Source organism: Leptothoe sp. EHU-05/26/07-4 (assembly GCF_043421015.1).
GTDB classification, from domain to species: Bacteria; Cyanobacteriota; Cyanobacteriia; order Phormidesmidales; family Phormidesmidaceae; genus Leptothoe; species Leptothoe turfae.
The window spans coordinates 1038090-1268775 of the sequence record NZ_JAXSQV010000007.1; the positions used below are offsets into that span (position 1 = coordinate 1038090).

211 protein-coding genes, 6 tRNA genes, 3 pseudogenes and 1 other annotated feature (2 of these 221 only partly in view) are annotated in these 230686 nt (G+C 47.9%); of the genes and pseudogenes, 102 read left to right on the forward strand and 118 right to left on the reverse strand.

Annotation, left to right across the window (positions count from 1 at the left end; all coding sequences use genetic code 11):
• Positions 1–25: the start of a DUF697 domain-containing protein gene (locus tag U2F10_RS29035; protein ID WP_499874031.1), read on the reverse strand. It extends 1481 nt beyond the left edge of the window; the window shows 25 of its 1506 coding nt (coding positions 1–25); its start codon is at positions 23–25; its stop codon lies beyond the left edge, outside the window.
• 104 nt (positions 26–129) lie between these two features.
• Positions 130–1509, reverse strand: a complete 1380-nt coding sequence (locus tag U2F10_RS29040; RefSeq protein WP_499874032.1) for a slr1306 family protein — start codon at positions 1507–1509, stop codon at positions 130–132.
• Between the two features lie 206 nt (positions 1510–1715).
• Here U2F10_RS29040 and U2F10_RS29045 point away from each other — a divergent pair, with 206 nt between their 5' ends.
• Complete coding sequence (locus U2F10_RS29045) at positions 1716–2555, forward strand: PRC-barrel domain-containing protein (RefSeq protein WP_163697694.1); 840 nt, start codon at positions 1716–1718, stop codon at positions 2553–2555.
• On the opposite strand, the gene U2F10_RS29050 is transcribed toward U2F10_RS29045, so the two are convergent.
• The 15 genes from U2F10_RS29050 to U2F10_RS29120 all read right to left on the reverse strand — a co-directional run bounded on the left by U2F10_RS29050 (position 2556) and on the right by U2F10_RS29120 (position 22980).
• Complete coding sequence (locus U2F10_RS29050) at positions 2556–3989, reverse strand: tetratricopeptide repeat protein (protein WP_163660684.1); 1434 nt, start codon at positions 3987–3989, stop codon at positions 2556–2558.
• 516 nt (positions 3990–4505) lie between these two features.
• Positions 4506–5570 carry a sulfotransferase domain-containing protein gene (locus U2F10_RS29055; protein ID WP_163660686.1) on the reverse strand — a complete coding sequence of 355 codons (1065 nt, stop codon included), beginning with the start codon at positions 5568–5570 and terminating at the stop codon, positions 4506–4508.
• A gap of 80 nt (positions 5571–5650) precedes the next feature.
• Complete coding sequence (locus tag U2F10_RS29060) at positions 5651–6400, reverse strand: sulfotransferase family 2 domain-containing protein (protein ID WP_163660688.1); 750 nt, start codon at positions 6398–6400, stop codon at positions 5651–5653.
• A gap of 142 nt (positions 6401–6542) precedes the next feature.
• Positions 6543–7529: an NAD-dependent epimerase gene (locus tag U2F10_RS29065; protein WP_163660690.1), complete on the reverse strand. Its 987-nt coding sequence runs from the start codon at positions 7527–7529 to the stop codon at positions 6543–6545.
• A 154-nt stretch (positions 7530–7683) separates the two neighbouring features.
• Positions 7684–8736, reverse strand: a complete 1053-nt coding sequence (locus U2F10_RS29070; protein ID WP_163660692.1) for a glycosyltransferase family 2 protein — start codon at positions 8734–8736, stop codon at positions 7684–7686.
• Between the two features lie 142 nt (positions 8737–8878).
• Positions 8879–9964, reverse strand: coding sequence for a glycosyltransferase family 4 protein (locus U2F10_RS29075; protein ID WP_499874034.1), 1086 nt, complete (start codon positions 9962–9964; stop codon positions 8879–8881).
• A 343-nt stretch (positions 9965–10307) separates the two neighbouring features.
• Positions 10308–11669 carry an O-antigen ligase family protein gene (locus U2F10_RS29080; protein ID WP_499874036.1) on the reverse strand — a complete coding sequence of 454 codons (1362 nt, stop codon included), beginning with the start codon at positions 11667–11669 and terminating at the stop codon, positions 10308–10310.
• Between the two features lie 86 nt (positions 11670–11755).
• The gene (locus U2F10_RS29085; protein ID WP_499874038.1) at positions 11756–12691 is read right to left on the reverse strand and encodes a glycosyltransferase family 2 protein; all 936 of its coding nucleotides are present in this window, start codon (positions 12689–12691) and stop codon (positions 11756–11758) included.
• Positions 12692–12737: 46 nt separating this feature from the next.
• Positions 12738–14003: a lipopolysaccharide biosynthesis protein gene (locus tag U2F10_RS29090; RefSeq protein WP_163660700.1), complete on the reverse strand. Its 1266-nt coding sequence runs from the start codon at positions 14001–14003 to the stop codon at positions 12738–12740.
• 156 nt (positions 14004–14159) lie between these two features.
• Entirely contained in the window at positions 14160–15188 is a 1029-nt protein-coding gene (locus U2F10_RS29095; RefSeq protein WP_250564715.1) for a polysaccharide biosynthesis/export family protein, read from the reverse strand.
• Between the two features lie 145 nt (positions 15189–15333).
• Positions 15334–17559, reverse strand: coding sequence for a GumC family protein (locus U2F10_RS29100; RefSeq protein ID WP_163660704.1), 2226 nt, complete (start codon positions 17557–17559; stop codon positions 15334–15336).
• Positions 17560–18411: 852 nt separating this feature from the next.
• On the reverse strand, positions 18412–19053 hold the full coding sequence (locus U2F10_RS29105; protein WP_499874040.1) for a DUF4340 domain-containing protein: 642 nt from the start codon (positions 19051–19053) through the stop codon (positions 18412–18414).
• A gap of 12 nt (positions 19054–19065) precedes the next feature.
• Entirely contained in the window at positions 19066–20937 is a 1872-nt protein-coding gene (locus U2F10_RS29110) for a GldG family protein (protein ID WP_499874042.1), read from the reverse strand.
• A gap of 140 nt (positions 20938–21077) precedes the next feature.
• Positions 21078–21878: an ABC transporter permease gene (locus tag U2F10_RS29115; RefSeq protein ID WP_036021651.1), complete on the reverse strand. Its 801-nt coding sequence runs from the start codon at positions 21876–21878 to the stop codon at positions 21078–21080.
• 1 nt (position 21879) lies between these two features.
• A complete protein-coding gene (locus U2F10_RS29120; protein WP_499874043.1) occupies positions 21880–22980 on the reverse strand; it encodes an ABC transporter ATP-binding protein in 1101 nt (366 codons plus the stop codon).
• A gap of 133 nt (positions 22981–23113) precedes the next feature.
• On the opposite strand from U2F10_RS29120, the gene U2F10_RS29125 reads away from it, so the two are divergent.
• From U2F10_RS29125 to U2F10_RS29155, 7 genes are all read left to right on the forward strand, one after another.
• On the forward strand, positions 23114–23542 hold the full coding sequence (locus U2F10_RS29125; protein ID WP_163697681.1) for a hypothetical protein: 429 nt from the start codon (positions 23114–23116) through the stop codon (positions 23540–23542).
• Between the two features lie 60 nt (positions 23543–23602).
• The gene (locus U2F10_RS29130; RefSeq protein ID WP_006518167.1) at positions 23603–23872 is read left to right on the forward strand and encodes a TIGR02450 family Trp-rich protein; all 270 of its coding nucleotides are present in this window, start codon (positions 23603–23605) and stop codon (positions 23870–23872) included.
• Positions 23873–24068: 196 nt separating this feature from the next.
• Positions 24069–24416, forward strand: coding sequence for a DUF2605 domain-containing protein (locus U2F10_RS29135; RefSeq protein ID WP_163664675.1), 348 nt, complete (start codon positions 24069–24071; stop codon positions 24414–24416).
• Between the two features lie 17 nt (positions 24417–24433).
• A complete protein-coding gene (locus U2F10_RS29140; protein WP_163697679.1) occupies positions 24434–24736 on the forward strand; it encodes a DUF2973 domain-containing protein in 303 nt (100 codons plus the stop codon).
• Positions 24737–25021: 285 nt separating this feature from the next.
• Positions 25022–27067, forward strand: a complete 2046-nt coding sequence (locus U2F10_RS29145) for a glycosyltransferase family 2 protein (RefSeq protein ID WP_499874045.1) — start codon at positions 25022–25024, stop codon at positions 27065–27067.
• Between the two features lie 78 nt (positions 27068–27145).
• Positions 27146–27991, forward strand: coding sequence for a DUF547 domain-containing protein (locus tag U2F10_RS29150; protein ID WP_163664681.1), 846 nt, complete (start codon positions 27146–27148; stop codon positions 27989–27991).
• 154 nt (positions 27992–28145) lie between these two features.
• Positions 28146–28742 (forward strand): TIGR04282 family arsenosugar biosynthesis glycosyltransferase, encoded by a 597-nt coding sequence (locus U2F10_RS29155; protein WP_250564947.1) that lies wholly within the window; start codon positions 28146–28148, stop codon positions 28740–28742.
• Positions 28743–28810: 68 nt separating this feature from the next.
• Here the strand turns inward: U2F10_RS29155 and U2F10_RS29160 are convergent, their stop codons facing one another.
• From U2F10_RS29160 to U2F10_RS29175, 4 genes are all read right to left on the reverse strand, one after another.
• A complete protein-coding gene (locus tag U2F10_RS29160) occupies positions 28811–29971 on the reverse strand; it encodes a glycosyltransferase family 4 protein (protein ID WP_163664685.1) in 1161 nt (386 codons plus the stop codon).
• A 327-nt stretch (positions 29972–30298) separates the two neighbouring features.
• The gene (locus tag U2F10_RS29165) at positions 30299–31795 is read right to left on the reverse strand and encodes an MFS transporter (RefSeq protein WP_499868757.1); all 1497 of its coding nucleotides are present in this window, start codon (positions 31793–31795) and stop codon (positions 30299–30301) included.
• Complete coding sequence (gene recO / locus U2F10_RS29170) at positions 31785–32654, reverse strand: DNA repair protein RecO (protein WP_163664687.1); 870 nt, start codon at positions 32652–32654, stop codon at positions 31785–31787. Before recO ends, U2F10_RS29165 begins: the two co-directional genes overlap by 11 nt.
• A 14-nt stretch (positions 32655–32668) precedes the next feature.
• The gene (locus U2F10_RS29175; protein WP_163664689.1) at positions 32669–33403 is read right to left on the reverse strand and encodes a glycosyltransferase; all 735 of its coding nucleotides are present in this window, start codon (positions 33401–33403) and stop codon (positions 32669–32671) included.
• Positions 33404–33621: 218 nt separating this feature from the next.
• Here U2F10_RS29175 and pgl point away from each other — a divergent pair, with 218 nt between their 5' ends.
• The 5 genes from pgl to U2F10_RS29200 all read left to right on the forward strand — a co-directional run bounded on the left by pgl (position 33622) and on the right by U2F10_RS29200 (position 38607).
• Entirely contained in the window at positions 33622–34383 is a 762-nt protein-coding gene (gene pgl, locus U2F10_RS29180) for a 6-phosphogluconolactonase (RefSeq protein WP_250564948.1), read from the forward strand.
• A 183-nt stretch (positions 34384–34566) separates the two neighbouring features.
• Positions 34567–35322, forward strand: coding sequence for a double zinc ribbon and FHA domain-containing protein (locus tag U2F10_RS29185; protein WP_163664691.1), 756 nt, complete (start codon positions 34567–34569; stop codon positions 35320–35322).
• A gap of 83 nt (positions 35323–35405) precedes the next feature.
• Positions 35406–35864, forward strand: coding sequence for an FHA domain-containing protein (locus U2F10_RS29190; protein ID WP_163664693.1), 459 nt, complete (start codon positions 35406–35408; stop codon positions 35862–35864).
• A gap of 47 nt (positions 35865–35911) precedes the next feature.
• Entirely contained in the window at positions 35912–36613 is a 702-nt protein-coding gene (locus tag U2F10_RS29195; RefSeq protein ID WP_163664695.1) for a lecithin retinol acyltransferase family protein, read from the forward strand.
• A gap of 185 nt (positions 36614–36798) precedes the next feature.
• Positions 36799–38607 carry an ABC transporter ATP-binding protein gene (locus U2F10_RS29200; RefSeq protein WP_499874046.1) on the forward strand — a complete coding sequence of 603 codons (1809 nt, stop codon included), beginning with the start codon at positions 36799–36801 and terminating at the stop codon, positions 38605–38607.
• 96 nt (positions 38608–38703) lie between these two features.
• Here the strand turns inward: U2F10_RS29200 and U2F10_RS29205 are convergent, their stop codons facing one another.
• From U2F10_RS29205 to U2F10_RS29220, 4 genes and pseudogenes are all read right to left on the reverse strand, one after another.
• The gene (locus U2F10_RS29205; protein WP_163697672.1) at positions 38704–39396 is read right to left on the reverse strand and encodes a response regulator transcription factor; all 693 of its coding nucleotides are present in this window, start codon (positions 39394–39396) and stop codon (positions 38704–38706) included.
• Positions 39393–40703: a sensor histidine kinase gene (locus U2F10_RS29210; protein ID WP_499874048.1), complete on the reverse strand. Its 1311-nt coding sequence runs from the start codon at positions 40701–40703 to the stop codon at positions 39393–39395. Before U2F10_RS29210 ends, U2F10_RS29205 begins: the two co-directional genes overlap by 4 nt.
• Positions 40704–41007: 304 nt before the next feature.
• Positions 41008–41231: pseudogene (locus tag U2F10_RS29215) on the reverse strand (Uma2 family endonuclease); the annotation flags it as partial.
• Positions 41232–41342: 111 nt separating this feature from the next.
• A complete protein-coding gene (locus U2F10_RS29220; RefSeq protein WP_490795826.1) occupies positions 41343–42161 on the reverse strand; it encodes a TlyA family RNA methyltransferase in 819 nt (272 codons plus the stop codon).
• Positions 42162–42558: 397 nt separating this feature from the next.
• On the opposite strand from U2F10_RS29220, the gene U2F10_RS29225 reads away from it, so the two are divergent.
• From U2F10_RS29225 to U2F10_RS29235, 3 genes and pseudogenes are all read left to right on the forward strand, one after another.
• Positions 42559–44061: a SulP family inorganic anion transporter gene (locus tag U2F10_RS29225; RefSeq protein WP_499874050.1), complete on the forward strand. Its 1503-nt coding sequence runs from the start codon at positions 42559–42561 to the stop codon at positions 44059–44061.
• Positions 44062–44203: 142 nt separating this feature from the next.
• A complete protein-coding gene (locus U2F10_RS29230; RefSeq protein ID WP_163664705.1) occupies positions 44204–45070 on the forward strand; it encodes a universal stress protein in 867 nt (288 codons plus the stop codon).
• Positions 45071–45084: 14 nt separating this feature from the next.
• A pseudogene (locus U2F10_RS29235) lies at positions 45085–45378 on the forward strand (hypothetical protein); the annotation flags it as partial.
• 732 nt (positions 45379–46110) lie between these two features.
• On the opposite strand, the gene U2F10_RS29240 reads toward U2F10_RS29235, so the two are convergent.
• The 3 genes from U2F10_RS29240 to U2F10_RS29250 all read right to left on the reverse strand — a co-directional run bounded on the left by U2F10_RS29240 (position 46111) and on the right by U2F10_RS29250 (position 49119).
• Positions 46111–47277, reverse strand: a complete 1167-nt coding sequence (locus tag U2F10_RS29240) for a pyridoxal phosphate-dependent aminotransferase (protein ID WP_499874522.1) — start codon at positions 47275–47277, stop codon at positions 46111–46113.
• A gap of 627 nt (positions 47278–47904) precedes the next feature.
• Positions 47905–48660 (reverse strand): hypothetical protein, encoded by a 756-nt coding sequence (locus U2F10_RS29245; protein ID WP_163664707.1) that lies wholly within the window; start codon positions 48658–48660, stop codon positions 47905–47907.
• Between the two features lie 18 nt (positions 48661–48678).
• The gene (locus tag U2F10_RS29250; RefSeq protein ID WP_163664709.1) at positions 48679–49119 is read right to left on the reverse strand and encodes a nuclear transport factor 2 family protein; all 441 of its coding nucleotides are present in this window, start codon (positions 49117–49119) and stop codon (positions 48679–48681) included.
• Between the two features lie 290 nt (positions 49120–49409).
• Here U2F10_RS29250 and U2F10_RS29255 point away from each other — a divergent pair, with 290 nt between their 5' ends.
• Positions 49410–49970, forward strand: a complete 561-nt coding sequence (locus U2F10_RS29255) for a tetratricopeptide repeat protein (protein ID WP_499056978.1) — start codon at positions 49410–49412, stop codon at positions 49968–49970.
• Between the two features lie 180 nt (positions 49971–50150).
• On the opposite strand, the gene argJ is transcribed toward U2F10_RS29255, so the two are convergent.
• From argJ to accC, 3 genes are all read right to left on the reverse strand, one after another.
• A complete protein-coding gene (gene argJ, locus U2F10_RS29260) occupies positions 50151–51506 on the reverse strand; it encodes a bifunctional ornithine acetyltransferase/N-acetylglutamate synthase (protein ID WP_163664712.1) in 1356 nt (451 codons plus the stop codon).
• Between the two features lie 92 nt (positions 51507–51598).
• Entirely contained in the window at positions 51599–52135 is a 537-nt protein-coding gene (locus U2F10_RS29265) for a hypothetical protein (protein ID WP_163664714.1), read from the reverse strand.
• 32 nt (positions 52136–52167) lie between these two features.
• Positions 52168–53511, reverse strand: a complete 1344-nt coding sequence (gene accC, locus U2F10_RS29270; RefSeq protein WP_163664716.1) for an acetyl-CoA carboxylase biotin carboxylase subunit — start codon at positions 53509–53511, stop codon at positions 52168–52170.
• A 201-nt stretch (positions 53512–53712) separates the two neighbouring features.
• On the opposite strand from accC, the gene U2F10_RS29275 reads away from it, so the two are divergent.
• Positions 53713–53794, forward strand: a tRNA-Leu gene (locus U2F10_RS29275).
• Between the two features lie 194 nt (positions 53795–53988).
• A complete protein-coding gene (locus U2F10_RS29280; protein ID WP_431732023.1) occupies positions 53989–54612 on the forward strand; it encodes a chorismate lyase in 624 nt (207 codons plus the stop codon).
• A 16-nt stretch (positions 54613–54628) separates the two neighbouring features.
• Here the strand turns inward: U2F10_RS29280 and U2F10_RS29285 are convergent, their stop codons facing one another.
• Positions 54629–54796, reverse strand: a complete 168-nt coding sequence (locus tag U2F10_RS29285; protein ID WP_163664717.1) for a DUF2256 domain-containing protein — start codon at positions 54794–54796, stop codon at positions 54629–54631.
• A 92-nt stretch (positions 54797–54888) separates the two neighbouring features.
• On the opposite strand from U2F10_RS29285, the gene U2F10_RS29290 reads away from it, so the two are divergent.
• From U2F10_RS29290 to U2F10_RS29305, 4 genes are all read left to right on the forward strand, one after another.
• The gene (locus tag U2F10_RS29290) at positions 54889–55659 is read left to right on the forward strand and encodes an RNA methyltransferase (protein ID WP_163664718.1); all 771 of its coding nucleotides are present in this window, start codon (positions 54889–54891) and stop codon (positions 55657–55659) included.
• A 52-nt stretch (positions 55660–55711) separates the two neighbouring features.
• On the forward strand, positions 55712–57028 hold the full coding sequence (locus U2F10_RS29295; protein ID WP_163697658.1) for a serine hydrolase: 1317 nt from the start codon (positions 55712–55714) through the stop codon (positions 57026–57028).
• A 161-nt stretch (positions 57029–57189) separates the two neighbouring features.
• Positions 57190–59898 (forward strand): CapA family protein, encoded by a 2709-nt coding sequence (locus tag U2F10_RS29300; RefSeq protein ID WP_499874052.1) that lies wholly within the window; start codon positions 57190–57192, stop codon positions 59896–59898.
• Between the two features lie 508 nt (positions 59899–60406).
• Positions 60407–60655, forward strand: coding sequence for a helix-turn-helix domain-containing protein (locus U2F10_RS29305; RefSeq protein ID WP_006518130.1), 249 nt, complete (start codon positions 60407–60409; stop codon positions 60653–60655).
• A gap of 24 nt (positions 60656–60679) precedes the next feature.
• On the opposite strand, the gene U2F10_RS29310 is transcribed toward U2F10_RS29305, so the two are convergent.
• The 5 genes from U2F10_RS29310 to dapF form a co-directional block, all read right to left on the reverse strand.
• Complete coding sequence (locus U2F10_RS29310) at positions 60680–62155, reverse strand: TolB-like translocation protein (RefSeq protein ID WP_163664724.1); 1476 nt, start codon at positions 62153–62155, stop codon at positions 60680–60682.
• 13 nt (positions 62156–62168) lie between these two features.
• The gene (locus tag U2F10_RS29315) at positions 62169–62960 is read right to left on the reverse strand and encodes a TIGR03943 family putative permease subunit (protein WP_163664726.1); all 792 of its coding nucleotides are present in this window, start codon (positions 62958–62960) and stop codon (positions 62169–62171) included.
• Complete coding sequence (locus tag U2F10_RS29320; RefSeq protein WP_163664728.1) at positions 62950–63948, reverse strand: permease; 999 nt, start codon at positions 63946–63948, stop codon at positions 62950–62952. Before U2F10_RS29320 ends, U2F10_RS29315 begins: the two co-directional genes overlap by 11 nt.
• 129 nt (positions 63949–64077) lie before the next feature.
• Complete coding sequence (gene surE / locus U2F10_RS29325) at positions 64078–64773, reverse strand: 5'/3'-nucleotidase SurE (RefSeq protein ID WP_163664730.1); 696 nt, start codon at positions 64771–64773, stop codon at positions 64078–64080.
• The gene (gene dapF, locus U2F10_RS29330) at positions 64773–65630 is read right to left on the reverse strand and encodes a diaminopimelate epimerase (protein WP_499868428.1); all 858 of its coding nucleotides are present in this window, start codon (positions 65628–65630) and stop codon (positions 64773–64775) included. The genes surE and dapF overlap by 1 nt, the downstream gene beginning before the upstream one ends.
• A gap of 128 nt (positions 65631–65758) precedes the next feature.
• Between dapF and U2F10_RS29335 the strand changes: the two genes are divergently transcribed.
• Both U2F10_RS29335 and U2F10_RS29340 read left to right on the forward strand, forming a co-directional pair.
• Positions 65759–65971 carry an Hfq-related RNA-binding protein gene (locus tag U2F10_RS29335; protein WP_163664734.1) on the forward strand — a complete coding sequence of 71 codons (213 nt, stop codon included), beginning with the start codon at positions 65759–65761 and terminating at the stop codon, positions 65969–65971.
• Between the two features lie 580 nt (positions 65972–66551).
• Positions 66552–67097 (forward strand): late competence development ComFB family protein, encoded by a 546-nt coding sequence (locus tag U2F10_RS29340; protein WP_006518123.1) that lies wholly within the window; start codon positions 66552–66554, stop codon positions 67095–67097.
• 194 nt (positions 67098–67291) lie between these two features.
• Here the strand turns inward: U2F10_RS29340 and U2F10_RS29345 are convergent, their stop codons facing one another.
• The 3 genes from U2F10_RS29345 to rlmD form a co-directional block, all read right to left on the reverse strand.
• Positions 67292–68881 (reverse strand): glycoside hydrolase family 57 protein, encoded by a 1590-nt coding sequence (locus U2F10_RS29345; RefSeq protein WP_163699442.1) that lies wholly within the window; start codon positions 68879–68881, stop codon positions 67292–67294.
• A 346-nt stretch (positions 68882–69227) separates the two neighbouring features.
• Positions 69228–70307 carry a UDP-3-O-(3-hydroxymyristoyl)glucosamine N-acyltransferase gene (gene lpxD, locus U2F10_RS29350; RefSeq protein WP_499868430.1) on the reverse strand — a complete coding sequence of 360 codons (1080 nt, stop codon included), beginning with the start codon at positions 70305–70307 and terminating at the stop codon, positions 69228–69230.
• A 40-nt stretch (positions 70308–70347) separates the two neighbouring features.
• A complete protein-coding gene (gene rlmD / locus U2F10_RS29355; protein WP_163699438.1) occupies positions 70348–71736 on the reverse strand; it encodes a 23S rRNA (uracil(1939)-C(5))-methyltransferase RlmD in 1389 nt (462 codons plus the stop codon).
• A 268-nt stretch (positions 71737–72004) separates the two neighbouring features.
• Between rlmD and U2F10_RS29360 the strand changes: the two genes are divergently transcribed.
• The 5 genes and pseudogenes from U2F10_RS29360 (at position 72005) to U2F10_RS29380 (ending at position 77959) form a co-directional block, all read left to right on the forward strand.
• Positions 72005–72493: an allophycocyanin subunit alpha-B gene (locus U2F10_RS29360; protein ID WP_163664743.1), complete on the forward strand. Its 489-nt coding sequence runs from the start codon at positions 72005–72007 to the stop codon at positions 72491–72493.
• Between the two features lie 125 nt (positions 72494–72618).
• Complete coding sequence (locus U2F10_RS29365; RefSeq protein ID WP_163664745.1) at positions 72619–73251, forward strand: DUF8166 family protein; 633 nt, start codon at positions 72619–72621, stop codon at positions 73249–73251.
• A gap of 311 nt (positions 73252–73562) precedes the next feature.
• Positions 73563–75898 (forward strand): annotated as a pseudogene (gene purL / locus U2F10_RS29370) (phosphoribosylformylglycinamidine synthase subunit PurL).
• A gap of 194 nt (positions 75899–76092) precedes the next feature.
• Positions 76093–77586 carry an amidophosphoribosyltransferase gene (purF, locus tag U2F10_RS29375; protein WP_163699313.1) on the forward strand — a complete coding sequence of 498 codons (1494 nt, stop codon included), beginning with the start codon at positions 76093–76095 and terminating at the stop codon, positions 77584–77586.
• A 181-nt stretch (positions 77587–77767) separates the two neighbouring features.
• Positions 77768–77959: a hypothetical protein gene (locus tag U2F10_RS29380; RefSeq protein WP_163664752.1), complete on the forward strand. Its 192-nt coding sequence runs from the start codon at positions 77768–77770 to the stop codon at positions 77957–77959.
• 104 nt (positions 77960–78063) lie between these two features.
• On the opposite strand, the gene U2F10_RS29385 is transcribed toward U2F10_RS29380, so the two are convergent.
• From U2F10_RS29385 to psbD (U2F10_RS29395), 3 genes are all read right to left on the reverse strand, one after another.
• Positions 78064–79452 (reverse strand): iron uptake porin, encoded by a 1389-nt coding sequence (locus U2F10_RS29385; protein ID WP_163664762.1) that lies wholly within the window; start codon positions 79450–79452, stop codon positions 78064–78066.
• A 315-nt stretch (positions 79453–79767) separates the two neighbouring features.
• Positions 79768–80049, reverse strand: a complete 282-nt coding sequence (locus U2F10_RS29390) for a 4a-hydroxytetrahydrobiopterin dehydratase (RefSeq protein WP_163664764.1) — start codon at positions 80047–80049, stop codon at positions 79768–79770.
• A gap of 438 nt (positions 80050–80487) precedes the next feature.
• Positions 80488–81546: a photosystem II D2 protein (photosystem q(a) protein) gene (gene psbD, locus U2F10_RS29395; RefSeq protein ID WP_006518024.1), complete on the reverse strand. Its 1059-nt coding sequence runs from the start codon at positions 81544–81546 to the stop codon at positions 80488–80490.
• A 335-nt stretch (positions 81547–81881) separates the two neighbouring features.
• Here psbD (U2F10_RS29395) and U2F10_RS29400 point away from each other — a divergent pair, with 335 nt between their 5' ends.
• From U2F10_RS29400 to rpaA, 5 genes are all read left to right on the forward strand, one after another.
• Positions 81882–82154 (forward strand): UPF0367 protein family, encoded by a 273-nt coding sequence (locus U2F10_RS29400; protein WP_163660561.1) that lies wholly within the window; start codon positions 81882–81884, stop codon positions 82152–82154.
• 105 nt (positions 82155–82259) lie between these two features.
• Entirely contained in the window at positions 82260–82937 is a 678-nt protein-coding gene (locus tag U2F10_RS29405; RefSeq protein ID WP_163660559.1) for an energy-coupling factor ABC transporter ATP-binding protein, read from the forward strand.
• 92 nt (positions 82938–83029) lie between these two features.
• Positions 83030–83581 carry an NYN domain-containing protein gene (locus U2F10_RS29410; protein ID WP_163660557.1) on the forward strand — a complete coding sequence of 184 codons (552 nt, stop codon included), beginning with the start codon at positions 83030–83032 and terminating at the stop codon, positions 83579–83581.
• Between the two features lie 124 nt (positions 83582–83705).
• Positions 83706–83777 (forward strand) — tRNA-Asn (locus tag U2F10_RS29415).
• Positions 83778–84096: 319 nt separating this feature from the next.
• Positions 84097–84831 carry a two component system response regulator RpaA gene (gene rpaA / locus U2F10_RS29420; RefSeq protein WP_006518109.1) on the forward strand — a complete coding sequence of 245 codons (735 nt, stop codon included), beginning with the start codon at positions 84097–84099 and terminating at the stop codon, positions 84829–84831.
• 392 nt (positions 84832–85223) lie between these two features.
• Here the strand turns inward: rpaA and chlP are convergent, their stop codons facing one another.
• Positions 85224–86492 carry a geranylgeranyl reductase gene (gene chlP / locus U2F10_RS29425; RefSeq protein WP_163660555.1) on the reverse strand — a complete coding sequence of 423 codons (1269 nt, stop codon included), beginning with the start codon at positions 86490–86492 and terminating at the stop codon, positions 85224–85226.
• Between the two features lie 669 nt (positions 86493–87161).
• Between chlP and U2F10_RS29430 the strand changes: the two genes are divergently transcribed.
• Positions 87162–88157, forward strand: coding sequence for a hypothetical protein (locus U2F10_RS29430; RefSeq protein ID WP_499874054.1), 996 nt, complete (start codon positions 87162–87164; stop codon positions 88155–88157).
• Positions 88158–88252: 95 nt separating this feature from the next.
• Here U2F10_RS29430 and U2F10_RS29435 read toward each other — a convergent pair whose 3' ends face one another.
• Positions 88253–89464 (reverse strand): MFS transporter, encoded by a 1212-nt coding sequence (locus U2F10_RS29435; protein ID WP_499874055.1) that lies wholly within the window; start codon positions 89462–89464, stop codon positions 88253–88255.
• A 112-nt stretch (positions 89465–89576) separates the two neighbouring features.
• Between U2F10_RS29435 and U2F10_RS29440 the strand changes: the two genes are divergently transcribed.
• The 5 genes from U2F10_RS29440 to U2F10_RS29460 all read left to right on the forward strand — a co-directional run bounded on the left by U2F10_RS29440 (position 89577) and on the right by U2F10_RS29460 (position 96918).
• Positions 89577–90569 (forward strand): alpha/beta hydrolase, encoded by a 993-nt coding sequence (locus U2F10_RS29440; RefSeq protein WP_499874057.1) that lies wholly within the window; start codon positions 89577–89579, stop codon positions 90567–90569.
• Positions 90570–90662: 93 nt separating this feature from the next.
• Positions 90663–92714, forward strand: coding sequence for an NAD-dependent DNA ligase LigA (gene ligA / locus U2F10_RS29445; protein ID WP_499874059.1), 2052 nt, complete (start codon positions 90663–90665; stop codon positions 92712–92714).
• A 44-nt stretch (positions 92715–92758) separates the two neighbouring features.
• Positions 92759–94603: an alpha/beta hydrolase gene (locus U2F10_RS29450; RefSeq protein WP_499874060.1), complete on the forward strand. Its 1845-nt coding sequence runs from the start codon at positions 92759–92761 to the stop codon at positions 94601–94603.
• A gap of 48 nt (positions 94604–94651) precedes the next feature.
• Positions 94652–95551 (forward strand): tRNA pseudouridine(55) synthase TruB, encoded by a 900-nt coding sequence (gene truB / locus U2F10_RS29455; RefSeq protein ID WP_163702508.1) that lies wholly within the window; start codon positions 94652–94654, stop codon positions 95549–95551.
• A 152-nt stretch (positions 95552–95703) separates the two neighbouring features.
• Positions 95704–96918, forward strand: a complete 1215-nt coding sequence (locus U2F10_RS29460) for an EAL domain-containing protein (protein WP_163660544.1) — start codon at positions 95704–95706, stop codon at positions 96916–96918.
• On the opposite strand, the gene U2F10_RS29465 is transcribed toward U2F10_RS29460, so the two are convergent.
• From U2F10_RS29465 to U2F10_RS29475, 3 genes are all read right to left on the reverse strand, one after another.
• The gene (locus U2F10_RS29465) at positions 96897–99107 is read right to left on the reverse strand and encodes a hypothetical protein (protein ID WP_499874062.1); all 2211 of its coding nucleotides are present in this window, start codon (positions 99105–99107) and stop codon (positions 96897–96899) included. The genes U2F10_RS29460 and U2F10_RS29465 overlap by 22 nt on opposite strands.
• Before the next feature lie 38 nt (positions 99108–99145).
• Positions 99146–100369, reverse strand: a complete 1224-nt coding sequence (locus U2F10_RS29470; protein ID WP_163660540.1) for a glycosyltransferase family 4 protein — start codon at positions 100367–100369, stop codon at positions 99146–99148.
• 153 nt (positions 100370–100522) lie between these two features.
• Positions 100523–101521 carry a glycosyltransferase family 2 protein gene (locus tag U2F10_RS29475; protein ID WP_250564707.1) on the reverse strand — a complete coding sequence of 333 codons (999 nt, stop codon included), beginning with the start codon at positions 101519–101521 and terminating at the stop codon, positions 100523–100525.
• 355 nt (positions 101522–101876) lie between these two features.
• Between U2F10_RS29475 and U2F10_RS29480 the strand changes: the two genes are divergently transcribed.
• Positions 101877–102869, forward strand: a complete 993-nt coding sequence (locus U2F10_RS29480; protein WP_499874063.1) for a glycosyltransferase family 2 protein — start codon at positions 101877–101879, stop codon at positions 102867–102869.
• Complete coding sequence (locus tag U2F10_RS29485) at positions 102856–103794, forward strand: phosphodiester glycosidase family protein (protein WP_499874065.1); 939 nt, start codon at positions 102856–102858, stop codon at positions 103792–103794. The genes U2F10_RS29480 and U2F10_RS29485 overlap by 14 nt, the downstream gene beginning before the upstream one ends.
• Positions 103795–103925: 131 nt before the next feature.
• Here U2F10_RS29485 and U2F10_RS29490 read toward each other — a convergent pair whose 3' ends face one another.
• Together U2F10_RS29490 and U2F10_RS29495 are read right to left on the reverse strand one after the other, a co-directional pair.
• Positions 103926–104405: a hypothetical protein gene (locus U2F10_RS29490; RefSeq protein ID WP_163660536.1), complete on the reverse strand. Its 480-nt coding sequence runs from the start codon at positions 104403–104405 to the stop codon at positions 103926–103928.
• A 203-nt stretch (positions 104406–104608) separates the two neighbouring features.
• A complete protein-coding gene (locus U2F10_RS29495) occupies positions 104609–105973 on the reverse strand; it encodes a site-2 protease family protein (RefSeq protein ID WP_348917888.1) in 1365 nt (454 codons plus the stop codon).
• Between the two features lie 164 nt (positions 105974–106137).
• On the opposite strand from U2F10_RS29495, the gene U2F10_RS29500 reads away from it, so the two are divergent.
• The gene (locus U2F10_RS29500; RefSeq protein ID WP_163702218.1) at positions 106138–106890 is read left to right on the forward strand and encodes an MBL fold metallo-hydrolase; all 753 of its coding nucleotides are present in this window, start codon (positions 106138–106140) and stop codon (positions 106888–106890) included.
• Between the two features lie 107 nt (positions 106891–106997).
• Here U2F10_RS29500 and U2F10_RS29505 read toward each other — a convergent pair whose 3' ends face one another.
• Both U2F10_RS29505 and ctpA read right to left on the reverse strand, forming a co-directional pair.
• A complete protein-coding gene (locus tag U2F10_RS29505) occupies positions 106998–108278 on the reverse strand; it encodes an HD domain-containing protein (RefSeq protein WP_163702220.1) in 1281 nt (426 codons plus the stop codon).
• Between the two features lie 4 nt (positions 108279–108282).
• Entirely contained in the window at positions 108283–109530 is a 1248-nt protein-coding gene (ctpA, locus tag U2F10_RS29510; protein WP_163702222.1) for a carboxyl-terminal processing protease CtpA, read from the reverse strand.
• Positions 109531–109921: 391 nt separating this feature from the next.
• Here ctpA and petB point away from each other — a divergent pair, with 391 nt between their 5' ends.
• The 5 genes from petB (at position 109922) to U2F10_RS29535 (ending at position 113652) form a co-directional block, all read left to right on the forward strand.
• On the forward strand, positions 109922–110590 hold the full coding sequence (gene petB / locus U2F10_RS29515; RefSeq protein ID WP_163660526.1) for a cytochrome b6: 669 nt from the start codon (positions 109922–109924) through the stop codon (positions 110588–110590).
• A gap of 161 nt (positions 110591–110751) precedes the next feature.
• A complete protein-coding gene (petD, locus tag U2F10_RS29520; RefSeq protein WP_163660524.1) occupies positions 110752–111234 on the forward strand; it encodes a cytochrome b6-f complex subunit IV in 483 nt (160 codons plus the stop codon).
• Positions 111235–111421: 187 nt separating this feature from the next.
• Positions 111422–111841 (forward strand): ATP-binding protein, encoded by a 420-nt coding sequence (locus tag U2F10_RS29525; RefSeq protein WP_006518086.1) that lies wholly within the window; start codon positions 111422–111424, stop codon positions 111839–111841.
• Positions 111842–111963: 122 nt separating this feature from the next.
• Positions 111964–113151 carry a glycosyltransferase family 4 protein gene (locus U2F10_RS29530; protein ID WP_499874067.1) on the forward strand — a complete coding sequence of 396 codons (1188 nt, stop codon included), beginning with the start codon at positions 111964–111966 and terminating at the stop codon, positions 113149–113151.
• 63 nt (positions 113152–113214) lie between these two features.
• Positions 113215–113652, forward strand: a complete 438-nt coding sequence (locus tag U2F10_RS29535; RefSeq protein WP_163660520.1) for a hypothetical protein — start codon at positions 113215–113217, stop codon at positions 113650–113652.
• 112 nt (positions 113653–113764) lie between these two features.
• Here U2F10_RS29535 and U2F10_RS29540 read toward each other — a convergent pair whose 3' ends face one another.
• Positions 113765–114163 (reverse strand): hypothetical protein, encoded by a 399-nt coding sequence (locus tag U2F10_RS29540; protein ID WP_006518083.1) that lies wholly within the window; start codon positions 114161–114163, stop codon positions 113765–113767.
• 274 nt (positions 114164–114437) lie between these two features.
• Between U2F10_RS29540 and U2F10_RS29545 the strand changes: the two genes are divergently transcribed.
• Together U2F10_RS29545 and U2F10_RS29550 are read left to right on the forward strand one after the other, a co-directional pair.
• Positions 114438–116750 carry a pentapeptide repeat-containing protein gene (locus U2F10_RS29545; RefSeq protein WP_163660518.1) on the forward strand — a complete coding sequence of 771 codons (2313 nt, stop codon included), beginning with the start codon at positions 114438–114440 and terminating at the stop codon, positions 116748–116750.
• Between the two features lie 3 nt (positions 116751–116753).
• Positions 116754–117086, forward strand: a complete 333-nt coding sequence (locus tag U2F10_RS29550) for a DUF565 domain-containing protein (protein WP_163702229.1) — start codon at positions 116754–116756, stop codon at positions 117084–117086.
• Here U2F10_RS29550 and U2F10_RS29555 read toward each other — a convergent pair.
• From U2F10_RS29555 to U2F10_RS29565, 3 genes are all read right to left on the reverse strand, one after another.
• Positions 117027–117770: a bifunctional 4-hydroxy-2-oxoglutarate aldolase/2-dehydro-3-deoxy-phosphogluconate aldolase gene (locus U2F10_RS29555; RefSeq protein WP_163660514.1), complete on the reverse strand. Its 744-nt coding sequence runs from the start codon at positions 117768–117770 to the stop codon at positions 117027–117029. The genes U2F10_RS29550 and U2F10_RS29555 overlap by 60 nt on opposite strands.
• 254 nt (positions 117771–118024) lie before the next feature.
• The gene (gene ftsH3 / locus U2F10_RS29560; RefSeq protein ID WP_006518079.1) at positions 118025–119869 is read right to left on the reverse strand and encodes an ATP-dependent zinc metalloprotease FtsH3; all 1845 of its coding nucleotides are present in this window, start codon (positions 119867–119869) and stop codon (positions 118025–118027) included.
• A gap of 118 nt (positions 119870–119987) precedes the next feature.
• Positions 119988–120803, reverse strand: coding sequence for an aminotransferase class IV (locus U2F10_RS29565; RefSeq protein WP_163702231.1), 816 nt, complete (start codon positions 120801–120803; stop codon positions 119988–119990).
• Positions 120804–120911: 108 nt separating this feature from the next.
• Here U2F10_RS29565 and U2F10_RS29570 point away from each other — a divergent pair, with 108 nt between their 5' ends.
• On the forward strand, positions 120912–121733 hold the full coding sequence (locus tag U2F10_RS29570) for an alpha/beta fold hydrolase (protein WP_499874069.1): 822 nt from the start codon (positions 120912–120914) through the stop codon (positions 121731–121733).
• Between the two features lie 65 nt (positions 121734–121798).
• Here U2F10_RS29570 and cax read toward each other — a convergent pair whose 3' ends face one another.
• Entirely contained in the window at positions 121799–122893 is a 1095-nt protein-coding gene (cax, locus tag U2F10_RS29575) for a calcium/proton exchanger (protein ID WP_499874071.1), read from the reverse strand.
• A gap of 276 nt (positions 122894–123169) precedes the next feature.
• Here cax and U2F10_RS29580 point away from each other — a divergent pair, with 276 nt between their 5' ends.
• The 3 genes from U2F10_RS29580 (at position 123170) to tsaB (ending at position 125687) form a co-directional block, all read left to right on the forward strand.
• Positions 123170–124156 (forward strand): endonuclease/exonuclease/phosphatase family protein, encoded by a 987-nt coding sequence (locus U2F10_RS29580; protein WP_499868457.1) that lies wholly within the window; start codon positions 123170–123172, stop codon positions 124154–124156.
• Positions 124157–124244: 88 nt separating this feature from the next.
• Positions 124245–124955, forward strand: coding sequence for a hypothetical protein (locus U2F10_RS29585; RefSeq protein ID WP_163702240.1), 711 nt, complete (start codon positions 124245–124247; stop codon positions 124953–124955).
• 75 nt (positions 124956–125030) lie between these two features.
• The gene (tsaB, locus tag U2F10_RS29590) at positions 125031–125687 is read left to right on the forward strand and encodes a tRNA (adenosine(37)-N6)-threonylcarbamoyltransferase complex dimerization subunit type 1 TsaB (RefSeq protein WP_490795647.1); all 657 of its coding nucleotides are present in this window, start codon (positions 125031–125033) and stop codon (positions 125685–125687) included.
• Between the two features lie 14 nt (positions 125688–125701).
• Here tsaB and U2F10_RS29595 read toward each other — a convergent pair whose 3' ends face one another.
• Together U2F10_RS29595 and U2F10_RS29600 are read right to left on the reverse strand one after the other, a co-directional pair.
• Positions 125702–126037, reverse strand: a complete 336-nt coding sequence (locus U2F10_RS29595; RefSeq protein WP_163660499.1) for a hypothetical protein — start codon at positions 126035–126037, stop codon at positions 125702–125704.
• 185 nt (positions 126038–126222) lie between these two features.
• Positions 126223–126813 carry a L,D-transpeptidase gene (locus U2F10_RS29600; protein ID WP_499874073.1) on the reverse strand — a complete coding sequence of 197 codons (591 nt, stop codon included), beginning with the start codon at positions 126811–126813 and terminating at the stop codon, positions 126223–126225.
• A 239-nt stretch (positions 126814–127052) separates the two neighbouring features.
• On the opposite strand from U2F10_RS29600, the gene lipA reads away from it, so the two are divergent.
• Positions 127053–127961, forward strand: coding sequence for a lipoyl synthase (gene lipA, locus U2F10_RS29605; RefSeq protein WP_163660495.1), 909 nt, complete (start codon positions 127053–127055; stop codon positions 127959–127961).
• On the opposite strand, the gene mdh is transcribed toward lipA, so the two are convergent.
• The 7 genes from mdh to U2F10_RS29640 all read right to left on the reverse strand — a co-directional run bounded on the left by mdh (position 127962) and on the right by U2F10_RS29640 (position 133741).
• Positions 127962–128954 carry a malate dehydrogenase gene (mdh, locus tag U2F10_RS29610; protein ID WP_163660493.1) on the reverse strand — a complete coding sequence of 331 codons (993 nt, stop codon included), beginning with the start codon at positions 128952–128954 and terminating at the stop codon, positions 127962–127964.
• Between the two features lie 163 nt (positions 128955–129117).
• Positions 129118–129333 carry an NAD(P)H-quinone oxidoreductase subunit O gene (locus U2F10_RS29615; protein ID WP_006518068.1) on the reverse strand — a complete coding sequence of 72 codons (216 nt, stop codon included), beginning with the start codon at positions 129331–129333 and terminating at the stop codon, positions 129118–129120.
• 89 nt (positions 129334–129422) lie between these two features.
• The gene (locus U2F10_RS29620; RefSeq protein WP_499874075.1) at positions 129423–130268 is read right to left on the reverse strand and encodes a DNA-formamidopyrimidine glycosylase; all 846 of its coding nucleotides are present in this window, start codon (positions 130266–130268) and stop codon (positions 129423–129425) included.
• 56 nt (positions 130269–130324) lie between these two features.
• Positions 130325–130513 (reverse strand): photosystem I reaction center subunit IV, encoded by a 189-nt coding sequence (locus U2F10_RS29625; RefSeq protein WP_006518066.1) that lies wholly within the window; start codon positions 130511–130513, stop codon positions 130325–130327.
• 278 nt (positions 130514–130791) lie between these two features.
• A complete protein-coding gene (locus tag U2F10_RS29630) occupies positions 130792–131625 on the reverse strand; it encodes a hypothetical protein (protein ID WP_163660490.1) in 834 nt (277 codons plus the stop codon).
• Between the two features lie 65 nt (positions 131626–131690).
• Complete coding sequence (locus tag U2F10_RS29635; protein WP_006518064.1) at positions 131691–132485, reverse strand: RNA polymerase sigma factor SigF; 795 nt, start codon at positions 132483–132485, stop codon at positions 131691–131693.
• Positions 132486–132913: 428 nt separating this feature from the next.
• Positions 132914–133741, reverse strand: a complete 828-nt coding sequence (locus U2F10_RS29640; protein WP_163660488.1) for a photosystem II manganese-stabilizing polypeptide — start codon at positions 133739–133741, stop codon at positions 132914–132916.
• Between the two features lie 331 nt (positions 133742–134072).
• Between U2F10_RS29640 and U2F10_RS29645 the strand changes: the two genes are divergently transcribed.
• Both U2F10_RS29645 and U2F10_RS29650 read left to right on the forward strand, forming a co-directional pair.
• A complete protein-coding gene (locus U2F10_RS29645; RefSeq protein ID WP_163702243.1) occupies positions 134073–134393 on the forward strand; it encodes a hypothetical protein in 321 nt (106 codons plus the stop codon).
• Positions 134394–134636: 243 nt separating this feature from the next.
• Positions 134637–136070 (forward strand): family 10 glycosylhydrolase, encoded by a 1434-nt coding sequence (locus U2F10_RS29650; RefSeq protein WP_499056910.1) that lies wholly within the window; start codon positions 134637–134639, stop codon positions 136068–136070.
• Between the two features lie 528 nt (positions 136071–136598).
• On the opposite strand, the gene U2F10_RS29655 is transcribed toward U2F10_RS29650, so the two are convergent.
• Entirely contained in the window at positions 136599–140594 is a 3996-nt protein-coding gene (locus U2F10_RS29655; protein WP_499874076.1) for a magnesium chelatase subunit H, read from the reverse strand.
• 519 nt (positions 140595–141113) lie between these two features.
• Between U2F10_RS29655 and U2F10_RS29660 the strand changes: the two genes are divergently transcribed.
• Together U2F10_RS29660 and dnaK are read left to right on the forward strand one after the other, a co-directional pair.
• Positions 141114–142031, forward strand: coding sequence for an NAD-dependent epimerase/dehydratase family protein (locus U2F10_RS29660; protein WP_499868464.1), 918 nt, complete (start codon positions 141114–141116; stop codon positions 142029–142031).
• Between the two features lie 250 nt (positions 142032–142281).
• Positions 142282–144192, forward strand: a complete 1911-nt coding sequence (dnaK, locus tag U2F10_RS29665) for a molecular chaperone DnaK (protein ID WP_163660478.1) — start codon at positions 142282–142284, stop codon at positions 144190–144192.
• 342 nt (positions 144193–144534) lie between these two features.
• On the opposite strand, the gene U2F10_RS29670 is transcribed toward dnaK, so the two are convergent.
• Positions 144535–144705 carry a CAB/ELIP/HLIP family chlorophyll-binding protein gene (locus U2F10_RS29670; RefSeq protein ID WP_250566268.1) on the reverse strand — a complete coding sequence of 57 codons (171 nt, stop codon included), beginning with the start codon at positions 144703–144705 and terminating at the stop codon, positions 144535–144537.
• A gap of 200 nt (positions 144706–144905) precedes the next feature.
• Between U2F10_RS29670 and ald the strand changes: the two genes are divergently transcribed.
• Positions 144906–145985, forward strand: coding sequence for an alanine dehydrogenase (ald, locus tag U2F10_RS29675; RefSeq protein WP_163660476.1), 1080 nt, complete (start codon positions 144906–144908; stop codon positions 145983–145985).
• On the opposite strand, the gene U2F10_RS29680 is transcribed toward ald, so the two are convergent.
• Entirely contained in the window at positions 145982–146674 is a 693-nt protein-coding gene (locus U2F10_RS29680; protein ID WP_163660474.1) for a lysophospholipid acyltransferase family protein, read from the reverse strand. The two genes, ald and U2F10_RS29680, sit on opposite strands and share 4 nt — an antisense overlap.
• A gap of 87 nt (positions 146675–146761) precedes the next feature.
• Between U2F10_RS29680 and U2F10_RS29685 the strand changes: the two genes are divergently transcribed.
• Positions 146762–147442 (forward strand): HEAT repeat domain-containing protein, encoded by a 681-nt coding sequence (locus tag U2F10_RS29685; RefSeq protein WP_499056906.1) that lies wholly within the window; start codon positions 146762–146764, stop codon positions 147440–147442.
• A gap of 47 nt (positions 147443–147489) precedes the next feature.
• The gene (locus U2F10_RS29690) at positions 147490–148347 is read left to right on the forward strand and encodes an inositol monophosphatase family protein (protein ID WP_163702249.1); all 858 of its coding nucleotides are present in this window, start codon (positions 147490–147492) and stop codon (positions 148345–148347) included.
• 10 nt (positions 148348–148357) lie between these two features.
• On the opposite strand, the gene U2F10_RS29695 is transcribed toward U2F10_RS29690, so the two are convergent.
• Both U2F10_RS29695 and U2F10_RS29700 read right to left on the reverse strand, forming a co-directional pair.
• Positions 148358–148552 carry a hypothetical protein gene (locus U2F10_RS29695; protein WP_499056905.1) on the reverse strand — a complete coding sequence of 65 codons (195 nt, stop codon included), beginning with the start codon at positions 148550–148552 and terminating at the stop codon, positions 148358–148360.
• A 756-nt stretch (positions 148553–149308) separates the two neighbouring features.
• On the reverse strand, positions 149309–150295 hold the full coding sequence (locus U2F10_RS29700; RefSeq protein ID WP_163702253.1) for an aldo/keto reductase: 987 nt from the start codon (positions 150293–150295) through the stop codon (positions 149309–149311).
• Positions 150296–150648: 353 nt separating this feature from the next.
• Between U2F10_RS29700 and U2F10_RS29705 the strand changes: the two genes are divergently transcribed.
• The gene (locus U2F10_RS29705; RefSeq protein WP_499874079.1) at positions 150649–151572 is read left to right on the forward strand and encodes a ChaN family lipoprotein; all 924 of its coding nucleotides are present in this window, start codon (positions 150649–150651) and stop codon (positions 151570–151572) included.
• Positions 151573–151604: 32 nt separating this feature from the next.
• Here the strand turns inward: U2F10_RS29705 and U2F10_RS29710 are convergent, their stop codons facing one another.
• The 9 genes from U2F10_RS29710 to rplS form a co-directional block, all read right to left on the reverse strand.
• Positions 151605–153035, reverse strand: coding sequence for an ABC transporter substrate-binding protein (locus U2F10_RS29710; protein ID WP_163702256.1), 1431 nt, complete (start codon positions 153033–153035; stop codon positions 151605–151607).
• 557 nt (positions 153036–153592) lie between these two features.
• The gene (gene rplL, locus U2F10_RS29715; protein WP_163660459.1) at positions 153593–153982 is read right to left on the reverse strand and encodes a 50S ribosomal protein L7/L12; all 390 of its coding nucleotides are present in this window, start codon (positions 153980–153982) and stop codon (positions 153593–153595) included.
• 54 nt (positions 153983–154036) lie between these two features.
• Positions 154037–154576, reverse strand: coding sequence for a 50S ribosomal protein L10 (rplJ, locus tag U2F10_RS29720; protein ID WP_163660457.1), 540 nt, complete (start codon positions 154574–154576; stop codon positions 154037–154039).
• A gap of 65 nt (positions 154577–154641) precedes the next feature.
• Positions 154642–154772: a sequence feature (ribosomal protein L10 leader region), on the reverse strand.
• Between the two features lie 65 nt (positions 154773–154837).
• Complete coding sequence (gene rplA, locus U2F10_RS29725) at positions 154838–155557, reverse strand: 50S ribosomal protein L1 (protein ID WP_163660455.1); 720 nt, start codon at positions 155555–155557, stop codon at positions 154838–154840.
• An 88-nt stretch (positions 155558–155645) separates the two neighbouring features.
• On the reverse strand, positions 155646–156071 hold the full coding sequence (gene rplK, locus U2F10_RS29730) for a 50S ribosomal protein L11 (protein WP_006518043.1): 426 nt from the start codon (positions 156069–156071) through the stop codon (positions 155646–155648).
• Positions 156072–156074: 3 nt separating this feature from the next.
• Entirely contained in the window at positions 156075–156713 is a 639-nt protein-coding gene (gene nusG, locus U2F10_RS29735) for a transcription termination/antitermination protein NusG (protein WP_163660453.1), read from the reverse strand.
• On the reverse strand, positions 156713–156949 hold the full coding sequence (gene secE, locus U2F10_RS29740) for a preprotein translocase subunit SecE (RefSeq protein WP_163660451.1): 237 nt from the start codon (positions 156947–156949) through the stop codon (positions 156713–156715). The genes nusG and secE overlap by 1 nt, the downstream gene beginning before the upstream one ends.
• A 171-nt stretch (positions 156950–157120) precedes the next feature.
• Positions 157121–157193: transfer RNA gene (locus U2F10_RS29745), tRNA-Trp, on the reverse strand.
• Positions 157194–157253: 60 nt separating this feature from the next.
• Complete coding sequence (gene rplS / locus U2F10_RS29750; RefSeq protein ID WP_006518040.1) at positions 157254–157634, reverse strand: 50S ribosomal protein L19; 381 nt, start codon at positions 157632–157634, stop codon at positions 157254–157256.
• A gap of 218 nt (positions 157635–157852) precedes the next feature.
• On the opposite strand from rplS, the gene map reads away from it, so the two are divergent.
• Entirely contained in the window at positions 157853–158686 is an 834-nt protein-coding gene (gene map / locus U2F10_RS29755) for a type I methionyl aminopeptidase (RefSeq protein ID WP_163660449.1), read from the forward strand.
• Positions 158687–158766: 80 nt separating this feature from the next.
• Here map and U2F10_RS29760 read toward each other — a convergent pair whose 3' ends face one another.
• The 6 genes from U2F10_RS29760 to U2F10_RS29785 all read right to left on the reverse strand — a co-directional run bounded on the left by U2F10_RS29760 (position 158767) and on the right by U2F10_RS29785 (position 164774).
• Positions 158767–159783, reverse strand: coding sequence for an energy transducer TonB (locus U2F10_RS29760; RefSeq protein ID WP_499874080.1), 1017 nt, complete (start codon positions 159781–159783; stop codon positions 158767–158769).
• A 139-nt stretch (positions 159784–159922) separates the two neighbouring features.
• Positions 159923–160825, reverse strand: coding sequence for a hypothetical protein (locus U2F10_RS29765; protein ID WP_499874082.1), 903 nt, complete (start codon positions 160823–160825; stop codon positions 159923–159925).
• Positions 160826–161035: 210 nt separating this feature from the next.
• Positions 161036–161989 (reverse strand): PstS family phosphate ABC transporter substrate-binding protein, encoded by a 954-nt coding sequence (locus U2F10_RS29770; protein WP_163702262.1) that lies wholly within the window; start codon positions 161987–161989, stop codon positions 161036–161038.
• A gap of 503 nt (positions 161990–162492) precedes the next feature.
• Entirely contained in the window at positions 162493–162753 is a 261-nt protein-coding gene (locus U2F10_RS29775) for a hypothetical protein (protein ID WP_163660441.1), read from the reverse strand.
• 21 nt (positions 162754–162774) lie between these two features.
• Positions 162775–163356 carry a pentapeptide repeat-containing protein gene (locus U2F10_RS29780; RefSeq protein WP_499874083.1) on the reverse strand — a complete coding sequence of 194 codons (582 nt, stop codon included), beginning with the start codon at positions 163354–163356 and terminating at the stop codon, positions 162775–162777.
• Positions 163353–164774 (reverse strand): HD domain-containing phosphohydrolase, encoded by a 1422-nt coding sequence (locus tag U2F10_RS29785; protein WP_163660437.1) that lies wholly within the window; start codon positions 164772–164774, stop codon positions 163353–163355. The genes U2F10_RS29780 and U2F10_RS29785 overlap by 4 nt, the downstream gene beginning before the upstream one ends.
• 464 nt (positions 164775–165238) lie before the next feature.
• Between U2F10_RS29785 and nblD the strand changes: the two genes are divergently transcribed.
• Positions 165239–165466, forward strand: a complete 228-nt coding sequence (gene nblD / locus U2F10_RS29790; protein ID WP_499874084.1) for an NblD family protein — start codon at positions 165239–165241, stop codon at positions 165464–165466.
• Here nblD and U2F10_RS29795 read toward each other — a convergent pair.
• The 4 genes from U2F10_RS29795 to U2F10_RS29810 all read right to left on the reverse strand — a co-directional run bounded on the left by U2F10_RS29795 (position 165463) and on the right by U2F10_RS29810 (position 169102).
• Positions 165463–165903, reverse strand: coding sequence for an SRPBCC family protein (locus U2F10_RS29795; protein ID WP_163660434.1), 441 nt, complete (start codon positions 165901–165903; stop codon positions 165463–165465). The genes nblD and U2F10_RS29795 overlap by 4 nt on opposite strands.
• A 90-nt stretch (positions 165904–165993) precedes the next feature.
• Positions 165994–167247, reverse strand: coding sequence for a ferrochelatase (locus U2F10_RS29800; protein WP_499874086.1), 1254 nt, complete (start codon positions 167245–167247; stop codon positions 165994–165996).
• Positions 167248–167464: 217 nt separating this feature from the next.
• A complete protein-coding gene (locus tag U2F10_RS29805; RefSeq protein WP_499874088.1) occupies positions 167465–168568 on the reverse strand; it encodes an aldo/keto reductase in 1104 nt (367 codons plus the stop codon).
• Between the two features lie 36 nt (positions 168569–168604).
• Positions 168605–169102 carry a bifunctional nuclease family protein gene (locus U2F10_RS29810; protein ID WP_163670608.1) on the reverse strand — a complete coding sequence of 166 codons (498 nt, stop codon included), beginning with the start codon at positions 169100–169102 and terminating at the stop codon, positions 168605–168607.
• A 367-nt stretch (positions 169103–169469) separates the two neighbouring features.
• On the opposite strand from U2F10_RS29810, the gene U2F10_RS29815 reads away from it, so the two are divergent.
• Positions 169470–170126: a riboflavin synthase gene (locus tag U2F10_RS29815; RefSeq protein WP_163702275.1), complete on the forward strand. Its 657-nt coding sequence runs from the start codon at positions 169470–169472 to the stop codon at positions 170124–170126.
• Positions 170127–170196: 70 nt separating this feature from the next.
• Here the strand turns inward: U2F10_RS29815 and U2F10_RS29820 are convergent, their stop codons facing one another.
• From U2F10_RS29820 to psbD (U2F10_RS29830), 3 genes are all read right to left on the reverse strand, one after another.
• A complete protein-coding gene (locus U2F10_RS29820) occupies positions 170197–170631 on the reverse strand; it encodes a pentapeptide repeat-containing protein (RefSeq protein ID WP_499868480.1) in 435 nt (144 codons plus the stop codon).
• A 214-nt stretch (positions 170632–170845) separates the two neighbouring features.
• Positions 170846–172225 (reverse strand): photosystem II reaction center protein CP43, encoded by a 1380-nt coding sequence (gene psbC / locus U2F10_RS29825; RefSeq protein ID WP_163670610.1) that lies wholly within the window; start codon positions 172223–172225, stop codon positions 170846–170848.
• A complete protein-coding gene (psbD, locus tag U2F10_RS29830) occupies positions 172209–173267 on the reverse strand; it encodes a photosystem II D2 protein (photosystem q(a) protein) (RefSeq protein ID WP_006518024.1) in 1059 nt (352 codons plus the stop codon). The genes psbC and psbD (U2F10_RS29830) overlap by 17 nt, the downstream gene beginning before the upstream one ends.
• A 559-nt stretch (positions 173268–173826) precedes the next feature.
• Between psbD (U2F10_RS29830) and cpcD/petH the strand changes: the two genes are divergently transcribed.
• The 8 genes from cpcD/petH to U2F10_RS29870 all read left to right on the forward strand — a co-directional run bounded on the left by cpcD/petH (position 173827) and on the right by U2F10_RS29870 (position 181000).
• Positions 173827–175023, forward strand: coding sequence for a bifunctional rod-capping linker CpcD/ferredoxin--NADP reductase PetH (gene cpcD/petH / locus U2F10_RS29835; protein ID WP_499874089.1), 1197 nt, complete (start codon positions 173827–173829; stop codon positions 175021–175023).
• A 116-nt stretch (positions 175024–175139) separates the two neighbouring features.
• The gene (locus U2F10_RS29840; protein ID WP_163664768.1) at positions 175140–176441 is read left to right on the forward strand and encodes a homoserine dehydrogenase; all 1302 of its coding nucleotides are present in this window, start codon (positions 175140–175142) and stop codon (positions 176439–176441) included.
• A gap of 16 nt (positions 176442–176457) precedes the next feature.
• Positions 176458–177402 carry a peptide chain release factor N(5)-glutamine methyltransferase gene (gene prmC / locus U2F10_RS29845; protein ID WP_499868483.1) on the forward strand — a complete coding sequence of 315 codons (945 nt, stop codon included), beginning with the start codon at positions 176458–176460 and terminating at the stop codon, positions 177400–177402.
• A gap of 19 nt (positions 177403–177421) precedes the next feature.
• Positions 177422–177928, forward strand: coding sequence for a GrpB family protein (locus tag U2F10_RS29850; protein ID WP_499056888.1), 507 nt, complete (start codon positions 177422–177424; stop codon positions 177926–177928).
• A gap of 244 nt (positions 177929–178172) precedes the next feature.
• Positions 178173–179414, forward strand: coding sequence for an FtsX-like permease family protein (locus U2F10_RS29855; protein WP_499056887.1), 1242 nt, complete (start codon positions 178173–178175; stop codon positions 179412–179414).
• 50 nt (positions 179415–179464) lie between these two features.
• Positions 179465–180163 carry an ABC transporter ATP-binding protein gene (locus U2F10_RS29860; RefSeq protein ID WP_163664776.1) on the forward strand — a complete coding sequence of 233 codons (699 nt, stop codon included), beginning with the start codon at positions 179465–179467 and terminating at the stop codon, positions 180161–180163.
• Between the two features lie 154 nt (positions 180164–180317).
• Positions 180318–180656, forward strand: a complete 339-nt coding sequence (locus U2F10_RS29865) for a DUF433 domain-containing protein (protein WP_163664778.1) — start codon at positions 180318–180320, stop codon at positions 180654–180656.
• Positions 180650–181000 (forward strand): DUF5615 family PIN-like protein, encoded by a 351-nt coding sequence (locus tag U2F10_RS29870; RefSeq protein WP_163664780.1) that lies wholly within the window; start codon positions 180650–180652, stop codon positions 180998–181000. Before U2F10_RS29865 ends, U2F10_RS29870 begins: the two co-directional genes overlap by 7 nt.
• 7 nt (positions 181001–181007) lie before the next feature.
• On the opposite strand, the gene U2F10_RS29875 is transcribed toward U2F10_RS29870, so the two are convergent.
• Positions 181008–181979 (reverse strand): NAD-dependent epimerase/dehydratase family protein, encoded by a 972-nt coding sequence (locus tag U2F10_RS29875; protein WP_499874091.1) that lies wholly within the window; start codon positions 181977–181979, stop codon positions 181008–181010.
• Positions 181980–182295: 316 nt separating this feature from the next.
• Between U2F10_RS29875 and U2F10_RS29880 the strand changes: the two genes are divergently transcribed.
• Positions 182296–183399, forward strand: a complete 1104-nt coding sequence (locus tag U2F10_RS29880) for a fatty acid desaturase (RefSeq protein WP_499874092.1) — start codon at positions 182296–182298, stop codon at positions 183397–183399.
• Here the strand turns inward: U2F10_RS29880 and U2F10_RS29885 are convergent.
• The 3 genes from U2F10_RS29885 to U2F10_RS29895 form a co-directional block, all read right to left on the reverse strand.
• Positions 183378–184520: a hypothetical protein gene (locus U2F10_RS29885; RefSeq protein WP_499874094.1), complete on the reverse strand. Its 1143-nt coding sequence runs from the start codon at positions 184518–184520 to the stop codon at positions 183378–183380. The genes U2F10_RS29880 and U2F10_RS29885 overlap by 22 nt on opposite strands.
• Positions 184521–184645: 125 nt before the next feature.
• Positions 184646–185929 (reverse strand): aminotransferase class I/II-fold pyridoxal phosphate-dependent enzyme, encoded by a 1284-nt coding sequence (locus U2F10_RS29890; protein ID WP_163664788.1) that lies wholly within the window; start codon positions 185927–185929, stop codon positions 184646–184648.
• A gap of 124 nt (positions 185930–186053) precedes the next feature.
• Complete coding sequence (locus tag U2F10_RS29895) at positions 186054–187178, reverse strand: aromatic ring-hydroxylating dioxygenase subunit alpha (protein WP_163695773.1); 1125 nt, start codon at positions 187176–187178, stop codon at positions 186054–186056.
• A 419-nt stretch (positions 187179–187597) separates the two neighbouring features.
• On the opposite strand from U2F10_RS29895, the gene U2F10_RS29900 reads away from it, so the two are divergent.
• Genes U2F10_RS29900 through U2F10_RS29910 form a run of 3 tightly spaced genes read left to right on the forward strand, consistent with a single transcriptional unit; the run spans position 187598 to position 190198 of the window.
• On the forward strand, positions 187598–188809 hold the full coding sequence (locus U2F10_RS29900) for an MFS transporter (protein WP_163664792.1): 1212 nt from the start codon (positions 187598–187600) through the stop codon (positions 188807–188809).
• A gap of 13 nt (positions 188810–188822) precedes the next feature.
• Positions 188823–189305, forward strand: coding sequence for a hypothetical protein (locus U2F10_RS29905; RefSeq protein ID WP_163664794.1), 483 nt, complete (start codon positions 188823–188825; stop codon positions 189303–189305).
• Positions 189302–190198, forward strand: a complete 897-nt coding sequence (locus U2F10_RS29910) for a hypothetical protein (protein ID WP_163664796.1) — start codon at positions 189302–189304, stop codon at positions 190196–190198. Before U2F10_RS29905 ends, U2F10_RS29910 begins: the two co-directional genes overlap by 4 nt.
• Positions 190199–190285: 87 nt before the next feature.
• On the opposite strand, the gene U2F10_RS29915 is transcribed toward U2F10_RS29910, so the two are convergent.
• Positions 190286–191143 carry a Tab2/Atab2 family RNA-binding protein gene (locus tag U2F10_RS29915; protein WP_499874096.1) on the reverse strand — a complete coding sequence of 286 codons (858 nt, stop codon included), beginning with the start codon at positions 191141–191143 and terminating at the stop codon, positions 190286–190288.
• Complete coding sequence (gene glgP, locus U2F10_RS29920) at positions 191140–193266, reverse strand: alpha-glucan family phosphorylase (RefSeq protein WP_163664800.1); 2127 nt, start codon at positions 193264–193266, stop codon at positions 191140–191142. The genes U2F10_RS29915 and glgP overlap by 4 nt, the downstream gene beginning before the upstream one ends.
• 176 nt (positions 193267–193442) lie before the next feature.
• On the opposite strand from glgP, the gene U2F10_RS29925 reads away from it, so the two are divergent.
• Both U2F10_RS29925 and rimM read left to right on the forward strand, forming a co-directional pair.
• Complete coding sequence (locus tag U2F10_RS29925; protein WP_163664802.1) at positions 193443–194717, forward strand: valine--pyruvate transaminase; 1275 nt, start codon at positions 193443–193445, stop codon at positions 194715–194717.
• On the forward strand, positions 194710–195294 hold the full coding sequence (gene rimM, locus U2F10_RS29930) for a ribosome maturation factor RimM (RefSeq protein WP_163664804.1): 585 nt from the start codon (positions 194710–194712) through the stop codon (positions 195292–195294). Before U2F10_RS29925 ends, rimM begins: the two co-directional genes overlap by 8 nt.
• Here the strand turns inward: rimM and U2F10_RS29935 are convergent.
• The 4 genes from U2F10_RS29935 to murA form a co-directional block, all read right to left on the reverse strand.
• A complete protein-coding gene (locus U2F10_RS29935; RefSeq protein ID WP_163664806.1) occupies positions 195266–195805 on the reverse strand; it encodes a hypothetical protein in 540 nt (179 codons plus the stop codon). The genes rimM and U2F10_RS29935 overlap by 29 nt on opposite strands.
• A gap of 154 nt (positions 195806–195959) precedes the next feature.
• Positions 195960–196042: transfer RNA gene (locus U2F10_RS29940), tRNA-Leu, on the reverse strand.
• 56 nt (positions 196043–196098) lie between these two features.
• On the reverse strand, positions 196099–196971 hold the full coding sequence (locus tag U2F10_RS29945) for a M48 family metallopeptidase (protein ID WP_163664808.1): 873 nt from the start codon (positions 196969–196971) through the stop codon (positions 196099–196101).
• Between the two features lie 47 nt (positions 196972–197018).
• Positions 197019–198392: a UDP-N-acetylglucosamine 1-carboxyvinyltransferase gene (gene murA / locus U2F10_RS29950; RefSeq protein WP_499874098.1), complete on the reverse strand. Its 1374-nt coding sequence runs from the start codon at positions 198390–198392 to the stop codon at positions 197019–197021.
• A 247-nt stretch (positions 198393–198639) separates the two neighbouring features.
• Here murA and U2F10_RS29955 point away from each other — a divergent pair.
• Both U2F10_RS29955 and U2F10_RS29960 read left to right on the forward strand, forming a co-directional pair.
• A tRNA-Leu gene (locus tag U2F10_RS29955) sits at positions 198640–198723 on the forward strand.
• 291 nt (positions 198724–199014) lie between these two features.
• Positions 199015–199803, forward strand: a complete 789-nt coding sequence (locus tag U2F10_RS29960) for a TrmH family RNA methyltransferase (protein WP_499056875.1) — start codon at positions 199015–199017, stop codon at positions 199801–199803.
• Here the strand turns inward: U2F10_RS29960 and U2F10_RS29965 are convergent.
• A complete protein-coding gene (locus tag U2F10_RS29965; protein WP_499874099.1) occupies positions 199794–200018 on the reverse strand; it encodes a hypothetical protein in 225 nt (74 codons plus the stop codon). The two genes, U2F10_RS29960 and U2F10_RS29965, sit on opposite strands and share 10 nt — an antisense overlap.
• 423 nt (positions 200019–200441) lie before the next feature.
• Between U2F10_RS29965 and lpdA the strand changes: the two genes are divergently transcribed.
• Genes lpdA through U2F10_RS29980 form a run of 3 tightly spaced genes read left to right on the forward strand, consistent with a single transcriptional unit; the run spans position 200442 to position 203048 of the window.
• A complete protein-coding gene (lpdA, locus tag U2F10_RS29970) occupies positions 200442–201875 on the forward strand; it encodes a dihydrolipoyl dehydrogenase (protein WP_499874100.1) in 1434 nt (477 codons plus the stop codon).
• Positions 201872–202753: an indole-3-glycerol phosphate synthase TrpC gene (trpC, locus tag U2F10_RS29975; RefSeq protein ID WP_163664816.1), complete on the forward strand. Its 882-nt coding sequence runs from the start codon at positions 201872–201874 to the stop codon at positions 202751–202753. The genes lpdA and trpC overlap by 4 nt, the downstream gene beginning before the upstream one ends.
• Before the next feature lie 58 nt (positions 202754–202811).
• A complete protein-coding gene (locus U2F10_RS29980) occupies positions 202812–203048 on the forward strand; it encodes a DUF5340 domain-containing protein (protein WP_163664818.1) in 237 nt (78 codons plus the stop codon).
• A gap of 106 nt (positions 203049–203154) precedes the next feature.
• Here the strand turns inward: U2F10_RS29980 and psaJ are convergent, their stop codons facing one another.
• Both psaJ and U2F10_RS29990 read right to left on the reverse strand, forming a co-directional pair.
• Positions 203155–203280, reverse strand: coding sequence for a photosystem I reaction center subunit IX (gene psaJ / locus U2F10_RS29985; protein ID WP_006517993.1), 126 nt, complete (start codon positions 203278–203280; stop codon positions 203155–203157).
• A gap of 102 nt (positions 203281–203382) precedes the next feature.
• Positions 203383–203883 carry a Photosystem I reaction center subunit III gene (locus U2F10_RS29990; RefSeq protein ID WP_163664819.1) on the reverse strand — a complete coding sequence of 167 codons (501 nt, stop codon included), beginning with the start codon at positions 203881–203883 and terminating at the stop codon, positions 203383–203385.
• A gap of 264 nt (positions 203884–204147) precedes the next feature.
• On the opposite strand from U2F10_RS29990, the gene tsaD reads away from it, so the two are divergent.
• Positions 204148–205194: a tRNA (adenosine(37)-N6)-threonylcarbamoyltransferase complex transferase subunit TsaD gene (gene tsaD, locus U2F10_RS29995; RefSeq protein WP_163664821.1), complete on the forward strand. Its 1047-nt coding sequence runs from the start codon at positions 204148–204150 to the stop codon at positions 205192–205194.
• On the opposite strand, the gene U2F10_RS30000 is transcribed toward tsaD, so the two are convergent.
• Complete coding sequence (locus tag U2F10_RS30000; RefSeq protein ID WP_163664823.1) at positions 205191–206069, reverse strand: alpha/beta fold hydrolase; 879 nt, start codon at positions 206067–206069, stop codon at positions 205191–205193. The genes tsaD and U2F10_RS30000 overlap by 4 nt on opposite strands.
• 119 nt (positions 206070–206188) lie before the next feature.
• Positions 206189–206914 carry a hypothetical protein gene (locus tag U2F10_RS30005; RefSeq protein WP_006517989.1) on the reverse strand — a complete coding sequence of 242 codons (726 nt, stop codon included), beginning with the start codon at positions 206912–206914 and terminating at the stop codon, positions 206189–206191.
• 344 nt (positions 206915–207258) lie between these two features.
• Here U2F10_RS30005 and U2F10_RS30010 point away from each other — a divergent pair, with 344 nt between their 5' ends.
• Entirely contained in the window at positions 207259–207780 is a 522-nt protein-coding gene (locus tag U2F10_RS30010) for a GNAT family N-acetyltransferase (RefSeq protein ID WP_006517988.1), read from the forward strand.
• Positions 207781–207889: 109 nt separating this feature from the next.
• Here U2F10_RS30010 and U2F10_RS30015 read toward each other — a convergent pair whose 3' ends face one another.
• Positions 207890–208330 carry a DUF4332 domain-containing protein gene (locus tag U2F10_RS30015; protein WP_163664825.1) on the reverse strand — a complete coding sequence of 147 codons (441 nt, stop codon included), beginning with the start codon at positions 208328–208330 and terminating at the stop codon, positions 207890–207892.
• A gap of 87 nt (positions 208331–208417) precedes the next feature.
• On the opposite strand from U2F10_RS30015, the gene U2F10_RS30020 reads away from it, so the two are divergent.
• A tRNA-Pro gene (locus U2F10_RS30020) sits at positions 208418–208491 on the forward strand.
• Between the two features lie 213 nt (positions 208492–208704).
• Positions 208705–209445: a Tic22 family protein gene (locus tag U2F10_RS30025; protein WP_163698591.1), complete on the forward strand. Its 741-nt coding sequence runs from the start codon at positions 208705–208707 to the stop codon at positions 209443–209445.
• Between the two features lie 91 nt (positions 209446–209536).
• Here U2F10_RS30025 and coaBC read toward each other — a convergent pair whose 3' ends face one another.
• The 3 genes from coaBC to U2F10_RS30040 all read right to left on the reverse strand — a co-directional run bounded on the left by coaBC (position 209537) and on the right by U2F10_RS30040 (position 211732).
• Complete coding sequence (coaBC, locus tag U2F10_RS30030; RefSeq protein ID WP_499874103.1) at positions 209537–210784, reverse strand: bifunctional phosphopantothenoylcysteine decarboxylase/phosphopantothenate--cysteine ligase CoaBC; 1248 nt, start codon at positions 210782–210784, stop codon at positions 209537–209539.
• Positions 210784–211002: a protein IsiD gene (isiD, locus tag U2F10_RS30035; protein ID WP_163664831.1), complete on the reverse strand. Its 219-nt coding sequence runs from the start codon at positions 211000–211002 to the stop codon at positions 210784–210786. The genes coaBC and isiD overlap by 1 nt, the downstream gene beginning before the upstream one ends.
• Positions 211003–211087: 85 nt before the next feature.
• Positions 211088–211732, reverse strand: a complete 645-nt coding sequence (locus U2F10_RS30040; protein WP_499874104.1) for an alpha/beta hydrolase — start codon at positions 211730–211732, stop codon at positions 211088–211090.
• A gap of 321 nt (positions 211733–212053) precedes the next feature.
• On the opposite strand from U2F10_RS30040, the gene U2F10_RS30045 reads away from it, so the two are divergent.
• The 3 genes from U2F10_RS30045 (at position 212054) to purH (ending at position 215923) form a co-directional block, all read left to right on the forward strand.
• Complete coding sequence (locus U2F10_RS30045) at positions 212054–213457, forward strand: hypothetical protein (protein WP_499874105.1); 1404 nt, start codon at positions 212054–212056, stop codon at positions 213455–213457.
• A gap of 205 nt (positions 213458–213662) precedes the next feature.
• Positions 213663–214220: a Uma2 family endonuclease gene (locus tag U2F10_RS30050; protein ID WP_163698587.1), complete on the forward strand. Its 558-nt coding sequence runs from the start codon at positions 213663–213665 to the stop codon at positions 214218–214220.
• Positions 214221–214378: 158 nt separating this feature from the next.
• Positions 214379–215923 (forward strand): bifunctional phosphoribosylaminoimidazolecarboxamide formyltransferase/IMP cyclohydrolase, encoded by a 1545-nt coding sequence (purH, locus tag U2F10_RS30055; RefSeq protein ID WP_499874107.1) that lies wholly within the window; start codon positions 214379–214381, stop codon positions 215921–215923.
• Between the two features lie 74 nt (positions 215924–215997).
• On the opposite strand, the gene U2F10_RS30060 is transcribed toward purH, so the two are convergent.
• The 3 genes from U2F10_RS30060 to U2F10_RS30070 all read right to left on the reverse strand — a co-directional run bounded on the left by U2F10_RS30060 (position 215998) and on the right by U2F10_RS30070 (position 218352).
• Positions 215998–216468, reverse strand: coding sequence for a DUF2996 domain-containing protein (locus tag U2F10_RS30060; RefSeq protein ID WP_163664839.1), 471 nt, complete (start codon positions 216466–216468; stop codon positions 215998–216000).
• Positions 216469–216593: 125 nt separating this feature from the next.
• The gene (gmd, locus tag U2F10_RS30065) at positions 216594–217658 is read right to left on the reverse strand and encodes a GDP-mannose 4,6-dehydratase (RefSeq protein WP_163664840.1); all 1065 of its coding nucleotides are present in this window, start codon (positions 217656–217658) and stop codon (positions 216594–216596) included.
• A gap of 409 nt (positions 217659–218067) precedes the next feature.
• Positions 218068–218352 (reverse strand): hypothetical protein, encoded by a 285-nt coding sequence (locus U2F10_RS30070; protein WP_499874108.1) that lies wholly within the window; start codon positions 218350–218352, stop codon positions 218068–218070.
• A 37-nt stretch (positions 218353–218389) separates the two neighbouring features.
• On the opposite strand from U2F10_RS30070, the gene U2F10_RS30075 reads away from it, so the two are divergent.
• Positions 218390–218968 (forward strand): DUF924 family protein, encoded by a 579-nt coding sequence (locus U2F10_RS30075; RefSeq protein WP_499874109.1) that lies wholly within the window; start codon positions 218390–218392, stop codon positions 218966–218968.
• Positions 218969–219043: 75 nt separating this feature from the next.
• On the opposite strand, the gene queF is transcribed toward U2F10_RS30075, so the two are convergent.
• Complete coding sequence (queF, locus tag U2F10_RS30080; RefSeq protein WP_490794121.1) at positions 219044–219463, reverse strand: preQ(1) synthase; 420 nt, start codon at positions 219461–219463, stop codon at positions 219044–219046.
• 397 nt (positions 219464–219860) lie between these two features.
• On the opposite strand from queF, the gene U2F10_RS30085 reads away from it, so the two are divergent.
• The 3 genes from U2F10_RS30085 to U2F10_RS30095 all read left to right on the forward strand — a co-directional run bounded on the left by U2F10_RS30085 (position 219861) and on the right by U2F10_RS30095 (position 222153).
• Positions 219861–220364 carry a hypothetical protein gene (locus U2F10_RS30085; RefSeq protein ID WP_163664847.1) on the forward strand — a complete coding sequence of 168 codons (504 nt, stop codon included), beginning with the start codon at positions 219861–219863 and terminating at the stop codon, positions 220362–220364.
• 167 nt (positions 220365–220531) lie between these two features.
• On the forward strand, positions 220532–220870 hold the full coding sequence (locus U2F10_RS30090) for a P-II family nitrogen regulator (RefSeq protein ID WP_006517973.1): 339 nt from the start codon (positions 220532–220534) through the stop codon (positions 220868–220870).
• Positions 220870–222153, forward strand: a complete 1284-nt coding sequence (locus tag U2F10_RS30095) for a bifunctional folylpolyglutamate synthase/dihydrofolate synthase (protein ID WP_499874110.1) — start codon at positions 220870–220872, stop codon at positions 222151–222153. Before U2F10_RS30090 ends, U2F10_RS30095 begins: the two co-directional genes overlap by 1 nt.
• A 36-nt stretch (positions 222154–222189) precedes the next feature.
• Here U2F10_RS30095 and U2F10_RS30100 read toward each other — a convergent pair whose 3' ends face one another.
• Both U2F10_RS30100 and purT read right to left on the reverse strand, forming a co-directional pair.
• Complete coding sequence (locus U2F10_RS30100) at positions 222190–223470, reverse strand: ABC transporter substrate-binding protein (protein ID WP_163698583.1); 1281 nt, start codon at positions 223468–223470, stop codon at positions 222190–222192.
• Positions 223471–223737: 267 nt separating this feature from the next.
• The gene (purT, locus tag U2F10_RS30105) at positions 223738–224979 is read right to left on the reverse strand and encodes a formate-dependent phosphoribosylglycinamide formyltransferase (protein ID WP_163698582.1); all 1242 of its coding nucleotides are present in this window, start codon (positions 224977–224979) and stop codon (positions 223738–223740) included.
• A gap of 521 nt (positions 224980–225500) precedes the next feature.
• Here purT and pilM point away from each other — a divergent pair.
• From pilM to U2F10_RS30130, 5 genes are all read left to right on the forward strand, one after another.
• Positions 225501–226604 carry a type IV pilus assembly protein PilM gene (gene pilM / locus U2F10_RS30110; RefSeq protein ID WP_163664855.1) on the forward strand — a complete coding sequence of 368 codons (1104 nt, stop codon included), beginning with the start codon at positions 225501–225503 and terminating at the stop codon, positions 226602–226604.
• Between the two features lie 3 nt (positions 226605–226607).
• Entirely contained in the window at positions 226608–227390 is a 783-nt protein-coding gene (locus tag U2F10_RS30115; protein WP_163664857.1) for a PilN domain-containing protein, read from the forward strand.
• Positions 227390–228202, forward strand: coding sequence for a hypothetical protein (locus tag U2F10_RS30120; protein WP_163664859.1), 813 nt, complete (start codon positions 227390–227392; stop codon positions 228200–228202). Before U2F10_RS30115 ends, U2F10_RS30120 begins: the two co-directional genes overlap by 1 nt.
• A 98-nt stretch (positions 228203–228300) precedes the next feature.
• On the forward strand, positions 228301–230361 hold the full coding sequence (locus U2F10_RS30125; protein WP_163698579.1) for a secretin GspD/PilQ domain-containing protein: 2061 nt from the start codon (positions 228301–228303) through the stop codon (positions 230359–230361).
• A 276-nt stretch (positions 230362–230637) separates the two neighbouring features.
• Positions 230638–230686 carry the 5' end (the start) of an HU family DNA-binding protein gene (locus U2F10_RS30130; protein WP_163671673.1) on the forward strand. The gene runs 269 nt beyond the window's last position, so only the first 49 of its 318 coding nucleotides appear in the window; it begins with the start codon at positions 230638–230640; the stop codon falls past the right edge of the window.

The window sequence follows — 230686 nt, forward strand, 5'->3', positions numbered from 1 at the left end:
CCTGAATCAAGGCGGGATCGGTCATGGTTTAGGTGTGCTTAGAGCTGATTGCTCAGGCGAAAAGTGATATTTGGGCAACAGGATTTTTAGCTTTATCCCATTGCCCACTACCCGTCTTGTTCAAACTTTCTAGCTAGCGACTGTGCTTGCTTTTGGTAGGTGAGGTAGGGCCTGGGTCACAAAATCCTTAAGGGCTAAACTCTGGCGAGCTTGCTGGAATAATGTTTGTAGACGGCTACCCAGTCCTTCAAAGTTAAGCTCGGTAGTGTCTAACAAGCTTTGTTCTTCGAAGTAGTCAATCAGAGTCAGGCCAGCTAGACGGGTGAGATACGCGGCACTGATACCCTGCACTGCTCCACCAGCCAGGTAGGTAGTTACATGACTTTTGAGGACTGTTCCAAGGGCTTGAGAGGCTAGTTCGACCAGCCCCAACTTGACGGTTAATTCAGCGATGGTACCTGCAGCGGCCTTAGCCTGATCCATGGAGAATTTTTGACCATAGATAGTGCCGATGTCTAACACGAGCTGGCCATTGATGGCAGCTGTCGCCAGCAGGTCCACGGTGACTATTGGGTTGGCAAAGGCCGTACCGGCTGCAATCCACTGCATTTTCTCAATGACGGGCATTGCTTTTTGGCGACGATACTCGTTTAGGGATGCGGTAATACGCTGTTGCAGTGCTTTTGTCTGACGCAGGGTGGTGGCCATCACTAAAGAGGATGGTTCAGCGGCAAAGCTATCGAGTTTTTGGGTAAGGGCCTCTAGATCGGCAGCAGACTGCTCAAAAAATTCAAGAATTTCACCTGACTCGGCATGGCGGCGAACTTTGATTGGATTGGGATTAGCTGCGATCGCAACCGCTTCCACATTGCGTTCTGCCACCCGCCCCTTAATCCGATCCAGCACCACTGCCTGATCCATAGGGGTGTACTGGTCTTGTTTATTCAGCACCACTAGCACTTGATACCCTCCAGAAACCAGCGTTTCTAGGCAATTTAGCTCTGAAGCAGTCATATCGCCTGCAATCACCAAAAGCACTAGATCTGCATCGCTGATGTCATCGGACGGTTCAGTAAAGGTTAATGCTGCTGTGTCAGCGGTCTGTAAACAGGTGAGTAGAGTGGTCTTGCCTGTGGCTTTATTGCCAGTAATCGCAACCTTTAACTCAATGCGCTCTAGACTATCCAGCAGCAGATCATAGTCGGTGCGATAGAGTTCTGCTTGGGCAGCGGCTTGGCTATTTTCAGTTAACAGTAGCTCAATGAGTTGATCGGTGCGGTCTAAGGCCTGGTCGATAGCATCCCGTTGAACGGTGACCTGTTTGGGAATAGCCGGAACCACACTACGTTGACGTTGCTGGCTGAACCACCATACTCCTGAACCAAGTGCGATCGCACCCAGTACTAATGACCCGTCCATGGGCATGTGATGCACGACATCCAATAACCATAAACTGGCGCTGAGACCTAAACCACCAATCAGAATAGGACGCTTGATTGCGATATCCATAAGTCCCTATACCCATCCGTTGCTTCTACTACATTTTATAAAGAGAGTGGGGGTTCACCAGGTGGAAAACCCCACAGAATTAACATAAGCCTTAAAGAACAGCCAATCAGCGGTGTGGGTTCTACCACCATGCTTGACCCTGCGTTGTTTTTCTATTCGGCTAGAGTGCTATAACTCAAGTACAGGCGTTTTATAGAGTTACTGCCATGGCTGATGGGGCTTGCCTAAGACAGGGGTCGTTGCTTGGCCGCTTAATATTGGATTATGACACTACGGACGAGCTAGGAATTGTGGATAGCTTACTCGTGGATTTGAACCAGGGCAAGGTGGTTGCTCTGGTGTGTCAAGGACCCGTGTGGCAGCGCCAGCGTCCAACCTATAGCTGGGAACAGATTGTCAATATCGGTGCCGATAGTATTGTGATTCATGGCCGTGGGGCTGACATGGCTCAATCGGCGGCTCAAGCCATGGTCGGTCTGGAGGTTTGGACGGATATGGGTAACTGTATTGGCCAGATTGTGGACTATCGGTTTGAGCGTAGTGGTGAGGTATTGCAGTATCTATTTGCCCAACCAGGGCAGTCGGGGCTATATGGGTTAGCACCTGAAGCGATTATCAGTGCTGGTCGTAAGCGAATAATGGTGTCGGCTCAGGCGGCAGAGCAGGCTGAGTACTTGGCTGATGAAACTGTGCCCATGGCTGAACAGGGGTGGCAAACAACGGCTCAAACGACGGCTCAATCCCTGGCAGACCAAGTGCAACAGCGAGCCCAGGGATGGTCAGACTATGCCCAGGAGCGTTGGTTATCTGACGATGTAAATGAACAATTACGCTCCACGGGTCAACAACTGCAAGATAGGACTCAGGGGTTGCGATCGCAGTTTAATCAGCAGGTCTCCAAAGCTAAAAAACGAATTGCCCCTTTGAACAGAGCGCTGGAAAACACGGTTGAGAACGCCCTCGATAAACTCAGTGATTCGAATACTCAAGCAGATCGTCCTGCTATCGATCTAGACACATTTGAAGTGTGGGAAGACGATGATTAATTAAGCAATGGCGCGGTCATCTGGTCTGGGCGTTCGCTGATGATGAAGACTCATAACTGAGTCAAGGTCACTAAATGCGCCGGAGCGATCCCCTCGATCAAATCGGATCAAGCTCCGGTTAATGTAGGCATCTGAAAACTGAGGCTGTAGCTCTAAGGCTCGGTTGACATCAGCTAGTGCACCTTCCGTATCATTAAGACGAAACCGCAGTACGCTTCGTTCATTCAGCGTATGGGCAGCGTCAGGCTGGAGAGCCAGAGCTTTATTAAAATCTGCCATGGCTTTCATGTAGTTTTTGAGGTCCACATGGATCCTGCCTCGATGGACATAGGCATTGGCTAAAGATGGGTTCAGGTCAAGCGCCTGATTGATATCCTGGAGTGCACCTTCCAAGTTTCCAAGGTGTTGTCGAATTCCGCCTCGATTACTAAACGCCTCTGCAAATTGGGGGTTAAGTTTAATGGCCTCACTAAAATCGGTAGCGGCCATCTCATAATTGTGGAGATAAAGCCTGACTAATCCCCGATTGTTATAAACATAGGCATGGTTAGGGTCAAGACGCAGTGCCTCGGCATAGTCATTTAATGCTCCACCACTGTCACCCAGGGTAGCGCGGGTGTTGCCACGATTGTTCAATAGCGATAACTTCCCTGGAGCCGGACTATCGTGGAGCGCATTGTGTAACTGCTTTAATGTTTGAGGATAGGCTTCAGGTAAGGCAGGGTTGAGGTGTAGAGCTTCACAATAGTCTGCCATTGCGCCTGCATAATCCCCCATTTCTGTACGCAGGGTTGCTCGATTGTTATAGGCATCAGCCAAGTCTTTATCGAGGTCAACGGCTTGATTAAAATCGGCTAGAGCCTGCCTATAATCAACCTGGTAAAAGTAGGCTAAACCACGTTGGTTGTAGGTTTTCGCACAGTGTGGATTTAGGGCTAGAGCTCGATTCAAATCATTAATAGCCCGTTTAAAGTCACCGCAGCGTAGCCAGGCCACTCCCCGCCATAGATACCCACGGGGGAAATGAGGCTGTAGCCTGAGGGCATAATCAAAATCCCGCACAGCGCCTGCATAATTGCCCACATCCAGCCTGAGCAAACCGCGATTGCAATATCCTCGTGTAGATAGAGGTGTTAGCTGAATCCCATGCTCAAAGTCTTCTAACGCGGCGTCTGTATGTCCCAGTTTGCGCTGGGCATTGCCCCGATTGAGATAAGCTGACGCGTAGTCAGGTGCCAGATGGATTGCCCAACTAAAGTCTTCGATGGCTACGGCATAGTCACCCATAGCATAATGGGCACATCCCCGGTTGAAATAGGCCTTAGCATAGTTGGGCAGAGACTCAATCACAGTATTAAAAATTGTGATCGCGCCCAAACAGTCTTGTCGCCTTGCCAAGTCAACTCCTTGATTCAATAAGTCTTTTGCAGTCATGCCGCCCCACACTCACCAAATATTTGGATATGTCAATCACAATTTGATACAGCAAACTTAGACACACCCAAACAACAAATAGCAAACTCACAGAGTAAGTTTTGTATCTTCCTCTATTTCTATATTAGGGTTTAACCGTAGTGCATCTGGAAAATATCTACATACTCAAGAGAATTTTCAGATTCACCGTATTCCATTGCTGTCTCTTGATCTTAAGATGACTAAGACTGGCTCCATTGTTTGGGGTTATAGAAGCATAAATGTATCCACTGCTGATTAGCATCGTTGCCATCAAGCCAACTCTGTAGCAATTGGTAATACAAGCCTCGATTATAAATATAAGAAAATCGACTTAATAGTTTATGAGCTTCTGCTATTAGCAGTCGTGATCAGGGCTAGCTCTGGTTTGAGATAGCAAAAAACCGCTTGCCATCATTAAATCGCGAGCGGTTGAAGAAAAAATGCGTGTGCAAATTTCCGGATTATTTTACTTGTGTTGTTGTTAGATCATGCTATTTACCATTTAGGATCCCAATCAACATATTTAAGAAGATTCTGGTTGTGAGGGGCAAAATAAGCGGCTAGTTTTTTATATGTTTCAGGTGGCATCTTCTTTTGATAACCTCCAGTATTCATTGGCTCTAAGTCAATCCTTTTAAATTCCTTCAGTTCTAGAAAATGGGTTGTTTTTGATAACACCTCATGGGGATTGGAAAACATATCTTCACTGCGAAGAATCAGAAGTTTTTCCCTAGAAAAAAACTTTAACCAATGCTCTATCTGTTCTGTATATCTACCTCGACTTAAATATGAGAACCAAGCTAATGGGCTATGCCAAGAGTATTCATCTCCTTGGGTTTTAAGATGTTCTCTCTCTTGCCCCAGTCTATCTTCCTCAGCCTCGATAGCATCAAGGAAGTTTAGCGTTTCATGACCATGGCGAATACTCATTTTCCAATGGGAGTAGGCCCGATTAATTGGATTTCTCAAAATAATGAGAAATTTTGCATCTGGCAGGGACTTCGATATCCTATTGGGGGCTAAAGGGTGAAAAAGATACTCAGGTGTAGCTTCGCCTGTCGAACGTATATTAGAGAGCTTATAGGAGATTTTTAGTGGGAAATGAGCCCGATACCAATCTAAGTAATGTTGGTGATGCCAATCGAAATAGTGAACTTCTTTTGTGATTTCTGGGGCAAAGCCAATCTCAGGATGTTGCTGGAGATAAAAGAAAAGAGATGAGGTTCCTCCCTTTTGTGCTCCTATAATTAACCAATCTGGCAGTGCTCTCCATTTACTCGTAGCCTGACCATAGTCCTTTAATACTTTTTTGACAGGTTCCTTAATAGGCTCTGGGACATTTTTCCTCAGAAATGCTCTAACCATAATTACAAATAACTTATCTACAGGGGAAGCTTTTTGAATTAAAACTGGCAGTGCGTTTTCGAGAATCAGAGAATAGAGTTTCTTGGTTAGCTTCTTTACAAGAAAATATTTCTGATAAGGCCTGATGAATTGGCTAAGAAGCGATTGCTGATTTAGGGGATGAATTGGTCTAGGGCCATTGCTATCTGACCGCATCTCACAACTAAAATTATCTCAAGGATAAGCAATGCCGCTAATAATATACCTTAGAGCTGAGATGTAAGATACATTAATACCTAGATAGAATATTCAAAAATCTCCATATCTTTTTGATATTTTTCTGCCAAGAAATTAATGTCATCTAGACTAAAATACTTTCGCCATTCCTTATACTTACGTTTTGATTTGTTCGAATGGGGTAATGATGTAGAAAGTCCGACTTTATCACAAATAAATTGCCAATCTTCAGATATGTCTTCTAAGCGACCGACATAATCAACGATTACATTCTCACGACTTGAATCTGTAAGTTGATCAAACTGAGGCATGGTGCCATAAGATTGCCAAGACCCTTCTGAGTGAATAAAGTCAGATATATTATTGGTTTTTATACAATCTGTAACTCCGGGCCACCTAAACGCATCATATAGCTTGGGTATACGGGTTAATGGCTTTGGTAAGGTATGGATCTGGTCGGCGTAGTACATCAATTTAATGGCCGAGCCCCGATACTTCCCCAAATAGTGTGTTTTAAGATATGCATAATATGAAACCATGCGATCAATCGGATGTCTTACGATTGAAAACGTAAAATATTGATCCCATAATTCATCGCCTATCACATTTTTAATAGTAGCTGCAGATGAATGCTTATATATGCCAAACTGTTTTTCGTAGGATCGCTGTATTAGTTCACCATAGTCAGTACTGCCTAAAATAATGTCATTCCACTGCATATCAGCAGCTAAAGCACGTTCAACACTCGTGCCTCCACATTTATGTAGGTGAATAAATACAAACTTCTTGCTATTAGAAATAAATGCCATTGTTACGCAATTTCAACTTAAATAGTATGGCTAGTGTGGCCCTAATACTCTGTGGCGTAAGTTTGCCCACTATCAAATGTGGATGAGTCGATGGGTGGATGCAATAGCTGCCAAATTTCTGCCATCGGGTACTAGAATATGGCTATTGATAGTAGTCTTTATACCAAGTGACGAAGTTCTTGATACCCTCTTCTAAGGGGGTGTTGGGAGCAAAGCCCACATCTGCCGTAAGTTCAGCTACATCGGCATAGGTTGTAGTGACGTCCCCTGGCTGCATGGGCATCATTTCTTTGACGGCAACTTGCCCAAGCACCTTCTCAATGACTTCAATGAAGTGCATCAAGCTGACAGGGTTATGGTTGCCAATGTTATAGACTTTGTAGGGAGCGGCAGTGTTAAATTCTTCGTCAGCGAGAGGGCTAGGTAGATGGTCCATGACTCGCACAATACCTTCTACTACATCGTCAATATATGTGAAGTCTCGCTGCATTTTACCGTGGTTATAAACCTGAATAGGGCGATTGTTTGCGATCGCATCAACAAACTTAAAATAGGCCATATCAGGTCGACCCCAAGGCCCATATACCGTAAAGAAACGGAGCCCTGTCGTGGGTAAATCATACAAATGACTGTACGAATGAGCCATTAGCTCATTGGCTTTTTTGGTTGCTGCATAAAGGGACACTGGATGGTCCACATTATCAGTCACAGAAAATGGAGTTGTTCGGTTAGCACCATAGACTGAACTGGATGATGCATACACTAAATGTGCCACTTTGCTATGGCGACAACCTTCCAAAATGTTGACAAATCCAATTAGATTGCTATCTGCGTAAGCATGAGGATTTTTTAGAGAATATCTAACCCCAGCCTGTGCTGCTAAGTGAATAACTCGATCAAAAGACTGTTGTTGAAACAGATCTTCCATCCCACGACGATCGGCTAGATCAAGCTGATTAAATGTAAATGAAGCATGGGGTAGAAGTTGCTCCAATCGATCTTTTTTTAAGGAAGTATCGTAGTAGTCATTAAGATTATCGATGCCATAAACACTGTGCCCAGCCTTTAAAAGTTTATTAGCTATAAAATAACCAATGAAACCAGCTACGCCCGTTACTAAAACATTCATGCTAACTATAAAAATAAGTATTTAGACATACAATGCAACACAAGAATCTTGAATTGCTGTTGCATCGATTTCCCGTAAAGTAAGGGATTGTAACCATCCTAGCGTACTTCTCTTATGATTCATGTGTCTTAATACACGAGAACTGTTTTGAGGGCTAGGAGGCTACCTTCTGAGACGATGACTGATACACGGTTGAGTATCTGGTCATACGGCGTCTTTGACTTGAACCAGTCAGGTTGGCAGCTACTTCAAATAACCTCTGATATACGTTAATGGGTAGAATCCACAACGCACTAGCTGCAGCTCCGGTGAGAAATGTTCGGAATGGTTCTTCAATCAAGATTGGTGCATATGTAGCGATTGCTCGGCTGAAGAGTTTCATGGCCTGTCCTCCATCTTTCAGCGTTACAGCCCTTCTAGCCAGATGGCGACAATGGTATGCCATGGCAGGTTTTTCCCATTGCTCCATTTCCTCGGGAGCATAGCTTCTAACTTTATTGAGTAAACGCTCCCAGGCCTTCATCTTTTTGGTTAAATTGGCTGAAATACCCTTCGAATTTACCCGATATAAAGTTAAGGGCTCTGCAAGCCCTTCCATAATCCATTTGGTTTTAATGGCGACTCTCATCCAGCACTCTACATCTTGAGATTCTCTAAATGCTTCATCAAAGTAGTGCTCTTCTATAATGCCATCAACTTGCACTGGGAACTTGATATTCTCAAAGACTTCCTTGCGGAAAACCGCTGCAGATCCATTACCGATGGGTGTGCGACATAAGATATCAAGTGGAGTAATTTGGCTAACCTTGGATATCTGATAAATGCCTAACGGTGTGCCATTCTCATCTATAAATGTAGAATAGCTAAAACTTATGCCAATCTCAGGTCGTTTTTCAAAGTGTTCAACATGGCGTTCGACCTTTTCTGGAATCCAAAGATCATCTGCATCAAGAAAAGCTACATATTCTCCTTCCGCATGGCGAATACCTGTATTACGAGCACCTGAAAGGCCTCTATTTTCCTGCTGAATAATTCTGATTCTGTCATCAGTAAATTGTTGACATATAGTTACACCTTCATCGGTAGACCCATCATCAACAACTATGATCTCCAAATTCTGATACGTCTGAGCTAATGCTGATTCGAGTGCCAGTCGGACATACTTCTCAGTATTATACAGAGGTATAACTATAGAAACCTTTTTCATGTTTTCACTCTTTAGATGACAAGGATGGATATTGAAATTGCCAAGTTGCGTTGGGGCTATCCTAGGCTTGCAAGTCAATCCAAAATTTAGCTCATATCAGTAAACTATTGCCAATGCTGTAGATAGCAGTAGACGATTATATTTACTTACAAGCATCCAGAACTTCAGGAGGCTTAGCATAAGCTTCAGTTACCTTGCTAGTACGACCACTAACCTCATCCAAAATTTTCTCTAAAGAGAGCGCCGCATTCTCATGAGAAAAATTCTTTCTAGCGTATGCTCTTGCATTTTTGCCCAAGCGATTTCGTAATGCCGGATCGTTCCATAGCGTTTGAATCGCTTCCTTCATACTCTGTTTACAACCGGGTTTGATTAACCAACCTGTTTCTCCATGCTTAACATAATCGCTCATGCCATAGGCATCAGACACAATTACTGCACGGGCCATCAACATAGCTTCTATCACTGTTACATGCCCAGCCGCTGTAACGTTATCTTTGACTTTTAGAGGTATTACGCTAATCCGACCTTCTTGTGCCAGTTTCCAACAGTCCGCTCTGGTGATACCAAAAGGTGTTTTGACCTGTTTAGGGATGGACAGATTAGCTAAAGCTACTTTGCTGGATGCAACAACAGTAGGTATGTCAAGCTCTTCAACCACCTCAAAGAAGCAAGGGAAATCGCGATGCGCAGACCCCAGTGCAGCAATAAATGGAGAGTTGTTATCTTCTTCGTACTGAATTTCAATGTCTGGAGCTGCGTAAGGTACAAAAGAAAATCGACTTTTCGGCAAGTTAAAACACTTGCTGTAGATGTCGATTTCCCGATAACTGTGAACTATGAAGCGGTCAATTTGTTTTAATCCGATGCCTGATAACCATTGACGCAGGGGCCCAACTTCGTAGTTTCCAACATTGAAGGTCCAAGCGACAACTGGTTTTTTAGACCATTTTAGGAGCTTTTGTAGGCCAATTACTGTTGGCAACTGCGGGTATGAAGTGATAATTCCGTCGGAATCGCTATTTAAGGCGAGGGCACCATGTTCCCAGTGGCGAAACCACTGGGAAGACGTTGTGTATTTTACTTTTCTCTCATGCCATTTAGTAATGGGTTGTGGCCTAGGGATAAGCTCAAAGTCATATTTCCCTTCAGGAATATGCCCGACTAGCCATCGATTATTGTCAATGTATTCTTGGGTAAAGTAAGGCGCAATGACGGTCCATTTCATACGGCGACCTCAGACATACTAAACATAGTGAACTCTAGTTTCAATTGCACAGGTAAAAGCTAAAATCCGTAGGTAATGGATTTAACTATTCGAGTCTTTACAAAGCAAAATAAGTATTCTTTATGTTTACAGTTAAATTAAAAAGCTTTAGCTAATCAGTAATGCTAGGCTCTTGTTAGGAGAAAGCATTGTGTTCTCTATAAGTATTCTTACTGATTTAGGTGCTTTCTAAAAGTTTAAATAGGTAAACTTTAGATGATCTTCTCTCTAAGATGAGTATTTTACATTGGTATTATTCTACATCTCCTTTTAGTAACAGTCTGTGCAAATTAATGTCAGATTTCTATCTCTTTGACAGAGCAGATTCTGTATGGGGGCTTTTATAAGATGCAACTTTTCCGTAGCTAGAGTCAATCCCTGTGGTGCGAACCTGAGATGCTTTTCTCTCTGCATAAGTTGACATGATTTGTATAGACACCAATGATGCCCATATATATAGTGTCCAGGAATCTTGTTTAAAGAGATTGCTCTCTGTCATGTTACTGATGATAAAAAAGCCCAGGAAAAGAACTGGGAAGATAGCTTCAGTTGTTTTGGTCAGTCGGATTAACTGGAAAGATCTGATCAGGGTAATTGCGAAGTTTGTAAGGAAGAGGAGAGCTCCTATCCAGCCTAGTGATAGAAAAACCTCAAGAAAGCCATTATGGGCATTAGGGACAGGCCAACCAGTTAATTGTCTGACAAGATCAGCTGGTCCACCGTCTGGCCCCCAAAAACCTTGGTATCCATACCCTAAAAACGGCTTTCGAGAGATCATCTCCCATAAAGCGGGCCAAATTTCGTTGCGTCCTGATAAATCAGTACCTTTGCCAAATGCAGAAAGTAACGTGTCTGCATTGGTTTGAAGATAAATAAACCCAAAGGCGACAACGAATATGATGAAGCTAAGGGCAATCACCATCGATTTGTAGTTGAGCTTTAGAGCGTTACAAGCGAAGAAGAGTAGAGCCAACACTACGGTGGCAAATAAAGCAGTTGTTGATTTAGAGGCTACGACCAGAGAAGCCGACAAAATCATTATGCAATTAATAGCTAGCTTGGACCTCCCCTGAAATAAATTTGAGTAGCGAGTAGCGAGTAAAAAAACTGTAGTTAATGCCATGCGAGCACCAAACTTATTTTTATGGCTGTATACTCCTCGCCATGCTCCTGTATGGGGCGGTAAGTGCATCACTCCATATTTTGGAAGCAGCACGCCAAAAAGAACGCAAATAATAGTGTTAATACATAAGGCTATGATCAGAAATCTAAGTTGTTGCTTCAAGCTGAAGCTCAGTGAAAAATATATGGCAACAGCGGTTGAGCCTAGCAATAATATGGTGCGACGTGAAGTGATATTTGGATAAAATGACCATCCTGCTGAAATATAAGCGATGATTAGGAGAATAACGATCAGCAAAAATTGAGGATTAGAACGCAATCGAGCTAATATCAACTTCCAGCGCAGTAGTACGCCTATGCTGGCTATAAGATATAGCAACATGCTAATAGCCGGAAGTAAGAAATTGCTGTTAGCTTGACTGACATCTACAAGTTGCCCCCCTCCGGCTCCATTGGTAATCAAGTTAATAGGATTACCCAGTAGAAACCACAGGGTAAAACACATGAATATGTGTTCTAATGTTCTCGGAATTTTTAGCGTCATATTCCCCTAGGCATTATTCTTTTAAGTGATCACGTTCTTTATGTAAAGTAAATATTTTGATCGTCTTTTAGGTAATCTTTTTAAAATTAAATCTTGACTCTTACTAGGTTGAATGTCATCAGTCTGAGATAAATGAGTATAGTCAGCACAATAAGCTTGGGCTTTTGGTAAATATTTTGCCAGCTAGAAATAAGTGCTTGATTAATTAAGGATATCCCTACAAACGGTGAAATTTCTAGCCGAAGTGTCTGCTTCGCCCAGTATTGAAAATGAGCTGCTTCGGCAGCACGATAATGCTCATCTACTAGGTTTGGAGCTTCTTTTCGTGCTTTGTCCATTAACTGTATCCAACCTTCTTTCATTTTCATGATATCTGAAGACAAACCAGACGAATGAAGACGATATTGAATTAATACTTTATCAATTCCCTCAATCGTCCAATGACTTTGAAACGCAATTCTAAAAAGTAAGTCAATATCTTCAGAATACTTTATTGATTTATCAAATCCTCCTAAGGATTGAAAGATACATTTTCGTATAACAACATTTGATGTTGTGACGGTTGGGTTTGTATAGAAAAAAGTGTATGACTGGAGATCTTTAGATATATTTGCCGTTAATTTACCGGTGCTTTTTCCATCAGGATCTATCAGTTCTACCCTTGCAAAACTGACACCTATCTCAGGGTGAGTATTCATGTAGTCAACATGAACTGATAACTTATCTGGTAGCCAGAGGTCATCTGAATCCAAGAATGCTATAAGTTCTGTAGTTGCCAGTTCAACGCCTAAATTACGGGCTGCGGAAACACCACCATTCTCTGTGGTAATAAGACGAATGCGTGAATCTAACTGACAATACTTATTAACTAATGTGGCGGTATTATCTGTTGAGCCATCATCAATGACTAGCAATTCCCAATCTTGATAGGTCTGATCTAGTACAGATTGGATGACTTCTGGTAGAAATCTGGCCGCATTATAAGCTGGTATAACGACAGAAATAGATGGCTTAATTTCCATAATCATATACTAGAAAAAACATGCTGGAATCTAGCATTGCGTCTGTTTAGGAAAGCGAAAGTTTTTCTCGGCCAGAGAATACAGACTTAGCAACTAAGAAGGTGAATATCGGTAAGAGTAATAGATGAACTCCTAAGACTACTCCAGCTACTACGAATATATTGAACTGGGCACCTACAATGACAGAAATGGTAAATATAATCGTGAAGAAAATGTTCCACTTGAGACCATCACTTCCACGGTCTACTGACAAGAGCAACTGCTCTGAAACTAGAGCAAAAGGTCTAGGGATAGCTGACAGGCAAATCATAATAAGAATTGGAATTGCTGGAATCCACTGCTTGCTGAAAACAATAGGGACATAGATCGGAGCCAGGCTGCTTTGTAATAGAACTAGGGGAAATATAATTGCTGCGCAAATTTTGAGACTTCGGATATAGCTTTGCTTCAACGCAGATAGGTTATCCCGTGCTGCACACAGATAAGGGAATACAGAATTAGAAAGCATGTTAATAGCTGTCAGACTAAGCCCTAGTCCTGCATTGAAAGCGAAGAAGTATAAGCCAAGTTGTTCAACGCTAAAGAATCGACCAATGAGTAGATAGTCAATATTTGATCTCAAGTAATTGAGCATTTCAATGCCCAATGTATATTTGGAGAAATTAAAAATTTCTCGCCATCCTTTCAAACTTATTTTCCCACTTGGTCGCCAGGAGTGATTCCTGTTATAGACAATTAAATAGGAAAATTGAGAAAGCATTAGGGCAAATACAATGCTCCAAATACCCATGCCCAATAGTGCAAGAATAACGACCAAAGACTGACTGAAAACGGCATTGATAGCTGTTGCGATCGCACCGATCTTGAGCCTGTTTTCTCGACGAATCAAGGCATCTTGAATCGCATAAAAGGGATTGAGAAGATAATTGCCAGCGGTGACGATAATAGGGAATAATAATTTTTCATTTCCATAAAAAGTGGCAATAGGAAATGCTAGTAGACATTGGAATAAAAAGATCCCAATACATAGAATCCAATTGCTCCAATATGCTGTTTCTACTATTGAGTCAAGCTCTTCTTGCGTGGCCTGAATGATCTTAGGTGCAACTCCACCCTTTTGTACGAAGACGGTAGAAAACTCAGTGACGGCAAAAATGATCGCCATCAAGCCATATTCTTCAGGGGTAAATACACGACCTAAAACAACTACTATGGCGATGCGAATTACGCGTCTGAATATTTGGCTCGCTGTTAGCCAGCCCATATTTTTGACGAGCTTGTCAGAGAACAAGCGCTTTAGTTTTTGTTGCATTATGATGGTGCAAGAATATTTATAAGGCTAACTATAGTAGTTGATGACATTGCTCTCAGCGGTAATATATGAGAGCAGAGTATGGCGTGGCATTTTAGAAAAGATATAAACGAGTATAAATTCTCAAATAGATCTAGCTATCTCCTTGCCCAAGCATTAGTCAAATATTCTAAATAAGAAATTGAGAGGATTAACTAGGCGCGCTGCTAAATCTAAAACTGAACCGCTGGTTGTCTTAGGTACAACAATGACGTCCCCATCTTGAATCTGGTAGGTGTCGATAAGGTTACGCAGATCGACGACTTCTTGGACAACTTCACCAGTGTTGTCGTCCATTCGAATAAAGGCAACTTCTTTGAGCCTTGCATCATCGGTTGGGCCGCCTGCGATCGCAACAGCACTAGACAATGAGCTATTAGGCGGTACTGCAACCTCTCCGGGACTCGTGACCTCTCCAACAACTCGAACCCTTACGGTGTCTGGTGCTAGACTGGATCTTGCCAATAAATGATTATCAATGGTTTCGCCTTCTGGTAAGCTGGGAACAAAAACTAAGTCTCCATCTCTAAGCAACATGTCTTCTGGTAAGCTGGCGGACCAGAGGGCATCCCACAAATTAATCTCTGTATTGACTGTTTCACCATTGGGAAGCTCGCGTATAACCACGACATTACGGATGTCTGCCGTGCGTCTCACCCCACCTGCTTCTACTAACGCTTCACTCACTGAAGGTGGCGCGTAAGCTAATTGAGTATCTTGATTAATGTTGGTTGTATCTTGCAGTTGAATAGGGCCAGGACGGTAGACCTCGCCTGATACATTAACCACAACGGGACGAAGTGAATTTAAGGAGACCGAAACGGCAGGATCTACTAGAATTCGGTCGAGGATAATTCTCAACTCTTGAGTTAACTGATCGGTGGTTTTCCCAGCTGCAGCAACCTTACCTACGATGGGTAGGGCAATAGTTCCATCCGGTAATACAGAGAGTGGACCTGTATACTCTGGAAACCCATAAACACTGACTTCGATGCGATCGCCAGGACCTAATAAGTAAGAGGATGCTGCTGTAGATCTCAATGAACCAGTATTAACAGCAAGCTCATTGAGGTTCGCACGAGTTGACTCATTGGAGGTAGTCTCAAGTGATACAAGAGACTGTGTAGTTTGTGCGATAGTTGGCATGGAGGCGTAGCAAATTATCCCCAAGACTAAGGGAGCTACTGCAGTTAGCCGATAATAAGTCAGTTGAAACATAAGTCTAAAGAGCGTTTGAGGACGGTGTTGTCTCTTTTGTATAAAAGGAAAGTAGGCTGGCCTAGCCCAATAATTAGAGTCGACCGTTTACGTTGGCAGGATCGCTAACGCTTTGACTATTCGGCACATTGACAAAATTGGCCTGCCTTTCAATAGGTGTATAGTCCTGATTGTTGTAGAAATAACGATCGGTGTTGCCTTTCACGTTAATGCCATTAGCAACTAGACCAAGCACATTTTGTTTTGACTGTGCCAACATTGTCTTCGTTGCACGAATGTTTTCGGCATTGGCCATGCCAGGGCGCATGACGAGCAGCACGCCATCTGTTGCCCGACCGATGGTGATCGCGTCAACTAGCCCTAAAATTGGTGGGCTGTCAATAATAATGTAGTCATATGCTTTTTCACTTGCCTGTAGTAGGGACGTAATCAGCTGAGATTCCAAAACTGCCAGAGGATTAAACGGAATAACTCCGGCTGTCAAGATGTGTAAGTTTGGCTCCTGAGAGACAATGACATCCTTAAGGGGAACTTGCCCTGAAGCAAAATTACTTAAACCTTGTACATTGGGCAAATCCCAAATATGATGTTGTGTTGGCTTACGTAGATCGGCATCAACAAGCAAGACAGTGTGGCCCAAATGAGCTAGTGTCAAGGCCAAGTTGGCAGCAACTTCTGATTTACCTTCACCACCCACTGCACTTGTAACTGTGACTGTCTTAACGTGGGTATCAACACAGGAGAATTTAAGGTTGGCTTGTAGAGCTTGATAAGCATCAAGAATAGAGCTGTATTCGGAATTCTTGACTAATATGCTAGGAATATCCGAACCCTTAGCATTGCCTCGCTTCCAGGCGGGGATGATACCCAAGAGGGGATATTCGTACAACTCTTGACCTTCTTGAACCGTTTTCACAGATTGGTCCAGGAGATCGGCCATAAAGGCAGTAATTAACCCTAAAAGAAGACCAGCAAAGCCGCCAGTCATTAAAAAGAGTTTCAGAGAGGGTCCAAGGGGCTCGTTAGGTATTAAGGCTGGGGAAACTATGCGAGCATTTCCAATATTTTGATTCTCTAAGACCTGAGCTTGCTGGAGGTTTTGTAACAAGGTTTCATAGGTGGTCTGAGCTGCAGCAAGTTGGCGATCTAATGCTCTCTCTTGTTTCTCTAAAACCGGAATAACACGAGCTCGACTCTGTTGACCCAATCGAGCAGTTGTCAATTCTTCAACTTGCTGTTGTAAACCAGATGTCGCTCCGTCGAGGCGTAAATACTCGGCGATTAAATCTTGTTCTAACTGGCCCGATTGGAGATCATCTGAAGGCAAGTTCAGTTCATTGGCACCAAGGGTGACATCAAGGCGCTCTTGAAGTAGTGCTTGTAACCCAGCCTCCTGATTGCGTAGGGTGATAATCTCAGGATGTTCGTCTCGGTAACGAGTACGGGCTAACGTTAAATCAGACTGAACAGTTTGTAGTTGTGCTAGTACGGTCTGAATGCCAGGTGATTCACTGACAAGCCCCACAGCATATGCTTCATCAGAACTAAGTTTGAGCTTCTGCTGTAGTTGAGATGCCTGAGCTGAGCTATCAGCTAACTGAGATTTTAGCTGAATTAAGGCGTTGTCCAGTGTAAACAGTGACTCAACCAGGTTACGGGACTCTTCTTCAAGGTCTACGATATTGTTGCCTTCTTTGAAGCGTCGTAGTGAAGCCTCTGCCTCTTCAACTGCTTCTTCAGATTCAGGCAGTTGTGCAGTGATAAATTCTTGGGCTGCTAATGCCGCAGCGCGATTGGTCTGTATATCATTTTCAATGTAGATATCTGCCAATGTATTGACAACAGTGGCTGCTATTTCTGGATCTTCAGACGTATATGTAACTTTTAGAACATCTGTTCCAGGAACTCCAGTGACCGTAAGGCTCTTTAGCAGGTCTTCAGGCTGAAGTAGCTCACCCTCATCATCTTGTAGTTTTAATGTTTCGATGACTTTTTGGACAAGGGGAATGGAACGGAAAACCTCAATTTGGGTGTCCAGGGGGTTATCTAGATTAGTAAGTGCTCTGAGTTCTCTGTTACCGCCCTCCAGTCCAACTAGAGCAGACGCTTGGTTTGACAACTCGAATAAAAGTTTCGATTCGGCTTGATACTCAGGTTTTTGAGTAATACCAACGCCAACCGCTGCGGTTGTCGTTAGACCGAAAACAGTCAGAGCGATTAGCCAGCGACGCTTTAGAACTCGCCAATATTTCTGTAAATCTATTTCTATCTCTTTAACAGAGTTATCTTGAGATGCCATTGAACCTCACTGGGGAAAGGAACTAAGTAGGACGGAGAGGGTAATAATACTGAGCAATATCAGAGATTAAATCTGAAATTTAAGGTATATAGATTTCAACAAGCAATCCCATTGATAGAAAAAGGATAGGACTAAGTTCTAGATCGAGGTCTTGACTAGCTGTAACCATACGAAATTGGCCCCAGAGACACCTAGCAACTATTCCCAGATATCTTCAATAGAATTATGCCCATCTTTTCAAATGAACCAGTGACTAACCGTGAGAATTCGGTGGGGACATCAGAACTTCATGGCACTCATCAATTTTCTAAAAAACTGATAAAGCCTAGGAGCAGGTCACAGTATCAAAACCGATTTTGATCACTGCAAATTAGCGTAGCCAGGACTCAGTATTTCTCGGTCGGACGCTGTAGATCAGAACATTCCACTAATGTTTAACGAACTTTTGCTAAATAATCAGTAAACTGACTGAAATCAACAATTAACTGGCATCTAGAGTATGAAAATTGTGATGTTCCTCAAATTGCAACAAGCGAAGTCACTACTAGTAAGCACCCTATATAAGTCAGGCTAGGCGATTCTTAAACTATGTCAGTGGATAGTTGACACGTTTTAAAAACTGCCACATTAAACTGCAATTTTGATGGTGAGATCAAAGTTACTCTGGGCTGATGACCCAGTACGCTAATAGCCCGTGTCTAAGACATACGTAAGTATATGTAGACCAATGCTACCCGACTAGAGGTTATGAATCAAAAGATGCTGATATAGTTCCTGACTAGATTTTCCTGCTTTTTTAAAGTTCAAGTGATTTATCACTAGGCTGATTTTTTACAGCTGGGGTACTGAAAGTTACGGTGCCGACTCGTCATCGGAGTTCTCAGTAGTGGAGGATGTATCTGATGTTTCAGGCTCGTCAGTAGTTTCAGCATCTGTAGTTGCCTCTGAGGCTGCATCATCATTTTTGGCAAGCCAGTCGCTGACTGGGCGTTCGATACCGTTTTCTAAGCCTTTAGGAATGAGGTGAACGTTAACTGGATTTGATTCTGCGATGTCATTGGCTGTCATCACATATAGTGACGTACTGCTAAAGTCTTCATCGCCGACGGTTAAGGTATAGCTTTCTTCATCAACTATGAGTTGAATTTTAGCCGTAGGTGTATCTAAGCCGTAGGTGGCTAGCTGATCGGGAGTGGTGGAAATAGTTTCTTTAATGGTGTCGCTCGTAATGATATTGAGTAAAAAAGCGACTGATGATGGATCGGCTAAAGCTTTTTCAGGGGCAGTCATTTGCCATGCATCATCAGTCTTGATGAAGGACAGCGTGTTGTCGTCTCGTTCTACGGTGAATTCACTGACGTCAGTCTCAGTGAAGCTGTATAAGGTATTACCATTATTGGCTTGAGGCCCTTTGGGGATTTCAAGGATGGTGACGGTGGCGACAAGTGAGATCGCAACCCCTATTAATATTCCTGTACTACGCTGTAGCTTCATTTTAATAACTCCTTAGCGACGACGGAACCAAGCAATGCTTGCACCAACTAGTCCACCTAGGGGGAATACCAGCATTGCTAAAACAATAACCACGATTTGCCGAGATATCGTCATTGTGATGCGACGGTTGGTGATTTCCTTTGGGCGAATTGACAATATGGCATCATCTAAGTCACTCAGCCAGGTGACACTGTTGAGAAAGACATCGCCGTTTAGTTGCTGGTCAAACAAGCCATCAGTGGCGAAGGTGGCATTACCAATAACAACAAGGCGAGATTCTTGCTCTGCATCGTCAGAGGGCTCGCTACTGTCTGCTGGCTCATCTTCAGGCTGTTGTTCAGATGTATCTTCTTCTTCTGTTTCTTGTGTTTCTTTTGTTGGTGTATTGTCGACTTCTCCCGCCGCTGCCTCTTCTATATCTGCTGCTGGCTCTACCTCCGGTTCTGATGAGGTCTCTTGTTGTTCCTCATCTATTTGACTGGTAGGGATTTCTTCGGTGTCTTCTTCTGGAATCTCTTCATTGCTCGCTTCGGAGATCTCCTCTGCATCTTCTTCTGAGATGTCTTCTGATACCTCTTCCGACACCTCTTCTGAAACCCCTTCCGAAACCGTATTACTAGATTTGTCGGCTTCTCGGGTTAAGACGACACCGATATTAAATGGTCCCTCGGGTGCTTCCTGGGTGTCAACATTAAGTTCTCCTGTTTCTGACAGAGGTTCAGCATAGCTTTGGGCATTGCTGAGGAGTAGGGGAGTAGCTTCTACCCCTGCTACTGGTTCGATCAGAACTGGCCGAGCTAGGGGGTAAAATGAGCGGCCATTGTTAAAGGCTTGGGTAATGGGATGAGCACCATAGTTGGTTACCAATGGGGCTGCTGGGCCTAGCCCAACAATTTGTCCAGTGTTGGAGGTGTCGACAATGAGCTGTTCGTCTAGGGACACCCCCCAAGCTTCTAATAGAGAGTCTAGCTCTGGATCCGTTTGGGGATCTACCATGAGTAGAATGCTCCCCCCTGAGTTGAGATATGCTTCTAATGCTTCTACCTCAGGTTCAAAGAAGGCTTGCTGAGGGCCTGCAATGATGACTGCATTTGCATCACTAGGTACGGTTGCTGTTTGGTCCAGGTTCAGGGTCTCAACGGTGAAATTTTCTGCCTCCAGGGCTGCGGCTGCCTGGGCATAGCCTGTAGCTGTGCCATCGATGACAAATTCTTCATGACCCTGAAGGAAGTACACGATGGCATTGCGATCGCGACTAATTTGGGCCAGTTTATTGGTCAAGTCCTGTTCTGTTAACCCTTGTGTTCCTAGGGGTTGAACAAAAACTTTCTGATCGCCTACGGCGAGGTGGACCTCCCGCCCTTCACCACTAAGATTAAAATCACGAGCCGTTGCCGGATCTTGGATTGGATTAATGTGCTCGTAGGTGAGCTGATCATTAAACTGGCGATAACTGTCTAAGAGCTGCTTATCGTTAGGATTTAACGTCGCGTCAAAAATCACGACCTTAACGGGCTGGTTTAGATTTTTTACGACTGCCGTTGATTCCGGCGAGAGAGTAAATAGCCCACCTTCGGTGAAGTCAATGCGAGGCCCGTACTGCACCGCTAAGAAGTTAATAATGCCCAAGATTACTAATACTGAGACTGTGGCCAACAATGCGTTGGTTCCAGCCTGGGTAGAGCGACTTTGCCAGAAGCTACGGTAGCCAAAACCTCCCAAAACCAAACTGATCAGGGTCAGCACTAAACCCACAATCAGAAGAACGATGGGCAGAATGCTCCAGGTATCTATAAATCCGGCAACCAGGCCTGCCGTGGTTGAGGCTAATCCGGGCCATAGCAGCCAGCGAAGATATTTACGGGAGGTAGATAGCGCTTTCATAAGGGAGGGGCAAAAGGAGAAAAACAGAATGAAGGTAAAGAGTTTTGAACTTTAAGGTTTGAATTTCAGCCCTTTTAAAGGGTTTAACTGAGCCAATGGCAACTAAATTCAAAACCAAGCACTTAAACCTCAAAACTTTTTTAGTTTCTCTGAAACCTAAATGCTTCAATGGATTGAGCGGTTAAAAACAAGCCTAAAACACTGTAGGAGAGAAAGAGTATGAGACCGCTAATGTCAAAAACTCCTTGGATAAAGTCGTTGTAGTGTGTGAGTAGGGAAAGATGACTGATCGCCTCACCTAAAGGACCTGGTATCCCACTGGCAACGCCTTCAATTAAAAATAAGACTAATATCAAGGCAAACGTTAAAATTGCTGCGAGCACCGTGCTTTCAGTCAGCGAGGAGATAAACATTCCCAGAGAAAGCACCCCCGCAGCCAGCAAAATGAGGCCGCCATGGCCCAAAAATAGCAATCGCATATCAAAGGGGGGATCGGAGGCTCCAACGATTAAAGCTTCGAGTACGAGCAGCGGTAACACCATGGTGAAAAAGAAGGTCACCACACCTAGCAGTTTGCCAAGGGCAACGGCCCAGTTGGTAATGGGAGAAGTGGCTAAGAGCTCCAGGGTGCCTTGTTTGCGTTCTTCTGTGTATAACCCCATGGACAGGGCAGGCAGAATAAACAGGGCTAGGGAGCCCAAAAGTCCCAAATAAAGCTGTATAAATTCATAGGGCAGATCGATAGGTGTGGTCTGTAGTCCAGCCTGATCGGCAAAAGCTGCCTGGGCCACAACGCCCTGGGGGCCAAATACCAGGATGACTAATAAAAAACCAGCCAGTAACCAAAAAATAGTGGCGACGCCGTAGGCCAACGGTGAAGCAAAGTAGCTTTGTAGCTCTCGGCGGTAGATGGCAAGGATATTGCTAATGACGGTAATAATGCTATTCATCGCTGTCTGGGTCCGATGGGCTATCTGTTGGGCTATCTGGGGATGGCATGTCAGTTCTATTTTCTGGGGATGAGGGGGGTGGCGCGTCAGGGCTGGAATCGGCTGCATTATCTGTAGGCGGTGCTGGGGCGGATTCAGGAACGGCTTCGGTGGCTTCTTCAGTTGTTAAGCCGATAAACACGTCTTCTAAGCTGACGCGATTGCGGGATAGTTCATAGAGACCGAGGTTGGCGTTGACGATAGCCCATGCGATCGCACTGCCCGGATCTTGGTCAGTGGCTGCCATCACCTGAAATCGATGGTGGTTGTCCGCTAAGCCTTCATCCGACAGCGATTTTACAGAGTCCACCTGGTGCAGTTTGTTCAGGACGGCTTGAGCCTGCTCTGGGTCACCAGCCACTTCAATGGCATAGCCTAGCTGACCTGCCAGACGGGCCGTGAGATTGTCTGGGGTGTCCGTGGCAACGATGCGGCCTTTGTTGATAATGGTGATGCGATCGCACGTCATACTCACCTCAGGCAAGATGTGCGTTGAAAGAATGATGGTATGTTGTCCTGCCAGACTTTTAATCAGATTGCGGACATCAATAATCTGTTTGGGATCGAGACCTACGGTGGGCTCATCCAAAATAATGACCGGTGGATCGTGGACGATGGCTTGGGCAATGCCCACCCGCTGACGAAACCCTTTGGAAAGTTTGCGAATTAAGACCTTCTTCTTCTCGCTGAGATTGCATCTCTCCATTGCCGAGGTCACCTGCTTGTCCCGATCTTCAAGGGGCACGCCTTTAATTCGAGCTACAAAATACAGAAACGCCTCCACGGTCATATCTGGGTACAGCGGTGGCGTCTCAGGCAAATAGCCAATGTTTTGCCTGACCGCCATCGAATCAGTGTGCACCTCGTGGTTAGCAATACGGGCTGTTCCACTGGTGGCTGGTAAATACCCTGCCAATATGCGCATGGTTGTGGTTTTCCCGGCCCCATTAGGGCCTAAAAAACCTAAGATTTCTCCAGGCTCTACTTTGAAGGACACATCACTAATCGCAATGGTCGAGCCGTAGGCTTTGCTAAGCTGCTCTACCTCAATCATGGTTCACCCAATAGAACTAAGCCGAATATCAAATCAAAGGCGATTGATCTCGCTTGACCATTCTGCCACTGAATTTCATAACGGTTGCTGCAAAATTGTGCAACCCTATACGGAAAGAATGCAGCAGTCCACCATGACCAGTAATAACCTAGGCCCTGAGAATTCTCTGACTTTTCTCTATTACTTTGGCACCACCACCCTGATTACGATTGTCTTAGCTAGTCTGGTACTTAACCTCAGCCCAATGAGTGTTGTACCGAATCAGCTGGGTTTAGTTATGGGGCTGGTGGGCGGTGGACTGGGACTGTACTTTAATCGCTCCATCACCCTCAAACAGTCAATTAAGGGACATAAAGTATTTCTTAATCAGATTGAACAACCTTTGACTGAGCTGGGCTACAGTCGTGTGGAAGACGATAGCTTGCCGACTGACCTTGTAATGTATGCCCGTAACAATATACGGGGGTTACTATCGGGAAAAATCTATATCCGATTGGATGGCAAAACAGCTTATATCACTAGCCGAGCTGTCCATATTCGTGGCCTGAAGCAAAAGCTGTAAAGTTGTGCGTAATTGGGTTTCTTTCCTCCTTTACATTCAACCTGTGCTCATTATCTAAAGATGGCTAAACCTAAGAAACAAAAATTTCCCCATCTCCTTGGGTCAAAATGGACGGCCCAGCAGCGCACCATGGGTTGGCGGCATTTTCAAGTCACAAATCGTAAAAATGAGGGCAAGCTCGTTTTTGCAGAGCTAGTGGCATCTTGTGATCCAGCGGTTCGATTTTGGATTAATGCCAACGTGCTCAAGAATCGACAGCTGTGGAGCTCAGGATGGCAAACTCTGGATCAAATAACTGGCGGGCAAAACAAAATCGATGGCATATCTTAACCATTCTTCTGGAGAAAGAACGCTAGTATATTAATTGAGTAATAATCTTTACAGAAGGTGCATTGCATTTGTCCATTGCTTGTTTGGACATATGTTGAGTGGCATTCATTAAAGGTTCTGTTTAAGCTAGTAACAGTTTGTGTTTCTTGAAATAGTTACATGGGCCTTTTGGAATTATTTAGCTTAAGTGCGATTGATGTACAGCTCCAACGCTCCCGAACCTGAATTAATGAAGGCGATTTTACAGCCACTGTTGGATGATTTTCAGCATTGGTTTAGTCGTTCCATTAATTTATTGGAATCTGAGACTATCGATTTCCTAGGCGAGCATGGGCAACAGGATTTACTCAATCGGGTGCGTCGAGCTCAACAACTGGTGAGTGCATCCCAGTCACTATCTCAGGCTATAGGCAACCAGGCAGGTGTAGATATGGCTGTTGTGATGTCTTGGCATCAGTTAGTTCATGAATGTTGGAATGTGGGTATCCGCTTTCGACAGCAGCAAGCCCAAGCGGCCCCCAGCAAACCTAAAGAGGATAATTAGCGCAATCGCTTTTCCCTATGCTGCATTTACTCTATATCTTCGCTTTTACTATCCTGGCCGTATTGGCAATTGTCAACTTGGCCCGCAATCTCATTAGCTTGGGTATCGAAACCCGACGGGTGAGTGGTAATACGGCTGAATCAAAGTCCAGTCAACGTCGCGTGCCTCATCCTGAGCTGTTGGACAGCGATGGCAATGTGTTGGATGAGCCTCTGCTAGTCATGCGCTCCATATCCATCAAAGATGCCCGTGAGCAACTAGATGCGATTTACGATTCATCTGGTGGTGGCAATCCTTTGGATGAGACAAAGGACGATTAGTTTCCTTTAGGGCAATGGACATTCTTAAAGAGTTAGAGCATGGCGAAGTTTGTAAATGACTTTACTGTGCTCTAAGCTCTTTTTGTATCTCTAACAGGGTTACTTTCAGGGGTATTTCTTATGTTTCTGATGCGAAATCTTGACTGATAGCACCCGGTATTAGAAGGGCAAAGCCTATAAGGGAGTGCCCCTCACCTTTAAATCTGAATATTTCCTTGGGCTTAGCTCAGCTGAATTTCAGCCAAAACCTATTTAATTGGAGCTGATATTGTCCCATGGCATCCTATGGATTTAGAGAATACATTAGTCATTATTCCAGCGCTGAATGAATCCACCACGATTGGCAATGTAGTTAAATCCTTGCGTAACCAAGGATTATCCCACATTCGTGTGGTGGATAATGGTAGTCAAGATGGCACTGCGGACGTAGCTGCTCAGGCGGGGGCTGATGTTGTCCAGGAACACCTGAAAGGTTATGGGCAAGCTTGCTGGCGAGGATTGCAGTCAGTCCCTGAAGGTATCGAGTGGATTTTGTTTTGTGACGCTGACGGTAGTGATGATGTAAGCCAGCTGCCAGAGTTCTTTGCTCAGCGAGAGAGCTATGACCTGATTTTGGGGAACCGTCGGGGCACGGAATCTGGGCGTCAGCAACTGAGTCCAGTACAAAACTTTGGTAATGGGTTATCCGGTACGCTCATTGCTTGGGGGTGGGGCTATCGTTTTCATGATTTGGGGCCGCTGCGATTGGTGCGGAAGACATCTCTAGAACAGATTGGGATGTGCGATCGCAACTTTGGCTGGACCGTAGAGATGCAGGCCCGAGCAGTAGAGTGTAACCTACGTATCCGTGAGCTACCCGTCAATTATCTGCCCCGTCAGGGCGGTCAGTCCAAAATTTCAGGCACTGTGTCCGGTAGCTTCAAAGCCGGAACCATTATTTTGTCCACGCTGGCGAGTTTATATTGGCAGAATCTGTGGCGAGGCAGTGATCAAGAATCGGCCCAAGCTAATGCCCCTGGTTTACTGTGGATGAGTGCCCTGTTGCTGGTTGCTGGCACCGTTTACACATTGCCCCATGGTGCCTTTAGTGAGCCATCCTCGGTGATCCAATTTTGGATTGGTAGCGCCATTATGGCGGCAGGCTTTGTTCTGGCCTGGGGGGTGCGTAGTATTTCAGGTGTGTGGTTTTGGAGCGTGGCCATTGTTACTCGGCTGTTGCTCTTGGCTATGTATCCCGGTAATGATATCTGGCGTTATCTGTGGGAGGGCTACGTTCAGCTCCAAGGATTTAGTCCCTATGACTTTGCGCCGACGGCTGATGTGCTGGAGCATCTACGTACGCAATGGTGGGACCAAATCAATCACCCCTATGCCTCAGCTATTTATCCACCGGTAACCCAGTTTGGGTTTCGCACCCTGGCCAGTATTTGGCTATCGGTACCGCTGTTTAAAGCGGCGTTTGCAGCAGCAGATCTGGCAGTGTGTTGGTTGCTGAGTCGGCGGTTTGGTTATCGAGCCACACTGCTCTATGCCTGGAATCCACTGGTGCTCTATAGCTTTGCCGGTGGTGGGCACTATGACAGTTGGTTTGTCCTGCCGTTGGTGATGGCCTGGCTGTGGTTTGACCGCCCCAGCCATCAACCTGAAAAATCCAGTTCCCTGCCACTCTTCACCTATTTGGGCAGTGCTTTATTTGTGGGCATTAGCATTGCTGTTAAGTGGATTTCACTGCCCGTACTGGCTTTTTTGGTGTGGCATGCTCTACGTCGAGGCCGTATCGGTATTGCCTTGCTAAGTGGTGTTACCGGCCTGCTGCCTGTGATTCTGGCGGCTATTCCTTTCTGTAGCCCCACATCCTGTCCCCTCGTCAGATTCGGCTCTTCGTTTGTGGTCACGGGCCGTTGTGCAGAGCTTATTCCTTACATTGTGGAACAACTGTGGGCACCCTCGCGCTGGGCCAACTGGCTCTATGCTTTTCCATTGGCCTTAGTGATCGTGTGGCTGCTGCTGAGAGCGACCACATTTCACAAGTTTACAGAGTGGTACCTGATTGGCCTGATGGTGATTTCGCCCATCGTACATTTCTGGTATCTCAGCTGGCTGATGCCCTTTTTGGTATTGAGTCGCAACCTGGGCATTCGGCTCATCAGTCTTTCTGCCTACGTGTATTTCACCTTGCTATATATGTCAGCTGCAGGAGACCATAGCTGGATTTTGCCAGAAGCTCAGCGTCATATATTGTGGTGGCCGTTTGTTCTAGGAGTTGCCTGGAGTAGTGCTAAGGTAACGTGGCCGCAACTGGCGCTGACACCAAAATTGAACAGAACTTAATGCACTTCTCAGGATTTGTTCAGTTGGCAATGAGAGATTGCAAGTGACTGCTCGCTGACTCCTCATTCAAGAATAGTTATGAAACGTAAGTATTTATCCGCCCTTTTTCTGACTTGCTCCATTGGTTTAGTTGGTTGCTCCACGAGTGCTGTGACTACAACCGCTGACCCATCTTCAGCCCAGGTAGAAATTGCGTCTGCCCAGGGGGTCGATTACACCCTTTACGATGATGTACTGAGTACCTATGTGGACGACTCTGGCTGGGTCAACTATGCTGATTTGCAACAATCTCGACAGGCGTTGGATACATTCAACAATGGTTTAGCCACTGTGGATGATGCCACTTTGAGCAGCTGGAGTGAGGAAGAACAAATTGCTTTTTGGATAAATGCTTATAACTCTCTAACACTAAAATCGATTGTTGACCAAACTCCTCTAAAGCCTAGTATTAAAGATATTACAGGGGTGTGGCGTCTGCGTAAGCATCCGATTAATGAAAAAGAAAAGACGTTAAACAACATTGAGCATGATGTTCTGAGGGTTGACTTTGATGAACCTCGACTCCATGCGGCCATTGTCTGTGCTGCCATTAGCTGCCCCCCGTTGCGTAACGAAGCCTTTACCGGCGAAAACCTTGACGCTCAGCTGGATGAACAAGTAGAGCAATGGCTAGCAAGACCTGACGGCCTCAAAATCGATAAAGCAGCTGGCGAAGTCAAGGTGTCTAAAATTTTCAGTTGGTTTGGCGGCGATTGGATCCCTAGCTATGGTGTAGACAGTGGCTTTACCGGCAGCAAAGAAGAGCGAGCTGTTCTGAACTTTATTAGCCAGTACGTTAGTGATGAGGATCGGGCTTATTTGGAAGCTGGTGATTATCAGGTTAGTTATTTCGACTACGATTGGACTCTCAACAACCAGCCATAGTAAAGCAGGTGTTGCTGATCCTCAATGTGATTTTATCTGTAGCGTTTGGGTAGATTCTGCCTGCTATTGATCGATGCCCATGGCAGATCAGCAACGGCATTAAACAAACATCAAAACAATGAGGGGTGACATCGTGCATACGAGTGCTTGTCTGATGTTGTTCACACGGTACCCCGAAGCTGGCAATACTAAAACCCGGCTGATTCCCTATTTAGGTGCGGCGCAGGCGGCTGAACTCCAGCGATGGATGACGGCATCCATGGCCAATGAAATGGCTGCTCTGCGTCCAGATATTGATCGGCAAATCCATTTTTCTGGCGGTAGTTTGTCGCAGATGCAAGCCTGGTTAGGGCGGCAGTTTACCTATCTGCCGCAGTTTTCTGGTGGTTTAGGCAGTCGCTTGCACCAGGCATTTGTAGAGAATTTTCGGTCAGGCAGGGATGCTGTGGTTGCGATTGGGGCTGACTGCCCTCAGCTGAGTACCCGCCATTTTGAGCAGGCGTTTAAACAGCTCAAAACCCATGATGTGGTGTTAGGGCCAGCGGCGGATGGGGGGTACTACTTGATTGGGTTAAATCGACCCCAGTTCCAACTATTTGAGAATATTCCATGGGGCACTGGTGAGGTCTTTGAGCGGACGATTGCGATCGCAAATCATCTAAACCTATCCGTTGTTACCCTGGAGCAGCTGCGGGATGTGGATCGCCCAGAAGACTTGGAATTGCTCAATCAAATTCCCATTTATATTTAAGGGTTGTGCCATTGGAGGGTAATCCTCGTAGGGGCGTTCCCTGGAACGTCCCTACGATGGATATTTCATTAGATGCGGCTGACCTGTTTAGGGATGTAATATCGGGCCTTGCTCGGCACCATACGAGCGTAAAGATTTTCTAGCTGGGTGATATTTTGGCTGAGGGTATAGCGATCCAAAACACGCTGACGAGCCTTGCTGCTCAAAATTGAAAGCATTTCAGGATGATTTCGCAGTAAGGGCAAAATAGTTTGTAACTGCTGTGCTACACGTTGAGTATCAATCACAATACCTGCTCCGTTTTCGAGCACTTCGCCATCGGCCCCCGCATCAGTAGCAATGCAGGCTGCACCACAGGCCATCGCCTCCAATAACGATAACGATAGCCCTTCAATTAAGGACGGCAAAATAAATGCATCCGCACCTTGCAAAATTTCGATGCGGCGATTCTCATCGGCAACGAAACCTAGCCAAATGACTGAAGTATCGGCTCCGTAAGCCGTCTTTAAGGCCATTTCTAGGGGACCACTGCCGACAATGATAAGTTTGTTCTTGCCTCTCATGTTGGCCAGTTTCCAACCCTTGAGCAGCGACTCTACATTTTTCTCAATAGCCAGTCGGCCCTGATAAACATAGATTTGGTCCGCCCTAAATTCTTGTTTGATGCGGGAATGGCCAGGAGCATACCGATAGATATCCACACCGTTTGGAATAACGGCTACCCGTTCTGCAGGTACTCCAAGTTTGACTAAGAGTTCTTGCTGCATGCGAGAAAAAACGATCACCTGGTCATAGTTGGCCAGCCGAGGAGCATACAGCTGATAGGTAAAATGCTGAGTTCCTGACGTCAGGTTGCGGCGTTTGCGATCAAAGGCAGGATGGAATGTAGCTACCAGCGGAATTCCCTGCTCGTGGCAAATTTCCGGTAGCTTAAAATCCAAAGGTGATAGAGATAACGATGCATGCACTAGATCTGGCTTGAGTTCTGCCAGTACCTCAGCCAGCCTGCGTGCTGAACGAAAGCTGGGAATAATGAGGATCTGCGATTTGAAAATAAAGGGTAATGAAACCTCTTCATAGCCAACGTGCTCACCTTCTGACTCTGCATCGGTAGCAAAGTGGAGAAATGTCACTCGATAACCACGATCTAGTAGAGCATTTGTAATCTCTCGACCATAGGTGACATTTCCACAAAATGGAGACTTTTTACCAATCCATGCAATGTGCATCTAAACGGGTCTATAAATCAGACATTTATAAAAGGGCGTTTTCAAAAGCAGACATGAACGGCTTTGCGAATTCAACCGCTTGGCAAGACGCCCCTAGGAACCCTTGTTTACTCAAGCAACTGTTTAAGTAACGTAACTTAATGCTGCTTAAGCAACCGTACGAATGCTTTATATGACTTTATCAGGATTTTAGGATTTCCTTGGTAATGACTGCTCAGAGAGATTGGAATTTGGGAATCGATGGGGATTGGAGAAGGGACGATGGGGAGTAGTTAACCATGCTGATAGCCCTGCTCGGAGCTTGAGGACTCTAGTTTTGTCCTGGTTCTAGGGTGGGGAGGAGGTTTCTGCTGGGACAGTGAAAACAGTTTGGGTGAAGATACCGCCTAGAATGACGATGGCTGCGAGACTCAACAGTACTAAACGCAACCCTAGAAACGCTTCTGCGACGCCTGCTAAGGCTAAGGGTAAGCTCAGGGCAATGTTGACAAGGTTGTTTTGTAGTCCAAAGACTTTGCCGCGCATATCCTCAGGGGTTTGCTCTTGCACTGTGGTTTGCATGGGGATACCAACCGTGGCTGCAAAAATGCCCAGTATGGCGATCAGCGCTAGGCTACCCCACAGGCTATGAATTGTCATCGAAAGACCCCCTAGGGCAGCTCCCATGCCCAATAGACCCACCAGACTCAGCTGACGTCGCGCAAAGCGATGACCCGCGTGACCAATCAGGGCTGCGCCTATGCCCATACCGACGCCGCCTGAGGCTAGTAACACGCCAAATTGGGACGATTTGAGCGCAGGGATAACTTCAGCTAGACGCACCGCTAGCACTGCCAGTGCTGCAAATACAGAGAATAGTAGCACCAGCTGAATAATGGCGTTACGAATGGGAGGGCGCTGTTTGATGTAGCGCAAACCCTCTTTGATATCGGTCAGGACATGGCTGTCTTTGGTGAGATTCTCGGAAGATTCGCCGGTACGCATCAGCATCAGGATGACGCCAGCCAGGCAGTAGCTCAGCCCGACTAAGATGTCTTTGCCAATGCCGCTGTTGCCATCAAAAGAGGCAAGGAGTTTATCTGCGATCGCAAGCAGCGGCTCCCCCACCGCAAATCCAATAATCACCGATGCCATCATGGTGGTGGTATAGAGGGAATTTGCCGATAGCAGATGGCGCTCGTCCACAATTAGCGGAATGGCAGACTGTTCTGCTGGGGCAAAAAACTGGGTGAGCGTCGACACCAAAAAGGTGACCACTAACAGCAGGCAAAAGCTTACGGGGATACCTGCTATCGTGCCCCAGTCATGGCTTAGCCATAGTCCTAAGGGCAACAAAATGACTAAGGTTCCTCGCAGCAAATTAGTCAGCACTAAGACTGGCCGCTTCAGCCAGCGATCTACATAGACCCCGGCCAATGAGCCAAATAGGACCGCTGGAATCGTAAATGCGATCATCACAGCCGATACCCAACCACTGATGGTTTGACCCGGTACTTCATACTGACTGGCAATGATGGCAATCATTAGAACCAGGTACACCTTATCGGCCAGTTGCGAAAAAACTTGACCACCCCAAAGCGTGAGAAAATTACGGTTCTGTAGCACTGGCCAAAAGCCAGTTTGTGGTCCAGTAGCACCAGTGTTTGAAGTATCTTTGTCCACTGCTGCTGATACAGCTGGTAATCGATTGTCTGCCGTTAGAGTGTCTGGATGCCCATGCTCTGAAGCCGGTGATCTCTCGGTCAACCCAGCCTCATCCAGGCCTGGCTGGTAGCCAGAACCGTCAGAAATCTTAGATGCACTTGGGTCTGACTCACGAAGCATAAACAGGTGAAGCAAAGCAGCTATCGAGTAGTGCAGCCGATCGAATGGGGCGATCAAAATGAAACTGAGCATAGTTTCTCAGCAGACGTTCAACACGACGCCACAAACTATGGGGGGCTGTACCAACTCCTTCTATAGATGGTAAAGAACTATCCTGGGTGAACACAAGTTCTGCTTGCCCTAATTGTTGCAAAAGTGCTAATTCTGGGGCTCCAATGGTCGTTGTTAATGAACCATAGATACGTTTGCGACGCCCAGCTTCATAATCCATGGGTCCAGCATTATTTTCTAGTCGCTCTAGTTGCTCTAGGGTGATCACCCCACCTGCAGAAATGCTAAACCCCACCTGCCATTGGCTCCCCAGCTGGGGCTTGATGGGGGTGCGACTCAGGCAGCAGTGACGTAATTCTGGGGCGATTCCGGCAAGGGCCAAAATGTGAAAGGTCCCGTGGGCCAAACAAGCCAGCACAGCCCCTGATGGAGCAGTCTCTAACCGTTCTAAATGGGCAACCAGTAGCGCAAACAGCTCTGCTTGAGGTTGTTCGCTGGCTTCACATAGCACCAATTCTGCAAGATACTGTCCCGCTGTTAGCCGTACCAGATCTTGACTTAACCCTGGAAATGACTGCTGAGTTTGAGCTTGAATCATTTTGTCCAGAGATTTCCCTTTGGACAACATCAGCTCATTCACCACAAAAAGACCACTGCGACCTCCTAGACGAGACTTATGCTTGCGGGCTCCAGGTGCGATCGCACGCAGCAGCCCATGTTCTTTAGTCAAAATAGTGATCAACCGATCGGTCTCACCCATCGGAGCAGCTTTAAGGTTGATACCAGTGGCTTTATAGGTGCGGGACATTAAGCACTCACGACTTACTTTTCGTCGTAGTTTACGTTAATTTGGCTGTTCCCTTCGTATAGCCAGTTCATTTTTTTAGGATCTAGCTTGGCGTGATACATCAGCTTTAGAAGCTGATTTAAGGCAGCATGCTTATAGATTCCTCGTTCTCTAAACCGGCGGGCCGAGGTAACGATGGTGCCTGGAGCGATACAAGGTGGACCAAACTTACCCAGGGCATGGCTGAGGGCGGTATCTTCAAAAATGTCCATGTCAGGCACACCGCCAATGGCCATAAGGGCCTCTCTTCGGGCAAAGATGCAGTGATCTAGATAGAGAATCCGGCTAAAGCGTGGCCGTTGGGTCGTCGAGTACCAGGAGGTAAACCGCAGCAGCCAATGGTCGAAGTCAAAGCTGTGGCGGAACCCTCCCCAGGTGAGCATGGTGTTTGCCATGAGCCCTCTGACTTGAGAGAGGGCATCGGGTGGGAGCAACGTGGCCGGATGATGCAGCAGGACAATGTCTCCCTGGCTGGCTTCAATCCCAACGGTCAGCCGCTGGGCACGATTGGTGGCGTCAGAATCAATCAGCTTAAATTGATCTGCTGCTGGATGTTGGGTAATCACGTCATAGGTGCCGTCTATGCTCGGGCTCATGACGATGATTAGCTGCTTCTCCCCAGATTGCTGAGCGAGGTTATCCAGAATGCGTGGCAAATAGCCATGTCTGATTTCATTGAGGCAAGGCAAAACAACAGAAATTAAACTCACTACCTATGGCTCTCCCGGCATGGTTAACTCTGATGGTAGGACCTCAGTGAGCGATGTATTAGACTTACTCAAGTCCAAGTTGGGCGTTGTCACTCTTAGGGGCACATCTTGGTTAGTGGTACGACTGCTCAGAATAATACAAAGTCTATTAAGAGTAGCGAAGACTCCCCATAAGCTGAGTTAGCGTTCAGGGAAATGAGTTTTAATTCTGACGACCTATGACTGTCGCTCCATCCTCTTTGGCCATGCCTCAGGTTCATGTATACGTTGATAAGGCTGCGCTTGTGGCGGCAGCGACTGACCAGGTGATAGAGCTGATTCGTGATGCGATCGCAACCCGTGGCCGCTGCTCAATTGCTCTGTCAGGGGGCAGTACACCCAAGCCCTTGTACCAGGCCCTGGCCCAAACCGATTTGCCCTGGGAACAGCTCTATATTTACTGGGGGGATGAGCGTTATGTGCCAGCCACCCATGCCGATAGCAATGCCAAGATGACCTACGAAGCTTGGCTGAACCACGTGGCGATTCCTGCTGAGAATATTTTTACAGTGCCGACAGAGACGGATTCCCCTAACAGTAGTGCCGACCAATACCAGCAGGCGTTAGCGACAAGTTTTGATACTACTGAAATTCCCGCCTTTGACATCATCTTATTGGGCATGGGCGACGATGGTCACACAGCCTCGCTGTTTCCTCATACAGAGGCTTTGAATGAAACTGAACGCTGGGTAACCGTGGGCCAAAAAGCCGATCAACCCAGAATTACATTGACTGCGCCCGTGATTAATCAGGCTCGCCATGTGATGTTTTTAGTGGCTGGTGCTAACAAGCAAACAGCCTTATCTCAGGTGTTTGCGCCCACTGCCGATAGCGCTACCTATCCTGCTCGGTTGGTTTCGCCAACGGGTGAGCTGAGATGGCTATTGGATCAAGATGCGAGCGCAGGATTACCTGCATCGATAGAGCGCACATTGCATTAAACTGCTGGTCCTGCCCTGGATGTGTATTACCTCCAGGGGGAATGCCCCTCTGTCTCCTGAAAGCTTATCTAAACTAAGAATACGGAGCAAAGGCAAAGATTGCCTATATTTCTACCAAAGCATCATCAGAAAATCGTCGAAACCGTGTAGTTTATACATGGCTAGAGCGCAAACCAGACCGCTATGATTATTTGCCCAAATTGTAACTACCAAAACCCAGAAGGAGCTTCTCAGTGTGAAGCATGTTACACGCCACTCCCAGAATTGCTCACATGCTCAAATTGTGGAGCAACGGTTCAGGCAGATGCGAGTTTTTGCGGTCAATGCGGTCATAGCCTAGCTAATCAGGCTGTGCCAGTGGCGGAGCCTTCAGCACCGGCTGAACCGGTTTCCACAGATGACCCACCGACTCCCTTACCGGTTGGGTCATCGTCAGATTTGATTGAGCCTGATCCCCTGGTACCACCAGATCCCTTATCTGTGGCTCCACCACCGCCGCTGCCTGCGGATCCAGTTCCAGAAACTATTCCAACAGCTGTTGACATTGTTAGCGAACCGCCAACTACACAGCCAATGGCGAGTGTGACAACTCCCCAAACACAGATCCAGATCCAGACTGCCAGGTTGCTACATATTCAAACCGATACGATTTTGGAGCTGCCGCTCGGTTTAGATCTGATTCACATGGGTAAACCCAACGATCGCATCCCACCAGATTTAGATGTATCGGGTTTTCCAGAATCGGAAATTGTGTCTCGTGTTCATGCCAATATCCGTATTGAGGGCGATGTCTACTATATTGAGGATGTTGGCAGTTCCAATGGTACGTACATTAATAATCTACCGCTTGCTGTAGGCAATCGTCATCGTTTGCGCCCTGGCGATCGCATTGCCCTTGGAAAAGGTGATAAGGTGAGCTTTATTTTTCAACTCGCATGAGAATTAGCAAAGGTATCGAGTTCCTAGTTTAGTTGCTGCTTTTGCCCTGTCATTTGTGTTACATTGCCCTTCGATGTATTAACGTGATTACCTTATCGTTACTTCACCCGCTCAATAAAACCCCCATACAGAACTGGTCCTTTGAGGAGCAAGACGTCATTCGCATTGGCCGTTCTACTGATAATGATGTTGTTCTTTACAGTGCTGTTGTGTCTCGACATCATCTAGAGATACATAGAGGGGTTGCTGGTTGGGCAATCCAGAGCATAGGTACTAATGGAACCTATCTGGATGGCAAGCGCATTCAAAATGTAACGGCAGAAAATGGTCTAGTGGTCAGGTTGGCACGATCTGGGCCCAATCTACAAATCACTATTGATCAGCCTGAAAAATCTTCGGTTGCTTCTATTAAGGAGTTATTGGCTCGCCGCAAACATCACCAATTTGGTCAAGGTGCATCGGATCAACCTGTGAGGACTGATCTGGATGTTGTCAAAACTGACATTCGTGATAGGACATCGCCGTCCGGTGGTAAAACTTGAACTTCAAATTCTGTAGATAATGACGGTCTTTCTTAACTAACGTGCCTATGGAAAGAGGTGATCAGGTCTATGTGATGCGGGATGTGATGGGCATTCCTTACCAGCATCACGGTATTCATTGTGGTGATGGAACCATTATTCACTATCGCAAGGTGGGTACGGCGACCGTCACACGTACCAGTATTGATGCGTTTACTCGGGGTAACCCGGTGTTTACGCTCAACCCGCCCGTATCATTTATTCCAGATGTGGTGATTAGTCGCGCTGAAAGTCGTCTTGGAGAGCAGCGTTACAATCTGTTTTTTAATAACTGTGAGCATTTTGCCAATTGGTGTAAACATGGCGACAATGTGAGCCCTCAGCTCAATGAATTTGGTCTGCGATTGGATCAGCTGAAGGTACCCAGTGGGCTAACTCGACAAGCCGCTCAGCAAGAAAGCCCGCAGGCGATTTTAGATTTGTTTGAAAAGGCCTTGGGGAATATTGCGATCGCAACTCATACTCTCCTTCCCGACTACGAACAAGCCCAAGCCGATAGCGCTCAGTGGAAACGAGTGGCTGAGGCAGCCCTGGGCAGAGGGCGTGAAGATCTAGCGCGCGCAGCCCTCTATAAACGCCGTGATGCCCAGAAAAAAGCTGAATCCATTCAAGAACAGCTACAATCTCTTTCTGATTTGCAAATTTCCATTCAAACTGACCAAATGCTGGCGCTAGAACGCCTAAGTGAGGAAGCTACGTCCCCGTACTAACTGTTTTCTGTAGAAATACTAAGATACAAGTAGAGACCGTGGTTAGAGGCTGGTCTGTGACGACCTCTAGCCCGGTCTATTTTGATCAACCGTTTGATCATCTTGTCGATTCTTAAATCGCGAAGTACGATTGTAGTCTGTTTGTAATACAAGGTCATTTCGCGGATGACATCAGGAGGCATCCCGTGGGTAAGCTATTCACTATCCTTCAGTACTACCGCCAATATTGGCTGATTACAGCGTTTAATGCCGCTGCTATGGGGGCCTTTGAAATTCTGGATCTCTTTGTGCCCTATGCCATTGGCCAAATTCTCAATATTCTCTCTCAGCAGCCTCTTGATAGGCCGTTAGAGCGTTTTATTGCCATTATGGGTCGGTTGTTGCAACAACCCATAAGCCCTACCTTTTCTCTGCTGGTTTTGTTGGGGTTGGTGGGGCTACTTTCCGTTGGTCGTGCCCCAATTCAGCCCTGGATTGGCCCCTGGTTTAATTGGGATACGGCTTTGCGTGCCCGACGGGATAAGTCACAGCGCTCTCTAGAGAAAATTCTAACGCTGCCACTGGAATTTTACGATGAAAACAACCCTGGCCGCATTGCTGCGCGAGTGGCTAAGGGGTTGGCTAATTACACATGGACCTACCCGGAAATTGTTGGCCAGTTTATTCCTAAGATTTTTCGGGTGTTAGGCATTTTTGTGGTGATTGCCTGTATTGATTGGCCGATTGCTCTGGTTGTTCTGTGTTCCTTTTTATTGATTATTGGCTATAGTTTCTCGCGGCTCGTGGGCTTGTCTTATCAAGAGGAGAAAATTGATAAATACATAGAAAATACCGAGAGTCGTACCTCGGAGATTATCACCAATATCAAAACGGTCAAGGCATTCGCAGCAGAACGTCGAGAGCTTAAACGTCAGCAGCAACGTTTGGACCGAGAATTTAAGGTGGTCGACTACCGCATCCATTTGGGTTACGTCAAGCTCAGTGCCCTTCAGCGCACTATTGTGCAGACTTGTACCTTTGCTGTTCTCGCCCTAACGCTTTGGGCCACTATGCGGGGGAGTATTTCCCTGGGGCACTTTGTGACTATTCTTACCCTGTCCAGTATGGCGTACGCCGAGGTGGATCCTATCTGTAACCTGGCGGAAATGTTTGTCCGCCGGTATGGTGCTATGGCTCGGTTTCAGGAGTTTGTTGCGCTGCCACCGGGGATGGATGCAGGTCAGCTGACCGATGATGTGCCTGACTATCGGTTTACGGGCAAGGTGCATTTTCATCAGCTCACATTTGGTTATGTACCTGATAAGCCTGTGCTCAACAATATTGAGCTGTTGATTCAACCCCGTCAGACGGTGGCATTAGTTGGTCGATCAGGCTCAGGTAAATCGACGTTGGTAAAGCTACTCTTCCGTTATTTTGAGCCCAACAATGGGGCCATTTTAATGGATGGTCAAGACCTGCGTCGTTTGGACATTACCGGCTATCGACGGCGGCTGGCGATTGTTCACCAGGAGGTCGACGTTTTCAACGGTACCCTGATGGAAAATCTCCTCTATGGTAATCCAGACGCCACTGTGGAGCAGGTGCAGGCCGCTTGCAAAATTGCCCAGGCCCATGAGTTCATCCAGCAGATGCCCCATGGCTATCTGACCACTGTGGGTGAACGCGGTGTCAGGCTTTCTGGTGGTCAGCGTCAGCGCATTGGGATTGCGCGGGCGTTGATTATGGATCCTGATGTGCTGGTGTTTGATGAGGCCACGTCTAGTTTGGATTATGAGTCGGAACGGGCGATTCAGGTGGCGATGCGATCGCTATTTGGGACCCGTACGCTGATCATTATTGCCCACCGGCTGAGCACCGTTCGTGAGGCCGACCAGATTGTGGTGCTAGACCAGGGCAGCATTAGTGAGGTTGGCAGTCACGATGAGCTATTGACCCAAGGCGGTCTATATCAGCGTTTGCACCAGCTACAGGAAACGGGGGAGCTGTTGGAATAACAAGAGCTAGTGACTGATATTAACCGTGAACGTGCGTGACAGGTTCGCTGGCGTACGTTCAGCGTCTCACAATGGCCATAGTTTGAGTGGCTGACCCTAGAACGGTGTTGGATGGCTAGCGTCCGATTGTAATCGGTAGCCCGCCCCCCGTACCGTTTTAATAAGACCCTTGCCCAGCTTGCGGCGCAGGTGACCTACGTAAACATCAACAATGTTAGAGCCGGGATCATAATCATATCCCCAGACCTGATTGAGTAATTCTTGGCGACTCCAAACTCGATCAGGTTGTTGTGCCAACATTTCCAGAAGCGTAAACTCACGCGTCGATAGCTCAACAGCTTTGTTGTGGTATCGAGCGGTGCGCTGACGTAAATCCAACGTCAGGTGACCTACACGTAAGATTAGCATTTCAGAAGGGGCGGGTAACCGCTGATTGCGTAACTGCACTCGAATACGAGCAATTAACTCCTGGGGTGAAAACGGTTTGGTTACATAATCATCGGCTCCAGCTTCGAGCGCAGTCACTTTATCCTGCACATCTTGAATAACGGTAAGCACAATGATGGGAAACTGTGCTCCCCGTCCTCTTAGCTCCTCAATTACTTGAATTCCCCGTTTTTCGGGTAAACCCAAATCCAAAATTAATAGTTCAGTTGGGTTGTCACAAGCCAGGTCAATGGCTTGTTGACCTGTTTCGGCAACCAGAGTAACAAATCCATGGGCCTGTAGTGCTTTTGCCAGAAAGGCTGCAATACGGGGCTCATCTTCAGCAATCAAGATTCGGGTCATGGTGTTTTAGCTTCGTAAGGAGGGTCTAAGGGGAAAATGATGTTGAATTGGCAGCCCTGCCCCAGTTTGCTAGAGAGAGCTACATGTCCACCGTGGGCTTCGGCAATGGCTTTAACAATCGAGAGTCCTAATCCAGCTCCTTTGGACTTGGATCGAGTGGTTTCAACACGAGAAAAGCGTTGCATGACGCGTTCTTGATGCTCAGGTGAAATACCTGTGCCTGTGTCACAGACTGTAAAACACACCCCTGTGGGTACTCGTTTAGAGCTGAGGGTAATCATGCCCATCTCATCGGTATGCTCCGCTGCGTTTTGCAGCAGATTCATGACCGCCTGGATAATCCGATAGCGATCGCCCACAATGCGAATCGACGCTTTTGATGTGAGCTGCCAGTTGCGCGCTGCTAAGGCTTTAGCTTTAGCGAACAATTCTTCAGTCAGCCGATGAACATCAATGAGCTCCAGGTTCAAAAAGTCAGACCGCTCGGCGCGGGCTAGTAATAATAGATCGTCGACCAGACGACTCATGCGGTTGAGCTCATCCTTTAACAAATCTAGGGTGTCGTCATGTTGACCTAGAGACTGACCTAGTACTTCAAGATGGCCCCGAATCACAGTGATGGGTGTCTGAAATTCGTGACTGGCATCATTAATGAACTCTCGCTGGCTGGCAAATGAGGCATGGAGCCTATCCAGCATCTTGTTGAAGGTTATGGTCAGCTCAGAAATTTCATCGGGACCTTTTACAGGGATGGAATGTTTGGGAGTATGGTCTAAATCGTGGATAGAACGGGCCGTCTCAGTCAACAGTTTTAGTGGTGAAACCACTCGTCCAATGACGCCCCAAGCTAAAACAAGGGCGATTAAAAAGACGATACCAATCACCCAAGTAGCGACTAAAACAGCCTGATCAATTTCTGATTGCAAGTTCTTGCGAGAGTAAGCAACAATAAAGACACCTCGATTGTTGCCGGGAGGTTGAATGGGATGAGCCGAATAAATGATGTTGCCTGATGTATCGAGGTTTCGATTGTGATGGGGGCTCTCTAGCTGTGCAATAGAGTTGAGCAATGCATCATTCTCTTGTAGATTTTCTGGTAATGCAATGGGGCTAGATTTGTACAATTCTCCATTCAGAAAAGCGATCAGGTATTCATCATTTTCAGGGACGTTACGTGACAAAAATACGTCAAAAATAGCCGCTACATCGTCTCCGAAGGGTTGTCCGGTCAATGGATCTCTGCCATCAACAAGGCGTTGAATTTCTTCAATTTCTTGATCGAGTGAGCGATGAATGCGCTCCAACATCTGTGCTGATAATATTTGTCTAATGGTGACTATCGATATCACAATTGACAGAGAAATTAATGCTGCAAGCCAGAAAATAATCTGAGTTCGCACACTAGAAAGAAGTCTATGCCAGCGCCAGGCCATAAAAATGCCTTACTTAAGACTGTTTAACACCGATCCTAATCTAAATGGCGCGCTTATGATAGCTGACGTATCTTAAAAGAGAAGTGGCCTAAATCTCGAATCCTTTGACTGTAATTAATTTAGTGTTAAATGAAAAAAGTTTCATCTAAGTTTCAAAAAACATTCATGCTAAATGGCAAGTGTCGTAGCTGTTGTTGTAACGGTTGAACAATACATATTCTTGCAAACTCTCTAAAGTTTGATAGGTTGCAAACTTGTCTCCCCGGTCAAATGCTTCTGTTGATTTAGACAACACCTCGACGATCAGTTTTGGAAATCATTGGTATGTGGCCGTTTTCTGGTCATGTGGATCACAGGTAACCATCACATCCGGATAAAAAAGCGATTCCGCGCCTCTACACGTGTATTCATATTAGAAATATACAGCCGCAGATAATCATCGATGCTTAGATGCTGCTCAAATCAAGCAACCATAGTAACTTTGGCAGATTTCTGTATGGGCCTATTGTAACTCTAGTCAATGGTGAACGAATTGCATGCAGTCTGAGTCACCTTTAGGGCCGCATCCTCGCTTAATCCCATATCTTCAGCGTCCGCCACCAGCCATAACAAGTACTCAGTATTGCCTGCTGGCCCACGAATAGGTGACCAAGTGAGACCTTGCGCTTTCCATCCCAGTCGTTGCGCAGCCACGTATACTTGCCAGATAGCTTCTGCGTGATCTTTGGGCTCTCTTACCACACCCTTTTTTCCAATTTTCTCTCTTCCGACTTCAAATTGAGGTTTTACTAACAACACACATTCTCTTGCCCCTGTCATCAGATCCCAAAACGCGGGAAGAACTTTGGTGAGAGAAATGAAGGACACGTCTATTACCCCCAGGTCGGGACGTTGGGTGTTGTCTTTGTATAATTCTTCAGGTGTGAGATGACGTAGGTTGGTGCGCTCTCGCAGCACAACTCGTGGATCCTGGCGAATTTTCCAGGCGACCTGGCCATAACCCACGTCGATGCCGTAGACCTGTCTTGCTCCATTTTGTAGTAGGCAGTCAGTGAATCCGCCCGTGGAGATGCCGCCGTCCAGACAAATGCGATCGCACACCTCCACCCCAAACTCCTTAAGCGCTTTCGCCAGCTTCTCACCACCCCGCGATACATAGGGCGACTTCTGCTTCAGCACCACCACCGCATTATCCTTGATGGTTGTTCCCGGCTTATCAATCACTGCCTCATTCACCTTGACCTCCCCTGCTCGAATACAGCGCTGAGCCTGCTGGCGTGAGTCGCACAGTCCTTGCTCAACTAGGTATACGTCCAAGCGTTGTTTGGCCATTGCCGGTCGGTGGGTGTTCAAGAATGATAGGCATTGCCCACCCTACCATTTTGCTTACAGCTGTCTTCATCGGCTCTTTTTAGTTGCCCCCTAGACACTGCTGCCAAATTGCCCTTAGATAGGAGTAGCTAAAGAAATGTTAAGTAAATGTACCCATGACCTGTGGTGTTCTTCGTTGGTCGTCCTAGCTGAGTGCCAAAAATGAGGTTGTAGTTTTCTGACCCCTGCCATATCGTTTCAACTGGCTCTAGTCTTTGAACAGGTTGCTGCAATTCTCACAAAGACTCTGACCTGCTGCGTGGGTTTGAGCGTTTTACGTGTCTCGCCTGCTGCGGGCTGGTGATATTGAGTGGGTGGTGTCCTACTCACCAAGGTTTTTCAGGCATAAGGAGCTCCCTTGAATACTCGGAATCTCAACGTTCGGTCCCTAAATTTGCGCGCCCTTAAACGGGAGTGGTTGCTCAACCCAAAGGATGACCTTTTAGCAGGTGCCTTGGTGGGTCTGGCGCTGATTCCTGAGGCGATTTCCTTTTCCATCATCGCTGGGGTAGACCCGAAGGTGGGTCTGTATGCCTCGTTTCTGATTGCGGTGATTACGGCTTTCCTGGGTGGCCGGCCAGCCTCTATCTCGGCGGCTACTGGGGCCATGGCTCTGTTGATGGTGGACCTGGTTAAAGATCATGGGCTGCAATACCTGCTGGCAGCTACCTTTTTGACCGGCATTTTTCAGGTGATATTTGGGGTGCTCAAACTGGGCCGTCAAATGAAATTTGTGCCCAGAGCGGTGATGATTGGCTACATCAATGCCCTGGCTGTGCTGCTCTTTTTAGCCCAGCTGCCCCAGCTGACTGATGTGCCGTCCATGGTCTATGTGCTTACCCTACTGTCCTTGGGGATCATCTATATTTTGCCCCGCTTTACTAAGGTGGTGCCCTCACCCCTAGTAGCCCTGGCGGTGATGACCATTGCTGCGATCGCGCTCCGCTTAGACGTCCCCACCGTCGGTGATATGGGTGAACTGCCCACTGCACCGCCTGGGTTTGCTTTACCCCAGGTACCCTTCACCCTAGAAACTCTGCAAATAATTCTGCCCTACTCTCTGACGCTGGCGATTGTGGGATTGCTGGCCTCCTTTCTCACCGCCTCGCTGGTGGATGATTTCACCGATACCCCCAGCGACAAAAATCAGGAAGCCAAAGGACAGGGGGTGGCCAATATGGTCACTGCCTTCTTTGGTGGCATGGCTGGGTGCGGCATGATTGGCCAGTCAGTGATCAACGTTCAGTCCGGGGGCCGGGGCCGTCTATCCACCCTGTCGGCTGGGGTATTTTTGCTAATTGCCATTTTGTTTTTACAAGATTGGGTGAGACAGATGCCCATGGCTGCCCTGGTGGCCGTCATGATCATGGTTTCCATCGGCACCTTTCGCTGGTCTTCGTTTGCAAATATGCGCCGTGTTCCCCGCAGTGAAGTCGCCGTCATGCTGACCACGATGGTTATGATTATTGTCACCCGCAACTTTGCCCTGGGTGTGGCGACGGGCATTGTCATGAGTACGGTGTTTTTCTCCCGTAAAGTTGCCAAGCTGGTATTTGTCGATAAGGTGCTCAGTGAAGACGGGGCTCACTGTACTTACAAGGTGTCTGGACAGATTTTCTTCCTGTCTCGGGATGAGTTTTCGGCATCCTTTAATTTTGCTGAACCCGTTGAACAAGTGACCATTGACCTTAGCGATGCCCAACTGTGGGACCAAGGGGCTGTGGAAGTGCTGGATAAAACCGTGCAAAAGTTTCGCCGTAAAGGTGTGGAGGTGACTGTGGAGGGCCTCAATAAAGCTAGTGCCACGCTGCTCAACCGCCTCGCCACTGATGAAGAACTGGTCACCAGCGGGCGGACTTAGATTTTAGAGAATCCAAAAAATCCTGTAGGGCGTTCCAGGGAATGTCCCTATAGGATGGCCCTCCACCGTAAAATTGCATCCTGATAAACTACTAGCATCGCTGCGCTTTCCCAGACTTCATCCTTTCAAGAAAATACAACGCATGAAAACGATTCTTCTGTGCTCCGATGGGTCTGCTTTTGCGGACAGCATCTATCGATATGGTGCCTGGTTTGCTCGCAAGTTTCAGGCTCAGACGAAGGTGCTCTTTGTCACCGATATTCGTAGTCAAAAGGTCGTTTCTACGGGCAATTTTACCGGCAGTATCGGTCTGGGGGCATCGGATCAACTGCTAAACGATTTGGTTAACCTGGAGCATGAAAGGGCCAAACTTAATAACCAGCGAGCGCGGTTAATTCTGCAAAACGCCGACGAGGTGCTGAAGACTGAAGGTCTTAAAGAGGTGGAGCTGATCAACCCAACTGGTTTTTTGGTGGACTGCTTCCATGACTTTGAGGCCGAGGCTGACATGGTGGTGCTGGGCAAGCGGGGTGAGGCGGCGGAGTTTGCGTCAGGGCATTTGGGGGCCAATCTTGATCGCATTGTGCGCAGCAGCACTAAGCCCTGCCTGGTCACACCTCAAACCTTTGCTCCAATTGAGCGACTGCTGCTGGCCTACGACGGAAGCCCTACGGGTAAGCGTGTGTTGAATTTTCTGGTGGATAGCGCCGCAGGGTTTAAGGATATTGAGATTCATCTGCTGACGGTGGCTAAGGCGGACTCTGATGCTGCTAAATCACAAGGGCTAGCGGATGCCCAACAGACGTTGCAACAGGCTGGGCTGACGGCAACGACCCAACTCCTCAGTGGCGATCCTGAAAAAGTAATTGGTAACTATATTGAACAAAATAAAATTAGCCTATTGCTAATGGGTGCCTATGGCCACAACCGCATTCGCCATCTTGTCATTGGTAGTACCACGGTTCAACTGTTGAGAAGTGTTCAGGTGCCGGTGCTTTTATTCCGTTAGGTTTCGTTTTATTGATGGCGATGGCGGTAAGTATTGGCCCATTGATTGGTGCGATCGCAGGTTTCTACGGTGGCCTGATCGGTGTAATCCTGATGCGCTTTACCGATCTATTTCTATCCCTTCCTCAGCTACCCCTGTCCCTGCTGGTGATTTATCTGTTTGGTGATGCTGTGGCCTGCCCTGGGACCCCAGAATGGCACCACAGTGCTCCCCACATGGCAATTTTTCCAGGAGCAGCAACTTTTCTGACGGTTTTGAGCCTTAATTTTATTGGTGACGGCCTTCGGGACAAACGAGATGCAAATTAGGCATTGGCGCAATTCCCCGCTCCCTGGCACCACCCCAAAATAGTTATCCCAACCAAAAAACACTTTAAAGAATGGATTTACCACCAAACTCTTTCTTGTCCGGAATTTCCAAAATAAATCCTTTTAGATATGCAAAACTGCCAAGATTGACCGATATGCCTTCGACAATCTTCAGAGGCTTGAAAAATCTTCTATATTCAAGGCTATCGTGCCATACTTCAACAATTCTAGTGATTCGAGTATGAAGCCTTGACGCAAAACAACAACAATTCTCCGGGAAAGCCCCAGGCATTCATGTAGAACATTCATAGCAAGCTTGAGATTGACAAAAATTTGTTGTCTCAAGGGCTAAAGGGTTTCTGCTTGGTATAGCAAACGGCTGAATGCATTCAGCCGTTTGCTGTGTACATAGCTGTTGCTAGTTTAGCTGTTGCTAGTTATAGGTTTCAGCAATAACTGATGTTGTGGACTATATGCGCCAAGCTATATTTATCTGCCAAGCACATTTACTCCTATTGGATGCACGCAGGCTATTTTAGCGAGTTCTCCAATTGTTGTTATAGGTATACACTACCATCATCTCTTGATGGCTCAGCCCATTGATATTGGCATAGCATCAGTTTTACAGTTGCTGTTGTGCCAGCAATATCAGAGGATATGGCCAGGTTCATTCTCTACTCTATAAAGCCCATATCTAGCCCAATATTGGGCTAGATATGGGCTTTATATCGCTTAGGTGAGTTGTTGTACAAAAACATTGAGTCTTTCCATACCCTGCTCAATGGTGGCCATGTCAGTGGCATAGGAGACTCGAATGCCACTGTCGGCACCAAAAGCAACCCCTGGAACAGCTGCAACATATTTTTCATCCAGCAGTCGGTTACAAAAATCTAGGGACGTCAAACCGGTTTTGCTGATATTGATGAACAGATAAAATGCACCATTCGGAATAACGCAGTTGAGCCCAGGAATTGAATTGACTAAATTAACAATGGCGGTACGTCGTTTCGCAAAAGCCTGACGCATGGTTTCGACACAATCCTGGGAGGATTCTAGGGCTGCGATCGCACCATACTGAGCAAACGTGCACACATTTGATGTGCTTTGGCTTTGCAGCGTATTGGCCGCCTTGATCAGTTCCACAGGACCGGCCAAATACCCGAGCCGCCAACCTGTCATGGCATAGGCTTTAGCAAACCCGTTACTGACAATGGTGCGTTTAAACATAGCCTCGCTAACCGCGCCAATACTAAGGTGTTGAGCCCCATCATAGAGAATCTTTTCGTAGATTTCGTCGGCCACTACCCAGATATCATTAGCCACCACCACGTCGGCTAAGGCTCGAACCTCTTCAGGGCTATAAACCATTCCCGTTGGGTTAGATGGGGAGTTGAAAATAAGAAATTTGGTTTTGGGGGTGATGGCCTGTTGCAGCTGTTTTGGGGTGATTTTATAGCCGCTTTCCGCTGTGGTAGGCATAATCACAGGTGTGCCGCCAGCCAGTTTGACTATTTCTGGATAGCTTACCCAGTAGGGCGCTGGGATTAAGACTTCATCCCCCGCCTCAATGGTGATCATCATCAGTGCGTACAAAGAATGTTTGCCGCCGTTGGTAACGATGATATTTTCGGCGTTGTAAGCTAACTTGTTTTCGTTGCGTAGTTTAGTTGCGATCGCACTTCTCAGACGAGGCTCACCAGCTGCGGGACCATAACGTGTCTTTCCCTCATCTAGTGCACGTTTGGCTGCCTCACGTATATGCTCTGGAGTATCAAAATCAGGTTCACCAGCGCTGAAGCTACAAATATCCAGCCCTTCAGCCTTCATTGCTTTTGCCCTAGCAGAAATTGCCAAGGTCATCGAAGGTGTGACTTGCTGCACTCTAGCAGCTAACTTGATACTCATTAGGACGCTGTTGACCCTCGCTTCAAAACCCTATTCTGATTAGCTTAGATCGATTTGTAGTGGAGATTGCAAATCTTTATGATTTGCTTGAATCCTGACCTATAGCAAACTGCTGAATACCTTCAAGAACTTGCTGCGCACACAGCGGTTGCTATTGATAGCTTTCAGCAATAACTGATGTTGTGAACTATGGGTACCCAACGATAAAGTGCGCCAAACGATAGGTGTTTGTCTAAAAAAAAAGCTCCCCTAGGATCACTAGAAGAGCAAATGTTCTTGATCTGTGTGAAGGAAACAGTGTGAGGAGAATTTGTCAAGGGCTGAGCCCAGGCAAGATCCCAATGCAAGGAGCACAGTGCGTACAGCAGATTGCCAGTAATTACTGTGTGTCGCTTTTCAGGAACTCCAATTTTGGATTAAATCCGTTTATTGGATTGATTTAATAATCTCCCAGATAAGGCATCCTTGATGTGATTTCGTGGCTCAAAACCTGTGATATTACTAGCCTATGCCGGTGACGTAGGTGATAATTCCCAGTGATATCGATAGTTATTCAGTGGTGAGCGAAATCACTGAATATCCAGGCATGGAGGCATGTCCCTTTCTGGACATGGGGGGCAATCACACCAATAACCAGATTGCTAAGCCCCAGAATGGAATAAATCGTAATCCTCTTAGCCGCCCCCCCACAGGCATAACAGCCCCCATCAGCCAGCTCTGAAATACCCAAAACAGTGCTATATCTACGACAAAGGCCAGAGTGACTCGGTTATGGGTAATTTGCTCTCCCAAATAACTAAAGCGACTTAATGCGCCACCTAATTCAGGTCGGTTAAGGCAAAACCAGATAATGGCCAGATTACCCACTGTTAGGCCTAATGCTCCGAAAAAGCGAGCAAGGATACCTTTGGTTGGTTCGAGTGTAGTCTCAGGTACTGGCTGCTGGAGGCGTAGAGCCATATAAGGCATTAAAAACACATTGGTGAAAAACATTGCCAGTCCCCAGACCATTAATTTTGGTAGGTGCTGACTACGCTCATCCATCATCATCAGAGGCAGAAACATAAAGATCCAGGCTTCTGCCAGGTTAAAAAAACCTTGCGCAGCTGGATTGACCATCGGCGCTTGTAAGTAACTAACACCTGCAAGATTTAAAAGTGGAAGAATAAAAAAGAAATTAAGTGATTCGTTAGTAATTTCTTGGATAGTATCTGGCTGAATAGCCCAGATGGGTTCCCCGGGTAACCAGTTGGGGGGTGATAGCAGGAGTAGACCCACATACACAATGGTGGCTACCCACAATAGTCTACATAGACTGACTGATTCTTGTTTCGAGGTGGGTAATGTGGATTCAGGGGAGGATGAAGAAGAAGGCATAGTCGAATTTGTCAGGGCTCAATGAACGTTTTGACGTCCTAACCAATAGCGCACTAAAGGCGTAACCAAGCGGATAATAGCAAACGCAGCTTTGCCAGGTTTTAGAGCTGGTTCGACGCAGTCACGGGCAAAAATGAGTTTGCCACTATTTGGGGAAAAGCGATAGAAGCTGACACCGCGCCCATTGGGGAAGGCGATCCCGTCCAATTCGACATGCCAGGTGACCCCAACTGCTAAATCGTCTCCGGCCATATCATCGATCACAAACTGTAAATCCGCTGGTACGGCCTGGCATGACTCAGTAAATAACCCTTGGACTGCTGCTTTGCCCATAAACGTGGCTGAAAAGTTCAGGTCTTCGTAACAGCATTGGTCATCGATCAAGGCTACTGCTTGAGAAACATCTCGATGGTTAATGGCTTCATAGATAGACTGAATGCTATGGACGGCTTGATTCATCTTGATCTGTTCACATTAGTTGGATAACTGTGAGTATAAGAAAAGTTTAATCGCTCAAAAAAATCTTCCTGATACACTACTGTGACTGTTGTCACAACTATTAGTGATTGTTGTCAAAATTGCTGTGCGTATTTGAAAGCCCTATTGTATTTAGGGTTTAGCTACTTAGGAAGAACTTTAATCTTCTTGAAGCTATCCTGAAATCTTCTGGGTATTCTTACTTTTTTATATAAGAAGTTAGGTGTTTTTGCCAGAATAGGTTTAATCGATCATGATGAGCATGTCCTCGAATGTTCCCGCCTTTTAATCAAAACTCCAACAGACGCCGCGCTCATCGCCGTTCCAGGGTAACAACTGATGTGGCGATGTCTACTATTCAAACGCCTGAACAACTTGTGGATGCAGGTTTAGCATTAGCTAGACGGCAGGTTCATCAAGAAGCTCTAGGTTATTTTGAGAGGGCGCTTGCCCTTAGTCCTAATCACCCGCAAGCGCTTAAGCATCGTGCTTTAACGTATGTGCATTTGGGACAAACTCGAGCAGCTTTAGTTGATTTAGATCGGTTGATTGATCTAGATCCTAAAAATTTATGGGCCTATGCTAATCGAGCGATTATTTTTCGTGATTTGGGTCACTATGGTAACGCCGTAAGTGATTTTAGTTATTTGGTCAAATTCGATCAGTCTAAACGTTGGCAGTGGTTGATTTCCCGTGGTACTACATTTAAATTGATGGGTCACTATGATGAGGCCTTACAGGACTTTAATCATTCTCTGAAGTTAAATCCTCATAACAGCTGGGCTATTAGTGCCCGTGACGAAATGGTGCTACAGACGCGGCACTACTCTTAAGAGATTTACAGGCTGATGAACTAGAGGTGTTGTTTGAGACGCTAGTTCATGCTTTAAATACTTAGGAGACTATGGAAGTATGATAGGAAAAGCATCATCAGGGGCTATCACAATTCCATAACAAGTCTTTAAAGTGATGACTCAGGTTACAAGGAATTGACGAGAGAATTTTTGGAAAAGTTACGTCGTGTACTCTGCATTGATCTTGACGTAGTCGTAGCTAAGGTCACAGCCCCAAGCGCTGCCAGTGCCTGCTCCGTTGCCGACATTAATTTCAATGCGTACAGGATGGGCGAGGGCTTCAGCCGTAATTTCCTGACGTTTAATGGTCTGAAAACCATCGGTGCTGATCATATCATTCCCCTGATCTAGACTATGTAAGTCTTGCTGTTTCAGTGCTTGCGAACTGAGGTCTGAGCATTGTTTGAGGTAGGCATGGGCTGCAGGATGATCAAATGCCTGTGGTTGGCCTTGCTTCAACAGAACAAAATCCCCTAGTTTAATCTTCAATTGATTTTGATCTAACGTTACACCAGCTCGACCAGCGGCCCCTGCTATTCTTCCCCAATTTGGGTCACGACCAAAGATTGCTGATTTGACCAAAGAGGAGCCGGCAACGGTACGGGCAATTTGTCGAGCGTCTTGATCACTAGTAGTGCCCGATACTTGAACTTCGATTAAACATGTGGCCCCCTCACCATCGCGAGCAATGCTTTTGGCTAAATGGGTGCATAGCTCTGTCAGCATTGCTTCTAGCCGATCGGCATCTGGCCCTGGACCAGTTATGGCTGGAGTTTTGGATTGGCCATTGGCAAGGGCGATGACGGTATCGTTGGTACTGGTGTCACCATCGACGGTGATTTGGTTAAAGCTCCGATCAACTGCTCGCGCTAACAGGGTTTGCCAGAGACCAGGAGCAACTGTTGCATCACAGGTTATAAAGGACAGCATGGTTGCCATATTGGGATGGATCATGCCTGAGCCCTTGGCAATGCCGCCGACCCTCACCGGACGGCCATTGATTTTGGTTTCTAAGGCGTAGGTTTTAGTGACTAAATCTGTGGTCACAATGGCTTGGGCAGCGGCATTGTTTCCGTGATCGGAAAGTTGATCCACTAGCTTTGGCACATGGGCTAGCAGGGGCTCCATTTTGATGCGTTGACCAATGACACCTGTTGAGGCGATCAGTACTTTCTCGGCGCTGGTGTTGAGAGCCTTGGCTGCTGCCTCGGCCATGGTTACGGCGTCTTCCCAACCTTGCTGACCGGTGCAGGCATTGGCCTGGCCTGAGTTGCAGAAGATAGCGCGGGCTGAAGGCTGACTGTCTAATTGTTGTTGGCAGTAATCTACGCAGGCGGCTCTGACGTGGGATTGAGTATAAACTGCGGCTGCGATCGCATCATTCTCTGAAACAATCAGGGCTAAATCAGGGGCACCCGATGCCTTCAGGCCGGCACTAATACCGGCGGCAGTAAATCCTTTTGGGGCAGTCACGCCACCTGCCACTACCTGCCACTGAGTTTCACCCTGTCCCATGATTATTGTCCCTGTATCTGCTGTTTTGATGAATGCGATCGCAATCTGAGCTTATCCTAAGCTGCGATGAAACACTATCAAAGAGTTAGAACCTATTGCTCTGGATCTCTGATGTTTGGGTCAACGGGTTCCTCTACTAATAAATCTCCTAATATATCAACGTGGTTGCTGATTGCAGTATTAAGAGACTTTCCATGGGTAGCCAACAATGCCAACATATCTTCAGGATTTTTGTTCGATAACAAACAAAAATGATCGATAACAAACTTGAGGGTTTGCCCTAGCTGAATATCTTCACCCACCAATGGTGACAGAGCCTGGGGCCGCATTTGAATCTGTTCACCATTACGTGATTGTTCTCTCACCCACCAGGCAAGAAACTCTAACGTGAGCCAGCCAGCTCGGTCATAAGACAGAATAACATCCGTATTGGCCCAAGCTTCGTTGGGTAGACCACCTTGGGTTCGGAGCAGCAGCGCATGGGGTAAATCTCCCATTTTTCCTGGCAACCCATAGTCTTCCAGGGGAATCTTATTTAAGGGCTTTAACCCCGTATTCACCTCCATGACACCTCGAAAGCGATAGAGTGCTTGATGGAAGATTTTTACCTGATCCGGATAATCAGTCATAAAAGGTTCTCTCTTTCCGGAGGACAGCCAGCTTAGCCCATCATTTGGTTAACAAAGTTGGTGTATACCTCACCTTTGAGAAATTCAGGACGCTCCAATACTTGCTGGTGAAAACCAATGGTGGTGGGTAGGCCAGTGATGGCACATTCTCTCAAAGCCCGTTTCATCCGTTGAATGGCAGTGGTACGATTGGGACCCCAAACAATTAATTTGCCAATGAGAGAATCATAGTAAGGAGGAATCTCGTAGTCAGTATATACATGGGAATCCATTCGTACCCCGAGGCCACCTGGGGCTAAGTAGCCACTAATGCGACCGGGATTGGGGCGAAAATTATGATCAGGGTCCTCCGCATTGATCCGACATTCAATGGAATGTCCCTTTAAGGTGATGTCATTTTGCTTAAATGACAGGCGTTCTCCCTGGGCAACACGGATTTGCTCAGCAATTAAGTCGATGCCAGTCACCATTTCGGTAACAGGATGCTCTACCTGAATACGAGTATTCATTTCCATAAAGTAGAAATTTCCCTGGCTATCCACCAAGAACTCGACGGTGCCTGCCCCAACATAATTGATGGCTTTAGCCGCCCTCACCGCTGCTTTCCCCATTTTTTGCCGCAAATCTGGGCTGAGGGCAGGGCTAGGAGCTTCTTCGAGTAATTTCTGGTGGCGACGCTGAATCGAGCAATCCCGCTCCCCCAGATGCACCACATTGCCGTAGCTGTCTGCCAAAATTTGAAACTCGATGTGGCGGGGATTTTCTACAAACTTTTCTAGATAGATGCCGCCGTTACCAAAGGCTGCCTCTGCTTCACCTTGAGCAGAGAGAAATAACTTCGTCATCTCATCGGCTTGACGCACGAGGCGCATGCCGCGACCGCCACCACCAGCCGTGGCCTTGACCATCACGGGATAGCCGATGTCTGCGGCTAACGTCATCGCGTCTTCGGGGGTGTTTAATAGACCTTTGCTGCCAGGAACTGTGGGTACCTTAACCCGTTGCATGGTTGACTTAGCGGTGGATTTGTCCCCCATCGCCCGCATTGCTGCTGCCGAGGGACCAATAAATACAATTTTATGGTCAGCGCAAATATCAACGAAGCGATCGTTCTCTGCTAAGAAACCATAGCCAGGGTGGATAGCACTGGCACCCGTTGTCATGGCGGCAGCAATAATATTAGGAACGTTTAGATAGCTGCGACTGCTGGGTGCTTCGCCAATACAGATAGCTTCATCGGCTAGCTGTACATGGAGAGCGTGGCGATCAATAGTGGAATGGACAGCTACTGTAGCTATTCCCATTTCCTCACAGGTGCGTAAAATTCGCAGCGCGATTTCACCTCGGTTCGCAATCAAGATTTTCGAAAAGCGCATCAGCCAGCCACTACCCTAAGGAAACTTTTTATCTATGTGCATCATATGACGGAAGCTGATCGTACCACGTGGGCTATTTCTCCCCAGAAGAGATGGGGCAAATTGAGTCGAGAAAATCTCGTTACTGAAGGGGCTGTTTGTGGTTTACTGTTATATGCTGTTATGCATTTTTTTAACAGCAAGCTGCTTCAGCAGTATTCTGCGGATGTGGTGGAATTGGTAGACACGCACGCTTGAGGGGCGTGTGGCTTATGCCATGCGAGTTCGATTCTCGCCATCCGCATTAATTATTTGGTCTAGATTTGGTCTAGTTTTTAGATCTGTATAGTTCTTTTGTATTAGGGGTGTGGTTTTAGCTGCACCCCTAAGCGTTTGGAATACGTTTGATGCCCCTGTCTAAGTCAGCCATCATCACCCGCTGCACAGCTCAGGCCAAGCGTATATCATGAAAACAGTCATGAATTTTTGTAAACAGTTTTGACTTCAACGCTCGGACCGTCACCCAAGGCTCAGAAAACGACTGGCTGGTATTCTCTGGATATGCTCTGGCAAGGGGATGAGGCGGTTGTTAAGAAAGGATTGCCCCACGATCAGCTATCACCAGCGTGGCAGATTCTGATGCTGGGTGATGGTTCTCCTACGCGGCATCTACAACTGTTGACCCGAGAGCCCACAGAGGTTGATGTCATTGAAATGTCTTTAGTGGGCATGGCCAATGATGGAGCCCCCGATATCATTAGCTATGTACCGGGTCCTCGTCTCAGGCGACAGGTGTGGTTACGAACAGCATCGGGGCAGCGGCTAGCCTATGCCACATCCTGGTGGGAAGCTAGCCATGTGGATGAATACCTGAAGAACCGTTCGCTACCAATTTGGGCCAGTCTGGCTAATTTGCGCACCGAACTTTATCGAGATATTCAAGGAATTTATTATGGTTGGAGCCCACCGTTAGAAGCTGCCTTTGGTCAAAAAGGTCCGTTTTGGGGCCGTCATTATTTGTTTTGGCACCATGGTAAACCGCTGACCCTGATTTACGAGGTGTTTTCGCCATACCTTATGCGTTATTTGGGTCCCATGCGTTCCGAAACGAGCCATCGGTAAGGATAAAACGCTGAGGTTAATGGTTTTCGGGGTGGGAAATTTGATTACGCCGTTTACGGCATCGATCCGAGCAATATTTCACTTCATCCCAGCAATCGGCCCATTTTTTGCGCCAGGTGAAAGAACGCTGGCAAACGGCACATATTTTTTCAGGTAAATCAGACTTGCGACGCTGACGAGGCATTTTGGTAGTTTTCTAAGGTGCACGGTATGCTCAGAACCTAGTCTAAAGGGCATTTCTTATGGTGCCTGCCTATTTAGCGCTTTTGCGATCGCATGTCCCCTGACACCCCTTTTCCCAATCTCAGCATTGTCTTAGTCGAACCGGCTGGCCCACTTAATATTGGGTCAATAGCGCGGGTGATGAAAAATTTTGGATTATCCCAACTCGTTTTGGTCAACCCCCAATGCGATCCTTTTAGTGACGATGCCAGGCAAATGGCGGTCCATGCCTATGACTTGATTGAGTCATCGAAGACAGTGGCTACATTGCCGGATGCTCTGGTGGGGTGTCAGCGTGCGATCGCAACCACAGCCCGCCGTCGAGATTTGCAAACACCCCTTGAATCCCCCGAAGTTGCCCTGCCTTGGCTGCTGGAAACGGGAGCCACCGCACTGATCTTTGGGCCTGAAGATCGAGGCCTGAACAATGATGAAATGCTGCAGGCTCAACGGTTTATTAAAATTGATACCCATCCGACCTACGAGTCTTTAAACTTAGCTCAAGCGGTTGCTATTTGTTGTTATGAGTTATCTCGGGTAGGGCAGCGACCTCAGCAAACACCACCTGAGCCAATCGTGAGTGAACAAGCTAATGTGGTGGCTGCCACCCTAGACGAGCTTGATGGGTACTATCACCATTTAGAGTCGATTTTGTTGAAAATCGGCTATCTTTATCCCCATACAGCTCCTAGTCGTATGCGAAAGTTTCGACAACTGGGCCATCGTGCCGCCTTGTCTACTCAAGATGTTGCTATGCTACGCGGTATCTTACGGCAGATAGACTGGGCTACCACACATCAGGGAATTGATTCAAACGCCCCCTAGCCATGCAATCAGTTTTCACGCTGGGGTAACGATTAGCCATGTGTTCTCACCTATGACGGATCCACAGCAGCCTTATCCTAAATCACGTCGAACTGGTCGACCGCGACGGCAGCGTCGGTCGGCTTCCTTGGGGCGACCAGCGGACCGATCACGAGGGTCGTCCAGACGAGCCAGGTCCAATGCCTCGGGTGGCATGTTCGGTGACATGGTTGATCCGTCACGGCATGTCCGCCGCACTCGTCGGAACGCTCGGTCTACCTGGCCCCCTCAGCCTAAAGCTTCTTTATTACCTAGGTTGCCGAAACCATTGGTCTACGGCATTAGACTGCTGATTATTGGTTTGGGTGTGGCTGCGATCGCGGGTACGGTGCTGTCAGTACTTACACCTGCTGATGACCAGTCAACCACGAGCACCGCTGCTGAAACTCAGTCGGCAGTTACCGTAACAGCGGCTCCTGACAATGACGTGCTGGTAGTTACCCGGGAACTGACAGCTCTAAAAACCAAGTTGGAGGAGTTACAGGAACTGATTCCTGAATTAACGCCGACAATCTATGTCTTTGATCTAGATACAGGCAACTATGTAGAGGTGGCCGGTAATGCCGAAACGCCAGCAGCTAGTACTATAAAGCTACCGATTCTGATTGCCTTTTTTAAGGCGGTGGATGAGGGACGCATCACCGTTGATCAAGCATTAGCTATGCAGTCTAACCAAATTGCTGGTGGGTCTGGTGATATGCAAGGACAGCCTCCAGGCACCCGATATACCGCATTGGAAGTGGCCACCCAAATGATCATCAATAGCGATAATACCGCTACCAATATGATGATCGATCTATTGGGTGGTCCCCAGGTTCTCAATCAGCAGTTTGCCGATTGGGGATTGACGATGACGATTCTGCGCAATCCCTTGCCAGATATAGAGGGCACGAACACGACCAGTGCTCAAGATCTAGTACGAATGATTGCCCATCTTCATAAAGGGGATATTTTAAGCCTGCGCTCCCGCGACCGGGTGATGAATATTTTGCAGCGGACCTACAATAAGAAGCTACTGCCTGCGGGCGTGAGTGAAACCACTATCAGCTATAACAAAACTGGCAATATTGGTGAAGTGCTCGGGGATGTGGCTCTGATGGATCTTGCCAATGGCAAGCGGTATGCGATCGCGGCCCTAGTCCGTCGCCCTGAAAATGATGGTCGAGCTCAAGAATTGATCCGACGTATTTCGCAGGCAGTGTATCAGACGATGAACCAATCTGCGCCTGTGCCACTGCCTGTAGGTACATCTACCGAAACTGAGCCAGATCTGCAACCCAATGGTGAGGTCCCTGGTTCAAACGTCCCTAACCCCCAAGAACAAATTTAAGCTCTACTTAAAATTTGTTCAAAATCTCATTAATTTCGTGTATTTGCCAAAAACTGTATGAATACAGTTGACAAGGTAGACATCTTTGATACACTTTGTCACACAAGTTCGGGGATTTAGTAGTCCATCTACACTCTGATACCTGTGAGCGCTAGAGGAATATGGTCAATACCCCTGTCGATATTAATCAGGTAAGAAAATCAGCTGCTACTGGGCATTTTCGGTCCATAGCTTTGTGGCTCAACTACCCGTTGGTGCCCCAGTCTATTTATGCGCGGGTTCAAACCGACCAGTATTCAGGATATTTGCAAGTTTTACTAGAGTTTGAGCGTCCTCCCAAAAAGGATGTACTGATTCGATTTGTCTGTAATCGGCTTTGCCAGCTAGAGTCGAAGGTTATTCGGGGTGTTGCTTTGATCGGTTGTTTGGTGGGTACCGATCAGCCTCTGTGGCAGCAGCGAGTGAAATTAAGTCAGCGTAAACAACGTGCAACTGTTCAACAGCCCAGCCAAGACACGGCAGCAGCCCCTGTCACAACACCTTCCTTGGCACCTGAACCTGCGGTGACTGAGCAGATCGTGACGCCCGAGGTCTCCGATGCTCAAGCAGAAACCATAACCGCTACCACTTACGGTGGCGAGACACTGAAGACAGTTCCGTCTTACCTCATTCCTCGTGAAACGAATTTACAAGAACGACGACGGCGACCTAACCGTAGTGTGGCTCCCTTTCCGTTAGTACAAATTCGTTCCACCGATATTGACAGTACTCAAACCTCAACTCAGCGCCGCATGAATCGCCGCCGTCTTACACCTAAAGACGTTATTGAGCATCAGTTCAAATACATGAGGGCGATTGTCGTTACTGGCTCCGCTGCTGCTGCCTTTATCCTGGGCTGTGTGACTGAGGCTGTTTTCTCCCAACGTGGCCAAGTGGCTCAGAAGCAGTCGCCGTCTCTACCTACCTTCAAGGAAGGTGGATGGCGTCCCCTTAGTGACGTAGAAACTCAGGAGATTGCCTATCGTTCCGCGATGCGAGGACCGGCAGTCTCCGCTGCTCTAGAACCCGTTGCTGTGATGTCCCATGAGCCCAGCAGTAGCCCTGAAAATCCTACGGTTACACTGGTTTTTGGTGGAGAAGTGCCCGTGGGTGATGTCCCATTACAAACTCCCGATGCTGTGGAAGAAGTCTTGGGTGAACTAGAGGCTTTTCGAGAAGCTGATGTGGCTATGGTAGGTCTCGGGAATTCCCTGGCCAGCGCCGATACCTCGCTGCAAGAAAATTACTTTGAACGTTCTCGTCCCGATGCGGCGGATGCCCTCCTCAAAGGGGGAATTGATATTGTGGGGCTGACTAGCGACCAAACAATGGATTTTGGTAGCCATGGTTTGACAGAGACCATAAAAACTTTGGACGGTGTTGGCATCTATCGAGTGGGGGCCGGTCGTAATCAGCAGGAGGCCCGTCGTCCAGAAGTTTTAGAGGTCAAAGGTCAGCGCATTGCCTACTTAAATTACGCTCCGGATAGTGATGATGCGGCGACCCTAAATCGAGCTGGCCTGAATATTCAGGAGCGAGACAACATTGTGGCAGATATTGCTGCTCTGCGTGAGGCTGTGGATTGGATAGTTGTGAATTATCGCTGGTACGGAGACTTAGCAGCAGAGCCCAATGCACAGCAGGTTAATTTGTCTAGATCCGCAATTGATGCCGGTGCTGACTTAGTAGTTGGCTATCATGCTCAACAGTTGCAGGGGGCTGAACTCTATAAATCTCGACCTATTGTCTACGCTTTGGGGGATTTTATTTTTGAAGAGGAACCCCTGAGCGATCATGACACGGCTGCTTTGCGGGTTTCTCTGCGGGAAAACCAAATGAAAGTAGAGTTCCTCCCTGTCAGTGTTAGGGAGGCTCGACCAAAGACTGCCTCTGGGGAAACGGCTAGAGCTATTCTCAAGCAGATTCGTCAAGCATCTAATACGTTGCCATCGCCGTTGCAGTTTCCCGCCATTTTAGAGGCCACTCCTCCAACGGAGCCTTTGCTAAAACCTGAAAAGCCTGTGGCTCCCCTGAAAACATTAGGTGAGCTAGAGCCTGGGCCGTTGTCGGATAGTCAAAACCCTTTGGAAGGGGAGTTCATACAGCCAGAGAGTTTTCCCCCTGATACCTTTGACGGTTTTGCCCCTGGGTTTGAAAGTTTTGAGTCAGAGATCTTGGATTCAGAGACCTTTTCAAATACCTCTGATGGATTTACCGTTGAACCAGAGGTATCTGAGCGTAATGTAGCTGAGCCCAATCCATTTGAACCTCGTAATCTAGAGTCAGAGAGCTGGAGTGATGGTCTGGCACCTGCCCAAACTATGAACGAGAACGGCCCTCTAGAAGAATCAGGTCTTTTAGAGGGCAATAGCCCTTTAGATAGCTTTAACACTCAGCCCGATAGTGAGCCCGCTTTTGATAATGCCGTGCCTTATGAGATATGGGAATCACCTGCACCCATTAATCCTAATGCTGCGCCGAAGCGAGGCACTAACCCTAACGTCATTGATAATGGCACCGGTATGGAGTTAATACCCCAGCAGGAAGGGGATGATATTCTGGCTCCCAATGATGAGCCTTTGCCGGGCTATGACATGTTGGAAAATTGGGGTGAAAAATCATCTCCCCACAAAGAATTTAATCCTATCCAGGAACGTTTAAATAACTTTGACCCATCTGAGGTTGACGTTCCTACTGCATCTCCTGATGATGTCTTTCCTATAGGGGCTCCAGAGGTGTCTGTAGAGCCTGATGATGAAACTGAAGACATCAGGGATACATCGGGTGCTATCTCTCCCCATGATGAGCCCTTGGTAGGACCTCTTGGGTAATTTTTAGATAACAGTAACGTTTGAATATACTTATAGGCACTCTCTGGTTGCTAGAGCTACATTGACGAAGAATTATTGATGTTTTGTATGTTAACGATATACAAAACATAATGGTTCGATACATCACTGTGCTCATTTGTTAGAACGAGACAGGCATTTGCTCTTAGTAAAAGAAAACGTGGGCAAACTCTTGAAACTCTTCCTCCAAAAGGGTTTTAAGATCTGTTTCAGAAATGTACATAGTACATGTGAACTCAGTATTTCTTCGGTTTTGATACAAGGGGTTTACCACTTCGTAAAAGATTCGGGTATACTTTTACTTTCTCACCCTAATCCTTGTAGAAAGCTTAGAAATACGGGTAAGCGCGCAGATTTTTGAGACAAAAGGCACATTCGTGAGCCGTTTTATACTGATGTTGTGCAGGGGCTCGGAAGAAAGAACATAGGCAGGTCAATATAAATTGAGCCAGCCAATCATGTTGTAATCTTTGTGAGATTTATAACCGCTATGGGAAGGGCAGGAAAAGCATTAAAGCATGTACTTACTCAGTACGGAATTAGTCAAAATCGTCTGGCCGTGACAATGGGTGTAGCCCGTTCGACGGTCAACCAATGGGTGAATGAAGTCAGCGATCCACTGGCAGACTCTGTGCCAGAGATCATTGTCGCTCTTGAAACATTAGAGCCGTCAGCTGCTAGCATTTTTCTCAGCATGTATCTGGAACGAGGTGCTGAGGCGACTGCTGATCATCGCTAGTTAACCGTAGGCGCGTTAAGTGCGCTAGGGAATCCAGACAGGATTGATGCCGGCAAAAGGTAGTGCCTGTGGTTCAACTGGCTGAGGCCTCTTGTTTAATCGGTCGTCGCTTGTCTGATAAAGCGGTAGCAACCATATCTTTGAGGTTGCGATCGCAATGCCGTCATCTAGAACCACCGAGTTGTCAGCTGTGGCACTTGGTGTTGTTTCGTCGAAAAGTAGAGCCAAACCGTCAGGGGCTAGGCTCATGTGCACCGATGGCTGAGGCGATAATGTCTGGAGTGTTTCTACATCGCCAGTGCTCAAGTTAATGGCCGCAATAGATGGCTGTACTTGGTAGGTTTCACCCTCAAGTAATTGACTGGTTAAACAGAATAAAAGTTCATTAGTGGGGTCGAACTGCGCATCTAAGATCGACCCTGTCACATTTATTAGGGGCTTTTCATCGCCCTGATTGGATACCCAAAATAATGTTTGAGTGAAGCGTTTGTCCGGGTCATCCTGGTTAAAGCTCACCATGGCTGCTGCAGAGCCATTGCTGGCCACATCCATGACCAGCCCATATTGGGGTAAAAAGTCTAACGTTTCGCCACTTTGCTCGTCTGGAGCATTGTTCAAAGCAATGATAGCGGTGCCTTCTCCCTGTTGCAGGAGGAGTGACTGACTGTCAGGTGCAATTATAAAATCTCCGCCAGGCTCAGTCTCTAGACGGCGGGGAGGCTGATCTTGGGTAACGACCCAAGGGCCAAAATTACCTGGATTGTTGCGACTCACTCGCTGTACAACAATGGTACTGCCGTCGGGAGAGAGATCAAATTTTAAATTCTGATATTCGCTGCTATCAAGTAACGTCTCAATTTGACCACTTGAATTGTTTGTGTCGTCCCCTAAACCAGTGGTTACGGTGTATAGTGCCTGGTCTTGTTGAGTGTTTTGCCCCCGTTCTATGGCTGCAAACAAAATGCGATCGCCTTGGGTGTAGGGCTTATAGTCCATAACCGTTAGATTTTTGGGGGTCAAAGCTGTTTGGGACTGAGTGCTCAGGTTATAGAGCATCAGGCGGCCTTGATCTTCGCCTTCTACACCAATGTAGGCGAAGGCTCGCTTGCGAGACTTAAAACTAGCCTCAAAGGGCATAAATTTGGCTTCTGGCCCACTAAAGCGGTCGCTAGCTTCGGGAAGGCTAACTGTAAACTCGTTGCCGTAGGGGGCTGGAAAATTTAAAGTGTACGCCATGCGCCGACCAGCCCAACTAAAGCGACCTGGTAAGGGGGGCTCAATGGTCAGGTTTTGTTCCACGCTAGTGTGATCCATTGGGCGGCTAAAGGTTAGCAAAAAGGCGGTATCTTCAGCTCCAATCTGCCGATTTTGCCAGGTAAAATCCCGGACTTTTGAGGCGGCGGGGCCGCCAAATAAAACCATGCCCCCAATAACCAAGGCCAGCAGCGCTATCATTGCCTGGGCCAGTCGATCAAGGGGTTGGCGATGGTGGGTAGTCATGGTGTGAAACTGGCTAATATTCGTAGGGATTACGGGGTTCAGGGATGGTTTCCAGTTTGGTCGGTTTTATGGTGAGCTGGCGCTTGCCGTTGATGGTGGTGGTGATCATTTTTCCTTCTATGTCTAGCCAGCTATCAGGGGCATAGGCCTGTCGTGAAACAGCTAGCTCCACAGGCAGGCCGACGGGGTAAGCATCGGCTGCACAGCACGTTAAAACAAAGCGGGAAATCATGAGATATCCTTCTGGCCATTCATCGGGGTGAATCACAAAACCTGATACCTTAACCCCTTGCCCCGTATAAGCATCCGGTTCTGGGTATACATTAAGTGTGCGAATCCAGTCGATGATTGTACGTTCTTCAGAGGCAGCCTGGCGGACAAAACGTTGAGGTTGTGAGCGCGTCATCGTCAACGTGTCAGCCACACCCCGCTGAATGGCTGTATCACTGGCAAATGCCTGGGGGGTATAGATAAATCCCAGAACAGCCACACCTAATAAAATGAAACTGCTGAGCTGAGGCGGCAGCAACGTGGTGTGGCTAGGGGGAGCTTGTACCTTTTTGGCACGCCGTCCTTGAATTAGCTTAAACAGAGCCATGCCTAGCAGAACAATGGCAGCGCTATTAGCTAGCCACATGTAGTCTGGATGCAGCAGCAGAAACAATTTTCCAGTGATCCAGTACCGAAATAGGGTCAGACTCCAAGCGCCGAGCACTAACACATCTAACCAATTCTGACGAAATGGTTTGGAAGACCGTCTTTGCCGTTTAGCCTTACCTGAGTTTCTGGCTGATTTAGCTGACATAGAGGTTCATAAATAAGGTCAAAATAAAACACAGCTGAGCTGCCAGCATGAAAATGTAAATGATGGCCCTTGGCTTAAAGAGCGTCATTAATAGGCCAATGTTTTTCAGGTCAATCATGGGACCAAAAACAAGGAATGCTAGCTGTGCGCCAGTGGTAAAGGTGGATGCAAACGATAGCGCAAAAAATGAATCCACCGTTGAGCAAATGGATACTACGGCTGCCAATAGCATCATCGCCAAAATAGAGGTGATAAAGTTTTGCCCCAGGGCCAAAATCCAATCCCTGGGAATGGCTACCTGAACAAAAGCTGCGATCGCACTACCAAGAATCAATACTGCCCCCAGCTCCTTCAGCTCTTGCACCATATTGTCGATGACAAGCTGTAATTTGATGGCTAGGGGTACCTCTGGTTTTTCGGTCAGAATTGCCGTTGGATCGTCTAGCTGCAGGGTAGACCCGTCGGTTTGTAGCAAAAATGTGCCTGACCGCAGCAAGGGATTACTTGGAGCAGCGACCCTACGGGCTTTAGGCATTTGTCTAGCTACAGCCGATTGTAGGATGGGGCGCATATCAATCTGACGACTGAAGATCCAAGCAATGATGACTGCTATGAATAATGTAAAAAGTACTCTCAGAAAAACAATCTCGGGCTGATCGCGAAACGCTACCCAAGTGGCCCAAAATACGACCGGATTAATGGTGGGTGCTGCTAGTAAAAAACCCACTGCCACTGAAGATGGAGCTCCTTGCACAATCAGCCGTCGGGCTACAGGAACATTGCCACATTCGCATACAGGGAAAAATACCCCCATTAAACTACCTGCTATAGCTCCTAGCAGGGGGGTTTTAGGCAGTAACTTAATCAGCGTACGCTCATCTACGAAAAACAATAGCAGGCTCGAAAATGCCACACCAATGAGCAAAAAAGGGATGGCCTCTACCAGCAAGCTAAAGAAAAGCGTTAGTCCATTACTCAGTTGTTCCATAGATGTGCAACCGTGAAGATGCCTATTGCTGACCAGCTATTCTACAGGAAATTGCTAGAAAGCATGGCGGTGATAGGGCAATCATCATCCACCCTGTTCGAACAGAGAGCAACCAAAGGGGTCATATTTTTACCATAGAGAAACTTTGCTGACACTGATATTCCCTGAAAAACAGATATCAACATCTGCATCAGGGTCACGCCGTCGATCTTGGTATGCGCCAGTATAGCGAAATTGTCCCAATTCAATGCTAGATTCAGTCGGTAATGGCTGTGTGCACACAGGGCAAAAAACAATTTCGGGTTCAGGGTCGCTGACCGATGGCAAATTGACATTCCAAAACTGCCCTGGGGCAAGCGGTTTTTCCATTAACATTGTGAGCACGCGGGCCGCACGATGCGCCGCTACCTCCCAATCAATAGAGATTCCTCTGGACTTGTAATGGGAAATCGCAATGGCCGGCACTCTGAGCAGTGTGGCTTCTCGCACAGCAGCAACGGTGCCAGACACATAGGTATCCGCCCCCAGATTTCCACCATCATTAATGCCTGCTAAGAGCCAATCGAGTTGGGGATAGAGATGATGGGCTACGCGAGTACAGTCAGCTGGGGTGCCGCCGATGGCGTATCTCTGGGGGGTGCGCCGATCAACATTAATAGATCCGCCACGGTTAATCTGGTGGCTACAGCCCGAGAGATGTTGATCTGGGGCAACAATACCGATGTTGGTATGGCTAAAGGAGAGTTTTTCCGTAGCTTTGTATAATGCCTGGATTCCAGGTGCATCAATGCCATCATCATTGGTTAAGACAATTGTAGGAGCCATTACAGCGCAGCTTCACCGGTAAACACCAAAACGGCAGGACCCGTCATATACACGTGGTTATTAGTGGCAGACCATTCAATTTTTAGGGGGCCACCTGGTAGTTCAACGGTGGCGGTGCGATCGCACTTGCCATTTAATACCGTCGCCACCAGGGCCGCACAAGCACCAGTACCACAGGCCATGGTGGGGCCAGCTCCCCGTTCCCACACCAGCATTTTGAGATAGTCAGAGCGCACCACTTCAATAAATTCAGCATTGATACGCTGAGGAAACGCCTGATGACGTTCAAACAGCGGGCCAATCTTAGCCAATGGAACTGTAGTCGTATCCTCCACGAAGGTAATGCAGTGGGGGTTGCCCATGCTGATGCAGGTGACCTGGTAAGTCGTGTCTGCTACCACCAAAGACCGATCGATAATTTTTTCGCTGGCATGGGCCAAAGTTGCAGGAATTTCCCCAGCCAATAGACGGGGCTCTCCCATATCAACTGTGATTTGGCCATCGGTTTGTAGCGTTGGCACGATCAACCCTGCCAAGGTGTGAATTTGATAGCTGTGGGGAGTCGTTGGCGGTTGATCGGCTGCCGCTTCCAATGCCTCTAAATATTTGGCCATACATCGAATGCCGTTGCCACACATTTCCGGCTCTGACCCGTCGGAGTTAAAGATGCGCATGGTGTAATCGGCACCGTTTTCACCGGGTAGGGCAAAAATGACGCCATCGGCACCGATGCCAATGTTGCGATCGCATAAATCCATCGCTTGTTTAGGCGTCAAAACTGGAGATGACTGGTGCCGATTGTCTACCAAAATAAAATCGTTACCGAGTCCGTGATATTTGCTAAAGGCGAGCCCCATGATACGCAGACGTTAGAAAAGAGTTGCAATAATTAGAAAAGAGTTGCAATAATTCGTCAACAGCTTACCGGAAGTAGTATAGACCGGGTACGTTATTACTGTTTCATCCATGTTTATCCACGACTGCTATGGCTACTGAATTTGATACAGGTTCACCCAGCATTCGACAAATACAGACACTGATCCGTGATCAGCAAACCATTGAAATCAAGCTATTGACCGGTGATGTGTTTAGTAGCATTGTTCTGTGGCAGGATGCCCAGGCAATTTGTCTGAACATTGATGGTCAACCCATGCTTGTCATGCGTACGGCTGTGGCCTACATCAAGATCATGAGTTAAGTCAGTCTTGTAATTTCATAGACAATGAAATGAAGCTTCTCAACGCAGAGGCTTCATTTTCTATGTTTTGTCATCTTCGAATCTTCGTTTGAATGCTTTCCGATAAAACTTTCTCGAGGCGCTCAGGAAATTATATATAAATGCCGATATTGTAAATTTCAATTTTAAAAGATATTTTTTACTGTTAGTTTTTAGGCGTTATATTATCGACTTTTTTTGATAGGTTGCTCGTAGTTTTATGCAGTTGATGTGTTTGTTAAGTCACCTCCGGGCACACTAATGCCAATACGATCCTTGGACGCAGGTTTGAAGTCTAACAAGGGTTGCTAGTTGCTGATAAAGCAAATGTTTTAACTGATTAAGGCATTTGTATATTCCATTGTGGCTATAAACTATGGCTTCTAGAAAATCTTTTTCGAAGCAATGGAATCAATGTGAAACCATTTTATTAGTTGTGAATATCAGTGTTTTATCTGTATTTATACCCTTCGAAAATGGTTGGAAAGTGCTCATGTGCATTGCGACATTCAGCAACATCTAACACTGTTTACAGAGATATGCAACGGAGCCATTTGACAGGATGAGCAGTATTGAAAAAATTGTTGAACAAGCTTTGCAGGATGGTTATTTAACCCCTGCGATGGAAGCTGAAGTAGGACGCATTTGTGATACTGCTTCAGAGCTTTCCATCGAAGAGTACATGGCCCTTGATCGCCTTATGGGGTCACTACTCACGGGCGAGGTGGTCGCTGTGCCTCGCAAGCAGTTTATCAACGTTATGGAGGAGCTAGTCTTAACGGAGGCTATTGCTCGTGTTGCTGAAATCGAGGCGAACAATGACTGTAGTCTTGATCTAGGTGATATTGCAGCCTATGCGCTTAATCGGTTACCCCCCCTCTATGCCACGACTGAAGAGGGGGCTGCATATCAGCGCAATAAAGCCCGTGAAGCCCTATCTGAGATGATCTCTGACCAGGTTAAGGATGCGATTTCCAACAGCCTCGATCGGCCTGATTTCTTCCCTGAACGTGAGGGGATTAAGCGCTCTAGCGATGGTTTCCTAGGTCAAATGAATGATCTGCTTAAAGACTATGCCCATAAATTCGAGCCAGTTCGAGCCGCTTAAGGCCTCCAGCGGGATTACAGGTTGAGCTTCAAAGCAACAAGAGAGATACAAATACGCAAAGCAAAAGCACCGTTGAGGCCAACGGTGCTTTTTTTACATCACGTAGGGGCGTACAGCAGTGCGCCCTAAAACACTGTGCGCCCTCCTAAAACACTGTGTGCCCTAGACACTTGTGCGCCCTAGACACAAATTGCCTACAAAGGGCGATATACCCGGTAGTTGATACTGGGAAAGATATTGTCAATTTCTTCCACTTTTTCTAGCCAACCTGAATCGATTTTGCCTGCCATGATGTCTTCCCGCAGTTTGTCAAAGCGTAATAGGTGGGAGCGGGTACGGCGTACGGCGTAGGGAACCATGGTCCCTGTACGCATAATGAAAGCCCAGTCAGATGATTGTGCTAGGAGTAATTCCCGTGCTGCCTGATTAAGGGCACGCCATTCCAACTCATCAGCAGGTTCACGACGGGCCAAATCAATCATGCGCTCCGCCGCCTTGTGCAGGTGCGGGTAAATCCAAGCATTAGTTTCGTTGAGCCAATACTCATGAAAGCCCTTATAACCCCAGCTTGACTGAGATGGACGGCAGACCTGTTGGGTAGGATTGCTCCGTAGATAATCTGCCAGGTGGGTCATTTCGTAGGTGTCTTGGTCGTACCAGGTTTTGCGGAACAGGTAATCAATAAACCAGGGACCTTCGTACCACCAGTGGCCAAATAGCTCAGCATCGTACGGTGAAATCACAATGGGCTTGCGCTGCATCATGCCGTTGAGGTGAGCAATCTGCTGGCCACGGTTGTACATGAAATTACTCGCATGCTCTGCGGCCTTTTCACGAGCCCAATAGGGGTCGTACCAATCCTTGTCAGATAGCCCTAAATTTTTACCCGTAATCTTGTGGTACTTGATACCGACATTTTTACGCTGCCCATTGGGCATAACGTAGGGCTTGATATAGTCATATTCTGCATCCCACCCCAGGTCACGGTAAAACTCGCGATACTCTGAAGCCCCTGGATAACCTACCTTTGAGGACCATACCTGTTGGGAGGACTCGTGGTCTCGGCCAAAGGCAGCCACGCCAGTTTCTGTATAGATGGGGGCATAGGCTCCAAAGCGAGGACGGGGACGAGCATACAGAATACCGTGACCGTCAGTTAGAAAGTACCTGAGGCCTACATCAGCAACCATGCGTTCCAGGCCTTCGTAGTAGGCACATTCAGGCAGCCAAATTCCTGATGGAGGACGGCCAAAGTTCTCTTCGTGACTTTCTACGGCGACTTTAAGCTGGGCCCAAACTGCCTCGGGGTACATCTTCATCAGAGGCAGGTAGCCGTGGGTGGCACCGCAGGTGATGATGTCTAGGTTATTGCTATCGACATACTGCTTGAAGGCGGATATCAGGTCACCTTTGTTGTCCTCCCACACCTGTCGTGTGTGGTTAAATTCGTTGGCATAGTACTCTGCCAAATATTTGACGTGACCGTTGTGCTCATTCCGTTCAATCTCTCGCTCGGTCAGTTCCTCAAGATTGGTTAGATGCTCGTCATAACGCTCTTGAAGGAGGGGGTCTTTGAGCATCGACACCAGGGGAGGTGTCATACTCATGGTCATTTTAAAATCAATGCCATCCCGCTTAAGACCATCAAACATGGTCAGTAAGGGGATATAAGTTTCAGTAATTGCCTCAAATAGCCACTCTTCTTCTAGAACAAAGTCACTTTCTGGGTGCCGAACGAAAGGTAGGTGGGCATGGAGTACCAGAGCAAGATATCCGAGAGACATAGGGCAACCTTTATTGACAAAGTGAGCATCGTATGGACAATTGCTAGGCTGGCCTGAGCCTTTAAACGTTGAGCCTTAAGGGATTAACGGGCTAAAGACGTTATGAGGCTAAGGTATCGGATCATCGTCAAGAAAAACCCGAATAGGGGACCAACCGTGACGATACAGCGATCGCAAATGAAACCTTTACACTAATTTAAGCATCTCCTGAGGATGGTAGAGCAAATGAAATGAAGCAGTGAAAGTCAGCTGCCAATTTGGCCCTACTGTAATCCTGGGTGCGAGATCACTTCAGTAGCGATTATGTCTTTTTGTAAAGAATGGTCTTGACTATTGATGCTAGCAGCTATTTGTTCGTTTGCTCTACCTGAGCTAGCTGTTCTTCTAGGTGAGCTACCTGCTGTTGAAGTCGCTTTAGGGTGCGATGCATCTCGGGCAGGCGATTGTAGATAGCTGAAGATTTTAGATAGGTGCGATAAGGACTGGCAGGAATGCCCATCATGATGCTGCCGGGGGAAACATTGCTGTGGAGGCCAGCCTTAGAGCCCGCCTGGGCACCTTTGCCAATTTTGGTGTTGTTGGCCACGCCGACCTGGCCTCCCAGCACGACTAAGGACTCTAGCTCTACCCCTCCAGCCAGGCCTACCTGGGACGCTAGTATGCAGTTATCGGCCAGCTGGCAATTGTGGGCCACCTGTGTCAGGTTATCTAACTTGCTATTGCGACCAATGCGAGTTTCTCCAACAGCAGGACGGTCTATGGTGGTATTGCAGCCTACTTCGACATGGTCTTCTAGTACGACAATGCCGGACTGGTGCATTTTCTCCCAGCCCTGGGCTGTTGGCACAAAACCAAATCCCTCGGAGCCAATCACCGCTCCGGTATGGATAACACAGTGGGCTCCTACCTGAGCACGTTCATGGATAACACAGTTAGCATGGAGTGTTGTGCCGTCGCCAATACTAGCGTCGGGATAGATGACTACCTGAGGGTGAATGCACGCGTTGTCACCGATGGTGGCTCCAGCATGGATGACGACATAGGGGCCAATGGCCACGTTATTGCCAACCTTGGCTGTGGGGGCAATGATCGCTGTGGGATGGATGCCAGGGGAGAGCTGAAAAGGCTGGTAAAACAGTGCGATCGCACGAGCAAAGCCCAGTCTGGGCTCGTGAGTACTAACCCAGGCAATGCCTCGCTCTATGGCCTGGGCTTGCAGGGCTTCATCGACGGGCAAAATCAGTGCCGCATTGGCTGTCTGCTCGATGTAGGGGGCAAACTTTTTGCCTTCAACGTAGCTAATGGTGTCAGGCTGTGATTCTTGAACTGCGGTGACCCCAACGATGTTCGGGTTAAGCTCTGGCTGAGACGCTAGGCTTGATGTCTCAGCAATGCCCAGTTGCTCTACTATCTCGCTAAATCTCATGGCTGCCTCGTTTGCTCACTGACGTCTCAGCGACAGGCTATCAAAAAATTGCCTTTTCTAGAAAAGTAACGCATTCTACATGGGTGGTTTGGGGAAAGAAGTCCGCAGGCTGCACCATGGTTAGGCCATAGCCATTGCTGCATAAAATCTTTAAATCCCGTGCCAGGGTAGATGGGTTGCAACTCATATAAACGATGCGGTTAGGGCCGATCTCTACTAGCGTTTCTAGAACGATGCGATCGCAGCCTTTTCGGGGGGGGTCTAGCACTACAACATCAACAGGGCTAGACTGCTGAGCACTGATTTCTAGCAACAGCTTTTCCACGGCCCCAGCAAAAAACTCCGTATTCTTTAGCCCATTGAGTGCCGCGTTTTGACGGGCTTGTGCGACTGATTCCGGATGAAATTCAATCCCCACACAGTGAGCAGCACGCTGGGCCAGGGGAAGAGACAACGTGCCGATGCCGCAGTAGGCATCAATGACAGTTTCATTACCCTTCAGGTTTAGGTGCTCTAAAACCAGACTCACCAAGGTCTCGGCTTGAGCCGTATTGACCTGGAAAAAGGTAGTTGGCTGAATGCGCAATCGTAGACCTAAAAATATCTCCTCTAGATAGAGTCGGCCCGCTAAGCAACGGGTCTCTTCCCCAAATACCTTGTTAGTGCGTTCCGGATTGATATTGAGACATACGCCCACCAAACTTGAATGCTCAGAGAGCCACTGGTCAGCCTGCCCTTGAACATTTGGTAGATACCCTGTGGTGACTAACGTCAGCAACGTTTGGCCCGTATTTTGGCTAACCCGAAGAGCTAAATTGCGAAGTCGACCTTGGTGTTTTTGTTCGTTATAAAGGCTCCACCCTTGTGCTTTGATCGCCTCTTTAGCATCCACCAGCAAAGGATTCAGGCTCTCATGCTGGATTGGACACTGATTTAAATTTACAATTTGATGGGTGCCCCGACGATAGTATCCGGCTTTGACCGTGCCTCCAGGGCCTCGAGCTAAGGGATAGGTGACCTTATTTCGATAGGCTAACGGGTTTGGGGCCCCTAAAATTGGCCTTATAGGAACCGTCTCAAAGCCACCAATACGTTCTAGAGCAGACTGAACTTGAGACTCTTTTGCTTGCAGCTGTTTTGAGTAAGCCACAGCTTGCCACTGGCAGCCGCCACATTTATCCGCCACGATGCAGACAGGGCGGATCCGATCTGGCGATGGTTCAAGAATTTGCAGTTTTTTCCCATAGCCATAGGCGGGTTTTAACCGTGTAAGCCTTACTTGCAGAGTATCTCCAGGAACCGCATCTGTGACAAAAACTACTCGATCTTGCCAGCGACCTACACCATCACCGCTGTTACTCAGATCATCAATTTTCAAGTCGATCACCTGCCCCTGTTGCCACAGGGACTTGTCTACTAGTGAAGTCATAAGGCTGCTCGCGTCAGGGATCGAAAAATATTTGCTACCGGCGGGGTTTTAATTCTATGACAAGCCCTAAAGTTCGTGACATTGTGACCAGCTTGAATGGTTTACCGGATTGTTTGTAAACTCTCTTAACATAGCTCTCAGGCTAGAACACGCAACCAGTTATTATTCAGAGGATAAAAATCTTTTGAACCGGGCCAAGTATCTCTTTCCTTGTGTGCCCCAGAGTCGTTACACTGTAGTTATTACGAGTCACCGCATTCACTAAGCTATGTCTGTCGTTAGCCAAGTAATTCTCAACGCCGATGATGAGCTGCGCTATCCCACCAGCGGCGAGCTCAGGGGTATCCAAGATTTTTTGCAAACTGGCCCTCAGCGCTTAGTAATCGCGCAAAAGCTGGCTGAAAATGAAAAAAAGATTGTAGATAAAGCCAGTAAGGCCCTATGGCGTCGACGTCCTGATTTTATTGCGCCAGGTGGTAATGCTTACGGTCAAAAGCAACGGGCACTTTGTTTGCGTGACTATGGTTGGTATTTACGCCTGATCACCTATGGCATTATTGCTGGTGACAAACAGCCCATTGAAAACATTGGTTTAGTGGGTGTGCGTGAGATGTACAATGCCCTTGATGTACCAGTGCCTGGCATGGTTGCCGCTATTGAATGCTTGAAAGATGCATCCTTAGGTCTACTGACTGAGGCTGAAGCTGCTGGGGCGGCTCCTTACTTTGACTACATCATCCAAGCAATGTCGAGCTAAACCGCTTACCCTTCACTGGTGGTGTAAGTTGCCTAATTGAATAATGTGAAGCGGGGAGTACATTTGATCGTATTTCCCGCTTTATTTTAGGTATGCTAGGGGCGCTGTGATCAATCAATGCCCCTATGGTGTCTGGTAAGCAACGTCGTCGAGGCTGCAAATTAGGCATGGTGGTTAAGTCAAATTCCCACTGTGATTATGTAGTGCAGCTAAATACGGATAGAGATGTCATTGAGCCGCCTGCCGTTAGTGATTACGGCTTTGGACAGTTTGTCACCCTAGAAACCGATGAGCAGCATTGGGCTGTGGGCATTATTTATAATTCGCAGTTGTTTAACCCGGCTTTTTTGAACAGCGGTCCTCAACTGACGGGTGCTCCAGACCCGATGTTTACTCCGGACTTGATTCAAGAAACCAAAACCTTATTAAATGTTGTGCTTGTGGGTAGTTTGGTGAATCAGGGCAGATTAACCTATGGCCAGCATGGAATTCCACGTCATGTAGTGCCTGTAAACACCCCTGTCTATTGCATGGATGATAAAGGTCGTCATCAGTTTCACTTGAATGTTGATAAACGCCCACAGTTTAGATATTACGGTCATTTACTGAACTGCGGTGGCACCTTTGCGACTCAGCTAACTCAACAAGTGTTAACTGAAGTGAGTAACTCAGGCCTCTTTACTGATGCCGATCAGCGAGCATTACAGGTACTTTGCAAAGAGCTGACCTGGAAAAATACGTTAGGTGCGATGAGATAGGTCTCTGAGGCCGTTGGATGTCAACATTTACAGACATGTGTGATCCATATCAAGAAAAATGTGATCAAAAGTGATCAAAATCACAGGTTCATGATGATTGAGATCGCTATCACCCCTCCCTAAATTCAGCATACTAAGGATGACTCAACTCTAGCCGAGTCATCTACAGGGAACACACAACCAGCCGATAGAACTCGCGGGAGTTCTGTCGGTTTTTTTTTGAGGGTATGGGTAATAGGCCGTGGAGAGTGGAGAAATAGGGTTTAAGATCAAACACTGTCACCCTTTGTTCACTCACTTAATTCCTATTGATGTCTACAACTGCATCCACCTCAATTCCGTGTTCTGCTGAGGAAATTGCTGCTGAAGGCTTAAAACCAGGCGAATATGATGAAATTGTCCAACGTTTAGGACGTCATCCCAATAGGGCTGAGCTGGGCATGTTCGGAGTGATGTGGTCAGAGCACTGCTGTTACAAGAATTCGCGACCCTTATTAAAGCAGTTTCCCACTGAGGGGTCTCGCATTCTGGTTGGGCCTGGAGAAAATGCTGGTGTTGTGGATGTGGGCCATGGACAGCGGTTGGTGTTCAAAATTGAATCCCACAACCATCCATCGGCTGTAGAGCCTTTTCAAGGGGCTGCCACGGGTGTAGGGGGAATTTTACGAGATATTTTTACCATGGGAGCCCGGCCAATTGCCGCTTTGAACGCACTGCGGTTTGGTGCGTTGGATGACCCCAATACGCGACGGATTTTTGCTGGTGTAGTCTCAGGAATCTCTCACTATGGCAACTGTTTTGGGGTGCCCACTGTGGGCGGCGAAGTCTATTTTGATCAGGCCTATGCGGGTAACCCTTTGGTAAATGCCATGGCCATTGGCTTAATGGAAACGAAGGAGATTGTAAAATCCGGTGCCTCAGGCATTGGTAACCCAGTGCTGTATGTGGGCTCCACCACTGGACGAGATGGTATGGGTGGGGCAAGCTTTGCCAGTGCTGAGCTGACGGATGAATCTGAAGCTGATCGTCCGGCGGTACAAGTGGGCGATCCGTTTCTAGAAAAGTCTTTAGTGGAGGCCTGTCTGGAAGCATTTAAAACGGGGGCTGTGGTGGCTGCGCAGGATATGGGGGCTGCGGGTATCACCTGTTCCACATCTGAGATGGCTGTCAATGGTGGCGTCGGCATTGAGCTCGACCTGGACAAAGTGCCTGTGCGAGAAACTGGCATGGTCCCCTACGAATATTTGTTGTCAGAATCCCAAGAGCGCATGCTGTTTGTAGGGCAAAAGGGTCGTGAGCAGGAGCTGATCGACATTTTTGAGCGCTGGGGGCTCCATGCGGTGGTGGCGGGTAAAGTGATTCAAGAGCCGATCGTGAGGATTTTATTTCAGGGTAAGGTCGCTGCTGATGTGCCTGCCTCTGCCTTGGCAGATAACACACCGCTGTATGAACGCGAAGTTTTGGCGGAGCCGCCTGCCTATGTACAAACGGCCTGGGCTTGGCAAGAGAGTAGTTTGCCCGACTGTTCAGCAGCGGGTATCGATGGTAAAGCTTGGAGTGATGTCATGCTGACACTACTCGGTACACCAACAATTGCTTCGAAACAGTGGGTGTATCACCAATACGATCATCAGGTGCAAAACAACACGGTGATGTTGCCTGGTGGGGCAGATGCAGCAATTGTGCGACTACGACCTTTGGAAGGGGCTGAGGGGGCTATCAGTAATTCTGGTGTGGCTGCTACTACCGATTGCAACCCTCGTTATGTATATCTCAACCCTTATGAAGGCGGTCTGGCAGCCGTGGCTGAGGCTGCTCGTAATCTGAGCTGTGTGGGAGCAGAACCCATTGCTGTGACGGATAATCTGAACTTTGGCAGCCCTGAAAAACCGGTGGGCTACTGGCAGTTGGCGGAGGCCTGTCGCGGTCTAGCGGATGGCTGTCGTGAATTTGATACACCTGTAACTGGTGGTAATGTGTCGCTTTACAACGAAACAGTTGATAGTGAGGGTAACCCTCAGCCTATTTATCCCACCCCCGTGGTCGGCATGGTCGGTGTGATTGATGATTTAGATAGGGTTTGTGGTCAAAGTTGGCAAATGGCTGGTGACCAGATTTATTTACTGGGAACCCCATTGGGTGAGGACGGTGACGGGGCTATGACTCTGGGAGCTTCGGAATACCTCAAGCAAATCCATGGTCAGGTGGCAGGGCGTCCACCCAAGGTGAATATTGACCTGGAGTTAAAGGTTCAGGCAGTCTGTCGCCATGGTATTCGCCAAGGTTGGGTGACATCGGCCCATGATTGTGCAGAAGGTGGATTTGCGATCGCACTCGCTGAATCCGCCATTGGCGGCAACCTTGGAGCAACGATCACCTTACCCAACCTGGAGCAGCGTTATGACACCTTGCTGTTTGGTGAGGGGGGGCTCGCATTGTGGTTACTGTTGCTCCTATTCACCAAGCTGCTTGGGAAGCTTATCTCAGGCAGCAACTAGATCATGCCTGGGGAATCATTGGTACTGTAACCGCTGCTAATACGCCCCTGGTTATTCAAACATCTGATGATCAACCCTTGATTAATCTGGATGTTGCCACCATGGCCGATAGCTGGCGCTACGCTATAGAAAGAGCCCTGGATGTGTAACAACATAAACAACATAGATTAATCTGATGGACCGACACCCTTGCAATTGGTTTCGGGTGTTAGGATCATGTTAATTAAGAAAATATTAAGTCATTCTCTCAAGTCTCTACCTGGTTTTCTCACCTGTGTGCGTCTTGAGCCCATCACTCATTAGTCGCTTCTTTTTGTTGTCGTTAACGCTAAGCGGACTCAAGATGCCTCTCCCAACCAATAATATTGTTTCCCAACCTTCTACCGTGCATGTTCATCCCGACAAACCAGAAGAAGCCTGTGGCGTATTTGCCGTCTATTCACCCACAGACGATGTTGCAACGCTGACTTACTTTGGTTTGTATGCATTGCAACATCGTGGTCAAGAATCAGCTGGTATTGCCACCTTTGACCATGGCAGTATTAATGTTCACAAAGACATGGGGCTTGTTTCCCAGGTATTTGATGAGGATGTATTGCAGCGCTTGCCTGGACAGTGGGCCGTTGGCCATACCCGCTATTCCACGACTGGGTCTAGTCGAGTTGCCAATGCTCAACCTGCCATAGTGTCTACTCGCCTTGGAGAGATGGCGTTAGCCCACAATGGTAATGTGGTCAACGCTAGCAAACTACGCGAAGAACTGCTTGAACGCAACCATACTCTGCTCACCACTACCGACACAGAGGTCATTGCGTTGTTGATGGCAGATGCCGTTAATGATGGCAAAGGATGGATTGAGGCAGCCATTGATGCCTGCGAACGGTGTCAGGGAGCTTTTAGCCTTGCGATCGCTACCCCTGAGGGGATTTTAGCAATCCGCGATCCGAACGGCATTAGGCCCCTTGTCTTCGGCTACTTTGGCGATCATGATCCTCAAAATGGGCCTGGGCAGTATGCGGTTGCATCTGAAACCTGTGGCTTAGACATTGTAAACGCCCACTACATTCGTGATGTGCAGCCTGGTGAGCTGCTCTGGATTAGTGAAACCGGTGTTAAGTCATTGCAATGGGCCCAGCCAGAACGCCGCCTGTGCATTTTTGAAATGGTCTATTTTGCACGGCCTGATAGCGTGTATCACGGTGAGAGTTTATACAGCTATCGCAAGCGTTTAGGTAATATTCTGGCCAAGGAGTCACCAGCAGACGTCGATTTGATTATGCCAGTCCCTGACTCTGGTATTCCGGCAGCTATTGGATTTGCTGAAGCTTCCGGTATTCCATATGCAGAAGGATTGATTAAAAACCGATACGTTGGCCGTACGTTTATTCAGCCAACCCAAATGATGCGAGAAGCTGGAATCCGTATTAAGTTGAATCCCCTACGAGATGTGCTGGAAGGAAAAAGAATTTTATTGGTAGATGATTCTATTGTTAGGGGAACTACCAGCCGCAAAATTGTCAAAGCTTTGCGAGATGCCGGTGCTACAGAAATCCACATGAGGATTTCATCCCCACCCGTTACCCATCCCTGTTTTTATGGCATTGATACAGATAGCCAAGACCAGTTAATCGCTGCCACAAAATCTGTACAAGACATTGAAGCCCAAATAGGTGTGGACACGTTAGCTTATTTGAGCTGGCAAGGAATGTTAGCAGCGACTCAACAGGATACTACAACATTCTGTTCTGCCTGCTTTACGGGAGATTATCCGGTAGAAATTCCTGAGATGTTTAAGCGCTCTAAACTTATGCTTGAGAAGACCCCAGTTAAAGCTTGACCTTGTTTAACGATGTTTTTAGCCTATATTTACGATTAATCAAAGGCTAAAAACATCGTGATTTCTACCATATTATTTTCGTCCAAAATATATACTTTTATGTCGTCGTATTTATGGCGTCGAAGCCTAATAAAGTAATTGCCTGGGCTGATATGTATAGATATCTAGAGCTTTTATCTAAGTGCGCGTGATTAAACTGGGCGATAGAGTGCGAATTTTATATCCCAAATATGCTGCTGGTCAAACAGGTACTGTCTTGGAGCAAGAAACTCTTGAGGATGGCTCTAAAACAGGACACTGGCTGGTCAAAGTTGATGGTGAACGATATATGATTCTGGCTTTGCTGCCGAAGGACATGAAAGTATTACGTTAATTACTACGTTTGAAGCTACCTGTTTTGAACATCTATGCATTGTAAAAAAGCAAAAAGGCTCCGCTTCTGCGGAGCCTTTTCATTAGATAACTAGGTTATCAAACTTAGAAGCTGAAGGTAGAACGGATGGCACCGTAAAGGCTGTCATCATCACCATCAAGCTCACCGTAAATTACAGCAGGAGTCAGAGTCCAGTACTTGTTGACTTGAACAGAGTAGTAAGCCTCAGCTACTTCGTTATCATCGAAGTCTTCAGAGTAGTAGACACCAGCGGCATTACCAGTACCTAGGAAATCACCAAAGGCAACACCAGCCTGCCAGCTCTCATCACCATCTTGGTCAGCGAAGTAACCGCCGATTTCGAACCCGCCAAAGTCAAGATTTAGAAGACCTGCGATAATTTCTTCTTCACCGTTACCATCGCCAGTTTCACCATCCATGTAGACGATGGCAGCATCAATCAAGCCATCGCTTAAGTAGTTCAACTGAACAATGTATTCATACTCGTCGAAGACACCCTTGTCTGCATCCTGACCGCGGCCAGTTGCATAACCAGCATCAAGAATGATGTTGTCAGTGAAGGCAATGTTGAAGCCAACACCAAGGGATTCGCCACCTACACCAAGCTGGTCATAGAACTGAGGACCACCGTAGTCAGCAACGCTAGGACCATCGAAAGGAACGATAGTGCTGGTTACAAAATCATCAGAAACAGTGCTGTTAGCGGAGATGATTGCAGAAACACGGCTGCCGATGGGGAAGGAGTAGTAAACATCATCCAAGCTGATGTCATCCTGATCATCGTCAGGACCACTTTGGCTGGCTAGACCGCCTGCAGCCTGACCCAAGGAGCTAGTACCTTCACCACCACGGTCACTAGCCTGGAAACGAATACGTAAACGGTCTTCGCCAGTGAAGCTAGTGTCAAAGTTCAAACGAGCACGATACTCAAAAGTAGTCTCGTCTTCGTCGTTAGGAGCATCGAAAGGTACTACCAAGTGAGCGTCCAACTGACCTTTCAATTTGGTAGTAGTAGAGAATTGGTTAGCTTCTAGCTCAGCTACATCAGCTTCTAAAGTATCAACGCGACCACGGATAGTAGCTAGCTCGGCAGCAAACTCTTCCTGTAGGCGACGAATGGTGTCAAGCTCAGTTTCATCAACACCGTCAATTAGCTGAACGATTACGTCCAAGCAAGCGTTTAAGCCAGCAGCGAACTCATAGCGAGTCATTGCGCGGTTACCACGGTAAGAACGGTCGGGATAACCCTCAAGACAACCATACTCTTCTACTAGGCGCTGCAGTGCAGTGTAGGCCCAGTCAGAAGGAAGAACGTCAGAAAGCTCGGAAACGCTAGTAACCTGAGCTAGTTGAATGGAGTCAGAGTTGCTTAATGCGTCAACGCTAACAGTCTCAGCAGCAAAACCGGAACTGGAAAGAGCAGTACCCAGTACAAATGGGCTAGCCAATAAGGCTTTCCACAGATTAGACATTATTTTAGTTCTCCTCACACCTAGGAAGAAAATGAGCGGTCAGCAAAATAGCTGAGCCACATTGATTTATCTTGCCTGAATTACAGAACCTATGCAACCTTGCCCTAAGACAATTCGCTTATGCTCTGTAATTACCTAAGGCTAATGCTAGCAGATCTCTTTAGGAAGAGCTAGCTACGTAGACTACCTTTTTACCAACTGATAAGTTGGTTGATAGCTAACTCTAGACACCCTAGTCCAGATTTTTCTTCAGAGGAAGATTTCTTATGCCAGTTGGGAGAGTGTCTGGCCATGCCAGTTGGGATAGCGTCTGATCTATGCCAGTTGGGATAGCGTCTGAGCCAAATTAAAATCTTGCTGAGTCAGGCCCCCTGCATCGTGAGTGGTGAGGCTAATGATCACTCGATTATAGGAAATTGAAATGTCAGGATGATGGCCAGCTGCCTCAGCTGGTTCAACTACTTTATTGATATAGGCAATTGCTTCAATAAAGTTCTTGAAGGTCAAAATCATTTGGATTGAAGTGTCTTCAAGGGTCCAGTCGGGCAATGTGGTGAGGCGAGTCTGGATTTCTGTAGAGCTGAGGAGTGTGGGCATATATAGGGCACGATGATGGCACTTTACTAAAAATAATATTAAGTGCAAATCATATAAGTTAAGTGCCTTTAAAAAACTATCCGCTCCTATCAGGGAAGTGCCGAAGCAACTTCAAGATAGGAGCGGTCTAGTGGGGTCTTAGGTTGAAACCAGACTGCCGGAAGGAACCCTAGCGCATCAGTTTCAAAGATGAAGCTAATTCTAGAGAACAGCCCCGGCACACAGCCGGCTCACGTCAACCTGAAGACCCATGCATTTACAACTACTTTCACTCATGGGCATCACCTCCTTATCCCTAAACGGTTTTAGTACCAGGAGCACTTAGTGCTTGTTGAAATATAGCACAGGTCTTAGGGGAAAGGGATAAACGCTAGACAGCGAATAAAAAAGCCCCCAACTTGATAGATTGAGACCTTTTTTATTCAATACTCCAAGCTCTTATAGAGCGTTACCACGTGGCAGTACCTCTTCGGGGAATACAAACTTCTCGTGGGGCTGGTCCTGAGGAGCCATCCACGCACGAATACCTTCGTTAAGCAAGATGTTCTTGGTGTAGAACGTTTCGAATTCAGGGTCTTCCGCGGCGCGGGTTTCCTGGGAGACAAAGTCGTAGGCGCGGAGGTTCAAGGCGAGACCGACGATGCCGACGGCACTCATCCAGAGACCGGTGACGGGGACGAATAGCATGAAGAAGTGCAACCAACGCTTGTTGGAGAAAGCGATGCCGAAAATCTGAGACCAGAAGCGGTTCGCCGTCACCATGGAGTAGGTTTCTTCCGCCTGAGTGGGTTCGAAGGCGCGGAAGGTGTTGGCCCCTTCGCCATCTTCAAAGAGGGTGTTTTCCACGGTGGCCCCGTGGATGGCACAGAGGAGTGCGCCCCCGAGGACGCCGGCAACGCCCATCATGTGGAAGGGGTTGAGGGTCCAGTTGTGGAAGCCTTGCAAGAAGAGCAAGAAGCGGAAGATAGCGGCCACACCGAAGCTGGGAGCAAAGAACCAGCTGGACTGGCCGAGGGGGTACATCAAGAACACGGAGACGAAGACAGCGATGGGAGCTGAGAACGCAATCGCGTTGTAAGGACGTAGCCCGACGAGTCGAGCGACTTCAAACTGCCGGAGCATGAAGCCAATCAGAGCGAAGGCTCCATGGAGAGCGACGAAGGCCCAGAGTCCGCCGATTTGACACCAGCGAACGAAGTCACCTTGCGCCTCGGGTCCCCACAACAAGAGCAGGGAGTGGCCCATGCTGTCAGCGGGGGAGGAGACAGCAACTGTCAGGAAGTTGGCACCTTCCAAATAGGAAGATGCGAGTCCATGGGTGTACCAGGACGTAACAAAGGTGGTACCAGTGAGCCAGCCGCCAATGGCCAAGAAGGCACAGGGGAACAGCAGCAAACCGGACCAACCAACAAAGACAAATCTATCGCGCTTGAGCCAGTCATCGACGACGTCGAAGACGCCTCGATCGGCTCCAGCACGGCCCATTGCAATGGTCATCTCAAACCCTCTAGTGTGATTTTTTCCAAAGCAGTAAAGATAGGTATTTTGCTACTGAGGCGAACGAGGGCACGAAAATAAAAAATGTAAATCCGCACTGCGGAATAATGCCTTGGGTATTCGGTCGACTTTATGAGTAGAAATTTACTTATCTTTACTATTTTTCTCATTATAGAGGTATCTTTCTGAAAGGCCACTGTCATTTTTGAAAGTGGTATTTTCTCTTAAGATTTGGTTCGGCGATCTGCTGCGCGCGCTCAATTATCGGTGCCGTACTTGTCGGCCATTTTTGACATACTAGAGACCGGACTCCTCAGTAAAGATATTTTTCGCTCATGTATATAGTTGAACTTTCAATGAAGCATACGGCCCTACCGATGTCAGTCCAAAAGAAGACTAAGGAGGCTGCAGATGAGGCTTATGCAATTGCTCTGAATGCTCTCAAGACAGGCCAACCGGTCATTCTTGAGTTGGCCTGTGATAAGCAAGAGGGCAAAAAGCTTTCAGTTTTAGTGAGTGAACTGGCTGCGGTACAGGTTTATGAAAAGTCTGGTGGTACTTCTTCTTCAGGTAAATCAGCTGGATTCTTTTCAATGGCTAATGAATAATTCCTTTCCTGCGAGTTTTGTCTTGATGCGTAGAGACAAGTAGGGGTAAATGGCAGATGCTATTGGGTGCGGTGCAGCTAACACTATTAGATGTTTTGATTTTTGATGATTGACAAGTCCTGTGCGATCGCAATTGACGATTTGCATTTCAGTTGGGAATCAGGAGCTTCAGTCCTTGCCGGATGCTCACTGCAAGTGAAGCGAGGTGAGTTCTGTATGCTTCTCGGGACTAATGGCAGTGGAAAATCGACATTATTAAGGTTGTTGGCGGGTCTATTAGATTCACCTCAAGGCTCAATCTATTTACAAAAGCCAGTGGGGTTTGTTTTTCAAAACCCCGATCATCAGCTGGTAATGCCCACGGTCGGAGCTGATGTTGCCTTTGGCCTTGTGGATGAGGATATGCCCTACGAAGCGGTGCGTCAGCGAGTAGATGAAGCACTCATGATGGTTAATTTGCTGCATCTCAAGCGGCGTCCCATTTATGCATTGAGTGGTGGGCAAAAGCAGCGAGTTGCGATCGCGGGGGCTCTAGCCCAACACTGTCGAGTGCTTCTATTTGATGAACCCACTGCCCTCCTCGACCCAGATAGTCAGCTTGAGTTGGTTGCCCAAGTGCGTGATCTAGTGAAACAGCAGGGGATTACGGCACTTTGGGTAACTCACCGACTGGTGGAATTAGATTATTGCGATCGCGCAATTTTGCTAGAACAAGGCCATGTAGCCACCCAAGGTGCGCCCGAACAGGTAAAACAAGCCTTGCAAAATCTTCATTTAACCTGAGAAAAATCCTTCAGGCTTGTTGTTACGTAGATAGCGAACGTTAAGCTAGAGGAATCATAGACTGAGCTTATACGTTATCCAGGCAACCGCAGATGAAAGGTTCTACCTCCCAGGCAATTTTATTAGTCGACGGGTATAACGTTATCGGTGCGTGGCCTGAGCTAACAGAACTGAGAGATTTTCAGGGGCTGGGGGTGGCCCGTACAAGCCTTGCTGAAACGTTGGCCAACTATAGTGCCTATAGAGGGTTTGAAACCTTGTTAGTTTTTGATGCGTATGGCCAGCGTCAGTCCCATCGCATCGAAAAGTTTACTCAGCATTTGGCCATTCATTACACCAGTTTTGGCCAGACGGCTGATAGTTATATAGAAATATCCTGTGCCAAATTTCGTGACGATATTCGTAAATTTGAAAAACGCTTGATTGTGGCGACATCTGATCGTGCTCAGCAATTAACCGTAGTGGGCTACGGGGCTGAATGGATGTCAGCTGCCCAATTAAATGCAGATGTGGATCTTTCTGTACAAAAAGTAAAACACCGTCAAAAGCCGAAAAAACACTCTAAACAGCGCTTTCTTTCAAAATCCCTTAATCCAGAGACTCAGGCAAAATTGGCCAAGCTTCGCTCAAAGCTTATGGACTGAAAAGAACCTAAATAGGACTGTTTTACCTGATGTCTTTCTAGAGGCATGCAGGTTTTTCTAGGAAAAATTAAAAATGCCCTTGCGTAACGGCTACACAATTGCCTATATTATTAAAGCTAAACGATCCTCAGTAGCTCAGTGGTAGAGCGGTCGACTGTTAATCGATTGGTCGTAGGTTCGAATCCTACCTGGGGAGTTTATAACCTGTATAGTTTGTGTGATTTCTTCAAGATGGCTGTGCTGTTTTGAGAATTCCTATGGAATCCCTGTACTGCTTGCTGGTAGAGGGGTGCTGCCGTGGGAGTTGGTCAACATTGTCCCGCCATTGCTGATGGTGTAAGGGCGAGTAACGTGAATTAAACCTTAAGGTATCATTCGCTTAACTGATTGTAGAGATAGTATATATTTGGGATAAAATTTGTCTCCCACTATAAATTTATTTATTTCTATGGGGAGCGAATTGGAAACCTAAGAGGTTTCTAGAAATTCCGAATAACAAACTCTCTGTCTTTAAGATGCCTCGTATACTTGTCATCGATGATGATCCCGCTATTTCAGAACTGGTGGCAGTTAATCTAGAAATGGCTGGATATGATGTCAGTCAGGCCGAGGATGGTGTGAGGGGCCAAGCGCTAGCTGTGCAACTCCTGCCAGATCTGATCATGCTTGATTTGATGTTGCCTAAGGTGGACGGCCTTACCGTTTGCCAACGTGTTCGCCGTGATGAGCGAACAGCAGATATTCCAGTGTTGATGTTAACGGCCTTGGGGCAAACCCAAGATAAGGTTGACGGATTCAATGCTGGTGCTGATGATTACTTGACAAAGCCTTTTGAATTAGAGGAAATGTTGGCTCGTGTCAGAGCGCTGCTACGGCGTACTGACCGTATCCCTCAGGCTGCTAAACATAGTGAAATTCTGAGCTATGGCCCACTAACGTTGGTGCCTGAGCGTTTTGAAGCTATCTGGTTTGAGCGCACTGTGAAGCTGACACACTTAGAATTTGAACTGTTGCACTGTCTTTTGCAGCGTCATGGACAGACAGTTGCTCCTAGTGAAATTTTGAAGGAAGTTTGGGGATATGACCCGAACGATGATATTGAAACCATCCGCGTACATATTCGCCACCTGCGAACTAAGTTAGAGCCGGACCCACGCCATCCTAAGTTTATTAAAACTGTTTATGGTGCTGGCTATTGTCTGGAGCTACCTCAGGATGATCAGGCATTTGCGAACCGCGCGGCAAGCTAGGGTGTATCAATCAGTGAACATTGGGAGAATATGTTTTAGTGTTTACGTTTTATCTGCTGCTGTGCATCTGGAGGAATAAAGCGACAGCACCGTCAAAAAGCATTAAAAAAGCATTGAAGGGAGGCCTTTTTAGGCCTCCCTTTTTTGATGGGTAGTCGGGTTTGGCTCTTGGTTCCTGGTGCTTGGTTTTTGAGATGAGAACTTTTCAGTGCAGCGAAGAATAGCAAGTCTGCGGGAACTTAACTGTAGGGCGAATGTAAAGCCGTGAATGTTGTTTTTCTAGAAAAAATATAGAGCCTACGGTAGAAATGAGTTCTACCGTAGGCTCTATTAATAGTTCTCTGGAAGAGCTAGCAGATCAGATATATGCCTGCTGTGAGTTGATTATGTGGCTACTTAGTAATCGCTTGCGTAATCGCTTCTACTGGAGAGTACTCAGCGGGCGCTAAGGCATTACCACGAATTAGACTGCCGATAGTTTTGGCAGTAATCTTCATTTGAGTAATGGGATTAGCAGGTACAACAGTTTTGTACAGATAGCTGTCAAAGGTAAGTTTCTGAACATCAATGTCAGCACACATCTCTACAAATGCTTCGCGAGTAGCATCGGAGCGGTAGAAGACGCGCTGCAGAATATCCAGTACCAGGTAGGTGACGCCATACTGCTTGTCCCAACGCTTGATGTAAGTCTTGAGTTCAGCTTCAGTTAGAGCTCGCTCACCACTGTTGGATAGTTCAACAATAGTCTCAGCACACATGCGACCAGATTTAGCGGCAAAATAAATGCCCTCACCAGAAGACTTGGTTACGGTGCCAGCAGCATCACCCACAAGTGCAACACGACCAACAACTCGGCGAGGTCTGGGATGCTCAGGAATAGGATGAGCTTCTACCTTCAGGATTTCGCCACCTTCAAGCCGCTTAGCTGCACGCTCACGAATGCCCTTTTGTAGTTGCTTAATTTTGGCCTGATTAACCCGCATGGTACCAGTACCGACAGCCACGTGATCGTACTTAGGGAAAACCCACGCGTAGAAGTCAGGGGAAACGTCATCACCGACATACATTTCTGCTAACTCTTCGTAGTAAGCCATTTTGTCGTCAGGGATGCGAATGCGCTCTTGGAATGCGATCGCATAGTTATAGTCACCGGCATCAATCGCACGAGCAACACGGGAATTGGCACCGTCAGCACCAATCACCATATCTACCTGTAAAGTCTTGGCATCCCCTTGGAGTGTGCCGTTGGAATGATCAGCGTAGTGAAGAGTGTAAGGATCCGTATCGTTAGAAGGAAGTTCCAACTTGTGCACGGTGCCATTTATCACCTTGGTGCCAAGCTTCTCAGCCCGCCCACGCAGGAACCCATCAAGCACCTCACGACGGCACATGCCAATATACTCGTCATCCTTGAGGGTGCTACCGATATTAACTTCAATATTTGAAGGAGAAATCATCTTCATCTTACGTACGCGACGATCGATGATTTCAGGGGGTAAGTCAAACTCATCCACCATGCAAAGGGGAATCGCGCCACCGCAGGGCTTTGCGTTGTCTAACTTGCGCTCAAATAGATAGGTTTCAATACCTGCTTTTACTAGTGTCTCAGCAGCAGAAGAACCTGCTGGACCGCCTCCAACAACCGCAACCCGAAGTGCCAAGGTTTTTCTCCAAATCGATTAAAAGCTATGGTGTGTATGCTATCACGCAGATTTGAGCGGAACTGGCTCACTCTCGTAGATGTAACAAAAATGAAACACGATTTGAGACATGCCCATAGCAACCATAGATTGCGAGTGAGGTAAGTGTTCTTAAAGATACAGATTGAGCGTGTTGTGCAGATCTCACAAGATTGTTGTGTTGCAGGTGACAACAAAATCTAGTTGTCCTGTCAGCAATCACTATTGAAAAAATCATCTTTTTCTACACGTTTCTCTTCATCCAATTAGTCAGTTCAGCCATCAATTAATGGGGGAGAGTTTGTGTTCTAAAATCCAACCTTGACAAATAGAGATTTCACTTTTAATCGCTTCATTTCGTCTAGTGAAAGTCCTTAGATTTCTTAATTGCAAGGTTCTTCCGCAAATTTGCGTAGAAAACACCGTTTCTAAATTATGAGAACTTACTTATATTTATAGATAAGTATAAAAATCGACAAGAATTCTAGATATCAATACTGATTTATCGAATTCAATGATTGTGATTCATGGGGATGCTCTTTTTTTAGAAAGTCTTGCTTCTTTGATGGCCATTAGGGGGCAAATAGGTGGTCGAATTTCGCCCATTGCTGATATTTACTAACCAAAATCTACAGGGTTTTTCAAAAAAAAATGCGTCAACCCAATAAAAGGCAGGCGATCGATGAGCCACTTGCTAAGGCTAGCCCAGTCCAATTGGCTCGGCTTTGGGCTAAGCGATATGTCATTGCTATTGAAACCTATGAAGGGACTCTACAGGAGTCGAATCCCCAGTCTCGTACAGCAGTTGTTGAGCACTTGACCTCGGAACTCCGTTCTGCTAGTGCAAAAGCATGGAATTTGACTGAATCTTTCCTTGCCCATGAGGTAAAACGCCATCGCATAAATGCCAATTTGATTGACCCGTGGAGTGTTGCTGGTGATGTGCATCGAGTTTATGCCAAGGCGTTAGCCGCTTACGGCAAGCATATTCCTCCTCAGCAGTTATCGGTCAAGATTGCGTCGGGTTTAGGCGTTATTCGTAAGCGCTATACGTCTGGGGACCCAAGGTTGATTGGGTTTGTGAGTATGCAGTTTCACCACTGTGGTCAAATGCTGATAGAGTCTGCTCCTGAGTCTGAACAAGGCATACTGGCCGCTTACTTTAAGGTGATTGATGATCACTTATATATGCCGTTGCAGCGTGCCTATGCTGCTGCCGCTAGGTATGCCTATGATGATGAGCGTTTAAAGGTTGTGCAAACGCTTTTGCCCCATAGCACTGTAATCGCAAATAATGTGGTCGATCGTGTTAATACGATTTATCCCAACTATCAGTGCTACACAGATCGTTTAGACAGTGACGTTGTGCGTGTTTCTAGTGTCCGTGACACGGAGATGTTTCAGATTTATCTATGGACCTGTGTCTTAGAACAAAGTCTGTCGGCGATCCAGCAGGAGCTTTTTCCACTGTGTGTCATGCTCTATCCGACGCTCAAGGTAAATTGGGAGCTGGTGAGACACATGCTCCATTTGATGGGTCAAGAGTTTGAACAGTATGTAGAACAGTCCCGGGTGAAGCATTATGAGCCTTATCATCAGGCGCTATGGCAGATGTTTTCGCCTGAGGTGTTTCCTGACATGATTTAGTGTTCGTTAGATGGGGAATAGGTCTTAGTGCTTGGGGAGTAGGGTTGGTTCCGAAATTTCTAGGGCTAGGCGGTTAACGATTGGTGAGATAAAGATTAGTGAGAGTTTTGTGGCTGCATCTGTAGTTGCAGCGTGCGCAAAATTATGATGCCGCCTAGGGTACTGAACATTAACCACAGCCAAAATTGATGGGCCATGGCATGGTCTAAGGCCCAGCCGCCTAAGGGGGGACCAATTAAATAACCAACGGCCCAACACATGGAGTTCACTGATAAGTAGACCCCGCGTAGGGCATTGGGGGCAATGCCCACTACCAGGGCTGAGGCAATTGGGGTGTAGGCTACGGTGCCAAGCGCCATCGCCGTTAGACCTATGACGACAAAGATTGATGGTGTAATTAGCTGCTGACCGACTAACCAGGTGCTGAAAAAGGTGACTACCCAAAATCCTAAGGCAATCATCAGGGCATGGGGCTGAGTAAACCGTTTGAGCCAACGAACCATGGGCAGTTGGCAAAGGGCGGTGAGCACAATGGCCCAGGTGAAAATACCACCGACCGCTGCGTGGTTATCAAGGCCGGTAAAGCGATTGAGATAGAGGGGTAGGGTGCTTTGGGATTGAGAGAGGTAGAGGGTGAATAGGCAATTGACGACGACATAGATTTGGAGGGTGCGATCGCGAATAGCTACCTGCCACCCCTGCCAAAAATTGCCCCCAGTAGTTTTTGTGTTCAGGGTTTCCGAAATGGCAATTGCGATGACGGCATAAAACACGATAAAGGTGATGCCGTCTAGGGCAAACAACAAGCGGTAGGCCTGAAAAGCGGCAATCATAGCGCCACCGATGACCACACCCGCACTTAACCCCAGGCTATCTGCCAAGCGCACAATGGCAAACGCTTCGTTTCGATTGTTTTCAGTGGTCAAATCTGCGACGACAGCTTCGGTGGCAGGCCAGTATAGTCCTACCCCCAACCCCATCAGTAAATTGGCAATGACAAAGCCGATAAAGTCGTGGGTGATCACAAAGCAGCCATCGGCCACAGCCGAGATAGCTGCCGATATCAATAAGGTGCGTCGTCTGCCCCATTGAGGAGAATCTGCCATGGAGCCCCCAGCAAAGCGGCCGATCATGCCTGATAGGGACTGGCTGCCTAGCCCCAGGCCAATGGCGGTGGCTGATAGGCCCACATCGTCAGCAAAAAACAGCGGCGCGTAAAACAGGGTAAACCCAATGCCCAGCTGAGAGAGTAATCGACCAGCAGCCAAAATCCAGAGGCGGATATCAAGGTTAGGAAAAAGCGTCACTACTGGTTTAAAGGGGGGCAATTCTGACTTATACAACTGATGGTCACAAGACTGCTTGCATAGCTGCTATCTATGTAGAAAGACATGTAAAGCCAGCCGCTTTCATTCCTGAATGGTCATCTATTTCATCACGCTGATTTCACAGTTGTTGTCCTTGATCAACAGCACTAACCATATTTGGCTACCTCCCATCGTTACATTCATTGTCATCAAACTCATCTGCCATCGTCACTTTCGGCGACGGTGGGGGGCGTTATGCAAACGGGGGGCGCTGTTGGGAGTGATGGGCTATATAACTGTCTTTATTTTGCTTTGGACTCAGCAACCAAGACTACTCTATCGCCCTACCCATGCACTGCAAACGACGCCGGAGTCCCATAATCTTCACTACGAGGATGTCTGGATTCCTGTGGCGCAGGATAAACAATCTTCTCCGGAACATCTCCACAGCTGGTGGCTGCCAAAGACTAAACAGCGCATGGGGACGCTGCTCTATCTCCATGGGGCAGGGCTAAATATTGGGTTCCATGTCACCCAAGTCCATTGGCTGCGAAAGTTGGGGTTTGATGTGCTGCTTGCGGAGTATCGGGGCTATGGCCTCAGTGAAGGTGGTTTTCCCACAGAACGCTCTTTTTACGAAGATGCTGAGGCAGCTTTAGGCTATCTCACTGATGGGCTGGGTATTGCTGCCAATGAAATAGTGGTCTACGGCCATTCTTTGGGAGGTGCGATCGCAATTGACTTAGCCAGTAAACATCCCAATTTGGCGGGTGTTATTGTGCAAAACACGTTTACCTCAATGTCAGCAATGGTGGCTCGTTCCGTTTATGCTCGCTGGTTTCCAGTGCAGGCAATTCTCCACCAGCGTTTTGAGTCCATCCAAAAAGTCCGTCAGTTGCAAATACCCATATTGTTTATCCACAGCACTGGCGATCCGTTAATTCCGCTATATATGGGTAAAAAGCTATATAAAGCAGCCCGTGGCCCCAAAGACTTCATTGTGTATAAAGCTAACGTTCATCACAATGCGGTGGGTGTGTTTAAAGAGTCTGCATCTGTGGCTAGGTTAAAACAATTTGCGCGAAAAGTGCTGTCAGTAAGCTAGTGGTCGATAATCTCGTTTTTAGGGATTTCCTCGGGTAGAATTCAGTGGGCCTATGCGGGTAGGTTTTCAATTAATTCAGGACTTTAAATAGATATGGCAGAAACAGTTCCAGTGGATCGGCGGCAGCGGGCTCAGGAGTTGCGATCGCAACTTCAAAAAGCAAGCTATGCCTATTACGTTCTGGATGCACCTGACCTGCCTGACGAAGTTTACGATCGCCTTTACCGCGAACTGCAAGACTTAGAAATCCAGTATCCAGAATTAGTTACGCCCGATAGCCCGACCCAGAGGGTGGGTGAACGGCCAGCCAGCCAGTTTACGGCCCTGGAGCACAATATCCCACTGTACAGTTTGGAAAATGCCTTCGATATTGACGAGTATCGGCAGTGGGAGCTCCGCTGGCAGCGGCAAACCCCCGACATAGACTCAGCCGCTGTGGTTGCTGAGCTCAAGATTGATGGCAATGCTCTGGCCCTGACCTATGAAAAGGGTTTGCTGACTCGGGGGGTAACCCGAGGCGACGGCATCAGCGGGGAAGACATCACGCAAAATATTCGCACCATTCGTTCGATTCCCCTGCGGCTACAAATTGACAACCCACCCCCCCGTGTCGAAGTTCGGGGGGAAGCCTTTATTCCCAACGATGTTTTTGATCGCATTAACGTCGATCGTCAGGCTAATGGAGAAGCCCTGTTTGCAAATCCCCGCAATGCTGCAGCGGGGACACTGCGCCAGCTAGATTCTCGGGTGGTGGCTCAGCGGCGTCTCGACTTTTTTGCCTATACGTTACTACTGCCTGAGGGCGAAGGTGGGCTGACGTTACCCCAAACCCAAGAAGACTCCTTGGCGGCACTCCAGACCCTTGGATTTAAGGTCAACCCCAACCGTAAGCTTTGCCCCACCACCGCAGACGTTGCCCAGTTTTATGACCAGTGGGACGAGGCCCGTACCCAGCTGCCCTATCTGACCGATGGTGTAGTTGTGAAACTCAACGACTTAGCGTTACAAGAGCGATTAGGGTTCACCCAAAAGTTTCCCCGCTGGGCCATTGCTCTTAAATACCCTGCCGAGGAAGTTCCCACGATTTTGCAGGATATGACGGTGCAGATAGGGCGGACTGGTGCCGTTACGCCGGTGGCTGAGTTGGCCCCTGTACAGCTAGCGGGCACGACTGTGTCCCGCGCAACATTGCACAATGCCGATCGTCTGGCCGAGCTTAATTTGCATAAGGGCGACACAGTGATCGTTCGCAAAGCCGGTGAAATTATTCCTGAGGTAGTGCGGGTTTTGTCAGACCTAAGACCAGAAGGAGCACAGCTTTGTCAGTTACCCACCCACTGTCCTGAATGTGGTGAAACATTGGTGCGGCCAGTCAATGAGGCGGTAACTCGCTGTATCAATCCGTCTTGTCCTGCAATTGTTCGAGGTGACTTGATTCATTGGGCTAGTCGTCAGGCCCTAGATATCGCTGGTCTGGGTGAAAAATGGATACAGCAACTTCTGGCGCAGAATCTTGTTAGCTCCGTTGCTGATTTGTATGAGCTTACGGTGGAAGAACTTTTGTCCCTAGAACGTATGGGGCAAAAGAGCGCTCAGAATCTAGTAGATGCGATCGCTGCCTCTAAATCCCAGCCCTGGGCTAGGGTGCTGTTTGGATTAGGGATTCGACATGTGGGCGCGGTGAACGCCCAACTTCTAGCCAAGCAATTCTACACCGTAGATCTATTGGCTACGGCTCCTCCTGAAGAAATTGAGTCGGTTTACGGCATTGGTCCGGAAATTGCCTATTCAGTTTATGAATGGTTTCAGGCAGAGGCTAATAAGAGCCTGATCACGCGACTAAAAGACAAAAAAATTGGGGTACAGCTAGAGGGGGCACCACCATCAGACGAGCCTACCGATCTGCCTATGATGGGAAAAACTTTTGTCCTGACTGGCACTTTGCCCACTCTAAGCCGTAAGGAAGCAAAGGCCAAAATTGAGGAAAGTGGCGGTAAAGTGACCGGATCCGTAAGTTCTAAAACAAGCTATGTTGTGGTCGGTGTAGATGCCGGATCAAAGCTTGCTAAGGCCGAAAAACTGGGTATTCAACGTTTGAGTGAAGATGATTTGCTGACGTTGCTACAACAAACGGCATCCTCATAACTAGTTTTTTGGGGTTTTGTCTGGCTGCGAATACAAGGTTATCCATGAAACGAGTGTGCTTATCAGCTGCAATAAAGGGCCTACAACGTCTAACCCTGGGCATGGGAGCCGTGTTGGTGGCGGCTATCCCTAGTCAAGCGGCGGACCGAATCACATTTGCGTTTGGTCCGATTGAGCGTTCCATTGAGCTGGCTGATTTGGAGCAGTTGGTTGAGGACGGTGTGCTCAGTGACGATCTTGCCTACTATGCAAGATTTTTACCCGATGACTATGACATCGACGAAGTTAGACAAGCCCTGACCTGGCGTGTGGAAGAAGACATTGCCACCATCAATGTAGATGTGGTGCTGCTCGATCGATTCTTCTACACGAAGCAGGGAGAGTATCTCTTAAATATTGCTGCTGATTTTATTCGCACAGAGGCCCGGCGCAGCGATCTACGTGCCTTACGGGGAGCAATTTTAGTTGCTGTTTCCGATGAAGATGAAGGCCTCACTCTCTTAAATGCGATTCGTCGGTTTCCATCCCCAGAAATGCGCATCGAGTTAGATCGGGGCCTGGGGCTTTTGCGTGAGATTAATCGAGCGATTTATGAAACCGATGCATCCATTGCTTTACTAGAGCGTTTGGGGGCTCCTACCGGTAATCTTTCAGAAGCAGACCAGGCGCGTTTACTGGCTTTGGCGAATCAGGCGCGACAGCCTGGACGCTATCAGGTGGAACGGCAAAGATTGTCAGGCAATGCGCCGATTCCGGCGGATATCTATTTGCCCACATTACAAGGTCAGCGCCAGCGCAATCGTCCCACGGTGATTATTTCCCACGGTTTGGGGAATGATCGTACATCCTATGCCTACCTGGGACGTCATTTAGCATCCCATGGCTTTGTTGTGGTCAATGTAGAACATCCTGGCAGTAATGCTGAGCAAATTAATGCGCTGTTGGTGGGCCAATCGGCAGATGTTGTGGCCAATGAAGAGTTTATTGAACGGCCACGACAAATTTCTGCCCTGCTTAATTACTTAGAGCGTGAGGCAAGTCAATTTGGTAGCTTGATCAACTTTGCTGAAGTGGGACTAGTGGGCCAGTCTTTTGGTGGCTATACAGCCTTGGCGTTAGCGGGTGCCACACTTGATTTTGAAATACTTCGGGAAAGCTGTCCCCCCAGTTCACTGTCGCTAAATGTGTCGCTATTGCTGCAGTGCCAGGCAGGACAGTTAGCTGAGCCCAATGAAACCATGTTGTCATTGCAGGATGGTCGGGTGCGGGCTGCGATCGCAATCAACCCCATCACCAGCGTCCTTTTTGGTGAAGAAAGCATGGGGCAAGTCACCACCCCCACCATGATTTTTGCCAGCGGAGCTGATACCGTTGCCCCTGCTTTGCAAGAACAGTTGGTTCCCTTTACCTGGCTTACCCAGCCCGAGCGTTATCTCATGCTCATGCGCCAGGGCACCCATTTTTCTACCATTGCCATGACTGAAACTGGCAGCGAAGCCTTTGACTTGCCGAGCGAGATCCTTGGTCCTGAACCAGAGCTAGCGCAAGATTACTTAGAGGCATCAAGTCTGGCCTTTTTGACTCAGCATCTGAGTGGAGATATGACCTATGCAGATTTACTGACGGCGGACGGCATCGCTCAGCTCAATGAGGAGCCAATTCAACTGACCTTGGTACAAGAACTCACCGGTCCCACCTTGGCCGATCAATTAGGGGGGCCTCCCCGATCAGCAACAGACTCCATTGAATCACCTGGGGGAGAGCCGTTGCCTCCGGATGTACCCGTGATGGATGCACCCGTGACAGACCCCGCAACCACAGCACCCCCTGTCACCGAGGTGATCTTAGAGGAACCACAGCCTGTATTGTCTAATCCGTCTACCCAGTAGCCCTGATAGGATAGCTGCTGTGAATTGCCCATTGTCTGCCATCAGCCTATGCCCGACGGCTTTCTTAATCTCCATAAACCTACTGGGTGGACATCCCACGACTGTGTCGCCAAGCTACGTCGTCTGCTCCAGACTAAAAAGATTGGCCATGCCGGCACGTTAGACCCGGCAGCAATAGGGGTGCTGCCCGTTGCCGTGGGCCGAGCAACACGGCTGCTGCAATACCTGCCTGACGATAAAGCATACCGAGCCGTTGTCCAGTTGGGCACCACCACTGATACAGATGATTTAGAGGGAGCTGTGTTAACTCAGACGTCAGCGGCCCATTTGAGCCTGTCTGCTGTCACCGAGCAATTGGCTAATTTCCAAGGAGAAATTCAGCAAATTCCGCCAATGTACAGTGCTGTGCATGTTAATGGTCAGCGGCTGTACGACTTAGCGCGACAGGGCAAAGCCGCCACCATCGATGTGCCCTGTCGTCATGTGGTCGTGCACTCCATTAATGTTGTGAACTGGCAACCCGGTGAAAGCCCAACTATCACCTTAGACATTGCCTGTGGAGCCGGCACCTACATTCGTTCAATTGCCAGGGATTTAGGACAGTGTCTCGGGGTAGGCGGCACCCTGTCTTCGTTATTACGTACGCAAAGTAGCGGCTTTAATTTAGATACCAGTATTTCCTTTGAACAGTTAAATGAGCAACTAGAGCAACTTCAATTAATCACTCCGGCGGTGGCCATGGGACATTTGCCCGAAATAACACTCCCCCTTGAATTAGGTCGTCGGTGGTGTTTAGGGCAGCGTGTGCCCAGGGAACCGACCATTGAGTTGGAAAAGCCTTTACGTGTCATTACTGAAGCCTGTCCATTTTTGGGTGTGGGTGTCTTCCGGATTAAAGACCATCAGCCTCATTTAGTTCCCAAAATGGTGTTTGTGCAACCTTCTTGACGACGCATCAGTTTTAATTTCAGTGATTATCTGTAGTCGTCATACAGAACATGTAGATATTAGGGAAACCAAATAAAGCTTAGATGTGTCCTTTAAATGTGCATCCCCGTGATTTTTACTAGCTAATTTGTCGTTCACTGGGTAAGACGTCCATGTCTAACTGGGATCCTTCTTCTGCGCTTAAGCACTTCAAGGTGGGGGAAGTCATTTTTTCTGAGGGTGATCCTGGAGATTCTGCTTACATCATCGAGTCAGGCAGGGTAGAGGTTGCAGTCAGTGTTGATGGTCAAGCGTTTCCCTTACGTATTCTGACGAGTGGTGATGTCTTGGGGGAAATGGCCGTCATGGACACGGCACCACGCTCTGCATCAGCCAAAGCGATTGAAGAGACGGTGTGTGTTGCCATTTCGAGCCGTCAAATTTCAGAACGCATTCAAGGGGCAGACCCCATTGTCCAGCTCTTGGTGACCACGCTGCTTCACCGGATTCGTAGCACGCCTCAAGTGACGTTATCTGGGTATCCCAAAGTGGCAACAGGCCTACAGCAAGCGCCATCGGACAATGATGAGGTTCTGGACAAAATACGTCTGGAATCGGAATTACGAGCGGCGTTGGAGAATCAGCAGCTACGACCTCACTATCAGCCCTTGGTTGATATTCAAACTCGTCGGATCCTTGGTTTTGAAGCTTTGATCCGTTGGTTTAGCCCTACGCGGGGCCATGTGTCTCCTGGGGAATTCACCAGTATTGCCGAAGAAACGTCCTTGATTATTCCCATTGGTCAGCAAACGTTGCAACAGTCCTGTCGTGATTTGGTGCAGCTGCAAAAGTCTTGTCCAGACAGACAATTGTTTATGAGTATCAATGTGGCCCCTCGACAGTTAGCTGAAGACGACTTTTTAGCGGCATTGCAACTTATTGTGGAGCAATATGGACTGCATCCATCCCAGGTCAAGCTTGAAGTGACAGAGCGGGTATTTATGGAAGATCCCGTTGCCCTTGAAAGTCTCCAGACCTGTCGGCAAGCCGGGTTCCATATTGCCTTGGATGATTTTGGTACTGGCTTCTCAAGCCTGAACTATCTCACTCGTTTTGAAGTGGATGGCTTCAAAATTGATCGGGCCTTTGTTCAAGAAATTCTGACCAATCCACGGACGCAGGTGTTATTGGAAAGTATGCTCACCATGGCCCATGGCTTAGGTATGCAGACGGTTGTGGAAGGGATTGAAACCCAGGAACAACTTCAGGTGCTGCAGCGGTCTGGGTGTGATATTGGTCAAGGCTATTTCTTTGGGAAACCTTTGCCTTTTGCTGAGGTACAGCAGCTACTGGTGCAAGAACGGGTTCAAAATCCAATCAAATCGTAGCGACCTGCTTGTTCTACTAAGAGTGTTGCGGGTTTGTTGATGGTTTTGCCTGTGATGGCCAGCAAGGAGCGTTGCTGACCCACATCACTGTAGAGTAGTTTGCCATTGTCAGACAAAATCATGACTTTACCTGGGAAGAGTCCGAGCTCGGAGGGCACGCCAGGACCCATGGTAAAGATATGCTCAGCGGTTCGGTCGCCCATTAAGTCCATCCTGATATATTGCAGGTGAGGATAAAGCTGCGCTGTCTGTTCAAATGTCAGGCCTAACTGACGACTGATGGCCTCTGCCATTAGAGTTAGAGTATCGGTTTGATGGAAATCTGTCTGGGGGAACTGTGTCGACTCTGCGTCATCAACTGAAGACTCGTTTGTCGCGTTACGGCTTTCGACAGGCGGTGTTGGTGCTGTTTGCCACGGTAGCGTGGTAAGCCATTGCAGACTGTTGGGCGTAGTTACTAATGTAGAACCATTTATTTTGGGGCCACTGGCTAAAAAGGTAAGCCTTGATCCAGTGGTTTGGACGCCATGAACGGTGACTCCGGCAACATGCTGATTGCCACTAAATAATTGCAACTGTCTGCGAATGGCTACGGATTCTGCCCACATGTTAGTAGCTGTGATGGCTACGGGGGGGCGTCCCCAACCTGTGTTGTCTTGAAGCAGTTGCACATTGATGTGATACCAGCTTTGTCCAGGGGCCAGAGTCGGCAGGGTTTGCGATCGCAACCACCCATGCCCCGGTGCACCCACAGCGGTTGCTTGGCCAATCAAGCTGGTGTAGCGCCCTGGCTCATTGGTCGCAGGCAAAGATGCTGTGGATGTGTTGGTGTCTGAGTAGCCGTTGATCAGCGCAATATTTTCAGCAAACTTTTGACCTCCCAGCGCCTGTAGGCGCTCCAGCGTAGCTTTTGAACGTGTCTTTTTCTGTAGCCATTCTTCCCCGGCTTCTGGCGATTGGCGAGACGTTACTAATAACGCTCCCCAAATCTGCGTTGTCACATCCTTGGGATGGACTTGTAGATGTGTGGTGACCCCATGCCAGAGGGCATCAAAATCCCGTTCTAATCGTTTTAGCGTAGGACCATAAATGGCTGGGTTGTTTTCTAACGTGCTGAGAGCCTTATCCCACTGGCCATCAATCAGATAAGCCAGAATATGCTGCTGCTGACTTGATAAGGTTTGGTCTGTTTGAGCTTTGGTGCGTGTAGCGTGCAGCTGAATTAAGTCAAGCTGTGCTTGAGCCTCGGCTGACCAATCGTGTCCCAAGGTTGCCTTGGCAGATTCCATCATCTGGAGACTATGGGACCAGACAGATCCTTGCGCCAGTTTTAGAGCTTTGTCATAGAGAGAGGTACTCAAATCTTGCTCATACACTGAACGATAGAGGGAGACTTCCTGTAGCCGGGGTGGATCGTTGGGAACGAGCTGATACAGCAAAAAACTGGGTCGTAGGCCAACGGTTTGGTCAACAATTAGCTGTTTTCCGGTGTCTCCGTTTTTCCATTGGGGTGGTTGACCCGCTGGACTCGACCAGTTCAACAATCGATGCAAGCGTTGAGCGTGGGACTGATAGCTTAAAATCTGGCCGTATCGCATGACGGTATTGCCGTAACGGCGCTGTCCCTCCAATAACAACCAAGGCTCATTCGCTGCTTTGCCAGCCATGGGCTGCACAGATGATAAAGAGGCGTCACTATCTACGCTAGCTACCTGAGACGCTGTACCCACCAGCGGTGTCGTGATAAACGATTCTTTCATGGGGCGAATCTTGACCTGTTCAACCCGTTGGAGCTGATCGTTCTGAACGCGATACACCCATAGTTCTTGAATAGTTTTGTCGTCGCTATTCAAGATTGGATAGAACCAGGCTTTGGGCTGATCGGCTCTAGGCCAGGCAATGGGTTGGCCATGGGTAATGTTTTGAGCCCGCATCTCCGCCTGAATCTCATCTGCTGTCTGGGGAGCTGCCTCAAAGGTATTGACTAACCCAGGGAACGCCGTCTTTAGCCAGTTTGGACTATAGGGGTCAACAATCAGTTTGGCACCTGATAAAATCATCGCCACCAATAAAGCTCCACCGCTGCCTAAGGCCAGCCAGCTTAACAACGACCAGGGAATACGCCCCGTCGTTGGACTCACCAAAAGCTTTACCTGAGCGGTGGGTGGATTTGATTTGCTCAGACCCATAGGGATGTTGTCATCAGAGCAGCAAGACCAAATAGTCTCTAGGAGGATAGCACTTGTGCGTATTTTTGCCCGAGGCTTTCCCAGTTAAATTCAGCTTCAATCATCTGACGTGCATTCGCGGATAATGTTTGACGCAATGCAGCATCTTCAAATAATTGACCGATGGCCTTTACATAGTCTTCTGGCTGGTTGGCCCGCAGGGCTCGTAGCGGTACCCCCTCAACATCTACTGCCATGCCCTCAAGACCGCGATCGCTACCCACCACCGGCACCCCTACGGCCATGGATTCCAGCGTCTTGGTTTTAATGCCGATGCCTGCCCGCAGCGGCACTACACTGACCGTCGACTGCTGTAGACATTCTGTAATAGACGGCACCCGACCCGTGACCGTCACACCAGGGATACTGTCCAATTCTTTAACGGCGGGGACAGGCCGGGTGCCCACGAGACTTAACGTGGCCTCAGGATAGCGCTGCCTCACTAGGGGAAAAATTGTCTGGGCAAAATAGCAGGCTGCGTCGATATTGTGAGACGAATCCATTGCTCCGATAAAAATCAAAGATTGACCACCGGGGTCATGGGAGCGATAGGGGGATGTCTCTAGATCAACACCCGTCGAAACAATATTGATGTTGGCGTCTGGTATCAAGCTTTGAATATGTTTGCGATCGTTCGGTGTGGTGACTACCAGGTGGGTGAATTTTGCACAGTACCGTTTTTCATAACGGGCCAAAAGGGGCAGATACAAGCGATCGCGTAGGGTATTTTCCGATGCGCCTGCCTCCAAATGATCAAGCACCCAGCCGTAGACAGAGCTATGGATATCCGCTACCGTCTTTACCCGCTCACGCAGCTTAGGGTGCACGTACATTTCATTGACACCATGCTCACAAACAACGGCGTCATAGTCTCCGCCCTCCACCTGTTGCGTCACCCAAGTGTAAACCTCTGGCGAAAACCGAAACGTGACGCTGGGCGGTGTGCCGGTAATGAAAAACTGAGCCAGACGCAGAGCCTGCTTCAGCGGATTTCGATCCTGACCAGGATCTTTTTTATCAGGCACTGGAAATAGTTTGATGTCCTTGACCCATGTTTTCAAGGTATGAATGTTTTCTGCAGTGGCATTCTGGGTCTTATGGGCCACTAGGGTAATGTCATGTAGCGGTCCAATTTGCCTGAGTAAATTAAATGTACGAACCTCAGCCGCACCGTGACTGGGGGGATAGGGAAAGGTGTTAAGGGAAAGGACGAGCAGACGCATTGGGGTTAGGGATTGAGTAATGGGGAATTTTGAGTTTTGAAGTTATTAAGTTATAAGGTCCTCGTGACGGTCCCTTCTTGAGGGAAATCAAGACAAATAATGATCCAACATTCAAAATTCAAACCTAAGAACTAAGAACCAGGAACTAATAACCTAATCACTTTTCAACCAGGCAATTTCCTCAGCATTGTCTGGCAGTTTCGACTCTCGCTGACCTAGGGTGCGAGCATGGAAGCAGTACAGACCAATGGGAGTCATGGCTAAGTCGATCAGATCGGCTTTACCTGTAATTAGTTTCACTAAACCTACAGGAAGTTCCTTGGCGACCCAACGAGCTAAGGAGTAACGGACCTCGTGGGCCATTAATGGACGAGTGAGCTTAATGCCGTGGATCTGGTTCAGGTATCGATTAGAGCGTCCATAGCGATACCATTGTTTGCGCAGCTCTTTCAGGGTGGTACGGTGATGATGCTGTACTACAGCAGTTTTGGCATAGTGCAGTTGCCAACCTCCATCTCGCTGTAGTCGCCAGCAAATATCGGCGTCCCCCCCAGTGGTCATATACGGGCGAAATAATCCGATTTTTTCAAATGCACAGGCTCGCACAGCAATATTGGCTGTTTGACCATAGGGACAAAACGAGTGGTTGAGGGTGTCCTGCTGCGACATGATGTTCTTGCGCTCGGCGTAGCGTTCGAGCCAGGTATTGCCAGGTAGAGCCGTGATTTCTCCGACACAAAGACCAACAGCGCTGTCTTTAAATCCCTGCACTAAGTTTTCGAGCCAGGTGGCCGCAGGATAACAGTCGGCATCGGTAAAGGCTAAAATCTCCCCGGTTGCTGCACGGATGCCGGTGTTGCGGGCGGCGTAGGCACTTTGGATTTCAGTCTCACTGAGATGCCTGAGGGAGATTTCGATGGATTCTGCCTGGGTGACGGCGTCTTTGAGAATATCGGGGGTGCGATCGCAACTACCATTATCCACCAACAAATATTCCACCCGATCTGCCGGATAGGTTTGTCCTAGTAGACACTCAATCAAACCTGGTAAATCGGTTTCGCCATTGTAAATGGGCACAATCACTGAAACCGTTGGCAAAAATGGACTGGGTTGGGCAGGTATTTCGTTGGCAACCATAAAAGCTTGGGGCATTGGTTCTCAACTAATCTATAGCGACATCTACAGGTAGTTTTGCCACCAATGTGTCGAGAATTAACATAGACTGCTCGTTCCTTTGGGACTGCTCATTTATAAACTGAGCCCATAAACTGAACCAATTCTGGCAGTTCACACAAACCAATACATAAGGTGTAGAGCATCTTTATGTAATCCTTACTGACATTAAGTGGGCTCACGGGTCAGTAAACTAGCCAATATATCTATGGCCTTGCTGATCCTCGAGAGGGCTTGAGTTGTGAGCTACCGTCAAATAGCAAGGGGTCTAAACCGGTTCATCCCCTACATCAGCAATCGCTATCTGTAACTCCTATATCAAACCTATACCGTCGTGTCTAAAGTTAGTGTTTGTATCCCCACCTACAACCGGGCCAAAATCTTGCCCTATGCTGTCACCAGCGTCCTGAATCAAACCTATTGCGACTTTGAGCTTATCATCTGTGATGATGCCTCCTCCGATAATACGGCTGAGGTGGTGGCTCAGTGGAATGACCCGCGTATTCGTTATATTCGCCATCCACAAAATATCAAACGCAGTCGTAACATGCGTTCAGGTTATGAAGCGGCCCAAGGAGACTATTTCATTAAATTTGATGATGATGATGCCCTCACCCCCACCTTTTTAGAACGCACGGTTGCGGTGATGGAAAGCCAGCCCAGTGTGGATTTTGTCTGTACCGATCACTGGGTGATCAATGCCTGCAATCAGCGAGACGAAGTCGCAACAGCAGCTAACTCTGCTAAATGGGGTAAAGATCGGCTGACAGAGGCCATCATCGATGACATACTCACAGAAACCTTTGTTCACCAAAGTTTGCAGGTAGGATCTACGCTTTTTCGTCGAGATTGCCTCAGTGAAGTGGACTTTATGCGCTTTGAGGCTGATGGTTGCGAGGACTTTGACTTATTGGTGCGGCTAGCGACCATCGGTAAAATCGGCTACTTTATCCCTGAGCGACTGATGGAATACCGTTTTCATGGGGGGCAAACCAGTTTGAAACAGGATATTCATTTTCTCTCCGCTAAGCTTTTTTGTTTAGAAAGTTATCGCTTTACTGACCGTCCTAAATTAGAAATAATCCGTCGGTCTAAGCTCGACGGTCTTAAGCAAGTTCTCGCCATGAGGCTGATTGAAAAAGGAGAAACCCAACGTGGGCGTCAGCTGATGCAAGAACTGGCTGCCCAGGGTCCCCTGTCTATGAAGGCGAAGGTGGGTAAGGTGTTGTCCTATCTTCCCGCAGGCCTGCGTCAGCTAGCTTTTCAAGGGTTTCGACAGCTGCGACCTGATGATTACAGTGAGCGTGTTCGCAATGCAGCTGGATAAAAAACAGGGGTTAGGATTAAAGCTATCCATGGTGCTGTCGCTATGCAGTATGACCCAGTGTGCGGCACCGCAAGAACCGATCGCACCCCCTCAGATATCAGAGCGTTTAGCAATTTTGCAACCCGAACTCATAATACAAAACTGGCCTGATGATAATGCGCCCATAGCCCGTTTCCATGTGGTGACTATTCCACCTGACTATCCGGTGGAGGTGGCTGTGAGTGAGTCGTTGAAAACGGTGGAAACGTTCGCCGCTGACACCGAAGCATGGGCTGTGATCAATGGTGGTTTTTTTGACCCTCAGAATGCTCAAACCACTTCCTTCATTACCGTAGACAGCACTCTAGCTGCAGATCCTCGCAATAATCGACGGTTAATGGATAACCCTGATCTGGCGGTTTATATGGAGCAAATTCTTAACCGCTCTGAGTTTCGCCGCTATGACTGTGGTGGTGATATTCGCTATGACATTACGTTCCACAATGCCTCGCTTCCTAAAGCCTGCGTGTTGCACAGCTCCCTTGGCGCAGGGCCACAGCTTTTCCCGGATACTGCTCAAGCCGAAGGATTTACGGACTATGCTGATGGTCGATTAATGCGTGATGCCATCGGTACTCAGCAGCGTAATGCCCGTAGTGCCGTTGGTATCCAGCAAGACGGCACTGTCGTTTGGGTGATGGTGGCACAGATAGAACCAGGTGGCGGGATGACCTTAGCGGAGCTAGCCGATATTATGGCCATCTGGAAGGTTGAGAAAGCGTTGAATCTAGATGGGGGAAGCTCATCATCGTTACATGTGGCATGGCCAGGGATGACGGCTGATGGTTTGGCTCAAACCTATTACGGACGTCTCGATCAAAACGGTCAAACTATCCAGCGACCGGTTAAATCTGTACTGCTGTTGCCCCGGTCTGACCAGAATTAGCTGGACTAAGAACCTATACCCAATCCGAATCCAGTAAACTCGATTAGAAATAAGCCATCCCGTAGGGGCAATCGGGGATTGCCTTACCATCCCTGATTGCCCTGCAATATCGGGGATTGCCAGGATTTGTATTATGAATCCTTGGGGTACACATTAGCCTGCTGTAGGTAGCCGAGTTGAATCAGTATCCAGCAGATGATTCCGTATATTGCTCCCGCAGTAATCAATACTCTGTACCCTGGGTCAACCACAATTTGCATGGCGGGTGGGGTGAGAATTAGACCGGACAAAATAGACGTCGCTATAGATGTAATGACAAAACTCCATGGGCCGATGATCCCCTTGGAGCGGCGAGATGCAATCGGTTTGATCTTTCTAACTCGATTTGGGATTGAACGAATACGTTCTACGCGACGATCTATCCAAGGCCACATCTGCATACCGGTCATAAAGGCAATTGGGAACATGAGAAAACCGACAACGCCACTCCATTGAGAATAAGGAGCGACCAAAGCGGTTAGGTGAGTACCGCCAAAGCTACCGCCAAATAGCAGCAAAGCTGATGTGAAAAAATTTGCTGTCGGTTTAGGTGCTGGGGAAGATGATGGCATCGGGGCTGGGTCAATTGATTGCACTTGTTACGTTTGATTGCACTTGTTACGTTTACAGCCGTAGTGCCGTGATGTACGGAAATCCATCATGAACTTATGGATAAGTGTTCTTTACGTTGAAAGCCCCCAATCTGTGGTGTTCTCCTGCAAGCTAGGATTAGCTAATTTTTTTTAACGGCTTCATTTGCATGCTGGCATCAGCTTTACAGGAGGTGCTCACTGATGGTCTGAGGCATTGGCAGCACAATCAGTACTAAAATCACCATGGCTATGAGACCTAAGGCATCGCGCACGCCATTGAGTTCGCTGACATCGTCAAGCGCTGGTTCGTCTCGGCTAGACATAAATATGAGTAGCAGTGCCCACAGTAAGTAGGCGGGTTGGATAAATGCCATGGCGGCTACCAAGATTCGAGTAATGTTGCCAATGGCAGCTCCACTCCAGCGACCATACATGGCATGGACAATGTGGCCACCATCTAACTGGCCTACAGGCATTAAGTTGAGAGCCGTTAATACCAAGCCTAAACAGCCTGCGATCGCAACCGAATGCAGATAAAGAGCCGTATCTATCTGAAAATCACTACCCAACGCTAACTTACTCAGCAGCACCAGCAAGATTGAACCCTTTGGGTCTAAGGACTGAAAGTTAAACAGACCTGATTCCTCGGTTAACTCGACCATCTGTGAGTGGGCTAACCCCCAAATTACGATGGGTAGGCTGACCAGAAATCCAGCCAGCGGGCCTGCTACGCCCAAGTCAAATAGAGCGCGACGGTTGGGGGCGGGTGCTTTGATCCGCACAAAAGCGCCAATGGTGCCGAGAAAATAGGGGACTGGAATAAAGAATGGTGCGGAAGCTGGAATATGGTGACGGCGAGCCATGGCATAGTGGGCCAGTTCTCGCACGGCCAAAATCATCATCACCGCGAGGCTATAGCCCAGGCCTTTAACCAACAGCGCTGGCTGCGATAGCAGCTCTGGAATAGATAGATCGCCCACTAGCAGCAACCCTGCCAATGTGGTGGTGCCCAGGGTCAAAATAAACAGTAGAATCGAGAGCCGCCAGCCGCTGTCTTTTGATGAATTGGCGGGTTCTCGATTAGGGACCAGGGTGAAGACAGGATCACCATTACGTTCTTCCTGCAAAACCACCAAGAACTGATGGCCAAATTGCGATCGCACATTTTGCTGCACAGTGCTATGGGCAACGGCTGGTGTCGCTTTCAGTCGCCCATGGCAGATCATCATCTGTTGGCGATGTTCAATCTTCTGTAAAAAATAAATAGACCACGGAAAACATGACCTCAAACGCTCTTCTTCCTCTCGTTCCATGAGCATTGGCGGTGCTGGTGCTGGTCGATGAGGCGGTAGTGTTGATGGGCGCTGTGCCGATGGACGTCGACCCAATAGGACTACCCACATGTATATCAGGGGGCAAACAATAAATAGGCCTAGTATGAAAATATTAGGTGGGGCATATCTGCCATGCTTTAGAACCCAGGCTGTCAGAGCTAAAATGGGTGTCATAATAATCAGCCACAATAGCCAAACTGGGGAGCGTGTCATAGTCGCTACGCCTCGACGAATGACCAAGTAGGTCAAGATTCCCAGTAATATCGATAACAGTACAAATGTCATAAACCCACAATCCGCCCCCTTACCAGGACTCTGAATTACCATACCAGGCAGGGCCCTAGGGTGAGAGATGATGGCTTTTTTGGGAGCTTTTGGTGTCTACTTCAACAATAAACTTGGACAACAGCCCTACAACTAGCGAAACAGCTCGATCGAACACAAAGCTACCCCGGTCGGTATTTGGCGCGGATACTAATGTTTACGCGTTTCCACCCAACCGTGAAACCTTAGGGGGTACAGCTTATTTGATCACGTATGCGCCGACGCCAGACAGCAACTCTGTCGCAAGAAGCAACATTCTAGTGGACTGTCCCGCTTTGACAGATACAAACTTGAACTTTATTGCTGAGCAAGGGGGGCTACAGTGGTTGGTCATTACTCACCGTGGCGGCAGTAGCCATGTCCGTGATTGGCAATCTCAATTTGGCTGTGATGTTGTCCTACAGGAGCAAGAGGCTTACCTACTTCCCCAGATAGAAACTCGCACATTTCATCACGAGCTAACGCTGACACCTCGTCATAAACTCCTTTGGACTCCCGGTCATTCTCCCGGATCCGCATGTCTTTACAATGCAGACCAAGGTGGCATTCTGTTTAGCGGGCGTCATGTCCTACCAACGCGCCAGGGCGGTGCTACCCCGCTCCGGGTTTCCAAAACCTTTCATTGGCCCCGTCAGCTCAAGCATGTGCAGCGACTGCTAGATAAATTTACCCCTCAAACCCTGAGCTATATCTGTCCAGGAGCTAATATTGGTTTCCTTCGCGGTAAGCAGTTTATCGATGATGCCTACAACAAATTAGCTGGTTTAGATTTGCAAGAATTGGCGAAGAGTCAGGTACTACTTTAGTGAGTTCTTGGTTGCTATCCCTTAGTGAATGGTCGTTAGACCACAGTAAACACCATGAAGGAAAACAAGATGCAGGCCGTGAACGAATAACCCAGAACTAAAAACTATCACTCCTCCCCACTACCCCCAATCACCGGTTTAAACGTCTCCAAAATGTCATCCACAGGTAGATCTGCTGGATGCAGTAACCAGGTGCGTTGGCAAGGCTGAATTAGGGTTTGTACCAGGGGCGACAGCTGACTAATAGCGACCAATCCTTCAGCGGTTTTCAGTTTAATCCCCCGCTGATAAAGGGTATAGCCTCGATTACTGATGTGGTGCAGACTCAAATAGATTTTAGGGTCTGGTACGGTACCGTAGACCTGATGCCGTGCTATCGATAATATTTCTGCCTGTTGTGCATAGGTGTATTGGCTAATTTCCGTCGCTTTGGGCAGTCGACGATTCACAAATTGTTGACAGAGGTCGGCCAGGATCAGGTCCTTGTGGGTTTGCCAACGCTGTAGGTGGTAGGACAACACATAGTCGTCTTGGGCTAAATACTGCTCTAGGGGCAGCTCATCAACGTCACAGCTTAACCAGGCAGTCATAGTGTTGTCTGCTTCCAGGGTGCCTGTGGTTAGGAGGGCTTTAGCCCGCCTAATTGTCTGCTCTAAAACCCAAGTGGCGACTAAATTTTTGGGGTGATTATAGATATGGGCGTACATAAAGTAGCGCACCACCAGGTAGTGTTCGATTGCCCCTAGACCCTTTTTAACCACAATTAGCTGCTGACTGGCTGGATCGTAGTCTAGAGCTAAAATGATGCGGTCAAGATCTAGCTGGCCATAGGACGCTCCCGTAAAATAGCTGTCACGCATCAGGTAGTCGATGCGATCGCAATCCAACTGACTCGACACTAACTGCCACACACAAGGTACGGGATGCTGGTGCTGATAAATTGCATCAATGTCGCAACGTAACTTGGGTGAGAACTCATCCAAGCGCCTACGCACCTCTGGAGCCTGTTTCAGAATGCGTCGCGTCCAATGCTCATGGTGACCGCCAAACACTTCCTCCGTCGTATGACTAAACGGACCATGGCCGACATCATGGAGCAACGCTGCGCACAAAACTGCTGCGCGATGAACCATCAACTCTGGATAGATAGCTGCCAGTCGGTCAAATGCACGGCGGGCAATGGCCATAACCCCCAGCGAATGGGTGAACCGTGAACTTTCTGCACCGTGAAATGTGAGGCTAGCAGGCCCAAGTTGCCGGATGCGTCGCAGCCGCTGAAAAGGTGACGTATCGATCAGCTCAATCAATAATGCTTCTACCGGGTCAGCCCTATCGAGAGTGATAGCGCCATGGAGCGGATCATGATACGTACGGGTTTTGAGCGGCACGGTCTTAGGTTAAGGATGGCATGATCGATTCCATTAACGTTTCAACAGCCGCTTTATATTGAACATCCTTGGTTGTGGCAACTTGATCTGGGGTGATCGGCTCGTTAGTCACTGTGCGGTCGGGGGTAATCCCTAGCTTATTAATATCGTGATGGTCAGGGGTCTCATATTTTGCCACCGTCACAGCTAGCCCAGACCCATGGCTCAAATCAAATAAAGACTGAATCAGACCTTTGCCAAATGTAGTTTCCCCTACTAACAGGGCTCGATGATTATCTTGAAGCGCTCCCGCTAAGATTTCACTGGCACTGGCGGTGCCTCCATTGACCAGTAAGATCAGCGGTTTTTGAGTCATAGCTCCAGCCCCAGCTTCAAAGCTTTCCAATATCCCTTGGCGGTTAACGGTATAAACAATTGTGCCCTCATCCAACCAGAGTCTGGCAATATCAATACCTGCTTGCAATAGACCACCTGGATTATTCCGTAAGTCCAGAATGTAGCCATTAGCCTGTTGCTGCTCTAGGCGGGTGATTGCGGCTCGGATATCTTCAACGGCATTACCGTTAAACTGTCCCAAACGAATATAGCCAACTTGATTGCCTTGTTCAAAACGTAATTCTGAGAAAACGGGATTCAGATTAATGCGCTCACGAGTTAGGTTCACCTCGAAGGATGTAACGCCAGAACGTTCAATCTTTAAGGTGACAATAGTCCCCGCTGGTCCCCGCATGCGTGCGGCTGCCTCATCAAGGGAAAATGATTGGGTTGATATGCCATTGATAGCAATAATTTCATCCCTCGGTGATAACCCCGCCCGTTCAGCAGGAGAGCCAACGATGGGAGCAATCACGCGCAAGTTCTGGTTTTCATCGTCCTTGGCGATCTGTAAACCGACACCCAATAGCTCTCCAGAGGTATTGGTCTGTAAGCTTTGATATTGCTCAGGGGGTAAGAAGCGGGTGTAAGGGTCATCTAATTTCTGGAGCATCGACTGCGCTTCTTTGTAGGCATCTTCCCAGTTATTAATTGGACGCTTCAGAGCTTTCTCACGGGTAAACCACCAATTCTGATGGTTAAAGGTCTCATCTAAATAGGCCCGATTGACGATGCGCCAAACTTCCATAACCAGCTTCTGTTGCTCTGTAAAAGCAAGTGCTGGTAGAGGCGCAACCCCGAAACTCAGAACTATTGCGATACAGATCGCACAGATGCCTCTTAAAAGAACTACATGCAGCAGCCCAGTTTTTCTCATTCTTCACCACAGCTCAAACAATACCGTTGCTTAACTGAAAAGGAAATTCTATTGTTAAGCTCCTAGGGCAGCATTAATCGTCCCTTTTAGCAGCATAGCGGCTTCCTCAGAATACTGTGTTCCTCCCATCTTCCATGACAGGAATTCATGGGCATCTGTATGTTCGCTGGTAAATGATTAAGTTTTGTAAATAACCCTAAGCAAATGCAACTTGCTTTTGAGCCCGTCGCAACGAGAGAATATCTTTGCCCATTTCCTCGTCTAGAGCCAGTTACAACAGCTAGTCGATGGTCGCTACATAGCTTGAAAGTTTCAAGATAGGCGGTTTCTAAAGGTTGGTTGTGTTACATTTTTTAGTAACGGCATAGATCTAATTTTATATCCGCGCTTCATGTTTACTAAGCAAGTCACCGACTCTAAGGCCTACCAGTGGTTTAATGAGCGCCTTGAGATTCAGGCTCTCGCCGATGATATCTCCAGTAAGTATGTACCGCCTCACGTCAATATCTTCTATTGCCTTGGCGGTATCACCCTCGTTTGCTTCATCATTCAGTTTGCGACTGGCTTCGCAATGACCTTTTACTACAAGCCAACTGTAGTAGAAGCGTTTAATTCAGTTCAGTACTTAATGACTGATGTTAGTTTTGGTTGGTTGATTCGCTCCATCCACCGCTGGTCTGCCAGCATGATGGTGTTGATGATGATTCTCCACGTTTTTCGGGTTTACCTCACTGGCGGTTTCAAAAATCCCCGTGAGTTAACTTGGGTGACTGGTGTCATCATGGCCACTATCACTGTTTCCTTTGGTGTGACAGGTTATTCTTTGCCCTGGGACCAGGTTGGTTACTGGGCTGTAAAGATCGTATCTGGTGTACCTAGTGCGATTCCTGTTGTGGGTGGTTTGATGGTTGAGTTTATTCGCGGTGGCGAGAGCGTTGGTCAGTCAACTCTGACTCGTTTCTACAGCCTTCACACATTTGTGTTGCCTTGGCTGATGGCCGTGTTTATGTTGACTCACTTTTTGATGATTCGTAAGCAAGGTATTTCTGGTCCCTTGTAAGGGATTAGTAGCTTGACCTTGGTCAGCGCTTAGCTGCTCTCCGATTGTGGCTAAATGTTTGAGTTCTTGGCCAAATGTGGCCTCAAGCTTGATTCAGGGTTAAACTATTTCTACCAAGTTGCGCATTCTGTTCAGAGGTAAATTAGGAGACGATTTGAGCTATGGCAACGATTAAGAAGCCTGACCTCAGTGATCCTCAACTTAGAGAGAAGCTGAAGCAGGGTATGGGTCACAATTATTATGGTGAACCTGCTTGGCCCAATGATTTGCTATACATTTTTCCCGTAGTAATCTTGGGTAGCATTGCATGCTGCGTAGCTTTAGCGGTTTTAGATCCTGCTCTTGTAGGTGAGCCTGCTAATCCTTTCGCTACACCCCTTGAGATTCTTCCTGAGTGGTATCTCTATCCTGCATTCCAGATTCTACGAATTGTACCTAACAAGCTTCTAGGAATTGCTTTGCAAACAGCGATTCCCCTTGGTCTGATGCTTGTTCCTTTCATTGAAAACGTTAATAAGTTCCAGAATCCATTCCGTCGTCCGGTTGCGACAGCAGTGTTCTTGTTTGGTACCCTAGCCACTCTTTGGTTAGGCATTGGTGCAGCTCTACCTATCGATAAGTCTTTAACTCTAGGTTTGTTCTAGGCGTTGATTTCTCTGTCTTAGGTCATTAACATTAGCTTCTTGAATTTTCGCTGTGTATTTGCGAATTTTCAAGAAGCTTTTTAATGTGTCAAGATACAGCTAAGACATCTACTCTCCTAGGCTTATCTATCGATTTTTTAGTTGATTTCGGGCAAACTATTGGTGCGAACGTGCCGGTTAGTCGGACATGTTAAAGCAAGATCAGTTGATAGTTCAAAGTAAGCTAGAAGACCTAACTCAAGTTCAGCAGTGGTTTGATCGTTTTTGTTCTGCGTCACAACTGCCATGGCTTGAGGCTGTTTTTGATCAAGTAAATTTGGCCTTGGCGGAAGGTTTTACCAATGCCGTTAGGCATGCACACAAGGGCTTACCTGCGGATACACCTATTGAAATAGATTTATTTCTCTGGCAAGAAAAATTAGAAGTCCAAGTATGGGATATGGGTCAACCGTTTGACCCCGATAAATTGCCAGAACGAAAACCGGGGACACTCACGGTAGGTGGCTATGGTTGGTTTTTGATGCGGCGATTGGCCGATGTAAACTACGAGCGTAATGATTTAGGGCGTAATTGCCTCCGAATTGTTAAATGTTCAACGCCTTCGTAAGGTTTAAAGCTTTTAAATAACTCATTAAATTTGCTGAGGAATTCACTCATCTGAAGCTATTTTGTTGTCTCATCATTAGGTGATGGGTGTTCTAAGTAATATATAAAAATGGAGCTTTGCACATGCAATTAGCTCGCAGTATATGGGCAAAAGATACATTCGTTTTTATAGAAGTATTTGGTTGTGAAGGTGGAATTCAGTCGTATATCAAAGATATCTTAACGGCGTATTTAGCCTCTAATTCATCTGCGACAGCGGATATTTTTTTGTTGCGTGATCGTCGCAATAGTATTCCCTCTGAATTTTCATCGCGCTTTAAAGTTCATTGCTTTCAGTCAGGGCATCCGATGTTCGATCGGATTCGGTTTACGTTGGCTTTAGGGCTGCATCTGTTACTTAAGCGTCCACGACGTCTATTTTGTGGACATATTAACTTGGCAGTGATGACGCGTCAGTTGGCTTGGTTAGCCAGGGTGCCTTATACAGTGCTCACCTATGGAAAAGAAGTTTGGTTTCCTCTTGGGCTAGCTGAAGGGAATGCTTTGCGAGCGGCCGATCATATTTGGACAATCAGCCGGTATAGTCGAGACTTGGCCTGTAAGGCCAATAACCTAGAAGCTGAGCGCATTGAGATACTCCCTTGTACAGTGGATGGTCAAGGTTTTACACCAGCGATCGCATCCTTGCAACTACAGCAGCGTTATGGGTTGGACGATACACGAGTGTTAATGACAGTAGCTCGACTTTGGCGAGGTGATCCCTATAAGGGAGTGGATGTGACGATACGGGCACTGCCTGCGATCGCAAACGTCTATCCGAATGTGAAATATTTAGTGATTGGTCGTGGTGATGATCAGCCTCGGTTAGCTCAGCTAGCAAACGATTTAGGGGTGGCGGATCGAGTTGTCTTTGCAGGCTTTGTTCCTAATGAGGAGCTAGTGGAGCACTATCGCCTGGCAGACGTCTATGTTATGCCCTCCCAAGAAGGGTTTGGCATTGTTTATCTAGAAGCCATGGCCTGTGGTATTCCAGTTATTTCTGGTGATGATGACGGTTCTGCTGATCCCCTGCAAGATGGTCGTTTAGGATGGCGTGTCCCCCATCGCGATCCTGATGCTGTAGCAGTTGCTTGTATAGAAGCGTTACAAGGAGATGATCGTCGTTGCGACGGTCCTTGGTTGCGGGAACAAACGTTAGCACAGTTTAGCAAGACGGCGTTGATTCAGCAGCTACAGCATCTTTTAGAGGGTGATCCTAAGCCCAACGTCAAAGACCTCAATCAATCAAGTAGCAGTATCCCGACAAACTAATCAGCCAATGCAAAGGGGTAGACACTATAGAATATAGATCCCAGCACCATAGGAGGCGGCAATATGGCTCCCAACGGTTTTAGACAGTTACAGCTCAACTTTTCTGGCATTGGATGTTGGTTAATGTTTGCGGCTGGTTTGGCACTGATCACAACTGTTGGTGTTGGCTGGTTATTCAAGTCTTTGCTCGTTCTGCTCTTGCTGCTGATTCTGGTACCTATTGTTTTGGTGGTGGGTGTTCAGTTCTGGCTACGACGTAATTTAGTGGAAGGAGCATGTCCATCCTGTTCTCAACCGTTGACTGGGTTTAACAAAATGCCACTTTCCTGTCCGAGTTGCGGTGTACAGCTACAGGTCAGTAATGGTGCTTTTTCCAGGATGACCCCTGAGGGTACGATTGATGTTGATGTGATTAATGTTGATGCCGCCAATGCTGATAATGACTCTACAGACAGCGTCAAAACTGTGGATGTAGAGATTTTGCCACCTGCGGATCCATAATCAATAGGCAATAATAAATGTCTAGGATCTCCAGCCAAACATGTAATGGCCCACTGATGGAAATCTATCAGCGGGCCATGGTCATAGACATAATATTTGCGACGATGGGAAGTTATCGCTGAACGGTCATCGTAAACGGAGCACCATTACCATCGAGATCGCCGACATACAGACGGTAATTACCGGTCTTATATAGTCCGCGAGATTTGATTGCACCGCCATCAAAATCGTGGGCTAGGATGCACTCCCGTGAGTCGTCGGGACCCACCATGAGCAATGTGTAATCATTGTCACCAGATACTTCAATGGATACTGAAGCAGCTGACTCGGTGATGTTGAAAGAATGATCAGGTTGAGCGGGAATAAAGCCGCAATCTGTGGATGATTGGTTACCACCGCTAGTGCCGGTGATTTCCGTTGCTGATTGACCATAAACAGCAGCGGTGGGTGCAGCAACCACAGTGGCAGCAATGAGCAAAGAAGCTATGTTTTTTGTGGCAATATTTTTCATCGATAGCACCTCGGCAACTTATGGGGTAGCCTTACGAGAACACTAGGTCTTTAACTGAATCACACTCCTGAGGAATGTATATCTCAATACTAGTGGTGAGATATAGCTAACGTTATTGCATATGTGCCAGTTTGCCAATAGTTAACAAAGTGGAATTGTTGTATGGCTTGTATTATATAAGTCGTACGATTCATTCAATGGTGACAGTTGCCAGGTCTGGCGTAATTGGCTTAGAACGCTCACCTCAAAGTATTAGATACATCCAGATTGCTAGATGACTCAGCAAACCATGAAGGCTCAGAACTCAATTGTGCTTGTCCCAAAACTGCGGTCAGCGACATTGGTCGGCAGGCGCTTAGTGGCTTGGAGTCTAGAGGTGAGCTTGGTCGCCATGAGTGCCTTAGTGCCTTGGGGGGCAGGGCATTATGTCCTGATGGATCGCAACATGCTTCCTATCGAAGGCAGTGTTGAAGAATCTTTTATGCCGCCTGCTGCTGACTCAGGCGCTTTGCGGGTTGAGCTAAATCTTTTGGTCAAACATGCTCAGCAGGGATGGGCCTGGATTGCTCAAATACCACCACACCGCTTGCATCGAACGGTACCTCGGCTAACAAATATTTTGTGGACTGTTGCGTTGATTGCCCCTGTCATTACGGCTGGGGGACAGTTGGTGCAGCTACGTCTCACTGGGCGCACATGGCCTAAGCAATGGTTGGGGATTCAGGTGATTTCCATAACGGGTGGATCGCTCACGTTGCTACAGGTGGTTACACGTGAGCTGGTGCGTTGGGGGCTGCCGATGGTGATTGTTGTTGGCGGCACCCTGTTAACAGGGGTTTCAGCGGCACCCTGGATGCTATTCATCGTTATTCTGTTAGCCATGGCTGAAGGTGGAACAACCTTAGCTCTTGATAAGCGGGCGTGGCATGATCGTGTCGCTAAGACCCGAGTGACAAAGTCCCATGCTGGGTATTTACCGATTTCTGGTGAATCCTTGCTCTATTCATTGCCCATGGGTGATTACACCTCATCTTCGCAAAGCAATGGCATTGAAAATAACGGCGTTGTAGGCAATGGCATGGTCAACAGTGCGATTCAGCTTTATGGGGAGACTGCGAATGATGATGAGTGGTGGCTGACCGAGGATGCAGGTGATTTAACATCGCTTGTTTTGCCCCCTCGTTCTGAGCAGAGTGGCGGTAGCTTAGTTCTGCTGCCGCCAAGTCAATTGTTATCAGGTAAGAGGGCATGGTGGCTGTGGTCAAGTGGCATGGTGCTGGCGTGTTTAGCTGGATTTAGTGTTGGTCGTGTTGGGCAATCATCCCAGATTCAGGCTGAGAGTGACGCGTTTTTACAGACAGCTCAGGCTCTGATGGACAAAACGCAAGCGGAGGGTGCAGATTATGATGCGGCTATCTTAATGTTGGCTCAGGTAGATGACCCCCGTACTGCTCAATACTTAACGGATCTATTGAGTCAAACCTCACGGCCAACAACATTGGCGACGGTTCAGCAGGCCTTGATCAGTCAAGGTCTAGAGAGTTTGCCTCCTTTGCTGTCTCTGGGACGTGTGCTGGAAAATGATCTTCAGCAGTCGCTGGACACTGAGACTCGGTCGCTGCGATTGGAGCAGCGTCATATGGTGCAGGGTGCGATCGCAAAAATACTCACTGTGCACAGCGATGAGTTAGACGGTATTCGTTTAGACCGGGTTAACTTGGGAAAATATCATGATTCAGAGCGCTCGTTTCGCCTGATTCAACCTGGGCTGTTAGCAGCAGGTACCAGTTGGCAGAATGCAAATTTAAGCCAGGCAAACTTAGCTAGAGCTAGTTTCTTTGATGAAGGGCCTGATGGTAAAGCTGATTCTTACGATGACATCATCAGCGACTTAAGCGGTATCAATCTGAGTGGTGCTCGGCTAGAACATGCTAATTTGCAAGGTGCTCAATTGAGTAGTGCCAATTTCAGGCGAGCTGATCTGAGGGATGTCAATTTAGCTTACGGCAATTTAGAAGGTGCCCAATTAACCAATGCCCAACTGATGCATGTGAATGCGCCTGATAGTCAATGGCAGGGAAGCAATTTAGTGGGTGCTGATATGACCCAGGGTATGTTGGATGGTGCAGATTTAAGTCGAGCAAGACTTAATCGTCTTGAAGCGGCCCACAGCAGTTGGACCAAGGCAATATTGCCCCAATCAGACTGGGTGGGTGCCAATTTAATTGGGGCTAATTTTGAGCAGGCTAATTTGGTTAGTGCTGACTTTCACGGTGCCCAACTAGATGGTGTAAATTTTGAACGGGCTGATTTACGCCAGGCTAATTTGCGTGATGCCGATCTTAGACAAGCCAGGTTAACGGGTGTGAATTTGGCGGATGCTGATTTAGCGGGAGCTATCTTTGATGATGGCACTAGAGTGACAGGTAGTTTTATTACGCCTAATGCTCAGTTAAATACAGCTAACTCTCTACAGGGAGTTAACTTTAGCCGTGTGCGTAACATTGATGTGCGCCAGTTAAACTACATTTGTGTGCAAGGAGGAATTCATCCGTCCTGTCAGAAGCTGATGGATGCTGCTGAGTAGTCAATGCAACGAACGCGATTAAGTACATTAGTAGATCAAGCGGGTCAGCGCTTTAGTCAATGGGTGTTTAATCCCTGGCGGCGCATTTCATTAGCTGTCATTAGCCTGCTGTTTGGTAATTTTTTCGCGACAGCTATTTCTGCGACAGCGGGTCAAACGTCAGAGATTGATATTTTGATTTCTGCCATTTTGGTAGCCATGGTGGAATTCATTAGCTGGCTATATCATCGATCTCGCTCCAATGGCCAGCGGACGATCCTCCCTGAACTCCTTAATTCATTTAAGCTGGGCATGGTTTATGGTCTTTTTGTTGAGGCCTTTAAACTCGGTAGTTAGCGACAGTGTGCCAATGGCTTCTACGAGTTGAGTAGCTTGATGTTGGATCGCTTTCCAGTCTTGATGCCGCACATGGTTTGCCCTAAATAATCCACTGGAAATTCCCACTGCTGTTGCACCAGCTGATAAGAGGTCAGTGGCATTCTCTGGGGTCACGCCCCCAGACGGAATCAATGGAATATGTCCGAGGGGGCCTTGTATACATTCCAGATATGTGGCTTCCCCCAAGGCTTTGATGGGAAACACTTTGACGCTTGTGGCCCCTAATTCCCAAGCCGTTAAAATTTCAGTTGGGGTCATGGCTCCTGCCACGGTAGGGATATGCACCGTACGGCCATGGCTAAGCAAGGCTATCGATGTATGGGGGCTAAAGCAGAATTGTGCGCCAGTTGCGATCGCAACCCGCAAATCCTCTTCTGTCAAAATTGTCCCCACCCCTACAGTGCAGTGGGGTAACGCCTTTTGAATGGCCTGGAGCAACGCCACAGGCTGATAGCTATTCCAAGTAACTTCGAGTAGATGGATGCCTCCTTCAGCAGCAGCCATTGCCATATTTAGACCGCTTTCAACTGTCTCAGCCCTAATAACAGCAATGGCGCGATGGGTTTGGAGTGTCTGCAGCCAACGCTGCTGGTATTCAACAAGAGGTTGCACATGAGGCGGGGCTGAATGTAATGCAGTCATAACCTGAGGGGCTTAGTGTTAAGCCTATTTTGCAAGCGTCAATCATATCTGCTTGTACCTCTTAGGCTTTTAGACCAATTTGCAATACGGAAATTGTCGCTTTTCTAAGTACTGCTAACGATTCAACACGGCATGTAACAAAAATAAAATCCTCTCCAACACAACAAAAAGCCGCAGGGGTAGCCTGCGGCTTTTAAATATCAAACTCCTCAGGAGTAAGACTAAGAAACGCTAACTAAAAATCTACTAGACCTCTAGGCAATGCTTGCCATGCTGACATTGTTGTCAATCAGCAGTCTCTGTAGTTCGTCAGAATCAACTGTTTCCTTGTCTACTAGCATGTCAGCTAGCTGATCAAGAACCTTGCGGTTCTCAACTAGGACTTGCTTAGCGCGGCTGTAGGCAACGTCTACAAGACTACGAACTTCCGCATCAATCACAGCAGCTGTTTCCTCAGAGAAATCGCGCTCAGTGGCAATGTCACGCCCTAAGAAAGGATTACCTTGTTGGCGACCTAGGGCAACTGGACCTAGTTTTTCGCTCATACCAAAGCGAGTCACCATCTGACGAGCCACGCGAGCTACCTGCTGTAGGTCATTAGAAGCACCGGTCGTAACTTCTTCATCGCCGAAGACAATTTCCTCAGCAAGACGACCACCCAGGGCCACAGCCATCTGGTTTTTCAGATAAGAACGGGAGTATAGACCGGACTCTAGACGCTCTTCACTCGGAGTAAACCAGGTCAAACCACCGGCTTGACCACGGGGAATAATGCTGATCTTTTGCACGGGGTCATAGTCTGGCATCAGGGCACCCACCAGGGCATGACCTGCTTCGTGGTAAGCAACTAGGGACTTGCGCTTCTCGCTCATTACCCGATCTTTCTTCTCAGGACCGGCCAAGACGCGATCAATCGCATCGTTAACTTCATCCATGGAGATTTCGGTCAGATTGCGGCGAGCTGCCAAAATAGCGGCTTCGTTTAGCAAGTTAGACAGATCAGCACCGGTAAACCCAGGTGTCCGACGGGCAATCTTCTCTAGATCAACGTCCTTGCTAAAGGTCTTCCCACGGGAGTGAACCTTCAGGATTTCTAAACGACCGGAGTAATCAGGACGGTCAACCACCACCTGGCGGTCAAAACGACCAGGACGTAATAGAGCCGCATCCAATACGTCAGGACGGTTAGTAGCCGCAATGATGATGATGCCAGTGTTGCCCTCAAAACCATCCATCTCGGTGAGTAGCTGGTTTAGGGTTTGCTCACGCTCGTCATTACCACCGCCGAGGCCAGCACCACGCTGACGACCAACCGCGTCAATCTCGTCAATAAATACGATGCAAGGAGCGTTGGTCTTAGCTTGCTCAAACAGATCGCGAACACGGGAAGCACCCACACCCACAAACATCTCTACAAACTCAGAACCAGAGATAGAGAAGAACGGTACACCAGCTTCTCCAGCAACGGCCTTAGCTAGCAGTGTCTTACCGGTACCAGGAGGACCCACTAGCAATACGCCCTTGGGAATCTTGGCACCAACCGCCGTAAAGCGGTCGGCATTCTTTAAGAAATCAACCACCTCAGTAAGTTCAAGTTTGGCCTGGTCGATGCCAGCCACATCACCAAAGGTGACTTGGGTCTGAGGCTCCATCTGTACGCGAGCCTTTGATTTACCAAAGTTCATCGCTTGGCTACCAGGGCCATTTTGAGCACGTCGTAGTACAAAGAACAGCACTACGAGCAGCAAGATGGGGATAAGTAATGTGCTGAGTACTTGCAGCAACCGATTTTCCTCAGCTTGACGCTGAACTTCAATATCCACAGAGTTCTCAGTGAGGATATCAACAAGGCCAGGGTCGCTGGGTAAGTTGACCACAATCCGACGCTCTTCACCTGTTGGATCAGGGAAACGAGCCTGGGTTCGATCGGCGCTAATGTAAACTTTCTCAATGGCACCGCTCTCAACTTGGTTGATAAAACGGCTGTAACGCCATGCATCGGTTTCAATACGAGGTTGTTCAAAAAATGCGGTAGCTAGTGCGATGACGACAACTACCAATAACACGTAGAGTCCTGCGTTTCTCCAGCGCTTATTCACAGGGAGTAAGCCTCCTAAAGTTTTTAATTGTCAGCGATTTCAGCGAGCTCGCCTATGCTGATCTGAGATTTATTAACTTATGTTAACGCATTTCAGGATTCTGCATAGCCTACTCCGCTCAGCAGTTGTGCTCGCACATCGAAGGCCTGTAAAACATTTGTTTGAGGGCTGTTAGACCTTCGTGGGTAGAACTATAGTTTAGTTTAATATTCCCAGACAGAACTGTGTGGATCGGTAAAAGCTCTACCACACAATTGCTGTAGGCTAAACATTCAAACTGGTTCACTCTACTTCCGGTCCAAGGGATGTGGGAAATGACCTGATTCTTTAAAGCTTTAATCAATCGGGCTCGGCTAATGCCTGGCAGTAGGCCGGAGTTCAGGGGCGGCGTGTACCATTTGCCATTGCTGTATCCCCATAAGTTACCTGTGCTGGTTTCCAGCCATTCTCCAGTGGGTGCAATCAAAATGGCATCGCGAGCTCCATGGCCCTTGGCGGCTTGCATCGCCAACCAGCAAGGTAGATAATTGCTGGTTTTGTGTCCTGGCAAACTGCGCTGATATTTAGGCTCTGCGGCAATCCAGGCCGTTACTCCTTCTTGCTGTTGCTGTTCTAGATTGAGCGGGAGGTGGCGACCTGTGATCAGTTCACGGCCATCGGCAAGAATAGTCAGTCTTAGCACTGGATAGTCTGTGAGCAATGCTTGACAGCCTGTAGTGGTGCGTTGCCAGTCTGGTTGGGGCCAGGTAAAGAAATGGAGTGATTGGGCGATGCGATCGCAATGCCAATCCCATGCTGTCAACGGATGCGTCAAGCTATTCTCATAAATCCGCATCGTCGTAAATACGCTGGCTCCATACGCCAACGCCGGATCGCTAACCATAATCTTTATCTGGTCATCCTTATATAGCTGACCTGCAAACCAATAAGTCATCTGTTAGGCTTCTCAGAAAACTTAGGAGCAAATTAGAATCCTCTGAAATTCGCTCCAAAGCGTGTTCCGATCTTAGAAGATGAAAACGATAGCCACAGGGGATAACGAGTGCAAAAATCAACGGTTCAGCTCGGTCAATATGAAGCAGCTTACATAGAGTATGGTGTCCAGGATAATCCGGTGTTGCTATTTCTCCATGGTTTTCTTGGCGAAAGTAGCCTGTGGCGTTTGCTCATGGAGCGGTTGGCTGACCGCTATCGCTGTATTGCGCTGGATCTACTTGGCTTTGGTCGTTCTTCTAAACCCAAGCTTAAGTACACCATTTGGCATCAAACGGCGTTTGTGAGTGAGTTTATTGCTGCCTTAAAGCTCACCAATGTCACCCTCATTGGCCATTCCTATGGGGGGTGGACCAGTTCTGCCTTGGCGATTGAGCAGGCCGACACTAATGCATCTTTGCTGGAGTATCTTATTCTGATTGCTCCGGCTGGCATTCGCGATGACAGTTTTGTCGGTCGCTACAATTATATGCGTCCGATTTTGTGGGAAACACCCGTGGTGGATTGGGTGCTGACTGGTCTGAAACCCCTTGCCAAAGTTCTCGGGCAGCAAAAGACCTATGACCAGGTAGCCATGGCTCGGCGCGAATTTGGCAAACAGCCTGTCGCTAAGTCCTTTATCGTTGACCGTCTACGACCGGAGGATGCCATTGATACCGTAGAAAAAGGCATTCATAAGATTGCTGTGCCGACCTTAGTCATTGCTGGTGCCCAGGATACGACGATCCCCCTATGGCATTGTGAAACCTACGGTCATGGAGTGCCGGGTGCCAAATTTGAGGTATTACCCGAGGCCGATCATGATTTGATTCGGACGGATTGTGATCAAATTTCTAATCTCATCGCATTATTTTTAACCCCATCGTTGTAGAGACGTTCCATGGAACGTCTCTACAACGATGAATGGTCCCCAACGGGCCTACGATGAATAGCCATTTAACCAATTCCTTCAATCATGGGATGGAAAAAGAACGCAAGACCAATGATGGTGTAAGTTGCCAGCAATAGCGTCCCCTCTAACCAGTTAGAACTCCCATCGCTGCTAATAGAGTTAGCAATCAGAATTGATACAGCTACGGCGATCAGTTGGAAATTATTAAAGTCCAGATCCATCGGCTGACCCATAAGCCATCCAGCAATGACCAGTACTGGAGCTACAAATAGAGCGATTTGCATACTGGACCCCACGGCCACCGACAGCGATAAATCCATCTTATTTTTCAAAGCGACAGTCACAGCAGTAGCATGCTCTGCCGCGTTACCAATGATTGGCAGTAAAATGACGCCTGTAAAGAGTTCGGACAAGCCTAGCTGTTTAGTGGCAACCTCTAGGGATCCTACCAACCACTCGGACTCTATAGCGACTACCAAGGTGGCGGCCAACAGCACCCCAATCCAAAGCGGAAGGTTAGGCGTTGCGTGATGTTCTTCTTCTGCTCCTTCCTCTTCCGCTGTGCCCACATCATAGAGATATGCGTGGGTTTTCATGGAAAACAGCAGCGTGAGGCCATAAACCAGAATCAATACAAGAGCTACGGCTACAGAGAGACGCTGTAGCGTTGGCTCAGTGATGGAGGGTGACGTGAAGTCCACTGCTGTTGGCAATAAAATTGCGATTACCGCTAAATTCATCGACGATGCATTCATGCGGGCAATTACTGGCTGGAAGTCCTGTTCCTTAAACTTGATACCTCCCAGCAGCATTGATAGCCCCATCACCAGCAGCAGGTTACCGATAATTGAGCCGGTAATACTAGATTTAACGACGTTAATCAGCCCGGCGTTGAGTGCAATCAGGGCAATAATCAACTCTGTCGCATTCCCAAAGGTGGCATTGAGTAAACCACCCAGGGAAGGCCCCACAACCACAGCGATTTCCTCAGTAGCTTGGCCCATCCAGCCCGCTAACGGAATGATGGCGATCGCCGCTGTGACAAAAACTGCCAGTTCACCCCAGCCAAGGAAATGGGCAGATGCGGAAATAGGAACAAATATAAGTAGACCGAAGAAAATTAAATTTTTGATTGACATGGAGGCTTTAACACATCGTTTAGGTCGAGGATTGAATTGAGAGACGCGTTCCTTTAGAGAAATGCTCAAATTTAGGCATTTCTCTAAAGGAACTGAACTGTTGCTCTAATCCTAGATATTTCAGCACCATCAGATTACCCAAAGGAGTGACAAGTGAGGGAATAATTCCAACTATTCTTGGAGTGAACTTTACGAGTTGTGCAGGTATCTGAAGACCTGCATCATTACGGCATTAGATTGAGTACTGGTGTTGAGTACTAATCTAATGAGGGTGCCATGGTGTGGAAGCTGATTCTGGCAATTTTGGGTTCGTTGGCACTGGTCTTGGTCGTGTTCTATGGTTGGGCCACCTCTGGTAGCTATCCTCGCGATAAATATACAGAAATCCTCACCTATGACGTTGAGGCTGCTGCTGCCGAAGAAAACACATTGTCCCTGGTGTCTTACAACATTGGTTATTTGTCGGGCTTGACGAATCAAGAGGCGGTGGAACGGCCTAAGAGTCTATTTGATGGGCACTTAGAGAGTGCGATCGCCACACTTCGCTCCCTAAATCCTGACATCATCGCTTTCCAAGAAATTGATATCGCCTCTAAACGCTCCTACAACGTTAATCAGCTGGATGCCCTTGCTAACGCCCTGGGGTTGGCTAATGCCGGTCTGGCCATTAACTGGAATAAAAACTATGTACCTTTTCCCTATTGGCCCATATCAGCCCACTTCGGCAAAATCGTCTCAGGTCAGGCTGTATTGAGTCGCTACCCGATTGTGGAAAATAATCGGATTGTGCTCGAAAAAGTAGCCAGTCGTCCGTTTTTCTACAATGCTGTCTATTTGGATCGCTTAGCTCAGGTTACCCAAGTCGACATTAATGGTCGTGCTCTGATTGTTATAAATGTGCACCTGGAAGCGTTTGATAATCCGACCCGATTTAATCAAACCTATGCCGTACGACAAATGGCTGAAACCTATGCCAAGGAGTATCCTGTGTTGCTAGTAGGTGACTTTAACAGTGCGGTCAATCGACCTGAAGAAGGGGAGCGGTCGATTGAGGTGTTGGCAGAGTCTGGTGCATTTTCATCGGCGCTTCCTAGAGAGCAATGGCCTGACCAACCGACCTTCCCATCTGAACCACCTGAACATAAGCTGGATTATTTGTTCTATACCCCAGAGTCGATTGAGCTGACGGCAACCCGTGTGATACCAGAAGTGGGAACGGCTTCGGATCACTTGCCATTGATGATGACGTTTACGCTGAAATAATCTGAGACGATATGGAAACTCCTGAGTTACTTCAGAAAGACAGGAGCCTCTGCTAAAACCATTTCTATTCAGACGCACATCACATCCTATGGAGCAACTGAAGTATTTCCTTGGGCCTTTTGAACTATTTGCTTCAATTATTGGGGGCTCGCCATTTATTGTGGCAGGATTTTTGCTTTATAACCCAGTGGAAAGTTTGGCGGATTTGGCTCCGGTGATTCAGAGCAGTGGGACACTGGCGATCTCACTCACATTCTTATTTTTGAGCTACATCATTGGTGGGACTGTACAAACATTGAGCTGGCGATATTTTCTGCTGCTATGCCATGTGTTTAAACAGGAATATCTGTATATGGATAGTCAGCTAAGGGAGCGAGATAAAAAACTGAAACAGGCTGAGCTAGGGAATACATCGTCACTAGACTTTGAAGATCGCTTAGTACTTCAGCTACAGCAAAAAATAGGCCTCCCTAAAAAGATGCGCTGGATCAATGCTCGACTTAAAGCCTATCTGCGTGAAAACAATAGCCCTTCGGTTACGGCTGCAGAAATGCACACAGCTTCCCACATCATGTACCGTAATCTTTCTCTGGGATGTTTGATTCTAGGGTTTGTGAGTTTAATCAATACATTTCGTGTAAGCTCTCTAGAGCTGCTAATCGTTGCTCCATTTTTTGGCTACGTGGCCTATCTGATGTTTCGCCGTTCCGTCAGTTTCAAAAAGTGGCAAAATCGTGAACTCTTATTAGGCTTTTATTTTGCAGTTACTAAAGAAATTGTTCCTAGAGAAAGCGATTAGCATACGTCATGCTGCCGATGCCCACTTCTGAGACAACGGTTCTCTCAAGACGATTTGTAGAAAATTTCGAAAGACATGTTAGGTCTGGCACTTCATACCTCTACCCCTGAACTGGGTTTAGCCATCAGTGATTTTGAAACGATCCATCGTCAGCAAACTTGGCAGCTAGGTCGTGACTTATCCAGCCAACTTCATGCGTTACTTCAAGGGTTTTTGCCCCCCCAGCGCTGGCAAGAGCTGACGTTTATTGCTGTATGCATTGGACCTGGTGGTTTTACGGGTACCCGGATTGGTGTGGCAACTGCCCGAACGTTGGCACAGCAGTTAGATATTCCCCTATTGGGTATTTCTGCTTTGGCTGCTGTTGCCCACCATCGAGTCACCGCGTCGGGCCCACCCTCGGAGTCCATAGTGGAAACTCACAAAACAGCTACTGATCTGGCTATTACGATGCCTGCTAAACGAGGGGCTGTGTATGGTGCGGTTTACCACTGGACTGGAGAAAGTCTGACCTTAAAGCTAGAAGATACGGTGCTGAGCGCAAGTGATTGGAACCTGAAGCAATCCCACTGGTCTCAACCCCTGGTAAGAATAGCCCTAGATTCAGGTGTTGGCCTGGCCGAAACAACCTCGTCCTTGTTACAGCTTGGCTATGAGCGTCTGCAAAGGGAGAAGATATCGGACTGGCGACAGGTCATTCCGTTTTACGGTCAACATCCAGTAACTGTTTGAAGCTGTTTGAGAGGTTAGTCTTGATTGGCTTGACCGTCGCGGCGACCCAACTCATATACGCCGCTGCCTATGCAGGTGATAATGCCAACGCTTACGGTCCAGCTACGACCCATGCTGATATCTAGTAAATAGTTGCAAAGACCGCCAGTGACGACAAACGGCACAATACTCATGACTGATGCATAGAGTTCTGCTGGCCCAGTAGAGGATGTTGTGTCAGCGGATGCTAACCAGCCCATAGCCTGTTGTTCTAGAGCCTCAACCAAACGAAGGACCAGGGGCGAAAACATCAGATAGAGGGCCAAAGCCCATAAAAAAACTCCAGAAATCCAGACTGGATCAAGAATCATTGGATAAAGAAAATTATTAACACTGAGTTCTGCGATGAACGAGGCTGTGAACTTCTAGGTTGAAAAATTGCGAAGAATCTTCAAAAATGTTCACTCTCTATAAATTAGGCTAAATGATTTGATGCGTTCTGTCGTCTTTGTTGCCTTATCTTGGACCGTTAGAGCCAGAAGTTTAGTGGGTTTATTTAGCGCTTTACTGTAACCGTAGTACCTATATCAACATAGGTATACAGGTCTTCAACATCTTCATTAAGCATACGGATACAACCATGGGAAATGGCTTCCCCAATTAAGCGTTCCTCATTGGTGCCGTGAAAACCAATTTCGCCATCCTGGGTTGATAAAAAGCCAATCCATCGAGAACCCAAGGGATTTTTCTTCCCTGCTTTGATTAACTCTCCCGTGATTGGGTGTTGCCATGTGGGGTATTTCTGTTTTTGAGTGATGCTAAAGCTGCCCTCGGGGGTTTCCCACTCTTCTTGACCAATGGCGATGAGATATTCTTTGACGACGTCACCTTTTTGGTACACATTTACTATACGAGCATCCAGCTGCACCACAATTTCAATATCTGATTGTTTAAAGCGCCGTGCGAAGCTTGGGCGGCGACCGTTAGTTATGGAGATGCGAGTAAGGAGGTTATTGCCCTCCTGGCTTGGTCGAGCATTTGCGGCTTTCCAATCAAAAGGATCTTGCAACTCCAGTAAGGCTAGTCCAAGGGCAGAACCAACGCATAGTAAGGCAAAGCTGCGAGCTAAGGGATGAAGACCTTGCATTACAAAGGATTGGAAAACGTAGGATAGAAAACGGTATGCACTTGGAAGCGTCGTACTCCTGAATATCTTACCTATTTCACCCTATTACGGTTGTTTTACGATATCTGTTTTATGGGCTGCTCATACTTCTCAGCATACTTTTGTGCAGCCCCCATGGCTTTGTCCCTGAGTTGTTAGAATCAGTAGTATTGTCAAAAATTTATCTGACGTAGCAACTCCATTCGTAAAGGCAGGGTAGTGTGACGGTTAAACCAGACTGGCTGAGAGTTAAAGCCCCCCAATGGGAAAGGGTCGGCAATGTCAAAGGTATTTTGCAGGATCTCGCTCTCAACACGGTGTGCGAAGAAGCTTCCTGTCCCAATATTGGTGAGTGCTTCAATGCTGGAACTGCCACATTTTTAATCATGGGCCCAGCTTGCACGCGAGCCTGTCCCTATTGCGATATTGATTTTGAGAAAAAACCCCAGGCGTTAGACCCAACCGAGCCTCTGCGTTTAGGTGAGGCTGTGCGGCGGATGGGTCTGAACCATGTAGTCATCACTTCAGTAAACCGAGATGATCTACTCGATGGGGGGGCTAGTCAGTTTGTGCGCTGCATTGAAGAGACTCGAAAGCTTTCGCCCAATACCACCATTGAGGTGCTGATTCCTGACTTGTGCGGTAATTGGGATGCTTTAGAAACTATTTTGTCGGCAGCTCCTGAGGTGATGAATCACAATACGGAGACAATTCCTAGACTCTATAAGCGTGTGCGTCCCCAAGGTGACTATCAGCGCAGCTTGGAACTACTCAAACGTACCCGTGAAATTGCTCCATGGGCCTACACCAAGTCAGGAATCATGGTGGGGCTGGGGGAAACTGATGAGGAAGTCCGCCAGGTCATGGCTGGCTTACGCGCTGTAGACTGCGATATCCTTACCATTGGTCAATATTTGCAGCCTACTCAAAAGCACCTTGGTGTGCAAGATTTCATTACCCCCGAACAGTTTGATCAGTGGCGAGAGGCTGGAGAAGCGATGGGCTTTTTGCAGGTTGTATCGTCTCCTCTGACACGCAGTTCTTACCATGCGGCAGAGGTGCGACGGCTGATGGCTGAGTATCCTCGCCCTCGTCCGCAAACTGTTGAGGCCGCAATCAGAAAAAATTAATTAGCTAGTCAAGAGTGATAGTGCCTTTTGTAGTGTTTGTTGCACCGATGCTGCAGAGGTTTGTAGGGCAGCCTGCTCATCGTTGGTGAGTGAGAGTTCCATTATGGAAGCTGCCCCATTGTGGTCAAGACGACAGGGTACACCCAAATAGATATCTTTGAGCCCGTATTGCCCCTCAAGATAGGCTGAAACGGGTAGTATGGCTGACTGGTTTTGCAGAATTGCAGCCACCATTGTTGCTGTTGCGGCCGCAGGTGCGTAAAATGCTCCGCCGGTTTTGAGGTGATTCACAATTTCTGCGCCACCATGACGGGTGCGATCTACCAGTTGCTGAACTTTGTTCAGTGGCATTAGTTCAGTGAGAGGGATGCCACTGACAGTGGTGTAGCTAATTAGCGGTACCATCAGATCACCATGTCCTCCCAGTACCATGGTTGATACATCCTGAGGAGGAACCTCTAATTCCTGCGCAATAAAGGTGCGAAATCTTGCTGAATCTAGTACTCCAGCCTGTCCTATGACTTGACGGGGAGGGAGCCCACTGGTTTGCCAGGCTAGATAGGTCATTACATCTAAGGGATTAGTGACCAAGATGAAATGGGCATCGGGAGAGTGGGGCAGAGCCTGTGACATTACGTCTAGAATGATGCCGCCGTTCACCTTGAGTAGATCATCCCTGGACATGCCTGGCTTGCGTGGGAGCCCAGCGGTAATCACAATTACCTGTGAGTTGGCTGTATCTGGGTAGTCGTTGGTTCCAGTAATACTATAGCTATACCCTTCTAGGGGGCGTGCCTCAGCCATGTCGAGGGCTAATCCCTGGGGGCGACCTTCGACGATATCTAGTAGAACCACATGGCCTAAGTTTTGGGCCAGTAAACACCGGGCAAGGCTGGCACCTACATTGCCTGCGCCAATGACAGTGATTTTGGGGATTGCGATCGCAGCTTTATTAACAACTGCTTTCCGAGGAGATGGAATAGCGACTACCATAGGAACTCCCAATAGACAGCTTGAGGGCACCTCAGCTAATCAATGGCCCAGCTACCCAACGATGCGGTCCACGTAATCAACGGATGTGAACCACACTTCCATTGTGTCCGGGGCTACTTGTACTTGGGAGTATCCCATCAGGATTCTTAATACGTTGTCAGTCTTACTTAAACGCTTCCAACTGCTCTACCTGGAGCCAAATATTGGGGGTGGGTACTCGGCCAAATTTCACCAGGGCGTAATCATCGCGAATTTCTAAAATTTCACCTTGGGTTTCAAAAATATAGGGCGGAAACCGATTATCGCTAGCAGTGGCTTCTACGCTGTTCTCTAATTTCTCGCGCACGACACGCACAAAAGTACCCTTTTTAATCGCCATTACTTAGAAAAATAACTGGTCAATATATTATCGCTCCTGTGGGGGCTGTGGGGAATGGGCAATAGGCGGTGGAGAAAATAAATAGAACTCTATTTTTGGCAGTTGGGGCAGTAGTGGGCAGAGCGTCCTGCGAGTTTGATGCGTGTGATGGGCGTTGCGCAGACACGACAGGGTTCGTTTTCGCGGTTGTATACCCAGGCGACACCGCCGTAGTTGCCATTGATGCCGTGGATATCGCGAAAGTCACTAAAGGTGGTGCCACCGGCTTCAATGCTATCGATAAGAACTTTACGAATGGATGTGTGTAAGCGTTTGAGGCGAGTGGGGGAAATGCGATCGCATCTCACCTTGGGGCGAATGCCACTTAAAAACAACGCCTCATCCGCATAGATATTACCGATGCCTGCCACCATGGCCTGGTCAAGCAATGCATTTTTAACAGGTTTCTGTCTACGTCCAAACCAGGCTTGCATATAGCCTACAGAAAACTCATCGGCAAAAGGTTCTGGGCCTAACCGTTGCAACCCTGTCATGATTTGATCGGGCTGTATGTTGGGAGGTATCCACCAAAGACGACCAAAGGTGCGTTGGTCAACGTAACGCAGTTCTCGTTCATTCTCAAAAAAGAGGCGAACACGGCAGTGGGAAGACACCGGCATTGATTGTTCTACCCATAGAAGTTGGCCCGTCATGCGTAAATGACATCCTAACCAACCAGCCGGTTGTTGCTGGCGAGTTAAAACTGCCAATAAATACTTGCCGCGACGTTGCCATGCCGTAATTTCAGCCCCCAGGACAGATGGTAGAAACTCTTCAATAGAAACGGGGTGAGCAATGCTGCGGTCTAACAGCACATCGCCACCCCGAATAGGTTGATATAGAGTAACTCGACTGAGCCCTCGTCGGACAGTTTCTACCTCAGGAAGTTCTGGCAAGGATAACTAGACAAATAACTCTGCTAATTTTACCAAGCCATCTACAGTTGCTTGAGCTACTTAACTTCCTTCAGCTCAAATTCGCCAAAGTTGTTGGTATTAACTCCGGCATAGTTAATTTTGTCAAAACGAACAACAACTGGATACTTGATGCCACTTTTATCAACGGAAGCAACCGTACCAATATCTTGAAACCAATAAGACTCCTTACGCAGGATACGTACTTTAGATCCACGCTTAACCATGAATATCCTCTCTTGTTCAAAGACGAGTAATGAATGCGAGCAGCAAGCTACCTGTTCACCAGGGTACTACTCCTCTGAACCGAACTCACAGTCTTGCCATTTAAGAATTGTTGCATATCGAAGATTTTAGAAATAATTCTTTAGAAAAAGCCGAATAAAAAATAAACTACACCCTACACAACGAAATCAGAGCGGATACAGAAAAACCCCTAACCTTTACAGCTAGAGGGTTTTAAAAATAAGAAAATTAGATGTAGCCTTGAATGATTTGGAATGAACTAGATGCCAGCAGGACTCGGTAGAGTTGGCAAAGCACCAATTGTTGACACTGTTTCTGCGGCAGGTTCTTCTTCCACAGGGGCTTCTTCAGTTGATGTCACGAAACGCTCTACTTCGATGCCGTTTTCCACCAGGATTACACGGGGTTCAGCTGAACCTGTATCAATGCGTTTGACAACAACACTGCCTCCAGCAATTCTTTCGCCTTGTCTGACATAGCGCTCAATTTCATTAGGAGCTTTAACAATGGCGTAAGGAGACCCTCCGATTTGGATAACCCCTGATACTCGAACAGCTCTAGCTGTCGTTGGCTGTGGGATTTCGGGCAATGCCGCTATCTCAGCACGACCTGATTCAACTCGGCGTTGTTCTGCGAGGTCTGGGCGCTGCTGAGGGTTATTACTGCCAGGCCCTACTGTTCCAGGTCCTGCTGCAACTGTGCGACCAGTCTCAGTCCCAGCATTAGTCGCCGTCGTGCCATCGTCTTCAGGCAAAATCGGCTCAGGAGGGATGAGGGGAATTGTTAGTTCTGCGAAGGGATCATTACGAGTGCGTTCCACTCCAATTGCTCGTTCGTTTGGATCAGTAGACTGAATCAGGTCACGAGCAACGATGGTGGGAGAATTTTCTGAGACCGCAACTACATTACCGGAATCCTCTCCCCCTGGAATATCAGGAAGCTCACCTTCTGACGTTTCTACTGGTTGAGTTGTTTGTTCCGTTGGGGTAGCTGGATCCTCAGCAACATCATCGCTGTTGCGATTAAAGAATCCACAACCGCTCAGGGAAATTGCCCCAGTTGTTATTAGCAATACCAAGAGCAGACGATGCATCTTTTCAATCCTCCAAGGACTTGTGTTCGCAAAGTATAAAGCAAGATATGCCGAATGCATAGAGCTTAGGCGAAATCTTTTTCCTCACCTTCGGCGGGAGCCATTAAATCGCGCAGTCGCTTAAGTCCGCTTTTAACTCGACGTGAAACCGTAACAGCACTAATACCTAGGCGTTCGGCTGTTTCCTTTTGAGTCAGGTCGTGTAGAAATACAAATTCTAAGACTTCTTGAGTTCTACGCTCTAGCTGAGCCAGTCCCTGTTGGAGGCGAATACGATCTTCTTGAGCCAGCTGAAAGCTGCGGTACTTTGGATCGGGTAATAAATCACTGAGTGAAGCAGAGCCACTGCCTTCATCTTGAATAGGGGCGTCTAGACTTAGCAGTGAACGATTCCGACTGGCTAATTTAACGTCTTGCCATTCCTGAACACTGATTTTCAGGTGATCGGCGATTTCTTGATCCGTGGGCTTACGGTCTAGCTTTTCTTGGAGTTGTCGAATAACTCGAGCTGATTGATGTTGTAATGACTGCCAACGTCTTGGGATGCGAACGATGGCGCTGCGATCTCGTAAATAGTGCTGAATTTCGCCACGAATGTAGGGAATAGCGAAAGAGCTGAAGGCATAGCCTTTAGACATGTCAAAACGCTCAATGGCCCTAATTAGTCCTAAGCTGCCGACCTGCATCAGGTCATCAAAGGTTTCGTTGGAGTGGTAAAGCCAATGGTGGGCTTCGCGACGCACCAGACCAAGATTCATTTTGACCAACTTGTTACGCAGCTCAGGTGAATCATTCTTTTGATAATCATTCAGCAGCTCTAAAGTCTCGCTTTTGAGTGCTTTGTTGAGTTTGGACGACATGGGAAACCCCTTTGACATGTACATGCTCAACTCTATGCCCACTGGGATAGATGCAATATTGAGCTACGAAAGACAGAAACTTAATTGAAAAACTAGAACTTAAACCATGGGTTCAATGTGGTGACTTCATAGTGAAGATCAAGGTTCAAGATCACAGTGATTCAAATCACAGCTTCAAACTGTCAAAGCCAGCCTAATTTCTGGCAGCCTGCTCAAACAAGGACGTATACACGGAAATTTAGGGTGACGGACATGCGTATGTTTAACGTCAAAGCCGTAATCTTTACGAGGCCTTCATGTATTGTGTCTGTCCTTAAAGCAAAAAAGAGAAGATAGTTCCGGAGAACTACCTTCCCTCTTCAAAATTACCTTAGTGAAAATGCCTACTGGAGTAGAGCCACCCCCACTGGGTTCTTAGCTATTAAGCGTCAAGTAGCTTCTACACGACCATAGAACAAGCCTTGTACGCGAACGTCTGACGGCTCTGCAGTTCCCATGTCAGTGTCAGAAGGTTGCTCACATTCGAACGTACCAGCAATTTCGCCAGTCACACTATCAACTTTCTCAACTTGTAGAGACATGGTGCCTTGCCCAACTTTGAAGGCTTTCATATTCTCTTTGATCAGTTCTTCTGTATCACCACCAGCTGGCAAGGCTACTGCTGTGTCGTAACCTGTGGTCAAACCACGACCTTTTGGATCTAAGAAGTTAGATGTGCGGTAGGAAGGGACACGGTAGTCACCAATAAAGTCAGTGGATGACGTAATGGCGTTTAGTCCAGCCTGTGATTGTGCCACTAGACCCTTAATAGTGAATAGAAAAGGCACTTCCTCACCACCTGGAAGTAGAACAGTCACAGCCTGAAAATCTATGCCGTCTATCTCAGTGAAAAGCAGACTGCCGTCAGGATTAAGTTCTAAAGAACCACGCACCTGGTCCAAACTAGAGGTGTAACGAGTCAAAGACTTACCAGAAATAAACTCAGCTTCCCGACGCTTGTTAGCAGGCTCTTCCTTCACAAAATAACTAGTCGGCTCTAAGCATAGACCCGCAATCTGATAAGACTTGCCACTGTCAATAGCAATCTCCCCGCGACGAACGCTAGAAATTTGAGGACAGCTGTTGGCTAAACCTGTATTTCTGATCTGATCGTAAGTTAGGGGAGTGTTGCTGTCAGCACTAGGAGCATCGCTACATGCTGTTAGTACACCCATGCAGAGTGCTAGAAATGCAACGATTAGGGCACGATACCTCATGGTAAACCTCAAACAAAAAAGATTTATGTAAGAAAATTTGTCAGTGGTTATAGAACCGACTAAGGTTTTATGACGTTGCCTATGCCTGAAGTCTTCCTTTTAAATAGAAAACCATTCATCAAGGCTTACCGAAGTCGCCCTCAGAATAGCCAACTAACCTTTCCGAAAGTATTTTACACGGACGAGTCCCCGGTGAGTTCTGAAAATTGCTAAATCTGGTGCATTGGTTAACATTGGAAGGCTGGTGATGGACCAGATGACTGGAAGAATTTGGGCTACACTATCTGCACCTTCCGGTTTCGGTGATATCAACGAAAGGCATTGTATCTAGATGGAATTGTACTCTTCTGATAACTCTAAAGCGCAAGCTGCTGATATTGATGAAATTCGACTAGCTGTCAAATTAGCAGCTCAAAAGAGGGAAAAAGATTGTGCGGCTCTCTTAGGGATTTTAAGACAATTGGAAGAGCTGCATCGTGATATCCGTGAAACGCTCTTTCAAGACTCATTGCCAACTAATCGACAACATTTGTATCATCTACTGCGAGATATTGAGCTCAATGGTGGGTGGCCCTATATTCAACGAATAAAACTCACGCAATTACTCGCAACGTTAGAGGATGAATCCACATTAGAGGCATCTGAAGATTAACTACAGAGAAACATAAACATATATAAAATCAACATTTACCAAAGAGTGATATAATCCCTCAGTTTTTAATGGTTGAATGTCTATTTCGCAGCAGCTCAAGGAGCTGATGACACAACTCAGTAGATTTTTGCAGTAGCTCTTTTTAGTTGTTCATCGTAATTGTTCATAGCTATGGTATGTCTTAGGCATTTGAGCAAGAGCCAACGTTTGTGGTGCGGTTTGTTGGTCTTGCTGGGGGGAGTTATGGTGCATCGCCCGATGCCTGGCTTCGCGCAAGCTGGTGACCTCAACCAATATTGTCAGCTATCTCAAGCTGAGGTTGATGCTAAGGAAGCTGTGAGACAACAAGCGGCCAATGGAGATGCCGTTGCGATCGCACAGTATCGCGATCTGCTCAAACGTCATTCAGATATGTTGCAAACCTGTCGGCAGCGTCAATGGCCTCGTCAGCAAGCGACTTGGATTCGTTTATACCCCTGTGATTTAAGGCCCGGAGTGCTGGATGCTCTAATGGATCGAGTCATTAATTTGGGCTATACCGAGATCTATGTCGAGGTGTTTTACAACGGTCAGGTGCTGCTTCCTAAGCGAGATAATCGCACTGCCTGGCCCAGTGTTGTGCAACAGCGCGGCTATGAAAACCGTGATTTGTTAGCAGATGCGATCGCAGCAGGTCGTAAGCGAGGTCTCAAAGTACATGCCTGGATGTTCACCATGAATTTTGGTTATTCCTATGGCCAACGTCGAGATCGTCAGCAGGTACTGGCCCGTAATGGTAACGGTGAAACGACCTCAGCATTTGCCAGTCGCGGCGGTAGTAATAATCCAGAAGAAATCTTTATCGACCCCTATAACTACCAAGCCCAGAACGACTATTTGCGCATGTTGCAGGAAATATTGCAACGCAGGCCAGATGGCGTACTTTTTGACTACATTCGATATCCCCGAGGCCTTGGCAGTTACTCTGTTGCAGGTCAAGTTAGTGATCTCTGGATTTATGGCACTGCGGCCCAAAATTCCCTACTTCAGAGAGCCGTAAATAATAAAGGTAGAGAACTGATTCGACAGTTTCTCACCCGAGGATACTTAACAGAGGGCGATTTAGAACGAGTTGATAGGCAATTTCCCAATGAAGCTGAACCGCTGTGGCAAAGCCGACGACAAGCCAACAGCACGAGCGATGTGCCAGCTTCAGTCCGTCGCCCTGCTCTACAGTTAGAGCTGTGGCGTTTAAGTGTTGCCCATGCTGTGCAGGGAGTCATTGACTTTCTCACCACAGTTAGCCAACCCGTAAGACAACAAAATATTCCAACAGGTGTGGTCTTTTTCCCCACAGCCAATCAGCCTGTAGGCACTCAAGGGTATGACTCCCGCTTGCAACACTGGAATCGTTTTCCCACATCCATGAGCTGGCATCCAATGGCCTACAGTATCTGCGGTAACACCCGCTGCATTGTGCAAGAGGTGCAAATGGTACTACGGCAGAACAGTGCTAATAATGTGCGTCCTGCATTGGCAGGCGTATGGGGTAAATCAATTAATAACAGACCCTCCTTAGAAGCTCAGATGTCAGCGCTTCAGCAAGCAACCCCAAATATTAATTCAGTGAGCCATTTTGCCTATTCTTGGCAAGACCCAGAATTTGACCGAGTCAGAAAGTTTTGTGAATTGCCGTAGCTCAAATGCCTTCTTTAAAGAAGAAGCTGCGATAGCATTTCGTGAAAGTTATTGTTAAGTTTCGTTCTCTTTAAGGACGGTATATCGTCCAAAGATTGGCAAACAAAAAGTAAGTAAAGGCCAAACGTGATAACTAGAGCATGCCATAAACGCTGTCTCATGATAGTTACCCTCACACATCATGGCTACTTAGCTTATGGGGGTCTCCCCAGCTCTGCGACTGGTCATGTTACGTAAATGAAAGTGTCACATCACAGAGTTGTTTACAGATGTGAATTTAGACCTTTCCTAAAGAATCTACTACCCAATCCGAATTCATTAAGCCCGATTAAAAATGGATAATCCTGTAGGGTTACTCCCTTGTGGATGTCCCTCGGTACCGGGCGCTATCAGTCAGGATTTTGTATAACACCTTTATAAAAAACCCCTTTAGACCTAAAGAGTCTAAAGGGGCTTTTTATGGATTAATTAATAATTAAGGTTGTGTTGGGCTGATAATAATGCCTTGCTCAGGAATGTATTAATCGTTTACTCAACACCCTCAATACGGTTCTCTACTTCTTCATAGAGCTCCTGTAAACGTTCGATGTTGTCGTCGCTAGTTTCCCAATAGCCTCGACCATTGACTTCCAACAGTGTTGTTACCATGCGACGGAATGAGTTGGGATTCAAATCCATGAGTCGCTTACACATCTCCTCATCCTGGATAAATGTGGTGTTGGCATCTTCATAAACCCAGTTATCCACAGCATCAGCAGTCGCTGACCATCCCATGGTGTTCACCAAGCGGTTAGATAACTCACGCACACCTTCGTAGCCGTTGGCTAGCATGCCCTCGTACCACTTCGGATTTAGCAGTTTAGTCCGAGAGTCTAAACGAACAGTTTCCGAAAGGGTTCTGACTTGAGCATTTGCTGTAGTCGTATCTGCCACAAAGGAAGCAGGCTTTGTCCCGTCACCCCGTAGCTGACCAATCACCTTAGTGGGGTCAGAATCAAAGTAGTGGGAAACGTCAGTTAGAGAAATTTCCGAAGAATCTAGATTCTGGAAAGTAACATCAGCTGTTTTTAGGGACGCCTCAAACAAATCACGGGACTGGTCCATCACACCCGGATTGTCTGAGTTGAAAGCAAAGGACTTACGCTTGAGGTACATTTCCTGAAGCTCAGACTCCTCCTCCCAGCTACTGTTCTCAACCGCCAGGTTAACGTTAGCAGCATAGGAACCAGAAGCATTTGAGAAGATGCGAGTCGCTGCTTCTCGTACTGATAGCCCCATTTCCTCAGCCTGCTTCAAAGCATGCTTGCGAACGAAGTTCATTTCCAGAGGCTCATCGGCTTCAGCAGCCATTTTCACAGCCCGATCTAGCAGAGCCATCTGGTTGACGAACAAGTCGCGGAATACGCCAGAACAGTTAATCACCACGTCAATCCGGGGACGACCTAGCTCTTCTAGAGGAACAATCTCCAGCTTATTCACGCGGCCTAGGGCATCAGGTACTGGCTTAACCCCAACGAACCAAAGCATCTGAGCTAGGGACTCACCGTAGGTTTTAATGTTGTCAGTTCCCCAAAGAACAGAAGCAATTGTCTCAGGATATTGACCGCCATTGTCCTGGCGCTGACGCTCTAGTAGGCGATCAACCACCACCTTGGCAGACTGAACAGCTGCGGTGGTAGGAATGGACTGAGGGTCCAGGGCGTGGATGTTTTTGCCGGTAGGCAATACATCTGGGTTACGAATGGGGTCACCACCAGGGCCAGGTAGGATGTAATCTCCATCTAGTGCTCTGAGTAAAGAAGACAGCTCGTTATCGGCAACAACCTGCTTCAGACAGAACTGTAGATACTCAAACAAAGGCTTAAGAGCTTCCTCGTCTACATTTTTGTAGCCAAGATTGTGAAGCGCTTCCACCCAAGGATCCTGGCGCTTACCAAAGTTAAAGAACTTCAGCATGGTCTTCAGGGATACTCGACCCTCATCGTCCAATTGTTCATTAACAATGGCACCAACAGCGGCACGGGTCGCTTCATTGATTTCGTACAGCAGCTGTACATCATCTAAGACGCCCAGATCGCTGTTGTTGTAGATTTCATCGATATCTCGATCAAGACTCTCCGAAATGATGCGCTGAAGACTCTTAAAACCTTCCTCTTCACGGTCGAGACCTGCAATATTTACCAGGGTGGCTACGGCTTCCTCTGCTGTAGGGGGCTTGCCGATGACATGGAGACCACAGGGTAGCAGCCGAGATTCGATTTCCATCAACTTGATGTAAATCTTGCCCACCAGGGTGTCGCGGTCGTCTTTACTAATTTCGCTAGCGTCTTCTACATCAGGAAGGACAACATCGCGATCTAAGTTGACTTGGCGTGCCTTCTCAATGATGGCATTGACAATAGAAATCGCTCGACCGCCTTCTTTAAGCCCCTGGTACGAACCAATCAGCTCGCTTAGCTCCTTCAGCCCCTTGTACAAACCTGCATTCTCAGCAGGCGGTGTCAGGTAGCTGATGGTTTCTGCATAGCCACGACGCTTAGCAATGGTAGCCTCAGAGGGATTGTTGGCAGCGTAGTAGTAGAGGTTTGGAGTACTGCCGATGAGGTTGTCGGGGTAGCACTGCCCTGACATACCCATTTGCTTGCCAGGCATAAACTCCAGGGAGCCATGGGTACCAAAATGCAGAACTGCATCTGCCTTCCAAATCTTTTCGATAAAGGTGTAGTAAGCGGCAAAGCCATGGTGGGGGCTAGCGGACCGTGAGAACAACAACCGCATGGGGTCACCTTCGTAACCAAAGGTGGGTTGTACACCGATAAACAAGTTTCCGAAGGTCTTACCGTATACCAACAGATTCTGGCCGTCAGTATTGAGGGTGCCTGGCGGTGGTCCCCAGTTCTCTTCTAAGCGCTCTGAGTAAGGAGTCAGTTTTTCGTACTCAGCCACTGACATGCGGTAAGCAACATTGAGTTCAGGGCTATTGTATTGAGCCTGGGCATCATTGATAACTTCCAGCATCAAAGCTTCTGCCGACTCAGGCATGCCTTCGATGGTGTAGCCCTGCTCTTTCATTTCGACCATGGCTTCATAGATGGAGCCAAAGACGTTTAGATAGGCAGCAGTACCGACGTTACCCTTGTCGGGGGGGAAACTAAAGACGGTAATGGCTAGCTTTTTATTGGCACGTTTGACACGACGTAGGTTGGCCCATTTCAGAGCACGCTGGGAAATAATTTCTACCCGATCTTGCAGAGTAATAGCACGACCGGTCATGCCATCACGGCCAGAAACCACAATCGGATCAATGGCTCCATCTAACTCAGGAATTGCCATCTGTAGAGCTACCTGAATGGGGTGCAGACCTAGATCGCTACCTTCCCACTCTTCAGTGGTTTGAAAGACTAGGGGAAGAGCCACCATATAGGGGCGATTCAGCTTCTGGAGTGACTCAATCGCCTTGGGATGATCTTGACGAGCAGGGCCACCTACCAGGGCAAAACCAGTTAGAGAAATAACGGAATCAACCAGGGGCTCTTGAGTAACAGGTTCGTAGAAGAACTGCTCCACAGGTTTAGAGAAGTCAAGTCCGCCAGCAAAGACGGGGATCACTCGAGCGCCTAGGTACTCCAGCTCCTGCACCATGGATACATAGTGTGCTTCATCACCGGTAACTAGGTGGGTGCGCTGTAGAACAATACCAACGCAGGGAGCTTGGTCCCGTTTATGGGACGCAGGTAAATCCTGGCGGAAGCTATACCAGTTAAGGTATTCCTTGACATCTTCATACATGCAAGGAGCAAGGGGGTGCCAGATGCCGGTATCGGGATAAGTGACAGGCTCGTTGTACTCCATATTTTGAGGAGCACCTTCGATTTGCTTATCGCCGAACATGTAGCGATCGGCCAACATGAGCATGAAGTTCTCCAGGTTCTCAGGAGAACCGCCCAGCCAGTACTGGAAGCTGAGCATGAAGTTACGGGCATCTTGAGCTTTGTCTACGGGGAGATACTTGAGCACCTTGGGCAGAGTGCGCAAAAGCTTGAGCATGGCATCTTCAAAGCTGCCACCCTGCTTTTGGCGACGCTTTTTCATGAATTCGCCAATGGCACTCTTGGACTGACCCAACTGAGCCATGGAGAAGCTGCCCATTTTGTTGAGGCGCATCACCTGGGGCATGGATGGGAAAACCACGGCCACGTCAAGATTGTCACGGTGAGGCTTAACAGCAGCGGCAACTTTCTCGGCCAGTTCCTCAATAAAGATTAGGGAAGCAACAAAGACGTTGGCTTCAGAAACATCCTTCTTAAATGCTTCGTAATTGTTACTATCGCGAAGTTCCTCAATTAGATAACCGCTAACTTCTACTGCTATGTGGGGATTATTAGCGTTGATGGATTTAACAGCTGCTGACAGAGCGCTTTGATACTGTGGCTCTAAGACGACGTAGACCACTTTCATCAAGGACCGTTCGCCAAGGTTCTCGGGTGAGATATGTCTCACAGTGGGCTTGACGTTGGTGAACATGCAGTTTACTCCTTCCTCTGTGTGTGCTCGCTTGCAATGGGGGGTGATGACTGCCGCCTAGCATTTGAAACCCAGGAAAACCTAGGGCATTGCTACCGGTTGGACTGATTAGGAAATCGCAATTGACCCAGTAATCACAAAAACGTTTGAAACACGCTTTACAAAAGTGCATTGATTACTGTATTGAGAAACATTCCATAACATCTGAATAGGTTTTTAAACCTATTGTGTTTGTATCAGAAAATCCCTGCTGACTAGGGATACAGCCATAGATGCGATACAAAATGACATATTGACTCTCACTTTTTGTAACGAATTCGTTACAAAAAGTGAGAGTGTTACTAATTCTTATACTTCAAATAAAGCAAAAAGATAATGATTGACAAAAGTCATATTTTGTAGGTTTTGGCTATTCTTTTGGATTTGTCTCGTTTTCTTGGGCTCACGTTTTTACTGCAGCAATCTTCCATAAGATTTGATGTGTAAGAGATGTTCGCCGTTTGTTTTTTGGGGTTGACTATGCGGATTTTGGTGATGGGTGGGACGCGATTTATTGGGGTGTATCTGACCCGATTGCTATTGGCGGCAGGTCATAGGGTAACGTTGCTGAATCGCGGAAATCGTCCTGCACCTGATGGTGTGGAGGTGGTGAGGTGCGATCGCAAATCCCCCGAAGATCTCAAAGCCGCCCTCGCTGGCAAAACCTTTGATGCCATTTACGACAACAATGGTCGTGAGCTTGGCGATACCCAGCCCCTAGTCGAGTTATTTGGTGGCACAGTACAGCAGTTTATCTATGTCAGCTCAGCCGGTGTGTATCTCAAAAGCGAGCAGATGCCCCATGTCGAAGGCGACCCTGTGGACCCTAACAGTCGGCACAAAGGTAAACACCACACCGAAGACTATTTAATCGAGCAGGGAGTCCCCTTTACCGCTATTCGCCCTGTCTACATCTATGGTCCTCAGAACTATAATCCTCTAGAAAAATGGTTCTTTGACCGCATTAGTCATGACAGACCAATGCCCATTCCCGGTAATGGCAAAGCCATTACTCAGCTAGGACATTGTGAAGACTTAGCCCAAGCCATGGTTTCTGTGCTCGGTAATCCCAAAGCGATTGGGCAGGTCTACAATATCTCAGGTGAGCGCTACGTTACCTTTGATGGTCTTGCCCATGCCTGTGCTGAGGCCATGGGTAAACCTGTGCCAGATATTCGCCACTACGAGCCAAATCAGTTTGACTTTGGTAAGCGCAAAGCATTTCCCATGAGAGTTCAGCATTTCTTTACGTCCATTGGTAAAGCTCAAAGCGATCTAGGTTGGACGCCAAAATATAGCCTGGTCCATGGCCTTAAGGATTCCTATCAAAATGATTACTGCCGGTCAGAGCAGGCTGTGGACTTTGAATTAGACGATCAGATTTTGACATCTGTCTAGTTTTAGGCTGCCAACCCGCCCCATAACCGAAATCCAGGTTCGGTAACCCCCCCTTCAGAGAATTGCTCTGGATTAGCACTATAGTAATGAGCTTTTAAGAAACCAATTTTGAGGTTCACATTAAAAGCGGTGCTATTGCTGATTAGCTGGATGTGCCGATCCGAAGTTAATTCTGTCGGTCAGGGTTTCCCAAATTAAATCCTTCCGAGGATCAGCAATGCCGAAGATATGATTCGCCGGAGCAATTGATATGGGAAAAGTAGTTGGAATTGACTTAGGAACCACAAACTCTGTGGTTGCTGTAATGGAAGGGGGTAAGCCCACTGTCATCGCAAACGCAGAAGGCTTTCGTACTACGCCCTCTGTGGTAGCCTATGCCAAGAGTGGCGATCGCTTGGTGGGTCAGATCGCTAAGCGCCAGGCCGTTATGAACCCCATGAATACGTTTTACTCTGTAAAGCGTTTCATTGGTCGTCGCAACGATGAGGTTAGCAACGAATCCTCAGAAGTGCCCTACAACGTCCTTAACGTAAACGGCAACGTCAAGATTGAGTGCACTAACGCTGACAAGCAATTTGCACCTGAAGAAATTTCTGCCCAGGTACTACGTAAACTAGCGGACGATGCTAGTAAATACCTTGGCGACCAAGTTACCCAAGCGGTAATTACTGTTCCGGCTTACTTTAACGACTCCCAGCGTCAGGCAACCAAAGACGCGGGGCGGATCGCGGGTCTTGAGGTGCTGCGAATTATTAACGAGCCTACAGCCGCTGCACTGGCTTACGGTCTTGATAAGAAGAGCAACGAAACCATTCTTGTCTTTGACTTGGGTGGTGGTACCTTCGACGTGTCCATTCTGGAAGTAGGTGACGGTGTCTTCGAAGTACTGTCTACTTCTGGTGACACCCACCTAGGGGGTGATGACTTTGATAAAAAGATCGTCGATCACCTAGCTGAGCAGTTTATGTCTCAAGAGGGCATTGATCTGCGTAAGGATAAGCAGGCTCTACAGCGTCTAACTGAGGCGGCTGAGAAAGCCAAGATTGAGCTTTCCAGCGTTACCCAGGCAGAAATCAACCTACCCTTTATTACTGCAACTCAGGATGGCCCTAAGCATTTGGACTTGACCCTAACTCGGGCGAAGTTTGAGGAGCTAGCCTCTGACCTGATTGACCGCTGCGGTGTGCCCGTAGAGAACGCGATTCGTGATGCCAAGCTAGCCAAGGGCGACATCAACGAAATCGTACTGGTGGGTGGTTCCACCCGTATTCCTGCGGTTCAGGAACTGGTCACTAAGATTCTGGGTAAAGAGCCTAACCAGAGCGTTAACCCTGACGAAGTTGTTTCTATTGGTGCAGCGATTCAGGGGGGTGTACTGGCTGGTGAAGTTAAGGACATCCTGCTGCTGGATGTTACCCCCCTATCCTTGGGTGTGGAAACTCTGGGTGGCGTTATGACCAAACTCATCCCCAGAAACACCACAATTCCTACCAAGAAGTCTGAGGTGTTCTCCACAGCGGTAGATGGGCAGACCAATGTTGAAATCCACGTTCTCCAAGGTGAGCGTGAGATGGCCAATGATAACAAGGACCTGGGTGTGTTCCGTCTAGACGGAATTCCTCCTGCTCCCCGTGGTGTACCTCAGATTGAGGTGACGTTTGATATCGATGCTAACGGTATCTTGAATGTGACTGCTAAGGATAAGGGCACTGGTAAGGAGCAGTCCATTAGCATCACTGGTGCGTCCACCCTATCTGATGACGAAGTGGATCGGATGGTGCGGGATGCAGAGGCAAACTCCACTGCTGATAAAGAGCGCCGTGAGAAGATCGATGTGAGAAACCAGGCCGATTCTCTGGTTTACCAGGCTGAGAAGCAGATGGGTGAACTGGGCGATAAGATTTCTGAGGATGATAAGTCCAAGGTGGAAACTGAGATCGCTGGCCTGAAGGATGCGATCGCATCTGATGATGCCGCTAAGATCAAGGCTGGCACTGAGTCCTTACAGCAGGCCTTGTTTGCACTCAGCAGCAATATGTACGGTGGTGCTGACGCAGCGGCTGCGGCAGCTGACCCAGGTGCTGCTGGCGGCGATGCTCCCAGCGGTGGTGGTGACGATGATGTCATCGATGCTGAATTCTCAGAAGAAAGTGACAAGTAAATCCTGTGATGAACCACGGCAGTTGACCTGACTTGGGACAGCTGCCGTGGCATAGCCGACAAACTTGCTCCGGCTAGCAAGGGGGTGGATGGTTTTTACCATTCACCTTTTTTTGTAACTATTGATACCTGAACTCTCAGCCCACTCTCCGTGAGTAAATTGACACATCCAATAATTAACAACGAATCCAATAGGTTACTGTCCTTGCTGAATGTGGATTCTAACGCCTGTTTTGTCTATTTTTCTCACACCTCAATGCAGCCACTAGCTAGTTCTTAGCTGGTGGCTTTTCTCTCATTAAGATTGTGTCGGCCTATGCCGAGGTTTAGCCAAGATATTGGGTTATTTAAGGCCAATTAACGAAACGATGCTTTGGCCAGTGAAATACTCGATGGCAATCAAAATTAAGAAACCCACCATGGCAGCTCGTCCATTGAGCTGCTCAGCATATTCGTTAAACCCTTTTTTGGGGCGTTCCAGCTTAGGACTCATGGAAGGCTTAATATCAGTCACGGTGTTAGGCGCTACGTCATACCTACTTATTCTCACTATCAAAGGGAGAGTTAGTCAATGAATTTTCCTGGGTAATATCGTTCTGTCTGATTGGTGACCCTACCTTGTTTGTGGGAGAGCTAAGCTAAGATCAGCGGCCAATTCTAGGACTATGACTCTGGCATTGGGCGCATTCAAACCCTTTCAGCTTGGAGGTGCCTGTGCAGATTGGAGTGCCTAAAGAAGTTAAAAACCTGGAGTTTCGAGTCGGCTTGAGTCCTGGCAGTGTCAGAGTGCTCACAGAACATGAACATCAAGTTATCGTCGAAGCTGATGCTGGAGTAGGAGCGGGATTTAGTAATACTGACTACGAGCAGGCAGGAGCCACCCTGGGTACAGCATCTGAGGCTTGGCAGCAGGCCATGGTGGTGAAGGTAAAGGAACCATTGCCCAAGGAATATGACTATTTACAAAAGGAACAGTTGCTCTTTACCTACTTACATTTGGCTGCTAGTCACGAACTGACGGAAGCATTAATACACAGTGGTGCGACAGCTATTGCCTATGAAACCGTCGAGAAAAATCATCAGCGTCCATTACTGACCCCGATGAGCATTATTGCGGGGCGATTATCAGTGCAGTTTGGAGCCAGATTTTTAGAAAAGCAGCAGGGCGGGCGTGGCGTATTGCTAGGCGGTATTCCAGGCGTGCGTCCAGGCCATGTGGTGGTGCTGGGAGGTGGTGTTGTGGGTACTGAAGCCACCAAAATGGCCTTGGGTCTTGGGGCTCAAGTGACGTTGATTGATATCAATCTAGATCGGCTCAATCAGTTAGAAGAGTTGTTTGGTTCGCGGGTGCAGTTGCTCTATAGCAACTCCGCCAATATTGAAATGGCTGTCTCCCAGGCTGATTTACTGATTGGTGCAGTTTTGGTGCCTGGCCGACGATCGCCCACACTCGTGTCGCGTACGCTGGTGGAGCAGATGCCTGAAGGGGCAGTGATTGTAGATGTAGCGGTTGATCAGGGGGGCTGTATTGAAACAGTACGACCCACATCCCATAGTGAGCCGGTGTATGTGGAGTCGGAAGTGTTGCATTACGGTGTGCCTAATATGCCAGGTGCTGTTCCCCGTACGGCAACGGAAGCATTGAATAATAGTACTCTCCCTTACGTGTTAACTCTGGCCAATATGGGGTTGGATGCGTTGGAAAAAGATGCGGCTCTGGCGGAAGGTCTGAATGTGGTAAATCACCAGCTAGTGCATCCAGCTGTGAAGGCGACGTTTCCAGATTTGTCTTAGTTCTGCAGGTTTAACATGGCTTGGCGAGTTTGCATTTGTAGCCAGCCTACTTGTTCGTGTTTATCGAGGCGGGCTACTGGGTTAAGGGATATGGCTTTGCCAATTCTGATATCGGCGGCTCGATAACGGACGATGGACTGAACATGGGTGAGGTCGTAGTGCTTTTCTAGATGGGGGCGTATAACGGGTGGGATGGTAATCGGTTCTAATTTCTCGGCTGTGGGTACAATCATCGTCGGTATGACCGGCACCTGGGCTACATAGGCCAGATGGGCGAAGCCTGATTGTAGCTGAGCCAGTGGGGCATCAAAGTCATTGGCAAAGATATAGTCTTCGCCTTCTGGAAAAATGCCGAGTAGTTTTCCCTGTCGTAAACGATGTAGCGCTTGCTTAATGGATGACGGTGTTGGGTAGCCTTCGGTTTTGACGGGGACCATGCCGGTTAGAGAGAGCACCTGGCTGGTAACGGGGATGTTTGTCATGTAATCGGCCACCATCCAGGCAATGTAGCGGGGTAGGGCGAAGGTAATGAGTAGGCCGTCGGTATCAGAGCGATGGTTGCAGACAATGATGGCCGCGCCACGCTGAGGAATATGGTTGATGCCGTGGGTTGCGATCGCAACTCCCCTCAATAAAAAAGGACGTAACAACCATCGCAGGCTATGGTAGACCGCTATTTGAACATCCATACCATCATCATTGAGAATAAGAGTGAACCTGACTTCATATAGGCTAACGCCTCCAGGGGGAAACCCCCATCAAAAACAAAAACGTCTATGACCCCTGATGAACTGAACAAGTTAGAGGATAATTTACGGTCTTCTGCGCTGAATATACGTATCATTGCGTTAAATACGCTAGCCAATAAATCTCCTGATATTGCTATGCCTATATTGCGGCGTTTATCAAAAGAAAGCTCTTTTTTGTTAAGACGTTTGGCAGTAATGGGGTTTGGTAATCATGCTCCAGATGACGCTGCATTGGCTAGTTTGCAGGAGTTAATGACTACAGAAACGGATGCTAATGTGCTGGCGGAGGTGGCTAATTCCCTCTATGAATTTGGGGATATATCCATACCGCTTTTAGCGCAGCTATTTGAGGCCAATGACAACTGGCTTTTGCGGCAGACTGTATTATCAATTTTGCAAGAAAGCAACCATCTTGATGTGTTGCTTGAGGTCTCGCTCAATGCATTAGATGATCCGACTCAAACCGTTAAAGAAACAGCGATTTTGTCTCTGCGGCAGGTGTTGATGTCGCCTCTGCAAGCTGAAGCGTTAGAAGCATTGACTGCGTTAGCCAATAGTCCAATTTGGCGCGATCGTTGGCGGTCGGCGACTGCCCTGACGGGGTGCGATCATCCCCGAGCCAAGCGGCTATTAATGCAATTGCAAAAAGATGAAAATCACTATGTAGTAGCGGCTGCATTAGATGCCTCGGTGGGTAGTGGTCTGTAGGCAACGCCCATAAAAACGCCCCGACAAATTATTCATCAAAATTCCCCATGCCCACACCACGCGAAATTTTAGAGGCCCTATTGCCTAGCCTGAAAATAGCCGCAGGCTATGCTCGAAAAATCCAGGCCAGCATAGCAGTTCATCCCGATAAGTTTGACTCGGAGAACTTTTTTGCAACGGCCCTAACTGATGCAGATCTTTCCATTCAAACCTTTATTGAGGTGACCTTGTTATCACTGTTTCCAGAGATTCGTTTCTATGGTGAAGAGTTTGAGAAAACCTATAACACCAAGTATTTCCGTTCAATTAAGCTAGGCCCTCAGGATGACTATTTAGTCACCCTTGATCCCATCGACGGCACTCGGTTCTATATGGATGGTCATCCGAATTATCAGATTATTCTGACTGTTCTCAATGCTGATGGTTTTGAAGCGGTTATAGCCTTGAGTCCAGCGCTTGATCGGTTTTACTACAGTCTACGGGGGCAGGGCACATTTTACGGCACGCTAGCCGATGACCTTGATAGCTGTCAGCCATTAAAAATAGGCATACCGAAGGATCAGGTTTTGCTGAGTTGGGCGCTGACGCACCTTGCGGATTCTTTACAGGGACAGTTTGAGGCGATTTGCGTTAAGACTGACTATTCCCGAGAGGTGGCGATTCCTAATACGAATGGTTTACTCACGGGCGACCTGACCGGGGCGATTTTAGCGGCAGGTAAGTTTATTGATGGGGGTGCACTGAGCTGGATGGCAAAGGAGATGGGCTATGTGGTGACCGATCATCAGGGCAATGCCTTACCTGAACTAAGTGCTTGTAAGGACTATCAGTGGCCTGGCGTGGTGGTGGGGGCATCGCCGGAGGTGCATGGAAAACTATTGAAGGCATTAGCCAGTTATGGGTAAGCGATTTGTTCTACCAAATCTGCTTCATGGTCAATGTTAAGGCAGGTAGCTCAGGGGCTCCGCTAACAATTGCAGGGTTCTCCATGGTGACGACGGCTTGATCGGGTCGATTAGCCAGACAAAACTCAACAAAACCCTGGTGGGTCATCCCTGGCAGTTGAATGGCGAGGGGGGTGGTGGAAGGCTTGATTTGCAGAGTATTCATGGGACCGTAGCCGTTCGGTATCCATAGGTTAGCGTATGGAAAAATTCTTAGACCATCCAGACATGCAAGATAAACGACTTAATCTCAGATGCTTTGCGTAATCCATCAAGTTTTCTTTGGGTATGGTAGAAGCACATTGCAGAGCTTGATATCTCCGCATGAAGTGATACGCCCGATGGAAATCTTTTAGGAGAACCAATTTCTGCACATGATGTGGAGCCAAGGGCGTTGGCGGAGAAGATTAAAGAGTGGGGATCTGCTCTCTAAGTCCCTCACCTCGGAAGAAAGAGATTGTGATGAGGACAAAGATACTACCTAATGTGGCTACAGCCAGGAAGGGATTGCTACGTATACATTCAGGTGCCAGTCAATGGGATGCATTCAAGACCAAGGATGGCTGTAGGGCAAAAAAAAGGATAGCCATTCGACTATCCAGCGTAATCTCGATTTAACTGGGGACATAATGAGCCTGGCGAATGCCAGGCCATAGACTTAAAAACCTAAATTTGCTTAGCTAGAAAGCCAGCTTCTGGGCTTAGATTGGAGGCACGCTAAGCAGTTAAGACTTTACACATAACCGACTATGACTTGCTAGTTGGGCATATCCAGTCCCTTAGATTTACGTAACTATAAGGTTCCCTATGAACATGGCCGATCTCGTGGCGAAATATGCGGAATCTGTCTGAGAGGGACGAATTTGCGACTTAATACTCACTCCCACTTACCCGTCCACCCAAACCTGCCAGCCTGGTAAAGTCACTGAGTCTGAAAAATATTTTGCACCATTTGCTTGTCGGAGGTAGCCGCAGCACGATCGAGCTCATCCACTTCGCTAGGGCTCAATCTCCATCCCATGGCACCAATATTCTGCTTTGCTTGGTCTAACGTTTTAGCCCCCGGAATTGGCGTTGTGCCTTTGCAGATACACCAATTAAGAGACGTTTGGGCCATAGTCTTGTCCCGCTCTGTAGCCACTTCTCGCAAACAGTCCAGCAACGGTTGAATGCCTGGCAGTAATTGCCGAAACAAAATACCCCGAAAACCTTTTGGTTTAGGCGTATTTTCCCCATACTTACCCGTCAGTAGTCCCAAACCAAGCGGGCTGTAGGCAATCATCTGGATGCCCAGTTCATCACAGAGTTCCTTTAACCCTAACTCGGTCACTGGATAGGTCGATAACAGCGAATACTGTACCTGTAAGGAGGTGATTGGAATGCCCCGTTCTGAAAAACGTTTATGCACCCAGCGCAGACGTTTGGGACCGTAGTTTGACAGTCCTACGCCTTTGACTAAACCTTGCTCATATAGATCTGCCAGACCATCTAAAAGGGGACCTTCTTGCCAGGGAAAGTAGTTGGCAGTGGGCCAGTGCATCTGGGCAATATCCAGACGACCCATACGTTCTTTGGAAGCTCTCCCGGCGTTGGCCATCATGCCTCGGGTTAATCGCCACGGATAAGCGGCTAGCTTGGTGGCTAAACAAATGTTCTCTTTATTTGGGCCTTCATAGACCTGGCTAAATTTCCCCAACAGTTTTTCACTTTGACCATTGAGTTTACCCGTGCCATAGGAATCACCTGTATCAAATAGTGTGACGCCATTTTCTACGCAACAGTTGAACACCTGCTGCAGGTCAGCATCCATACTCTCGTTATAGCCCCAGAACAAGCGATTGCCCCAAGCCCAGGTGCCACAGCCCATTTCAGGTAGCGTAATTGTTGTGGTGGCAGCAGTGGCGGTCATGAATTAAGTGACTTTGGATGCGACATTAGTAACCTATCTGCTTGAAGTCAACCCTGGCAAGAGATTTTCATCATCCCTTGCGTGTTCTTTTACCTCGCTCACGTTGGGGCTTCTATGGATTTAATTCTAGGGTGCTACTTTTTATTCCTACTTTTTATCGCGATTCCCACCGACGTGCATACACCCCGTTCACTATTCACCACTCAACTCTCTTACACACTGCCTGTATTCATCTCAACTGGGAACTGCTACGTATGAACTGCCTATATATCAAGATCAAGCTGCTCGAAAACCGCCCTTAGAAAATCTGGGCTAGACTACGTCTAATAAATCGTTTTGATGGAGTTTAGCCTGTGCGACTTTCCTGGCTACTGGGTGGTGGAACAGCGTTGTTGATGGTCAGCCTAGGTCTGGGACAATATCATATTTTTTCAACGGTGAGATCAGTGGCAATGGAAACTGGGGATGCGATCGCACAAACCTCCCCAACAGCGCCAGACAGGGAGCAATCACATCAAGAAATCCTGACAGCGCTCACCGATGCCAGCGTGATTTACCTGGGTGAAACCCATACGGATAAAGCCGATCACGTGGCCCAGCTAGAAATCATCAAAGCGATGCATGGGGCCAATGGTGATATTGCCATTGGTCTGGAAATGTTTCAGCGTCCGTTCCAGTCAGTGTTAGATCAATACATTGCTGGTCAGATCACTGAGGCAGAACTGGTAGAGCAAAGCGAATACGAAACCCGCTGGGGATTTGACTGGGAGCTCTATGCCCCCATTATTCGCTACGCTCAGAGCAATCAGATTCCGTTGATTGCTCTGAATACTCCCAGGGAAATTACTCGTAAGGTTGCCAGGCAGGGTTTAGCTAGCCTAACGGGAGACGATTTAACCTACATTCCTCCCATTGATGACATTGACACCAGTGATGAAAACTATCAGGCGATGGTCGCCCAAGTATTTGGTCACCATGGCGGTCACGGCAACAGCGGCCCCAGCTTTGAAAATTTCTTTGCTGCCCAGGTGCTGTGGGATGAAACCATGGCTGAAACCATCGCTGATTACGTTACGACTGCTCCCGATACCCAAGTGATTGTGTTAGCGGGTGAAGGACATGTGGTCTTTGGTTTTGGTATTCCTAGCCGGGTGCAACGACGCCTGGGGGATGATCTGGTGGCCTATAGTGTGCTCCTGAACCCACCAGCGACAACGCCTGAGCTAGCAGATTTTTTCTGGATTTCAGAATCGACCGAATTTGAATCTACAGAATAATGTGTTCCTGGCCTATGGCTAAGGAGAACACCCTATTCAATAGGAATAAAATCAAATCCAATGCCAGATCGATTGCCCACTTGAATCTGCACAAGTTGAGCCGCTCGGTTGCGATCGCCTGAAGGTAAAAAATGCACCTCTCCGGTCGCGCCATCGGCGTAGAAGTCACCCTGATGCAATGTGTTGCGGAGGCCCTCACGACTGGGACTCTCTAACAGGGCTGCTCCCAGGGATGCGATCGCATCATAGGCCATGGCACTGCGCCAGCTAACATCGCCACCCCAAATTTGCCGTGCCTCTGTGACAAAATCAGAATTTGGGTCTGATAAGATATGCCAGGGTACTGCAACGACTAACCCTTCTGCATCCACACCACCCTCTTTTAATACTTGAGGATGGTATAGATCATCACCACCAATGAAAGGGATTTCCTGGTTGATCGCAGTCATAACTGCCAGGGAAGGCTCCAAGGTATCTGTGCTGGATGCCAGCATAATCACGTCGGCCCCTTGCTCTTTGGCCAATGCAATTTGTTGCTCTGCATTAAATGCTGTATCGGCGAGATCGTATTCTGTCATCACTTCACCACCGTCACTAAAGACTGAGGTGGCAAATTCACTTTTTAATGACAGACTATAGGCACTGTTGGAATCGTAGTAAAGAATAGCTTTCTCGGCGTTCAGGTCATCGATCATGTAGCGGGCAAGAGCTGCAGCTGCAAAACTATCGCTGGGCACTGTCCGAAAAATATAAGGACTAAAGCCGGAGAGTTCCACCGATGTACTAATGGCAGAGACCATCGGCAGTTTGCCCTGGTCATACACGGGGGCTGCTGCCAATGTCACGCCACTGCTGTAATGTCCTAAAACTCCTAAAACTTCTGACCGATTTACCAACTCAGCGGCTACAGATTTAGCAATACTGGGATCGTTATCATCATTGGCAATCAGGAGCTTAATGGGGGTGCCTTGGCCATCGCTCACCTGATTCATTACCTGTTGCGCATGACCAGCACCCCGCAAAATTTCTAAGCCGATTTCACTGGTGTTGCCAATGGGGGCAATCACAGCCAGTGTATGAGCGGTTTGGTTGCCAATGCGAGCATTGTTCAAATAGATAAAGGCCTCGGGATCGTTACGGTTTTCGTCGAGTGCCGCTTCTAAATTTGCGATCGCTTGTGCGTAATCTCCTTTTGCATAGGCTGCCATACCTTGCATTTTTAAGTCTGAGGCATTGGGTAGTAAGCTTTGTGTGCCTCCACTGAGTCTGTCTGATATTGAGGTTTTTGCAACCACTGATGTTGATTGTGTGTCGGCACTAGCCGTCTTCGCGGTTGGCTTGGTGCTGACGCTGGATGATTTTGGTGTCAGTACACCTGCAATGCTAAGGAAGAAGACCCCTAAGATGCCAAACGTAGTCAAGAATAATAAGATTTCAAACTTGTAATTTTTTATGGTGCGCATGGCTCAGACAAAAGCGTTTTAGGTTAATCGATTAGCAAAGATCAATGCAGCGTATTGACCCGAATTTTCTTCACAGAGTTTGCTGATTTGCTGAAGTCTTTGGAGCCAACACGTTTTTATCATGTTTTTATAGTGACTGCTCTTATAGCAGTTTGGTTCTCAATCATTCACATCACGTAATAAGTAGCCATAAGTAGACAGTAGTGTGCCCGGTTCCGATATAGGTGTCACCATGGCAGAATTTTGTGAGAGCCAGCATATAAAAGCCCCTGCTGCATAACTGTAGCAGGGGCTTTTATACCAAATCCGAACTCATTAAACCCGATTAAAAATAGGTAACCCTGTAGGAGCAATCCCTTGTGCGGTTCGGCTGAGCTCACCGTCGAAGCCATGCCCTGCAATATCGGGCGCTATCAGTCAGGATTTCGGATTAGAGATGGGCCGAAAAGCTAAACCCAAGACAAAAGTTCGTACCTACCCGATACACTTTGATAGGTCTATCTATCTTTGATAGATAGACCTAGGCTGTAGGGACAAATCTTGGGGGAATAGGTCCTTTACTTGACGGATACCTTAGCGCCAGCTTCCTCAAGCTGCTTCTTAGCAGCTTCAGCGTCATCCTTGGAGACACCTTCTTTAATGGCTTTAGGCGCACCTTCAACGATAGCCTTAGCTTCCTTAAGACCCAGACCAGTGAGGGCACGAACAGCCTTAAGAACAGCAATCTTGTTGCCACCGAAGTCTTCGAGAACAACGTCAAATTCAGTCTTCTCTTCAGCTTCTTCACCGCCGCCACCACCAGCACCGGGAGCCATCATCATCATGCCACCAGCAGGGGCAGCAGCACTTACATCAAAGGTCTCTTCGATTTGCTTAACAAGCTCAGACGCTTCCAATAGAGTGAGCGACTTAAGCTTTTCCAAAATTTCGTCAGTTGCAGCGGACATGGATTTCTCCTTGATTAATTACAAAACAGATAGAAACTAGAACAAAGCTGGGATTTACTCGCCGCCTTCGCCACTTTCTTTGTCGACATAGGCCTGAAGACCACGTGCAATAGACGACGGTACTTCTTTGACGCCCACTGCAACTTTGGTTGCCAGAGCGTTGATAGCACCTGCAATCTTCGCGTAAAGCTCTTCCTTGCTGGGTAGATCGGCTAGGGCTTCTGCTTCTGCACTTGTCAGAGCTTTGCCTTCTAGTACGCCACCACGCAGTTCAGTCTTTTTAGTGTCCTTCTGGAATTTCTTATATTCCTTGACGACACTACCGATGTCTTCTTTGGTTAACAACAATGCAGTGGTGTCTTTCAATAACGCCTGCACTGGCTGCCAATTTTCGTCATCTTGAACCGCGATGCGGATCAGGGTGTTTTTAGCAATTTTACAAGTGCCACCCTTCTCACGAATACGGTTACGTAGATCGCTGATCTCGCCTACCGTCAGACCTTTGTAGTCAATAACAAAAATAGATTGAGTATCGCTCAAGAGATCCTTGAGTTCGGCAACAATCTCTTTTTTGTTTTCTAGGGTTCTCCCCATTCGGATCTCACCTCCTTAATTGCGGGGATACAGTAGAAATATTGCTACTGCTCAACCTAAACTAAAATTCGAAATCAAAAGGGCCTTAGCTAATTGCCGAGGCCCAAAGATAAGTGCTACTTACACCCATTCTCTGCATCTCGGCAGGTTATTAAGCAAAATGCACCTGCTGTCTTCGAATGCTTATTTAGTTTTGGATGTTTTTAAGTAGCAATACCTCCCAAGCTTTTCACTGCTGATTCTCAACAGTAATTTTTTAATCTATGCAGCTGCATCCTCTAGTTGCAAGTCACGCAGTGCACTGATATCCATTTTAATGGCAGGTCCCATCGTAGCAGCTACTGACATTGTTCGCCAGTAACGGCCCTTAGCACCTGAAGGACGATTACGATCAATCGTCTCTTGCAGAGCTTTTAGGTTCACCAGTAAGTCTTCAGCGCTAAAATCGGCCTTGCCAAACATCACGTGGACTATGCCAGATTTGTCCGCACGGAACTCTAGTTTACCGGCCTTAAAGTCATTAATTGCCTGGGCCAAGTCAAAGGTCACAGATCCCCCCTTCGGCGATGGCATTAAACCACGGGGACCTAAAATACGACCCAGCTTAGCTACTTTGGGCATCATGTCGGGTGTGGCAATCAGGATGTCAAAGTCCATCATGCCCTTTTGGATCTCGTCGATTAATTCCTCAGACCCGGCCATGTCTGCGCCGTTATCGGTTGCTTCAGCCACCTTCTCGCCACGGGCAATGACAGCAACGCGAACGTTCTGACCAGTGCCTTTAGGCAAGGCCACAGTAGTACGTAATTGCTGATCGGTATATTTGGGATCAATACCCAAACGAATGTGAGCCTCAACAGTCTCGGTGAACTTTGCAGTGGCTGTTTCCTTCAGCAGCTGCATTGCTTCCAAGGGCTCATAAAATTTGTCCTGTATTTTTGCCTGCAGCTCTCTCAAGCGGCGCGACACTTTCTTTGTCATGTTTTTTTACTCCTAGGGGTCATAACGAAGCTAAACTTCTTCCCCAAACGTTGGTCAAATAGATAAAAAATGCATCTGTATGCTGACGTTAGTCAGAAACAGTAACTCCCATATTGCGAGCTGTGCCTTCAATGATGTTCATGGCTGCTTCAACGTCATTAGCGTTGAGGTCAGGCATTTTCATTTCAGCAATTTCTTGCAATTGGGCGCGAGTAATAGAGCCAACTTTTGTTTTGTTGGGCTCACCTGAACCCTTCTCAATCTTGGCCGCCTTTTTGATTAGCACGGAGGCTGGCGGTGTTTTGAGAATGAACGTAAAACTTCTGTCTTCAAATACAGAAATTTCAACCGGGACAATTAGTCCAGCTTTGTCAGAGGTCTTAGCGTTATATTCTTTGCAGAACGCCATAATGTTGACCCCGTGCTGACCCAAGGCGGGACCAATTGGCGGTGCAGGGTTCGCTTTTCCAGCTGGGATTGCCAGCTTAATAAGGGCAACTACCTTCTTCGCCATTGATTAACTCTCTTTTTGCACTTGGTTAAATTCCAGCTCAACGGGGGTATCGCGACCGAAAATCGATAACAATGCCTTAAGCTTGCTCCGTTCAGGGCTGACTTCAATGACTTCACCACTGAAGTCCTTAAACGGACCAGACAATACCAAGATCTTGTCACCCTCAGCCATATCAACTTTGACTACAGGTGCCTGTTCTTGGGTCTGCTTAAAGATACGTTCGACTTCGGCTCTACTTAGAGGCATGGGTTTAACATGCCCTCGCCCACGTCCAGTGGCTCGGCGCTGCTCAGCACCGACAAAGTTAATGACATGGGGGGTGTTTTTAACCACCTGCCATACGTCATCCTCCAAAATCATGCGGATGAGGACGTACCCAGGAAAAACTTTTTCCTCAATATTCTGACGACTGCCGTCTTTACGCAGTTTGACCGCAGGAGTCTGCGGTATTTCAATCTGGAAAATGTACTGGTTAACGCCCAGGGTAATGGCCCGTTGCTCAAGGTTGAGCTTAACGCGCTTTTCGCACCCGGAGGCTACTTGTACCGCATACCAGCGAGACTGTGACTTTCTCGGTTCCTCAGGAACGCTAGAATCGTTACTGTCAGCTGTATAGTTTGGATCGTCAGAAGCGTAAGTCATTAGAACACCTGTCTAGAAGCCCAACCAAATAGTTTATCCACTAAGTAAATAAGTGTGGCAGACACACCCACCATTAAGATGACAGCTGCAGATTCACTAATCAGCTGCTGTCTGGAGGGCCAAACCACTTTGCTCAATTCTTCGCGAGTGCCTTTTACAAAAGACGCCGCGTCAAATGAGTCAGAGGAGTCGCTCGGCTGCTTTTCAACTACTTTCTTAGCGTCCTTTTTGACCACGTCATTAGCTTCCTTGTTTGCTACATCGAGTCAGATTGATCATGAATCAATCCAGAGATACCCAAGCAAAAATTCTACCTAAAGCTCACTGCTTGATAGAAAAAGAAAAAATCTCTTTCCTTTAAGCAACAAATCTAAATGCTTTAGGCAGAACTTATGCTAATCGCTCAGCGCGCCCTGGAGGACTCGAACCCCCGACATTCGGTTTTGGAGACCGACGTTCTACCAACTGAACTAAGGACGCACGACTCTTTGAACTTACCCCATTGTAAGGCTTAATCTGCGGGCTTTAGATGCCCTAAGACTATTTTTTGCCTGATTTGTCAATGGGACGATCAAAGCGCTGCTTCAAGCGAGTTGACTTACCAACGCGATCGCGAAGGTAGTACAACTTAGCACGACGCGCTTTACCTCTGCGTAGAACCTTAATATTGGCTACACGAGGTGCATGAAGTAAGAAAACACGCTCCACACCTACACCTTGAAAGATGCGACGTACGGTGATCGTCTCGTTGATGCCGCCGTTGCGCATAGCAATGACGGTACCTTCGTAGGGCTGCACACGTTCCTTACCACCTTCTACAATTCGGACACCGACCCGAACTGTATCCCCAACATAGATTTTGGGGATGTCTTCTTTGATATGTTCCGCTTCTATTGAGCGGATAATCTCCTCAGCGTTCATAAGCCCTGAAAAGCGCACGGTCTTTAATAGTAGGCCAACATGGTCACAAATACCAAGGGTTTTTGGAGGAAATCTTAAGAAGGTGACTGCTGCCTGTCTGGTCAATGGGGAATGGTCAATGGGGAATGGGGTAAGAATCCTGCATACTATATATGGTGTGAGCTAGATAATGCTCAAGTGCCGCACGTTTAACCCATTGCAAACCTCAATCACCCACTATGAATGTTTTAGGTAATTTACTGTCGCGGGCCTTAGCTGCACCAGTTATGGTAGGTCCGCGTAAGCATCAGGGGATTGAGTTAAAGTCTGCGCCTGAGAGGGAGACGATGCGCCAGGCCGGACGGATTGTGGCAACGGTGCTGAGGGAAATTGCCGATCAGGTGCAGCCTGGAATGACCACAGCAGATCTAGATGACCTCGCAGAGCACCGTATTTGTGAAATGGGTGCAACGCCTAGTTTTAAGGGGTATCACGGATTCCCAGGATCTATCTGTGCCAGTATCAACGATGAAGTTGTCCATGGCATCCCTCGTAAGCGCAAGGTCATTAAGTCTGGCGATTTACTTAAAGTAGATACTGGAGCCTACTTTGAAGGTTTTCATGGTGACTCCTGTATCACGATTGCTGTCGGCAAAGTGAATGGCAAAGCCCAGGATCTGATGCAAGCAGCTGAGTCTGCATTGTATGCAGGCATTGCCCAGGCGTTACCAGGGAAAACCCTGCTCGATATTGCTGGAGCGATTGAAGATAGTATTCATGCCAGTGGCTATACCGTGGTTGAGGAATTTACCGGCCATGGTGTAGGCCGAAACCTGCATGAGCCCCCATCCGTATTTAATTTTCGGACTAAAGAATTACCCAATGTCACGCTCAAGCCGGGTATGGCCTTGGCGATTGAGCCAATTGTGAATGAAGGCTCTAAGGTGACCCGCACTCTGCGGGATCGATGGACGGTAGTGACCTGCGATCGCAAACTTTCTGCCCAATTTGAACACACAGTGCTCATCACCGAAGACGGCCAAGAAATTCTGACCGACCGGTCTAAGGTCTAACGGGTTTTGAGTTGATGGTCCACTAAGCCATTCAACCTAATGATTTCTCAGTTCGCTAACTAAGAACCAAGCACTAAGAACTATTTTTTCAACTGGACAAGGTCCACACAAGCATCCTCGTCATAGTCCACTTCGATATCGATGGTGTAGGCCTGCTGGGAGGCTTCCTCGGGAAAATCAGTGTAGTCTTTGGCCTTTTCTAAGGCAATTTCGTTAAGAAACCCATAGCCAGAGCTGCGTAGTAAAGCGGGCTCGGTTGCGATCGCTCCATCGGCATCCACAACGACACCTACTAATCCTTTTGCTGGTATGGGGGTCAGACAGCTCAGAAAGCGTCGACCCTCATCAGCTATCAACGGATAACTAATTTCTACAGCCTTTTCCAAACCTTGAGCTTCGGATACGTTTAAGCCTTGTTCTTCAGTTAGGTTAACTAGCCATTTTTGCTTAGTTTCTTCGGTTTCAGGATCTGTCGTGCGCAGCACGCTATGCCGTAAACGTGTCAGGAAGTCTCGTAACAGATTCGGTACTTCTGCCTGTGCACCATCTTTAAGTGCGACTAGAGTGGGTGGTTCTTGAACTGTGGGAGTATTATCGGCTGTGTCATCACTGCCCCCGCTGTTGGGAGGATTGCTAGGGGGAGATAGAATCGCAATTTCATTGCCAGTATTCCGGTTGTCTGTTTGGTTTTGGGAGGTGCTGCCTCTTCGATTATTTCCATTGTTGGTACTGGCCCGACGACGGTTATCGGAATTGCTACGGCCAGTTGTAGAACCGGTTCCATCCGTTTGACCATTCCGCGTTTGACGGGTTTGAGCTGGCTGCTGACTGGCTGTTGTGTGCCCCTCCGCTGATGCCGGTTGACGAACGGCTGTGGCTACACCAGCTGCAGGACGAGGGGCAGGTCTGGTAGCGCTAGGAGCTACCAGACCTGCCTTGGGAAGGATCCGGGTGACCGTGATGCTTTCGCCTTCTGGATCGGGGGCAGGCACTACAGAATCAGATGAACCACCTGCTATTGGAACCATTAACAGCCCTGCATGTAGACCCGCAGCCAGCAAAAAAATTGGATTAAAAAGCAACTTCAAAAAATTCATGGCAATGCAGGGAATAACTAAAACGAAAGCCAACCTAGATATAGGTTAAGCAATAGGCCTGGGGTTTCTGAAATGAACTATTCCAAATATTCAACTGCTCCCATAGAGTCAGTTTAGAAAAATAGTCTAGCCTAAACGTCTAACTCTGCCGTGGATCGTTAGGCCAGACAAACACTAAGGTTGTTCCCTTCAAATCAATGAGAGAGATGTAATTAACGGGTTGTTCATCAGCTGAATAAACACCATAAAAAGGATGACCACCGTATAGACCTTCCTCGACCTGGCTCATGCCTGCACTGATGAGAGCCTGTCCCAATCCTTCTCGGCTGACAAGATCAATATTTCTAGCAATCTGCTTGAAGGATACTTGAGGCAGGGGTAAATACGTGCCGTTTACGATACTTTCTGTGGTGAAGAATGCGGCGGGCTCAACAACATTTTCCACAGCTTTACTGCGGAATCTGAGGTCGATTGGATCCGTTGGATCAATGGTTAACCATTCACTGGTGATGTCAAAATTGTTGGTTCCGTTGTTGGGGTCAGTCCCCAGAAACTGACTTAGACTGCTATTGAGAGACGATTGTTGAGCAGGATCAAACCCAAATGATGGCTCCTCTTCTTCAAACTCTGCAAATTCCTCGTCGAATTCTTCCTCAAACTCTTCCTCTTCAATAATTTCTTCTAGTTGCTCAGGTACCTCGGTGAGTACGGGGGGAGCTACAACGGGGGCCGGTGGTGCTTCAGGAGTCGGTGCTTGAGGCTCTTCTGGTGGAGGTGGTGCAGGTTCTGCTGGAGCTAAGATATCACTGAGGCTGACAGCTTCGATGGTGACTTCCTCTTCAGGTTCTGTCTCTACAACGTCTCCTATTTTGGGTGCTGATAAATCAACAGCTGGGAGCACCAGTAAAATAACGTGTGCTCCCAATGCTATCCACACAACTGGGCGTTTCAGAAAAATGACTCCGTAGGTTGAAAGTTGTATCGTGACATAGGGGAGCGCTCGAATAAATAACATTGGTTGCATGGCAAGACTTTTGGCCATAGAGACCAAATTCTTGCGAGATTCGGAGGGAGCAACACTAACCATGTTCTGGAAAATTAGGGAGCGAACACTCAGGAAACCTTGGAGGAGCGAACATTCCCCCAAGGCAAAAATGGTTGATGCACACTGAGCGTGTGAAAGTTGCAAAGGACCTGCCACAGGGGAGAATACACCCTATGGCAGGAATCAAAAACTCACTAATGACTGAGACTAGTTGAAGATAGTATTTGCTTCAGCGTCGTAAGCTTCGAGAGTGGCGTCAGTTGCTGCGTCGGGTAAGGGGACGTAACCTACATCTAGGATGAGCTCACCAGCGTCGGCCTGCTCAATATAGAACTGTACGAAGTCAGCAACACCACTATCAGCATCAGTCAATGCCGCAGCATTGACGTAGATGAAAATAGGACGACCAAGGGGCTGGTAGATATCCGCCTCAACGTTCTCTACAGTGGGCTCAACATACTCGCCAAGCTCTTCGTTTAAGATGCTCACTGACTGCAGAATGTCTGAATTCTCTGCGAAGTAAGCCAAGCCGAAGTAACCAATGGCATATTTGTCACCAGCGACACCACGTACCAGGATGTTGTCGTCTTCACTAGCAGTGTAGTCAGCACGGCTAACACCACCATCACCATTGACTTCATCGGTAAAGTAGTCAAAAGTGCCAGAATCAGTACCAGGACCGAATAGACTAATTTCTTCATCAGGCCAGGAAGGATCAATCTGATTCCAACGAGTAATAGTGCCTTCAGCAGGGGCGTCCCACATAGTGTTTAACTGGGCAACAGTCATCTCAGTTGCCCAATCATTTTCCGGGTTGATAACAACTGTCAGAGCATCATAGGCAACGGGGACCGCGATGTACTCAATGCCATTAGCAGCGCAAAGCTCTTTCTCTGTATCTTTGATAGGCCGAGATGCGTTAGAGATAGCAGTCTCACCAGCACAGAATTTCTTGAAGCCACCGCCAGTACCGGAAACACCAATAGTGATAGATGCAGGATTACCAGCGAGGGCGTACTCTTCAGCCATCGCTTCTGTGATGGGAAAAACAGTACTGGAACCATCGATAGCAATATTCTGAGCAACTGCAGATGTCGCAGTGACAGCACTAGCAGCAACAACTGTAGCTACAGTGCCAAAAAACTTAGCGAACTTAACCATAACAACACACTCCGTGGCTATTTGTTCAGGCCACGAAAAAATGTAGCTATACAAAATTAAGGCTCGCTAATTGGTTTATTAAGACACAATTTCCATTTGTTTAAGACAAGGTAAACACTAAAAATAAGCTTAATGTGGAGAAAATGGCCTATCTTTTAGAGGGAATTCTGAGGAAATGTTTGACGAATATTTTGTCAATTGAATTTGAACTTAATTCTAGAGTAAAAAGCTGTATCCAACATTACTTTTGGGTGAAATATTAGAGAAACTCATAAACTAAGCTGGATAGTTCTGTTGATGTTTGAATCAGTGCCTATGTTCCAAGCACATTAAAAAATGTTCGGTCAAATGAACGTCCGGATTGTAAAATTCTGGTTGCCTTAGATGGGTGGTAAAGTCCTGTATCTGTTATATCTGTTGGCGATTGTGACCGAATCTATGTGACCGAATCTAACTTAGGGGCGTCACTCTAATGACAAGCAAACCTATGCCCTTGAAAGTCTCTAAACTTTTCCTTCAAAATATTTGTACCAAACAGCATTACCGATGACGGTGAGGAGCAGAATGCTGCCTCCACCTAGTAAGGCCAGGGTGGGGTTATAGCCACCACGCATAAGATTCTCCATCCATACATTTGTGGTGGCAGAGGGTGAGACCCGATTGGCTAAAAATGGAGTGAGGTAAATCAGAGCACCCCCGCTAAGGAGCCAACCCACCATAGATGTGAGTAGAAAAACAGTTTTACCTCTAGTTTGGGTGCTCATAGAAAATCTCTTTAAAAAATATTAAGTGGCTAAAGGAGTGCCGCTCAAACATGCACCATATAAGGTGGCACCATCAAAATTGGTATTGTCCACACAGGCACATAACAGATTAGCTTGGGTGAAATTAGCTCCTCTTGCAACAGCACCGCTAAGATTGGCTTCTTCCAAGTCAGCGCTTGATAAATCTGCTCCAGCTAGATTTGCATTGCTTAAATCAGCATTGCGTAAAATACAGCTTGCTAAGTTTGCGCCTCGTAAGTCAGCTCCTCGTAGATCAACTGCCGTTAGGTTGAGATTACTCAAAACGGCCCCCGCTAAAAAAGCACCAGCAAAGCTGGCATTTGTTGTCTCTGCGTCCAGTAAGACGGCCCCACGCAGGTCGGCATTTCGCAGATCGGCTGACACCAGGTTGGCACCCATCAAGTCAGCCCCACGTAAATTAGCACGAAGGTCTGATTCTTTGAGCATTGTGCCGCTGAGGTTAGCTCCTTGCAAATTGGCTTGGGCTAATTTTGCGCCGCTAAGTTCTATTCCTGCCAAATCTGCACCCATCAGCTTTTTTTTCTGTCCTTGCAGAATAGCCTCAATCTCTGATGGGGTCATGAAGTAACCTCCTTAGATATTGCTGGGTGTTTCTTTTCAGTGGCTGGGGGTTTCAAGTCCTCAAGCCAAACGGTGGGTTGTTGGCTTGGGCGTTCCGGCAGCTGTAACATGCCGATTTCTGCTAAGCGGACGACGGTACTCAACGACTCGATCAACTTCGGATCAAAGCGTCGATCGCTATGGTTTTCGCAGGCCGTTAAGGCATCTCCCAATGACATGGCAGCCCTATCGCCTCTAGCCTCGGTTAACTCTTGAAAATATGAGACTAGACCCAAAATTCGTGACTCAATGGGAATTTCCTCAGCTTTTAAACCATCGGGCGTGCCGCTACCATCCCAATACTCCAATTGATGAGTGACAATGCGACTGATGGGGGCCAATTCAGGCATGGAGGACAGGAGCTGACCGCCTAGAGCAGCGCGATCGCGCCAGAACACCAAACTGGCTTTATCTAGCTGAGCCGCAGTTTGTTTAAAAATTTCCTTGGGGGCTTCGGCGAGGCCAATGCGGAATAGTAACCCAGCTAACCGTAAGCGGCGAAGTTGCAACGTAGGTAAGTCGAGCAACTGGCCTAGAGTCTCGGCTAGGGCTGAAACCTGAAGTGATGCGGTAGGGTTAGCTACATCCCGCTCGTCAATTTTTTGAACCATTCGCAAAAAAGCCTGGAGCTTATTGGCGGCCAAGTTGCGATTAAGTTTAGACGCTTGCCCCTCTAACTCCCATAGTTCACGTGTTTGGCGACTGACGGTGACTAGCTGTTGCTGACTACTCTGTAGATAATTAACAATGCGTGCAACCACGCCACTTAGGTCCGTGGAGGTATCGGATGGATTATTGCTAAGTCTGTTGTAGTGGTCCATCAGCTGATCAGCGAGGGCAGGCGAGTAGGGTTGCATTCGCTCGATCAATATTTTGGCTGCGGCTTCTACAGGGCCACGGTCAAAGGTCCACAGACCGTAGAACTTACGCTCAGCATCTGTAGTGGGTATGCTGTCGCTACGGTACTCGTCGTCAGACAGCTCATGACATAGAACCATGGAGGCATACCCCGGTGCCAAAATAATCAGGTTCCATTCTTTGGTCAGGCTGTCATCCTTCTGTAAGTTCACCATGTCCACATTGTCGAGTTGACTGGTGGCATGGTCACCAAAACCACTATCTGGGACAGCTGCGATCGCAACTTGCTGAGAGCAATGAGCAATATCTCTGTAGCGCTCGGCTTCCTGTAGATACCATTTCCCCTGTTGGAAAGTCACCAGCACGAGTGGTTGATCATTTTCTGAATGTTCCAGAATATGATCTTCTAGGGCATGACAAAGGGCCACCAGCGTATTTTTGAAATAAACCCCATAACTGGATGGCATTTGCCCTTCAGGCAAAATGGTTTTGAGTTGATTAAGGGTCGCCTCAGAGTTCATAGAAAGACTCTTAGTGAATCAAGTCAGCTAGTGAATCAAGTCAGCGTCTGCTCCCAGAATAAAGAGCTAGCGCTATTAGCTCCGAACTCCTATCAGATGGAGCTTATCCAAAAAGTATCTAAATCTATTACCCATGATTTCATACTTTGATGAAAAGCGTGGCAAGTCTGATACAAGTTGTACCCGTTATGCAGGAAAGGGTGTGCTCTGGGGGTGGTGATGTGGGGTAAGCGCCGTTGCACGCGCTTAGAAAATTGCTTTTTTTGTTATGAAAATTTTAACCCAAGCGCTGGTTTGAAAACGGGCTGGGGTGATTGTTGGATAATGCTTTAAAGGGGCAATATTGATCGTTTTTGTGATGAAACGATACAAAATAGGTGGCTGAAATAAGTGAAAGTACTTACCTTGTATAAAGGTTCAACTAGTTACGATTAGTGGACCTTACTAAAATCGAGTGAAAGCCTATGACTACGATAACCCAAGAACAGACTTGTTCCGTATGCGGCGTGAAGATTGTGGATGATGTTGTGCAATTTTCCAATGGCTCCACCGGTACCCGTGCCCGTCTCTATGCCAGGGTCTGCCAGTATGCTAAGAAGCCTGAATGTATCAATCAAGATAAGGAGCTAATTGGTGAAGTTCTGCAGGAGGATGGCTTTATGGAAGCCCCCAATATTAATTTTGGCGGCTAACCCAATCGCTCTGCTACCTGTTTAAGCCGCTTTAACTGGGCTGCCATATCCTGCTTAGTCCAGTTAGCGGCAAATTGATTGAACCCAAATGCCACTAATGGGTTAGGAATTTCAAATTCGAATCTATTGAGCAGGCGAGTTCCTGATGCTTCTGGTACACATTCCCAGCGGTCTTTGCCTGTGAAGAACCCTGTAAATGCCCACACCACCAAGCCGGGACGACGCTCCACCACTGTGCTGATTAAGCTGGGCTGTAAAAGGGGCACTTGAATGATAAATCGAGTCTGGCTGTTAAGCTCTGTACTCCAGGTTTCACCCATGGGTTCACACCGGAGGGCGGGGTTAAGCCATTGATGCATGAGGGTGCGATCGCAAATACAGCGTTCAACCGTTGTAGCGTTGGCATGAATAAAAATTGACTGCTCAAAAACACCCATATAAAGCAAAAAATGATCGGTAGAGGATAAGCACTACCGATCATTCTGACCTATTTTTTCTTACTTATTTTTTATGGGGAACAGGCAACCCTAATGGTGGTGATGGGCGTGATGGTGTTCTTGGCTGTGGCCCTGGTCACCACCATGGTGACCATTATGATGATGTTCGTCGTGGTGGTGACCATTGTGATGATGATGCCCGTTATGAGCACTGTCATGGTGGTGCCCTGAAAAATCCTCCGCAAGCAGGGCTCGTTGACTTGGATGGACAACGGTGCCTTGCTCGCCTATCAGATCTGTAATTAACCCGTCAACCCAGCCAGCGGCCATAGCGGCAAAGTCATCATTGTCGTTGACACAGGGCATTTGGACATAGGTGACATCAGGTCGCTTGCGACGTAGATGGCTGATAATGTGCTCTACATCCAATAGGGTTTCATGGTTTTCGGTGACAAAGCCAATGGGCATGAAGACGACTGCTGTAGCACCCAGATCCATCAGGTTTTGGGCTGCTAGGGTCACATTTGGCTGGGTCCACTCAATCATGGGGGTATCGTGATTGAGCCAACCGATGGAAATCAGCGGATAGTTATAGATCAGTCGTTCCCTGACTGCATCGTAGAGCAGCTGGCTCTCTGTAATGCCAGAGGTAAATCCCTTAGCTTTGTGGGGGCAGCCATGGTTCATCAGCACGATGCCGGTTTGGGACGGTAGGTGAGCAACGGCCAGATGCTGCTGAATTTTGTTCGTTACCTGGCGGGCGAGCAACTCAATATAGTCTGGTTGGTTGTAAAAGGACGGCATGTAGCGGGTACTTTTCAGCCAATGGTTGTCCTCACCTGTAAAAGTCTGCGCTAAGGCCTTGTTCACCTGTTCTACGGCAATGCCGCTGGTAAAAATGGAATCCACCACTAGCAAGGGATAAATCAAAAGCTTGGTAAATCCCTGGGACTGAATTTCTGCCAAGACCTGTTGGGGTAAATATGGAGCGCAAAAGTTAAATGCTTTAAAGACGCTAACGCGCTTTCCCCACTTGGCTTGTAAGTGACGTTCAATGCCCTCACGCTGACGCTCAAAAATTGAATTGTGGGGTGAAATAAAGTGATCGTGCTGATGGTCCCATTCGTGGCGATCAAACAAGGCTAACAGCTTAGCAAGTGGGGGATAAATCCAAGTGGGGACGGGGGCAAATTTTGCTGTTAATAGGTTGAGGGCTTGTTCGTTGTAGTTGGCAAAGTCTTCGTAACTTTCTACTTCGCCATATCCCATGAGCAATACTGCTACGCGATCGTCAGTGGTGCTTTGGTCTGGGGTAGATAAAAGTGTGCGTGGAATCGCAACCATAAAAAGTGAGCCTCAAAGGGTAATTTAGCCGTCCACTGGACGACCTTACGGTAACGCACCTGAATATCAGACCCTGCACCCATTGTAAGAATTTAAGACTCCTGAGATGAATTGATACGTAGCTATTGCTATCTGTTAAGTCTTACGTTGTTGTGTGCCATGGTTGTCAGCGATGGTCGCGTTTACCACTTCGCTTTAGCCTGGTTCAATCGCACCGTTAATCACTCCATAGCCGTCTACGTTCAGACCCCTTGAGTCGCTGGTGGGTATCCCGTAGCAGTGTGGGGATATCTAACTGTTCTGGGCAACGGGGTAAGCAGTCGCCGCAGTCGGTGCAGCGATTACCTTTACGTCCCGGAAACCAGTGGCCTGCTCGTTCAAACATGCCGTAGCGGTATTTTCCAAAGTTCGTCATGTCGTAGGCGATGGTCAGATTTCTAAGTCTGAGCACTTCCGGAATGTTGATGGCTTCTGGGCAGGGCAAACATTCATAACACTGTTTGCATTGCTCAGTACCCAGATTTGCCTGGGTTTGGGCCAGGTGCTCTAAGCGAGTGCACTCTTGATGGGTGAGGGGGGGTGTGTTGTCAGCTACTTGCAAGGGCCAGTCAAGCTCGGTGGGCACAGCTGGGCCTACGCTTAGGGTAGTGATACGCGGATCACTTAGCAGCCAGCGATAGGTGAGCAACAGTGGGTCAAATGGCTGACACAACTGCTTGAGTTTGTCTGATGGGGTGTAGAGCTGGCCACCTTTGTCGGCTGGGGAAATGATGAAAATCCCCAGGTCTCGTTGATGGGCTAGCTCAATGGCGGCGGCGTTGCGCTGATTAAAAAAGTAGTAGTGCAGGTTAATAAAGCTGATGATGGGAAGTGCGATCGCACCCATCACCACATCTAATGAGCCATGACTAGAGGCCCCCACATGACGTACTCGACCGTCAGCCATTACCTGGGTTAACCCTGGTAACATCGACTCCACCTGCTGTAGATGCTCCAGTGTATTCACCCCGTGTACAGCCAGGCAGTCAACGTAGTCGGTTGCCAAGCGTTCTAGCGACTCATCCACGAGCCGTTCCACCTCGCTACCTGGCAGCAATTTGGTAGTTAAGATGAGCTCAGACCGATTCAAGCTGCTAAGGGCCTGACCAATGTAGTATTCGCTTTGACCATATCCCCGGGCAGTTTCAATGTGGTTAATTCCCAGATCGACTGCAGCCGCCAAAACCTGGTGTAAAGACTCTGCATTGTCTAGACAGCGCATAGTGCCTAGGGAAAATACGGATAGATTTAATTCGGTTTTACCAAAGCGTCGATAGTGCATGGGGCAGCATAGGCTTTAACCCAATAATTATCAGACCTATTGGTTAGACGAGCGCCCCTTCTGAGCAAAATCTGATGGGCTTAGGTTTGAAACAAAATCTCGGAATGCTTCCTTCTCAGCTTCATCAGCTTCACGGTCCACTGGAATTGAAGCGTCAGCAATCACCTCTTCCATCACCCAGATAGGCGCTCCCATCCGCAGGGCAATGGAAATAGCATCGCTAGGGCGAGAGTCAAGCTCTTTGGTGACCTCCCCTTGTTTGAGGGTCATCGTGGCATAGAACGTATTGTCCTTTAATGAATGAATCACCACACGATCTAGCGCCAGTTCCCAGTCATCTAGCAAATTGGCAAATAAATCATGGGTCATAGGACGCACAGATTCTTCGTTTTCCAAAGCGACTATAATTGCGCGGGCCTGCTCATTAGAAATAAAAATAGGCAGTGCTCGTCGTTCGGATGCGTCACGCAGCAAAATCACAGGGTTTCGCGAAACCGCATCCAGTGCAATGCCAGCAACTTTCATTTCGATCATGGATATTAATCCTCTTGGCTCCGCAGGAATCTAACCCAATAACTAGAATGTAACACTTGAAAATTATCTAAACTGTGTCAAACTGTCTGGGACATATGACGGTTGGGGCTTAAAAGGTGTTGTTAGAGAACGTCTTGGCTAATGGGTTGGTAAGTAATATTCCATTTCTAAGCTAAAAGAGTCCTTTCAGCTTGTTGGCCCATGAATAAAAATCTTTATTTAGAGTCTAAAAATCTTTATCTAGGCAACCGATTCTGTAACGTCTACACATATGCCATAAGGCTATAATGCCGCGATAATTTCACCTTTGCCAACTGGCTAATAGTGCTTCGTACACCCACTCTGTCACTAACATCATCATAAGAATGTGTTTACCGGACTAATTCAAGCTTTAGGAAAGCTTCAAACCCTAGACAATGATCGCTTACAGATTAGTGGTCTTGATGTTTCTAGCCCTATCATGGCGGATATTTCCCTGGGGGATAGTATCGCCGTAGACGGTGTTTGTCTGACGGTTGCGACTATTTTGCCAAAAGGGTTTGTGGTGACCGCATCTCCTGAAACGTTAGAACGATCAACCTTGGGGCATATTCCCCCGGAGCGACCTGTCAATCTGGAATCTTCCCTACGGGTAGGGTCCAAAATTGGTGGCCATTTTGTAACTGGTCACGTTGATGGTCAGGGGTATGTCGGTGAAATTATTAAAACTGATAGTGCTTGGGAAATCAGCTTTACGGTTCCCAGAAGTCAAGTGGCACGCTACATAGTCCCCAAAGGCAGCATTGGTGTTAACGGCATTAGCCTAACGGTTGCAGACTGTAGCGCATCGGGTGATTGGTTTAAGGTGGCTGTCATTCCAGTTACCTACGATGAAACGAATTTGCAATATCTACAGCCTAATGATGCCGTCAATTTAGAAGGCGATATCCTCGGTAAATATGTGGAGCGATTTACCCAGCCAGCGAGCACAGTTGGCCAGTCAGATATTTCTCTCGATTTCTTAGTTGAACATGGCTATGGGTAAGAACCCTGGTTTATATGAGTTTTTGGCTAATAAATTGTAGCTCGCTGAAAACAATCGGTGTTCTCTTAAGTTAAGGGCAATAAAGTGTATCTTTGGTTGCTCGTCCAGTCACCGGATTGATGCCTGTAGCAACTTCACAGAGCATGTCGTTTGTTTTGACATCCAGATCGACATCTGTAAAGTCTGCACCTTCTATGTTTGCTTTACGAAAATCAGTGCTAAACGCGTAAGCACCCTCAAAAATTGCGTTTTTAAGATTAGCTCTAATAAACCGGGCTCCATCCAGAGTAGCGCCACTCATATCGGCACTTTCTAGGTTTGCTTTGGTTAGGTTGGTGTCAAATAGGCGCACACCGCGCAAGTCTGTATTGCTCAGGTCTGCTTCTGCCATATCGGTGCTGGTGTAGTTATTACCGCGTAAATCTTGGCCAGCAAAACTTTGCTGCCGCAGACTCTGCCGATCATAGTTTTTTGCTTGGGCTGTATTGGGCCAGCTTAAACACATTACACCTACCAACAGACAGCTCAGCAGCCAGCGTTTCCAACAAACAGAGCTCAAGTACCTCATAACTTAGCGATCGCAACATTACTAACCATGCATTTTAAAGCCGTTTAAGCACCTGTGACTATAGCTTAGCCATTTTACAGATAGCCCTCCAAACATAAAAAGCCTCTGCTCAAAGGCAGAGGCTTTTTATAAACGATTTTTAGACTAAGGCCTAGTCTAGATCGTTCATGCCCAGTACTGCTTCGTTTTCACGGTCAATACCCTTCTCGAAACCACCAGCAGCAGCACGAGCGCGGCCCGCATGCCATAGGTGACCAACCAAGAAGAAAAAGCCCAGAACGAAGTGAGACGTAGACAGCCACTGACGGGGATTCACAAAGTTAACAGAGTTAATCTCAGTGATAACGCCACCTACAGAGTTGATGGAAGCGTTAGGTGCGTGAGTCATGTACTCAGCAGCACGACGTACCTGCCAAGGCTGAATATCATTCTTAAGCTTATCTAGGTCAAGACCATTAGTACCACGAAGGGGAGATAGCCAAGGACCATCAAAGTCCCAGAAACGCATAGTCTCACCACCGAAGATGATCTCACCAGTAGGAGAGCGCATCAGGTACTTACCAAGACCAGTAGGACCTTGAGCAGAACCAATGTTGGCACCCATACGCTGGTCACGAACCAAGAAGGTCATTGCCTGCGCCTGAGAGGACTCAGCATTAGTAGGACCGTAGAACTCACTGGGGTAAGCAGTGTTGTTGAACCACACATAGCAGGAAGCGATAAAGCCCATCATGGACAATGCGCCCAAGCTATAGGAAAGGTAAGCTTCACCAGACCAGATAAAGGCACGACGTACCCAGCCGAAAGGCTTGGTTAAGATATGCCAGATACCACCGGAGATGCAGATTAGACCAATCCAGATGTGGCCACCGATGATATCTTCCATGCTGTTAACGCCGACAATCCAGCCGTTGCCACCGAAGGGAGCGCCAACCAAGTAGCCCCAGATAACAGCAGGGTCAAGGGTGGGGTTAGTGATAACACGAACGTCACCACCACCAGGAGCCCACGTGTCGTAGACACCGCCAAACAGAGTGGCTTTGAATACGAGCAACAGAGCACCACAGCCTAGAAGAATCAGGTGATAACCAATGATGTTGGTCATCTGATTCTTATCCTTCCAGTCTTGTTGGAAGAAGTTGGAGTACTCCTCAAGCGTCTCAGGGCCGCGAACGGCGTGATAAACACCGCCTAGACCTAGAACTGCAGAAGAAATCAGGTGAAGTACACCAATGACAAAGTAGGGAAATGTATCAACAATTTCACCACCAGGACCTACACCCCAGCCAAGAGTGGCCATGTGAGGCAGTAGGATGAAGCCCTGCTCATAAAGGGGCTTCTCGGGCACAAAGTGAGATACCTCAAATAGAGTCATCGCACCAGCCCAAAGGACGATAAGACCAGCGTGGGCAACATGGGCACCCAGGAGCTTACCGGAAAGATCAATCAGACGAGCGTTACCAGACCACCAGGCAAAACCTGTGGATTGCTGGTCACGACCCGAAATGTAATTACTAGAGAGCGTTACCACGTGGCAGTACCTCTTCGGGGAATACAAACTTCTCGTGGGGCTGGTCCTGAGGAGCCATCCACGCACGAATACCTTCGTTAAGCAAGATGTTCTTGGTGTAGAACGTTTCGAATTCAGGGTCTTCCGCGGCGCGGGTTTCCTGGGAGACAAAGTCGTAGGCGCGGAGGTTCAAGGCGAGACCGACGATGCCGACGGCACTCATCCAGAGACCGGTGACGGGGACGAATAGCATGAAGAAGTGCAACCAACGCTTGTTGGAGAAAGCGATGCCGAAAATCTGAGACCAGAAGCGGTTCGCCGTCACCATGGAGTAGGTTTCTTCCGCCTGAGTGGGTTCGAAGGCGCGGAAGGTGTTGGCCCCTTCGCCATCTTCAAAGAGGGTGTTTTCCACGGTGGCCCCGTGGATGGCACAGAGGAGTGCGCCCCCGAGGACGCCGGCAACGCCCATCATGTGGAAGGGGTTGAGGGTCCAGTTGTGGAAGCCTTGCAAGAAGAGCAAGAAGCGGAAGATAGCGGCCACACCGAAGCTGGGAGCAAAGAACCAGCTGGACTGGCCGAGGGGGTACATCAAGAACACGGAAACGAAGACAGCGATGGGAGCTGAGAACGCAATCGCGTTGTAAGGACGTAGCCCGACGAGTCGAGCGACTTCAAACTGCCGGAGCATGAAGCCAATCAGAGCGAAGGCTCCATGGAGAGCGACGAAGGCCCAGAGTCCGCCGATTTGACACCAGCGAACGAAGTCACCTTGCGCCTCGGGTCCCCACAACAAGAGCAGGGAGTGGCCCATGCTGTCAGCGGGGGAGGAGACAGCAACTGTCAGGAAGTTGGCACCTTCCAAATAGGAAGATGCGAGTCCATGGGTATACCAGGACGTAACAAAGGTGGTACCAGTGAGCCAGCCGCCAATGGCCAAGAAGGCACAGGGGAACAGCAGCAAACCGGACCAACCAACAAAGACAAATCTATCGCGCTTGAGCCAGTCATCGACGACGTCGAAGACGCCTCGATCGGCTCCAGCACGGCCCATTGCAATGGTCATCTCAAATCCTCTTAGTATGGCATCAAGTCCTATAGATAAAGGGTTGGGAATATATAAACAACCCTTTGAGGACATGGGGATGTCACAAGCACCCACCCATAGGATGGCCGTAATCGCCATCAGGTAGGATCTTGGCCTGTACTTTATGATAAATAGACTTTCGTTTTTTTACAATCTGTCACGTACTTCTCAGATTTGGCAGAATCTCAAAATGACGAGACCAAGGGAGCTTGAGCTATTTTCTGAGAATATTTTGTAAATTTTTATGTCAAGTTTAGGGGCGTTTACCTGGTAAAGTCATCATTTGCGCTTCTCAGAAAGCCAAAGACATCATATAAATGCATCGTATTTTATAGTTTCGATCCGATTATCTTCGGTAGGGTACAGGGTGAGCTACAGCGTAAGGTTAACTTTGCCTATGTATCGATAGGGGCTCCTCAGTCACTGCTCTTATGTATCAGAACACTTCGCTCAGAATGATACGCTAGATGGATGATTAGTTTCAGATGGGTGGTTAAGCCACTGTCTGAAGGGTTAGGAGATACTAAAAGTTCAGCGCATGTATAATTCGAGCGTCATCGGCGGTAGTGTCAGTATTTCTGGTAACCGTCTGTTTATATATGAGGTCAAAGGCCTAGGCTCAATTGCCGGGAGCATAGCACCCGTGCGTCAGAGCGGGAGCACCTTCGTTACAGTCCCTTATCAGCGTATGGCCGAAGAAACGCGGCGCATCATGCGTATGGGGGGTGAAATTGTTAGCATTCGTCCAGCAAATGGCGATATGCCAACCGTGCCTGTGGCTCAAGTAGCACCTGCAGCAAAGAAACCCATGGCCGAAACCAAAGCTAAAGCTAAGAAACCCGGTGCTAATGTACCGATTAATATTTACAAGCCCAAGACGCCTTACCTGGGTGAATGCCTATCCAACGAAGCCCTAGTGGCAGACGGTGGTATTGGCCTCGTTCAGCATATTAAATTTGATCTGTCTGAAGGTGATTTGGCCTATGTGGAAGGCCAAAGTATCGGTATCATTCCTGAGGGTACTGATGAGAATGGTAAGCCTCATAAGCTGCGGTTATACTCCATCGCATCTACTCGCCATGGGGATGATGTAGACGATAAGACCGTATCCCTTTGCGTTCGTCAGCTTACCTACAATCATCCTGAGAGCGGTGAAACGATCAACGGTGTTTGCTCTACCTATCTCTGTAATCTAGAGCCTGGTACAAAGGTGAAGATTACTGGCCCTGTCGGTAAGGAGATGTTGTTGCCTGACGATCCTGATGCCAAGGTGATCATGATGGGGACAGGGACAGGTATTGCTCCTTTCCGTGCATATCTGTGGCGCATGTTTAAAGATAAAGAGCGTGAAGCAAATCCTGACTATACGTTCAAGGGATTTGCCTGGTTGTTCTTTGGTGTGCCTAAGACACCTAATATCCTGTATAAGGAAGAGCTGGAAGAGATGCAGGCCCAGTATCCTGACAACTTCCGTTTAACCTACGCCATTAGTCGTGAGCAGCAAAACTCCGAAGGTGGTCGTATGTATATCCAGCACCGTATTGCCGAGTACGCTGATGAACTTTGGAGTCTGATTCAGGAGGAGAAGACCCATGTTTACATCTGCGGTTTGCGCGGTATGGAAGGCGGTATCGATGAGGCGTTAACAGCAGCAGCGGCTAAGACCGGTACTGATTGGACTGATTACCGTAAAGGTATGAAGAAAGCCCATCGCTGGCATGTTGAGACTTACTAAGTCTTACTGACTTGGTCGGGTAGCAACATCCAAATAAATATTATGTAAAAGCCAGGTGAGTCTGACGGTTCCCTGGCTTTTACAATAATTTGTGGTAAATCGAGCGGGATAGCACATTGGTTTTCAAGGTTGGATTATTGGGTCTGGGTACGGTAGGCACTGGTACGGCCAAAATTTTGTTAGACGCGGCCCAGCGTCATCCGTTGCTACAAACCTTAGAAATTCATAAGGTGGGTGTACGTTCTTTGGATAAGCCTCGGTCAGTTAATTTACCAGAGATGTGTTTAACCACTGACCTCGAAGCAATAGTGACTGATCCCGATATCGATATTGTGGTGGAAGTCATTGGGGGATTAGAGCCTGCTCGGTCACTGATTTTGGAGGCGATTGAGGATGGCAAGCACGTGGTGACGGCTAATAAAGCTATCATCTCTCGATATGGGAATGAGATTGCTGAAGCTGCCAAAAAAGCGGGTGTGTACGTGCTCTATGAAGCGGCTGTAGGTGGCGGAATTCCTGTTATTCAACCGTTGCAGCAGGCGCTTGGGGTAAACCGGATCGATGCGGTCACTGGCATTATTAATGGAACCACCAACTATATATTGACTCGCATGCAGTCAGAGGGAGGGGACTTTGCTCCGATTTTGGCGGATGCTCAGGCCCTGGGCTATGCAGAGGCTGACCCGACTGCTGATGTAGATGGTCTAGATGCAGCTGATAAGATTGCCATTTTGGCGTCCATTGCCTTTGGAGGAAAAATCCGCCGCGAGGATGTCTTTACGGAAGGTATTCGCAATGTCAGTGCATCGGATGTGGATTATGCGAAAACCTTAGGATTCGTGATCAAGCTGCTTGCGATCGCAAAACAAAACCCCAACGCTGACACTATCCAACTCCGTGTTCACCCTACACTAGTACCGCTCAAGCACCCCCTAGCCAGTGTCAACGATGTTAACAATGCAGTACTCGTTGAAGGCGATCCCATCGGCCAAGTCATGCTCTACGGGCCAGGTGCAGGAGAAGGTCCTACCGCCAGTGCCATCGTGTCGGATGTGATGGCCATTGCCGCCACCCTCCACATGGAGTCTCCGGCTGAAGAAAAACTGCCGAATCCGCTGTTAAGCCATGCCTACAGCGACTATAAGACCATTAGTCCGATGGAGGAATTGGAAAGTCGCTTTTACCTGCGGCTAATGGTGAAGGATCGGCCTGGAGTCATTGGCCATTTAGGCGAAATTTTTGGTAGACATCATCTGAGTCTCGAATCCATCGTGCAGATTGGTTTGCAGGACAGTTTGGCAGAACTCGTGATCGTCACCCATGAAGTGCGGGAAGGCGAGTTCCAGAAGGCTATTGCTGTTCTCAAAGATTCAGCGGATGTGGATTCCATTGCCAGCGTTTTGCGAGTTTTGGGATAGACAGAACGTCTGTGCGATGGAAGATAAGGCGTTTGAAGCTGTTCCTGGGGACGTTTTGTATACGTGGATATTGCAGGCTCGATCTGATGCCCAAAAAAACAATGTCCCTTTGTATGAGGTGGACTGGTTTTTGCAGGGAGTTAGCAGCCTGAGCCCGTCGGAACTAAGCTTAGGGCTGTATCGAGATCGGGTTGTGCCTTTGCGGTATTCGCTGGATTGGTTAACTCAGCAGTGGCAGCGCCGTTTGACCGAACGAGTACCGGTGCAATATCTGGTGGGTGAGACGCCGTGGCGGGATTTAATGCTGACGGTGACACCAGATGTGTTAATACCTCGGCCTGAAACGGAGCTGATGGTGGAGATTATGCAGGCGTGGGTAAAGCAGAACAAAAATCTTCCAGAGCCTATGGTTTGGGCTGATTTGGGGACAGGGAGTGGGGCGATTGCGATCGCAATCGCCAAAGCCTTCCCCGATGCCCAGGTACTAGCTGTTGATATTAGTTCAGAGGCTTTGCAGGTTGCTCGTCAAAATGCCCAGCGCAATGGAGCTAACAATCTTGAGTTTCATCAAGGCAACTGGTTTGAGCCGTTAAGGGATTGGCGTGGCAAGTTGTCTGGTGTGATTACTAATCCGCCCTATATTCCAAGTCAGATGGTGCTGGATTTAGAGCCTGAAGTCACTAACCATGAACCCCATCGGGCCTTAGATGGTGGAAATGATGGGTTAGAGGATATTCGTCTGCTCATAGCGAAAGCTCCAAAATTTTTGCAGCCCGGTGGTCTGTGGTTGACAGAACATATGCAGGGACAGGCGCAAACCATTGCCGCTATGCTGGCAGCTACAGATATCTATAAGGACATTCAGATTCACCCAGATTTAGCTGGCATTGAGCGATTTATCTCAGCGACATTTAGTCCTTGGATCCCAGCAATGTTGAAACCAGCTAGAGTTTTTAAGTAATCCAACATGCTCATAAATCATGGCATCAGCTCCAGTAGAACTTTCGGCCTATGATCTTGAATGGCCCGCCAAGTTTAAAGCTGAAAAAGCCTTCTTGATAGAGGTCATTGGTCATTGGCTTTGGGGCAGTGTTGAGCATGTGGGCAGCACTGCCGTGTCAGGCCTTTTGGCAAAACCAGTGATTGACATCATGTTTGGGGTGAAATCGCTGGAGGTTTCAAGGCCAGCAATTGATGTGTTGACCAGGAACGGCTATCAATATTTTCCCTATAAACCGGATGTCATGCATTGGTTCTGTAAACCATCCGATGCTGTGCGGACACACCACCTCCACTTAATTCCCTATGAAAGTGAGCTGTGGCAAGAGCGAATTCGGTTTCGGGATTTGCTTCGTTCTAACCGTGCGATCGCTAGCGACTACGCTGCCTTAAAACAGGCGTTAGCTGAACGTTATCACTATGATCGCGAGGCCTATACCCAAGCAAAATGGCCCTTTATTCAACGAGTTTTGGAGATGGCCAAATAATCATAGGGTCTGATGCGACCGCTTGCTCAGAACCTATGGCTTGATGAGGTGTAGGACAGTTTGGTTTCTATCCCGTGTAAGCCTTTGCTGATTGGTTTCCCGCTAGAATGGTTGCACTGAGGGCGACTGCTTTACTAGCGTGAGCGTTGCTGATCCTGAGGAGGATTTGATCTGGAAGTTCCTGATCAATAGCACTTATTTCAGATCGATTCATCTTGTAAATCAGCAACGGCCTGTGTGGACTATGGTTTCGTTAGCCCGTAAAAATCTACTCAAAGACCTACCACGGTTTCTGGTGGCCCAAGCCGGTATTATGTTTGCCGTCAGTTTGGTCACAATCCAAACTGGTATCCTTAAGGGGTTTACTCGATCGACAACGCTGCTGATTGATAATTCGGCTGCCGATATTTGGGTTGCGTCAGAAAATATCGTTAACTTTGAGCTCACTGAACCGTTTCCCTATGTGCAGGTTCAGCGGGCCCAATCAATTGAAGGGATAGCACGTGCAGAGGCACTCATCATGGGGTCAGGCCGCTGGTATGCGGACGGTAATCTGACAACGCTACGGGTGTTTGGGTTTGACCCCAATGGACAACTATTTCGTCCCGGTGAGGTTTCCGATGCAACACTGAAAGCTTTAAGTGCTCCCTATTCAGCGTTGATTGACCGCACCAATATGCGTTCATTTCGGATTGATGGTGTGGGAGATACGGCTCGCATTCGTCAGTTGCCGGTCATGGTAGTCGGCTTGACCCAGGATACCCAATCTCTGGTTTCTAGCAAATTTGTTTTCACATCTTTGTTGAATGCCAATGCCTATATTAGTTCTGGGTTTTCGGCTGGATTAACCTGTCAGCTTGGGAATGGTGATATTACCTGTGTGAATGCCTATCAGCGTGATCCAGATGCGGCGAGTGCTGATGTGGGTGATCCAGAACCGCTCAGCTCAGATTCTCCGGTGACCTACATTTTGATCAAAGCTGAGCCGGGGGAAAATTTACAAACTCTCAAGCAACGCATAGAGTCTTCTCTGTCGGGAACTAAGGCGTTCACTAAGGATGAACTGATTAATATCACCCAGGCCTATTGGCAGAATCGTACGGGCATAGGTTTTATCTTAGGGTTAGGGGCCATTGTCGGTGTGATTGTCGGCATGGTAGTGGTGGCTCAGATTTTGTATACGTCGGTTTCTGAAAATCTGCGGCAGTTTGGCACCCTCAAGGCTATGGGGGCTTCAGATTGGGATATCTACAGCGTGATTTTAGAGCAGTCGCTGTGGATGGCGGTGTTGGGCTATGTGCCAGGTTTATTGCTGTGCTGGGGAATAGGCACTTGGACGGCGGCGACCCAAGGGATTGTGGTGTTGATTACCCCCCTAAGTGCTTTTGGGGTATTTGGCATCACGGTTGTGATGTGTGTTGGGGCTGCTGTTTTTGCGATTCAGAAGGTGACACGAGTGGATCCGGGAATTGTGTTTAAGGCATAACCGCCTGAGATGAAGAGAGACGTGAATGTGAGGTGTGAGTTTAAGAATTAATGGTTGCGATCGCAGCAAATAACATCCAAATGTCCTTTATGTCGGGCACCACTGAAACCAAGGTGCTCAAGGGCATTGATCTGGCCATTCCCCGTGGTCAAATTCGACTGATGATGGGGCCTTCTGGGTCTGGAAAAACGACGCTGCTATCGATTTTGGCAGGGATTTTGACGCCTACAGCCGGGCAGGTAGAGCTACTGGGCCAAGAAATTACAAAGCTATCGCCCAAAGAACTTACCGCTTTTCGCCGTGACCACATCGGCTTTATTTTCCAAAGCTTTAATCTATTTCCTGCCCTCACTGCTTTGGAAAATATTGAGCTAGCCCTACAGATCAAGCATAAAAAAGGATTGGCTATCAAAGAACAAGCTTTTGATTTACTAAAACAGGTGGGGTTAGGTGATCGGGCAAATAATTTACCAGCGGATCTATCGGGTGGTCAAAAGCAGCGAGTTGCGATCGCCCGTGCTCTAGCAGGCGAGCCGGAATTAATTATGGCTGATGAACCGACAGCAGCTTTAGATTCAGCCACTGGCCATGATGTGATCGAGCTAATGCAGTATTTGGCTAAAAACAAAGGCTGCACGGTCTTGATCATTACCCACGATCCACGCATTACCGATGCTGCCGATGAAATTACCTACTTAGAAGATGGTGTTTTAGCCAAGCAATCAAGTTTAGTCAGTGGATTTCATTAAGGAGGCGATGATGACTGCCATCCTAATTCAAAGTCCCGACAGGGTCGTTTTACAAAATATCAGCTGGCAAAGTTATCAGTGTCTGTCTCAACATCATTAATACTGGCCCTGCTGGCATTTGCTACGATCATTATCAATTTCCCCATCTGTTCCCATGACATTTGCAATCATTGCAGACCCGCCACCACTAGAAATCAATCCTGATAACGTTGTGCTGGTGGGCAAAACCCGTATCACTTTAGATACTGTGGTCACTGTTTTCAAGCAAGGTACAACGGCGGAAGAAATCGTCCATCGCTACCCCGCTTTGAACCTGGCAGATGTATATGCCACCATTGCGTTTTACCTAAATCACCAGCAGATGGTTGAGGACTATTTAGCAGAACGTCAAGCCCAGTCAAAAACCATTCAGCAGTTGAATGAAGCGCGGTTAGACCCCAATGGCATTCGCGATCGATTGCTGAATCGTAAACATGCACAAGAAGCATGTTAAAGCTTTTGGCAGACGAAAACTTCGACAATACAATCATTAGAGGTCTGTTCAGACGTAATCCAAGTATTGATATTGCTAGAGTTCAAGACGTTGCCCTATCCGGTAAAGATGACCCAACCGTATTGGCATGGGCTGCCCAAGAACAGCGTGTGTTGTTAACCCATGATGTGGCTACGATTACCAAATACGCCTATGAAAGAGTTGCCCAAGGTTATTCAATGCCAGGAGTGATCGAAGTACCAACCAATGCGCCCGTTGGCCAAGTCATTGAGGATGTTTTGACAATCCTAGAATGTATTGCAACTGGGGAGTTAGAAGGCCAAATTTTGTATTTACCGCTATGACCTAACTTTAAGTGGCTGTTAGTTCCTGTGCAATACCGGTCAGGATTTCAGGGACTGAACGGGGCTGCCAGCCCAGGACTCGTATGGCTTTTTCACTACTAATGCGGACGCAGCGGTCATAGATATAGTGAACCAGCTCATTATTTAATGGTGCATTCCAGGAAAAGAGCTTGCCGATGGGATCTAGAATGCCGCCAATCAGTCTGACTAGTGGCTTGGGTGCATCAGCTGGAGCTTTTACCCCCGCCGCATCGCCCAGAATCTTAAACATTTCGCCGATGGATAGCTCCCCGGCAGAGATGATGAAATGTTCGCCAGGGGGAGCCTTGTCAGCTGCCAGAACCATGGCCTGAACAAGGTCGTCAACGTGGACGATGCCGGTAATGCGATCGCACCCCGGCCACAATGGCAGCCGCCCCTTCAAAAACAACTTAATCACCGGCCCAAAGTGCGGATCATCCGCCCCAAAAATTCCCCCCGGCATCAAACTTACCGCCGCAAACCCATCGGTTACATGCTGATTCACCAATTGCTGCGCCTTGTACTTCGTCTCATCATAGGCAGACGAAAATCCTGTTTGCGTACGTTGATAGGTCTCATCAATCACCTGACCAGCCGTATCACCATAGATGCCAATGGTGCTGCAATAGATCAGTTTGGGAGGATGATCTTGAACCCTGATCGCCCCCAAGACTGTACGAGTCCCTTCCACATTCACCCGCTCCATCCTGGCCGCATCCACAATACCCAAATCAACACAAGCAGCAATGTGAAACACCACATCCACCCCTGCCATCGCCTGACTAAGTATTGCTGCATCAGTAATGTCACCGTAAGCTAGTTCAATATCCATGTTTGCGAGCCGTGACAGATCGCTCGTGCGGCGAACTAAGCCAATGACCTTATGCCCCTGGGAGCTGAGCAGCTTAACTAAATGGGAACCAGTGAAGCCATTTGCTCCTGTAACAAGTGCTTTCATGCGTTTGCTTGATGCTTTTTAGTAAACCTGATGAACCCAAGGGATCTAATGCCAGTGACTCTGGGCTTAAGCTGTTATCGTAACGGAAATCTCGTCGTTTTTATGGATTGTACAACCGACACAGCTGCATTAATAAAGCAGCTAAGATGAGACAGCTAAGACAACGTTGAACTAATAACTCAGCCATCATCACTAATTTCATTTATTCAAATGAGTAGTTTTGGTTTACCTAAAACCAAAAAAACGCTGAATAAAAGATTGCTTTTCTACTTTACATATTTACCTAAAGCAGGATGCTTTTAGAGTATCCCATTGAATGAAAACAACAATTGAAAAGTCTGACTTTGTTCTGACTCCCTATATGCAGAGCAATAATTGGCGTGCTACATATCAGGTCTTAAACACGCTGATTCCATACATTCTTCTATGGGTTTTAGCCGTAAAAGTTGCCAAAATCTATATTTGGCTCATACCTCCAATCATCATTCTTTTAGTACTTTTCTCATTGCGCTGCTTTTCTTTAATGCATGATTGTGGACATTACTCACTTTTTCGGTCTAAAAAAGTCAATCGAGTCGTTGGCTTTATTTTTGGTCTTGTTAATGCGATGCCCCAATATTGGTGGTCGCGAGACCATGCGTATCACCACAAAACCAATGGTGATTGGGAGCGATATCGAGGCATTGGCGATTTCTTATCGACTAAAGAGTATGCTCAGCTGACTCCATCAGAGCAAAATTTATATGGGATGCTTAGACATCCATTGATGGCATTTCCTGGTGGCTTTTTCTATCTAGCCTTTAAACCCAGAATAATTTTTGTTTTGGGTATTTATGATTTTATTTGTTATGGCTTTAGTTGCTTAAGGTCTACGCCTAAAACGAGCTGGTCGGCTATACTTTCTTCCCATCAACCTAAGCATTGGTCTACAGCTGCTGAGTTTTGGGATATCTTGCTCAACAATATTTTTGTGGTTAGTAGCTGGTTTTTACTTTGTCGTTGGCTAGGGACAGGATTTTTCTTGGGAATTTACTCCGCTGTACTGACGCTCTCAGCGGCAATTTTTATCAATGTCTTTTTTGTTCAGCACAATTTTGATGGAGCCTATGCCCACAAAACGGAAGGCTGGGACTATTTAATGGGGGCTATTGAAGGCAGTAGTTATTTAGAATTGCCCACTATTTTAAAGTGGTTTACGGCTGATATTAGCTATCACAATATCCATCATCTTTCTGAAAGAATTCCTAATTACAATCTGAAGGCATGCCATCAGAAAAATAATCATCTTCTTTTAGATTCAAAGACAATTAAGATGAGCGAAATGTTGGACTGCGCTCAGTTTATTTTGTGGGATTCTGATGCTAATAAATTAGTATCTATCGAGGCATTTCACCGTGATCAGGCTAATACCTTTTCGTAAATTCGATAGGTTTTGTAGATGGTGGCTCCGGTGCTTTCAATGATGTTTCGCGATCGCATGTTGTCCTCATAGACCCAAGACAATTCGGAACGCTTATAGGGGGGATTTTTCTCTGTGCCCCCCTTCATGCCTAAATACACCACTGCCAACGCCACCATGTTGCGACTGTATTCCGGTAGCGTACAAATAGCCAAAACCCTTGCTTGGTCAATCTTGCGACGAAACCAAAGAAATTTGAGAATACCAAAAACATTAAGCTTGCCCTTCACATGCTTAAGGGCAATGTTGTAATCCGGCAGAGCCATAAAAAAGCCAACCATTTTGTTGTCGGAGTCTTTTTTCGGGTCTTCTGCAATCACGAAAATATCTGTATCCACCAGAGTCTGCAGCTCCCGCGCCTCCACCATAAACTCCTCTTCAGTGCGGGCACTAGAACTCCAGTTATGGGCAAATGCTGTGGTGAACAGCTCGTAAATTTGACGACAGTCTTGCTCAAATGCTTTGCCTTTAGTATGGATGGTGCGAAACTTAATGCCAGCTTTCTGCGCGATCTTATAACCCCGTTCAAAGCTGTCGGGTAAAGGTTGATCCAGCGGTAAATCATAGGCGTAGACATCCTTAGCCTTGTGCCAGCCGTTAGCCTCCATGATGTCCAGATAATACTGAGGGTTATAGGGCATCATCAGCATCGGGTCCGAATCAAACCCATCTGCCAAAAAACAACAGTTATTATGGGTCGATAGATCAATGGGACCGCGAGCTACAGTCATGCCCTGCTGTTTGAGCCAGTTGGTAGCCTCATCTAGCATTGCCTGACCGATGTTGTGATTGTCAACGCATTCAAAAAAGCCCATGAGCCCAACCGATTTACCTTCACGTTCAATCAGGCGATCATTAACAGCCGCAACCACTCGACCTATAGGCTGTTCATTGTGGTAAGCAACAAACTGCTGGAGCTTGCCGTATTGAAAAAATGAATTCTCCTCTGAAAACTGTTTAGCCGTACTCGACTCGATGGGGGCAACCCAATGAGGGTCATTGCGGTATACGTAAGATGGGACCGCGAGAAAGTCAGCTTTGTCTTTGGCGGTAGTGACCGTCTTGATGGAAAAATTACGCATAGCTGGGAAAGTCGGAACTGGGGAGTAGAGAGTAGGAGATGAAACCAAAATAAAGCCACATCTTAAGGAATAAATTTGAGTTTATTCCCCCATTACCTATGCCCTACTCCCTATTGCCTTTTTACCTAAGCGTACTGAGCAACCGCACCGCCAAGCTTCTGACGGACAGCAACCATGGCTTCTATTAGCCGATCCATTTCGGCTTGGGTATGAAGCGCATTGGCCGTAATCCGTAAGCGAGGCTTAGCAATAAACCAGATGGCCGAAACCCAAATGCCGTGTTCTTCCATGAGGGCGCGAGCAAAGGATTTGGGATCTAGGTCAGGGGGAAGCAATACGGGGACAACGTTAGTCTCACCGATGGCGTCAAAACCAGCAGCAATCAGCTTAGAGCGCAGATAACGAGTATTAGACTGCAACTTAGCCACGCGTTCTGGCTGACTGCGTACCTGGCGGATACTCTCTAATGCTGCTGCGGTGACTGGTGGGGGAAGAGAAATAGTACCGATGGAGGTGGGGGACACATCCAAAAGGTCAATGAGCTCTCGGTTTGAGGCACTAATGGCGGCACCTGCGGAGCCTGCAAACTTTGAAAAAGTCGTCATGATGATGGGTACAATGCCACGGTCAATCACAGACTGGGGAGTAATTCCAAAGTGGTCGTAAATGCCTTCACCTTTTCCACCAATGGCACCACTGGCATGGGCTTCATCCATGACCACAACGCTGCCGGGGTAGTCTTCCATGATGTCTAACATGCGGGGCAGCGGTACCACATCACCATCCATGGAAAAGACCGCGTCAGAAATTACAATCACCCGGTCATCAGGACGCACATAGCGGCGCATCTTACGCTCTAGATCGTCCATGTCACAGTGACGATAGGCTTTGACCCGCACCTTGGGACTATGGCCGAACATCTTACCTGAGCGATTATCGGCATTAACCACGGCTGCAATAATGCAACCGTGGTTCAGCACGTCGCTAAAGATAATCGTCTCACGGGTATGCTGGAACCCTTGAACAGGTACTGCTAGATGGCAAAAACCATCCATTAATGCCTGTAAGGCCATCCATGCATTAAGAAACAACTGAGTATGGGGCAAATGCTTGAAAGCAGAAATTTCCTCCTCTAGCTGACGATGTAAGTCAATGCGACCACTTAGGACTGAACAAGAGCTGTTTGAGGTGCCATAACGACGAATGGAGTCGATAGCAGCCTGTGTGACAGCATCATCTTGCGCCATACCTAACACGTCGTTGGTACAAAACGTCAGAACCTGATGCCGTTTACCAGTTCCCTGTTCTTCTACATCAATCTGATTGCCATTTTTATGGTGGCAAATAAACTTGTCAGGGTATAACCCGCTTGCATGTAAACGCTGCACGTAGTCATTAACGACTTCCACAATTTACTCCTCATCACCTACATTGAGCATATCAATCAACCAAGGTCTGAGCCTAGAAAGCCGATGAACCTATAGGTACAACAGGCCTTGGCAACGGAGGCTTGGGTATCCCCAAGCGGGCGAATCACACAAGCATACCGTTACTAACCTCCTGAGATGGTGGGATAGAAGACTCTTTGGCTGCTTCTAAAGAAGATGAATGCGAAACTTCTAAATGCTCATATTGACTGACTATGACTCTTTGTAGAGCAATAATTGCTGGATTAACTTCGACGTAGTTGCGATGCGGGTCGATGGAGTAATTACGTTGTTCACTTTCCATCATTTCTACGTCTTGATGTAGAAACTTAAGAAAAATACTGTTCAAAATCACTTTTTCGAGCATTCTGGCTACGGGACCCGTCAGTAACCATTGGGGTAGTGGCAGCTTTAGGAACATTAGAGAAAAGGATTTTGTTTCGGTGGGGCCGATGGGCAACCGCATCAGATAAAGCGAGGAAACTGACTCTAAGGCGGTTGCATAGTGGGGGTATTGATAACGGATAGAGACGGTGCGGGTGGTACTGTCACTGCCTTTAGTGCCCAATCCCAGAAGCTTACTCAGAAAGCCCTTATAAGAGACTTGGTAATCGGCTGATACGCTGTTGTCATCTTGCTTTAAATTGAGCAGCTTGGGGTCATACCAGCCCTGCAGATCTTTGTGTAAAAACCCATGGAAGACGTCCATTGTATTTTCATTACAAATGGAAAAATGGGCCTGAAAATGTCCAGGAATACGCACCATAAACCAGCCTGGCTGATTATATTGAGGTACTTCTGGTAAAGGTTGGTGTTCAGCTAATTCAGCATCTCCTGGAAAAACCCAAACAATGCCATAGGCTTCGCGAGTAGGGTAGCGACGGGCTTGGGCACAGGGTAACTTTTGTTCCTTTGGGTAGTAAGGGATGCTAACACACTGACCCTCTTGATCAAACTCCCAACCATGGTAGGGACAGACCAGATTGTTGCCGTGAACCTCTCCTTGATGCAGTTCTACTCCTTTGTGGGGACAGGCATCCGCTAGCGCGTTAACGTCTCCATTGGCATCACGATAGAGCGCCAAAGAAGATTCCCAAACTCGGACAGATACTACTTCCTCGGGCTTGAGCTGATCAGCCCAAAAAACTGGATACCAATAGTTAGGGTTGATACCAACAGCACGTGCGCGGCGATATATGGGTTGACCTTTGAGAACAGTAGATGCTTCCATCTTCTAAAGCTAGAATTACAGGTTAAAAAATTATCATCATTAAAGTCTTTCCACTGTACGAGACCTAACTTGATTTTTGCTGAGTAAAGCCCTAGTAAACTCAGATTATCGACTCAAATCGGATTTCATTGTGATTGCAGTATGACGGTAGTCAACATCCTACCGATGCGATTTAGTGACGCTTCGATAACTGGCAATGAAGTCCAATAAAAATATTTGAGCCGTCGGCTACAACATGGACAGCCACCTCAAATCAAAGTAGAGATATGCACGTAACAGCATTATTAAGGTTAGGTATAAGTTTTTGCTTATACCTAACCTTAATAACCAGTTATGGGTAATGTTAACATCTATTAACTTGTCGCGAACGACTGGCCCGTGGAGGTGCGTTTCCTGCAAGTGTTACTGTGTTCCCCCCTATGACCACTGTCTATCAGAAACCGGTTCCCCCTGAGCTAGAACGGCTTGATAAATTACCACCCCCCTCATCGCCACGACGCCAGTCTTGGCAGGTGTTGGCTGTTCTGATGATGGCAGGCTGTTTGTCGAGTGCGGCTGGAGCCATCGTTGCACCCGTTTTTCCAGAAATTGTGGCTCAGTTTGAGCTGAGTAGTCGTTGGGCTGGAGTGTTAGTGAGCACCCATACGCTGACTACGGCTCTGGCTAGTCTTGTATTTGGTCTATTGGCAAGTCGCTTAGGCAGTGTGCGTATTTTGATATCTTGCCTGCTGGGGTATGCGATTGTTGGTAGCCTGGGTGCATTGGCCCAAGGTTTTTGGGGGGTTTTGCTGTCGCGGGCGCTAGTGGGCATTGCTAGCGGTGGCATTGGGGCAGGCAGTATTGGTATTTTGAGTAATCTTTATGATGGCGAAGCTCGTACACGCATGATGGGCTACGCTACCAGTGCCTTAGCTACGGCTACGGTTATTTTCCCAATTTTGGGTGGCTGGCTGGGGTTATACCATTGGCGCTGGGCTTTTGCTCTTTATGGCTTAGGGGTACCAGTGGCTCTGGCGGGTTTGTTGGTGTTGACTAAAGGAGGTCGCCGTGCGTCTGGTATGCCTCAAACTGGGGAGATTGGCAAAACTCTTCAGCAGAGTAGTGTGTTGCTGCTTTTGCTAGCTCTGGCGACAGCCTCAGCCATTTTTTATGTAGTAGTTGTATATGCACCGCTCTATCTCAAGGAGACGATCGACGCATCTTCCTTGTTAAACGGCTTTGTGTTATCTGCTCGTTCAGTAGGTGCGGCGGTGATTGCAGCGGTAGGTGCAGCTAAGGTTTCAAAACGGTTGGGAGCTGGTGGTGCGATCGCATCTGGCTTTTTCCTGATGGCCATTTCGTTGGCGACTATCCCTAATGTGCTCTCTCCGCCGTTAATGCTACTGGCCGGGTTGCTCTTTGGTTTAGGGTTTGGCTTGGTAATGCCAAATTTCTACAGTGCGTTAGCCGATCTATCCCCTGATGCCCAACGTTCAGGATTGCTAGCCATTGGTACAGGTTGTGCCTCTCTTGGTCAGTTTGTCTCCCCGTTCATTTTTGGTCCAGTGTGGGCCGCCGCAGACACCAACGTGTTTTACATAGCGGCAATTATCGCTGCTACAGTAGGTGGGTTGAACTGGATGTATCGATAAAAGCGAACGTTTGATGATTCTTAAGCAGTCGCTGCTGAACTTTCTCAAAATAGGGGCCATTCCCCTACTGTTAACTGGGGTTGCGCTCAGGCAAATCATACTGGTGCAAACGCTTGGTCTGAGTCCGTGGCATGGGGGGGGGTTTGGTATGTTTGCCTCCATTGACCGTGACGAGCGTCGTGTCATTAAAACCCGTCTAATTGATTGCCAGCAGCAGCAAGAAATCATGTTGCCTGAGCTGGTGGCTGCATCGCCTAAATTTTTGAAGGCTGAAACCTATATTCATGTCAGCACCTTTCCAACACTCCAACAGTTAAGCCGCGTGGGCCAGCGTCTGCTTTCAATAGATTCTCAGAATCCTATTGCTGAACTTTATGGGGAAAATCGTGAGCAGGGTTGCGATACTAAAATTCAGCTACAGGCGTGGCGCTTGGTGTATGACGGTAAGACCATTGTCTATGAGCCGATTGCTGATCCGGTTGAGGTTGAGCTATGACCTGGGTCAAACAATGGAATCAATGGCTAGATAATCTGCTAGAACCGCCAACTTATTTGCTCGTACTGCGGCTGACAACGCTGCTGCTGCTGCTGCATGGCATTGATCACTGGCTGTGGACCATGTTGCCAGAAAAGCTTTTAGCGGCAGCTATGTTGCTCAATCCAAGCTTGGTGCGTCGGCCCTGGGTATGGCTAGGCATGAGCGCATGCCTTGTATTTAATAACCTTTGGCACTGGTCTACTTTAGTCAACCACGAATATCTCTACACTTACTGGGTGTTGGTGTGCACCATTGCAGTTTGGAGCCAAAAGCCTAAGCAGGTACTGCGCTGGAATTCTCGCTGGCTGATAGGGTTATGTTTCTTGTTTGCCACCCTTTGGAAATTTATCGGTGGCGAATATTTAGACGGTTCTTTTTTGCATCTGACATTTTTGCTGGATAGCCGTTTAGCAATGGGGGCTGTTCTCTTTGGTGGGTTGAACCTGACCACCCTTGCCGAGAATCGTCATATTTTTGAAACCATGCAGGCGTCAGCGGCTGTGTTAAATCCGCAAGAGCTAGCCACAACACCTCGTATGGCTGCTGCGAGTTTAGTGCTGTCCTATTGGACGATTTTGATTGAGGGGCTAGTCGCTGCTAGCTTTTTGCTAAAGGTGCCCCGTTGGCTGTATCAAAAGCGAGATTGGACACTCATAGTGTTTGTGATTACGACTTATGCTGTGATTCCAGTGATCGGGTTTGGTGCCCTACTAATGGTCATGGGGTTAATCCAGGCAAAAAGTAGTTTTATCGCTCGTACTTATTTAGGGTTGCTAATACTGATGCCTCTTTGGATGCCCTTACCCCAGGGGATATTTTGGTTGATCCAAAAAATATTTTTCCATGTGTAGGGATAGTTAGTCTTGGGTGTAGAGACTAACTATGGAACGTCTCTACACCCAAGATCCTCTGAGAGGCACCATGGTATGGCTAGGGGATTAACCGACCTGTGTATCCGGCGATTCTTGTAATAACCACAAACCGCTATAGGTCATGCCTGAATCATCGGGGCGGATTAGCAGAAAATGTAAGCCTTTGGACGTTACTTTGCGTTGTTCAAAGGCATTGGCTGCACCGCGTACATCGCTGTCTTCAAAGGTGGTGAGGACGAAGCGATCGCAAAGTCCCGCTTCCAAGATCAGTCCATCCGGCTGACCCGCTATATACTTCAAAAATGCAGGTTGCGTCGAATCTAACCACTGAGTCAACGCCATGGAGCGCTGACCACCATCAATCACTACACCCGGAATGAGGACCGTGCTAGATAGGCCAATTTCCAAAGGTAGTAGCTCTTTGGGGATGGAGCGCACCGGTATCGCTTCGTATTGAAACCGCAGCAGATCGGCGTTGGATAGACCCGCAAACCGCCACGTTTCACCCCACAGATTATCTGGCAGGGGAATTGGTGTCGATCGCTCAATGGCAAATGGCGAATAGGCTTCTCCCGTGTAGGTTTTGAGATTTGAATACCAGGCGTTACGTTGCCGCAGCCATTGTTTTAAGGTAGGTAGCCTCCGTTGGGTCCCTACCGGGATATCCAATTCTCGACAGGCTACTTCCGTTAGGGTTTGGGTCTGGGGCCGAAAGACCTGTAGCACCTTGGGGCGATAGCCTGCTCGGTGGATGGCCTGCTTAATCTGATGACGTAGCCACATGGCATCGGCTTCAGGCTGCGGGCAGGTTTCCCCATAGCTGAAATCCATGTTTGGAGTACACACAAGTAACTCCCATAGGGGCTGATTGTCTGTGTTTTTTAAGGGGCGTCGGTAAAAGTCGAGTTGCCAGGGGGGACTCATGAAATATAGAGCTGGTTGACGTAGTCAGACACCATGCGATCGCTATTGAAAATAGGTGCAATGGTGCGGATCGAGGCTTTCATTCGTTTTACCCAGGCGCGAGGAACGTGGTTGCGATCGCAATCATAATAAAGACGCACAATCTCCCGTTCGAGCTGGGAATAAAACGATTCTGCATCTATCGTATCTTGAACGTCCTGATCTCTTGTTTCCGCATCTTCACCAATTGTCCAGCCGTTGAGGTGGAGCTTGTAGCCTTCACACCACCAACCATCCAACACACTGAAATTAATGCCGCCATTGAGGGCTACTTTCTGACCGCTGGTGCCAGAGGCCTCCAGGGGGCGACGGGGCGTATTTAGCCAAAGATCAATGCCCTGGACCATAAGCTTGGCCGTATACATGTCATAGTCTTCGATAAAGGCAATGCGGTCTCGCAGGTCTGGGTGACGACTCCATTCCATGACTCGCTGGATGATGCGCTTGCCAGCGGTATCGTTGGGCCGAGCTTTACCGGCGATGATTAGCTGTACCGGTCGCTTCTGATTAGAGAAAATTCGGGTGAGCCGACTGAGGTCGCGAAAAATCAGGTCACTGCGTTTATAGTCGCTAAATCGTCGGGCAAAGCCGAGGGTGAGGATTTTAGGGTCCAGCAGACGCTCTACTGCATTGATGTCATCGGAGCATTCTTTGCGATCGCGCCTGGCCTTAAGCACCCGGTCTCGCGTGTAGGCAATTAGCCGTGCTTTAAGAATTTGGTGCCGCTGCCACAGACGTTCGTCGGGAATATGTTCAATTTTGCTCCAAGTTTCTGGATCGCTGATGCGCTCGGCCCAGTGTTTGCCTAAATAGTCTTGATACAGGTCTTCTAAAAGTGGGGCAATCCAGCTGCGGGCATGGATGCCGTTAGTGACATGACCAATGGGGGCTTTTTTGTCTGAGCGCTCGGCGTAGAGGTTTTGCCAGAGCTGTCGAGATACCTCACCGTGGCGCTTGCTCACCGCATTAGCCGTCCGGGTCAGCTGTAGTGCTAAAGCCGTCATGCTAAACACGTCAGGACTTGAGGCTTGATGTCCTAAGGCCAAGAATTCTTCACGCTCTAGTCCCAATCTGGGCCAATAATCGGCAAAATAGTTCTCCATCATCCCCACGGAAAATGCCTGGCCTGTGGGCACTGGTGTATGTGTTGTAAAGAGGGTGCGATCGCACACATAGGATTTGACATCATCTAGGGTGCCGCCCATTTGTTCGAGTTCAAACCTTGCCAATTCCAGTAAAGCGAAGGCTGCATGCACATCATTCAGGTGATAAATGGCAGGCTCAATGCCCAACGCCTGCAGCATACGTACACCGCCGATACCCAAAAGCATTTCCTGGGCCAATTGCTTATCCGGGTCACCACTGTAGAGTTGGGCCGTGATGTGTCGGTCTTCACTATCGTTTTCAATAATGTCTGTATCCAACAAGTACAGCAGACTACGACCAACTTGCACCTGCCATACTTGAGCTTTAACCATGCGCTGGCCAATGATGACCCGAATTTTGAGCCGTTGCCCATGCTCATTGCATACCGGAATCAGCGGCAGATTTTCAAAGTCATTACTCCTGTAATGACTTTCTTGCCAGCCACTGCGATTAAGGCGCTGGGAGAAATAGCCCTGGTGGTATAACAGGCCCACACCCACCATTGGTAGCCCTAAATCCGAGGCTGATTTGAGGTGATCGCCAGCTAACACGCCCAAACCGCCACAGTACAGCGGTAGAGATTCATGAATACCGTACTCGATGCAGAAATAGGCAACTGGGTTATCAGAGGTAATACTAGGGGCTACTTCTTGAGCCCAGGTATGGTCTCTATGGAGATAGGTTTGAAACTCAGCGGCTAGGGTTTGTAATCGTTTGAGGTAGTTTGGATCTTCTGCAAGCTGCCACAGACGTTCTGGAGTAATTGCCTGCATAAGCGCTACAGGATTGTGCTGACAGTCTTGCCAAAGGTCAGGGGCCAGCACCCGAAATAGGGACCCACGCTCAGAGGTCCAGCTCCACCAATAGTTATAAATGAACTGGGTTAAGGGTTTGAGTGGAGGAGGAAGCTTTGCACTGAGGGAGCGACGAAGATTCATGGGTGAAGGAGAGGTAAATAACAGAGGCACGGATCAGTACCTAATGTGGGCAGAAAAATAGCTGAGACTTGCTGCGGTATAGTAAACCAGTCGTAAATCTGTCTTTTAATTGTTTGCCCTGTCTATGACGGGGCAACGATTGTAGCGATTAATTTAGCCTCATAAGGCAATAGTTCATGGCTCCAGCACTTACCCAGTTTGGTCAACAAATGTCCCACCTCACAGGGGTGCGGGCAATCATGAAAGATATCATCGAAACCCTTCAGTCGGGACAGTCTGCAGACTTTATTAACCTAAGTGCAGGCAATCCGGTAATTTTGCCTGAGGTTGAGCAGCTGTGGCGCGACTGCACCACTGATTTATTGGCCAGTTCAGACTACGGCGAGGTGGTGTGTCGCTATGGGTCTAGCCGAGGCTATGAACCATTGATTGATGCGATCGCAACTGATTTTAATCAACGCTATAACCTGAGCCTCACCGCCGAGAATATCCTGATTACCCCCGGCAGTCAGTCGCTGTACTTTCTGGCTGCCAATGCCTTGGGTGGCTACACCTCTGAGGGCAAACTCAAGGAAATTCTTTTACCCTTAAGCCCTGACTATACCGGGTATGGTGGTGTTTCGCTTTATCCCGAGGCTGTGCGAGCGTATCGACCCACCCTGGAGGTGGATGCTGCCGCCCATCGGTTCAAATATCGCCCCGACTTCAGCCAGCTGACGGTGACTGAACAGACCGGGTTTGTGCTGTTTTCTCGACCTTGTAATCCCACAGGCAATGTTCTCACCGACGAAGAGGTGCAACGCATTGCCCGTCTGGCGGCCAATGTCCCCGTCTTTATTGACTCAGCCTATGCTCCCCCGTTCCCGGCCCTCAATTTTACTGAGATGACGCCGATATTGACGCCTAACGTAGTTCACTGCATCAGCCTTTCAAAAGCCGGATTACCCGGTGAGCGTGTAGGCATTGCCATGGGTGATGCAGCGACCATTCGAGTGCTGGAATCTTTTCAGACCAATCTCTGTATTCATTCCTCTCGCTATGGTCAGGCGATTGCTGCCCATGCCATTGCCTCAGGGGCTTTAGCTGACATTGCTAAGACTGTGATTCGTCCCCACTATCAGCAGAAATTTTCAGTCATTGAAGCTACTTTAGACGAGACGATGCCAGATGTTCCCTGGTACCTACACCAGGCAGAAGGTTCCATATTTGCCTGGCTGTGGCTTCAGGATCTCCCCATAGATGATCAGGCGTTTTATCAAGCCTTGAAACGTTACGGGGTGATTATTGTCCCCGGTAGTCCATTTTTCCCTGGTCTGCGTGACGATTGGACCCATAAACACCAGTGCTTTAGGATTAGCCTGACGGATACCGCAGAGCGAATTGCGATCGCAATTCGTCGTTTGGCCCAGCTAACTGAGGACATTTACGGGCAGTCGACAACCCATGCCTAACAACTCTCAATCCCCAATCGACTGGCTCACCATTGGCCGTATTGTTGGTGCCCATGGCTTGAATGGCGAAGTTCGGGTCTATCCCGACAGCGATTTTCCAGAACGCTTTGAACAGCCGGGTGAGCGTTGGTTGCTCAAGCCAGGAGCCGCTAACCCAGAACCCATCAAGCTGGTGAAGGGGCGGTTTCAAGAGGGTAAAGGCCTGTATATTCTCAAACTGGCTGGTATCAATTATCGCAATCAAGCAGAGGTACTGCGTGATGCACAGCTGTTGATACCCGCTGACGATCGTTTGCCCCTTGAACCGGGGGAATTCCATGTGGGCGATCTGATGGGACTAGCCGTGATCTTGCAGGAGACTGGAGAGCAAATTGGGTCGGTAATTGATGTGTATCGAGCCGGTAACGATTTGCTGGAGGTCGCTTTAGCGTCAGATCAGCCAGAGGAGGCTACCAAAGATAACGGACAAATAAAAGCGCGAACAGTTCTGATTCCGTTTGTAGAAGCAATAGTGCCGGTGGTTGATTTAACGCAAGGGCGTGTTGAGATTACTCCACCGGATGGCTTAATTGATTAGCGTTATGCGGCTGTCGGTTGTCGATAACAAGTCCTGCCGCTTGGGCCTGGCTGGTTAGTAGTTGCCGGATCCGTTCGAGGGTTGTAGGGTCATCAATCCGTTGCTCCTGGTAACCCCGCTGCCATACAGGAGCTCCTGGTACGCCTCTGACAAGATTGATGCGCTTAGCAGCTGCAGCTTTGAACCCAGCGACAAAGGATGAGAGAGCACGGGGTTTTGGCTGGCTTTGCTGCAAACTGTAGCTGCATACAGATTTTGCGTCGCTTTGGATTACGGCGATTAATGCTCGTACACCATTGGGGAGTACTGTCCAATGGTCTAGCTCAATATCACGCTGATGGGCGGCGGCTATCTGTTGCCATTCGTCTGCAGCAATTTGCCCCGAAGGATTGAGCTGTGTATGTTCTCCCAAAACATCACCAAATAGACATTCTTCTTGATGGGTTAGGAGATGAACGTGATAAAACGTGGCGTTGTGTGGGGAGTGACCCAACTGGAATGTACTAGCCAACCTTCCCTCAGTGCCTATCCAGGCATTGCATTGTTTTCCGTTGGTCTAGATTTCCCAAAGATGAGTATAAATTCTCGTCAGAATGCAAAGTGTGGAGATGTTCTATGAACATCTCCACACCAAAAAAATGATAAGAATGTTGACCAATATTCAATGGGCAGAGCGAGACTCGAACTCGCATGACCAAAGGCCGCCACATTTTGAGTGTGGTGCGTCTACCAATTTCGCCATCCGCCCGAATAGCTTTAACATTATACAGAGTTCAGCCACCTCTGTAACCCCCTTTTTCCCATTTACCAGTTTCGCCAGCCGCCTCTGGCATCTTCATTTAGTTGCAGACGGCGTGTTTGTAGTAGCCTTTGATAATTGAGGGTGTTATGCCATTGCATGATTTCCTTAGCACGTAGCACTGGGACGGGGTGGGTCAGCTCCTGGGTGCGTAATTGTTTGAGAAAAATTGCCAGTTGGTCATAGTTTAAATCTTCGTACGCGTTTGCTTGAGCGAGAAATGCGTCTAAGTTGAGTTGAGGGGAGAGGGTGGGGGAGCCTCCCGTTAATTTCATCAACACCGAGGCTACAACTCTGGATTCCTGACTGACTAAAAGGGCGGCGCGATCGCACGTAAACTCAGCACATCGCACCCATTCCAGAATCTGATTTTGTAGGTTTTGAGCCAATACTGGACCCAACGGTAGCTGACTGGCGGCCAATGTCAGCAAATTAGCCAGGGTCAAATATACGCCATGGTCACATTTGAGATGCCCTAGTTCATGGCCAATGACTGCCTGCAGTTCCTTGGCATTCAGCAGCTCGATCAATGAGGTATGCACCACAATAAACGGCTGCTTACCTCGCATGGCAAAGGTATAAGCATTGGGAACGGGATGCTGCTTAACATAAAGTTGAGGCGCTTCTATGTCTAAAATTTGACAAGCTTCAACCAATAGCTGATGGATGTCTGGCAGCTGTTGGGGGCCCACCAAAACACTGGTCGCAATATTTTCTAGGTAAAAAAATTGCTCTGCTGTGGGACGTAGCAGAGCGCGAATGGCCAGGTCTAAGCCTGGTAGTTGCTTAAGAGATTCCGTCGCCCGTAGATCGAGGGGATGGCGAAAATGGTTAGCTCGTAATCCAGTTAAAATGCATTTCTCACCCACGCCATCCATCTCCCCTATCGCTGAGCTTTACTAAGCTACAGTGTAGCGGTCTGCACCTAAACGATAACTGCCGGATTCGCCATATTCGTAGACGCTAGCGCAGGGTCTGGGATTCGACGTAATTTAGCCCCGACTGCGGCTAGCTTAGCCTCAATGTTTTCATAGCCGCGATCCAGGTGTTGTAACCCATGCAGTGTGGTTTTGCCTTCAGCAGCCAAGCCTGCCACTAGTAGGGCGGCGGCGGCTCGCAAATCAGTGCCCGTCACCGGAGCCCCTGACAAGTATGGAACGCCGCGAATTACAGCAGAATTCCCAGTCAGGCGAATATTTGCACCCATGCGGTTGAACTCAGCAACATGCTGTAACCGGTTTTCAAAAACGGTTTCTGTGATGACGCTATCGCCGTCTGCAAGGGTGGTCAGCGCCATAAACTGGGCCTGCATATCGGTGGGAAACCCTGGGTGGGGGCGAGTCTCAATTTCGATGGGTAAAAGCCGTTCACCGGGAATGATCCTGGCGCGATTGTGGCCTTCCATTTCAACTCTGGTGCCAGCTTCTGCCAGTTTGGCAATCACAGGTGTTAGGTGTTCTGGAAGAATGGGCGACAGGCTGATGGGGGATTTAGTGATAGCCCCGGCAAGCATGAACGTACCCGCTTCAATTCGGTCTGGAATAATGCCGTAGTCGGTGGAATGAAGGTGAGGAACACCAGCGATGGTGATGGTGTTTGTGCCTGCTCCACGAATGCGTGCACCCATGGCTCGACAGAAGTTGGCTAGATCCAGTACCTCTGGCTCCTGAGCGGCATTCTCAATGATGGTTTCCCCTTCAGCTAGGGTAGCTGCCATCATCAGGGTCTCTGTTGCACCAACGCTGGGGTAATCTAAATAAATTTTTCCGCCTTTTAAGCGATTGCGGGTGCCAGGTACGTAGGCATGAACAATACCATGGTCCATGTGTACTTCTGCACCCAGTGCCTGTAGTCCTCGGATGTGAAGAGCCACAGGGCGAGCACCAATGGCGCAGCCTCCTGGCAGCGGCACCCGGGCAACGCCTAGACGGGCTAGTAAAGGGCCAATGACGAAGAAGCTGGCTCTAAGTTTGCTAACGATTTCGTAAGGTGCACGGGAATGACTGATAGAACTGGCATCTACATCCAGCATGTCTCCATGGCGAGACACCTTCACACCCAAGGCAGTGAGCACATCCGCCATGCGACCGATGTCTACTAAATCAGGGATGTTGCGAATCCGACAATCCTGCGAACACAGAATTGAACCTGCCATAACGACCAATGCCGAGTTTTTGGCTCCACTGACGGATATATGGCCACTGAGGGGCTGTTTGCCCCAAATTTCAATAACAGGTGAGGACTCGCTGGAGGAGCGTTGATCAGCCTGAAGTGAGGTATTGATGATAATGTCCTCCAAATTCAATAAAGAGACTCAGCCACACAAGAACATAAAAATGGCAATCTAGCCACTTTTGTTAACAATGGTGACGATTCTACCTGAAAGTACTTATTTGTTAAGCCATATTAATATCCTTTTGTCGTTGAATAGGTGTTTTAATTCTTTTGAAAAGCGAAAAATCGTCCTTAAAAGGCCAAAACTGGGGATTGACGAATCAGTCTGATTGCTAGACGATAGTAAACTACGGTTACTTTTATAGCCCTAAGCGGAACTGGCGGAATTGGTAGACGCGCTAGATTCAGGTTCTAGTGTTCGCAAGGACTTCCGGGTTCAAGTCCCGGGTTCCGCATTTTTAATTCAGTACTTTTATGTCTGGTTTTTGTCCTGATGTTTGACTCAAACTATTCTGAATCGTTTTGTTGTTGTTAGATGGCGGCAATAAAGTGCTTTAGTTTTCCTTATTTATTCAGACTTTTTTATCAATTATTGATTGATTGCTCAGGAAATTGATAGTGAGCTGGTTGGGCATTTGGCAGTAGCAATCGATACACTTGTATCCTTTACTGTTTATTGAGTCTGTCAATGTGGTGAGTAAAGCAGACTGCGCCCAACGGCAAGGTCTGAGTGATAAAGCATTTGAATGCTAGAGAACCTGACAACAATTATCAGCACTAAAAATCCCCTGGCCAAGCAGTTTCGAAAGCTGCATCAGGCTAAGGAGCGGCGACGACAAAATGTGTTTCTGCTAGAAGGAACTCATCTCTTACAGGAAGCGTGTGCTGTTGAATATCCATTGCTTCAGGTCGCGTTCACAGAAAACTGGGGACATACCCATGGTGATTTATTGGACTGCTTAAGGCGGCTGGGGACTGATATTCGCTTGGTCAGTCCTGATGTGCTAGTCAGTATGTGTACCACTGTCAGCCCGGATGGAGTGGTGGCGATTGCGCGGCGCATTGCTCAGTCCACCAGGCTTGTAGAAAGGGTTTCCCTGGGTGTGGCGCTGCAACGGTTACAGGATCCAGGTAACTTGGGTACGGTGATCCGTACAGCAGCGGCAGCAGGATGCGATCGCATCTGGCTCACAACCGATAGCGTAGACGTAGATCATCCCAAGGTGCTACGGGCTACGGCAGGGCAATGGTTTCGTTTACCAATGCAGACCATTGCTACATTGAATGACTTAAAAAGCTTAGATGTACAGCTGGTGGCCACTACCCCTACAGCTTCCCTGGACTACTGGGATTTAGATCTGCGGCAACCGACTGTTTTTTTGATGGGAAACGAAGGCGCTGGGCTGTCGCAGCAAGCTATGGATTTAGCCACACATCAGGTCAAAATCCCATTGGCGGCTGGTGTGGAATCGTTGAATGTTGCGATCGCAACAGCTCTAATGCTTTACGAAGCCAAACGTCAGCGTCATGGTTGATGAGAGTTAGGCGGATCTTGACGAGCGTGGTTTTTTTGAATGTTGCGAGGCTGATGTGGCTGGGAAGATCGCGATTCATCTTGACCTGATTCCGGTTCTTGAGGCCCATCATCTAAAACGAGCGTATCCGCTGTATCGCCTAATAGCTCATCCAGGTGCTCCAAAGATTGCAGAAAATCGGCAACAGCAGACTGCCTTAGCTGACGTTTATCCATTGATCTTGCCTCGTTAGTAGGCCCTTTCAACCATTGCTGAATTGCTTAACATTGACTGAGCAATGTCTATGATTTTAGCGATCGCAATTGGTGTGGGGTCTTTAGTAATGAGATTTGTGAATCTAACCCTAGCCAAGATGTTCCAAGTCTAGGCAAAAGTAGAAAGTTAACTACGTTTTTGTAAAGAGCTCTGTTCGTTAGGAACTGGCCTTGGGGATAAAAATGGATCTACAGGTATTTAGTCAGACAGATATCGAATCTAACAAATTTGAAAATAATTGCTCAATATCAAGTTGTCTAATATCCACAATCTAGTTGAGAATGGATTCTGCCCCTATGTTGCCCATGTCGTTTTCTACCTTAGGCAAACGGCATCAATTCAATAACTAAGGGGTCGCAAATGTGCTGAAACAGGAGATCGTTGTGAGTTCATCCTTTGATTATGACCTAATCATCGTAGGTGCCGGTGTCGGTGGTCATGGGGCGGCATTGCACGCTGTGAAAAGCGGGTTAAAGACCGCCATTATTGAAGCGGCTGATATGGGAGGCACCTGCGTTAATCGAGGATGTATACCTTCGAAAGCATTGTTGGCTGCATCTGGTCGCGTCCGCGAATTGCGCGACAAGCATCATCTACAGTCCTTCGGCATTCAAGTGGGAGACGTGCAGTTTGAGCGCTCTGCCATTGCTGATCATGCCAGTAACTTGGTTAGCAAGATCCAGGGTGACTTAACCAATAGTCTGACTCGACTGGGTGTAGATACGATTCGCGGTTGGGGTAAGCTGGCCGGCACTCAGAAAGTGACTGTGACCACGGCTGATGGTGAAAAGACCTACACCACTAAGGACATTATGCTGTCGCCAGGGTCTGTTCCCTTTGTGCCCCCTGGTATTGAGACTGATGGTAAAACCGTATTTACCAGCGACGAAGCAATTAAGCTGGACTGGCTACCTCAGTGGGTGGCCATTATTGGGAGTGGCTATATCGGTCTAGAATTTTCTGATGTGTATACGGCTTTGGGGTGTGAAGTCAGTATGATTGAGGCTTTGCCCCAGCTGATGCCCACCTTTGATCCGGACATCGCCAAAATCGCTAAGCGCGTTCTCATCGACCCTCGTGATATTGATACCCATGTGGGTGTGATTGCTAAGACCGTTACACCTGGCTCTCCAGTGACCATTGAGCTGGCTGATTTAAAAACGAAGGAAACGGTCGATGTGCTAGAGGTTGATGCTTGCCTGGTGGCAACTGGGCGCATCCCTGCCACGAAGGATATGGGCTTAGAAAGTCTAGCTATTGAAACTGATCGTCGTGGCTTTATCCCAGTAAATGACCGTATGGAAGTTCTGCGGGATGGTGAGCCTATACCTCATCTTTGGGCTATTGGTGATGCCACTGGCAAGATGATGTTGGCCCATGCTGCCTCAGCCCAGGGTGTGGTGGCTGTTGAAAATATTTTGGAAAATAATCGTACCGTTGACTATCGCAGTATTCCGGCCGCCGCATTTACCCATCCAGAGGTGAGCTTTGTCGGTCTTACTGAGCCTGCGGCTAAAGAGCTAGCTGCGGCAGAAGGTTTTAAGATTGGTGCCGTACGCAGCTACTTCAAAGCCAACTCCAAAGCGCTGGCAGAAAATGAATCTGATGGCCTGGCTAAGGTAATCTACCGTAAGGACACGGGGGAAATTCTGGGAACTCACATTATCGGTATCCATGCAGCGGACCTGATTCAAGAGGCTGCTAATGCTATTGCTCAGGGGTTAACCGTTAAAGATCTGTCCTTTATCGTCCATACACACCCAACGCTATCTGAGGTGTTAGATGAGGCCTTTAAGCGTGCTGAGGTGACGGCATGAAGATTAGACGGCGTCCTCCCAATCCTGCGGTAGCTGTTGATACTCTGCGCTATCAGGTGAAGGTTCCTGATAGTGAACCCCGCCATATCCTTGAGGAAATTGTTTGGCACAAAGAAGTCGAAGTGGAGCGTCTGCGGGGAAAAACATCGCTGGCAGAGTTACAACGGCAGGTCTTGACGGCACCTCCTCCATTAGATTTTGCTGCGGCTTTACGTAGCGGTAAGACATCACCCTCTGTGATTGCTGAGGTAAAGAAAGCCTCCCCCAGTAAGGGGGTGATCCGGGAAGATTTTGATCCGGTTGCGATCGCAACCGCCTACGAAAAAGGTGGAGCTACCTGTCTATCGGTGCTTACCGATCAAAAATTTTTCCAGGGTAGTTTTGACTATCTTGCTCAAGTGCGTCACGCCATAAGCCTGCCGATTCTATGTAAGGAATTCATCATTTATCCCTATCAGATTTATCTGGCCCGAATCTATGGAGCTGATGCTATTTTGCTGATTGCGGCCATTTTGTCAGACAAGGATTTGAGTTACTTTACGCGAATCGCTAAAGCCTTAGGAATGACTGCCCTGGTGGAGGTCCATACCGCTGAAGAACTAGACCGGGTGCTCAATGTAGACCAGGTTAACGTGCTTGGTGTGAATAACCGTAACCTCGAGGACTTTTCGGTTAGCTTAGACACTACGCAGGATTTGTTGGCCCATGCATCAACCCATGTCAGAGCTGATGACATGTTGTTTGTAAGTGAGTCTGGTATCCATCGACCGGATGACGTTATGCGGGTAGCGCAAGCTGGAGCCCATGCCATTTTAGTGGGTGAGTCGCTGATGCGGCAGCCCGATCCCGGTGCTGCTATTGGGCAGCTCATGACCTAGTCCCTGGAAGTTGTCTATTGTCTACCCGTTTCAGGTTCCCTACTCTGATTTTCCGACTATGGATCGTCCTATTCCCCTGCCATCCCATATCCATTACGAGCTATTACTAAGGCTCTTGGAACGTGAAACTACTGCGGCTATCTATCAGCACTCCCCACAGAAGGAACAACTCCAGGAACTGATTATTACCCTGCGTAAGGCAATGTCTCAGCAAAAGCAACTGGAAGAAAGTTGCCGAGCTTCAAGGTTGCCAGTGGAATATTACTGGTCATTAAATGAAAAACCAGGAATTTAAGGGAGATATAAGCCCGTTATCTTAAAAAATCCCACCTCAGCTTTGAAAACTGAGGTGGGATTTTTTCCAATCTATAACCAGTGCAGTGACAAATAGTCAGCTATCCCTAAGGATGAAGTAGTAGATCGGGGAAAAAACGATTAAATTCAATCAAGATACCAGCTGTGATCAGCATCCAAATTGTAGCTAATACAGGGGCTGTAGACAGGTATTTTACTAAGCCTTCGGGCATGGGAAAGTGTCCTGAATAAAAACATCTAAAAACAATAAGTCAGCACGACCCAGTTATATTGATTCGACTCATCAAGCCCAAGCCGTGCCTCTGATGTATTAATTAGCGAGGTGAAATTGTGATTTCATCATCCTTCGCAAACATGGCACCGGATGCCATATCCTTGAATGCAGCTAGGGGCCAAGCCGCACCCGCCAAAGAAGACTTGATAGCCAAGCCAGTATCGATGATGATTTCTTTCTCCTCGGGCTTCTTGGCAGTGCGAGACGCGATCAAGTAAGAACGCCCAGCCCAACCAATCCAGCCAGCGATGTAAAGGAATAAAATGCCGGGAATGACAAACTCACCAAGATGAGCAAAATCTCCATCTACCACCAAGTGGGGGAGGCCATCTTCGCCGCAAAGTAGGCTGGAGTTAGCATAAAAATCAAAACGTGCTTTAGCACCTTCTGTTTTGGCCGCAGAGGCACGTTGTTGGAACGCAGCAGATTCGCCACAGGGGGTCAAACCAGCCACGTTGTCTCCAGCCAAGCTGGCAGAGGCGGGTGCCGCGAAGCCAAACCAGAGGCAAAGTACTAGAGCCAGAGCAAACAACCGTCGCATAAAATGTTTCCTTTGTGTTTTACAAAAGACAAAAAATTAATTCAGTGAATCTCTTAACTTAGATAACTAACTGTAATGCTGCTTTAACTAGTTCCCTAGTGTGTATGCTTTATCAGTTAGCCGACGCAGTATTGAAGTCGCTTTTAAAACTCAACCAACGTGAACTAAATTAAGGATCTACTTGACTCTCAGGGATCATACCTTTCTGCCAAACCCTGGCAGGGAAATTACTCACAAGACTTTACATGACGACACAATTGACGCATGGCCACGATTTTAGCAATTGAAACCAGCTGTGATGAAACAGCCGCATCGGTGGTGAAGCATCGTCAAGTGCTCAGTAGTGTTGTGGCATCCCAAATTGACCTGCATAGTCGCTATGGTGGTGTTGTGCCAGAGTTAGCATCCCGCGAACATTTGCTGACCATTGGCGACACAGTGAATGAAGCGTTGCTTAAATCTCAATTGGGTTGGGCTGATATCGACGCTGTTGCCACCACCTGTGCACCGGGCCTGGTGGGTGCTCTCTTGGTTGGTATGAGTGTTGGTAAAACCCTGGCAATGGTACATCACAAACCGTTTTTAGGTGTGCACCATCTGGAGGGACACATCTATGCAGCCTATTTAGAACACACTGATCTGCGGCCGCCTTTCCTGTGTCTATTAGTCTCCGGTGGGCACACCAGCTTGATTCGAGTTGATGGCTGCGGTCAATACAAATTGCTCGGTAAAACCCGAGATGACGCTGCCGGTGAAGCCTTCGATAAAGTCGCTCGCTTGCTGGCTCTGGGATATCCCGGCGGCCCTATCATTGATCAATTAGCCCAGCAGGGTGACCCGAAAGCATTTCGACTGCCAGAGGGTAACATTTCCTTGCCAGAAGGTGGCTATCATCCTTATGATGCAAGCTTTAGTGGTCTTAAAACCGCTGTTTTGAGGCTGGTAGAGCGCCTTAAATCAGAGGGGGTGGATCCACTCCCTGTAGCTGATATCGCTGCCAGCTTCCAGTACGCTGTGGTGCGGGCATTAGTGAAACGAGCGATGCGCTGTGCCCAAGACCAAAACCTGCCTGCGATTGTGATGGGAGGAGGTGTGGCTGCCAACAGTGGCTTGCGTCATGTAATTGCTGAGACAGCAGCAGCGCAAGGTATTAACATTTACATTCCCTCGCTAAAATTTTGCACGGATAATGCAGCCATGATTGCCTGTGCTGCTAGCGATCATTTTGATCAGGGACATTGTTCTAAATTAGATCTGGGAGTTTATTCTCGGCTCCCTCTAGAACACGTTGCTGAGTTATACCAGCGTTAACTGGTAAGGAGCAGCCATTGGCGGATCTGTGCTTCTAGCGCTAGTGGCTGTTCTAGCATGGCAAAGTGGCCGCATTGTTTGAACGCAACAACTGCTTCTTTGCCCTGACGAAAAAATTTATGAAAACTAGCCAAATGCTGTACGTAGCGAGGCTCCATAACCATATCTTGTTCCCCGGTGATGAAATATACCGGTTGAGATAGCTGGGAGACTATCTGGGGCAGTTGATGGACTTCATCTTCAGTTGTTGATGCTAGGAGTGACTGAGCTGCCGCCTCTGGATCTGCCCTTAGAAAATCAATCAGCCGTTGTTGGCCCCAACGATAACTCAAGGTTTGTTGCACCATGATGTTGGCAAATACCCATGGTAATAATGGCAGATGCTGTAGCCATTGAGGTCGCCACCCTAACATTTGTTGCCCAGCGCTGCGAAATCTTTCAAAGGCATTGTGGATATATATGCCACCCCCTGCATTTACACAGATAACTCCTCGCACACGTTCTGGAAACAAATGAGCTGCCCATAGAGCAATACTGCCCCCCAAAGAATGGCCCATTAGCCATACATCCTCTAGTTCGAGGGCCTCTAATAATGCATTTAAATCATAGGCGTAGGCTGTAAGCCCGTAGGTGGGGGCATCTACAGTAATAGAGCGGCAAGATAGATCTTGGGTTGAATCCCCAAAGCCTCTCAAGTCGTAGGCAAGACACTCAATATCTGGAGCAAGCTGCTGCATCAGAGGTTGCCAATAGGCTCTACTGAGTAGCCAGCCATGAATGCAGACTAATACTGAACGATGGGTGGTGGTAGTGGAAAATAAATTGGGAGTGAAATCATAGACATGGGGCACTCCGAAGACAGGTGTCACCACCATGGTGCAAATCGCATTCGTAAGACAACATTCAAACTCGAACTAGTCCCATCCAACGTTCGATGGCTAAAGGCTTCACCTATCAACAGATAACAAATAGATAACCTCTGTTCCCGCATTCTCTAGTAAGGCCCGCCAAGTAAACGCTCGCGCATACCATCGGCAATCTTATGTCCTAAATATTCTGGAATTAAACTCTCATTGGGGCCTAATAGGTACAAGATCAATCGGGTACGACCACGCCATACCAATAGATTAGCATTCACCACCAGCAAATCTTCTTGCCAAATGGCATACATGACCTTATAAAACAGACCTGGTTGGTTATCTGCTTCGATGAGTAAGGCTGGCAAATGAAAGACTGGGTCTACATAAAATTCAGTTTCAACTTTTTCTAAGCCTGCGTTGAGGTTGAATTCAACGCTGAGCATTTCTTCCACTTCGTAGCGTCCGGCTAAAGCTTCTCGAATAGCCCGGCAGGTGTTATCGGCAGTTTTATCACTGAGGGCTTTACCCCCACGCGAGACCACCAGTTTGACAAACACCAGCATGGGTGGATAAATCTGTCCGTATAGGCTGAGGCTATGGATTGTTAGACCATAGGCTGTGAGTACACCAAAGATATCGCTGAGTAAAAAGGACTGATTACGATAGGCAAAATGGAGGGCGCTGCGATTACCTTCCGGTTTGATTTCAATAACGGCCTTTTTGGTTTTGTAGAGCTGATAGGCAAGCCGTAGGTTTTGCAATTGAATCTCACTACTGACAAATTGCTCATAAAATTGCGGAAACGCTCGGTTGAAGCGCTTCAGCAGCTCTACTGTCGATGTCTTTAATCCGGCTGCCATATGTATTCAGAAACTGCATGAGTTGTACCGGTTGGCTAATTTGGTTTACCACATTTGGCAAACTGAAACATGAACACACCCCATCAATTAAAACTTTGATGACTTTGCTCCAAAGTCCCTGACGCAATATTACCCAAAGTGTCTTGTTATCTCTGCTAAGGAAAACCGTGTCCGGTGTGAGAAACAGAGATCATTAGAAATACATACACTACTGTGTTCGCTGGTTACCGATTGGCCATGTAATTTTGATTGATCCTGAAGCAATGTTTTTACCCTCTTAGGAAAGGATAGGTCTATACTGCTAGAGTTAAAGCAGAGTTCATATTTCCAACCGTTTTGTTTGCATGGGTTTCTGGAAAAGCTTATTTAGTCCCACCGAGGCTTCATCAGTGCCCACACAAGCTGTTTCTGATGATTATGCGATAAATCCAACCGGTTCTGACCAGGTGGCTCGTATTGTTTTTAGTACAGATCGAAACATTGATTTGTATGAGTTAGAAGAGCTCTGCGATGCTGTTGGGTGGTCGCGTCGACCTCTAAGAAAGGTCAAAAAAGCTATTCAACACAGTTTTTTAGTGGTCACCATGTGGGAGCAGCAAGGGGCCCGTAAACGATTAATTGGCTTTTCCCGAGCTACCTCAGATCATGCCTTTAATGCAACCATTTGGGATGTTGTGGTGCATCCTAGCTTTCAGGGTAGAGGTTTGGGCAAGGCACTGATGCAGCAACTGATCAAGAAACTTCGCAGTGAAGATATCAGTAACGTTACGCTGTTTGCCGATCCCCATGTTGTGAACTTTTACAAAAACTTAGGGTTTATGCCAGACCCAGAGGGCATTAAGGGGATGTTTTGGTACCCAGATTAGGCATTAAACGGTAATTGCCCCATAAGCTTTGCTAGTTTCTGGTATTGAGGTGGGTTGTACGCATTTAAGACATCAAGAGTGATATCTGAGGTGCGAGTCTAGTCTTGCCCTACCTGCATAGTTGTTTGGCTTCAGTAATCCATTGTGAAACTTGGGCTGTATCTGGGCTCAGGTCAGCTCGCTGCATGAGTTTTATTTGGAGTCGCTTAAGTTGGGAGTGAAGTTGGGCAACAGGTAATAGTGCCAATTGCTGAGGTGAGCTAATGCCAGCGTGCAATAGTAGACCGCAGTATTTGCATCCTACGCTGGGGAGGCAAGCTAGTTGGGCTAAGGCCGTCCACTTGTTGACATATTTGATATGAGAGTTAAGCTGCTGGGCCAGCTTTAAGCGTGCTGACTGGGTGCGAGTTGCATTGAGTAGGTCAAAAGTCGTGAAAATATTCAATATATTTAGCTGCTGCTGGTGCTCGTCAGAGATGCCTGGTAGCTGCTCAATAGCCCAGTTTTGAAGTCGGATAGAGTTAGGTATTCTGAGCGGTTCAAAAACCATTGGGTAAACAGAGGTATATTTATGTTAGGTTGTTAATCTATTGCACTTGGGCTTTAGCAGTTTAATTGTCTAGGGTGTTTTTGACCACGGGATGTAGCGCAGCTTGGTAGCGCGCCTGCTTTGGGAGCAGGATGTCGCAGGTTCGAATCCTGTCATCCCGATTTTTTAAATTTGTGTTGTAATCCTGTAATCTCTCTGTGCAAGATTTTTGAGTCTATTGGATGCGGGATATTATCAGTACTCCTGGGGTAGCTTGGGATCTTTGCTTGGGACGGTGGCCAGTTGTAGAAATGTCTCAGCTTATCGTAGATGAAGTTAAGCTGTGTTAGATGATGAAGACTGAGCAAGTCAGTAGTTTGGCATCAGGAGGAAGTATGAAAGCAATGTTTGGTCGTTTTCTATGTGGCCTATTAGGTGGTGGTGTTATTGCCGCTACATTCCATACCCCTCAAGCAGCAGCGCTTTCGGAAGATGAATTGCTCATTAAATTTGCAGAAGTCCCTGTTTTTGTGGTGGCTGATAGTTCTGGTGGCTATGTGACATCAGTTGTTGATTTGCCCAATGATGGCATGGGAAATGTATCTCTACTACGGGTGTTCTTTACTGAAGATGATGTGCTCAGTTTTGTAGAGCAGGTTCGCGAAGAGGAGCCTCGATTTAACCAAGGTGGCTCTGTTGGTGTGATTGACTTAGCATCTGTTCATCGCCTAGCCCAGGAAGAACGGGAAGTCCCTTTAAAGTTGATCTTTATTCCTGAGGCTGAAGAATTGGAGGCAGCGCGTGCTTTGGATAGTAATTTTGGTGGGACTACCTCTTCATCGTTGGTTCCTTTGTTTGCTTTGCAAGATGCTGCTGGGAATTATCTGCCGCTATCGATTGGTGATGACTCTGAAGAGTCTATTTTCTCCATGTTCTTCTCCAAGCAGGATGCAGATAGTGTCTTAAGTTCTATTCAAGCGTCTAACCCTAATATGTCTCAGGTAAATGTTGGTGTGGTTTCCTTGGCAGATTTATCTGGGAATATCTTGGGCAGTGATAATGAAGCGTTTGAGCGTATTCGCTTCTTGCCAGATTCAGATGTGATTAATCATATTCAGAGTTTGGACTTGCAATAGTGGGTAGTGGCTCATCTAGTCTGAAGGTTGCGACAGCGATCATACTGGGTGAGCGTCTGAGTGAGATTGATTATTGAGGTAAGGTTCGACGCTAAAGGTCTAATGGGGCCTCACTAGGTATCTTGCGGAGCAGGCTATAGATTTTGTGGGCCATCGATAATTTGGTGTCGGTGGCCAATGTTATTTGTTGGCCGTATTTATCTAGGAAGATGCCATGGTTGAGATCGCTGCCAAATCCACTCTCCGGCTGATCTACTGGGTTGGCCACAAGGGCATCCAATCCTTTACGCTGTAGCTTGCCTAGGGCAGGCTGAATAATATCGCCTGTTTGAGCCGCAAACCCCACCAGGGTTTGGTCGGCTCTTTTGTTAGCGGACAGTTTTGCCGCAATATCTGTGACCGGTTCAAGGGGTAACGGGTTAGGTAAATCTGCCTTAGCAAGTTTGCCAGTGACGTGCAACTGGGGGCGCATATCAGCTACTGCTGCGGCCATGATGATCCAGTCTACAGTGTCTAACTGAGCCATCAGGGCCGCTTCCATATCGGCGGCACTAACAACGGCTGTGGTTTGCACTGGATCTGGAATGGTCTGGCGGAGATGTCTTTCCATGGGGCCATGTACTAAGGATACATGTGCTCCACGATGGACGGCGGCAGTGGCTAAAGCAATGCCCATACGACCAGTCGATGGATTGCCAATGTAGCGAACGGCGTCGATAAATTCCTGGGTGCTACCAGTACTAATGAGGACGCGCTTGCCCTTGAGGTCACGACGACCTTGGGTGTGTTTGAGAGACTCTAGGGCAGCGAGGATGGTCTGGGGTGTGGCCATGCGACCGGTGCCGATGCGATCGCACGCTAACCTGCCAGCCGCTGGTCCCACCGCATGGTAACGTTCATACGTTAAAACCTGGTGCCAGTTACGCTGGACAGACGGCTGTAGCCACATATCCGTATTCATAGCCGGAGCCAGTAGCACTGGGCATGTGGATGCTAAGACCGTATTGCTTAGCAGATTGTCTGCTAAGCCGTGGGCCAATTTCCCCAGAGTATTTGCTGTTAACGGTGCAATCAAAAAACAGTCCGCCCATTCAGCTAGCTCAATATGTAGGGGGCGAACCTGGTCAGCGGACCAAAAATTATCATCGGTGTAAGCGTTATGACGTGAGAGGGTGGCAAAGGTCAAAGCCGAAACAAACGCCTCTGCCGAGGACGTCAGAATAACCCGTACCTCTGCCCCTGCTTTAGCCAGGGTAGACACCACCTCACAAACTTTATAGGCCGCTATGCCGCCACTAATGCCGACCAAAATTTTGGTCGTTGGTGACGCATCTGTCATTAGGCTTCGTCGTAGGTTTCTACATCTAATAAATGTAGATAAGAACGCACTAGCTCTGGACGCTGGAATGCTATTGACCGTAGTCGATGCCAATCCTGCAGACCTTCAAAGGCTGTCGTGTATTCATCCTGTTCTAGACGTTGTGCCAGCTGATCGACCTCTTCTTGAGTAACGTCAGCAATGGGCTTATCAGAAACTTTGCTTGTACTTAAAACCATGGGTGCTGGCTCCTGTGGGCGGGCGCTGTCTCCAGTGTATTCGGTGTCGTTATCACTGTCCCGGAGTGCGTCTGAAATGTTACACCTAGTTTTTACAAAGTTTTTCGCAAAAATTCTTGGCCATCTCTAGTACCTGTAGGTTGATTTCGTGCCCCATGTTGAATTCGTGATAGTCAACATCAACTGACAAGTGGCCGAGTTCAGCTTTGTTTTGATGGGCTTGGGTAATGGGAACCACTGGGTCTTGGCGGCCATGGACTAGCAGAATGGGGCGTGGATTAATGGGCGTTACCAAGGGACCGTGGCTATAACCGCTAAGGATCATCATTCCTGCAACGGGCAGCCCCATGCCAATGTCTAATGTCATGGCTCCCCCTTGGGAAAAGCCGCCGAGGATAGTTTTCCCCAATGGAATGCCGGTTTTTTCCGGTAAAGCGGTGATCCAGTCGAGTAGCAACTGCCGACTTTGCTGTAGATCTGCCTGATGGGTGAAGGGCTGGTCAAAGTCGAAAATGTCAGGTAGGGCGTACCACATCCGTCCGTTAGGTGCTCCCATACCATTGGCTATTTTGTGAGCATGGGGAGCATCTGGGAACAGCATTTGATACTTCTCTAACTGCATGTACGGGGCGATGCCTGCAACGTCCTGCGCATTAGCTCCCCAGCCATGGAGAAGAATCAAAAGATGGTCAGCGGTAGAGTCACCAGCGGACAGGGCACGAAGTGACATAGGCAAACAGTGATTAGTGGGAAGGTCGCTACGGATTCTACCGTAGACCCGTCATAGACCTTTCAATCTCTGTTCTATGTCTAGAAATAGTAAATACCAAAGGCCTTGCGTATTACCGTCAATGACAAGAACTAAAAAATTGTAACCGAGGCTTGAATAGCAATGGAAACCCCATAAAAGCATATATGAGGACGTTGGGGTAAGCTCACTTGACCACATAAATTTCATCAATACTCCATAAATCCCTCAAGTCAGCTACGCCTGAAGCTATGGATGCCCCTTTGGTAGCTCCATGGGCTACCAGCGTCATCACGAAATGCTATGCAGTATTCCTTTTTCCGAAGTGTGTTCTTTAAGGCTGCTTTGCCAGCCGCGTTGGTTTCCTTGGTTTGGCAGGCTCAGCAATCACCAACCCGTGGAAATGTAGTATCTGCAGCCCCGTCACCGATCTCGCAAAAGCAAGTAAGTCGAGCTCAGAATTGGAATTCTGTGTTGCATGTGGCCCGACTGGTGGAGCGTAACCAGCGGAGTACAAATCTGGTGTTGCAGTTAGAGGTGCTCAATAAACCCCAGACCACCTATGCCAATGCGGTGTATCAAGTTTTTGCTAGAACCCGTGGTAGTAGTGAATGGCAAGAAATTCATACTAATCGCGGTGCACGGTTACTTCCCGGTAGCGACGGTAAGTTCATCCTGGAATCGGAAGTCATTTCCATTGCCGAACTAGAAGAGGAAATTCGGGATGAACTGGGTGAGAATCTAAGTATCGAAGACGTAGAGCTGGACTGTGTCGTTAGCATTCGCTACGACTTAGTCGGTGGTGGTCGTGACTTGCGCGAAAAGATTACTTATCGACAAAGCTACAGAGAAATCAGTACAACTACGACAACAGCCATTGTCCGTACCTCCACATCAAGTACTGTCACAGCCAGCCGCACTGAATCCACAGAAACTGCAGTCTCTGGCCGCACTTCTAACCGGCCAGCCATCCTAACATCAAGTAGTAATGACGACGACGATGACGATGGCCAAGAAAGTCGTGATGACGATGATGATGATGGCGATAGTCGCGCTCAACGCCGTCGGCGTAGCTCAAGGTCTCGTACGGAGACCAACAGCAGTCGTTCAACCCGTAGACGTTCAGAAATTCAAAGCCAGGTTACGCGTCGTGTTTGGGAGTCGGTATTACATGTGGCTCGTCAGACGGGCCGCACCCAGCAGAGCCGTAATTTAGTCCTGCAGTTGGAGATCCTGAATAAGCCGCAAACGACCTATGCCAATGTGGTTTATCAGGTGTTTGCTAGAACCCGTGGTGGCCGCTGGCAGGAGATTCATACCAACAGTGGAGCCCGTTTAATTGAGGCGGCTGGTGGTAGATATATTCTGAAATCTGAGGTGATTTCCCTGACTCAGTTGGAACGAGAGCTGCGGGCAGAACTGGGGGATGACCTCAGGCTGGAGGATGTGGAAATTAACTGTGTCGCCAGTATTCGCTATGACCTGGTTGGTGGCGGTCGAGATATTCGGGAAACGTTTTCCTACACGCGCAGCTATACGAGCATTGTGACCACAACGGTTACTGAAATTACTCAAATTGTCGGGTCGTCGACTACGGTCATCGATAATCGTTCGGATGATCATGGCGAATGTCGTCGATGCAATGATGACGACGACGATGACGATGACGACGATGACGATGACGATGATGACGACGACGACGATTAAGTTGGATAGTCAACGTTTTTTCTAGCTATCTTAAGCGCCCCCTTCGCGAAGTCGAAGGGGGCAGGTAGTAGTGCTTTGTATGCAGTTTCAGCATCTTCCCCCAATTAGGGATTTTGGTTAAGAGCAAGGATTCAGTCAATAGATATGAAAGCTCATCCTATTTGTTACAGTTCAGAGAAGGATTGGATTACAAAATTTGAGTCGTATGACTGTTGCAACTCAACCACTTACGCTTAAAGCCTTTCTGGAACTGCCAGAAACTAAGCCTGCATCCGAATTTGTTCAGGGCCGTATCTTACAGAAGCCGATGCCCCAGGGTGAGCATAGTCTGTTGCAAAGTACGCTTTGTGAAACGATTAACCAAGTGGCAAGGTCAACCAAGCGGGCAGCCGCATTTCCAGAATTACGCTGCACGTTTGGCGGGCGTTCCATTGTGCCCGATATTTCAGTATTTCGTTGGGGCCGCATTCCCCTGACCGAAACTGGGCGGATTGCCAATCGATTTCTAATTTCGCCGGACTGGTCCATTGAAATTTTGTCGCCGGATCAGAGTCAAACCCAGGTGCTCAGTAATTTATTGCACTGTATTGAGCATGGAAGTGAGTTGGGTTGGTTACTTGATCCAGGGGAAGACAGTGTGTTGGTAGTTGATAAGGAGCAACGAATCCGGATTTTGACCAATAAAGCAGATCTACCGGTTTTGGAAGGGCTTGACTTATCCTTAACGGCGCTTGATGTGTTTGGCTGGCTGACGCTGAATTAGATGAAGTGTTGCATAGCGATCTGTTCAGAATGGAGTAGGCACAAAGGTCATACTCCTACTAAGGCTTATTCATCATAGCTGGGATTTTGGGGGCGGAAAAATGCACCCTTGCGTTCTACCCTAGTAGGGGTGATCACCCCGAGAAGATAGAAAATCCCATGACACGCTTAGCGCTGCTCAGTGCATCTGACAAAACAGGAATTGTTGATCTAGCCAAGGTCCTCACCACAGAGTTCGATTTTGATATCATTAGCAGCGGTGGTACTGCTCGCACCCTCACCGAAGCAGGCATCCCCGTCACCAAAGTATCCGACTACACTGGCTTTCCTGAAATCCTTGGTGGACGCGTTAAAACTCTTCAACCTCGCATCCACGGTGGTTTGCTAGCGCGCACCGATAATCCTGATGACCAAAAAGATCTGGCCGATAACGATATTCGTCCGATCGATCTAGTGGTTGTCAACCTGTATCCCTTTGAGCAGACCATTGCTAAGCCCGACGCTAATCTGACAGATGCCATTGAAAACATCGACATCGGTGGCCCCACCATGCTGCGCTCGGCGGCAAAAAACCACGCTTACCTGACTGTTCTCTGCAACCCTGGTCAGTATGAAGGTTATCTCAACGAACTAAGAATTCATAACGGTCAACCTTCTTTAGAATTCCGTGCCCAATGCGCCCGTCAAGTCTTTTGGCATACGGCTACCTATGATCAGGCTATTGCCACGTACCTAACCGAGCAAGCTGGCGATGCCACCAGTGAGCGTTTTGCCCTCAGCGGCACTCAAAAGCAACCCCTCCGCTATGGCGAGAACCCCCACCAACCTGCTGTTTGGTATCAAACCGGCAACCAACCTAGTGGTTGGGCCGCTGCCGAAAAACTCCAGGGTAAAGATCTCAGCTACAACAATCTGGTGGATCTTGAAGCTGCTCGTCGCATCATTGCGGAATTCCCTAGTGAAAATGGTCCTGCGGCGGCTGTGCTCAAGCATACTAACCCTTGTGGTGTCGCTATCGGTGAGTCTATGGCGTCTACCTATAGACGTGCTTTTGAAGCTGATAATGTGTCTGCCTTTGGTGGCATCGTTGCCCTCAATCAGGAAATTGATGTGGAGACGGCTGAGTCGCTGACCCAGACGTTTCTAGAATGTGTGGTGGCCCCCGGTTGTGTGCCAGCAGCTCAAGAAATCCTTGCGAAGAAGAAGAACCTGCGGGTGTTAGTACTGCCAGATTTATTGAGCGGTCCTAGTCAAACGCTTCGTGCGATCTCAGGTGGCTTTTTAATCCAAACCTCTGACGACGTCCAGCAAGATGTGACCCAGTGGAAAATCGTGACTGAGCGTCAGCCCAGCGAAGCTGAACTCACAGAACTGCTATTTGCTTGGCGTGTGGCTAAACACGTGAAATCCAATGCCATTGTAGTGACCAATGAAAGCACTACTGTCGGTATTGGGGCGGGGCAAATGAACCGTGTAGGTGCTGCCAAAATTGCCCTAGAGCAGGCTGCGGAAAAAGCTGAAGGCGCGACATTGGCCAGTGATGGATTTTTCCCCTTTGATGACTCGGTGCGAACGGCTGCTGCTGCTGGCATTAAGGCAATTGTGCAGCCAGGGGGCAGTATTCGTGATGAGGATTCGATTAAAGCAGCTAACGAACTAGGGGTGATTATGGCGTTGACCGGGACGCGGCATTTCTTGCATTAGCCCCCAATGAACAAACCGGAGGGTGGGTACTACCCACCCTCCGGTCTTATAGCCGGGATATGCCAATAAATTGGCTAATTGCCCTTTAACCACTTTTGGCCCCTAATGCGTTGCAGCACATACAACACCATGAGGTCCAGCGTAACTCGGCGCTCATCGCCCATAAACTGCTCGATGGTGCTGGGTGTCGCACCATTCGTCGCAAAGGAATAAATCTTAGGACCTGTAATGCTTTCCTCTAGGAAGGTGATATTGAACTGACGTGCACCTTTAGCCCAGCAACCAATAACCTGGGGATAGCTATCTTTATCCACACCGATTACGTTAATGGGCTGATTCTCAAAAGAAAGCTGTAAATCGTTAAGCCCCTCTTCTTTTTCGAGGGCCGTCCTAACAGCAGGTACAAAATGCTGCTCGATGAATTCAGCAAACGGTTTGTCTTCTAACTTAGGTGGCTTTGCTTTCTTAGCTTTTGCAGGGGCCTTAGCTGGCGCTTTGTCAGCGGAATTTGCCGCAGGGGCCTTAGGAGTCGACTCGTCTGCCATGCTTTTTGTCTGTTCTGTTAGTTTGCGCTTGGAGCATAGACCACACTCCAAACAAGGTCTTTCCTATATTAATAGAACGCCCCCATAGAAAACAGATTCTAAAAGGAGCGTTCATAGAGTGAAACCTAGGACATCACACCGGCAATAGCAGCACGTACCGTAGCGGCATCAGATTGCTTGCTGACGGGGTCTAGACCGATGGCTTCCAGGTCAGCATCCACCATCAGCTTGACTAGGCCTGAGAAGTCAATAGAAGGCTGCCAACCTAGCGTTTCCTGAGTGTGGGTAGGATCACCGATTAAAATATCGACCTCAGCAGGACGCAGATAGCGAGGGTCGAACTTGACGTAATCATGCCAGTCAAGGTTGACATAGTTGAATGCGATATCTAGAAACTCTTTAATGGTGTGAGTTTCACCAGTTGCTACAACATAGTCTCCAGGCTCATCTTGCTGCAGCATCAGCCACATGGCGCGAACATAATCCTTGGCATAACCCCAGTCTCGCTTGGAGTCTAGGTTGCCAAGGTAAAGCTCCTTTTGACGACCCGCGACAATCCGAGCCACGGCGCGGGTGATTTTGCGAGTGACAAATGTCTCGCCACGGCGAGGTGACTCATGGTTGAACAGGATGCCATTGCAGGCAAACATGTTGTATGACTCACGGTAGTTAACGGTTTGCCAGTGGGCATAAACCTTGGCACAGGCATAGGGACTGCGAGGATAGAAGGGCGTAGTTTCCTTCTGGGGAATGTCCTGAACTTTACCGAACATCTCAGAAGAGCCTGCTTGGTAAAAACGTACTTCTGAATCAGTACGCTGCTGATAGTCGCGAATGGCTTCCATCAAACGCAGAGCACCCATGGCGACTGTATCAACGGTATATTCTGGGGAATCAAAACTCACCCGCACGTGAGATTGAGCGCCGAGGTTATAGACTTCGTTAGGCTGAACTTGCTCTAAGATGCGCCGTAACATGGTGCCGTCATTGAGGTCTCCATAGTGGAGAAATAGACGGGCATCATCACTGTGAGGATCGATATAGATATGGTCAATACGGTCTGTATTGAATGTGGAGGTGCGACGAATAATGCCGTGTACCTCATAGCCTTTTTCTAATAGAAGTTCTGCAAGATAAGATCCATCCTGGCCTGTAATTCCAGTAATTAGCGCACGCTTAGTCTGCGTCATATTGTCAGCTTCCTTACTCTATAAAAAAATTGCTAGTAGATAGCCCTAATAACCAAATATTTGGTAATTGAGGAATGCATTCATAGTTGATAGGACTGCTAGGGTTCCAGAGGAGCCGTCGAATGAGCAGACTTTCAAACTATGAAAGCTTAAGATGAGGTACTTTAATGGGCTCAGTATGACAGTTAGCTAAGTTTAGCTATGACTGCCTGCTTAATCAGTGAGTTTAAAGATACCTTTACGTACTAGGCTGCCCACTTGGGCCTAGTCTGGCAGATATATTGTTATATTGGCATCTGCTGATGGTGGTTGGTCGCCACCTATGTTGATGGTAACCACCACGTTAACTTTAAATATCTGGGTATTAAATCAAGAGATTGTGAGGTGTTAGTAAGCGAGGCAAGGAGATTTATGCTCTGCGATCGCGTTCAATATCGTAAATTGCTTTTTCCCAACACCATTGTTCTGAGCGTTCAGGATTTTGCGATCGCACCCGCTGCACTAGTCGAGCTGCCACTGCCTGGTTACCATTAACGAGTCGCATCAATCGCTGGCGTGTTGCCCTAGGAACGCTAGATGGGCCGGTGGGTGAAGACGGTGCGGTAAATCGGATGGGCAATCGATATCCTGTCAACCAACAAAAAACTGCCACCACCAGCACCACAGCGAAGATGAGTGAAAAGATGGACGACATGATCGATTTCCCCCGAGTGTTACCTATCTAGAGATTGATGGACTCAGTCAACAGCGATACCCAAGCAGTCTTAGACTTTTGGTTTGGCTCACCAGTGGGTGAGTATCGCAAGCAGTGGTTTCGTAAAGATCCTGCCTTCGATAAACAGATCAAAACGCAGTTTCTAGACCTATATTGGGTCATGGTAGCGTCACCATCCGAACCTTGGTTGAAAATGGCTAAATCAAGCCTAGCCCGAATCATTGTGTTGGATCAGTTTGCCCGCAATATGTTTCGAGATACGCCCCAGAGTTTTGCAGCTGACCCTGAGGCTTTAGCGACTGCTGAAATGGCCATTGACCGGGGGTATGATGCAGCCATGCTGCCCGTAGAGCGTTTTTTCCTCTATTTGCCCTTTGAACATAGTGAGAACTTGGACCATCAGCATCGCTGTGTTGATTACTTTGAGGCCTTGATTCTCGATGCGCCGGACCTTGCCCATGGTTTGGATTATGCCCGACGTCACCGAGATGTCATCGCTCAGTTTGGGCGATTTCCCCATCGTAATCAGACCCTAGACCGACCGAATACCGAGGCTGAGTTAGATTTTCTCAAGCGGCCAGGATCTAGGTTTTAGATCAATGGCAGGGGACGTGAATTGAAAATTTCGTGTAGCGGCGTTCCATGGAATGCCGCTACACGAAATTTTGGCCTAAACCGTTATCGGTTTTTCGTAGCCAATTTCAACCGTGGTGTGTACGTTGCCACGGGGTTGAAAATCCCCCTTGATCTTGAACTTCAATGGATCGGCGGCAGCTATAAAGTCATCCATGATCTGGTTAATAGACTCTTCGTGAGAGATGTAGCGATCGCGATAACCATTGATGTAAAGCTTTATGGCTTTTAGTTCTACTACCTTTTCATTGGGCGTGTAGGTGATATAGATGGTTGCGAAGTCCGGATAGCCTGAGAATGGACATTTGCAGGTGAATTCCGGCAGCGTGATATTAACGTCATATTGTCGGCCAGGTCGCGGATTAGGGAACGTGATCAGATGGTTTTCCTCAATTGCCCGTTCGCCATATTTGATTTCTGCTGGAGGGGTAGCTTTGGGAAAGGTGGTGTCAGTCATGGCTGTGAAAGTTCTGAAAAAGAGTTGATGGTTTTGAAGAAGCAGGGTACAACTAGACGAGCAATGAAGTTGGTAATGGATAAACCGTTTCCAGGGGCGTTGATTGACCGCTAACAGGTGTGCTTCATTCCAAGGATTACATAGGTGGATTGATCAGTTTATCCCTGTCTGCCTTGTCTGACTATTTCAAAGAACTTAGAGCAAGTACTTGACGAATGACGTCGACGTTGCTCTAATTTGAACGTCCCGAACGGTCAGCTTCCCACCTGTTTTTAGATTTGCAGCTTGCAAGGCTTTATTTGGCAAACCGCATAGAGCAGCTGACTTGTATTTTTATCGGAGATTTTTGGAACTGCTTATGAATCCTTCCCACAATTCTGACTCAGGGAGAAAACCGATGAGATCAGACTCCAGCTATGCCCCTTCAGTACCCGTGTCGGTATACCGTGAGCTGGCAGCTGAGCTACAGGCCACTAAGGCAATGGTAGATTCATTGAGCGCCCAAAACACACACCTTACGAACCAGAATCATCTGTTGCGGCAGAACATTCATCAGATGGTACAGGTGGCTCTTCAACTGGGGCATTCTGCGGGTGTTGCTCATCCTGCTGAAGTGGAGATGACCTTCTCCTCGCCTCCACCGGCAGAGTTTCCTGTTCAGGCTGCGCCACAGCCCTTACAATCAGTTCCAGAACCTGCGCCTAAACCTCTTAAAAGACCTAAGGCGGCCCTATCTAAAGTTTTTACAGAACAGGCTGGGGAAAATCGTCGTTATACTCTTGAATCGTCAGCTAGCGGTAGTTTGAGTACCCTTTGGCTAATTCTCTCCATTGCCATCATTATTTTCACAGCGTTTGGAGCAGGCTTTTTGATTATGCGTCCGTTGATTAATGACCGTTAGTCAAAAACATCGCTTAGCCCAGGTTCTACTCTAAAATTGACTACGCAGCATATAGGTGACACCGTAACAATTGATACGGTAGTTTACCTGTGTGACCCTTTAAACGTTGATATCGTATGTTGGTCCAATTCTGTTGTTGGGCCGGTGTATGGAGTTTATAAATTCGTATGAAAAAAATAGAAGCCATCATTCGCCCGTTTAAACTTGACGAAGTCAAAATTGCACTTGTAAATGCAGGCGTTGTCGGGATGACAGTGTCTGAAGTTCGTGGGTTTGGTCGTCAGAAAGGTCAAACTGAGCGCTATCGGGGCTCAGAATATACCGTTGAGTTTTTGCAAAAACTCAAGGTGGAAATTGTGGTTGATGATGATCAGGTGGATGCCATTGTTGATCAGGTTATTTCGGCTGCTCGTACTGGTGAAATCGGTGATGGCAAAATTTTTGTTACGCCTGTGAATGAAGTCGTTCGTATTCGTACTGGCGAGAAAGATTCGGAAGCTGTTTAGTGTTCTCTGACAAGCTGTCAATTGACGATTTCCTGGCGAGCTTTGATCGCTTTGGTGTCAACCTTGGGCTATCCCGTATTGAGGTGCTTTTAGAATGTCTGGATAACCCTCAGGAGCGGGTGCCTATCGTTCATGTGGCCGGTACCAATGGCAAAGGTTCAGTCTGCGCCTATGTGGCATCGGTGCTGGCTGAGGCTGGTTATCGAGTAGGCCGCTATACATCGCCCCATTTGTTGACCTGGAACGAGCGTATTTGTATCAATCAGCAGCCGATTACTGATCAGGCGTTGGAGCACCATTTGCATGTGGTCGCTGCGACCATTGATGCAAATTTTTCCACACCGACATCAGAAACACCGACTCAATTTGAGGTTTTTACAGCGGCGGCCTGGTCCTATTTTGCGGCTGAGGCCGTGGATATTGCTGTGATTGAAGTGGGTTTGGGAGGGCGCTTGGATGCTACTAATGTGTGCTCTGAGCCTCTGGTAACGTCTGTTGTTTCTCTTAGTCGTGAGCATTGGCAGCGGCTGGGCCCTACCCTGGCTGATATCGCCAGAGAGAAGGCTGGTATCCTTAAGCAGGGGCGGCCAGTCGTGATGGGGCCTCTGCCTTCTGAGGCTGATGCCGTTGTCCGCCAGCGAGCGTTGGAACTGGGTTGCCCCCTGTACGAGGTAGCGCCTGCTGAATTAATGGCATCAGGGCAGTGGCGTAGTGGCTTAGGTCAGTCGATTGACTATCAGTCAGGGCTGTTGGGTGATCATCAGCGTGTGAATAGTGGAATTGCGATCGCAATTCTCCAGCTACTCCAACAGCAAGGCTGGCAGATCCCCACTACGGCCATCCAGACAGGCATGGCTGCAACTCGTTGGCCGGGACGTTTGCAATGGATGACCTGGCAGGGACAACAACTTTTAATTGACGGTGCCCATAATCCGGCGGCGGCCGCAATGTTGCGTCATTATGTAGATTCTCTTTCCCAGCCTGTTGTCTGGCTGATGGGAATGCTGTCTACTAAGGATCATAAGGATATTTTTGAAGTGTTGTTGCACCCAGGTGACACAGTATATATAGCGCCTGTACCAGGTCACCAAACAGCGGATCCAACAGATTTAGCAAAATTAGCTCAAGAAGTTTGTCCAGAGCTGTCCGGTTGTTATACCCACGACACCTTAGCTACTGGGCTGGATGCATTTTCAGCAGCAGATGGTGCGACCAAGGTTTTGTGTGGTTCTTTGTATTTAATTGGTGATTTTCTTGCCCGGTTTGGTACTGGGATGGCATAGGAGGATGGGCATTGCCCACCCTCCTCCGGGGAGTATCTATCGGTTATTCCATTCGTCCGCTGCATCTGAAACGGCCTCATCTACGGTTTTGTCGCCTAGCATGGCAGCCTGTAGGTTGTCATAAATGACCTTCTGCAACTTTTTCGCATCTTCAAGGGCTGGGATCAGCACCTCAGCATCTGCTAACTGGCTGGCACTGACGGCCCTCGCTACTTCTATGGGGGTAGCATCGGCAGGGGCTTGCGTCAAGGTGCCATCAATAGCCGCGGCTGTCGATGGCAGTACATTGGCCGCCTGAGCAAAAGATAGCTGATTGTCATTGTTGGTGACATACATGGCAAACTTTACCGCTGCCTCAGGCACATCGGTGGAGCGAGGGACCACCAGGTTCATAGCAGCCACGTTTTTCTTGCCAGTGGTGCCAGTGATTTGGGGCGCAGTCTGAGTGGCAGCGGCAATGTCGGGCGCGTTATTGGCAATATTGTCTAAGGCTTCTGCACCCGAGGCTAAAAAGACGGTTTCCCCTGCTTGATATAGCTCGATAGCGCGGCGATGGCCCTGGGTCAACACTTCGCGGGGCAACAAATCCTGCTGATAGAGATCGGTCCAATACTGAAAAACGGCTTTACCCTCAGGTGTATTGAAGGCGGCATTACCGGCGTCATCTACCAAGGGGACACCCATTTGGATAAACGACTGCAAAACATCAGCAGCATCTTCAGCCACAAAGCTAATAAAAAAGGCATATTTGCCCGTTGTCTCTTTGATTTGTTTAGCGGCATCCGCCAGTTCTGCATAGGTGCTGGGGGGCTCGTCAATGCCCGCTTGTTCCATCAGGTCAGTGTTGAAAAGGGTGACCCGAGTTGTTAAATACCAGGGAAATCCAAAGCTGCTGCCGTTGAGCGTTGTTGCTTTCCAAATCTTAGGCAGATAAACAGCTTGTTCCTCAGACGTGAGCTGCTCATCCAAGGGGAGCCAAGCATTTCGACTGGCTAACTGAGATGCAAAGTCAGGGTTGAGATTGACGACATCGGGGGCTGTTCCAGCAGAAACTGCAGTCAATATTTTGCTCTGCATGTCAGCCCAGGGCACATCTATCCAAACCACATCTACGTCTGGATTGGCTGTTTCAAAATCGGCAATTAACTGGTCAAAATAGTCGGTGAATTTGGGCTGAAGCTGCATCGTCCAAAATTCCACCTCCTGTTTGCCAGACTGTTCGTTACCTCCACCACAGCCTGCGATCGCAACTAAGACCCCAGCAGCGGCCCACGATGCCATGCGTGCTAAAAAGTGCCGACGTTGAAACAGTTTCATGATGGTTTTCTGTTTATCAAGGAAATTTATTGTTGCGCCTTTAAGGTACGAACAGATCAACCCAATGGGCCGCAGATAACGGCTTGAGGGACAACGCCATGCCAAGGATCCGCAACGACAGAAATTTTTTAGGGAGGTGTTCAGACACTTTAGACCAAGACGGTCTTAAGTGGTGGTTCGACTTCGCTCAGCACCCTGTCAATTTTCTCTAAGTTCGTGTATGTGAACCTTAGCCATGGGTGGCTGAGCAAAGTTGCATGCAGTCACCTAATGGACCCTCACCCGCTCTGCACATTCACAGGCACGGCTGCGGGCTTCCTCCACCGTATCGCCTAGGGCTAAAGCCACTCCCATGCGACGGTTCTTGTAAGCGCGAGGTTTTCCAAACAGCCGGAGCTTACTGGAGGGTACTGTGAGTGCCTCCGCTACCCCGGCAAACGTGGGGCTATTGCTAGGTTCACTGGCCAGAATCACCGCTGAGGCACCGGGACGAATTTGCTCAATGTCGCCAATGGGAAGGCCCGCAATTGCACGTACATGTAGCTCGAATTCGGACATGTTTTGGCTCACCATGGTGACCATGCCGGTGTCGTGGGGACGGGGACTGACTTCGCTAAAGTAAACGGTCTGTTCTTCGTTAGGGGAACCGGCAATGAACAATTCCACACCAAACAGGCCCACACCACCCAGCGCATCGGTAATCGCTTTAGCTATGTTTTGACATTTGGTGAGGGTTCTGGGGTTCAGGGCACAGGGTTGCCAGGATTCACGATAGTCGCCGTCTTGCTGGCGATGACCAATGGGGGGGCAAAAGTGAGTTGTGGGTTCAGCATGGGGGAGGTCGGGCTGGGACCGAATCGTCAGTAGTGTGATTTCGGTGTCAAACTTTACAAAACCTTCCACAATTACTCGCTGGTCTTTGCCGCGTCCGGCTTCAAAGGCATAGGTCCAGGCGCTGTCAATATCGGCATCCGTTTTGACAAGACTCTGTCCCTTCCCTGAGGAACTCATGACGGGTTTGACGACGCAGGGCAGTCCAATGGTTGCGATCGCATCTCGATAGTCCGATGCCGTTGCTGCAAACTGATAGGGCGATGTGGGTAACGCCAATTCCTCAGCTGCTAATCGCCGAATTCCCTCACGGTCCATGGTCAGACGCGTTGCCAGAGCTGTGGGAATAACTTTCCAGCCCTCTGCCTCTAGCTCAAGTAGTGTTTCCGTTGCAAGCGCTTCGACTTCCGGCACAATCAATGTTGGCTGTTCTTGTGCCACCACATGTTTGAGCGCCTTGCCGTCTAGCATGCTGAGGACATGGCTACGATGGGCCACCTGCATAGCAGGAGCGTTGGCATAGGCATCCACTGCAATCACCTCAATGCCCAAACGCATTGCTTCTAGAGCCACCTCGCGCCCCAGTTCTCCGGAACCCAATAACAGCAGACGGTGTCCGCTACCGGATAGAGGAGTTCCCCAGACATCATCTTCAGGGTGAATTGCCACTTTTGCCATGGTTGTTTGATAAAAATCCAACTTTTTTTTAGAAATCGTGTGATCAATTTAGCCAATTGCGTGTAATATCGCTCGTAAAAAATCACCTTCTTTCCCAGAGCATCTGTCTGTTGTTCTGATTAGGGGGTGATAAGCTGCCGATGTTCAAACTTAAATGCTGGACTGATGAAACATTCAATGTGATTAACAATCTGCAATGAAATGTTTTCAGGGGGCGTGAAGGCTGCCCAAGCTAAAACGTTTAATCATGGAGGCATCAATGGTAAAGCGGTTTTTTCTCCTCATCTATGACGGGAAAAATCTCAAATAAAAAAGTACGTTTTGTGAGTTTTTTAGGGCAGTATTGACACCAAACTCTGTATCTTTTGGCGATTGCTGGCTATTCCTGCACAAATTGTGTACGATGCGTTAGCAAAAAATCAGACCAAAAGTTTGGGCTCTATCTGACTCAAATTTTTAGGCGTCGCCTACTAGTTCAAATTGCTTTCCATAACCGGATAATTTTGTGACCGGATAATGCTGTGAATAGTTTAAAGTCACTATTTTCGAGGAAATCCCCTGGCGTTGGTGTTGAACTTACGCCCGAACGGGTCAATATTGCTCGCCTGCGCAAGCAGGGGCAAAAGATAAAGTTAGAAACTCTTGCCTCCGCTGAGATTCCCGAGGGCATTTTTGAAGAGGGGCAAATTATCGATATGGCAGCTATGGCTGAAGCCATTCGGACTGCTTTAACGGAAAGCAAGCTGAGGGTGAAACGGGCGACAACGGCTGTTCCTGGACGAGCAATCACACGGGTGATTCCAGTGCCAGCTGAGTTAGACGACAATGAACTCCGCGAGATGGTCCTTAATCAAGAGGCAAGTCTCTATCTGCCTTTCCCGCGAGAAGAAGCTGATGTTGACTATCAGAAACTAGGCTTTTTTGTCGATGAGGATGGCATCGAAAAAGTGCAAGTATTGCTGGTGGCGGTTAAGAAAGAGGTGACCGACACCTACATGGAAACCTTCCAGCAGGCTGGGCTCAATCTTGATGTCGTTGAAACGAGTAGTTTTGCTCTAATTCGTACTATTCGTGAGCAACTGCGACAATTTACTCCCCAAGAGGCTGCGGCTATCGTTGATATTCAGTTTGAAAGCACAGAAATTTCGATTGTTGTCGATGGTATTCCCCATTTTTCGCGAACAGTCCCCATTGGTACGTTCCAGATTCAAAGCGCTCTCAGCCGTGCTATGAACCTCCCACCAACGCGAAATACAGAGCTACTTCAGGGTATGACGGTACCGGCTACACCCATGGATAGTATGGGGGCTCCCCAAATGGCAGGAGGGACTAATCCCGGTACAGCTGCCATGTTAAGAGTATTGGGCGAACTCTCTGATGAACTACGTCGTTCCATTGACTTCTATCTCAATCAAGGTGAAGACATGGAAGTTGCTCAATTGTTATTGGCTGGACCTGGTAGCGCCATCGGTCAATTGGATGAGTTCTTTGCTCAACGTTTGAGTTTGCCAGCTAGCCCCATTGACCCCATTGAGGCTCTATCGCTAGAAGTGGGCGATGAGATTTCTGAGGCTCAGCGTCCTGGGTTGGCTACGGTTCTTGGCTTGGGTCTGCGGGAGGTTTAGGACATGTATAGCATCGATATTAATTTTCTCAATGATCGTGAAGAGCGCCCTGTAGTGGCTACCGGAGCGCCCATTGTTCGACAGCAACCCACTAGCGATCGCACCCCCATTGTTATTGGTGCAGGTGTCTTAGTTGCCGCTTTGGCTGGCGTCGGTGGCTTTTTAGGCTTACTGAAATATCAAGAATCAAACTTGCAAAAACGCCAGGCTGAACTAGACAGTCAACTGACAGAGCTACAAGCAAAGCTAGCTGAGGTTGATCGCATTAAGGCCGAGACTGCTGCCGCCCGTGACGAGAGTCGTGCCCTGGCCAGCGTGTTTACTAAAATTCGACCCTGGTCGGCTATTGTTAAAGACATTCAAAATCGCATCCCTACTCGGGCACAGCTCACCCAGGTGAGTCAAACCGAAGGTGAAGCCGTACCTGTTGAAGATGGAGGGGAGCCCGTCGTCCCTGAGGCTGGTGGCATCAGCATTAATGGTACAGCCTGTTCCTTTGATGATGTCAATGACTTTGTTCTGACCCTCAAAAATTCACCGTTTCTAGAAGGTGAAACAGTGGCCCTAACCACATCTAACCTGGGGTCAGAGGTTTTAGGCCGATGCCCAGGAGAAGCTCAACGGGATGAGCCTACACAGCTTGTCAATTACACAATTGCAGGCAATATCAAGAGTGTATCTACTGAACAATTTGATCGACTACTGGCTGAACTTGAAAATCAGCAAGCATCTGTAGGTCTTTCATCTAGGTTAAAAGCCCTTTTAGAGACAGGAGTGCTCGAATAATGACATTAAGCGGAGACTTTATACCAGCCGAAGATGAGCTGTATGATGAGCCGATAAACCCTGTCGTCTTTGGCATTGAGCTGACTCCCAAGGTTTTAGGGATTTTGGCTGCTCTGGCGGGCATTGGCTTAGCCATTTTTCTTTTCCAGCGCTTTGTTCAACCCGTTCGTCAAAGCAATCAAGAATTGCGAGAGGCTATTGCTGAGAAAGAGCAACAATTGGCTACTCAATCTGAACGCCTTGAAGAGATTGCCAAGCTAGAAGAAGCCCGAGATGTTGCGTTGGTTCAGCGGCGGAATGTCTATTCCTTGTTTGCAGATGAGTCCTCAATGGACACCCTGTTGTTAGACATTAACCAGCGCATCAAGAATAGTAATGCGACGATTGCCGCAGAACGTAATCAGATTAAGACCCGTGGCATTCCGCCGATTTTAGTTGAGGCTCAGCTAAACAGCTTCGTTCCCAGTGAGGAAGTTGTTATTGACGATGGCAGTTTGGGGGAAGAGGTGAATGGAAAACTGAAACGTCAGACCTATGACGTTCAGTTTTCAGGGGACTTTGGTCAAACTCAGGCAGTTTTGGGCAATGTTGAGCGATTAGAGCCTTTACTGTTGCTGAGGAATTTCTCCTTAGGTGCAGGACAGTTAGTAACTGAAACTGTTCTTAACAACCAGGGACAAGTGGTGGGGCAACCAAAACAGCGCATCAATACTTCCTTTGAGGTAAATGCGCTGATCCCAACGGGGGATCCGAATGTGCCGCCAGAAATTGCACCACCGCCGCCACCTGAGGGTGAAACCCCTGCGGAGTAGTAGATAGTCTCCGATCAGTGGATTGGTAAATCCTATCCAATTTCAAAATTCCATCCCTAGGCATTGACGTACGCTAACTAAGATTTAAGGAGTGAACTGTGAAACGCTTTTTCAAACTCGGAAGTTTAATTGCTGGCGGAGCTATCAGCGTCCTCACAGCCCAGTCTGCTGAAGCTGCTGCTACAGCCATTCAAGACGTTGAACTTAACGTAACTAAAACTGGCATGGAGTTGCTGCTTTCAACTAAAGGCGGTGATACTCCTCAAATCTTTGCTGTCAATCGCGATAATGTGCTACAGGCAGACATCACGAATGCTCAGTTGACGTTACCTAGCAGCAAGGCCTATACCAAGCAGAACCCTGCATCGACGATCAAGTCGATTCAATTAGAGACCCTTAATGATAACACTGTGAGGTTAACTATTAAGGGCAATGACACGGCTCCAGTGGCTGACTTGCAAAAGATTGATGGTCAAGGCTTGCTCGTAAGTCTTGATACACGCCCCAATGCTATCCCCAAGCCTACAGAGCTACCCGAATCCATTGAAACCGTCACCGATGAGACTCTGCTACCCACCCATATCGCCCAGGCAGACACAGATACGCCGGAAACAGATACACCGGATATCTTAGTCCCCAATCCCGAAGTCATCATCGATGGTGAAGTTGTACCAACTCCCTCAGTCAACGTTGCACCGCCATTTTTACCCCAGGCTGTTCCACCTCCGGTGGGTGATATTTCGGTATCTGAAATCAATTCTGGCCTAGATGTTATTGATCTAGGTACGGCTGAGCGGGTTCCCCGTTTAGTACTGAGAGATGCAACTGCCCGTGAAGCACTATCACTATTGGCTCGTGCAGCAGGCCTGAACCTAGCGTTCACCGAGGCTGGTGCAGATGGCGAAGGTGCTGCAGAGGCAGAGACTAAGGTGACTCTGGATATAGAAGATGAGCCTGTGCAAAATGTCTTCAACTATGTTTTGCAAATTTCTGGCCTTGAGGCCAACCGTGTCGGTAGAACTATTTTTGTTGGACCCCGTTTACCTCAAGCTGCACGTAACGTAAACATACGCAGTGTTCGTCTCAACCAGGTGGATGTTGCAACGGCGATTAACTTCTTGGTCTTCATGGGCGCTGAGAGTGCGTTCACTGATCAGCAGGAGATTACTGAGGTTGTGGCCACGACTGATGTGGGTGAAGTCGAGGAAGTTGAAAGAACTGAACTAGAAACCGAAGTTGAGATTCTGCGGGCAGAATATGAAGACTCTGCACCTTTGCTGCGCGGTTTAGAGGTGATTGGCGATGAGCGGACTAGTTCCGTAACCTTGGTGGGTACTCCACGCCAGATCGAAATTGCTACCGCTCAGCTGGTACAGCTTGATCTTCGTCGTCGTCAGGTAGCTGTCAACGTAAGGGTGATCGATGTTGACCTCAGTGCCATAGAAGAGGTTGATACTAGCCTTAGCTTTCGTGCAGGGGATTTTGGGTTTGAGGTTGATAATGGAAACGCTAGCTTTGGTATAAGGAATTTAGCGCAGCTGGCCACAAGCTTCTTTTTGGATATTGATGCCCAAATTAGAAATGGCCATGCCAAGATTATTACCGATCCCACATTGATTGTTCAGGAAGGACAAGATGCTGCCATTACTCTAGTTGAGCAGGTTGTAAGCAGCATTACAGTGAATTTCACAAACACTGATCCTCCGCGGCAAACTAACACTGTTAACTTCGAGGACGTTGGTTTGACACTACAGATTCTTATCGACCGCATTGACGATAATGGATTTGTCAACATGACGGTAGCGCCAAGTATTTCATCTCCACTGGCTGATATTGATCTAGGAGGAGACCAGGGACTAGTGACCCCAATTTCGACCAGAGCTTTGTCATCTGGGCAAATTAGAGTTCGAGATGGACAAACGTTACTGCTATCAGGCATTATTCAAGAGACTGATCGCGTCACAGTCAGTAAAGTTCCAATTCTGGGTGATTTACCCCTAATTGGTGCTTTATTTAGAGATACACAAAATGAAGATGAACGCCGTGAACTAATTGTTTTGGTTACACCCCAGATTTTGGATGACTCTGATGAGAGTGTCTTTGGCTATAGCTATACACCTGGGGAAGATGTGCGGGAATTGTTAGGAGAAGACGAGTAGTTTACGTTAGCCTCTGTAACATTTTTGTAAAATCTCTGAAGACCTTATTTTTTAGGGTTTTCAGAGATTTTTCTGCTTTAAAATGTATCTTTTGTGAGGACAGATCCTATGAATTTTCCTAAAAATCGCTGAAATCCATATAAATTCAATGTTTTATAGATCCATACTGACAAAGTACCCCTTAGAATAGGGCAGAGAAAACATGGGGCCTCAGGGGTTTCAGCGATCTGTTGAGATTTTCCTTATGTTTTTCGACTTGTTTGTCCAACCATGGACATGGTTCATTCATTGGTTTTAATCTGCGAGGAGACGAAGATGAATAAAG

Coding starts and splice junctions, on each gene's coding strand:
- U2F10_RS29040 (WP_499874032.1), bottom strand. CDS start 1,509: ATGGATATCGCAATCAAGCGTCCTATTCTGATTGGTGGTTTAGGTCTC.
- U2F10_RS29045 (WP_163697694.1), top strand. CDS start 1,716: ATGGCTGATGGGGCTTGCCTAAGACAGGGGTCGTTGCTTGGCCGCTTA.
- U2F10_RS29050 (WP_163660684.1), bottom strand. CDS start 3,989: ATGACTGCAAAAGACTTATTGAATCAAGGAGTTGACTTGGCAAGGCGA.
- U2F10_RS29055 (WP_163660686.1), bottom strand. CDS start 5,570: ATGCGGTCAGATAGCAATGGCCCTAGACCAATTCATCCCCTAAATCAG.
- U2F10_RS29060 (WP_163660688.1), bottom strand. CDS start 6,400: ATGGCATTTATTTCTAATAGCAAGAAGTTTGTATTTATTCACCTACAT.
- U2F10_RS29065 (WP_163660690.1), bottom strand. CDS start 7,529: ATGAATGTTTTAGTAACGGGCGTAGCTGGTTTCATTGGTTATTTTATA.
- U2F10_RS29070 (WP_163660692.1), bottom strand. CDS start 8,736: ATGAAAAAGGTTTCTATAGTTATACCTCTGTATAATACTGAGAAGTAT.
- U2F10_RS29075 (WP_499874034.1), bottom strand. CDS start 9,964: ATGAAATGGACCGTCATTGCGCCTTACTTTACCCAAGAATACATTGAC.
- U2F10_RS29080 (WP_499874036.1), bottom strand. CDS start 11,669: ATGACGCTAAAAATTCCGAGAACATTAGAACACATATTCATGTGTTTT.
- U2F10_RS29085 (WP_499874038.1), bottom strand. CDS start 12,691: ATGGAAATTAAGCCATCTATTTCTGTCGTTATACCAGCTTATAATGCG.
- U2F10_RS29090 (WP_163660700.1), bottom strand. CDS start 14,003: ATGCAACAAAAACTAAAGCGCTTGTTCTCTGACAAGCTCGTCAAAAAT.
- U2F10_RS29095 (WP_250564715.1), bottom strand. CDS start 15,188: ATGCCAACTATCGCACAAACTACACAGTCTCTTGTATCACTTGAGACT.
- U2F10_RS29100 (WP_163660704.1), bottom strand. CDS start 17,559: ATGGCATCTCAAGATAACTCTGTTAAAGAGATAGAAATAGATTTACAG.
- U2F10_RS29105 (WP_499874040.1), bottom strand. CDS start 19,053: ATGAAGCTACAGCGTAGTACAGGAATATTAATAGGGGTTGCGATCTCA.
- U2F10_RS29110 (WP_499874042.1), bottom strand. CDS start 20,937: ATGAAAGCGCTATCTACCTCCCGTAAATATCTTCGCTGGCTGCTATGG.
- U2F10_RS29120 (WP_499874043.1), bottom strand. CDS start 22,980: ATGATTGAGGTAGAGCAGCTTAGCAAAGCCTACGGCTCGACCATTGCG.
- U2F10_RS29125 (WP_163697681.1), top strand. CDS start 23,114: ATGACCAGTAATAACCTAGGCCCTGAGAATTCTCTGACTTTTCTCTAT.
- U2F10_RS29130 (WP_006518167.1), top strand. CDS start 23,603: ATGGCTAAACCTAAGAAACAAAAATTTCCCCATCTCCTTGGGTCAAAA.
- U2F10_RS29135 (WP_163664675.1), top strand. CDS start 24,069: ATGTACAGCTCCAACGCTCCCGAACCTGAATTAATGAAGGCGATTTTA.
- U2F10_RS29140 (WP_163697679.1), top strand. CDS start 24,434: ATGCTGCATTTACTCTATATCTTCGCTTTTACTATCCTGGCCGTATTG.
- U2F10_RS29145 (WP_499874045.1), top strand. CDS start 25,022: ATGGATTTAGAGAATACATTAGTCATTATTCCAGCGCTGAATGAATCC.
- U2F10_RS29150 (WP_163664681.1), top strand. CDS start 27,146: ATGAAACGTAAGTATTTATCCGCCCTTTTTCTGACTTGCTCCATTGGT.
- U2F10_RS29155 (WP_250564947.1), top strand. CDS start 28,146: ATGTTGTTCACACGGTACCCCGAAGCTGGCAATACTAAAACCCGGCTG.
- U2F10_RS29160 (WP_163664685.1), bottom strand. CDS start 29,971: ATGCACATTGCATGGATTGGTAAAAAGTCTCCATTTTGTGGAAATGTC.
- U2F10_RS29165 (WP_499868757.1), bottom strand. CDS start 31,795: ATGCTTCGTGAGTCAGACCCAAGTGCATCTAAGATTTCTGACGGTTCT.
- recO (WP_163664687.1), bottom strand. CDS start 32,654: ATGTCCCGCACCTATAAAGCCACTGGTATCAACCTTAAAGCTGCTCCG.
- pgl (WP_250564948.1), top strand. CDS start 33,622: ATGACTGTCGCTCCATCCTCTTTGGCCATGCCTCAGGTTCATGTATAC.
- U2F10_RS29185 (WP_163664691.1), top strand. CDS start 34,567: ATGATTATTTGCCCAAATTGTAACTACCAAAACCCAGAAGGAGCTTCT.
- U2F10_RS29195 (WP_163664695.1), top strand. CDS start 35,912: ATGGAAAGAGGTGATCAGGTCTATGTGATGCGGGATGTGATGGGCATT.
- U2F10_RS29205 (WP_163697672.1), bottom strand. CDS start 39,396: ATGACCCGAATCTTGATTGCTGAAGATGAGCCCCGTATTGCAGCCTTT.
- U2F10_RS29210 (WP_499874048.1), bottom strand. CDS start 40,703: ATGTTGGAGCGCATTCATCGCTCACTCGATCAAGAAATTGAAGAAATT.
- U2F10_RS29220 (WP_490795826.1), bottom strand. CDS start 42,161: ATGGCCAAACAACGCTTGGACGTATACCTAGTTGAGCAAGGACTGTGC.
- U2F10_RS29230 (WP_163664705.1), top strand. CDS start 44,204: ATGAAAACGATTCTTCTGTGCTCCGATGGGTCTGCTTTTGCGGACAGC.
- U2F10_RS29245 (WP_163664707.1), bottom strand. CDS start 48,660: ATGCCTTCTTCTTCATCCTCCCCTGAATCCACATTACCCACCTCGAAA.
- U2F10_RS29250 (WP_163664709.1), bottom strand. CDS start 49,119: ATGAATCAAGCCGTCCATAGCATTCAGTCTATCTATGAAGCCATTAAC.
- U2F10_RS29255 (WP_499056978.1), top strand. CDS start 49,410: ATGTTCCCGCCTTTTAATCAAAACTCCAACAGACGCCGCGCTCATCGC.
- argJ (WP_163664712.1), bottom strand. CDS start 51,506: ATGGGACAGGGTGAAACTCAGTGGCAGGTAGTGGCAGGTGGCGTGACT.
- U2F10_RS29265 (WP_163664714.1), bottom strand. CDS start 52,135: ATGACTGATTATCCGGATCAGGTAAAAATCTTCCATCAAGCACTCTAT.
- accC (WP_163664716.1), bottom strand. CDS start 53,511: ATGCGCTTTTCGAAAATCTTGATTGCGAACCGAGGTGAAATCGCGCTG.
- U2F10_RS29285 (WP_163664717.1), bottom strand. CDS start 54,796: ATGCCTCGTCAGCGTCGCAAGTCTGATTTACCTGAAAAAATATGTGCC.
- U2F10_RS29290 (WP_163664718.1), top strand. CDS start 54,889: ATGTCCCCTGACACCCCTTTTCCCAATCTCAGCATTGTCTTAGTCGAA.
- U2F10_RS29295 (WP_163697658.1), top strand. CDS start 55,712: ATGACGGATCCACAGCAGCCTTATCCTAAATCACGTCGAACTGGTCGA.
- U2F10_RS29300 (WP_499874052.1), top strand. CDS start 57,190: ATGGTCAATACCCCTGTCGATATTAATCAGGTAAGAAAATCAGCTGCT.
- U2F10_RS29305 (WP_006518130.1), top strand. CDS start 60,407: ATGGGAAGGGCAGGAAAAGCATTAAAGCATGTACTTACTCAGTACGGA.
- U2F10_RS29310 (WP_163664724.1), bottom strand. CDS start 62,155: ATGACTACCCACCATCGCCAACCCCTTGATCGACTGGCCCAGGCAATG.
- U2F10_RS29315 (WP_163664726.1), bottom strand. CDS start 62,960: ATGTCAGCTAAATCAGCCAGAAACTCAGGTAAGGCTAAACGGCAAAGA.
- U2F10_RS29320 (WP_163664728.1), bottom strand. CDS start 63,948: ATGGAACAACTGAGTAATGGACTAACGCTTTTCTTTAGCTTGCTGGTA.
- surE (WP_163664730.1), bottom strand. CDS start 64,773: ATGGCTCCTACAATTGTCTTAACCAATGATGATGGCATTGATGCACCT.
- dapF (WP_499868428.1), bottom strand. CDS start 65,630: ATGGGGCTCGCCTTTAGCAAATATCACGGACTCGGTAACGATTTTATT.
- U2F10_RS29335 (WP_163664734.1), top strand. CDS start 65,759: ATGGCTACTGAATTTGATACAGGTTCACCCAGCATTCGACAAATACAG.
- U2F10_RS29340 (WP_006518123.1), top strand. CDS start 66,552: ATGAGCAGTATTGAAAAAATTGTTGAACAAGCTTTGCAGGATGGTTAT.
- U2F10_RS29345 (WP_163699442.1), bottom strand. CDS start 68,881: ATGTCTCTCGGATATCTTGCTCTGGTACTCCATGCCCACCTACCTTTC.
- lpxD (WP_499868430.1), bottom strand. CDS start 70,307: ATGAGATTTAGCGAGATAGTAGAGCAACTGGGCATTGCTGAGACATCA.
- rlmD (WP_163699438.1), bottom strand. CDS start 71,736: ATGACTTCACTAGTAGACAAGTCCCTGTGGCAACAGGGGCAGGTGATC.
- U2F10_RS29360 (WP_163664743.1), top strand. CDS start 72,005: ATGTCTGTCGTTAGCCAAGTAATTCTCAACGCCGATGATGAGCTGCGC.
- U2F10_RS29365 (WP_163664745.1), top strand. CDS start 72,619: ATGGTGTCTGGTAAGCAACGTCGTCGAGGCTGCAAATTAGGCATGGTG.
- purF (WP_163699313.1), top strand. CDS start 76,093: ATGCCTCTCCCAACCAATAATATTGTTTCCCAACCTTCTACCGTGCAT.
- U2F10_RS29385 (WP_163664762.1), bottom strand. CDS start 79,452: ATGTCTAATCTGTGGAAAGCCTTATTGGCTAGCCCATTTGTACTGGGT.
- U2F10_RS29390 (WP_163664764.1), bottom strand. CDS start 80,049: ATGCCCACACTCCTCAGCTCTACAGAAATCCAGACTCGCCTCACCACA.
- psbD (WP_006518024.1), bottom strand. CDS start 81,546: ATGACCATTGCAATGGGCCGTGCTGGAGCCGATCGAGGCGTCTTCGAC.
- U2F10_RS29400 (WP_163660561.1), top strand. CDS start 81,882: ATGTATATAGTTGAACTTTCAATGAAGCATACGGCCCTACCGATGTCA.
- U2F10_RS29405 (WP_163660559.1), top strand. CDS start 82,260: ATGATTGACAAGTCCTGTGCGATCGCAATTGACGATTTGCATTTCAGT.
- U2F10_RS29410 (WP_163660557.1), top strand. CDS start 83,030: ATGAAAGGTTCTACCTCCCAGGCAATTTTATTAGTCGACGGGTATAAC.
- rpaA (WP_006518109.1), top strand. CDS start 84,097: ATGCCTCGTATACTTGTCATCGATGATGATCCCGCTATTTCAGAACTG.
- U2F10_RS29430 (WP_499874054.1), top strand. CDS start 87,162: ATGCGTCAACCCAATAAAAGGCAGGCGATCGATGAGCCACTTGCTAAG.
- U2F10_RS29440 (WP_499874057.1), top strand. CDS start 89,577: ATGGTCATCTATTTCATCACGCTGATTTCACAGTTGTTGTCCTTGATC.
- ligA (WP_499874059.1), top strand. CDS start 90,663: ATGGCAGAAACAGTTCCAGTGGATCGGCGGCAGCGGGCTCAGGAGTTG.
- U2F10_RS29450 (WP_499874060.1), top strand. CDS start 92,759: ATGAAACGAGTGTGCTTATCAGCTGCAATAAAGGGCCTACAACGTCTA.
- truB (WP_163702508.1), top strand. CDS start 94,652: ATGCCCGACGGCTTTCTTAATCTCCATAAACCTACTGGGTGGACATCC.
- U2F10_RS29460 (WP_163660544.1), top strand. CDS start 95,704: ATGTCTAACTGGGATCCTTCTTCTGCGCTTAAGCACTTCAAGGTGGGG.
- U2F10_RS29465 (WP_499874062.1), bottom strand. CDS start 99,107: ATGGGTCTGAGCAAATCAAATCCACCCACCGCTCAGGTAAAGCTTTTG.
- U2F10_RS29470 (WP_163660540.1), bottom strand. CDS start 100,369: ATGCGTCTGCTCGTCCTTTCCCTTAACACCTTTCCCTATCCCCCCAGT.
- U2F10_RS29475 (WP_250564707.1), bottom strand. CDS start 101,521: ATGCCCCAAGCTTTTATGGTTGCCAACGAAATACCTGCCCAACCCAGT.
- U2F10_RS29485 (WP_499874065.1), top strand. CDS start 102,856: ATGCAGCTGGATAAAAAACAGGGGTTAGGATTAAAGCTATCCATGGTG.
- U2F10_RS29490 (WP_163660536.1), bottom strand. CDS start 104,405: ATGCCATCATCTTCCCCAGCACCTAAACCGACAGCAAATTTTTTCACA.
- U2F10_RS29495 (WP_348917888.1), bottom strand. CDS start 105,973: ATGACACGCTCCCCAGTTTGGCTATTGTGGCTGATTATTATGACACCC.
- ctpA (WP_163702222.1), bottom strand. CDS start 109,530: ATGAGAAAAACTGGGCTGCTGCATGTAGTTCTTTTAAGAGGCATCTGT.
- petB (WP_163660526.1), top strand. CDS start 109,922: ATGTTTACTAAGCAAGTCACCGACTCTAAGGCCTACCAGTGGTTTAAT.
- petD (WP_163660524.1), top strand. CDS start 110,752: ATGGCAACGATTAAGAAGCCTGACCTCAGTGATCCTCAACTTAGAGAG.
- U2F10_RS29525 (WP_006518086.1), top strand. CDS start 111,422: ATGTTAAAGCAAGATCAGTTGATAGTTCAAAGTAAGCTAGAAGACCTA.
- U2F10_RS29530 (WP_499874067.1), top strand. CDS start 111,964: ATGCAATTAGCTCGCAGTATATGGGCAAAAGATACATTCGTTTTTATA.
- U2F10_RS29535 (WP_163660520.1), top strand. CDS start 113,215: ATGGCTCCCAACGGTTTTAGACAGTTACAGCTCAACTTTTCTGGCATT.
- U2F10_RS29540 (WP_006518083.1), bottom strand. CDS start 114,163: ATGAAAAATATTGCCACAAAAAACATAGCTTCTTTGCTCATTGCTGCC.
- U2F10_RS29545 (WP_163660518.1), top strand. CDS start 114,438: ATGACTCAGCAAACCATGAAGGCTCAGAACTCAATTGTGCTTGTCCCA.
- U2F10_RS29550 (WP_163702229.1), top strand. CDS start 116,754: ATGCAACGAACGCGATTAAGTACATTAGTAGATCAAGCGGGTCAGCGC.
- U2F10_RS29555 (WP_163660514.1), bottom strand. CDS start 117,770: ATGACTGCATTACATTCAGCCCCGCCTCATGTGCAACCTCTTGTTGAA.
- U2F10_RS29565 (WP_163702231.1), bottom strand. CDS start 120,803: ATGACTTATTGGTTTGCAGGTCAGCTATATAAGGATGACCAGATAAAG.
- cax (WP_499874071.1), bottom strand. CDS start 122,893: ATGTCAATCAAAAATTTAATTTTCTTCGGTCTACTTATATTTGTTCCT.
- U2F10_RS29580 (WP_499868457.1), top strand. CDS start 123,170: ATGGTGTGGAAGCTGATTCTGGCAATTTTGGGTTCGTTGGCACTGGTC.
- U2F10_RS29585 (WP_163702240.1), top strand. CDS start 124,245: ATGGAGCAACTGAAGTATTTCCTTGGGCCTTTTGAACTATTTGCTTCA.
- tsaB (WP_490795647.1), top strand. CDS start 125,031: ATGTTAGGTCTGGCACTTCATACCTCTACCCCTGAACTGGGTTTAGCC.
- U2F10_RS29595 (WP_163660499.1), bottom strand. CDS start 126,037: ATGATTCTTGATCCAGTCTGGATTTCTGGAGTTTTTTTATGGGCTTTG.
- U2F10_RS29600 (WP_499874073.1), bottom strand. CDS start 126,813: ATGCAAGGTCTTCATCCCTTAGCTCGCAGCTTTGCCTTACTATGCGTT.
- mdh (WP_163660493.1), bottom strand. CDS start 128,954: ATGGTAGTCGCTATTCCATCTCCTCGGAAAGCAGTTGTTAATAAAGCT.
- U2F10_RS29615 (WP_006518068.1), bottom strand. CDS start 129,333: ATGGCGATTAAAAAGGGTACTTTTGTGCGTGTCGTGCGCGAGAAATTA.
- U2F10_RS29625 (WP_006518066.1), bottom strand. CDS start 130,513: ATGGTTAAGCGTGGATCTAAAGTACGTATCCTGCGTAAGGAGTCTTAT.
- U2F10_RS29630 (WP_163660490.1), bottom strand. CDS start 131,625: ATGCATCGTCTGCTCTTGGTATTGCTAATAACAACTGGGGCAATTTCC.
- U2F10_RS29635 (WP_006518064.1), bottom strand. CDS start 132,485: ATGTCGTCCAAACTCAACAAAGCACTCAAAAGCGAGACTTTAGAGCTG.
- U2F10_RS29640 (WP_163660488.1), bottom strand. CDS start 133,741: ATGAGGTATCGTGCCCTAATCGTTGCATTTCTAGCACTCTGCATGGGT.
- U2F10_RS29645 (WP_163702243.1), top strand. CDS start 134,073: ATGGAATTGTACTCTTCTGATAACTCTAAAGCGCAAGCTGCTGATATT.
- U2F10_RS29650 (WP_499056910.1), top strand. CDS start 134,637: ATGGTGCATCGCCCGATGCCTGGCTTCGCGCAAGCTGGTGACCTCAAC.
- U2F10_RS29655 (WP_499874076.1), bottom strand. CDS start 140,594: ATGTTCACCAACGTCAAGCCCACTGTGAGACATATCTCACCCGAGAAC.
- U2F10_RS29660 (WP_499868464.1), top strand. CDS start 141,114: ATGCGGATTTTGGTGATGGGTGGGACGCGATTTATTGGGGTGTATCTG.
- dnaK (WP_163660478.1), top strand. CDS start 142,282: ATGGGAAAAGTAGTTGGAATTGACTTAGGAACCACAAACTCTGTGGTT.
- U2F10_RS29680 (WP_163660474.1), bottom strand. CDS start 146,674: ATGGATGTTCAAATAGCGGTCTACCATAGCCTGCGATGGTTGTTACGT.
- U2F10_RS29685 (WP_499056906.1), top strand. CDS start 146,762: ATGACCCCTGATGAACTGAACAAGTTAGAGGATAATTTACGGTCTTCT.
- U2F10_RS29690 (WP_163702249.1), top strand. CDS start 147,490: ATGCCCACACCACGCGAAATTTTAGAGGCCCTATTGCCTAGCCTGAAA.
- U2F10_RS29695 (WP_499056905.1), bottom strand. CDS start 148,552: ATGAATACTCTGCAAATCAAGCCTTCCACCACCCCCCTCGCCATTCAA.
- U2F10_RS29700 (WP_163702253.1), bottom strand. CDS start 150,295: ATGACCGCCACTGCTGCCACCACAACAATTACGCTACCTGAAATGGGC.
- U2F10_RS29710 (WP_163702256.1), bottom strand. CDS start 153,035: ATGCGCACCATAAAAAATTACAAGTTTGAAATCTTATTATTCTTGACT.
- rplL (WP_163660459.1), bottom strand. CDS start 153,982: ATGTCCGCTGCAACTGACGAAATTTTGGAAAAGCTTAAGTCGCTCACT.
- rplJ (WP_163660457.1), bottom strand. CDS start 154,576: ATGGGGAGAACCCTAGAAAACAAAAAAGAGATTGTTGCCGAACTCAAG.
- rplA (WP_163660455.1), bottom strand. CDS start 155,557: ATGACAAAGAAAGTGTCGCGCCGCTTGAGAGAGCTGCAGGCAAAAATA.
- rplK (WP_006518043.1), bottom strand. CDS start 156,071: ATGGCGAAGAAGGTAGTTGCCCTTATTAAGCTGGCAATCCCAGCTGGA.
- nusG (WP_163660453.1), bottom strand. CDS start 156,713: ATGACTTACGCTTCTGACGATCCAAACTATACAGCTGACAGTAACGAT.
- rplS (WP_006518040.1), bottom strand. CDS start 157,634: ATGAACGCTGAGGAGATTATCCGCTCAATAGAAGCGGAACATATCAAA.
- map (WP_163660449.1), top strand. CDS start 157,853: ATGAATGTTTTAGGTAATTTACTGTCGCGGGCCTTAGCTGCACCAGTT.
- U2F10_RS29760 (WP_499874080.1), bottom strand. CDS start 159,783: ATGAATTTTTTGAAGTTGCTTTTTAATCCAATTTTTTTGCTGGCTGCG.
- U2F10_RS29765 (WP_499874082.1), bottom strand. CDS start 160,825: ATGGCCAAAAGTCTTGCCATGCAACCAATGTTATTTATTCGAGCGCTC.
- U2F10_RS29770 (WP_163702262.1), bottom strand. CDS start 161,989: ATGGTTAAGTTCGCTAAGTTTTTTGGCACTGTAGCTACAGTTGTTGCT.
- U2F10_RS29775 (WP_163660441.1), bottom strand. CDS start 162,753: ATGAGCACCCAAACTAGAGGTAAAACTGTTTTTCTACTCACATCTATG.
- U2F10_RS29780 (WP_499874083.1), bottom strand. CDS start 163,356: ATGACCCCATCAGAGATTGAGGCTATTCTGCAAGGACAGAAAAAAAAG.
- U2F10_RS29785 (WP_163660437.1), bottom strand. CDS start 164,774: ATGAACTCTGAGGCGACCCTTAATCAACTCAAAACCATTTTGCCTGAA.
- nblD (WP_499874084.1), top strand. CDS start 165,239: ATGACTACGATAACCCAAGAACAGACTTGTTCCGTATGCGGCGTGAAG.
- U2F10_RS29795 (WP_163660434.1), bottom strand. CDS start 165,903: ATGGGTGTTTTTGAGCAGTCAATTTTTATTCATGCCAACGCTACAACG.
- U2F10_RS29800 (WP_499874086.1), bottom strand. CDS start 167,247: ATGGTTGCGATTCCACGCACACTTTTATCTACCCCAGACCAAAGCACC.
- U2F10_RS29805 (WP_499874088.1), bottom strand. CDS start 168,568: ATGCACTATCGACGCTTTGGTAAAACCGAATTAAATCTATCCGTATTT.
- U2F10_RS29810 (WP_163670608.1), bottom strand. CDS start 169,102: ATGATCGAAATGAAAGTTGCTGGCATTGCACTGGATGCGGTTTCGCGA.
- U2F10_RS29820 (WP_499868480.1), bottom strand. CDS start 170,631: ATGTGTTTAAGCTGGCCCAATACAGCCCAAGCAAAAAACTATGATCGG.
- psbD (WP_006518024.1), bottom strand. CDS start 173,267: ATGACCATTGCAATGGGCCGTGCTGGAGCCGATCGAGGCGTCTTCGAC.
- cpcD/petH (WP_499874089.1), top strand. CDS start 173,827: ATGTATAATTCGAGCGTCATCGGCGGTAGTGTCAGTATTTCTGGTAAC.
- prmC (WP_499868483.1), top strand. CDS start 176,458: ATGGAAGATAAGGCGTTTGAAGCTGTTCCTGGGGACGTTTTGTATACG.
- U2F10_RS29850 (WP_499056888.1), top strand. CDS start 177,422: ATGGCATCAGCTCCAGTAGAACTTTCGGCCTATGATCTTGAATGGCCC.
- U2F10_RS29855 (WP_499056887.1), top strand. CDS start 178,173: ATGGTTTCGTTAGCCCGTAAAAATCTACTCAAAGACCTACCACGGTTT.
- U2F10_RS29860 (WP_163664776.1), top strand. CDS start 179,465: ATGGTTGCGATCGCAGCAAATAACATCCAAATGTCCTTTATGTCGGGC.
- U2F10_RS29865 (WP_163664778.1), top strand. CDS start 180,318: ATGACATTTGCAATCATTGCAGACCCGCCACCACTAGAAATCAATCCT.
- U2F10_RS29870 (WP_163664780.1), top strand. CDS start 180,650: ATGTTAAAGCTTTTGGCAGACGAAAACTTCGACAATACAATCATTAGA.
- U2F10_RS29875 (WP_499874091.1), bottom strand. CDS start 181,979: ATGAAAGCACTTGTTACAGGAGCAAATGGCTTCACTGGTTCCCATTTA.
- U2F10_RS29880 (WP_499874092.1), top strand. CDS start 182,296: ATGAAAACAACAATTGAAAAGTCTGACTTTGTTCTGACTCCCTATATG.
- U2F10_RS29885 (WP_499874094.1), bottom strand. CDS start 184,520: ATGCGTAATTTTTCCATCAAGACGGTCACTACCGCCAAAGACAAAGCT.
- U2F10_RS29895 (WP_163695773.1), bottom strand. CDS start 187,178: ATGGAAGCATCTACTGTTCTCAAAGGTCAACCCATATATCGCCGCGCA.
- U2F10_RS29900 (WP_163664792.1), top strand. CDS start 187,598: ATGACCACTGTCTATCAGAAACCGGTTCCCCCTGAGCTAGAACGGCTT.
- U2F10_RS29905 (WP_163664794.1), top strand. CDS start 188,823: ATGATTCTTAAGCAGTCGCTGCTGAACTTTCTCAAAATAGGGGCCATT.
- U2F10_RS29910 (WP_163664796.1), top strand. CDS start 189,302: ATGACCTGGGTCAAACAATGGAATCAATGGCTAGATAATCTGCTAGAA.
- U2F10_RS29915 (WP_499874096.1), bottom strand. CDS start 191,143: ATGAGTCCCCCCTGGCAACTCGACTTTTACCGACGCCCCTTAAAAAAC.
- glgP (WP_163664800.1), bottom strand. CDS start 193,266: ATGAATCTTCGTCGCTCCCTCAGTGCAAAGCTTCCTCCTCCACTCAAA.
- U2F10_RS29925 (WP_163664802.1), top strand. CDS start 193,443: ATGGCTCCAGCACTTACCCAGTTTGGTCAACAAATGTCCCACCTCACA.
- rimM (WP_163664804.1), top strand. CDS start 194,710: ATGCCTAACAACTCTCAATCCCCAATCGACTGGCTCACCATTGGCCGT.
- U2F10_RS29945 (WP_163664808.1), bottom strand. CDS start 196,971: ATGGATGGCGTGGGTGAGAAATGCATTTTAACTGGATTACGAGCTAAC.
- U2F10_RS29960 (WP_499056875.1), top strand. CDS start 199,015: ATGCTAGAGAACCTGACAACAATTATCAGCACTAAAAATCCCCTGGCC.
- U2F10_RS29965 (WP_499874099.1), bottom strand. CDS start 200,018: ATGGATAAACGTCAGCTAAGGCAGTCTGCTGTTGCCGATTTTCTGCAA.
- trpC (WP_163664816.1), top strand. CDS start 201,872: ATGAAGATTAGACGGCGTCCTCCCAATCCTGCGGTAGCTGTTGATACT.
- U2F10_RS29980 (WP_163664818.1), top strand. CDS start 202,812: ATGGATCGTCCTATTCCCCTGCCATCCCATATCCATTACGAGCTATTA.
- psaJ (WP_006517993.1), bottom strand. CDS start 203,280: ATGCCCGAAGGCTTAGTAAAATACCTGTCTACAGCCCCTGTATTAGCT.
- U2F10_RS29990 (WP_163664819.1), bottom strand. CDS start 203,883: ATGCGACGGTTGTTTGCTCTGGCTCTAGTACTTTGCCTCTGGTTTGGC.
- tsaD (WP_163664821.1), top strand. CDS start 204,148: ATGGCCACGATTTTAGCAATTGAAACCAGCTGTGATGAAACAGCCGCA.
- U2F10_RS30000 (WP_163664823.1), bottom strand. CDS start 206,069: ATGGTGGTGACACCTGTCTTCGGAGTGCCCCATGTCTATGATTTCACT.
- U2F10_RS30005 (WP_006517989.1), bottom strand. CDS start 206,914: ATGGCAGCCGGATTAAAGACATCGACAGTAGAGCTGCTGAAGCGCTTC.
- U2F10_RS30010 (WP_006517988.1), top strand. CDS start 207,259: ATGGGTTTCTGGAAAAGCTTATTTAGTCCCACCGAGGCTTCATCAGTG.
- U2F10_RS30015 (WP_163664825.1), bottom strand. CDS start 208,330: ATGGTTTTTGAACCGCTCAGAATACCTAACTCTATCCGACTTCAAAAC.
- U2F10_RS30025 (WP_163698591.1), top strand. CDS start 208,705: ATGAAAGCAATGTTTGGTCGTTTTCTATGTGGCCTATTAGGTGGTGGT.
- coaBC (WP_499874103.1), bottom strand. CDS start 210,784: ATGACAGATGCGTCACCAACGACCAAAATTTTGGTCGGCATTAGTGGC.
- isiD (WP_163664831.1), bottom strand. CDS start 211,002: ATGGTTTTAAGTACAAGCAAAGTTTCTGATAAGCCCATTGCTGACGTT.
- U2F10_RS30040 (WP_499874104.1), bottom strand. CDS start 211,732: ATGTCACTTCGTGCCCTGTCCGCTGGTGACTCTACCGCTGACCATCTT.
- U2F10_RS30045 (WP_499874105.1), top strand. CDS start 212,054: ATGCAGTATTCCTTTTTCCGAAGTGTGTTCTTTAAGGCTGCTTTGCCA.
- U2F10_RS30050 (WP_163698587.1), top strand. CDS start 213,663: ATGACTGTTGCAACTCAACCACTTACGCTTAAAGCCTTTCTGGAACTG.
- purH (WP_499874107.1), top strand. CDS start 214,379: ATGACACGCTTAGCGCTGCTCAGTGCATCTGACAAAACAGGAATTGTT.
- U2F10_RS30060 (WP_163664839.1), bottom strand. CDS start 216,468: ATGGCAGACGAGTCGACTCCTAAGGCCCCTGCGGCAAATTCCGCTGAC.
- gmd (WP_163664840.1), bottom strand. CDS start 217,658: ATGACGCAGACTAAGCGTGCGCTAATTACTGGAATTACAGGCCAGGAT.
- U2F10_RS30070 (WP_499874108.1), bottom strand. CDS start 218,352: ATGTCGTCCATCTTTTCACTCATCTTCGCTGTGGTGCTGGTGGTGGCA.
- U2F10_RS30075 (WP_499874109.1), top strand. CDS start 218,390: ATGGACTCAGTCAACAGCGATACCCAAGCAGTCTTAGACTTTTGGTTT.
- queF (WP_490794121.1), bottom strand. CDS start 219,463: ATGACTGACACCACCTTTCCCAAAGCTACCCCTCCAGCAGAAATCAAA.
- U2F10_RS30085 (WP_163664847.1), top strand. CDS start 219,861: ATGAGATCAGACTCCAGCTATGCCCCTTCAGTACCCGTGTCGGTATAC.
- U2F10_RS30090 (WP_006517973.1), top strand. CDS start 220,532: ATGAAAAAAATAGAAGCCATCATTCGCCCGTTTAAACTTGACGAAGTC.
- U2F10_RS30100 (WP_163698583.1), bottom strand. CDS start 223,470: ATGAAACTGTTTCAACGTCGGCACTTTTTAGCACGCATGGCATCGTGG.
- purT (WP_163698582.1), bottom strand. CDS start 224,979: ATGGCAAAAGTGGCAATTCACCCTGAAGATGATGTCTGGGGAACTCCT.
- U2F10_RS30115 (WP_163664857.1), top strand. CDS start 226,608: ATGTATAGCATCGATATTAATTTTCTCAATGATCGTGAAGAGCGCCCT.
- U2F10_RS30120 (WP_163664859.1), top strand. CDS start 227,390: ATGACATTAAGCGGAGACTTTATACCAGCCGAAGATGAGCTGTATGAT.